This window comes from Bacillus cereus group sp. N11 (genome assembly GCF_016483605.1).
GTDB classification, from domain to species: domain Bacteria; phylum Bacillota; class Bacilli; order Bacillales; family Bacillaceae_G; genus Bacillus_A; species Bacillus_A toyonensis.
On the sequence record NZ_JAEHBN010000005.1, the window covers coordinates 172263 to 338796 of the forward strand.

The window sequence follows — 166534 nt, forward strand, 5'->3', positions numbered from 1 at the left end:
AGCAATTGCGTGCTCTAGCATTGTAGTTACGAAAGAAATTTATGATAAAATCTCTCACAATGAAATTGGGAAAGGTGACGTATTAGCAGTTGCCCAAATCGCAGGCATTATGGCTGCAAAACGCACTTCTGATATTATCCCAATGTGCCATCCTTTATTATTAAAAGGTGTTGACGTTTCTTTCGATTGGCAACAATCAAATGAACAATATCGATTACTTATTGAAGTAAAAGTTAAAACAGAAGGTAGCACTGGCGTTGAAATGGAAGCTTTAACAGCTGCTTCTGCTACGGCTCTTACCGTGTATGATATGTGTAAAGCTGTTGATAAAGGTATGATTATTGGTGAAACGTACTTACTTGAAAAAACAGGTGGAAAAAGTGGCGATTATACGAGAAATTCGTAATCCTCTCCGTTGAACCTAAAGGATTTCCTTTAGGTTCAACCTATATATCTTGCATATAAACTTTTCGCTACATTCATATCATTTGTCCCATGAATAAACGCCCTACCATCTGTAAATAGAACAAATCGATATTCTTCTATCGGGAATGATAATAAATAAGGTGTTGCCTTTACCTCTACACTTTTTTGTAAGCGCTTTTTAATTTCTTCTAAATTAAAATCTTTCCGCATCCCTGGACGAATTTGTACTGTATTCCGCCCACATAACACTTCCGTTTTCGTTTGTGCTTCAAATGTTAAACTCGGATATGTACGTAATCTTCCACAAGATAAACACGTATCTTTTTTCTGCCTATTCACTTTAAATGCCATCTGCTGATTATTCCAAAGGTCAAACGATAGCATCGTTTCACGAAGCGCACCAAAGTCTTCTACTAATATTTTCAACGCTTCTGTTATTTGATGCGCAACTACTAACTGCACCGCTGGCTGTATAATACCAACTGTATCACATGTTGCTCCACTCGCCGGATGCTCCATTAAACAGCGGAAACACGGTGTTTTCCCTGGTAAAATTGTATAAGTCACTCCGTAACTTCCGACACAACCACCATATATCCACGGAATATTATACTTTTGTGAAATATCATTAATGAGAAGACGCGTTTCAAAATTATCTGTCGCATCTAATATTAAGTCTACACCATTCACTAGTTCTTCCATTTCTTGCACCGTTACATCAGTTACAACTGGATTAATTTCCACCTCAGAATTAATCTCTTTTAAATGTTCTGCTGCCGCTACCGCCTTCGGTTTATACTGCTTTGCATCTTCTTCTGTATATAATTGTTGTCTTTGTAAATTGCTCCATTCTACATAATCACGATCTGCAATCGTTACTTTTCCAACACCTGCTCTAACAATCGCTTCTGCATTTGCCGCACCTAGGGCACCAGCGCCGATAATAAGCACATGCTTCTCTCTTATTTTTCGCTGCCCTTCTTCTCCAACACCAGGAAATAATATTTGTCTTGAATATCGCTCCTGCATACGATAGCCCCCTTCCTTATCCTCCTATATAAGACATTTCAATTTTCGGACGATTTTTTGCACTTTCTTCTGTCCGTTCATCTGAATATCTATCTTTTCTATTCATCCATACATCTTGTATAACATGTAATAGCTCTTCATCCGAAAGATTATCTCTAAGAAGTTCCCTTATATCCAATCCTTCCGTCGCAAACAAACAAGTATAGAACTTTCCATCCGCCGAAATTCTCGCTCTCGTACAAGAAGAACAAAACGACTCAGAAACAGAAGTAATAAAACCAACCTCTACATTTGTTCCAACATACCGATATCGTTTCGCAACTTCACCAAAATAATGTGCTTCAGCTTGCTCAAGCGGATACACTCCATGAATTGTCTCAATTAATTCCCGCTTCGTAACTACTTGATCAAAATTCCATCCATTCGTACTACCAACGTCCATAAACTCAATAAATCTAAGCGTGATTCCTTGTTCTTTAAAATATGCAGCCATCGGTAGTACTTGATGATCGTTCATCCCTTTTTTCACAACCATATTTACTTTTACTTCAAGCCCTGCCTCTTTTGCTGCTATAATGCCCTTAATCACAGGTTTCGTATTAATATTTCGACCATTAATATTTCTAAATGTATCATCATCTATCGCATCTAAACTAACATTCACTCTATGTAATCCAGCTTCTTTTAATGCCTTCGCTTGCTTCGTTAAATGAATTGCATTTGTCGTTAACCCTATATCTACTAGCCCGTCAATTTTCACGAGACGTGCAATAAGTTTTGTTAAATCTTTACGAAGCAGTGGTTCGCCACCAGTAAGTCTAATTTTTCGTACACCGATGCTAACAAACACTTTTGCCAAACGTTCAATTTCATCAAACGTCAGTAAAAACTCATCTTTCAAAAAAGCATAATCAGGCCCAAATACTTCTGCTGGCATACAATATGTACATCTAAAATTGCAACGATCAATGACAGATATGCGTAAATCTTGAAGTGGGCGTCCAAAAAAGTCTTTAACCATCTCCTGCATCGCCACCCTCCCTTTCTGCCAAATTTCTTTCTTTTCATTCTATTATAATATATTTTCGAACTGCGATGTTTTTGCTAAGGTGAATAAAGTGAAACTTTAAACAATAGGAAGTTATCCATTCCCCTCTGATTAGCGAGAATTACTCTCAAATACTGGGATAAAAAAACCTTGAAACATAAAAGTTCCAAGGTTTTCTACTTATTAACTTAATCTAATAATCGTTAGAGTAGCTCCTGGCGTTGCCGTAGATAATGTAGCCAGTGCAACTACTCCAAATAATTGCAAACTAACGGCAGCTCCAGCAGGCAAATTAGCAATTATTGTTGCACTAAATGAACCAGTAGCCACTGCTGGGGAGTTTATCGTTCCCGCAAGCGGACTTCCATTTACAGTTATACGCGAACTTACAAGTAATCCTGCTGTTAAATTAATTGTATAGGCTATATAATAATTCCCTGCATTGGCAACTGTAAATACAGTATTTCCACCACTAACGGTTATTCCTGGTCCAATATTTTGATTGTTTGGTAATGGGATATTTGTACCGCCTAATAAAACAGAAATAACACTTCCTGATGTATTATTCGCAAATGCATACGTTGCAGTTGTACTAACTCCAGTCGCCCCGGTCGCTCCAGTGGCTCCAGCTCCGGTGGGACCTGTATCTCCAGTTGGACCTTGTGAACCGGTTGCTCCTGTAGCCCCCGTTGGACCTTGGATTCCTTGCGGGCCTTGAATTCCTTGTGGACCTGTCGCTCCGGTTGCTCCTGTAACTCCCGTTGGACCTTGAATTCCTTGCGGGCCTTGAATTCCTTGGGGGCCTTGAATTCCTTGGGGACCTGTCGCTCCAGTTGCTCCTGTAGCTCCCGTTGGACCTTGAATTCCTTGCGGGCCTTGAATTCCTTGTGGGCCTTGTGGGCCGGTCGGACCTATGTCACCTTGCGGACCTTGGATTCCCTGTGGGCCTTGTGCTCCGGTTGCTCCCGTCGCTCCTTGGATTCCTTGAGGACCTTGCGGACCTTGAATTCCTTGGGGGCCGGTTGGACCTATGTCGCCTTGGGGGCCTTGAATTCCTTGGGGACCTTGTGCTCCGGTTGCCCCCGTTACTCCTTGGATTCCTTGGGGACCTTGAATACCCTGTGGACCGGTTGGACCTATCTCTCCTTGAACACCTTGGATTCCTTGCGGACCCTGTAAACCCGTCACTCCGGTTGCTCCCGTTGCTCCTGTCGCTCCTGTCACTCCAGTTGAGCCTGTCGCCCCGGTATCTCCTGTTACTCCTGTCGCACCTGTTGCTCCTGTCGGGCCAGGTGGTCCACCTGATGGACCTGTCACTCCCGCCGGACCTGATGGCCCCGTTGGTCCGGTCGGTCCTGCTGGTCCTCCTGACGGGCCAGTCACCCCTGTTGGACCAGTTACTCCTGTTGGACCGGTAGTTCCTTCTCCCGTCGCTCCGGTTGCCCCCGTATCTCCTGTTGCTCCCGTCGGACCTTGTATCCCTTGAATTCCTTGTGGTCCTTGCACTCCTTGCGCACCTGTTGCTCCTTGAATCCCTTGAATTCCTTGCACTCCCTGTGTCCCCATCGGACCGGTTGGACCAATCGCCCCTTGTACACCTTGCACTCCTTGGGGCCCCTCTGGACCGGTTGCTCCTATTTCCCCTTGTATCCCTTGAATTCCAGTTGCTCCTTGTGCTCCAGTTGCTCCCGTTATCCCTTGCACACCTTGGATTCCCTGTATTCCTTGTGGACCTTGTGGGCCTGTTGCTCCTACCAGTCCTTGAATGCCTTGTATCCCCTGAGGACCCTCTGGACCCGTTGCTCCAACTGGCCCTTGAACACCTTGTATTCCTTGCGGGCCCTGAAGTCCCTCTGGGCCTTCTGGACCTGTTGGTCCTATCTCTCCTTGTATCCCTTGGATTCCAGTTGGACCTTGTGGCCCAGTCGGACCTATGTCACCTTGCGGACCTTGGATTCCCTGTGGGCCTTGTGCTCCTGTTCCCCCTGTCGCTCCTTGGATTCCTTGAGAACCTTGTGGACCTTGAATTCCTTGGGGGCCGGTTGGACCTATGTCGCCTTGTGGGCCTTGAATCCCTTGCGGACCTTGATCTCCAGTGGCCCCCGTTACTCCTTGAATTCCTTGGGGACCTTGAACACCTTGGGGACCCGTCGGACCTATCTCTCCCTGTACTCCTTGGATTCCTTGCGGACCTTGTAAACCCGTCACTCCGGTTGCTCCCGTTTCTCCTGTCGCTCCTGTCACTCCAGTTGAGCCTGTCGCCCCGGTATCTCCTGTTGCTCCAGTTACACCTGTTGCTCCTGTCGGGCCAGGCGGTCCACCAGATGGACCTGTCACTCCCGCCGGACCTGATGGTCCTGTTGGACCGGTCGGTCCTGCTGGTCCTCCAGATGGGCCTGTTACCCCTGTCGGACCAGTTACTCCTGTTGGGCCTGTAGTGCCTTCCCCTGTCGCCCCAGTTGCTCCCGTATCTCCTGTCGCTCCCGTCGGACCTTGTATCCCTTGAATTCCTTGTGGTCCTTGCACTCCTTGTGCACCTGTTGGGCCTTGAATCCCTTGTATTCCTTGCACTCCTTGTGCGCCCATCGGACCGGTTGGACCAATCCCCCCTTGAGCACCTTGTACTCCTTGGGGACCCTCTGGACCCGTTGCTCCTATTTCCCCTTGTATCCCTTGAATTCCAGTTTCTCCTTGTACTCCTGTTACTCCCGTTATCCCTTGCACACCTTGTATTCCCTGTATTCCTTGTGGGCCTTGTGGGCCCGTTGCTCCTACCGGTCCTTGTATGCCTTGTATCCCCTGTGACCCCTCTGGACCCGTTGCTCCAACTGGACCTGGCACTCCTTGTATTCCTTGCGGGCCTTGAAGTCCCTCTGGGCCTTCTGGACCTGTTGGGCCTATCTCACCCATCGGACCTTGTATCCCTTGAACTCCTTGTGGTCCCGTTGCTCCTGATGGACCTGGTACTCCTTGTATTCCTTGTGGACCTTGATCTCCTGTTGCTCCTGTTACACCTTGAGGTCCTATAGCTCCCTGTATACCTTGTGGGCCTTGATCTCCGGTTGCTCCCATTATTCCTTGAATCCCCTGAACACCTTGGATCCCTTGCTCACCGGTTACTCCCGTCGGACCAGGGATACCTTGAATTCCCTGTGGCCCTTCTGGACCTGTTGGGCCAATTGGCCCTTGAATTCCTTGTATTCCTTGTAGCCCCTGCGCACCTGTTTCTCCTGTACTTCCTGTCGGACCGGTTAGCCCCTGACCTGTTGCTCCAGTATTTCCAGTTGCTCCTGTTGGTCCTGTCACCCCTGTACTTCCACTCGGTCCACCCCCAGGACCTGTTGCTCCTGTCGGGCCAGTTGGACCTGGAGGGCCTCCTGAAGGTCCAGTTATCCCTGTTGGACCTGTTATTCCTGTCGGGCCTGTAATCCCTTGACCTGTTGCTCCTGTTGTTCCCGTACTTCCACTCGGTCCCTCTGTCCCTTGGATTCCTTGCACTCCTTGAATCCCTTGTGGACCTGTTGCTCCCGGTATCCCTTGCACTCCTTGGATTCCTTGAGAACCCTCAGGTCCGGTAGCTCCAATCGGACCCTGTAATCCCTGTACACCCTGTATCCCTTGTACTCCAGTCGTACCTGTTGGACCAATGGGCCCTTGTAATCCTTGCACCCCCTGTAAACCTGTCGCTCCAGTTTCTCCTTGTGGTCCTCTCAATCCTTGTGGCCCCTGCTGTCCTTCTGGTCCAGTCGCACCTATTGGTCCGACTGGACCTTGAATTCCTTGCACACCTTGAGGTCCTGTTGGGCCCATCTCCCCCATTGTGCCTTGAAATCCTCTTGGTCCTTGTGGGCCAGTCGGACCTTGTGGACCTGTTGGGCCAGTAATCCCAATGCCAGTAAATCCCGTTGGAACGGGAGGAAAAGTAGGGCCAATAAGGTTTGGTGAAATTCTGAAATTAGAGTTTAATGAATTTTGTTTATCGCGCTCTTTCACACTTTCACCACCTACATACCATCTTTTTTTGACATTAAACAAACCTTTTCTTCTTAATATGTATTTACAAAAACAATCTCAAAGACTATTTTTATTTCAAATAAATAAAAACCCCCTTAATTCCTTAAGGGAGTCCAGCAATTGAATCCATATTATCTGTATTCGGGACAGCTTGCGCTATACTCGATGCATTTACACTTTGCCCCATATTTGTTCCTGTTACAGTACCAGCAGGAGTACCTCGTGTATATGTTGTCGTCACAGAATCACCCGGCTGTAAACAAAGCTTCGTCTCTGTTCCTATTACTGTAACAACATCAATCCAAGTACATCCCATGGAACCACTATACGATTTCGTAGCAGTAAATGAAGTATCACTCAAATTGTCACCTGTAAATATATTCCCAGTATTATTAACAATAACAAACTCTTTTATATGCGCAGGCATAATTACACTCTACCTTTCCTCTACGAACCTAATGTACGTGTACTCGTTGCTAATGGCGGAAGGAATACTGATGTTCTAATCACCGCTTCTGGCTGCCTTTTTCCATTTAAAAAAATAGCCGCACTCGATCCTCCAGCACCCGCGTATATTTTCGCTACAGCTAAAGGTGAGATATCATAACAGTCGCCGACATTAACAGCTCCTGTATTATTAATAATTTTTACTTTACGCAAATTAATCCCCATTTCCCCCTCCTCCTTTTGTATACTGTATGCAAAAGAAAAAAACTTGAAACAGACTCGTTTCAAGTTTTTAGTAATTAACTATTTCATTTCGCCTTCATATTGAAGCATACCGCCAACCATATTCACTGTTTTAAATCCTTGCTCATTTAAATAATGGCATACATTCTCACTGCGCATTCCCGAACGGCAAATAAAGATATATTCATTCTCTTTATTAAAGAAGTCTACTTTATTTGGGATATCACCCATTTTAATATGTACCGCTTCTGGAATTTTCCCTGCTGCTACTTCTTCATCTTCCCTTACATCTACTAAAAATAACGTTTCTCCATTTTCTAAACGTTCTTGTACTTCTTCTGTTGTAATTGTTTTTACTTCTGTCATATGTCGTTCCTCCTTATATACAATAAAACCTTTCGTTTCTTCTTTAAACAACCATTTCTAATCAATTTTAGCATGCAAAAGAAGGAACGCAAAGAATGGAGAATTTATTTCTCAATTTCTCCTTAAAACTTATTCTTTACAAACATCTCTATCGCATTGTATCCTCAATATACTTGTTTTATGAAAGGAGTCGATTAAAATGACACTTTTTCTTTTCATTATGAGCATTATTTTTTTAACCGCCGCAATTATTGTACTCAGCATGAAAAATAATAAAAAGTTAAAATCTCCCCAAGAAATGTCATTCTTATTTCTATTACTTAGTATAGCGTTCTTCGGTATAGCAATCGCTACATATATTTTCCGTCTACAAATCATGTAAAAAAAGGTGCCTACTACACATATTGCACCTTTTTCACATCATTTATTTTCTACACAAAACTAGACACTTTCCGATTTAAAAATTCATAAACTTTCTTTTCAAATAAATGAATATCTAACGCTCCCGCCATATGCCCATTTATACTTTCTATTTCATAGACCTCCGCATACTTCCCTTGTTTTTGCAAAATGTCTACCATTTTATAATTGTAACGAGACGGCTGAAGTAAATCTTGTTTACACGGAATCATAAGTACATTCGCTTCTATTTTAGAAAGAGCCTCTTCCAAAGAAGAAAATCCATGCGCAATATCATGCAATAAAACTGCTTTCGCAGTGTACATCCACGAATTTGCATCTACTAACTCTATACTTTTGTATGTCACTTTATTTATCTCTTTCTCAAATGATGTTAGTGTAGAAAACTTTTCATAAGGTTCTACCTCAATACTGTTACGAGGAAATTCCGTTTCATAAAAATGCTCATCAAAAGCGTTCATAAACATCATTCTGTTTGCTAAATGAAGCCCCTGCATTGGCTGTGTTTCTCCATATTTCCCGCCCTTCCAACTTGGATCTAGTTGAATTGCTTCAATCGCATTTTGCGCTACATTTACTGACGTTATAATTGGATTTTGCGGGTTCGTAATAACGCCAATCATTCGCTCTACCATATGAGAGTAGTGAACAGCCCATTGCTGCGCAATCATTCCACCCGCCGACGGCCCTATTACAGCATGTAACCTTGAGATTCCCATATTTTTTATTAACTCATATTGTATACGAGCTACATCAAGAAAGGTAAACACAGGGAAATCCATAACATATTCTTCCCCTGTTTCTGTATTAATCGACTTCGGTCCCGTTGTAATTACATACGGGTTCTTCACCTGTACATTACAAAGATTATCAGTACATATAACAAAATATTTATTTGTATCAATCGATTTTCCAGGTCCAATTAGCCCATCCCACCAACCAGACTCCTCATCATGCACAGTATATTTTCCTGCTGCATGACTTGTTGCACTAAAATAATGACAAACCAAAATGGCATTTGACCTTTCTCTATTTAAAATACCATACGTCTCATATCCCATTTGAACAGGGATTTCCCTACCATTTTCAAATGTAAACTCATTTAATGCAAACTTCTCTTTTTTTACAATTTGCACAGACTCTCCCTCTTCCCGTTATAGTATGAACTGCTTACTAAAGGTTTTTTTCTATGCAAATCAATCTCCTTCTTCTTTTCATAAATAAATGAATAATATACAAAATTAGCCACAAAATAGCACTATATTACAAAAATCAAAGAGGGCATACATATGATTTGGAATTGGCTACGTAAGAAAAAAAAATCAAATTCAACAGAGACAAACGAAGCAGATAACCCGAAGCAGCAGCCTAGTAATCAAGAGATTGTGAACAAAGATCAGACTAGAAGTATGAAACATAATAAAGGTGATAGTAGCGAGCAAAAAAAATCGAAACAAGATGATTACTCTCATAAGAAACAGCAAAATTCTAAACAAGATGATCCTTCTCATGAGAAACAACAAAACTCGAAACAAGACGATTCCTCTCATGAGAAACAACAAAATTCTAAGCAAGACGACTCTTCTCATGAGAAACAACAAAATTCTAAACAAGACGACTCTTCTCATGAGAAACAACAAAATTCTAAACAAGACGACTCTTCCCATGAGAAACAACAAAATTCTAAACAAGACGACTCTTCCTATGAGAAACAACAAAATTCTAAACAAGACGACTCTTCTCATGAGAAACAGCAAAACTCGAAACAAAATGATTCTTCTCAGAATAAACAACAAAGCTCTGGAAGTAATAGTATTTATGATTTTTCGAAGCCAGAAAAAGACCGTATTCATTCACTACAAGATTTAATAGAGAAGCTCAAGAAGTCTAGTGATTTTGTTAATTATCACACATCTGATGATGAAACGATGCCATATTGGATTTCTTACTATCGTCCTTCACTTGATGGGGAGAAATTGCAAAAGTATTTAATGCCTACTCTTTTGGAACGACCTAATGCTTCACTAGAAGAACTGAAGGAACATATTCCGATGAGTGGTATCACAATTACGAATGACTTACAAAAAATTGAGGACATGGTTTTAAAAGGACATGCAATTATTCAATTGAAGCAGCAAGATCAAAAATGTATGCTTGCAAACATTGCAATTGATAATTATCGTGCACCAACCCCTCCTTTAAACGAATCAACTGTTATTGGGCCACAAGAAGGTTTCGTAGAGGATATTGATACAAACATTAATTTAGTTCGAAAACGTCTTCCTGTTTTAGATTTACAAACAAAAGAAATGATTATCGGCGAGTTTTCCAAAACAAAAGTTGTCATGATGTATTTAGACAACCTCGCTGAAAAAGATAATGTTGATTTTCTCGAGGAATCATTACGCGCTCTTGAATATGATCAAATTAATGATAGTGCTTATATACAAGAATTGATGGGTGAAAAATCGATTTTCCCTCTCTATATCAATACAGAACGCACTGATAGAGTTACAAAAGCACTCATTGATGGAAAAATCGCTATTTTTGTTGATGGTTCTCCAAGCGTGCTACTTACTCCAGTATCCTATTTCGATTTTTTCATTTCACCAGAAGACTATAACGTCTCCTGGATGTACGCTACATTTTCAAGGATTTTAAGATTAATCGCCGTTCTATTTTCAATCTGCGCTACACCGTTATACGTTGCAGTCTTAAATTATCATTATGAACTCATTCCAAGTGACTTACTTGAAACTTTGATTTTATCAAGGGCACAAGTACCATTCCCACCTTTAATTGAAGCACTCTTTTTAGAACTAGCAATCGACTTACTGAGAGAAGCTGGCGCGAGGTTACCGATGAAAGTCGGTCAAACGCTCGGTATTGTAGGCGGTATCGTAATCGGGCAAGCATCTGTACAAGCTGGTTTAACGAGTAACATTTTATTAATTATCGTTGCCTTATCAGCACTCGCTTCCTTTATTACACCTATTTATAAAATGGGTAATGCGGTTCGATTACTACGCTTCCCGTTTCTCGCATTTGCAGAAATAGGAGGACTTTTCGGGATTTCTCTTGGATTTATCTTCTTATTTACTCATCTATTCAGGCTTACGTCCTTACGTAAGCCGTACGCTTTGTTTTATCCGACAAGACAACAATCCGTTAAAGATTCTTGGATTCGTTTCCCTTTAACAATGATTGATACAAGAGATGTGCAAGCAAGACCACAACATGTAAAAAAAGCAGCAAAAGGAATTTCAACAAAACATAGATCGGACTTTGATGATTAAGAAATGAGGTGCATTCGATGAGTAAAGTTCAAGAAAAATATCAAATATCTCCTATCTTCGTTTTCTTCTTAATTCACGGTGCACAGTTCGGTGCTGGCGTTCTCGGCTTCGCTCGAATCATCGCAAAGGCCGCTGGATACGACGGATGGATGGGCGTTCTAATCACAGGACTCTGTATTCACCTCCTTATATGGATGATGTATTTTTTAGTAAAAGAAACAAACGGAAATTTAATTGATTTACAAAGGCAAACGTTTGGAAAGTGGATAGGGAATGTCTTTAATATCATCTTTGCAGCTTATTTTTTAATCGTCAGTATTTCGGTTATTCGAACGTATGTCGAAATTATTCAAGTATGGATGTTTCCTACCGCTTCCACCTTTATGTTAACACTCTTTTTGTGCTTAGTTAGCTATTACATTATCTCTTCTGGATTTCGTGTAATTACCGGTATTTGCGTCATCTCTGTTGGTGGTACATTAGGATATTTATTTCTAAGCTTATTCGTTTTGAAATATTCACATTGGGAGAATTTACTACCTATATTCACCCATTCTTTTTCAGACATTTTAAAATCCGCTCAACTGTCAATCTACAGTATGACCGGTTTTGAGATTTACCTCATGGTGTATCCATTTGTGAAAAAGCCTATGCAATCTCATAAATACGCTCAGCTTGGAGCACTATTTTCAAATCTTCTATATCTATTTAGCACCCTTTTAGCCTTTGCATTTTTTAGTGAAAAACAATTGTTAAAAACGATATGGGCCCAACTTTCTATGACCCAAGTCATTCAATTACCATTTATAGAAAGACTCGAATATATCGCAATTTCCGCTTATGCACTCGTTATTATTACAAGTTTTATCCTCCCTTTATGGGCGTCAATGAGAGCAACTCACGAAATATTCCGTGTAAAACAAAGAGGTATTTTAATCGCTTTTATCATTATCACTCTCATTGTTTCGCAACTTTTAACAAACAGACAAGATATTAATAACTTTATTAGTAATGCATCAAAAGTTAGTTTTTGGCTCATTTATGTATACATCCCAATCCTATTTATTATTGTGTGGGTGAAAAGAAAATGGAAAAAATCAAAAGCACAAGTAAATTAATACTTATTTCTTGTATAACATTCTTCAGTTTAACCGGATGTTTACAAAAAAATATTATCGATGATGTACAACTTATTCAAGGAAGCGTTTTTGATGTAGCAAAAGATAATAAAGTAAAAGTGACATTCGTTTGTCCCATTCAGAAAAAAGGAAATAAAGTTCAAGTTTTTGAAGGTAGCGCCAATGCGGTAAAACAAGTAAAAGCAGACACATCTTTAGAATCTTCTCAACCGTTTGCTAGCGGACAAATGCGTGTCGCTCTATATACTATAAGACTTGCCAAAAAAGGAATGTCTACTTCATTCGATACATTACTTCGAGATGTGAATATAGGGAACGCTTTATATGCTGCTTTGTTAGAGGGGAATGGTACTGAACTTTTAAAAGGCAAATATACAACCTCATACAACGTTGCAATTTATATAAAAAAGTTGCTAGAACATAATATGGAGACCGGTCCTTTACCAAGAGATAATCTGCATGTAGGAGCATTCCGTTATTATCAAGAAGGACAAGACTACTATATTCCAATTTTAAAGAAACATGGTGATAAAATAAAAATCACCGGAATTGGTCTTTTTAAAAAGGATAAATATATCGGTAAAATTGCGCAAAAAGATATGTTCATATTTAAAGGACTGTTAGAGAAACATAAATTAGATTCACATGAATTTAAAACAGATTCTGCGTACGTAATGATTAATAATATTCGTTCTGTTCCAACTTACGATATAAAGATTAAAAGCGGAAAGCCTTCTTTTTTCATTCACGTTCATCTTGATGCACGTATTCAAGAACTATCGAAACAAATTAACTTAGAAAATAACAAGAACACAAAAAACATTGAAAAAAATGTCCAAAAACAATTGGATGTACAGGCTGCCAAATTAATTAAGCAGTTCAAATCTTTAGGCGTCGATCCCCTCGGGCTAGGAGCAAGATATAAACACCATTATCGCCCATTCAAATTAGAAGAGTGGAGACAAATGTACAAAGATGTTCCAATTCATATAAAATACACCGTAAATATTACAAATTCTGGTGTGATTGAATGAGAAATGATTGAACTCCTCTCTCCGGCATGATACAACGGATAGAGGAGTTTTTATTTTAGATAGAGAGAGAAGATATTTATGGGGGAGCTTATGTCTAAAAAATTAGTAAAGCCTATTTTAAACGGTATTTTATTTCTCGGCGTCTTTTTATTTGCTCATACATACTTAAAAAATGTTTCCTTCACACGTTATTTACTTGTCGTTATACCGATGTTACTCGTTGGTATGTTCGGCATCGACCTTATTTTATCCATTTTAATAAAAAAAGAAGAATAACGAGCGAGGATGTCTCATAAGTCGAGATTTTTGACTAGATGACATCCTTTTCATTTTCTATTTTGGAATCAGCGCTACAGTACATGAATTTATATCAACGATTTTTCAAATATATCTACCATAACTCAAAATATATCAACGATTCGACACAAAATATCGATTTACCAACAAAAATTGACAATAGTAACAACCTATAATAAGAAGAGAATTTTTCAATATATTTTTAGAACATCCTTTTTTTATTTAATAATCACCTTATGTTACAATGAAATTCGGCACAAAGTGAGAAAGGATGAAACAACATGACAAACGAAAAAGGTTTAGATAAAGGGTACGAGCTTGTTGCAAAAATGCATGAAGATTTCGGACATCCTGTAACAAATACTCCAACAAAACTAACAGAAGAGCGCGCAAAAATCCGTGCAAGTTTTATGCAAGAAGAGCTAGAAGAATTTCTAGAAGCAACTACTGTTGAAGATCAATACGATGCACTTATTGACCTTATTTACTTTGCATTCGGAACGTTTGCAGAAATGGGCGTACGTCCAGATAAAGGATTCGAGATTGTAAACAACGCAAACATGGCAAAACTATTCCCTGATGGGAAACCTCGATTCCGTGAAGGCGACGGCAAAATTTTAAAACCAGAAGGCTGGCAAGCACCAGAACCACAACTTCGAGCTGAAATCGAACGTCAGCGCCAAGAAGCTGAAAAAAACTGCTAGGATTTCCTAGCAGTTTTTTATTATGTCTTTTTTTCTGCAGCTCATTAATGACCCACGTGCCCCGCGTGTCCTGCTGCTCCACTAATACTAGCTGCTCCTGCTGCTGCCCCTGCTCCTCCTGTTCCCATTCCACCTGTCCAAGGAGAAGATTGTTGCTGTTGTTGATATTGCTGATATTGTTGGTGCTGTTGGTGCTGTTGGTGCTGTTGACCTTGGTGTCCATGATGTTGGCCTTGGTGCCCATGATGACCGTGTTGGCCTTGATGACCTTGGTGATGGTGGTGACCTTGGTGTCCATGATGTTGGCCTTGGTGGTGATGTCCATGGTGACCATGTTGGCCTTGATGACCGTGTTGGCCTTGGTGAGTTTGATAAAGAACAGCTTGCGGATGAATGTGGTGGTGACCGTGGTGATGTACTTGTTGTTGGTGATGACCATGATGGCTGTGTTGACCTTGATGGTGGTGATGACCATGATGGCCGTGTTGACCTTGATGGTGGTGATGACCGTGTTGGCCATGTTGACCTTGATGGTGGTGATGACCGTGTATGACTTGCGGATACCCACCTACTCCTCCTGCTACAACACCTACTCCTGGTACAGGGAATCCTGTCTGTCCCCCTCCAACGAAAGAAGGAAATGTAGTTGGTACTCCTACTGGAATTCCAGTTTGTGCGCCAGCTACTGATGTCGGAAATCCTCCCGTTAACGTTGGAATTCCAGTTTGCATGCCTGCTACTGATGTTGGAAATCCTCCATGTGCTCCACCCATCCAGCTCGGAATTCCACCGTATCCTTGTTGCCCTGCTCCTCCCATTAACATCATTTGTTCATAACTATCCGATCCACCTCCGAAGAAGCCATGCGGTGCATTATTGTCCATCCCTTTCATTCCTTTCACCCCTTGTTTTCAATTTAACCTACCTTTTGTATCATATTTCCTAGTTAAAAATAGGTGTTTGTCTGCATAATAATTCCTCACCTTTTTCCTCATTCATGATAGAATCAATTGACTAATTATTCTTTCTCCACTTTAAAAGGAGGCATTTCTATTGAGAAACGTTACAAAAGCTTCAAACGACAATTTAGATTCAATCTTACATATAGATATTGATGTAATTGGAGACGATAGTAGACGAAATTATATTAAACACGCTATTGATAAGGAGCAATGCATCATTGTAAAAGAAGACAATTCTATTTTAGGTTTTCTGACGTATGATACGAACTTCTTTGGCTACACGTTCCTCTCATTAATTATTGTTTCGCCAACAAAAAGAAGACAAGGTCATGCAAGCTCATTAATCTCCTATATGTTAAGTAATTCTCCTACTCAAAAAATATTTTCTTCAACGAACGAATCGAATACAAATATGCAAAAAGTTTTTAAAGCGAATGGATTTATGCGTAGTGGAATAATTGAAAACCTAGATGAAGACGATCCAGAAATTATTTTCTATATAAAAAAGCCCAGAGCATAAAGGCTCTGAGCTTTTCTTTCATTCATTAGTTTGCAACAACGTTAACAAGTTTTCCAGGAACGACAATTACTTTACGAACTGTTTTTCCTTCGATTTGTTCTTTAATTGCTTCAAGTGCAAGTTGTTCCATTTCTTCTTTTGATGCGTCTTTACTCATTGTTAATTTTGCGCGAACTTTGCCCATAATTTGAACAACGATTTCAACTTCATCTTCTACAAGTTTAGACTCATCAAATGTTGGCCAGCTTGCATATGTGATTGTTTCATTGTAACCAAGCTTGCTCCAAAGTTCTTCCCCGATATGAGGTGCAACTGGTGCAATCATTTTTACGAAACCTTCTACATATTCTTTCGGAAGTGTATTAGCTTTGTATGCATCGTTGATGAATACCATCATTTGAGAAATCGCTGTGTTGAAGCGAAGCTCTGCATAGTCTTCTGTTACTTTCTTCACTGTTTGATGGTAAGCTTTTTCAAGCTCTTTATTTGGTGCATCAGTAATTTTCTCACTTAATTCACCGTTATCTTGAACGAACAGGCGCCATACGCGGTCTAGGAAACGACGAGCTCCGTCAAGACCATTTTCAGACCAAGCAATTGAAGCATCTAATGGTCCCATAAACATTTCGTATAGACGAAGTGTATCTGCACCGTGGCTCGCTACGATATCATCAGGATTTACAACGTTACCTTTTGATTTACTCATTTTCTCGTTGTTTTCACCTAGAATCATACCTTGGTTGAATAATTGTTGGAACGGCTCTTTCGTTGGAACTACACCGATATCATATAATACTTTATGCCAGAAACGAGCATATAGTAAGTGAAGTACAGCATGCTCTGCACCGCCGATATAAATATCAACTGGAAGCCATTGTTTTACTTTTTCAGGATCTACAAGTGCTTCGTTATTGTTTGGATCCATGTAGCGTAGGTAGTACCAACAGCTACCAGCCCATTGTGGCATTGTGTTCGTTTCACGACGACCTTTTTTACCAGTTTCAGGATCAACAACATTTACCCACTCTTCGATGTTAGCTAGTGGTGATTCCCCTGTACCTGAAGGACGGATGTTTTCTGTTTTTGGAAGAACTAACGGTAATTCTTCTTCTTTCACAGCTGTCATTGTGCCATCTTCCCAATGGATTACTGGAATTGGTTCACCCCAGTAACGTTGGCGGCTAAATAACCAGTCACGTAGACGATACGTTACTTTTTGATTTCCTGCACTTGTTACTTCAAGCCATTCAATCATTTTTGCGATTGCTTCTTCTTTATTTAGTCCATCAAGGAATGCTGAGTTTACGTGTGCACCATCACCTGTGTACACTTCTTTCGTAATGTCTCCGCCTTTTACAACTTCCTTCATTGGAAGATTGAATACTGATGCGAATTCATAGTCACGCTCATCGTGAGCTGGAACTGCCATTACAGCACCTGTTCCGTAAGTTGCAAGAACGTAATCAGCGATCCAGATTGGTAATTTCTCACCGTTTACTGGGTTAACTGCGTAAGCACCAGTGAATACACCAGTTTTTTCTTTCGCAAGTTCTGTACGCTCTAGGTCACTCTTCATTTTTACAGAATTAATGTAAGCTTCTACAGCTTCTTTTTGTTCTGCTGTTGTAATTTCAGCAACAAGTGCATGCTCTGGAGCAAGTACACAGTATGTTGCACCAAATAATGTATCAGGGCGCGTTGTGAAAACTGTGAACTTCTCATCTGTACCATCAATGTTGAAGTGAACTTCTGCACCTTCAGAACGACCGATCCAGTTACGCTGCATATCTTTTAAGCTTTCCGGCCAATCAAGCTCATCTAAATCTTCTAATAGACGATCTCCGTAAGCTGTAATTTTTAACATCCACTGTCTCATCGGACGACGTTCAACTGGATGTCCACCGCGCTCACTCTTACCGTCAATGATTTCTTCGTTTGCAAGTACTGTACCAAGCGCTGGACACCAGTTTACAGGTACTTCATCAACGTAAGCTAAGCCTTTTTCAAATAGTTTTAAGAAGATCCATTGTGTCCACTTGTAGTAGTTTGGATCCGTTGTATTTACTTCACGATCCCAATCATAAGAGAAGCCTAATGCTTTAATTTGATTACGGAACGTATTAATATTAAGCTCTGTAAATTCTGCCGGGCTGTTTCCAGTATCAAGTGCATATTGCTCTGCTGGAAGACCGAATGCATCCCACCCCATTGGATGAAGAACGTTATATCCTTGCATACGCTTCATACGAGATAAAATATCTGTCGCTGTATAACCTTCTGGATGTCCTACGTGTAAGCCTGCACCTGATGGATATGGAAACATATCTAGTGCATAAAATTTTGGTTTTTCTGTCTCATCTGGCGTACGGAATGTTTTATTCTCTTCCCAATATCCTTGCCACTTCTTCTCAATTTCTTGATGATTAAAGCTCATGAGATACCCTCCTTGAAATTCTATTTATTTTCACCGCCCAAAATACAAAAAACCTCTCATCCCTAGAAAGGGACGAGAGGTTATAGATTCCCGCGGTACCACCCTAAATTAATGTAAAATATACATTCGCTTAGATCCGTAACGTGGATTAACGGCAATTGCTACTATTAGTTTCACAACTGCAACTCAAAGGCGAGTTCATAACGAAACGTGGATTGACTTGCACCGACCGTCAACTCTCTAAACCAGCTTCTATTACTACTACTCCTTTTCACTGTTATTACAAATATGAGTTAATTTAAATATATTCTAAAACATGTTACATGTTCCGTCAAACTAAACTGCAATTTTTTCTTCAACTGTTTCTTCTACTTTTACTCGTTTGTCATAAATGCTCGTTGCTATAAGCGCTACTACAAGCATTACCATGATCGCGATAAACAATACTTCCATATTGTATAAATCAACAATTGCTCCGCCAACGACTGGTCCGAACATTTTCCCTACAGTCGCCGCACTATTTACGACCCCTTGATAAAATCCTAATTTATCTTTCGGTGCAAGTATATTTGCAATGGTCGGAACCGCTGGCCATACGAATAACTCACCAATCGTTAATGTTACCATCGCAACGAGGAACATCGTAAATTGCTGCGCTTGACTTAACACAATGAATGAAGCCGCAAAAATGAAAATCCCAATCATAATTTGTTGTTTTAAAGAACGCTTCATCCAGCGAATTAGCATACTAACGAGCGGCTGCGCACAAACAATCATCGCTCCGTTTATCGTCCATAATAAACTATAGTGACGAAGGCTAATATTTAATTCTTGCATATGTGTTGCAATCGCCCCTTGCCACTGTACGTATGTAACCCAGCATAAGGCATATGCTACACACACAATAAGAAGTGCTTTGAATCCCGGTGTAAGTGACCACCCTTTTTTCGTTTCGACTTCTTTTTGTACCTCTGACCCTTTTTTGTCTTCCATACCACGGAATCCAATAAAAGCAATTAAGAAGAAAACAAAGTATAAAATAAAGTTCGCTAAGAAAATATAATCAAAACGATACGACGCAACTAAACCACCGCACGCTGTTCCAATCGCAATACCAACGTTTTGTCCAACATACATCGCATTAAATGCTCGTCTTCCGCCCTCTGGCCAAACTGTACCAACCATCGCATACATCGATGGAAAGACCATTCCAGAACCAAAGCCAATTAATGCTAGCCATACAACATATAACGGCCAACCGTGGAAGAACACAAGACCTAAAATCGATACGAGTGTAATGACAATTCCTACTAAAATTGATTTATAACCGCCCCATTTATCAAATAAAACACCGCCGAGCAAGTTTCCGATTACACCAGTAAGCGAGTTGATCATTAATACCATTCCAGCCACTGATAAAGATTTCCCTAGATGATCATGCAAATAAATTGTATTAAAAGGCCATAAAAAAGAAGCACCCGTGACATTAATAATCATCCCAGCTACTAATAGCCATACTTTCCTTGGCATATTCTCCCCTCCTATTCTATTTTTTTCGTTCATATATAACAGTAAAATTGTAGTCGTTTTTAAATAGGAAGGCAACTGATTAATAGTTGATGAAATTCAGATAATGGTTTATCGGTAAATGAAATTATATTGATTGCTTCTTGGATTATATCAGCGATTATTAGAATATATCGACTTACCGACAAAAAATAACAACAGTAACAATATATAAAAGGGTAGACTGCATGAAATTTTCATGCAGTCTACCCTTGTTTGTACTACCCAATTTCTTTTTCTCGCTTCGCACGTTCTTTAGCGCTCCATTTAAATATTTTATCCAACAGAGAGTATATCCTCCCAGACTCTTTCGTTAATAAAGGTCCTAACGATGCCAATATTAACACGTATAAAGCTGAAAATGGTTTAATCGTCGCCATTAAGCCGCCCGCAATTCCAATATTCGCGACAATAATGGAGAATTCTCCGCGTGATACAAGCGTTAATCCGATATTCGTAGATGCCTTATGTGATAACCCTGCTTTACGTCCCGCAGCCATTCCAGCGATAAAATTACCGATGAGAGTAATGAAAACTGCTCCTAAGGCCAACCACACGGCTCCTCCAAGAGAAAATGGATCTATACTTAAACCGAAACTGAAAAAGAATATAGCTCCAAAGAAATCACGAAACGGAACGACAAGATGCTCGATTCGATCACTATGCTCCGTTTCAGAAAAGACAAGCCCTAATAATAACGCTCCAATCGCCTCAGCAACATGAATCGTTTCTGAAAAACCAGCCACAAAGAATAAAATAGCGAATATTACGATAATAAAAATTTCATTAGACGAAATATCTAATACTTTATTTAGGAACGGCGTAGCTTTTCGAGCGATTATAAAGAATAATAACATATAGCCTACTGCGATTAAAACAGATGTAAGAGCACCTACAAATGACGTTGCCCCTCCGAGTACTAACCCTGAAACAACTGACAAATATACAGCTAAAAAGATATCATCAAACATAATGATTCCTAAAATTAGCTCCGTCTCTTTATTACCAGATCGCCTTAAATCAACAATTACTTTTGCGACAATTGCACTCGAGGAAATTGTTATGATTCCGGCAATAATTAATGTTTCTAATAAGGGGAAACCCATTATATATCCGTAAAGCAAACCTAATATAAAATTAAGCGATATATGAACAGTTCCCCCAAAAGCAATCGACTTTCCGGATTTAATTAATTTTTTTATTGAGAATTCTAAGCCTAAATAGAATAAGAGGAATATGACGCCAACACGGCCGAGGAAGGAAATTACTTCTCCGCTTTCAATAAACCTTAAATCGATAAGCCCTAAATCTGGGGCATGAGGCCCCACTAGCATACCAAGTATAATGAGAAACGGAATAATCGAAAACTTTAACTTTGCAGCGAGGATAGCTGCAAAAGCTACTAATACTAACGCAGTTCCAACTTCAAAGACTAAAGTATCCATCGATTATGAGTCACCTCCCGCTGAAAGCAACTCATTAATAATTCTCTTCACTTCATGTCTTTCACCCGATAATACGAGCATATCACCAGCCTCAATGATAGAATCTGGACCTGGATTGAAAAATTTCTTCATATTCTTTTTCAAAATAGCAATGATTGTTACGTTATATGTTTTTCGAACATGTAAACTACCAATTGTCTTTTGTACGACTGGTGCGTTATTTTCTATTTTAAACCACTCAATTGATAATCCTTCAAAAGCCATCTCAATCGTGTCTAACGCTTGTGGCCTATAGACCATTCCGCCTAATATAGCCGCAATTTGTCTCGCTTCAGAATCGCGAAGAGAAATGCTTGAAATACTCTCATCATGATCCACATCAAAATGATACATTTCTCTTCTTCCATCATCATGAATAACGATAACCATTTTTTCATTACCTTTCGTAATTACTTCAAACTTACAACCAATACCCGGAAGTTCACTTTCTCTAATATTCATATTTTCCGCCCCCTAAAATTTTTAGTTACGGCTTTTACAAATCTACATCGATCTCCGTTTTAAACTTTTCATCTTTTGAAATACCTAAATATTTGAGCGTTTCTGATGGCGTTGCGTGATGGAAATGTTTTTGCAGTAGCGCAATCGCTATTCCTCTTTTGTACGCGTGAAACCCAAATGTTTTTCTCATTGAATTCGTTCCAATCTTCCCAACAATTCCAACTGCTTCCGCAGCATTATGAATCACCCGATAAGCTTGTTGACGCGTAATTGAATTTGTCGTTTTATTAGATTGAAATACGTAGTTTTCTCTTTGAGCATCAAAAGATTGTACGTACGCTAAAAGCGCTTCTTTTACTTTTGTATTTAAATAAATATCTTGTTTAAATTTTTCATCTTTCACAGGAAGAGAATAAAACTCTTTAGCAGTTCCATCTTCATTTAATACATCTTCAAACTTCATACTAAGTAGCTCAGTAATTTTTAATCCCGTGTTAATTCCAATAACGAATAAAAGATAATCTCGCTGGGAATGCTCTTTCAAATATTTTTTCATAGCCTCAATTTGGCTTATATCTTTTAGTGCCTCTACAACTTCCATACATGTATTCTCCTCATCTTATGAACGGTAATTTTCTCATCATGTTGTCCATTTTACCTTATCATGCTATGGGAATTCCATGTATTATCCATTTCCTTTTAAATTTTTTACGCTATACAATTGAAGCGATATACTTTAATGCACCTAAAAATTCTGGATATTTATGATTTGGAAACTTACTATTGTAAAAATACGTTGCGGTTAGAAAAATAACGAGGGATAAAGATGAAAATAGTAAAACTTCTTTGGACCTTAGCGCTATACTTATAACTTCAAATAAAGATCCATCTTCTTTCTGCAAGTTGGATTCCTCCTTTCATTTCCTGCTACTTTATACATTCATTTTATGTTACTTAATTATATTCTATAACACAATTAAGTAACATATAAATGTTTTTTGATATTTCTTTCTGAAAATAAAGAAAAATACCGAGCACCCTATGCTCGGTATTTTTGTTATTAGTCCTCTTTCGGAAGAACAATTCCTTTATACAATTGAACTGTAATGAAGTAGTAGATCGCATAAATGACTACGAAAATTACAATCGGTACCCAAATACGGAAATACGGATCAACTAAAATGAAACCAAAAATATTCATACCAACTAATACATGGGCAATACCGACAATTGCCGGGAATAAGAATACTAAGAACAACTCTTTATAAATCGATTTCGTTAATAATTCACGGCGCACACCGATTTTACGAAGCATTTGATAACGCGTAATATCTTTTGATGCACCAGAAAGAATTTTAAACATTAAACAACTTGCCATCATCGCTAAGAAAGCAATTCCAAGGAAGAAGCCCATAAATACTGTTCCACTCGCAACGCCATAGAACATGTCGTAAGCTTGATATTTACTATTTAATCTTTCAGCTGCTACATTTTTATATTTATCTAGCTGCAACTCGTCAAGTTTTTTCCATTCTTTTGTGTATGCTACAAAATCATCTGTTTTCCCTGTAAATACGATTCCTTCTTTACCATTTACAGTATCGTACATTTTTTGATCTACAATTTTAATTACATGATTCTCATATACGTAAAATGGGTGAATTGTTCTGAAAGCCTCGTCCCATTCTTCTGGAAGTTCTTTAGCGTTCGCATCTTTTTCATTCATTTCTCTAGAAACTGCACCTACCGGTAGTTCCTCTGAAACTTTCTTCGTATTCACTAAATCTTTCATCGACTTCATATTTGACATATCTTTTATTAAAGGACGATTTTTTTCTAAATCTTCTTTTACATAATAAACGTATTTACCATCTACTTTGTAACGATATTCGTTTTTCTCTTTAAATGTAATACCGTCTAAAATTTTCTTTTCTTCAGCTGTTGGGTTATGAACTACTGAATCATATATTACTAAACCATCTACCATTTTTATAACATTATTTTTAAACGCCATACCACCTGAAATTGCACCGGCTCCAAGAGCAACTAACATTGCTACTGTCGCAAGCACTTTCGTTAAACTATTAATACGGAAGTTTAATTGTGCAAAAGTAAAAGCGTTAAGCCCTTTTTCGCTTCGTTTTTTATTACTTTTTAACTTTTTAATAATAACAGGAAGAAGCGATCCAAATAGCATGTAAGTACCAGCTGTTGTTGTAATTAATGCAATAAGGATTCCCATTTCTCTTAGCTTTTCCATATAAATCATTGATGCATAGCCAATACCTAATAAAATAACCGCAAGGAATGCAACTAAACCTGTCATTTTTCCTTTTACTGCAACACGTTCTGTTTGTGCGTCTGCATGTACAAGTTGCAATACAGAAATACGTGATAATTTAATACTGTTCATAATTGCTGATAATACAAATAGTGCAAAGAAGAAGATGCAAGTAACAGTCATGGATGGTAAATAAAATGCTTTATAACCTTCACCCGCAAATTCGAGTTGTTTCATTAACAACTGACCAATACCTTCAGCAAGTCCTACACCAACTGCAAGTCCAATCGCAAGAGACGCGGCACCTAATACAATTGTCTCAATAAACATAAGTAATGTAACTTTATGCTTTTTTGCTCCTAACATCATATACATACCAAACTCTTTTTGACGAAGTGATAGTAAGAAAGAGTTCGCATATAAAATATAGAAGAAGGTTATAATTGCTAATAAAAATGAACCTGCTTGGAATACGAATCCAATTGATTTAATAACTGAGTTAGATTCGATAAACGCTTCATTCAGCGCTAACGTTTGGAACATATAAAAAATTGAAATCGACATGACAAGACCAACAAGTAAGACGATATAATCTTTCAGCTTACTTTTTAGCCCTGACATGGAAAGTTTGAATAACATGCCAAAGCCTCCTTTCTTACGCTTTTTGTGTGCCTAAGTCTGCAAGCACATCTAAAATTTCTTTATAAAACTCTTCACGTGTACCACCACGGTGAATTTCTTTATATAGCTCACCATCTTGAATGAATAAAATACGCTGACAGTAACTTGCACTATACGGATCATGTGTAACCATCATAATAGATACGCCTTGATCTTCATTTAAGTTTGTCATCGCATCAAGTAAACTCGCTGCATTTTTAGAATCAAGAGCTCCTGTTGGCTCGTCCCCTAAAATAATTGCAGGCTCATGTACTAAAGCGCGCGCTGCTGCTGAACGCTGTTTCTGTCCACCAGATACTTCAGATGGGTACTTTTGAAGAATAGCTGAAATACCTAACATATCTGCTACTTTTTCTACTTTCGGTCCAATGTTACGTGATGAAACACCTTGAAGTGAAAGTGGCAATGCAATGTTTTCGTAAATAGATAAGTTTTCTAATAAATTAAAGTCTTGGAAGATGAATCCTAACTTTTGTGAACGGAAATCTGAAAGCTCACCTTGCTTCATTTTTGTAATATCCGTACCCGCAATTTCAACAACGCCGCCTGTTGCTTTATCTAACGTTGAAATTACATTTAATAATGTCGTTTTACCAGAACCAGATGGTCCCATAATTCCTACAAACTCACCCTCTTGAATTGAGAATGATACACCTTTTAACGCGTGTGATTGGTTCTCACCTTTTTTACCGTACACTTTTTGAACGTTTTTCACGTCTACAACTGGTTTCGTCATATATATCCTCCTATGCTTGTTTTTCCATTACCTATTTTGCGCTTTTTGGAGGGGAACTGCTATTTGTTAACATTACATTTACCTTACACTTTTGTAATATAAAAAGGCTGAGCATGTAAGGTTGGCTTTTTTCCTTTAAATACAAATTCGTTCACTTTTTGAAATGGTACATCCGCAAATGAAATTATATTGACTTACCGACAAAAGCTGAAAATAAAAGTAGGCTGTTCCACAAAAGGAACAGCCTACTTCTCTTTTTATTTCTTTAAAGGTGTTACCGTCCAGTACGTAATAACACGCCAAATCCATTCTAGTGGACCCATCTTAAAGATTTTCATCCAAATCACACTAAACACAATTTGAATTGCGTAAATTGCAATACATACATATAACGTCTGCATGTACGTTAAGTTTCCCGCAAAGTTAAATGCACTTCCTGCAATTAAAATCATTGCAGTTTGTCCGATATAATTTGTTAACGCCATACGACCATAGTATTTGAGTGGTGCTAACAATGTTTGAACTGTTTTTAATTGAAGTAATAAAATTAATGCGCCCACATAGAAAGCTGAAATGACTGGTCCAACTGTAACACCAATTTTTAAAAATTGGCCTGCAGCATCCATTGTTCCGTCCTCATTCATAAGTATCATATTTACAAATGGCTCAGCAGGTACGTGCCCGTATTGATACCATACAGCTACGACACTTAAAACAAACATAATACCTATAAAAATAGCGACTTTCTTTATGTTTTGCGTGAGATTTTCAAATACACGATATTGGCCTGCAGCAAGACCTAATAAAATTAAGCCGAGTGGTAATAGTTCTTTAATCCCCATTACACTAAAAGCAATTGTTAAAATAAGGCCAATAACTAAGTTCACTTGTTTTTTCGCTTTATAAAATGGTAAAACGATTAACCCGCAAATTGCATATAACGTTAGCGCTTCTCCAGGCTGAAACATGTAATGAATCAAACCGAAAATAAATAATGCAACTACGCGGCGTAGAAATAAAATGTATCCATTTTTCCCTTTTGCAATTGCTCTCGTAATGAAGATATAGAATCCCACTCCAAATAAGAATGAGAAAATCGAGAAGAAACGACCTTCTACAAATAAGTATAGAAACCTTTGATAACTTGCATCCACTGTATTAGGGTCTGGAATTTTAATATTAAGTAGTGCAAGAATATTTACTAAAATAATCCCCAGTAGTGCGAAACCACGAATGTAATCTAACTCATCAATTCGTTTGTTTGTAATATTGTTCCCCATAAAGCAACTCCTTGTATAAAATTTAATCCTTCCTTACTCTACTGGAAAAGGACAATCGTAACTATCGGTTAACCTTACAGGAATCTTACATTATTGTAATATAATAAAATAAAACCAGGTCATATTGCGACCTGGTCTACTCTGATTGCTTCGATCTTTGAGGTTGTCCTTTTTTACTGTTGCGCTGTTTCACTTGCACAACTGGATCAAGCTCATTCGAAAACTCAGCGTTATGTCCATTTTGTGTTTTTTGTTCTGGGTTATTTTGATCTGAACGTTTCGCCATTACATTCACTCCTTATTAGTGCGGTGTAATAATCATTTGATGTTGCAATTGGCGAATTGCCATACGTGCTCTATTTAACTGCTCACGTTGCTCATCATTCGCATGTTGTTGCATCGTTTGTAAATCGTTATATGCTTGTTCTAATTGTAACTGTGCATCTGAATACTCCATCGTATTGTAATGCTCTTGTCTCATACCAAGATCTAATTGCTCTTTCGCATATTCCACCGCTTGTTCCGCCTGTGTAATATACGATTCAAGTGATTGACGCTCTGCCATAATTGTCCCTCCTTGCTTCAATTCCCCTTTAGTGTGTCCCTTCCATCTGAACCTTATGAGTATGTTATAATGGATTTTGTTTCATTTTGACTCGGCTTAGGAGGGAAAATAATGAAGGTTCAAAACCCTTTTCCATATACAAACGACAATAAACGTTATCATACATGGAATTACCATTTACGAAATGAATTTGGTGAAAAAATCTTTAAAGTTTCATTAGATGCTGGCTTCGATTGTCCGAACCGTGACGGTACAGTTGCTTACGGTGGTTGTACATTTTGCAGCGCTGCCGGATCTGGCGACTTCGCTGGTGATCGCCGCGATGATGTTATAACGCAATATCATGAAATGAAAGAAAAAATGCGTTCAAAGTGGAAAGATGGAAAATGTATCGCTTATTTTCAGGCTTATACAAATACACATGCACCACTTGAAGTGTTAAAAGAAAAATTCGAACCGCTTCTAGCAGAAAAAGACGTTGTCGGTCTTTCTATCGCGACTCGTCCAGATTGCTTACCGGACGATGTCGTTGCATATTTAGCGGACTTAAATAAACGCACGTACCTTTGGGTTGAACTCGGATTACAAACTGTTCATGAACGAACTGCCAATCTGATTAACCGTGCTCACGATTATCCTTCCTACGTTGAAGGTGTGAATAAATTACGTAAGCACGGCATTAGAGTTTGCTCTCATATTATTAACGGTCTTCCTCTTGAAGATTACGATATGATGATGGAAACAGCTCGTGAAGTAGCGAAGCTTGATGTACAAGGAATTAAAATCCACTTACTTCACTTATTAAAAGGAACGCCAATGGTGAAGCAATATGAAAAAGGACAACTAGAATTCCTTTCTCTTGAGGATTACGTAAGTCTCGTTGTTGACCAACTTGAAATGATTCCAGAAGACGTAATTGTGCACCGTATCACAGGTGACGGTCCACCTGATTTAATGATTGGCCCAATGTGGAGCTTAAATAAATGGGAAGTATTAAATTCCATCGATGCAGAATTTGTACGCCGCGGAAGCTGGCAAGGAAAATATGCAAATGAGGAGAAACAAAAATGAAATTAGAACGTGTATTACCGTTTGCTCGCACTCTCTTGCAAACGGCAGTAAAAGAAGGCGATTACGCTGTAGATGCAACGCTCGGCAATGGGCATGACACTTGCTTCCTAGCTGAAATCGTTGGAGATAACGGAAAAGTATTTGGATTTGATATTCAAAAAGAAGCTATCGAAAGTTCTACCATCCGTCTAAAAGAAAAAGAACTTTTTGAACGTACAGTTTTAGTTCACGATAGTCACGATACACTTGTATCCGTATTACCAGAAGATGCAAAAGGAAAAGTGACAGGCGCAATCTTCAACTTAGGTTACCTTCCAGGCGGAGACAAACATATCGTTACAAAGCCGAACTCAACGATTTCGGCGATCGAACAGTTATTAGAAGTAATGGCACCTGAAGGTATCATCGTCCTTGTCATTTACCACGGACATCCAGAAGGACAAGTAGAACGCGACGCTGTACTTAAATTTGCAGAAGAACTCGACCAAAAACATGCTCACGTTTTGCGATACGGCTTCATTAACCAACAAAACAACCCACCATTTATTGTAGCGATTGAGAAGCGATAAAGTGAAACTTTAATCAGTGGGGGCATCCCCCGCCGATTATCAGCCCTCACCAGTCGGGCATTTACGGGGTAATTATATCAACGATTTTTCAATTATATCTATCATAACTCGGGATATATCAACGATTTTTTCGATATATCTATCATAACTTACAATATATCAACGATTTCTTGGATATATCGATTGTTCGACAAAACATAACAAAAAAAGACGTGCACTCACTGCACGTCTTTTTGTTATTCTCCTATATAATGGATATATACAATGTTAAAGGAGACGAAAAAATGATTGGAATACTAGCAGGAATGGGGCCAAAATCAACTGGGCCATTCGTCGATACAGTTGTAGCAGAGTACCAAACAATATACGGAGCAAAACATGATATAGACTTTCCTCATATGATGATTTATTCTTGCCCAACACCGTTTTACATGGATCGTCCTATCGATCACGAAGCGATGAAAAAAGCGATTATTGAAGGAGCACAAAAACTCGAAAGTGCTGGTGTAGACTTTATTGCTATGCCTTGCAATACAGCGCATCTTTATTTTGAAGAATTACAGCATTCTCTTTCTATTCCAATTTTGAATATAGTCGATGAGACGTTACGAGCAATTCCTGAAACTGTAAAAAGAGTCGCTCTTCTCGCAACAGAAGCGACTGTTCAAGCTGGAATTTACCAAGATGGGATTGCAAAACGTAATATAGAATACCTCCATAATGAAAAATGGCAGGAGATGATTAATCAAATTATTACTTGTATCAAAAGCGGAGAAGTTGAAGAAGCCCGCAAATTATGGAGCGCGCTCGTTTTACAATTAAAAGATGAAATAGATACTGCTATTATCGCATGTACTGATTTGAATGTTGTGGCGAGTGAGGATTTTGTGGATTCTGCTCAATGTCTTGCTGAGGCGGTTGTTAGGATGTATCTATCAAATACTAAGAGATCTTCATAAACATAGAAAACAGCCCTTTTAAAATGTGTTTTTTGTTTGCTAAAAATCCCCAAAACTTTTAACTTTCTTCACAATTCTTTCAAAGTATCCACACTTAATCTCGCTATATTAAATAAGTAGTTATTCATATAGGGAAGGTTAGGGGAACTGAAAGTATGAAAGTAAATCGTTCGCTTCATTACATTTTTTGGCGTTGGCATTTTTATGCTGGGCTTTTTATTACGCCACTTCTTATTACGTTGTCACTGAGCGGAATTGGGTATTTATTTCGAGAGGAAGTTGAAGATTTCATCTATAAAGATTTATATTTTGGGAAGAGCGCCCAAACAGAATCTATTTCGATGTCTGATTCTATTTCCTTAACAGAGAAAAAATATCCACATTATAGCGTGGCGAAAATTAGTGAGTTTAATGGGGATTATAATACGAGGCTTACTATTGCAAATGAATATACTGGGCAACAAAAATATGTGTATTTAGATAGCAATAATCAAATTGTTGGGGATCAAAACGCTAGTGAAACGTTTGCCAATATCATGCGGGAATTACATAGTTCTCTTTTAGTTGGTGGTACTGTCGTCAACTATATTGTAGAACTCGCGGCATGCTGGACAATCTTTTTAATTATGACTGGTTTATATATGAGTATACGCCAATTCAAAAACACACCATCATCCAATAAGCGAGAAAAAGCAAAACGGCGTCATTCTATTATCGGTATTATATTTACAATTCCTCTCGTTCTGCTAGTCGCATCTGGATTGCCGTGGTCAGGATTTATGGGCAACCAAATTTATAAAATCGCAGCGTCGAATGAATCGATCGGATATCCCAAATTATATATGGCACCGCCTGAATCGAAGGTAAAAGAATTGCCGTGGGCAACAAGAAAAGAAGCTCCGCCTGAATCGAATTCAAATGAACCGAAAGCAATTTCTGTCGATGAATTACAAAAAGGAATTGAAATAAAAAAGCCATATGTTATCTCACTACCAGCTGATCCGAAAGGTGTATTCACTGTTTCAAAATCGAGCGGTTCTGGTATTACGGGTATGCATGTTGCACCAAATGAAGAGATAACAGCTTACTTTGATCAATATAGCGGAGAACTCATTTCAAAAACGGACTATCGTGATTATGGCTTATTTGCACAATGGTTCACTTACGGTATCCCGCTTCACGAAGGACATTTATTCGGATGGCCAAATAAAATATTATGCTTACTAACGACATTTTCTTTATTACTTCTCATTTATTACGGAATAAAAATGTGGTTAGCAAGAAAACCGAAAGGAAAATTAGCAGCACCGCCAAAGCAAAGAGATAAGAAAAGCGTACTCGTTTTCTTTATCATGATGGTTATACTAGGCGCTGTCATGCCTTTATTCGGACTATCTGTTTTAGTTATTTTTGCGATTGAACTTCTTATATATGTATTTTCAAAAATACGATCATAATAAAAAGCATTTGTACCCCCGTGTACAAATGCTTTTCATTTACTATTTTCTTTTTTTCTACCACTTATTAAAAAGACAATGTCTACTATAATAATCAATGCAATGATAACTTGAGCCACATAATCCATCGTTGTAGGACCGCCGGCTTTATTCATCATCATATACGTTCCAGTTACAAATGAAATGGAAAGTAGCACGAGTAATGTTACTTCCATATGGTCATATACCCTTTGAAACACTCTCTTCATTTCCACCACCTCTTTCCCATATTATAACAAGAAAACCACTCTACAAGAGTGGTTTTCTTCATCACTGCGCCATTTTCTTTCGGTACAACTTCCCGTTCCAATAGAAGAATCGTGAAGTAAGCCCTCCGTATTTTACAATGCGCCGTGCCATTTTGTGCATATTCTTTTGTGCTGATACTTTTTGGTCTGATAAATAAATACCAAGTAACCCTCGGCTAATAAGACGATGAAACTTCGCATGAGGCAAATCACCAATGCTGTTCTCTGCTTCTTCTACAAAATGTTTCATGCGATCTAATATCGCTTGCTCATTTTCGTAATAACTACAGAAATTCAAATCTCCGCCTATACGGTCTTCTTCTTGATCAATGAAATAATCAAGCAAAATATGAAGTCCTTGTACGTAAGGGAAGTATCCTTGTCTAATTTTCGCAATATCTTCATCATGTAATTCATCATGAAATGCATATGCTACAAGACAGAAGATTCCAAGCGTAGAACCGGCACATGCTGAAAATTCAAACCAGCTCATCTCGGGTAAGTTTTCTTTATGTGCTTCAAACCATGTTTTTAAACGTGGTTCTCTTTCTTCTAACTTCACGTGTTTATGAATTTGTAAATCACAATAATAACAAGCTAGTTCATGAAGAACAGGAGCAATTTTGTCATAGTGCTTCGTTTTCTTTAAAACATCTTGGCACGTTTCAACAAGTTCATCTAAATAACCACCATCATCTTGATCATCACGATAACGATAATAATTACCGCCACCTTCTACTTCAGGTGATAATGCCATTAACATCGATTCATGCAGCGCGGCAAAATCGTTCGGATCAAGCGATGTACTGCGATCACATAAATTATCTAAATAGTCGCTAATCGTTTGATACGCTACGATAAAACGAATACATTCCTCTCGGTGTTCATTTGCTAATAGCGCTAAAATGCCACCGCCCTCGCAATGAAACGTTTTATGCTCAATACTTGCGATTGCCTGACTATGAAGCTCATCATTCGGAATATGGTAGGCACGCTCTTTCCACATCGCTAGCTCATGGTGTACAACCGGAAACACATCACGGTATACTTTCGCCATGAGCGTTATGGGATTACTCGGTACGTTCACTTCTTCCTTCATCTCCTCTATTCATTGTACAAATAATTTACTTATTTGTTTCTATTATGTTATTGATACGTATTTCAGTAAATGACTGAATATAATTCAAAATTTCATCACGCTCATACTCATTTAATAATTCATGATAACAATTAGGCCATTCTTTATATGCCTTATCACTTATTTTAACATTATCAAACCACATGCGGACACGTGTTTTATCTACAAGTTTATCCTCACATGCTTGCATTAGCAAGAGCGGAACATCTGGAAAATCGTTTATTTTCTTATGAGCCATTTCAATAGACTTAATTAATTCACTATACCAACGTACTGATACTTTGCGCAAGAACAATGAATCATTCTCCATCGCATCTCTCACTTCATGATTACGTGTCGACATTTCCACTGTAAGATTCGTTGCAAATTGCAATTTTGGTGCAACAACATTTAATATTTTTGAAGCCGCTCGAAGCGGAGCAGCAGGTGCAGCTAATACGCCTAAACATGGCGAACTTAAAATGATACCATCTATATCTTCTCTCTTCGTTTCTTGCATCATACGAATCACGATAAGACCGCCCATACTATGACCGAATAGAAAAATAGGTACCCGGTATTTTCTAGCTTCTTTCACCCATAATTTAACTTCTTCTATGTATTCATCAAATGAATCAATATGTCCTCTATTTCTCGAAGTCGTTCCATGTGACGGAAGGTCTCCCATCACGACGTGGTAGCCGATATGATTCCACATTTCCGCGACCGCTTCGTAGCGTCCGTGATATTCCATTGCGCCGTGTACAATAACGACTACAGCTTTCGCTTCCTCCGCTTCATAATTCCACATACAGACCTCCTCCATTTCACTCTTTTTCATAATTTGATACACTAAAACTAGTCTCTAGGAAAGGAAGGCTTTACATGATATATCCTTATAAAGAAAAAAACCCCAAAATTTCGAGTAGTGCTTTTATCGCTGACTATGTTACGATTACAGGCGATGTTTCCATTGGTGAAGAAGCAAGTATTTGGTTTAATACAGTCATCCGAGGTGACGTATCACCGACTATAATTGGAGACCGGGTAAATGTACAAGATCAATGTACACTCCACCAAAGCCCTCAGTATCCTCTTATTTTAGAAGATGACGTTACAGTTGGACATCAAGTCATTTTACATAGCTGTCACATTAAAAAAGATGCTTTAATTGGAATGGGATCTATTATATTAGATGGTGCTGAAATTGGTGAAGGAGCCTTTATCGGTGCTGGGAGTCTCGTTTCACAAGGGAAGAAAATTCCACCAAATACGTTAGCGTTCGGTCGCCCAGCGAAAGTCATTCGTGAATTAACAGAAGAAGACCGTAAAGACATGGAACGAATTCGCACACAATACGTTGAAAAAGGTCAATACTATAAATCATTACAAAAATAATTTTCCTGCTGCCATAAGATTGGCAGCTTTTTTCATCCCGATTGGTGAAGGCTAATAATCAGTGGTGGATGAACAGAATCCCCCACTGATTAAAGTTTCACTTTATAAAAACTAACTTTTTCTTTACAAAACATTATTATTCCCTCAACAAAATCTTATTAAAATAGAAGCAAATATCTCCATATATATGTAGATGAGGGAGGAGAATTTTCATGAAGGTCAGTGGATTATATAAACTAGAATGTTACATTTTCAAAGGAATTAATCGCTACTTTGATCAAAAAACATTAAATATCTTTTTCAGCAATATTACTCATATCGGTGGTGCCACTTTCTCCATTGCACTCACACTTTTCTTTTTAATTTTCGCAAAAGGGACTTTGCATCAAGCTGCAATTGCAACTGCTATTTCTTTAGCAATTAGCCATATTCCTGTGCAAATATTAAAAAGATGGTATCCACGAAAACGTCCTTATTTAACAATTCAGGATGCAAAATATCCAGTCCATCCATTAAAAGACCACTCTTTCCCGTCTGGTCATACAACGGCTGTTTTCTCTGTGTTCATTCCATTTATTTGCTATAATCCAAGCTTACTTGTTTTTCTATTACCGTTAGCATTATGCGTCGGGATTTCTCGCATTTATTTAGGGCTTCACTATCCGTCAGACGTATTCGTCGGTATGTTCCTCGGCACTTGCTCTGGCATCATCTCTTTTTATCAATGCATCCCACTCTTCACGTAAAGGAGCGATATGATGAGAGTCGCCATATTTACCGATACTTTTACACCACAAATCAATGGGGTTGCGAAAACATTAGAGCGATTAACACGTTACTTTCAAAAAGAAAATATCGCCTATTCTGTTTTCGCCCCTCAGCATACCGCTGAAGATAATTTCGTAGCAAATGTGAACAAAATGAGAAGTATCCCGTTAACAATATTATATCCAGAATGCCGCTTTTCTTTTCCTACTCCGCGCATTAAACGGGAACTTCTTACCTTTAAACCTGATATGATTCACATTGCTACACCTTTCAACATGGGACTTTGTGGATTGTATTATGCAAAAAAGTTAAACATTCCAGTTGTCGGTTCTTATCATACTGATTTCGATGCCTATTTACGCTATTACAAAATCGAATTCCTCTCTAATATGCTTTGGAACTATTTAAAATGGTTTCATAGTCATATGCAAAAGAATTTTGTTCCTTCCTCTGAAACATTACATCAACTAAAAAATAAAGGGTTTCAGTCCCTCTCTATTTGGGGACGTGGTGTAGATTGCACACTCTTTCATCCAGCTTATAATACAGAGCTATTCCGAAAAAAATATAATATTACAGCGAAGTATGTCCTTTCCTATGTTGGACGGATTGCTCCTGAAAAAGATATTGATACGTTGCAAGACCTTATCGTTAAATCCGCGCATACTCGAAACGACATTCATTGGCTCATCGCCGGAGATGGTCCTCTAGCAGCAAACTTATGTGAAGCTGTCTCGAAAACAAATGTCACTTTTACTGGCTATTTACAAGGTGAAGATTTAGCTGAAGCATATGCTTGTTCTAACATAATGATATTTCCATCAGCTACTGAAACGTTTGGAAATGTCGTACTCGAATCACTTGCATGTGGTACCCCTGTCATTGGTGCAAATAGTGGCGGAGTTAAAAATATTATTACAGATGGAAAAACGGGAGTTCTTTGTCCACCAAAAGATGCGGATGCATTTCTATCATCCATTTATTCTTTATTACAAAATAAAGAAAAACTTATACAGATGGGAATAGCAGCTTCGTCTTATGCGAAATCCAAAAGCTGGGATGAGATTTTTCGTGGCTTACTTAATCAATATGAAGAAGTCCTTCAGCACACCACATCAGAATTACTCGCTTAAACACAAAAACTCCCTTCAAAAAAATGAAGGGAGTTTATTACACGAACACAAATTTTAGTTTAATAAATGATACATAAGGTTAAATATCACTTTATTCCTATATTCATTATAGCAAAAATAAACATAACTAAACAGACTTGTAATAAAAACCCATAAAAATTAATATATGGTTATACAGTGTTTTTACTGTATAGTGATTTTAAGAATTCCCCTTAAAATCAGCTTACTCACATACCTTTATACAGCAATTGTTCCCCAATTCTGTATATCAAAAAACCTTTCAATCATTTGAAAGGTTTTTTTGAGCTTGCACATATTCTTCTTTCGTATTTACATTTATAAACCATTCTGCATTTGCTTGTATATCTTCTCCGGCAACATATTTCACATTACATTGTAATAAAAGCTGCCCCATACTTCTTTTTTCTTCTTGAAGTAAAGTATAAATCTTTTCTTTCACACGGTTATGATACGCTGCAAGTAACGGTTGTTTTCTTCCATTAATAATAGGTACAACCGCATCATATTCATTGTTCGTTTGCTCTAATAAAATAGTAAACCACTCATGCGAAACATTTGGCGCATCGCAAGGCATAATAGCGTACCAATCTGCTTCTATATATTCCATTCCTGATACAATTCCAGCAAGTGGACCGTTTCCTTTATAGTGTAGAATATCTTCTATAACAGGAACTTGTACGAATTGCTCTACTCGCTCTTTTATATCAGAATGACTAATGACTACAACCTCTTGGAGCGTCCTTGTCATCACTTTCAAAATATGCTCAATAAACGTACTCCCTTGCCAGCTCGCTAACGCTTTCGGCTCACCAAACCTACTCGACATACCGCCCGCTAATACAATTCCAGCCCATTTACTCATTGGCGATGCAGCTCGAATGTAATATGACCTAACTCCGGTAAAATCAACTTATTCATCGCAAGGCGAACTGCTCCGCTAGATCCTGGCATTGAAAAGACAACTTTTCGCCCAATTGTGCCACCAACCGCTCTACTTAACATTGCACTACTTCCGATATCTTCTAAATAACTAATCATGCGGAACAACTCACCAAATCCGACAATTTCTTTATCTAATAAAGCTGATACAGCTTCAATTGTGACATCACGTTTCGTAATACCTGTACCACCATTTGTTAATACAACATCAACATCTTCCTTATGATAACCAGCTAACACTGCTTGCTGAATACTTTCTTTATCATCTTTTACAATTGCATAAGAAGTCACTGTATGGCCTGCTTCTTTTAACAATTCATGTAATAGTTGTCCGCTCTTATCTGTCTCTTCCGTACGTGTATCGGAAATTGTTACAATCTTGCAACGCACTTCTTTTGGCGCTTGTTTTTTATGTTCATTGACACTCATTTTTCTTCTTCCTTTCTTAAAGACTTTTCTTCATTTTATCATACATACCTTTACACAATTATGTATGAAGACGATGATGCATCATGATACAATATAAGTATAGTAATCCACAAAAAGGAAAATGAAAAACATTCTTTCTTATCCCCCTAGACTTCACATCATTAGCTAACCTTTAACTTTTCTTATATTTTCTACATAGTAGAATTCAGTTTTTAAAATTGCACTACCAAATAAATCGGAGGTCTACCTATTATGGAACTATACAAAAAATTAACAACAACATTCATCCTCTTATTCGTTGCTTCCATCACTGTCGGTTTTTCTCTAAAAGGAGCAATTCCATACGCCACATTAGTAAGTATTATATTCGCAACGCTATTTTTACTAAGCAGTGCCTTTTGCGCGGGTAAAGCACGTCAAATGAAAGGTTGATTGCATATGTTACATAAGAAACGGACCATTTGTAAATCATGTGAAAAAGAAATACAAACATATGAAAAATCACGGATTCATATGCCATTTCCAGCAAGTGGTATGACTAATATGAAAAAATATATTGAGCTAGACGGAGAAGTGTATTGTAAATCATGCATTCAAATTGTAAGTAAAACGAAATAAAAAAAGCTTTGCGCTCACTGCGCAAAGCTTTTTTTCATATATTATAGACCAGCTTGCTCTTTTAAAGTAGCTGCTTTGTCTGTACGTTCCCATGAAAGATCTACATCAGTACGTCCAAAGTGACCGTAAGCTGCTGTTTGTTTGTAAATTGGGCGACGTAAGTCTAGCATTTTAATAATACCAGCTGGGCGAAGATCGAAGTTGTTACGAACTAGTTCTACTAGTACGTCTTCAGATACTTTACCAGTGCCAAATGTATCAACTGAAATTGATACTGGTTGTGCTACGCCAATTGCGTATGCAAGTTGTACTTCTGCTTTGTCAGCAAGTCCAGCTGCTACGATATTTTTCGCAACATAACGAGCTGCATATGCTGCAGAACGGTCAACTTTCGTTGCATCTTTACCAGAGAATGCACCGCCACCGTGGCGAGCGTATCCACCGTAAGTATCAACGATGATTTTACGTCCTGTTAAACCAGCATCACCTTGAGGTCCACCAATTACGAAGCGGCCAGTTGGGTTAATGAAGAATTTCGTTTCTCCATCCATTAATTCTGCTGGAACTACAGCTTTAATTACATGCTCTTTTAAATCGCGATCGATTTCTTCCCATGTAACATCTGGATGATGCTGTGTAGAAATTACAATTGTATCTACACGTACAGGTTTACCATTTTCATCATACTCAATTGTAACTTGCGTTTTTCCATCCGGACGTAAGTATGATAATGTGTCATCTTTACGTACTTCAGTTAAACGGCGAGCTAATTTGTGAGCAAGCGAGATTGGAAGTGGCATTAATTCTTGTGTTTCATTACATGCAAAACCAAACATTAAACCTTGGTCTCCTGCACCAATTGCCTCAATCTCAGCGTCAGTCATTTGACCTTCGCGTGCTTCTAGCGCTTGGTCAACACCCATAGCGATGTCAGCAGATTGCTCATCGATAGATGTTAAAACTGCACAAGTTTCTGCATCGAATCCGTATTTTGCGCGTGTGTAACCAATGCCTTGAATTGTTTCACGAACGATTTTTGGAATGTCTACGTAAGTAGAAGTCGTAATTTCCCCCGCTACCAATACTAAACCAGTTGTTACAGTTGTTTCACAAGCTACACGTGCATTTGCGTCTTTTGATAAGATCGCATCTAAAATTGAATCAGAAATTTGGTCACAAATTTTATCTGGATGTCCTTCAGTTACAGACTCAGATGTGAACAGATGACGTTTTTTTGTCATGTGGTAAACCTCCCTACAGTAATTGTATATATTGTACGGAACTCATCCTTAATTTGCCACAAACTGCGACATACATTTATTCTCCCACACAAGCATACAGAAAAACCTTTCCTACTTAACATAGAGGAAAGGTTTAATTTGCTACTTGCATACTGCTTTTTGCCCTTTGCTCTTATCGTTCGAGACCATTAGCCTCGCACAGGTTTTAGCACCTATTCACATGTATTTACCACTACAAGTGAGGTTGCTGGGCTTCATCGGGCCTGTCCCTCCGCCAGCTCGGGATAAGAGAGTATCCGTCCCAACCTATACTAAAGAAATGATATTCATTTGTCAATTAATATTCACATTTTCCTGAAAGTTTTTCTCAATACGCCTGGAATGAAATATTAATAAGGAAATAATACATTCACACAAACAAAAATAAATAAATAGTATACATTATTTATATAATTGTGTTATACTCTTGATGGGGATTACGAGAAATATTTCATTAAATGAAAAGGATGGTATATAAATATGAGTACTGTGAATGTCCAAATCGGTTTACATGAATTATTGAACGGAAGCAATGCACAGATTCAACTAAGTGTTCCGCAATTAGTGGAAAAAGTATTAATGCGAAATGAAGGGAAATTAACTTCTACTGGTGCAGTTTCTGCTTCAACAGGAAAATACACAGGACGTTCTCCTAAAGATAAATTTATTGTGAAAGAAGCATCGGTTGCTGACAAAATTGCTTGGGGAGCTGTGAACCAACCGATTTCTGAAGAACATTTTAATAAATTATATACTAAAGTTTTAGAATACTTAAAAGAAAAAGAAGAGTTATTCGTCTTCAAAGGATTTGCAGGCGCTGATCGCAACTATCGCCTACCAATTCAAGTTATTAACGAATATGCATGGCACAATCTATTTGTACATCAATTATTTATTCGTCCAACTGAAGAAGAATTAACAACTCATGAATCAGAGTTTACAATTGTTTCTGCACCGAACTTTAAAGCAGATCCAGTAATTGACGGTACAAACTCTGAAGCATTCATCATGGTTTCATTCGAAAAACGTATCGTACTAATTGGTGGTACAGAATACGCTGGAGAAATGAAAAAATCAATCTTCTCTATTATGAACTTCTTACTACCTGAACAAGATATTCTTTCTATGCATTGCTCTGCAAACGTAGGTGAAGAAGGTGACGTAGCACTATTCTTCGGTTTATCTGGAACAGGTAAAACAACTTTATCTGCTGATCCAAACCGTAAATTAATCGGTGATGATGAGCATGGTTGGTCTGATAACGGTGTATTCAATATTGAAGGCGGTTGCTATGCGAAATGTGTAAACCTTTCTCATGAGAAAGAACCACAAATCTTTGATGCAATCAAATTTGGATCTGTTTTAGAAAACGTTGTCATTAATGATCAAACACGCATCGCTGACTATAACGATACTACTTTAACAGAAAATACACGTGCTGCCTACCCTATGCATGCGATTGACAATATCGTGTTGCCAAGTGTTGCAGGACATCCAAATACAATCATTTTCTTAACTGCTGATGCATCTGGCGTATTGCCTCCAATCAGTAAGTTATCAAAAGAACAAGCTATGTACCATTTCTTAAGTGGTTACACTAGTAAACTAGCAGGAACAGAGCGCGGCGTTACATCTCCGCAAGCTACATTCTCAACTTGCTTCGGTTCACCATTCTTACCACTTGATGCATCTCGCTATGCTGAAATGCTTGGTGAAAAAATTGAGAAACACGATGCGAAAGTATTCTTAGTAAACACTGGCTGGACTGGTGGCGAATACGGTGTTGGTAAGCGTATGAACTTAGGTTACACTCGCGCAATGATTCAAGCAGCACTAAGCGGTGAACTTGCAAAAGCTGAAACTGCTAAACATGACATCTTCGGTCTTGAAGTACCTCTTCACGTACCAGGTGTACCTGACGAAGTATTAATGCCTGAACAAACTTGGGCTGATAAAGCTGCTTACAAAACAAAAGCAATTGAACTTGCAAACGAATTCAAAGCTAACTTCAAAAAGTTCGACAGCGTTTCTGAAGCTATTATTAACCTAGGCGGTCCAATCGCTTAAGTTAAAACTTTCTGTTGGAATAACCCTTTACTCATATGAATAAGTGTCGTGTAACCGAAAAGTTTCGCGTACTCACCGACAAAACCCAATGCGGCTTAACGGTTACACACACTTACATAAAAAAGAAGCTTACGTTTTTACGTAAGCTTCTTTCTATCTATTTTTTATACAAGTACGGAGCTAAAAAAGGCTCTAACCGCTTCCAACCATCGCCGGATTCTCTATTCCATCTAAAAAATTCCCAACCACAATCTAGAATTCATATACTTACATTTTCACACATACAAATCACGGATTCAAACACACAAACTATTTCCCTACTTACTACATCCTTCTGTTCTCACACTGTATGGAGCTAAAAAAGTCTCTAACCGCTTCTATCCACCGCTGGATCCTCTATCCCATCTAAAAAGCAGCTTTTATCTTTTTATCTCTTCGTTAATTCTTTCTCATCTTTCATGCTATAGTAGCCTAAATTAACAACAATTAAGAAATAACCGCCCATAATCCCTACTGCAAAAGCCCACATCACCATATGGTGCTCAATTTCGTACATAATAATAGCACCCAAAATAGCAGCGGCAAAACGGTTAAACATACCGAGCGTCGGTGCTTTCGTTTTCTTTACAATGCTATCTCCAAGCTTCTCAATTCGTCTCCCTAAAAGCCAAACACAATACATACTTACGATAAGTCCAATTCCTGCACCTAGAAAATGCGCTGAAAACGGCGTTAACCTCCAGCCTAATAGCAGAATACCTAGTAAATAATACGATTGAATTTTAAACGATCTTAATGACATACTAATCATGCTGTACCCCTCTTCAGTAGTTTTAATCTATCCAACAAAAGCTGTATAACTCATTTCTTTCGAGTTCATACTACTTAAAATTCTCTTCACTCAAATTAAAAACAACATAAACCCAATGTTTATGTTGTTTAAATGTTTTCAGAAAATAATATTATACAAGATTTCGAACATCATATTCTTATAATTTGTGACGTTTTTCCAAACATTTTTCGTCCATTTATGAAAAAAGTGATATCAATCTATGAACATACGGATATGATGTAATAAATACACAAATAAAGGGGGCGTCTAATGATTTATTTTTTAATGGCTCTCATTCATCTCATTGTCCCTGCACTTATTGGACTTTCGCTATATTGGTACACGAAAAATCATAGTATTTTCTACGCTGTCCTCGGTGTTCTCCTTCCAGGTATTATTCTTATCACACTCTTCCGTATTCCATTTTTAAACTTAATTCCACTTATTACTGCTATCTTATTTCTCGTCTTCTTACCAAAAATAAAAAAATAGGAAAGCAGATCATAAGTGATCTGTTTTTCTATTTTGATATAGGTTCCTGTACGGTAGTATGAACTTTTACTTTCTCCAATTTTACAAACCATAGACCAAAGAAAATGATTATCCCACCGATCATTTGTTGTAATGAAATAGATTCATTTGCCCATATAGCTGCAAATAAAACCGCTACAATCGGTGTAATATACATATATACCATCGTATGGGATGCCCCAATTTTTTGAACACCGATATACCACATTACTAAACCAAATACTGTTACAAAGAAAATAGAATATAGTAAAGCAAATAGTGTCATCCCTTTTGTAATGTGAAACGGCATGACAAATACATGTGGACCACTTAATAATAAAAGCGGAATTGCTCCAACTAATGCCGACCATGCAGTAACACGTAGTGCTGAATATTTTTTAATTAATGGCCCTGCTAAAACAGGATAAAGCCCCCAGCATATTGATGTAATCATTCCAATTCCATTCCCGTAAAAAGAACTAGCGAGTGAATGCCCCGCTACTAAAACTAATGCTGCACCCACAAAGGCAATCATAGAACCAATTAACTTCCGAGAAGAAAACTTTTCTTGTTTCAAAAAAACCGCAAATAAAGTTGTAAAAATAGGTGAAATAGAAATGAGTAAAGAGGCATTTGTAGCGGATGTATATTTAACAGTTTCCATAAATAACGTTTGATATAGTACAATACCTACAAAACTAACAACGATTAATCTTGGTATATCTTTTCGCTCCACATAAAGCGACTTTTCAATAAAGAATGTAAGCAATAACAGTAACGGTGCCGCCGCCATCATCCGAATAGCAGTAAACTCAATTGCTGTAAATTCTACAAGCCCATATTTTGCAATGGTATAGTTAATACCCCAAATCATAACGACACTTAAAATTAATAACTCAATTCCCCATCTTCTCATGCGTATCCCCTCCGCAAAGAAAATTATACAGAAAATTCAATCATGTGTACATTTCATTATGTGAAAAAATCTTTTTATTGTATCAAGAGCTTTACTTTGACACATGAAATTATATCGGCGATTTTTTAAGTATATCGACTTATCAACAAAAAACGGCAATAATAACACCTTATGCAATAAAAAAGACGATTCCAAAAACATATTGGAACCGTCTTTTCTTTATTATACTCGAACATGTAACTTCATATTTGGATTATAAAACTGGCTCGGGCTTTTCAACTGAAGAGTTCCTCCACCTTCATGCCAATCAACCGTTAACTTATCATCCATAAATACAAGCTTTGTACGATCGGCGATAAAGCTAAGTGTACTTGATTCAATATCTACATCACGCTCATCTTTTTCAGCTACAGCTACTAAATCAATGATTCCGCTCATAACACAACCGCAACCTTCATTATCGTAAAATAATTTTATATATTTCGCTTCATTTGGAATCGTATCCATAATTTTTTTATATGCTGCTTCTGTTACAGTAACGTACATCTGTTAATGTTCATCCTCTCTTCTCATATCATTCATATATTGTACCACTATTTTTCTAAAACTTTGTATACAGAAAATTAAGACTAATATACAATGTATGTGATAAAGGAGGTTCTATCACTGATGTCTCAACTAAAGCGATATCCTATTTTATTAGGCCTATTAGGTAGCTTTTTTATTTCTAGCGGAATGATATTACAACATATACTTCCCTATTCTCCTTCTATTGGTTGGATTCTAGGTTTTATTTGTTTCCTATCCGCTTCTTATTTTGCCATGAACAATAAAAATAACTAATAGAGTAAGAATTAGTTTAAGGAGGATAACACAACATGCCAGCTTTAAAAGAAATAGAACAATCACTCAATCATATATTCCAAATCGAAAAATACGGTAAAGACATTGCCTTTAGTCGCTTTATCCCTGCTGTATATGATTCTATCCAATTTCCATGGCAACAATTTTTTGAAGCAACTTTTGTAGAGCTATTTAACGGTCTTATGATACGAGGGGCTGAAAATGTAAACAAAGTATTTTTAGCTGTATTCCCTACAGATGACGTTCTTGAAGCCTTCATTTCACAATCGACACCCGGTGATTTACTCTTTATGCATCATCCACTTGTAATGGAGTGCGGTGACCCGCTTGGAAAATCAGGCCGTGGTTTTATTCCCATTCCAGAAAAATATTTGCAGGCGATAAAAGAAAAACAACTTTCTATATATACATGTCACGGACCAATGGATTTTCATCAAACGTATGGAACAAGCATTTCAATCGCAAAAGCACTCCAAGCCAGTGTAATTGACGGATTTGCTTACGGTGGTCCAGAAAGCGAGCCAGTCGGTCTCATTTGTGAAATAGATGAAACATCAACAGAAGCACTCCAAAAACATCTAAAAAAACTCTTCCACATTCCTTACACAGACTTCGAAGGTAAACAACACGATTCCATTAAAAAAATTGCAATTATCGCTGGATGTGGCGATGTCGTATCTTTAATGAACGAAGCAGAAGAAAAAGGTGCTGAAGCATATATTGCAGGAGAAATCCATTGCCATATCGACAATGATTACGGTAGACATAAATACTCGCTCATTATGGATTACGTAAAAACAACGAATATGTCACTCATCGGTGTGTCGCACTCTGCCTCTGAATATTTAGTGAAAGAGACATTGATATATGATTGGTTTAAAGAGAACTTTCGTTTGGATATTACTTTAATTCCGCAGGAGAAATGGTGGTTATAAAAGGACGCTTTAATTAGTGAAGATGGGTACACACACCAATTGATTTTTTACAGAATAAAAAAGGAGATCGCTCTCAAGTAAGTAATCTCCCTTTTTCGAATATTTTATCATTACATCGGCAACATTACCTTTACCGTCGTTCCAACTCCAACTTCACTTTCAAAGCTCATTTTACCGTTGTGGTCTTTAATAATTTTTTCTGTAACTACTAACCCTAAACCTGTGCCCGTTTCTTTCGTTGTGTAAAAAGCTTCATTTAACTTTGGAATTTTATCTTTTGGAATGCCGCACCCCTCATCTTTCACCTGAACGACGATTCCATCTTCTACGGTAACTTTAATCGTAATCGTTCCACCAACTGACATTGCTTCAATCCCATTTTTGATTAAATTAAAAAATACTTGTTTTAATCGTTTTTCGTCGCATGTAATTGACGGTATGTCTTTACTGTAAATACCTTGTATGTGCACCCCTTGTTCTAAAGCAGGCTTACCCATAACCCGAATAACATAAGCGATAATTTCTTGTATGTTATGAGTTTCTGATTCTAGCGATTTAGATTTCTCAAACCCACTAAGTTCTGTAGTAATTGTATGAATTCGTTCTACCTCTTGCTTCATAATATCGCTATAAATCTTATCCTCGGGATGCTTGTTCGCTTGTTTATTCACAAGTTTTTTTAAAGTTGCTAAAGGTCTTCTAATCTTATAGCCAATAACTGTTGCCATTTTTCCAACAGTTGCTAGCTTTTCTGTTTGTTTTATTTCTTTATCCATCATCTCAATCGTACGAATGTAAGACTGGAATCTCAAAAATATAATCCAACATATAATGGAGAATACGCTACATAATGTCATTGGGATTAAAACGAGAGAAGATTGAATAATGATTCCAATAAGAGCGTACCTTCCAACAATTATCCCTATAACTAACCAAAAATATTTTTTACTCACGAAGATTGGTGCAAATAAAATGAAAAATCCTTCTACTATATTTCCACCATCAAACTCAGCATCACTACCAGAATAAATCATAATATTATGGATAAAATCTAATATATTATAGCCAATTAAAATGATATACTTTACCGCAAATGGATTCTTCCATTTCATAAAATATATGCCGATGCAAAACAATATCACCATCCAAAAATAGAGCCATAAACCTAAACCATCTTCGAATTTTCCTACTCCTTCTTGTTCTCCCCCTATTAAAGGTACGATAAATTCATAGGCAAGATCATATACAAAAAATATAATAAAAAATAAGCTTAAAAATACTTTGAGTGCCTTTATTTCTTCATTTTTAAATATATAGCCTTTATTCATATGGTAACTCCTAGCTTTTCTTCCACTTGGATTTCATAATTTCCAAACTTCATTGGAAGAATGATGTCTATTCTTGTTCCAATATCTCTTTCACTTACAATGCATAATTCACCAAGATGCTCGGCAACAATTCGATCCGCTACCGTAAGTCCTAGACCAATTTTATCTTGTTTCGTTGTATAAAAAGCCTCTGTCACATGGGCTAAATTTTCCTTCTTAATACCGTAACCACTATCGATTATACTTATCATCACATAATCTTTCCCTTTATTTTCTAATCGCAAATCTAAAATGCCACCTTGCTCCATTGCCTCCAGAGCATTATTTATGACATATAAAAAAACTCCTCTTATTTTTCGTTCATCACATTCAACTTCCACTGTTTTTTCTTCCACATTAGAAATAAGTTGAACATTTGATTCATTCATTTTTTCGCGAAGAGTTTTTACTGCTTGTAATACAATTTTTCCTACATCATGTTTCTCATAAATAGAAGGTTTACATGTAGCAACTTCCATTAACTCACTTATCATATTATTCATATTTTCTATTTCAAAGATCATTCGTTTATAAATAGGATCATCTTCATGCTTCTCTCGCTGTAATTGTGTAAATCCTTTTAACGAAGCAAGTGGATTTTTAATTTCATGCCCGACTGTCGCTGCCATTTTTCCGATCACTGCTAATTTTTGTGATTCACTAGCAATCTTAATACTTTCCTTTACAGCTGAAAGATATTGTAAAAATCGATTTAAAATGATGTATGCAGCTATTAATAAAAGTGTATACATAATAAGAAACATAAACGCTTTTACTTCCTCTAATACAAATAAATAAATCACATATTTCCCTATAATCGTAGCAAGTAAAAACACAAAATACTTTTTATTTAAAAATATAGGTACAAAGAAAATGAAAATAATTTCTATTATATTTACCCCATCAAATACCGCCTTATTATAAAGAATATACGAAAGTATATTCGCCATTTCTATCCCTATGTATGCAAATAAACATGCATATTTAACAAGGTTTGCTTTCTCTTTTTTTATTAAATATATATTCACGCCGAGTATTGCTGTTCCACAAATAACTTGCCATAGTATGTTATGTCCCTTATCCGTTAGTGATTTATTTTCTAATACGATTGCATAGAAAATTTGATATGCAGTAACAGTAACAAATAGCACCCATAAGAAAATTTTTGCATTCCTTTCTTTTTCTTTATATGATAGAAAACTTTCTTTCACTTTAACACCCCTTCAAAATAATATCTCGAAGAATACCATTTATTATAATAAATGATTTTCATAGACAAACAAAGATAAATCGAACATTTGAGGAAAATCATACCAACAGTGTAATATCTTCAGACTATATGCAAGCATAAAAACTACAATCAATAATACGTATATTATGGGAGGTGTTTTATATGGACGGCAAAAAAATAAAAAGACAGCACAGCTCCAATCCTTTACACGCGAAAATGAAGGAAAGGAGATGACAACAAATACAGGTGTTAAAATTTCAAATGATGAAAACTCTTTAACTGCCAGTGATCGTGGCCCTACCCTTCTGGAAGATTTTCTTATGCGAGAAAAACTTTCTCATTTTGATCGTGAACGAATTCCTGAAAGAGTCGTTCATGCACGAGGATTCGGAGCACATGGCATTTTTGAGTTATATGAATTTTTAGAAGAGCTAACAATGGCACACTTTCTACAAAACCCTTCAAAAACAACACCACTTTTCGTTCGTTTTTCTGAAGTAGCAGGATCAAAAGGAGCCAATGAAACGAATCAAGATGTTAGAGGATTCGCTGTTAAATTTTATACAGAAGAAGGGAATTTCGACTTAGTAGGAAATAACATACCAATTTTCTTCATTCAAGATGGTATTAAATTTCCTGATCTTATTCACGCCCTTAAACCAGAGCCACATAATGAAATTCCACAGGGCCAAACAGCACATGATACTTTTTGGGACTTCATCGCCAATAATCAAGAATCAGCTGCAATGATGATGTGGATTATGTCCGACCGTACAATTCCAAGAAGTTTTCGAATGATGCAAGGATTTGGCGTTCATACATTTCGTTTCGTTAATAAAAATGGAAAGTCGCGATTCGTAAAATTCCACTGGAAGCCAAAGCTCGGCGTTCATTCGTTAATTTGGGATAGAGCATACTAACACATATAAGGGGGATACTTCATGTTTGTTACGGTCGAGAAAGATGTTCATATTTTTGTGCAAGACGTTAATCCCGGTCCCGGTAGTAAAACTGTTTTTTTCGTCCATGGCTGGCCTTTAAATCATCAAATGTATCAATATCAACTCAATGTTTTACCGGAGCACGGCTTTCGCTGCATCGCCATGGATATACGCGGAAATGGGCAATCTGATAAGCCATGGACTGGTTACACGTATGACCGATTAGCTGATGATATTGCAATTGTTCTGGAAGCACTCCAAGTAGAAAATGCTACGTTAGTCGGTTTTTCAGTCGGCGGTGCTCTTTCTATTCGCTATATGTCTCGCTACAATGGGCGTCGTATTTCTAAGCTCGCATTAATTGATGCCGTCTCTCCTTCTTTCGTGAAAAATCAAGAGTCCCCTTACGGTGTACCAAAAGAACAAGCAGATACCCTCATTCATCAAATGTATGTAAATTTACCAAAATTTTTAAGTGATGTATCTTTATCATTTTTCAATAGAAACTTAGGAGCTGCAACCCTTGAATGGTTTTCTTATCTCGGTATGCAGTCCGCTTCCTATGCTCTCATCAAAATTTTGCAAGCAGCTGCAAACGAAGACGTAACGAAAGACTTAAGTAAAATTAACGTTCCAACAAAAATATTCCACGGCGTTCACGACCAACTGATCCCATACAAAAGTGCTGAACTCACGCAAAAACGGATTAAAAATGCTCAACTACATGCTCTTACAAATAGTGGTCACGGCTCTCCAATCGACCAAGCAGATGAATTAAATGCAGAACTTATAAAATTTTTAAATTCATAGTTTCCTTACAGCAAATTCTTTTTTATTAACTATCTTTTTTGTTTATCCAATTAAACCGGCCCATTCGTAAGTAAGAATAACTACGATACGAATGATACATTTTGTTATCTTCTCATCTCCTTTTTTAATTTATCCCATCGAATATCATTACAACTTATTTTTCCGTTAATATAATTTATTTTTCAAAGAAAGTGAAAGTATATGCCCTATAGGTTATTTGTTGAAGTGAATGAAGTTTTTACAAATGAAATTCACACATTTCTCACAAATCAATCAATAAAACGATTACATTTTTGTTTATACTAAATGTACAAGTAATACTCCCTAAACCCAGCTTGTCTGGTTACCCCGTTAAATACTATGAAAAAAGGACTTGTATCCTATACAAGTCCTTTTTTGTTTCCCCTATTTAAAGAGTATATCTTTACTATACTGCTTTCCAGCAAGTAAATCATATTGAATCATTTTATATTGCTCTAACATTTCTTTTTGTTTCTTTGTTAAGTCTTTAATCTCTTCGCCATTTTTATCAACTTTTAATTCATCTCTAAGCACTGGGATTTCTTTATATAATCCCGATAAAAATTGATAAAATGGTGATTTATTTAATCCTGCGTAATCAAAAACAAGATTTGAGAAATACATTGGACTTACTAAACCTAAGTTGTCATTTGGTATATCAAAATTTGCATACATTAACAATGGTGTTTCTGCCATTGATAATCTTTCACTTACAGTTTCTTCATTCTCTATATATCCAGCCTCTTTATAAATAGCCTTATTTGTCCCTAGTACTGGTAAATGATCTCCAAAAAAGACTAATAAAGTAGGTCTTTCTAATTCATTAAGCTGGTCTATTAAATATTTTAAAGCTTCATCGGAGCGCCTTACACCTTCCGTATATATTTCTAATTCTGCCTTCGATGCATCTTCTGTTAATCCATTAACTTCTATTTGATTTTCTTCAAATCGTCCCGGATTATACGGAAAATGATTTTGCATCGTTACGGCATGAATAAATGTAGGCTGTTTTCTCTTATTCAATTCATCTATTATTTCTTTACTCATAGACAAATCACTAACATTGTCCCCAGCTAATTCTTTATGCTTCATCGTATCTTCTGCATTAAAGTTATCAAATCCAAATACATTATATACAGTATCTCGTTTGTAAAATGAGCGATCAAAAGCATGAATTGCACTTGCATAGTATCCTTGTTTTTTCAATTCACTTGCAATAGATGGGATTTCTTTCTGACCTGTAACAGCTTGTTGATACGGTATAGAACCGGGCATTAACAAACTCATTGAATAACTCGTTAGCGCTTCAAATTCGGTATTCGCTGTATTCCCCCCAAATGTAGGAGCTATTGTTTGTCCACCTGGAAAATTCTCAATATAATGATGTAGATTCGGGACTGGATCTTCGCTAAATGAAAGATTCGTTAGTTTTGTAGGGTCCCAAAAAGCCTCGCTCATCAGAAATATAATATTCGGTTTCTCAGCTTTTTTTTGTTCACTCACATTAACACCATATTGTTTCTTTATGTCATTCGCAATTTGAAGCATATTTTCCTTTGAATATTTTTCTGGTTCCTGAATAACTGTCGTATCTAAGTTACTTAAAAATCCTAAAACCAAGCCATTTTGACCATAGTTCATATTTTGATTCCATAAAGGGAAATATACCCCACCCTTTACAAATAACTTATTCACAAATGTATTAGGGTAATTACTAAACGCATATACCATAAACAGAGATGTACATATTAAAACAATTCGCATACCGATATGGATTTTTATAGATTTAATATGCTTTCGAATAGTAAAAACAACAAATGCAAATACAACTATACTAATGATTCCTATTAATATATTTTTCAAACTAAAATAATCCATAACCATTGGTATAACTGACTGCATATGCCCTATTTGTGTAAAGTCAGATGGATATAGCGGCTCTCCTCTGAACATACTCTTGAAGTAATTAACAATCCCTAAAATAATAAAAGAACAACTAGTTAACATTACACTTAGTAAAATTTTCCCAATTGAATTATAAACTAAAATATACACCATATAAATGAGTAAAACGCTGAATAGGCACTGTGTATACTGCAAATAAATCCAGTTATTCACAAGCAAAAAATTCATATATTCTTGTATGAATATATAAATAAAAACTATTAAATGAGCTATTGGCAGCAATAAAATATGAACTCTTATAGCTGGTCTAAGTTTATTGATTATCCCTTTATTCAAATAATCAATAAAAAATAGTATGCTCCATAAAATTATAGTAATTATACTTAACGTGATTCCTTCATTAAAAAATAACTTCGTCTTCTCTAATTCGAAATAGCCTAATGTAATAACAAACAACGTTTCTAAAAAAACAGTCCATATTCCGCTAATAATGAAAGAAAGTAATGGGCTCTTTCTTTCTTGCTGAACAGAAAAATTATAACGAAATTCATTTCTTCTTTGTTGCTGAACTACAAAATCCAAACTCAACTTATTTCCCTCTTTTCTCTTCTTGTTTTCTTCTCTCTATTTCACCCCGCATCAGTAAAAAACATTATACTTATGATCTTCATATCTATTTTTATTATATATATATAACCTTAAATACCCCTTAAAAAATAACATTTTTTCGTACTTTTTACAACAAAATAGATTCTAAAAAGCACAAAAATACTGCATATACAAACTATATTACAAAAGGATTCTATCCTCAAAAAAAGTTAAAATTTACCGTTATTTTAGGAGATATAATCTATTTATTATGCAAATTAAAATCCGAAGCAAAACCTGATCAAACTTGCAGGTTTTGCTTCGGATTTTGATTTCTATTTCTTTATTCCTTACAAACTAAGAGGACAAATCATGATGCCTTTAAGAACGTGTTGAAACATCTACTATAAAAGAGAAACTATCCACATTCTCCATATAATACATACGATTACTATAAATACAAAATCAAAAAAATCTAGTCCCGGACCCTTTTCCATATGCATATGTAGCCACATATGAACCCATTTCATTTTTTATACTTATGAATATTTTTCTGTGTAAATTGATAAATGAGCAGTTGCATGATGTAAAAACCGACTACAAAAATGAATACTAAAATGAGAAATCTAATCACGAAATTCCTTCCTATTTTTGTAGCGCTTTTTCGACGATATGGTTCTTCAAAACCCACTCCTCAAACTGAGCACTTCCAAATTCCCAGCTTAAATCACGAGCATGTACAGAAAAAACGTAATAACCAGCATATTCGTCCATAAACCTTCCTAACTCTACATCGTCTTTCTGAATACCGTATACTCCAAAATTAAAATACACATCCCATACGTCTTCATTCTTCCTCTTATAAGCAATCGATTCCATATCACATTCTGTTCCGAAATAATCAAGATGTAAATGTACGCTGTCATCATATTCGTACTTCATTTTATCACCCCTTATATTTGTACTTCTTTATCACTCAAAAAATTCCTGCTATCTATACTCACATATGGGCACTTACCTACATATCATGCTTGTAGAGTGACTTCTAGGAGGTGTTATATAGTGAAAAAATTAATAGCTGTTTTTTGCATCATGTTACTAACTGTTTTCACTTTTGCTGCTTGTAGTAGTAAAAAAGAAGGGCCAAAAGATCAAACTCAAAACATTCGCGTCGGCGAAGTTACCCATTCTCTTTTCTATGCACCGTTATATGTTGGGATTGAAAAAGGTTTTTTTAAAGATGAAGGACTAAATATTGACCTACAAACAACAGCTGGCGGAGATAAGACGATGACCGCCCTATTATCTGGTGGAATTGATATTGCTCTTGTCGGTTCTGAAACGTCTATTTACGTTCATCAACAAGGAGCAAAAGACCCTGTTATTAACTTCGCACAGCTTACACAAACAGATGGGACATTTTTAGTTTCACGTAAAAAACTAGATTCTTTTAATTGGAATGACGTAAAAGGTGTTACGTTTTTAGGTCAGCGTAAAGGCGGCATGCCGCAAATGGTTGGAGAATACGTTTTAAAGAAAAATGGCATTGATCCTCACAAAGATACGAACTTAATTCAAAACATCGAGTTTGCTAATATTGCAAATGCCTACGCATCTGGTACGGGAGAATTTGTACAGCTCTTTGAACCGACTGCAAGTATATTCGAAAAAGAAGGTAAAGGTTATATCGTCGCTTCGTTCGGAAATGAATCTGGTACTGTTCCTTATACATCGTTCATGGCAAGAGAAAGTTTCTTAAAGAAAGATAAAACTGCTGCTGAAAAGTTCACACGTGCGCTCTATAAAGCGCAGCAATGGGTTGATACACATAGTCCCGAAGAGATCGCTGATGCCGTTTCTCCGTTATTTAAAGACACTTCAAAAGACATTACAGTAAAAGTAATTGAACGGTATAAAAAGCAACATTCTTATGCGACAAATCCGCTATTAGATGCGGAAGAATGGAAACAGCTCCAAACTATCATGAAAGACGCTGGTGAATTACAAAAAGAAGTCCCACATGAAGCGCTCGTCAATACGAAAATTGCCGAAAGCGTTATTAAGAAATAGAGGCGAAGTGTATGAGTTTTTTACAAATACGTAACGTTTCTCACTGCTTTTTCGCAAAAGAGAATGCCAAACTGATTCTCGAAGATATGAGTTTACAAGTGGAAGAAGGAGAATTTATTTCTATACTCGGTCCAAGTGGTTGCGGGAAAACAACGCTTCTCTCGATTATCGCCGGTCTACTTGATCCAATTGAAGGCATCGTATTTTTAGATGGTGAACCAATTACAACAAAAAGTCCATCTATGGGTTATATGCTCCAGCAAGATTACTTGTTTCCGTGGAAAACAATTGAAGAAAATATTATGCTTGGACTTCATATTCGAAAGATTTATGATGAACGAACGAAAGAACATACTTTAAAGCTTTTAAAACAAGTCGGTTTGCATGATGTAGAACAGCAATATCCTCGTGAATTGTCCGGTGGTATGCGTCAACGCGCTGCACTCGTTCGAACATTAGCGACTGATCCAAAAATTTTATTGTTAGATGAACCATTCTCCGCTCTCGATTATCAAACAAAGTTAAAACTAGAGGATCTCGTTTTCACATTATTACGTAACTTTAAAAAAACATCTTTACTCGTGACACATGATATTGAAGAAGCAATTGCGATGAGTGATCGTATTTATTTACTACAAGCGAATCCTGGGAAAATTGCAAAAACGTTCGTCGTCCCAGAAAGTATTCGCTCCTTATCACCGTTAGAATCGCGCCATCACTACGACTTCCCAGCCCTTTTCCAAGACATATGGAAGGAGCTGGAGCGCCTTGGATAATATAAAACAGCTACATGAACAATTTCGAAAGAAAGAACGCAGGCGTGCATGGATTGCTCGCTCGCTACAACTTTTATTGCTCATTCTTTTCTTTGCATTATGGGAAATAGCTAGCAAAAACGAATGGATTGATCCTTTACTCTTTAGCTCTCCGTCGAGTATTTGGGATCTCTTTCTTAGCAAGTGGATTGATGGTTCGCTTTGGATTCACATATGGACGACACTACTTGAAACAGGAGTAGGCTTCATTCTTGGAACAGTACTCGGCGCTATTATTGCCACGTTCCTTTGGTGGATACCACTTTTAGCTCGCGTTCTTGATCCATATCTCGTCGTCCTAAATGCAATGCCCAAAGTCGCACTCGGGCCTATTATCATTGTAATCTTCGGTCCTAATATTTCATCGTCTATTGCAATGGGCGTAATCATTTCCATCATCATTACCATTCTCGTTATTTACAGCGCATTTCAAGAAGTCGATTCTAACTATATAAAAGTAATGGACACATTTGGCGCAAATAAATGGCAATGCTATAAGCAAGTTATACTCCCCTCATCGTTCCCTGCAATTATTTCAACGCTAAAAGTGAACGTTGGATTATCATGGGTCGGTGTTATTTTCGGTGAGCTTCTCGTTTCTAAACAAGGGCTTGGCTACTTAATTAGCTATGGATTCCAAGTCTTTAACTTCACACTCGTCTTACTGAGTGTGCTACTCACATGTGTTCTCGCAACACTGATGTATGTATTTGTAGAAGCATTTGAAAAACTTCTAATCGGAAAACGAAAAAGAAGCTGACTCAAAACGATATGCTAGAGTCAGCTTCTTTCTTTTACCTTTTATCACACATTTTTGTTTCATTTGTAACATTTCCATCGGCAACCGTAACTGTATGGAAACAGTCTTTCACACGTACTGTAACGACATTATCTTTTCGATCTATTACATGATAATCGTTGAACTTTTTATTTAGTGCACTACGAATTTGCTCCCCTTCAAAAATCGGAAAACCGTGAGACATTACCCAAATGAGACCAGCAACAGCAAGAATCGTTTTCATACGTTTCATTACCTCCTCGAGAGTAAACTTATAGTCCCTACAACACGCGCATTATAATTGTGTCTAAATTGTGACATTTTTATACTAATTCTCTTTTATAGCACTAGTTCCTTCTTCTTTTTTAAAAAAGACAGAATTTTCAACTTTCTCAACATAAAAAACGTAAAGAACTAAAATTCTTCACGTTTTCTCTTGGCTAAAATATATCGGATACATAGCTCCCATTCATGTCCAATTGGTTACTCTATCGTTTTCGAAACATCATATAATCCAGCTAACACTTCCGCTCTCATTTTTACAAGCTCAGGGAACTGATAGAAAAACGCAATTTTTTTATATTTTAACTCCGTTCCTTCTTTCACCTTTTTTGAATCTTGTAAAATAAACGCTGTAAATGTATCTGCAATGTCTTCTGCTACATTTGTCGTCCCGTAAAGAGAAACAAACTCATTTTGTTTCTCTTTAAAAAATTCAATTTGAGCTTCTTCGCTTTCTTCCACTTTCTTTTCTGTCCACTCCTGCTCAATTGGTTTCCAGAACAAATTGTGGAATTGATTTATATAAGAGCTCTCCTTCGCACATCCTTCTTGCAAGAAAAGAGATTTACATTTATTTTGGTATGATGAAATATCTTTTTCTTCTTCAAAAGCCTTTAAGTATTTTTCATTTACTGATATTTGTTTATGCCCGAGTGTTAATACGTGTGCTGTCTCATGTATTAATGTTTTCATCACTTGATCAATATTTACTGCAGAATCAAGCGTATCTAAACTAAGGGTCCACTCTTTCGGATACTCTACATTCGGCATAACGTGGGCGACAATTCCATCGTAACCATCTGTTACCATGTCAAACTCTTTTATGTCAGTGCGATACTTAGCTGGAATAAGAGTGCTATACATCTCCCATAATGATTGATGATACGCTTTATCTTGACGTTGTTTTAGTATCTCTTCTTTCGCTTCTTTATCTTCTGCGAACGCCTTATTCAATCGTTTCCGATCTAGTTTATCGAAATACGGATCTACAATTTCATCACCATCAATATAATAAGAAGCTAAAAAGAAATAATTTTCATCATCCTCTTTTTTCATTTCCGCTTCTTTCATATCATTACTTGAATTTCCTTCTAAAACATAATCCTCTAGTACTTCAAGTTCTGAAAGTCCATCTATTTTTTTATATACTTTTTGAAGCGTCTTATCACCTATTTGTGCACATTCTTCTGTCGTTTTGCACACATCTTTTTTCTCTCTTTTTGAAGTTTGCTCCGACATATCACATCCAGCTACTAAGCCCGTTGAAATCATAAAACACACTAACTTGCCATACAGTTTTTTCATACGCCCCTCCATTATTCCATTCTACAAAAATATCATAATCATTTTTTAACGAATATGCGATAATTAATTATAAAAACTGTATGGAGGTTTCCCATGATTCGAGCAGTCTTATTTGACTTAGATGGAACACTATTAGATCGTCGCCAATCTCTAGAGCAATTTATTCGTGATCAATATAATCGTTTCGCCTTTCATTTGATAAACATAGAAAAATTCGAGTATTGCTCTCGTTTTCTCGAGCTCGATAATAATGGTTACACGTGGAAAGATAAGGTATATTCCACTCTCCTTTGCGAATACAACATTACCACTTTAACGCCAGAGCAACTGTTGCACGACTACATTACAAACTTCCGACATCATTGTATTCCTTTCCCAAACATGCATGAACTACTTCAACAATTAAAACAGCGAAACATTAAAATTGGTATAATTACAAACGGCTTTACTGAATTTCAAATGAGCAACCTTCGAGCATTAAACATACATACGTATACAAATACAATTCTCGTTTCAGAAGCGGAAGGAATCAAAAAACCTCATCCTGAAATTTTCGAACGTGCTTTACAAAAGCTGAATGTAAAAGCCGAAGAATGTCTTTACGTTGGAGATCATCCAGAAAACGACGCGCTCGGTTCTGAACAAGTAGGAATTCTTGGCGTTTGGAAGAGAGATTTATTTTGGGGTGACTTCGAGCATTCACGTGTGATAGATGATTTATTAGATGTTCTTTCATTTTTAGAGGTAGAGATAAAAACAAGATAATAGTAAATAAATTATATAAGCGATTTACCGTCAAAAAGAGGAGGCCGTTATTTAAAAACACCTCCTCTTCCTTAAATTATGTAAAGATATATTTACATTCTCGAACAAAAAAAGAAACCGGCCATTTTACTTCGTAAAACAGCCGATTTCTTCTATATGTTTCATCGTACGCGCTAATACATCGTCGCGCATAATAAAGCTAAATTTTCTATCAGTTTTAATGTTATCAGGAATGTCTTTTAATAAAACAGACCCTTTCGTTTCTTCGTAATGCGTATGTTCTTCTACCGCACTAATTGTTGCAAAATAAATGTTTTTAATGATTATTTTGTCTTTTCCAGATACTTTATATTGTCCTAAGTAAGTTAAATCCGAAACTATGCCGCCGGTTTCTTCATGAACTTCTCGAACCGCCGCTTCTTCCGGTGTTTCCCCTAGTTCTACTTTACCACCTGGAAATTCAAGACCGCGACGTAAATGATGCGTTAATAACCATTGATCCCCGTACCGGCATACAACCCAAACATGCTTTGGCTCAGGAGAAAATGGATAACGTTCAAACGATAATTGTACAGTGTTGTGGTAATAATCTTTAAATTTGTACATGCCATTACTCCCCTATTGATGGTTACAAGTTTTTCCTACCACAAATTGTAGCATATTCTCGCTTTTCTGCATAATATTATCCAATTACAATCCATTGATTATTCCCATTTGTGCGACTAATTCTTTCGTCTCATGATTTCCTAATTCGTAAATCATTTTATATGCTTTTTGTAGTTGTTCATCATATCGATCATTATTTGAATCGTGATGATATTCAACAAATGGAACGTGAGACCGTACAAATGAACCTAAATCCTCTACATATGCTTGATCAAAGTACGCTCTTAACTCCGTAATTTCCTCATCATTTGCGTAAACTTCAAAATTGTACGTATCTGCCGTCTTCACTTGTGAAATTTGACCATTACCTATTGATATATAATATGTTTTTTTCTTCTCCATTTAACACCCTTCTTTCATCCTTTTAGTTTCTATTGTTTTCATCAATTACAAAATTATGTAAAATAAAGAAAAGGAGGGATTTCATGTTCAAAATATTAATTATCGGTATCATAATCGTCCTAGTCATACTAGTACTCTCCGTCATGACGATTAATAAAGGCTATGCATACAAACATTCCGTTGATAAACCAGAAGATAATCCTTATACAAAAAATAATAAGGAGGATTCATAATCTGCTTCGTGTACTTCGCATTGCAATCGCACTCACTGTGATCATAATGTCGATAATCGGGCTCTATACAGGTCAAAATAACTTTCTACCACTTTCACAATTTTTATTAGGAGCTCTCCTGTTCCTCATTGCAATGGAACAAATAAAAAAGAAGGATTCAGGAACAGGATTCATTTGTATTGTTGCCGGTACTTTCATTTGGATTGTTCTTATCATTAGCTATATAAAATAAAGGGGATACATGTATGCTAAAAGGATTGCGAATTACTTTTTCACTTATTGCTTTATGTATAGCAATCTATAGTTTCTTTACTAGTAATAGAGAAATTATGCCTTATATGTTCATCTTTTTAGGGATGATGGCTTTCGTTATTAGTATAGAGGAAATCTTAAAACAGCAAAAAGGTGGTAGTATACTTGCTCTGTTAGCAGGAGCTGGTGCTTTATTTCTTGGCTTCTCAGAAATATTTCGATAAATAGTCTCTTTAAAGGAGGTATACAATGCTAACTGGATTACGCTATTTTTTCATGCTTCTCACACTCTCTCTTTGCACTTATTCTCTTGCTACCGACAACTTCACACTTCTCCCATACATGCAATTTGCTCTCAGTTGTTTCTTTATTCTTCTAGGAATTAATGAACTGAAATCCGGAAGAAAATCAATGGGTATCTCGCATTTTTTCGTTTCTAGTCTTATGCTCTTCATTGTAATATCGAACTACTTTCACTAAAGATAACATGTAATTTCCAATCACCTACTGCCTTTCATTTCTTAAAAATGCTCATAAGTGAAACTCGTTGTTTTTCTATACAACCTTTACTTTTCTCTTTTACAAATAAAAAAACTGCCTTTTCACAGGCAGTTTTTCTTTATCCAAATACTTTTTCAAGTTCGTCTTTATCTTGGCTTAACCAGAAGTTCATTAAGCGTTGTGCTCCTTCTAAATCGTGAAGCTTCGCTTGGCCACATTGTGTTTCGTTTGCAGCTGGAATTTCTGTAATTTGAACCGCATCTTTTAATGTTAGTTCTAATAAATCAATGATTTCACGAACTGTTGGTGTTCCGCTTACAACAAGATAATATCCTGTTTGACAACCCATTGGTGAAATATCGATAATATCAAAATGCGGATAACGATCAATATATTTACGTAAATTAAATGCTAATAAATGCTCTAACGTATGAATAACATCTGGTTTCATTGCTTGTTTATTCGGTTGGCAAAAACGAATATCGAATTTATTTACAATACCGTCACTACCTACGTTATGAACTCCGCAATGTCTTACATAAGGTGCCTTTACAATCGTATGATCTAATTCAAAGCTTTCTACTGATGGCATACAACATCTCTCCCGCTTTTAATTTAATTCCGTTATATCCAATATGATATAACGGAAATTCACATTAGTAAAGTATTATGTACAGTCGTGCTATAATACTTTAAGAATATGCTGAAAAGGAGACCATTATGAAACAGATTTTCATTGGAATTATACGCTTTTATCAAAAATTCATTTCTCCGGTGACGCCGCCAACGTGCCGCTTTTATCCGACTTGTTCTCATTACGGATTAGAGGCGTTTCAAAAACATGGCGCACTCAAAGGCTTTTGGCTTACTTGTACGCGTATATTAAAATGTCACCCTTTCCACCCGGGAGGATTTGATCCTGTCCCAGATAAAAAGGATGACAAAGTAAATTCTTAATTGTCGTAACCATTCACAACTAAATCTAATTTTCCTGTATCAGGATCTATAACAAGACCGTGAACAGGTACTTCTTCCGGAAGTAACGGATGATTGCGAAGTATTGATACACTATGTTCTACACTTTCTTCAACACTAGAGAACCCTTGTAGGAATCTTTCTAAATCGATTCCAGAATAACGGAGTGTATCTAATTTCTCATCTGTTACACCGCGCTCTTTCATCTTCTCAATTGTACTGCTTGCTTGAATTTTTGCCATACCACAATCATGGTGACCAACTACACAAACTTCATCGGCACCAAGTTCGTATACAGCAACTAAAATACTACGCATAATACTTCCGAATGGATGGGAGATAACAGCGCCTGCTACTTTAATAATTTTCACATCACCGTTACGCATATTCATCGCTTTCGGTAATAATTCAACAAGACGAGTATCCATACAAGAGATAATTACCATTTTTTTATTTGGAAATTTTCCTGTTTCATACTCTTCGTATTTTTTCTCTTCAACAAATTTTTCATTGTATTGTAAAATCTCTTCTAATGACTTCATAGTACAGAACCCTCTTTTCTCTCATTTACATTACATATGTAGTGTACCAAAATTTGAAAAACTCAAAAAGGATATTGCATTATAGTAAAAATAAGATATTTTCAGATAACCGACATAATTCTTTCAAAATATACACACACCTTTGTAACAAGTCACACATACTTTAAACGTATTTTCACTATAAACTGATTGTAGATAATGTAAAAAAGGAGTGAATATTTATTATGTCCGACGTTCTGTTACTAAGTCGTTTTCAATTTGCAATTACTATTTTTTATCACTTTTTATTTGTACCTTTAACAATCGGACTTGTTATTTTAGTAGCATGTATGGAAACTCAATACGCCCGCACATTGAATCCAACATACCGCAAAATGGCAAATTTCTGGGGTAAATTATTTACAATTAACTTCGTAATGGGGATTATAACCGGGATTACGATGGAATTCCAGTTTGGAACAAACTGGTCTGAGTACTCCAAATATATGGGAGATATTTTCGGATCCCCTCTCGCAATCGAAGCACTCGTTGCCTTCTTCTTAGAATCTACGTTCATGGGAATATGGTTATTCGGTAAAGACAAAATTTCACCAAAGTTCCGTGCCTTCTGTATGTGGATGGTTGCACTTGGAACAAATATTTCCGCACTTTGGATTATTACAGCAAACGGCTTTATGCAAAATCCTGTTGGCTATGTAGTACGTAACGGCCGCGCTGAATTAAATGATTTCTGGGCACTTGTTACAAATCCATATGCTTGGAACATGTTCTTCCATACTGTAATTAGTTGTTATGTCGTTGGTGCTTTCTTCGTTATGGCCATTAGTGCCTATCACTTGCTACGTAAAAATGAAGTGGAATTCTTCAAAAAATCATTTAAGTTTGGTTTAATGTTAGGCTTATTCGCCGCAACTATTACACCGTTTATGGGACATCAATCTGGTGTATCGGCAGCTAAATATCAACCTGCTAAAGGAGCTGCGATGGAAGCAGTTTGGGAAACTGGAAAAGGACAAGGTTTCTCAATCATTCAAATTCCTGATGTGAAAAATGAAAAGAACTTTGAACTACTTACAATTCCAAAACTCGGAAGTTTCTTCTATACAAACTCATTTGATGGAGAAATTGTTGGTTTAAAAGATATTCCGAAAGAAGATCGTCCAAACGTTAACCTCGTGTACTATAGCTTCCGCTTAATGGTCGCACTTGGCATGTTCTTTATGGCATTAACTTGGTTCGGCTTCTATTTAAACCGAAAAGGAAAACTAGAAAACTCAAAACGTTATTTAAAAATTACAATGTGGTCTGTCTTACTTCCGTACATTGCGATTAACGCTGGCTGGATTGTCGCTGAAGTAGGTCGTCAACCATGGACAGTTTATAAACTCATGCGTACAGCAGAATCTGTATCACCTATATCAGTTCCACAAATTTGGTTCTCATTAATTAGTTTAATATTGTTCTACACTTTACTTTTAATTGCAGACGTATACTTAATGCTGAAGTTCGCAAAAAAAGGACCATCTGCATTAGAAGAGCCTGCTACTGAAGGAGGTACAGCTCATGTCTCATGATATGCTTGCAATCATCTGGTTCGGTTTATGGGGCGTAATTTGGACAGTTTACTTCATTCTTGATGGCTACGCACTCGGTAACGGAATGATTTTCCCATTCGTTGCGAAAGACCGACAAGAACGAAATCAATTACAAGAAGCAATTGGACCATTTTGGGGTGGTAATGAAGTATGGTTAATTACAGCTGGTGGCGCAACATTTGCTGCCTTTCCAATCACATATGCAAATATGTTTAGTTACCTATACACACCACTATTTTTAGTATTACTTGCACTATTTGCTCGTGCTGCTGGACTTGAATTTATGCATAAAGATGATTCACCAATTTGGCAAAAAACTTGTAAATGGGCATTTACAATTGGTAGTTTCCTAATCGCTTTTTTATTCGGTGTTACATTCGCTAACCTATATTACGGACTACAAATCGGAAAAAATGGCTATGAAGGAAATCTACTTAGCTTACTAAACCATTACGGTATTTTAGGTGGTCTGTTCTTCACTGCTATATTCGTCGTATCTGGTGCTCTTTGGGTTATGATTAAAACGACTGGTGAAGTATCCGATCGTGCTTATAAAATCGCAAGACCATTTTCAATGGCAGCTGCTATCATTTTAGCTATCTTCTATGTAGCAACTGCAAATCGCACAAACTTATTCCAAAACTTTACGGAATATCCGGTACTATTTATTCTTCCAGTACTTGTAATGTTAATGAGTGTACTCGCACTTATTATGGTGTACAAACATAAAATCGGCCTTGCCTTTACATTTGTTTGCTTAACAATCGCAATGTTTATGACAACTGGCTTTGCAGGTATGTTCCCAAGAATGTTACCTTCTCGCATTAACGACGCCTATAGTACAACGTTATACAACGCAGCTGGTAGCCAATTAAACTTAAAAATTATGTTCTTCGTTGCAATAGTTATGGTACCAATTGTTATTGGCTATCAACTTTGGAGCTACAGTATTTTTAAAAATAAAATCCATAAAGACTCTGCTAAAGGATATCACTAAGATAAAAAAGACACTTCGTTTGAAGTGTCTTTTTTACGTATGATTTTCGATAAAGTGAAACTATAATCAGTGGGGATTTTGTTCATCCCCACTGATTATTAGCCCACACCAATCGGACATTTCCGGGCAGTTGATTCCCTACCTAAATACTCAGCACAAGCCGATCTGTGAGGTGGGAGTCTTACTGCCCGTAAATAGCAGGATAAGATGTTATACTTTCAATCTAACAACTATGATACAGAAGAATCACAAACAGCTCACAACTAAATTGTATCATAGGGCAAATTCATCATTTTATGCAATTTTACATATTGCACTATAAGGTAAATTGTATCTCTTGGTCATTTACATCATTATCCCTTACATCTGCTGTACTAATCCCGCTAAATGTTCTCACATTTAATCCAGTGTTCGATGATCCCGATCCATTATAAGCTTTCGTCTTTTCAATCGGTTGCACGTTATATTTATCCCCTAAATTAATCGTCCCATTGCAGTTTTCAATAATAACACCTTCAACAACTGCCGGCATATTGTCACCTACTTTCATTTCCTTACTTTCATTTTATGAAAATCGCCTATAAAAATAGCATGTTTCAATAAGAAAAAGCACTCAAAATGAGTGCTTTTTCTCTAAGCATGAATGGCAAGTTTGGAGACAGTTGACTTCTTCAAAATTTTATTAGGGGTAATATTTTGAAAAAGAAAGCCTTTCATATTTAACTTAACACCACTGGAATATATAGTAAATTGATAATATTTATACGGAAGATTGCTAATGTTTAGTATAGATAGTTTCCACTATGTTAACAGTAAAAACTCATCTCCACTAAACAACAAAAAGCGCCCTCAAAGAAGACACTTTTCATAAACAGACACTATAAAACAGAATTATTTATCCCGCATTAACGGGCAGTAAGACCCCCACCTCAAAATTCAGCGAAAGAAAAAAAGTTAGGTGGGGGATCAACTGCCTGTAAATGCCCGATTGGTTCAACTAATAATCAGCTGAGGATGAATCCCCCACTGATTAAAGTTTCACTTTATTGTTATACGATTGTTAGATACAAAAAGTAGAGGGAAATGCTTGTACAAAATTCTGCTTTATAAAGTCTGTCTACAACTTATATTTTAATCCTCTTCATTTGAAAATAAATATAATATGCACAATTACATACAAAAAAGAAAAGACACTCTACCGAGTGCCCCTTCAACCATTTTACTTTTAACATATCGCCTTACATACATTTTAACATATGTATCTATATAATTTATTGAGAAAATTCAAAATCCTTTTTCTTTCATTTTCACTTATGAAATCATGTAATATAAAAGATATGTCAAATTCTTATACAAGTTGAGGTGTACTATATTTATGCTGTATTTTGGAATTATTCCTCTTATATTGTTTATTATTTTTCTTATCTCTTATTTAAAAGATCCGCGAAAAATCATAAACGGCTTTTTATTTAATGCCTTTATCTGTTTTTTCCTTCTTTTTTGCGTAATCGCATCTTTGAACTCAGATAGTGCTGTCTTGCGTTACATTATATTTTTACCTTTTTTAGCCCTCCTCATTATGCTTCCTTTCGGTATTATCGCTTTAATGTTTGGATTATTTCTTAATGCAAGAATTTTAATGAAGCGAGAAGGAAGACGGTTCACTAACTGTTTAACGCTCCTTGCTGCATTAGGGATGTTATTCTTTATGTTACTCCCTATTATAAATCCAGCAAGTTTGGTCTCATCACATTTAGAGCCTATTTTTGCAGGTATTTCTCTTATAAGCGTATATTTCTTTATACACTTATCTAACTTTTTAAGTGCTTATTTTCTATACCAATTCAACAGACCAAGACGTAATCAAGATTTCATCATCGTTCTCGGTAGTGGCTTAATTAATGATAAAGTACCACCTTTACTTGCAAGCCGCATTAATAAAGCTATCGAATTTTATTGGAAACAAGCAGCTGTGAATACACCACCAACAATTATTTTCTCTGGTGGACAAGGTCCAGATGAAGGGCTTCCTGAAGCAGAAGCGATGCAAAATTATGCGGTTGAAAAAGGAATTCCTCTTGAACATACAGTGCAAGAAAATCGTTCTGTAAACACATATCAAAATATGTCGTTCTCTAAAGAAATTATGGATTCTTTAAAACCTGAAGGTAAGTATAGAAGTATTTTTACAACGAATAATTTCCACCTTTTCCGCGCTGGTATATATGCAAGACAAGCTGGCCTGAATAGCCAAGGAATTGGATCAAAAACCGCATTTTATTACTGGCCTAATGCAATGATTCGTGAATACGTTGCGATTGTCGTAATGGGACGTAAACGTCATATGAAGTTTTGCGGAGCTATTTTAGGATTCGCTTTATTCGTGTCAGTACTTAGCTTTATATTTTCTTAATAGCATCCCATCCTTTGAAAGGATGGGATTTCTTATACTCATTTCAAAAATATTTTAAAGATAATATGGCGATAATATTCCCTCCATACATCCATTAAAGGAGAATTTTTTCAAATTAAATGTTAAAATGAAATTTAGGTGTGAATGATGTAACAAACAAGAAACTAGTTTGAAACGAGGAAATTATATGGAGAAAACTATCAAAAACAAGCCCAATAAGCTAAAAATCGCTTCAAAAGCTTTGATGATTATTATTGGGGCATTTATTACAGCGTACGGATTAGAAGCTGTCTTAATTCCAAATAACGTATCCGACGGTGGTGTAACTGGTTTAAGTATCGTTAGTTCAAGATTATTTGGATTGCCATTAGGGGCTCTAATCGCAGTTATTAACATTCCTTTCGTTTGGTTAGGATATAAGCAAATCGGTAAAAGCTTTGCAATTTATTCCATTATCGGGATTGCTTCATTAGCAATAGGTACCGTTGTCATGCACGGAATACCAACTATTATTGAAGGCGATACATTATTAGTTACAGTTGTTGGTGGTATTATTATCGGTTTTGGTATGGGACTAGCATTACGTAACGGCGGAGCATTAGATGGAATCGATATGCTAGCTGTATTACTTTCTCGCAAGTTACCTTTTGGAACGAGTGACCTTATTTTATTCTTAAACATGTTCGTGTTTATTTTCGTATCAACAGTATTCGGTCTTCAAGGAGCTATTCTTTCGGCAATTGCTTACTTTATTGCTTCGAAAGTGATTCATATCGTTGAAGTTGGTTTAAGTGGTTCGAAAACATTTAAAATTATCACAAAAGAGCCTGAATTAATGGTAGAAACAATTCGCGATCGTTTAGGCCGAAGCGCAACGTATAACGAAGTATACGGTGGTTATTCAAGAGAGAAATTCAAAGAAATTTCTTGTGTAATTAACCGTTTAGAAGAAAGTAAAATGAAAGATCTTATTAATGAAATCGATCCAAATGCCTTTATTACAGTTTATGACGTAGCAGAAGTAAAAGGCGGTAATTTCAAGAAACGTGATATTCATTAATCGTTATGAAAAACGAGGCTGTGCCAACATTTTGGCACAGCCTCGTTTTATTATTAAGTTGCTATCGTTGTCAATTTTTGTCGGTAAGTCGATATATTCCAATAAGCGCTGATATATTTGGAGTTGTGGTCGATATATTCCAATAAGCGCTGATATATTTGGAGTTGCGGTCGATATATTCCAATAAGCGCTGATATATTTTTACTTTCCCCCCTTATGCCTAAATCGTACCACCTGAAAGGAATTAATTTCCACGACATAAAAAAGACCAAAAAGCAATTTACACTTTTCGGTCTCTATACTATCTTCTCTTCGTAATTTTCCCAGAACCACCGACCCTCGTTTTCGGAGGAGATGTATTCCTTGGCGGGGTTTTAATAGATGATTTCGGCTTCACATCTGATCCGCTTGAACCACCTGGTGTTTTTGTAATTTTCCCTTTGCTTCCGGTAGAAGGTGGAGGCGTCGTATTATTTCCTTTTTCAGTAATACTTCCCTTATCACCTACTGATGACTTCGAATCTACATTATCGCCTCGCTTAATGATAGATCCTTTCCCCTCCTTCGTAATTGGAGGCGGGGTTTTCTTTTCTTCTTTCGTAGGTGGCCTTTCCGGAATAACTGGTTTATGATTTTGTCTGTCATTATATCCTCGATAATCACCAGATGATGATTTTTTTGAACCGAATATATCGTTTAATATACTCCCCATAATATACCCTTGCAAGAAGGATGGTTGGTAATTTTGACGGACAAACTCTTTATTACTTATTTCAATTAACGTATCAGACGGTTTCTCTTTATCCTTTTGCAGATTATAAATCTTATCAGAATAAACGAGGAACATTTGATTTTCGTCTTCTTTAGATGCTTGCTTCGGTTCTCTTTCATTAATGAGTTCCTTTGCTACTTCAGGAACAGACCGATTGGCGGCCCTATACACGTAAGATTCTTGTTTACCTTCCTTTGCAACAGACTCGAGTGGATAACGGTCTTGAATCGACTTCGTCTGCCCGCCTTGACAGCCTGATAAGGCATAACCGGCAACAACAAGTAAAATAACGATAGCAAGTATAGGGATCACGAACGATTTAATCATGGTAAACAATCGGTTTGACATGATTACGCCCCCTTACGTTGCTCTTATAATTTGTACATCAGCAGGAATGATAGCTTCTCCCTCATACATCATTGTGCGACCATTTTGCCATTCAATACGTAATAATTTTCGGTTATCAGATTGAAATTCCCATACGTACTGTTCTTCTGAAGCAGCGAATGGTGTTTTCCCCATTACAACAACACGTCCGTTATATTGCTCTTCCATATGATACTCAGTATCATCCATTTCAATTGTCGTCGGGACTTCATCAATTGAATCTAAGCGACCATCAATTGGTGTATATAATTTGTAATACGTATTTTCACGATCTTCAATTTTCAAATAACGAATATCTTTTCCATCTTGCAGTGTTAAAACAATTTCCTTACGAGAATGCATGCTCGTTTTTCCAGTTAATTCGTACATAACTAATGAAACTTCAATCATATCGCCAGGAGCTAACGTTAAAAGACTCTTTTCCGGCTTCAGCGGCTCTGGACTTTTCATTATATTTTTAATTCGTTTAAATAAGCTCACAATCTACCCCTCCTTTTCTCTTTATAAACAAGCCCCTAAAATAAGTGCACCAACAATATGTAATGATCCAGCTAACATCGCATGCGCAACGCTGCCTTCTTTCGTACCTTCTTCTAAATCTAAACCAGACATTTTCTTTAGCACAAATTCAATAAACATTTCTACCACTAATAAAATAACGAAAGAAACTGCTGAAGCAAGTAGTGCTTGCCATAAGTCATTTGCTTTCGTTATTGATTGAGATAAAATGTAACCTTGTGCGAATAATTTCATGACAAAACGAGTTGTTACAGCTGTATTCCCATTTTTTATTTCTTTTAAATCATTGTATTTTGTAAAAATTGAATCAACCCACATAATTGCAAATAAAAGTACTGCACTCGCTCCAGTCCATACGAGCATGGCTACTACATTCATCCATGTCATTGCAAAACCTCCTCTAAATATAAAATGAAACTTTAATCAGTCGGGCGTTTTCCATCCCCTACTGATTATTAGCTCCCACCAACCTTCTTGCTTTCACGAAATGTTGAGGCGGGAGTCTCACTGCCGACAAATAGCGGGGAATAGAAAACCGACATGAATTTGTTTAGACATGTCGGTTCATTTGTCTCTATTCTATATTATTTCTCATACTGCTTCATAATACGAGCTAATTCATCGTCAACAGCAGAATTTTTGTTTAAGCTTGCGAATTCATCATCTAATGACTTTTCTTTTTTGTAAACTTCACCGCTTGCTTCTGCTTCAGCTTCTAATTGAAGAGCTTTCTCTTCCATACGGCTTAAACCAGCTTTTGCTGAATTTGAATCAAACCCAGACATCGCCTGATTAATATTCTTTTGTGCTTTCGCTGCATTTACACGTGCTACAAGTGTTTCACGTTTATTTTTCAGCTCTGTTAATTGCTTACGCATTTCTTCTAACTTTGCACGAAGATTATCAGCAGCTGCTTTATTTTGCTCATAGCTTGCTTTATACTCATTCATTTTTTGCTCTGCATTTTGTTTTTCTTCTAGTGCACGGCGCGCAAGATCTAAGTTACTAGCTTGAACAGCCATATGAGCTTGCTCTTCACGTTTTTTCACAAGTGCTTCTTGCTCTTCAAATAATATTTTGAACTTTTTCTCAAGTGCAATTTGAGCTGCTACACTCTTCTCAGCTTCTTGTACATCCGCTTGCATATCGCGTAAATATTGATCCGTCATCTTAACTGGATCTTCCGCTTTTTCAATCATTGAATACACATTCGACATTGTTAAATCTCTTAATCGTTTAAATACAGACATCCAAATTCCTCCTATGATATACCTCATATTTCAAATTCACTACTTGGAAAACTGAAAAATCTTCCTTTACAGTAAAGAATATTCATTTTACAGCCTATGTGTTTATTATAACAAAACTAATATGTCCTTACATGTTATTTCCAAAATATAGCCAATATAATATGACATTCCAGATATAATATTGTTTTCCTAATATATTCTCATTAAAACCCTCTAAAATTGACTTATTTTTATTTACTTTCACTAAATTACATTATTGTAATGTTACTGTAAGCTAACTCGATAGTTACGTTCCGATATTTCTTATACACTAATACCAGAAGCAACAAACAAGCTTCTCAAACTGTAAGAACTAATACAAAAACTGTATTTACTATAAAACATATGACAAGGAGAAATCATCATGAAAAAATTAGTAGGAATCGGATTAGCAGCAGCAATTTCATTCGGAGCATTATCAGGTTGTTCTTTATTAGGAGAAAAGGCAAACGGCTTTGTATTGTACGGATCAGAAGAGCAAGTAACACAAATTGCAGATAAAAACAAAAAAGAAGTGAAAGAAAAAGACTTCTATAAAATGAAACTTACAACGTTAGAAGATAAAAAAGTTCTTGTAATGGATAAAAAAACTGGTGAAGAATTAGTGAAGAAAGAGTTACTTAGCAAAGTGGATGCAAAAGACGACACGAAACCACTTGATAAATTACCAGCTGTAACAACAGAACAAGGTGTATTATTCTCAAAAAACAAAATTGAAAATGCTACAATTGATGGCGCGAAATTAAAATATGAAGGCAACACAATTATCGGAAGTGGCCGTGCATACGCAGATATGTTCGCGATTGTTGATGATGCAACTTACAACAATGTAAAAGGTGAAGAAAAATCGGTGGGTGTATTAAAATTTGATAAGGACCCGAGTAAAGAATTCCCTGGCAAAAATGGTGTAGAAACATCACAACTTGTAAAAATTAAAAAGTAAGAAAAAAGCTTTGCGAGATTCGCAAAGCTTTTTTTCTACTTGTGAGCAATTTGCTCCATATCCGGACTACAGGTTTGCGACTGGCATGACTTATTTAAAGAACATGCTGCGCATTTTCCTTTTTTACTTCGCTTTGCGAAATTAACTAACGTATATGCTGCATAGCCAAAAATGATAGCTCCAATTATAATATTGACCATCATCATACATCTCCTTTTAGAATCCGAGTAAAGATCCAACTTGGTATATAATAAGCGTTAATACATAAGCAACTACGAGCGGATAAACGACTGAGAAAATCGTCCATTTCGCTGATCCCGTTTCACGTTTAATAACAGCTACTGTCGCTAAGCATGGAACGTATAATAAAATAAAGAACATAAATGCATACGCTGATAATGCTGTATAATGTGCTCCCATTACGTTTCCAAGCACATCTTCTTTAACCGCATAAATAATCGCCATTGTAGAAACGACAACTTCTTTCGCTAAAAATCCTGTTAAAAGGGATGCTGCAGCTTGCCACGTTCCAAAGCCTAGCGGTGCAAATAGCGGTGCGATAAATCCACCAATCATCGCTAAGTAACTGTCTCCCATATCAACACCAAATCCTGATGGACCTGCATAATTTAATAGCCAAATGACAACCGAACCACCAAAGATGAATGTACCAGCTTTACGAACAAACCCTTTCCCTTTTTCCCATGTGCTAAGCCATAACGTTTTCGCTTGTGGCACGCGGTAAGGCGGTAGTTCAATGACGAAAATAGATTTTTCCGCTTTTAAAATAGTAAGAGACATTATTTTTGTAACTAATAACGCAAGGACAATCCCTGCAACGTATAAAGAGAACACAACAGTTGCCTGACTATGAGGGAAGAACACTCCCGCAAATAATGCATATACAGGTAAACGTGCTGAACAAGACATAAATGGTGTTACTAAAATTGTAAGTAAACGCTCTTTCTCCTGTTCAATCGTTCTCGCTGCCATAATACCTGGAACGTTACAGCCAAAACCGATAATCATCGGAATAAAAGCTTTACCGTTTAAGCCGAAGAACTCCATAATTCTATCCATTACAACTGCAATTCGCGCCATATATCCTGAGTCTTCTAATAATGAAATGAAAAAGAATAGTGCAAAGATTTGTGGAACGAATACTAACACAGCACCAACACCGGCAATAATACCTTCTGTAACGAGTGCTTGAATAAAATCAGAAGCTCCAATACTTGTAAGTCCAGCCGTCACCCAATCCGTAAGCTGCCCACCAAAAAACTCATCTAACATATCCGATAAAGGTGTACCAATCCAAGTAAACGTAACCTGAAAAATAAAAAACATAACTGCTAAAAAGATTGGAAGTCCTAAAATTTTATGTGTAATTAATCTATCAATTTTTTCTGAAAAAGGAATTTTCCCTTCTTTCTCATGCTTCATAACATTTGTTTTTAACTTTTCAATATACGCTTCACGAGTTTTGTAAATGTGCTCTTCTAACGTACAATCAAGTTTTCCTTCTAAGCGAGATCGAATGGCTATGAGTTCCTTATAAATTGGTAATGCTTTCATTTCTTTTTCTACTACTTCGTTATTGCTTAAAAATTGAAGTGCTAACCATCTCGGATGCTCATAATTTGCTGTCTCTAAAAGAGCTATTACTTCTCCGATTCCTTTATCCATTTGTACACCATATGAAATAAGGAATGGCTTTTTCTCGTTTTTGTCATTTTCTTTAAGAGTCGCAAGTAGTTCTTCACAGCCTTTTCCACTTCTTGCAACGACAGGAACGACTGTTACACCTAATAGTTCTGATAATCGTTTTACATCGATCACAATTCCTCTTTGCTTCGCCACATCAACCATATTTAAACCGATTGAAACTGGCTTGCCAAATTCGAGCAACTGCAACGTTAAATGCATATTTCGTTCAAACTGCGAGGAATCTACGATATTTAACATATGATTAAATTCTTCTGTTAATAGAAAGTTTGTTACAACACCTTCATCACGTGAAACTGGATTTAAATCATAAACGCCTGGTAAATCAATCAATGTGCCTTGCTTATCTTTTAATTTACCAACCTTCTTTTCTACTGTTACACCGCTCCAGTTTCCTACATATTCATAAGAACCAGTAAGTGCATTAAATAATGATGTCTTCCCTGTATTCGGATTCCCTAGCAAAGCTACCTTATTCACGCTAATTCCACCTTTATCATTTTCGCGTCACAATGACGAATACTAATTAACTGTCCACGACACTCCAATGTACAAGGACCTTTAAACATCGCTTTCTGTTTCAGGCGAAGTTCGCTTCCTTCCGCTAGACCGAAAGCAGCTAGTCTACGCTTTAATAGCTGATCTAAAGACTGAATGCTTTTTACTAACACTTTCTCTCCAATTTTAATATCTACTAAGCTCATAACCTTCCCCCTCAGAAGAGAATGATAATTATTTTCAAAAAAATTATACCACACCCAATTTCTCTTGTACTATACCCTTTTGCTTCATATTTATTAACATTTCGCTACAATTGTATTTCAATTATTGTCATGCTGTATTCATTTGCCATTCTCATCCATTTCGCTTACAATAAACAATAGCAAATAAAGAATCTCGTTATCACTGGGGGAGCCATGCCGCTGAGAGGGAACACTTCGTTCCGACCCTTCGAACCTGTTAGTTAATGCTAACGCAGGGATTGTGCAAACGTCCGAAATACATACCTCATTTTTATTTACGTATTTCGTATCCTCCTATGATATCTATTCTTTTTTGTACAACTTGGATTTAGGGGGAGACAACATGCGTAACACTAATTTACAAGCGATGATCGAATCTGCTATTCTTGCAGCCTTCGCCATGGTCATCGACATTTTACCATTATCAATTAAACTTCCAACAGGCGGTTCTATCTCATTCGCTATGATTCCTATTTTTATTATTGCTTACCGCTGGGGCTTTAAATCAGCTTTCTTAGGTGGTTTAGTTTGGGGACTATTACAAATTGTCGTAGGTGATGCCTACATTTTAACACCAGTTCAAGCATTCATTGAGTACTTCATTGCCTTTGCTTTTATCGGATTTGCCGGGTTATTCTATCGTCCAATTCAAAATGCACTTTTAGCATCTAATGCGAATGGCAACGAACAATCAAACTTAAGTAGCCATAAAAATAAACCTTCATCAAAACAAAACCAAGGAAAGAAAGTAATTGGATTCATTATCGTTGCTACATTTATCGGTAGTCTAGCTCGTTACTTCTGTCACTTTATTGCCGGTATTATTTTCTGGGGACAATATGCACCGAAAGGTCAATCAGCTGTGCTATATTCATTAATCGTAAATGGCAGCACAATGCTTGGTTCTTTTATTCTATGTACAGTTTTACTTATATTTTTATTTATCACTTCACCACGCTTATTCAAAAGCATCAATGCTTATCAAATAAATGCAAACAAAAAGGGCGCTTAACTAGCGCCCTTTTTTATATCAAAATTCTCAATGAGTAATATCAATAATAAATACAATAAATGCACAAAGAAAAATAAATACCATCACACCTAGTAAATTGCTATTCATGGCTAATCTACTCCTTACATAACCTCTTTTTCTAACAAGATTATATCTCTTAAAAATAAAGATTAGGTAAAGATAATATGAAAATAACTTAAAAAAAAGCGTAGCATGTATGATCTACGCTTTTTTCGGTAAGTAGAAGTAAAATAACACACCGTCTTCTGTATTCTTTACTCCATATTCAGCTTCGTGTAGTTCTAAAATATTCTTTGAAATGGCAAGCCCAAGCCCCGTTCCACCTTGTGAACGATGACGCGCTGCATCCACGCGATAAAAACGATCCCAAATTTTATCTAATTGCTCTTCTTCAATATGAGTACCTTTATTTTCAATACACACTTTTATACGATTTTTCTCATCTATTGTAGAAATAATAATATCCTCTTTATTCGGTGTATAACGTATGGCATTCGTAATGAAGTTCACGATGACTTGTTCAATCCGGCCTTGATTTGCGACTACTTCAAATGGACCTATGTTTTTATGAACACGAAGTTCTTTTTTCTCTATTTCTACAGAAAGGTGTTCACATATATCTTCAATTACTGTATCGATATAAAATGAATCCATTTTCATTTTATATGTACCTGACTCAAATTTAGCTAACTCAAGCATATCTAAAATTAACGTATCCATTTTATCTACTTCTCGTTCCATCGCTTGAAAATAGTACTCTTTTTTATGTTCAGCTACCCCATCCTTTAAAATAGAAATACAGCTTTTCATAATACTTAGCGGTGTTTTTAATTCATGCGAAACACCAGAAATGAATTCCTTCCGCGTCTTTTCTAGCTTTCTTTCCTTTTCAATATCTTGTTCTAGCTGTCCAATATGCGAATGGAGTTTATTCGATAGCGTATTAATATTTTTCGATAAATCACCAATTTCATCTTTTGAAGTAATTGGTATTTTTTCTGTGAAATCTAAATGCGCTATTTTTTTGGTCGTATCATTTATTTTTAATAACGGTTTTGCGATTTGTTTTGAGTAATAGAACGAAGCTAGAAATATAAGAACGACTACAAACGCAACAATGTAAATGTAATAATCTTGCACCATTTGCACAGCTTCATCTACAGGCTGTAAAGAAGCCATTGCATAAATATATGTTACCGATCCGTCTTTTTCTTTTATTGGTTTGATTAATAATTTATATTTTATATCATTTTTTTCATAGTCCATTGTTTGTGTTGCATATTGTATGTGTTTGTTTTCCTTTAGTAATAAATCAGCTTGAAATTCTTTTATGTTATCCAAGAATATACTATTTTTATAAATTGGATTCACAGGACCTTTTACATCTGGGAGCTGTACTTTTGTAACACGTCCTTCTATGTAAAAGCCTAATTCCTGAGCAGCTTCTTCCTGAACAGCTGGTTTCTTTTCCTTAACAAGTTGCTCCCCAGCTGCTCTCCTTTTCTCCTCATCTAATTTAATTTTCTCCTGAAACGCTTTTTCTAATGGCTTATTAGATCCATTTAAATTTTGCTTACTTAACGTGAAAGAGAATGGAATAAAACTATCTTCTTGTTTCATCCCAGAAACAGACATTATTTGTCCTAAAAACTGATCTGATGATTTATTATCAATCTCCTCTATATTGACGAGATTGTATAAGGGAATCTTGAATATTTGTTGTCCAAACTCCTTTTGTTTCCTACGGTCTATCGTTACCTCAAAATAAAAATCATCCACATGTTTTAAATTCCCATTCTGATCTAATGTCGTAATCCACGTATTATTTTCTCTAAAAAAGTCTTGCTCCAGTTTCTGAATTCCTTCTGCATTTCCTGCGTAATTTAAATAATTCTTTTCAAAGGAATTTAAATTCACTTTAATATCTTCTACTTTTCGATTCGCATAATATTGTTTGAAAAATATCGTTTGTCCAATAAATATCGTCGCTAAAATTAACATACATAATGCTGTTGTGAGAGTAAATAATTTTAGTACAATCCCTTTTCTCATACATTCCCCTCAAATTTATATCCAGTTCGTACTACAGTTGTAATGTACTTTGCTTTCTCTCCTAATTTATTTCGCAAATTACGAATATGGCTATTAACTGTTCGATCATCGCCAGCAAATTCGTATCCCCAAATTCTTGAAATTAATTGTTCCCTTGTTAGTACAATCCCTTGGTTTTTCATGAAATACACCAATATTTCAAACTCCGTATGCGTTAAACTAACATCTACCTCATCAACAGTAACAGTACGTGATGGAAAATGAACGTGGATACCATGAATTGATAACGTATCATCTTCATTCTCTAAAGGTTTCTTCGATGCTTTTCTACTTTCTAATAATCGTTTCGCTCTTGCTAATAAAATTGGTGGACTGTACGGCTTCGTCACATAGTCATCTGCTCCAAGTTCAAAACCAAGTAACGTATCATCTTCATCTACGCGCGCCGTCAACATAATAATAGGCACCTCGGACGTCTTCCGAATTCTTCGGCAAACAGACCATCCATCGAGTTCCGGCAACATAATATCTAAAATAACTAAATCAACCTCTTCTTCTTCAAATACAACTAAAGCTTCTTTCCCGTCCCTTGCTTCAAACACTACATATTGTTCACTTAAAAAATAGTCCTTTAATATTTCACGTAATATATCTTCATCTTCAACAATTAAAATGTTTTTTGACATAACGTATGTATCCCCCTCTCGCCTTCAGAAACTATAATTTTATTTTGAATAACTAGCAGTTAACTTCGCCTCGATAATATATCTATCCGGTGCATCTCCTATATAATCAAATGGGTAACAAGTTGTTAGTGTTAATAGTGATTCTTCTTTTTTTATAATAACAGTACGATCATCCGCATGGGTAATCCACGTCTTTTGAATTTCATATGTGTAAGTTTTATTATCATACTCTAAAATAAGAGTATCCTTTTCTTTCAACTCTCCTAAATCTGTAAATACAGTATCCCGATGCCCACTTAATACAGTATGTCCCCCTCCAGATGGCGTTGTCGTTAAATCGCTAACAAACATACCAACTCCTTTTTTGAGCGTTGCATCATTCGCTCCCCAATATATAGAAAACTTCTTCTTTATTTTCGGTATATTTAACATTGCTACTTTTTCTCCTTCTTTATGTTCTATTTGAGAAGAAGGCACTTGAGAAGTTACAGGTGTTTCATGAGAAAGTTGAGTATCTTGTATATTTTTAAGTTTCTTTATTTCTTCTGCCGTTAATTCTTGCGCAGAGCTTTTTCCTTTATACCATTCCACAGCGTAATATGATCCCATGAATAGCCCTATGGCCATCAATATGATACCGATATAATTGAGTAACTTCATGTTTCATCCCTCCATGCAAAAAATGGTAGGAATAACCTACCATTTTTAATATATGAAATTATCCCATTCTTTATAGGACAATATTTTATTTACGCCTTAACTTTATTACGACGATTCAAACCAAATAATGTACCTACCGCTACGAGACATGCGCTTAATCCCATCATTGCTACATTATTAGATGCTGTATTTGGTAATTTTTCACCTTTTACAATTGGCTTCGCTACTTCTTTTTTTGCCGCATCATTTTTTTGTTTTACTTGTGCCTCTTCTTTTTTCCTTACTTCATTCTTTTGTTGCTCTTTTATCGCAGCTTCTTTTTTAGCCATATCACTTTTCTCTTGTACTTGTGCCGCTTGCTTTTTCTCTTCTTCATTTTTTTGCTGCGCCTTAATTGCTTCTTCTTTTTTAGCTTTATCTTGTTGCACTTGCGCTGCTTCTTCCTTTGTTACTGTTCCAGTATCCGCACTTGCTACTGAAGAATATCCTACTGTTAAAAGTGCCATTGCACAGATTGGTAATAGTTTCTTTTTCATTTTATCTCTCTCCTCTTATACGTTTTACATCACTTCGCATCGGATGTATCACTAGAATAAACAAGAGATATAAATATAAGATGCAGATGAAATATATTTCATTTAAAGATTTCATTGTAAAAAATAAAAAAACATCGCAATATATACGATGTTTTTTTGGGTGCGTGTCTCAATATTTACATGTTACTTTCGCGTGTTTCAGAAGTAGAGCGGGCCGGAGCGATAACTAATTGTCTCGGCTCAGTTTTCTTGAAGTGATTTTTGACGTTACACTTACGACGTTGAACAACCCACGCTTTAATAGGATTTGTTAAAATAATCTTTTGCTCTTCGTTAGGGGCCTCTTCTTCCAATCTACAACTTTCGCTCCATTTACGCCATTTCATTGTAAATTGCGAAGAAGAATGATCGTCTTTACGATCAAACAAGTGCAAAAAATCCATTTCTCCAGCTAGCATTACGGTGTTACTAGTCGCTAAAAAAGAAAAGGTTGTCCAACGTTTCTCCATGCCCTCCTACTCCTTCTTCACATATAGAGTACCTAAAACTTAATTTACCTAAAATATGCTTGCCTTTTACCTTACACCCTTAGTTTATCCAAAATACTATTATGCAACTATCGATTTGTCTTACAACTACCTTACAGTTTTGTAAGAAACGAAAAAACCTTCACTATATATACGTGAAGGTTTCTTAATTCTTATCTATATGATTTTTCATATTATCAAGTCCAGCTTCTTTGAGCTGTGATATCATACCGTGGGAAATTGCGCCTAATACTAAAGTCATTCCAATTAGTGAAATGCGAATTGCAGGTACATCAATTATGTAAGCCAACATACCAAGAACAATTGTTAAAAGCAATGCTTTTATAAATGTTACACTTGTATACTGTTTCTTTTTCATCATAATCACCCTTTGTGGAAGCGTTTTCTTAATGTAATCAGTATATCATATCATCTGACTATTTTGTGGGGATTTTTGTAAAAACCTTATGTCTTCTTTGACTTTTTTCTTTCTATCCTTTACAGTCGAAATGTTCACAAGTTTTACACTGTAGGAGGATTCAAATGAAAATTGAAATAAAAGACACTTTAATTTCTGAAGAACAATTACAAGCAAAAGTAAAAGAACTAGCACTTCAAATCGAGCGTGACTTTGAAGGAGAAGAAATCGTAGTTATCGCCGTATTAAAAGGTTCATTCGTATTTGCTGCTGATTTAATTCGTCACATTAAAAACGAAGTAACAATCGACTTTATCTCTGCATCTAGCTACGGAAATCAAACAGAAACAACTGGAAAAGTAAAACTATTAAAAGATATCGATGTAAACATTACTGGAAAAAACGTAATTGTCGTAGAAGACATTATCGATTCTGGTTTAACACTTCACTTCTTAAAAGATCACTTCTTCATGCACAAACCAAAAGCATTGAAATTCTGTACGTTACTTGATAAACCTGAACGCCGTAAAGTGGACTTAAAAGCTGAATATGTTGGCTTCCAAATTCCAGACGAATTTATCGTTGGCTACGGCATCGACTGCGCAGAAAAATATCGTAACTTACCATTTATCGCTTCAGTTGTAACGGAGTAATATAATAAAATAAAGTGAAACTTTAATCAGTGGTTTTTTTCTCCCACTGATTATTAGCCTTCACCAATCGGGCTTTTACGGGCAGTTAATCTCCCACCTGACTTCCTCGTATTCGGCGAAATTTGAGGTGGGAGTCTTACTGCCCGTTAAGCGGGGTAAACTTCCATCAATTACTGATGGAAGTTTATTTTCTATCACAATTCGTAAAAGACAAAGGGAGAGAATAAAAATGACAAAGACAAAATTTGAAAAGGTACTCCTCATCGTAAATCCAAAAGCTGGACAAGGCGACTTACATACAAATTTGGCGAAAATCGTACCACCTCTTGCGGCAAATTTTCCTGACTTACGTATCCTTCATACGAAAAAACAAGGCGATGCAACAAAATATTGTCAGGAGTTTGCTAGTAAAGTAGATTTAATTATCGTCTTTGGCGGTGACGGAACTGTATTTGAATGCACAAACGGCTTAGCCCCTCTTGAAACTAGACCTACACTTGCAATTATTCCAGGCGGAACTTGCAACGACTTCTCGCGCACACTTGGTGTTCCACAAAACATTGCAGAAGCGGCAAAACTTATCACAAAGGAACACGTAAAACCAGTTGACGTTGCAAAAGCAAATGGACAACATTTCTTAAACTTCTGGGGCATTGGTCTCGTATCTGAAGTATCAAATAATATCGATGCAGAAGAAAAAGCAAAGCTTGGAAAAATCGGCTACTACTTAAGCACAATTCGAACTGTAAAAAATGCTGAAACATTCCCAGTAAAAATCACTTATGACGGACAAGTATATGAAGACGAAGCTGTCCTTGTTATGGTTGGAAACGGTGAATATCTTGGTGGTATTCCTTCCTTTATTCCGAACGTAAAATGTGATGACGGTACACTTGATATTTTCGTAGTCAAGTCAACAGGCATTCAAGCGTTTAAAGATTATATCGGAAAGAAACTATTTGAAGACTCAAATGAAAATGATATTTTCCATGTAAAGGCGAAATCCATTCATATTGAAACAAAAGAAGAAAAAGAAGTAGATACAGATGGCGAAAGTTCGCTTCATACACCGTGTCATATTGAATTGTTACAAGGACACTTTACGATGATTTATAATCCTGCGGTTGTATAAGAAAAAACGAGTGCTATCACTCGTTTTTTCTCTTCTAATCTAGTTATGTTGTTGAATCATTTCTTGTATTTCTTTAACTCTCTCCAAAGTAATTCCATTTCTTTGTTCGATCGCTAAAGGATGCTCGGTTGGCTCTAATTCAACATACGGCGCCATTCCTACTTCTCTTATATGTACATTTGTTTTTAAATTTAGTGTTTCTGGATAAACTGGTATTTCTACAGATAACCAACCAAAGTAAGGATCACTATTTTCTCGGCCTCTTTCATCCCACTTCTCTAATACTTCATCATAACTTTCTTTACTAAGTGATGCCCACACAGTCCAAATGAAATTTTCGTGATAATCAATTATAGGAATCTCTAAACATCCTCTAATAAAATAATGTTCATCATCCATTACACAAAGATCTGATGTTAAATGGAACCGTCCCTCTCTTTCATGAGGCGCCACCTCGTAATAATATGGCGCTTCACTTCCGTAGCATAAAGGAAGTTTAAAACGATTCATCTGTACTTTTTCTCCGGATTTTCTTCTTCTTTTCATTTGTTATTCTTTCTCCTATCCTTTTCAGTCACAATCAAATTCTACCCAATTTTTCCAATGCGTATTAGCATTTTTATTCACAATAACACTTGAATCTTTCTTCTCTATTGCAGCGGCTACTGATTGGAAGAATTCATTTTCACTTACTTTTTCTTCTTCAACATGTTTCCATTCTTCCGTTTCATAGGCTACTTGCCAGTCGCCTTCTAAACCAAACTCTTCTAAAATTTCTTCTTTATCCCACCATAATAATTCTTTAGCTTCATCATTAGTAGCAAGCATACGCATGAAGTATGTTGGATACTGCTCTGTCGTTTGTACTTCTATTCCATTATTCGCATAATCTTCTTCTGTAAATTGATATTCAAAATGATGCTCACGAATCTTTAAACTGCCGTTATAAATATCCAGTATAAATTCACCTTCATCATCAAACAACTCATAATCGCCATCATTTAATTGCAAAATGCCATCATCACCCATTGAATGAGTAATACTATCTCCATATACTTGAATATCATTAAATACACCTAATGAACCTGTACCAACAAATTGAAACACCATTAACCAATCCTGATTCTCTTTAAAGAAAAGAGAGAATTTCACTTGTGAAATATCCATATTTTCATTATCTAAGATAGGAAATTCATACTTACTTTGCTTTCTATCTAATAACCTTAAAATATCTTTTTGCACATTTATCACCTTTTCATTAATATTATCTAACATTTACCGTGCTCTCATGCAGCTGAAAAAATTCCTCTTTCATTGAGTAATAAAAACTCTCAATCTGTTACTTGAAAAACTTCAGAATCTATATTTAATATTTTTTATAAATCTTGATGATTAAAGTTATCTCTTAGACCATGCATATGATAATTAGCATGTATACCATCAATATCTTCTGCTAATATGCTATGCATGTACCATCCATGCTCTTGTAGCATATTTTCTTCCCATGCATCTAAATCCTCTTCTAAATCTTCATCAAGCAAATTCGGATCATACCACACGTCCTCGTAATCTCCAGCAATTAAAAATCTCCAACCAGATGGTAACCCTAAATACTTCTTTATTTCAGGTGCCCATTCATCAATATGTTGAACGTGTAAAGGAAGAAAGAAATCTTCTTCTGTCCCCATTTCTTCACCAGCCCAAATGTACCAACCTGTCGTTCCGTTTTCTACAGGCATTCGTAACCCATTAATTGGAACGGTACCACTTTTCACATTTTGCGCTATTCCTAACTTAAAGTTATCTGGTATTCTACATACTCCGCCCCATATTTTTCACATATGCGTAGTTGCTCTTTTATGCATTTCTTCATCCTCTTAGCATACTCCTCATTTTTTGAAATATAGATTTCTTTGCTGAAGCACGCTCTAACTTCCATAACCCGCACGGATTATAAAATGAATCCTCTTGTTCATAACGATTATCTATATAATGAGATAGATGATACACAGGAGCATTTTCTGTGAAGTTAATTGTATCTCCATCTTTCAAATTAGGTTTTTCCAATATATTATGTAGGTTAAAATCATTTAATAAATCTACAGCTACTTCCGGCTCTATTCCTCCGTCTAAAACAACGTCTGGTAGATTAAATGCTTGCATTCCACATGAATAATAACCGTCCTCTTCATCTCCAACTAAAGTTACAAGATGTGAATACATAGGGAAGATTTCCTTATCCTCTGCAAGCTCTTGCCATTCTTCTTTTGAATAAGCTACACCTGCTGTTTCAACTTTTAAAGCAAGTCCACCTGCATTTAAAAGTTCCATTCCTACATCAATTACTTCTTGTAACCTCTCTGTATCGTCAACTTTTGCAATAACATACACTGTATAAGTATGCTTCTCCAAATCCCGAAGCAATTCTTCATCAAAACGCTCACCACTTGCATAGAAGAAAGCCTCTCTCAAAGAAGGATCTTGTTCATATATATCGATTTCAAAGCCAATCTCCTTCTCCTTATGGTGCATACTATTCCCTGCTAACATATAGTTACTTTTACTCACAACTTCTTGTATTAATTCTGTTCTATCTTTCCATAAACCAGGTACTCCAATAACGATTTGTGTCTCCATTAACATGCTCCCTTTCCAATTAAAATCACTACAATATTTTGGATGATAAAAAAGCATAGCTGAATTACTAAGCACATTCTACTAATCTTCTTTAAAACCCTTAAGAAATACGTAGTAAGCATTTCTTATATATATTGCTCTATATAAAATCCTAGTTATTTCTATATTGTATTTTATACTATCTATTAATTAGCGCTACTTACTTTCATTAAAAATCTAATGAATTCTAGAAAGAAACTCAACTAAAGAACATAAGGTTTTAAAGAAAAAATATCTATTCCGACTCTTTATCGACACTTTTCGATTTTCTATTTCATAATCACTCAAAATGAATTACAATATATTCATACAAAAAGATATCGTAAACTAAGTGTAATATCTACCTTGTTTATTAGTATTAAATAAACAAAAAATCCCGTGTCCAAACTCAACACGGGATTTTTTCATTTACTAACAATCCGAAAATAAGCACGAACCGTCAACAAATAATAACCAATATAAATAACGCTATACACGCCAATGCTAATTAACAACGGGACTGCAATTTCATATGGAATAACTGTCGCTAATCCTTTCAGCGCAAATAAAGTGTGTAATATACCAAGTACTAAAGGAGTGAAGAAGATAAATCTCATTTGTTTTGCGATTGCCTTTTTCATTTCTTTTTTCGTAACACCGAGTTTTCCAAGAACGATGTACCGTTCACGGTCTGCATGTGCTTCTGTTAATTGTTTGAAGTAAATGATAGATCCTGTTGCAAGTAAAAATACAAGTCCTAAGAACATACCACTAAACATCATTAAACCTGATATTTCAATACCATCACGGAAAATAGTATAGAAATCACTGAATTGTTCTCTTCCTTCTGCATCTTCTTCCGGTATTACTTTCTTTAATTTCTCTGTTAACACTTTACTATTTCTTTCATCTTTCACATCAATATTTTTCACAGTATGAGCTCCAATTGCCTTCTTCGCTTGCTCATACACTTCATCCGGAACGACAACTAGAAGTTCATATAAGTTTGTAATATTTTTTGCTTGTACATCTTTCACTTGTACTGGTGCTACTTCTCCAATTGGGAAGATAGCTTCTCGATTTTTATATACGCCACTATCCCTCTTCCCTTCACTGTACATGCCATCAAATGCATACGCTTCTGTCTTCTTTAAAGACACAGTTTCTTCATTTAAATACTTTGCAATTTTATTAAATGCTGACTGTGCGATAATTTCAGTTGTTCTTGCATGTAAACTATCTTTATTTGAAATATTATCACCGTATTCACCTATCACTTTTACTGTCTCTAACTCATATTGATGAATGACTTCATTCTTTTCTTCTTTTAAAATCTCATTCACTTTACGATCCACATGATTATCTTTCACTTCATATGAATAACTAACTGGCTTATATTTTTTTGCTTGCATGTATGTGTTGTAATACATCGTAACAGAAGTTCCAACCGCCGTTAACGTTACTGCGCTTAATACTGCAATCGTCGCTAACGATTTCGCATTTCCTTTAATGCGGTATAGTAACTGAGATGTCGTCACAATTTGCATTCCGTTATAGAATGAAGATTTTTTGTTTCGCACTCTTTTTAATACAAAGACTGTAAAGAACATAAATAATAAATATGTTCCAAGTACTGTTGCTAATAAAATGTAAAGAGCAAGTGGCATAAAGTTATCACTGTTTGCATTTTTAATAGCCGTTACTGATAAGAAATACCCTGATCCAATTAATAATATAGAAATGATAGCCATTATTTTAGAACCTTTTGGCATGACTTCGCCTTCGTTATCTGCACGGAATAGCTCAATTAACTTAAATTGATAAATAACGCGGTACCCTTTAAACGATGTGTATAAAATAATGAAACAAAAAATAACTGCTGTATCTATAACCGCTCCAATCGGTACTTCAAAGTGAACTTTTACACCTAACTCCATCATATTTACAAGTAAATTCAGGAACCCTTTTGAAAGTAAACTACCTATTATAATTCCGATTACTAACGATAATAACCCCATTAACATGTTTTCATAAAAAAGCATTTTACCTATTTCTTTCTTTCGAATACCAAGTAAAGAATAAAGACCTATTTCTTTCTTACGCTTTCGTGTAAAGAAACCATTCGAATATATAATAAATATAGCAACGAAAATAATAAGCATTACACTCGCAAGCTGGAATCCTCGTCCTATGTTATCTCCAGCTTCACTTATTTGTGAATTGTATTGCAACGCCTTAAACGTAAAATAAATGACAATACTAAAAATCATAGACGCAAAGTATATAAAATAATCTTTAAAATTTCGTTTTATATTCCGAAGTGCAATGCTAGATAAGTTCATTTGTAGCACCTCCAGATATGGAAGACATCACATCAATAATTTGTTGGAAGAATTGTTTGCGTGTCATACCCCCGCGGTGTAATTCTTTATATAACTTGCCATCTTTAATAAATACAACACGTTTACAATAACTTGCCGCAAATGCATCATGCGTTACCATTAAAATTGTTACACGATCTTTCTCGTTTAATGTTTTCATGCTTTCTAATAAATCTGTCGCTGACTTTGAATCAAGTGCACCCGTTGGCTCATCCCCAAAAATCATGCTTGGATTTGTTACAATCGCTCTTGATGCTGCACAGCGCTGTTTTTGTCCACCTGATGCTTCATGCGGATATTGATTTAAAATATGATCTATTCCAAACTTCTTCGCAATCGTCTCGACTCGTAATTCTACTTCTTTCGCCTTCACTTTTGATAAAGCGAGTGGCAGTGCAATATTCTCTCGTACTGTTAACGTATCTAACAAGTTATAATCTTGAAAAATGAATCCTAAATGATTACGACGAAATAGCGCCAATTCATCATCATTCATCTTCACAATATCTTTTCCATCAATTAAAATCTCACCTTTTGAAGCTGTATCAATGGTAGAAAGGACATTTAAAAGTGTCGTCTTACCAGAACCAGACGGTCCCATAATACCGACAAACTCTCCTTCTTTTACCTGTAAATGAATATCTTTCAACGCTTCAAACGTATTCCCGCCTGTATCATATATTTTCGAAATCCCTTTCGCCTCTAACATTGTTTTCATCTATCTGTACCTCCTGTTATGATTCTTGATGTTCTCTTTAAGCAACAGAATTCAGTATAGATACATTTTCTTAACAAATAGTGACGGGGTTTCTTAATATTTTCTTAAAAAAGAAATTTAATAATCATAAAAAAGCCTGCAGTTGTTACACTGCAGACTTTCAAATGTTTAATAAATTGATTAACCTAAATATGCTTGTTGTAATGCCTCTAAACCATCTTTATAAATTCCATGGAATAGATTAATTGCCTCTTCATCAGTAACCGCTACAGGAGTGAAGCTACCAGACCATTCAACTAATGATGTGTTAGCATCTTTACCTTCTTTCACACGAATTGTAGATAAATAGTTTGTCACAGGGAACGGTGCTTGCATAATTGAATATGTGTAGTAGCGCTCTTTCTCATTAAATGCTTCTAAACGCTCTACAATCGCATCGCCATCAGGATTAGCTAAATGGCGTACACGCCCGCCTTCCGTTACTTTACTGCTAGGAATATACGGTAACCAATCTGGAAGTGCATCAAAACCTCCAATTAATTTCCATACTTGTTCAGGTGAAGCTGGAATTTTAATAGATGTAATAGTGTTTGCCATTTTCATTACGCTCCTTTTTATTTAACGTTAATTGGTAGTGGTGCATGAGCTGCAACTAGTTTTTGTTCACGCATTTCTTCCCAGAACGCTGCCGGAATCACTGTTTTCAATGCAGCTTGGTCTTCTGCAATTCGTTCCGGTTTACTTGCACCAGGAATAACAGCTGTAACCGCTGGGTTAGCCAGTGAAAACTGTAAAGCAGCAGCTTTAATGCTAATTCCATGACGATCTGCAAGGTTTTTCATTTTATTAACTTTTGCAATGATTTCTGGTGACGCTTTTTGGTATTCGAAGTGAGCACCTCCAGCAAGTACACCTGAGCTATATGGTCCACCAACAACAATGTCCATATTGTTTTTTACAGCTGCAGGCATTACGCGTTGTAACGCACGCTCATGGTCTAATAATGAATAGCGACCCGCTAGTAAAGAAACATTTGGTTTTGCTTCTTCTAAGTCCAGCATAAGTTCAATTGATTCTACTTTGTTTACTCCAAGGCCCCAGCCTTTAATTACACCTTCATCACGCAATTGAGTAAGTGCACGGAATGCTCCTGTTCGAGCAATTTCAAATTGTGAAATCCACTCATCTCCATAAAAATCTTGTGCTACATCATGAATATAAACAAAATCTAGACGATCTGTTTTTAAACGTTTTAAACTATCCTCAATAGAACGAAGAGTTGCATCCGCACTATAGTTATTGATGATTTTATTTTTACGACCAAATTCGAATAGTCCGCCCTTTTCACCTAAATCACGTGTAGATGGATCTTCCAATTCATCTGAAATAATTCGACCTACTTTTGTACTTAAGAAGTAATCATCACGATTTCGTTTCGATAGTGCTTCACCAAGACGAATCTCTGCTAAACCAGATCCATAAAGTGGCGCTGTATCGAAGTAACGAACACCATTATCCCAAGCAGCATCCACTGTTGCGATTGCTTCTTCTTCTGGAATATTACGGTACATATTACCTAGTGGTGCCGTACCAAAACCAAGTGTGCCTTTTAATAAATCTTTCATTTAAAATCTCCTCCTAAAATCTATTTAAAAATAATGAATGGATATCAATTAATGTGAAAAGGAATGACTGATCAAAAGCGATATAAAGGGTTCGAACAGTCAGAGAAGTATGCACTCCAAAGCACGATAGTTATTAAAAAAACATAGATACTTTGTAGTTTCATATTACTCATGTCCCTCTTACGTATGTAATTATGTCTCATCTAAGACCCAATAAAAAGTACGCACTTTAAAGTGTTATAGATACTAATAAGTAACAATTTTATGTTTCAACGTCTGTAGCTCCAAAATAAAATGATTAAAATTGATTTTATTAAAAAAATCCACTATTCCTGTGGAGGTCACTATAGAAGTTATCAGTGGAAAATGGAAAGTTAGTATTATTCCTTATAAAAAAAAGGCAAAACGAACCGAAGTATGTTCGTTTTGCCTTTTTATCTTCTTTAAAATATTACATTACATTTCGAACAAAAAGGAGCAGAATTTCCTTTTCTAATTTTCGAATCACATTTTGGACAATATACATATCGCTCTTCTATCTTTTGCCGCTCTATCATATGTAAGGATACTATTCTCATACTACACATAACCCCAATTAATATAAGACTAACAATGAGTAGCATAACTCTCACTCCCCTTCTACATGTTACCATAAAATAACAAACCCGATTCTCTCATCAAGAATCGGGTTTATACTTACAGTCCTAACTTTGCCTTTGCACCGTCAGGAATTTTATCTATCGTTACTTGCACTTTATCATGTAAAAACTGTCCTCTTGTAAGCACATGCCAGTACGAACCTTTTTGTAATTCACCTACTCCATCAATCGTTACTTCTTTTTCTTTCCCATCCTTATCGTAAGCTTTCACCGTATATTCACGGCCTTTATTTCCACCTAACTCTTTTCCATCCGTATCAATAATTGCATAATGATTCTCTATATCAAGAAATGGGTTCATCTGATCTAGCAACTTACTTCCATTTAATAAATATGCCGCCCCTGCGACAATAACAAGTAATGCTCCAAAAATAAATCTTTTCATCTATATTCCGCCTTTCATTATGTTTTCTTTAAGATGTTTCTAAGTATAGAGCTTATTTCTTAATAAAAACTCGTACGGTTTCTTAACATTTTCTTAAACTAGAAGTGAAATATTAATTAGAAAGATCAAAACAATAAAAAGTAATTTTTTACACCGTCATTGACGAAATTACACTTATAGTGTAATTTTACACTGTGTTAAAAAAGGAGCTGCATGATGAATAAACAAGAATTTATTGAACTCGTTAATTCAAAATTAAAACTCATCCGTGTTGAAAATGATTTATCACAAGATAAAATGTCAGAAATTATTGGTTTATCGAAGAAAACATTAGTGGACATTGAAAAAGGAAGACGCACACTAACATGGTCAGGTGCTGTTTGTGTCGTAACACTCTTTGAGCAGAGCGATACAGTCCAGATGACATTTGGGGATGATGTGAATGAGATTATAAAAACAATCGCTTTTACACATTACAATACAAACTTCCCGAAAACTTTAGGAGGAAAAGTGTGGTGGCGACAAATAAAAGAATTAAACGGTTATCAAATACAACAAAATATTTTATCTCAACATTATAGAATTTTAGATAAAGAAGACCGTAGAATATGCCATTCATTCGAACTAGATGAAATTGAACAACGATTTATGGAAATGGCAAAAACATCTCAATAAAAATATTTTATTTATACGAAATAATGAAAGGAATAAAAGGATATGAAAAAAATAATGATTACAACGTTATCCCTTGGCCTACTACTTGGATTATCAACTGTTGTTCTTGCAAATACAGGCTCAAAAACTGAAAGTTACGCGGCGGAGCTTGCGCATTTCAAATTAACTAACCCTAATATCACTCGCTCAGAAGTACATTCAATCATGAAGCAAAGAGAAGAGTTGGATGAACTATATAAACAGGTAGATGTATTAGAACTAAATTATGGCATTCGTGTTGATAATACAAAAGATCCTCATACAGAACCAAAACACCGTGATGATTTACCAAAGTATCAGCGTGAGAAATGTATTCAGCTAAGTATCAAAATTTTGGAAAAAGAGCTTCAATTTTTAGATACTCAATATAAAGCTGGCCTCATAAAAGGAGATGTTTATACAATAGACAAAAACAATTTTAATCACTTTAAAGACAAAGAGTTGCAAGAACTAAGTCAATAAAATAAATTCCGGAGTATAATTCAAATGAAGAAACAGATACATATCACTATTTTAAATACGTTAATCATTAGCACGTTAGTATTCAATTTATTTATTTTCACATCAAGAATGAGCTTTTTGCCTTGGTATATTGAAGATGGCTGGGGATACTTAGGTTTAATATTTACATCCTTTATTTTCTTAATTGCCTTCTTTATGTCCTGGCAACTTCACAAAGGTGGAGAAATCACGGCCTTACAAAAGTTCATTCCACTAGCTTCTGCCATACTTTCAATCTTCGTTCTAATCACTCCATCAAGTGATTTTATGACGATATTAGCTAATCTGATCAATACAATCCTATTAACACTTTATATAACCGTATTTCAGACAAAGCCTAATGTAAGTGATAAGGAGCTATTACACTAAAAGGGAGAGTTATTCTACAAAATAACTCTCCCTTCTATACTACTCTCAATAAGTCTAAACCTTCATTCTACTTACTCATCACTGTACTTCTTCTTTGCCTATACACATAAACACCACTCGCAATAACAAAAACAAGCCCGCCAAAATACACGCCATACTCTATCGCGATCGCTACAATCTTGTTAATGTGTTGTCCAAATAATGAGCCGAGCACAAAGTAAACGAGTGTCCAAACAAATCCTGTCGTATAAGAATACAAAGCATACATCTTAAATGACATGTTATTCATTCCAACTAAATACGGCACGATATGTCTTACAACCGGTATGAAATAACTCGTAATTAGTGCGTAATGTCCGTATGCCTCGACCATTTCTTGTGATTTTATAAAATACTTCGCCTTCTTCTTTTTCATTAATTTATGGAGTACTTTTGTCCCAAATATTTTCCCTAGTATATAACCTAAAGAAAGCCCGGATACAACACCTAAATATGTTAATAAAAACGCAGGAATAACACTTAATATACCTAATGAAGATACGAAACCACCGCTCATCACAATCATTTCATCAGGAATTGGCATACCGATAATTCCTAACCATAAACAGAAAAATAATGCCCAATACCCGTACTGTTCAATGTATGATAATAATTCATGTAATTCCATTATGCATATGCTCTCCTTAGCTCTTTTTTACAGCTAAAGACGTAAGCTGGCGGGAAATTGAGCCACACTTTTTCTAATGTAATTTCAGGGAAGAAATGCTGTATAAAGCCTTTTTTCACAAGTGAATATTGAAATGTTATGAATTCCCCATTCTCATGTATCGCTTCCATTGCATTGTTTAAAATACGTTTTGAAACTTCTTCTGGTAAAGAAGTAAAAGGCAATCCTGATAAGACGTAATCAATGCATTCCATATTGAACTCTTCCATATACTTCTTTATATTTTCAGCTGAACCGTGTACAACAATGACGTTCTGCTCATCTTTAAATTTTCTCTTTAGCTCTTTGCAAAACACTTCATTAATTTCAATAAGAAGAAATATTGTTTCCTTCTTCTTTCTCTTCATAATTTCTTTCGTAAAAACTCCTGTACCAGGACCTAACTCTACAATGCATTTCGCTTTATTAAAATCAATTACATCTACCATTTTCTTTGCTAATATTTTTGAACTTGGCGCAATGGCACCAGTATGTTTCGGATGTTTAATAAATTCATGTAAGAATGTTATGAGTTGCATGTAAACCTCTCCCCATTCGTTCAATAGTTTTTAACTTGTGTCTAAGTATAACTATTGTTTCTTAATAAAAATTGAGGAGATTTCTTAAGATTTTATGAAGAATAAAAAAACAGCTATCGCCTATAGCGATAGCTGCCCCTTATTACTTCGCACTCACGATCTTATAATAAGAACGAACTGTTAAGAAGTAATATCCAATATAAATAGCGCCGTATACTCCGATACTAATTAGAAGCGGAATCATAATTTCAAATGGTAGTATGTTCCCTAAACCTTTTAATGCAAACAAGCTGTGCAGGATTCCGATTACTAACGGAATCGCAAAAATAAAGCTTACTTGTTTTGCAATCGCTTTTTTCATTTCTTGTTTTGTGACCCCTATTTTGTGAAGTACAACATAACGCTCACGATCAGCATTTGCTTCTGTTAATTGTTTAAAGTAAATGATAGAACCTGTTGCTAGTAAGAATACAAGTCCTAAGAACATTCCGATGAACATCATTAGTCCAGTTCCTTCAAGCCCCATATGGAAACCAGTGTAGAAGTCTCTAAATGGTGGCACCATTTCTGATTCACCAGCTGGCATCACTTTTGCTAATTTTTCCGTTAACACTTTACTGTTTCTTTCATCTTTTACATCGATATTTTTTACAACACGTGTTCCAAATGCTTGCTTCGCTTGCTCATACATTTCATCTGAAACGACAACAACTAGTTCACCTAAGTTTGTAATTGCATTATCATTTGCGTCTTGAATCGCCAATTTCTTCGTTTCATTTCCAATTTGGAATACCACTTTATTCCCTTTATATTGAGGGCTAAACTCATGCCCTTCAATATAAGAACTATCATATATAAATGCTTCTCCTGCAGCTACATTCACTGTTTCTGCATCAATTTTTTTAGCAAGTTTATTAAATTCAGATTGAGACATAAATTGATATTTCTCTGAGATACTGTAGTTCATATTAAGGATGAAATCAACTTTATCCCCTTCAAACTTTCCTTTTACAGGAACCATTTCAACTTCAAATTGATCTTTTACAGGATGATTTTCTTTCTCTTCAGCAAAAATCGCATTTACTTTCTTATCTAATTCTGCATCTTTCTTCTCATAAGAGTAGCTGTATGGTGCAACTGCTTTTGATTGTGTAAATGTGTTGTAATACATCGTAACTGACGTACCAACTGCTGTTAATGTTACCGCACTTAAAATAGAAATTGTCGCAAGTGACTTTGCATTTCCTTTAATACGATATAGTAACTGTGACGTCGTTACCATATTCATACCGTTATAAAACGATGACTTATTATTTCTTGAACGTTTCAATACGAATACTGTAAAGAACATAAATAGTAAGTACGTACCTAATACTGTCGCAAGTAAAATATAAAGTGCAATTGCCATAAAGTCTGCATACTTAACTGCCTTCATAAACATTAATGCTAAGAAATAACCTGAACCGATTAAGAAAACTGAAATTAATGCCATAATGACTGATCCTTTTGGCATTGCTTCTCCTTCACGTTCCGCACGGAAAAGTTCAATTAATTTAAAGCGATAAATTAAACGATATCCTTGGAGCGATGTATATAAAATAATCACAAGGAAAATAATTGCTGTATCAATAATGGCAGCCATCGGTACTTCAAAATGAACATTTAAGTTTAAGCCCATCATACTTACTAATAACTCAAGGAATAGTTTTGAAAGGACACTACCGATTGCAATCCCAATTACTAATGACATTAGTCCCATTAACATATTTTCATAAAAGAGCATTTTACCAATTTGTCTTTTACGAATACCTAATAACGAATATAAGCCAACTTCTTTTTTACGTTTACGTGTAAAGAATCCGTTCGAATATATAATGAACACTGCTACGAAAATGATAAGCATCACACTTGAAACTTGAAACGCACCGCTAATTTTTTTAGAGGCTTCCGCTGCTTTTTCCATTTGTGAATTATATTGCAGTGCTTTAAATGTAAAGTAAATGACGATACTAAAAATCATAGATGCAAAATATACAAAGTAGTCTTTAAAGTTCCGCTGTATGTTGCGGAGGGCAATGCTAGATAAGGTCATCAGCCATACCTCCAGAAATAGAAGACATTACGTCAACGATTTTTTGGAAGAACTGTTTACGCGTCGATTCACCGCGATGCAATTCTTTATATAGTTCACCATCTTTAATAAAAATAACTCGTTTACAATAACTCGCCGCAAATGCATCGTGTGTTACCATTAAAATGGTAGAGTTATCATATTCATTTAACGACTTCATACTTTCTAATAAATCTGTAGCTGATTTTGAATCAAGCGCTCCAGTTGGCTCGTCCCCGAAAATCATACTTGGATTTGTAACGATTGCACGTGATGCGGCGCAGCGCTGCTTCTGTCCACCAGATACTTGATATGGAAACTGACTTAAAATATGATCGATACCAAACTTTTTCGCAATTTCAAGAACACGTCGATCAATTTCATTTGCCTTTACTTTCGATAAAGCAAGAGGTAACGCAATATTCTCTTTCACTGTTAACGTATCTAATAAGTTATAATCTTGGAAAATGAAACCTAAATGATCGCGGCGGAATAACGCAAGCTTATCATCATTCATCTTCACAATATCTTTTCCATCAATTAAAATTTCACCGTCCGTCGCATTATCAATTGTAGAAAGAACATTTAGTAACGTCGTCTTACCAGAACCCGACGGTCCCATAATTCCAACGAACTCACCTTCTTTTACTTGTAAGTTAATGCCCTTTAACGCCTCAAATTTATTTCCACCTGTGTCATATACTTTTTTAATATTTTTTGCTTCTAACACTGTTTTCATCTCGACATCCCTCATTTCTTCTATTCTCTATTTTCACTATATACATTCTCTACTCTTGCCACTATCGATGTTTCTTACACAAACATGACAGTTATGTAAGGCACATAAGTAAAGACATCAAAAATTTAACGTAATGAATCAAAGTACTTTGTTACTATAACATTGGGATATCATACCATCCATTCATTCTCCTTACAGGAACATTACAATTTTGTAAGGTGAAAAAGCTACCTACAAAGTTGTGCACGAAATGTCGGATGGAGCTATTTCGTTCCTGCTATTCTATGTACAGAGGAGGTCATAATATGGATTCACTTAAAAATATGAATGCAGCAATGCACTATATTGAAGATAACCTTACGAATGAAATTGATTTTAAAGAAGTTGCGAGGCTAGCACTCTGCTCCGAGTATCACTTTAAAAGGATGTTTTCATTTCTAGCTGGCATATCGCTGTCAGATTACATTCGCTGTAGACGTCTTACTCTCGCTGCCTTTGAACTAAAAAACAGCAATATAAAAGTCATTGATGTTGCTATAAAATATGGCTACAATTCACCAGATTCATTTGCACGTGCATTTCAAAATTTGCATGGCATAACGCCTTCAGAAGCTCGAAGTACTAGTCATTCTTTGAAAGCTTATTCACCAATGACCTTCCAATTATCCATTCAAGGAGGAACTGAAATGAACTATCGAATTGAAGAAAAAGACTCATTTCGAATTATAGGTATTACAAAACGAGTGCCAATCGTTTTTAACGGTGTAAATGAAGAAATTGCTTCTATGTGGAAAAGTTTAAACCCACAGTCCATTCAAACATTAAAGATACTTTCAAATGTGGAACCAAATGGAATCATTAGTGCTTCTACAAATTTTTCTGAAGGAAGAATGGAGGAAAAAGGCGAACTCGATCATTATATTGGAGTAGCCACAACGAAAGATTGTCCAGAGCAATTCGCGCAACTTGAAGTCGCAGCTTCAACATGGGCTATATTTGAAGCTGTCGGTCCATTTCCTGATGCATTACAAAATGTGTGGGGACGTATTTATTCTGAATGGTTCCCTTCTTCAAACTATGAACTAGCAGGAGGTCCGGAAATATTGTGGAATGAAAGTAAAGAGATATCCTCGCCGAATTTCAGAAGCGAGATATGGATACCTGTTTTAAAAAAGTAATATAAGAGTCTAAACCTTTTCAAAATAAAAAAGCTGCTCTTCCTTTTTAAAGGAAAAGCAGCTTCTTTATTTTATCCCGCTATTTGCGGGCAGTAAAACTCCCACCTCAAAATTCAGGTGAAGCAAAGAAGTTAGGTGGGAGATAAACTGCCCGTAAACGCCCGATTGGTAAGGGCTAATAATCAGCGGGGGGATGAACCCCCCCACTGATTAAAGTTTCACTTTATACTTCTTCTCGACTCGTTCTTATACAAGAAAATAGTAATAATCGTAAGTACTATAACAACGACAAAAGTAAATACTCTGTCGTTCGAGATAGTACCGGTACCGATTAACAAGGCAGGTATAACTGCCATAATTAAGCCACCAAACATACCGATAAACGATCCTATACTTTGTTTTATTACTTGAGTTTCTGATACCCAATCATAATAACCAAATCGATTATTAGTAAAAATTCCCCATACTGCCGAAAAGAGTGAGTATGTTATCGGTGTTATTACGATGAAAAGAGAACTCCAAATATCTAGTTTTAACCCAATTATTAGCAATACGGCACTAATAAGTGATGCAGGTATACTCAATGAAAGATTCATAAGAATTTTACTGTCATAAACCATCTTTGGCGCTATAGGCAATGACTTAATAATCCATACATTTTTTCCTTCTAAAGACAATGACACACATGTTGTACACGTCATTGAAATCGCTGCTGCAATAGCAAATGGAGCAATCTTTTGCAACAAGGGCTCAATTCCAGGGTACGCTATTAATTGACTTGGCCCTACTACAACTACAGCTAACGAGAAAGCTATCGCCATCACGACTCCCATTCCACTATTTATGACATACACTGTAGAAGAGAAGAAACGTTTCAGCTCTTTTTTATACAATGCGACCAATACACTTTCTTTTCTTATACTATTAATCTCATAATTTGAAAGCATATGATAAGTGGAAATCCCTGTGTTTATTTGCTTATATTTTAACGAAAGTATTTTTACAAAAAGATAATACCAACTAACTGATATCCCGACGAATAAGATGAAAGCTATAATATCAGCATGAACAATTGCTTTTTGAAACATGTTAGCTAGTGGATACACTTTAGTTAATTGCTCCGAAACAATTGCACCAATTTCGTTCATATCATTAAGGCTATATTGAGCATTTCCGTTTTTTAGCATAAAGAAACCGAATGTAATAATTACTATAAAACTTAAAATCGTAGTTATTTTATTCGCATTTTTAAATTTAGAAGCGATTGCCGTAATCGCAGCTCCAAAGATTGCTGCAATTGTTGTTGGAATTAAAGATGCTATAAACATACTGATGAACCACATAAAGTAAAAAGAAACTGATTGATTTTCATGTATGCCATAAACAACTCCCATCGGTAGCATGATTATGATTGAAAAGATTGTATTCAGCAAGTATAAATACAAAAATCTACTTGCAATAACAGTACTTACACGAATCGGCAATGACATTAAAAAGTCGTAATCCTTAAAAGCAAAAATTTCTCCATTTGCCTTAAATATAGTGAAAAACAACGTTAATACACTGCTAATAACTAGTGCATAAACGGGAATAATTTCACTCATTCCTAGTTTCACCAATCCATATGCCGAGGCTCCGCAATATAACATTAGCATGACACCAACTAGAGCAATAGATGCTGTCAGCAAAATCTTATTCTGCTTCTTTTTCTTATCTTTTTCATATTTAAAAGTGTTTAGACCGAGCTGCGTTATTAACCGGATTTTTAAAAGTCCTAAACTATTAGTATTCATTAGCAAGCTCCTTCATAAAGAGTTCTTCCAATGAACTTTCCTTTATTAAAGAATGCACTTCTCCTGAAAGTGCTAATTTCCCTCTATTTATCATCGCTATTTTATTACATAACTTCTCCGCTACATCTAAAACGTGCGTAGAAAAGAAAATCGCACTTCCTTTTTCACAAAGCTCTTTCATAATACCTTTCAAAACTACGGCTGCTTTTGGATCAAGACCAACGAAAGGTTCATCTAAAACTAATAATTTCGGTTTATGTAAAACCGCCGATATAATCGCTACTTTTTGTTTCATGCCATGCGAATAAGAAGATATTAAGTCTCCCAAGTAAGGTGTAATCTCAAAGGCATCCCCATACTTCTGGATCTGTTCTTCCCGATCCTTCGCCGGCACTTTAAATACATCCGCAACAAATTTCAAATATTGAATTCCTGTTAATTGCTCATATAAATCTGGATTATCAGGAATATACGCCATTACTCTCTTACATGCAATCGGATCCTTTTTTACTGAATGTCCATCAATAAAAATTTCGCCCTCTTCAAAATCTATAACTCCTACTAACGACTTAATTGTTGTACTTTTCCCCGCACCGTTATGTCCAATAAATCCAAAGATATCTCCTGCTTTAACAGTAATATTTAAATGATTTACTGCTTTCTTTCCACCTTTGTATGTCTTACTAAAATTTATAATTTCTAACATGTAAAATCCCCCCAAGTCATCTTTTAAACTGAATTTTCAGACCTTGAAACAAAAAATTTACTCAGTGAGCTTTTCATTATCCCCACTGAGTATTAAAATCTCTTAACACATAGAAACTATAACTATAAAATTTGATTAATATAGCTCACAATTGTATTTCTTTTTTATATAAAACGTAAGAATATAAATTCGTTATAATAACAGCAACTACTATAATCCCCAGCATCATATAAGATCTCCAATCAGCCGGAGCGAAAACACTTATAATCATAATAATTCCTAAAGCCACAAATACTTTTCCACTAAATCGATGTGTTTTCCGCCACACTTCTTCATTACTTAACGTCCATGGATTACGCATCCCGACAAAAAAGTTTGGCTTACACTGTGGTAAATAATTACCCATTACTAAAAATAAAACACCCACTAATAATTCTGGAACCCGATTAATAAATAAGTTATATCCTAATCCACTTGTAATAATATCTATATTCCCTACAAATAGTAGCAGGAGTACCCCATTATTCATCATCATAAAAGCTTTAGAAAATTTCTCGTAATTTGCTTTTCTTGGATCAATCTTAGGTATCACATTTAGAAATATATATAATGCAATCATAATTCCGACCATAGAAATCATTCCGTAAAATTTAGACGAATAGCCATCTACCTTACCGCCGCTCCAATGTGTCGCAATTGTATCCGGCAAATGTGGCCAAGCAAACGCCCAAGCTAAACAAGTTGTAACAATTAATATAATTGCGAAAAGATGTTTTTTCATTTCCCCTCTTCCCCCTTATTTGTAAACGTAAACACCCAAGTCAACAAATCTTGAAAGACAGTTGTGTTTAAAGAGTACACAACGAATTGCCCTCTTTTTTCATCTTGAATAAGTTCAGCATTTTTAAGTGCACTTAAGTGGTGTGAAATACTTGGTTTCGTCATATTGAAATGTTCGGCAATTTCACCAGCGGTTAGATCACCTTCTTTTAATAAGTCTAAAATTTTTCGCCTTGTTGGATCTGCTAATGCTTTGAATGCTTGATTCAATGTCTTTCTTCCTTTCGATAATTAGACATTTAGATATTTATCTAAATGTTAAAATGATTTCAGTTAATTGTCAATAATATGTAAGGCCCTTTTTACTTTTTCCACTTTTAACCTACATTAATTACTTTATAGAGTAAAACTGTAAAGATGGAAGAAATACGAGGGATACAAAATAAAAAAAGCTCTTCTAACTAAAGGAAGAGCTTCTTTTATTTAAATTTTATCATTTTATTAACAAACGAAGAAATCCAAAAGATTATTAAACTTATAATAAAGGACATACCTACTATCGTTCCGAATGCATTTAACCAATAACTAATCATGCTTTCACACACCTAGTTTGGATTCTATTAAATATAATACGAAATTATTCATTCTTTGTAGAGTCCTTTTGGACAGTTTTATGCGTCATGTCCACTGGAATTTTCGTTGTCCAAGTTCCTTCCGTTCCTCCAATTCTGTTAATATTAATATGTACAGATAAGAAGTCTGGGAATTTTTCACCTTCTAACGGTTCAAAAACAACTACTCCCTCTGGTTTGTCGTGCGCAGCTAACACCGTTTCAAAACTCTTTCCTGTTTGATCAGTTAAGTAAAAAATACTTGCCTCTGGTGCATCAGGATTACCCATACGATCTTTTTGATAATTATCGATATGAGTGTTACTAAGAAAATGCAAATATTGCACAGCATTAAATTTCTTATTTTCATAATGTGGACTCTCTACTTGTTTCCCGTCTTCTTTACCATCAGATTTAATATCAAGCCCAGTTGTATTAAATTCATATGGAACGAGCGAACCATCTTGTTGTTCAAAACGATAATAAACAAGTATTTTGGCATCTTGAATTAATATTTCTTTTATATGAAGAGTAATACCATTATCGACTATTTTTTCATTTAGCTGTATAGACTTTCCATCCGCAGCATCCTTTTTAACTTGATCATTAATCATGTCATTTAATTTTACTTCCGGTTTTACAAAATAAGAATTGTTTAATGCCATTGTACTCGTCGGTATAACGACAGCCGCTATTAAACCCACTATTAATAATTTCTTTTTCGTTTTCTTTTTGCTATCTTTTTTATACATTTGACTAAAGGATTGATAAGCATGTTCTTTAACTTCTTTAGGGACCTCTTGTTTCATTGCTTTTTTAAATTCATTTGAAAACGACATTTGAATTAGATTCCTCCTCATCTATTTCTATACTAGATTGATTCCGAATTTTTTCTAACGCTCTGTGAATTCTAGACCTTACTGTACCTATAGGGATTTGTAATAGTTCTGCAATTTCTTCATACGTATAATCGTGGTAAAAGCGATACACGATTACTATTCTAAATTTAAATGGAAGTTCTTGTATCACCGTTAATAACTGCTCTTCTGTTTCTTTTCTTAATAATACTTTTTCGGGAACGTCTACAACTGGATCATCACGTAATTGTTGTTTTTCAAATAAGCGCATCCTCTTCCATATATTTTTTCTCCACTGACTAATCTGTTTGTAAACAATTCCATTCAACCAAAATAGAAACGGTCTAGATTGATCATATGTTGAAATAGATTTCCAAAGTTGAAAGTAAACTTCATTTACGATTTCATTTGTATCATGCCGATTTTTAACTATAGCGAAGACAGTTTCATATATTCTCTGACTCGTTAAATCAAATATAAATTCAAAAGCCTCCTCATCACCTTTTAATAAACGTTCTATCCAGATATGTATATCTTCATTACTTGCCAAGTAGTGCCCCCTCCTTAACGATGTTCTCACTATATATTGGACAGTAAGCAAAATAAAGTTCCAAATTTCATAAAAAATATATTATTTTTTATGAAATTTCATCTATTTAAAAGGACAATACATTCAGTTATCCCTATAATACTTTTTACTTTTCTCACTTTTAACCTATACTGTTAACTAGCTTATATTTCAACATAATGAAAAGACGTGAAACACATGGTACACTATAGCTACAATTGTTTTTTTGAGGAGGAATATACATATGTATAAAATTTTAATCGTTGAAGACGATCCAAATATTTCATCATTACTGCAATCTCACATTCAAAAATACGGGTACGACGCTGTTGTTACTGAAAACTTTGATGATATTATGGAATCGTTTAACGCCGTGAAACCACACCTTGTTTTACTTGATGTGAACTTACCGAAATTCGATGGATTCTACTGGTGCCGTCAAATTCGTCATGAATCTACTTGTCCAATTATTTTCATTTCAGCGCGTGCTGGTGAGATGGAACAAATTATGGCGATTGAAAGCGGTGCGGATGATTATATTACGAAACCGTTCCACTACGACGTTGTAATGGCAAAAATTAAAGGTCAATTGCGCCGTATTTACGGTGACTATGCACCAAATATTTCTGAGCGTATCGTTGAAGTAGAAGGTTTAAAACTATTCCCTGAACGTCCAGAAATTCACTTCGGATCTGAACAAGTTCTTTTAACGAAGAAAGAAGCAATTTTAGCCGAAATGTTATTATCTAAATTCCCTCGTACAGCGAGCCGTGAAGATTTATTAGCTGCTCTTTGGGATGATGAGAGCTTCGTTGAGGAAAATACATTAAACGTAAACATCACGCGTCTTCGTAAAAAGTTCAATGAGCTTGGTATTGAAAATGCTATTGAAACAGTACGTGGACTTGGGTATCGTTTTAACGCAACTTGGAGTGAATAAGCATGAAGCTATTTTTACGTGATCATTTTACATTTTTTCTACTGTACGTATTAAACTTCGGTATCATTTTCGTTCTCTATGATGCAGTAGATGGATTTCAAAATAATAAGTTTTACTTCATCGTTTTAAGCTTATACTTATTTATTTGTTTCCTTGCTTATCGTTACGTTCGTAACCGTAGAATGTATCATAGATTAAGTGAGCAGCCAGAAAAAATGGAAGATGCGTTTATTGAAAGAGCAACCGCTCCGATGCCTCACGGTGTAAATGAACTCGTGCGTACGCAATACCGTCTCTTCCAAAAAGAACTACAATCGTATGAAGTAAAACAACAGGAACATCAATTGTTCATTAACCATTGGGTGCACCAAATGAAGACACCTGTTTCTGTTATGCAGCTTATGGTACTGGAGATGGAAGACGAACATTTAATTCCGAAATTCAAAAAAGAGTTAGAGCGTCTAAACCAAGGACTTGATATGGCTTTATACATGGCTAGGTTAAATAACTTCCATGAAGATTTCCATGTTGAGACGATTTCATTAAAAGATACGGTAACAAAAAATATTAATGGATTAAAAGAACTATTCATTCGTAATGGTGTCTTCCCTGTTTTAGAAGTACATTCTGATCTAAAGGTTGCTTCTGATGCGAAATGGCTAAAATTTATTATCTATCAGTTAATGACAAATGCAGTCCGTTACTCTGGTGAGCGTGGAAAGAAAGTGTTCTTATCCGCTTATCGAAATGGAAAAGATATTATTCTAGAAGTTCGCGATGAAGGCGTTGGTATTCCGCAAGAAGATATTCGAAGGGTATTTGAACCATTTTACACTGGGAAAAACGGTCGTACATTCGGAGAATCTACCGGTATGGGGCTTTATATTGTAAGTAAAATTTGTGATTATTTAGGTCACTCCGTCAAACTAGATTCTGAAGTTGGTAAAGGAACGACGATTAAAATCATCTTCCACAATGCTGCGAATAATCAAGCAGAGAATGTAGAGAAGGTGACTGAATCATGATCAGAACATATGCTAGCAAAATGTATGAGAACTCACTCTCATACATTTTTTGCAATAAAACTACATATTTCCCTGCTAACGGGAGGCACGTATTATGACATTTTGGCAATTTGCATTTAAAAATGTAACGCGCAACTCTAGAGCTTATTTTGCTTACTTTATAAGCAGTGCCTTTTCCATTGCTGTTTTCTTTTCGTTCGCTGTTTATTTGTTTCATCCGAAATTACAAAATCCCACTATGATCTCTGAAATTTCAGGATTAATGATTTTTTCAGAAGTTGTGATTGTTTTGTTCTCGTTCTTTTTTCTACTCTATTCAATCGGATCGTTTTTAAAAGTTCGTAAAAAGCAATTTGGTATTTTAACTATTTTAGGTATATCAAAAAAACAATTACATCGACTCGTTTTCACTGAAAATATGTTAATTGGTATTTTATCTATCTTTTTCGGTATGCAGTTTGGACTTGTCTTTTCGCAGTTTTTCTTATTAGTAACAGCGAAAATTACACATCTACCGGGGATATATTTATATCCCCCTACGAATGCTTTCATTTTAACAACGATTGTGTTTCTTAGTCTCTTTATCGCTGTATCTTCATTTACACCCATGCTAATTCGTACGAAAAAGACGGTAAACCTATTAAAAACGAATGGTAGGAAACAAAAGGAAAGAAAACCATCCATATTTATCTCTCTATTTGGTGCTATCTGTTTATTAGGTGGTTATATTTTAGCTGCAAACCCTAAATATTTCTTCTCAATAAACACGCAAGTAGGCGTTATCTATATGGTTTCAAGTGTTTTTGTGATTCCAGCACTTGTTACAATTGGGACATATTTTTTCTTTTCTCAAATTAGTTTCTTACTTATTTATATTTTAAAGAAAAGAAGAAAGTTTTATATGAAACGAATTAATATGCTTTGGATTTCGGATTTAGCAAGTCGTATTCGAACGAATATCAATATGCTTTTTATTGTAGCGATGCTTTCTACAATTGCTTTCACAATGATTACGTTCCTATATGGCTTCGGAAAGTTTACAAAGCTAGATGTTGCGAGAACTTCACCTTTTCCATTTTCTTATTTTTCATATGACGCCAATCCTTTTGTTAACAAGCATTTAACTTGGCTTGAACAGCAGTTACAAAAAGAAAATTTCTCTTATAAAAAGATAAAAGCTGATTTATATGAAACACCATTGAAAGAAGATGAAGGTATAACGACTTACAATGACATCTATGCAATGAAACAAAGTGACTATAATAAACTTGCAGCTTCCCTGCGAATGAAACAACTATTCATGAGTGATAACGAAGCATATGTCTTAACAGGTAGCGCTTATTTCACCTTATTCAGCCAATTTGAGCCAAGCTACAATAGAAAATCCATTACACTTTCTAGCACAAATACGATATTACAAGTAAAGGGCTATGAACAAGCAGGGGCCATTCCCTCTGACTTTTCATATCAAACTTTAATTTTACCTGACGCTGTTGTAAACAACTTACCAAGTACAACAAAGCATGTAGCAGCGTACAATTATAACGTACAAAACTGGGAAAAGACGTATGAAATTGCTGATGATTTTATGAAAAGAATACAAAGAGATCGACAAGAATTCCAATACGAAGGACCCCTTGTACGCTCCTATGAATCAGCAGGCTCATTATATAGAATCACATCAGGAAGTGCCGCATACTTCCTAATCGGGACATTCTTAGGTGTCATTTTCTTTATTGGAGCTGGTAGCGTTCTTTACTTCAGAATGTATACAGATTTAACGAACGAACAAGAAAAATATGTAGCAATTTCAAAAATTGGTGTAACAGATGCAGAGATGAAAAGATCTGCAACCATTCAACTTAGCATTTTATTTTTTGTTCCGTACGTTATGGCGTCCATTCATACAATGTTCGCGACAAAAATGCTTCAAGACGTAATTGCTTTATCACTATTCAAAGAAATTTCAGCCGTTCTTATTATTTTTGGAGTAGTTGAATTCATCTTTTTCTTATTTATTCGTTCCTTTTACATGCAAAAGTTATCAGAGTATACGAATGGTTAAGTTTTATAAATATATTAGTACAGGAAAAGGATACCTCTTATATTCTTTTCCTCTTCACTCTATTAGGAGGTTTAGGTGAATGACTTTTTGGCAGTTTGCCTTTAAAAATGTAACAAGAAACGCCAGAGCTTATTTCGCCTATTTTGTAAGCAGTGCGTTTTCCATTGCTATTTTTTTCTCATTTGCAGTTTATTTATTTCATCCTAAATTGCATATGACAGACGTGAATTATGCTCTGAACATATTAATGACAATTTCAGAAGTTGTCATTGTGTTCTTTTCATTTTTCTTTTTACTCTATTCAATTGGTACATTTTTAAAGGTTCGTAAAAAACAATTTGGGATTTTAACAGTACTTGGTATATCTCAAAAACAATTAAAGCGACTCATATTTATAGAAAATATGCTGATTGGTGTTCTTTCTATATTTTTTGGCATTCAACTTGGGCTTGTTTTTTCACAGTTCTTTTTACTAGTTACCGCCAAAATTACACATGTACCTGGCCTATATTTATATTGGCCGACAGGTGCTATCGTTTTAACTATAATCATCTTTCTTGGACTCTTCATTCTCGTATCATCTTTTACACCGATGCTAATCCGTACGAGAAAAGCTGTACGACTTTTAAAAGAAGGAACAAAACAAAAAGAAAGAAAAGCATCCGTACTCATTTCTCTATTTGGTGCGATATGTTTAATATCTGGATATGTATTAGCAGCAAATCCTCTATATTTTATGTCGCTAGGCGACATCATTGGGCTTTTATATGCCGTCTCTAGTATATTTGTCATTCCATCGCTTATTGCAGCCGGAACATATTTTTTCTTTTCACAGATTAGTTTTTTACTTATTCGTATATTAAAAACACGAAGAAAGTTTTATATGAAACGAATTAATATGCTTTGGATTTCGGATTTAGCAACGCGCATTCGAACAAATATTAATATGCTATTTATAGTAGCAATGCTATCAACGCTCGCTTTTACAATGATTACATTCTTATATGGATTCGGGAAATTTACAAAGTTTGATGCGATTAGGCAAAACCCTTTCCCGTTTACATATTTATCACATACTGAAAATACGTTAGCTGATGAACATTTAAACTGGTTAGAACAAAAATTTAATGAAGAGCACTTTACTTATACAAAATTTAAAACAGACATATATGAAGTATCTTCAGCTGAAGATAACGCGCAGCTCTATTATGCCATTAAACAAAGTGACTATAATGTACTTGCTAAGGCGTTAAATTGGGAAACTCTCTCGGTGAATAAGAATGAATCTTATATTCTTATGAAAGACTTAGACGATCAAGTTGTTGGAACAATTCATACTAAAGAAAAGAAAAATACTCTTACACTTGCTCAAAACAATTTACAACTACAAGTGAAAGAATATAAAAGTTATAACCCATTCCCAAACAGCTTAATATACCAATTGCTCATACTATCTGATGAAAATGTAGAAACATTATCCACCGTTTCAAAACAGATGAGTGTATATAACTTTAAAGTTAACGATTGGGAAGAAGCACATACTATCGGTTCAGCATTTATAACAAAAATTGATAACGACAATGCAGCTATTCAGGCAGAACATCCACCGTTTCATGCAAGTGAAGCAAGTGACTCTTTATACAACACGAAACTAAACGTTGCTTCATTTTTCTTAATCGGAACTTTTCTTGGTGTTATTTTCTTCATCGGTGCGGGCAGTGTTCTGTATTTCCGAATGTATACAGATTTAACAAATGAGCAAGAAAAGTATATAACGATTACAAAGATTGGATTAACAGCAGACGAAATGAAACAATCTGCTACAATCCAACTTGCGATTCTTTTCTTTGTCCCTTACATTATGGCATCCATCCATACGATGTTCGCGACAAAGATGCTACAAGAGATATTACATCTCTCGTTCTTCGCTGAAATTACAGTCGTACTTATGATTTTTGGAACGGTTGAAATTCTCTTTTTCCTTTTAATTCGTTCCTTTTATATGCAAAAATTATCACAACATATTAAGTTTTAAAAATAGAAAGGTGATTATTATGGAAGAAGTATTACACATAAAAAACGTCTCAAAAGTGTATGAAGGGAAAGTCCCTCATACCGCTTTAAAAAATATAAATTTACACGTGGATAAAGGTGAATTCGTCGCAATTATGGGGCCTTCTGGAAGTGGTAAATCTACGTTTTTAAACGTTATTTCTACAATTGATTCTCCTACTTCTGGAGAAGTCGTAATTAACGGCAAACAACCTCATACATTTCGTAGAGAAAAATTAGCAATTTTCCGCCGTCAAGAATTAGGATTTGTTTTCCAAAACTTTAACCTATTAGATACGTTAACGATTGGAGAAAATATCGTATTACCTTTAACGTTAGATAATGTTCCTTTAAAAGAAATGGACGAAAAGCTCGATAACATCTCAAAGAAACTTGGAATTGATCATATTTTGGACAAACGTATTTTTGAAGTTTCAGGAGGGCAAGCACAGCGTACTGCGGTAGCACGTGCTGTCATTCATCATCCGTCTCTTTTACTTGCGGATGAACCAACAGGAAACTTAGATTCAAAAGCAGCGATTGATGTAATGGAATTATTTACGAAATTAAACAAAGAAGAAGATGCAACGATTTTAATGGTTACGCATGATCCGTTTGCAGCAAGTTATTGTAACCGTGTTATTTTCATTAAAGATGGAGAGCTTTACAATGAACTGCATCGCGGATTGTATCGTGAGAAGTTTTATCAAGAAATATTAGATGTCCTAGCATTATTAGGAGGAAGACGTGGATGACATTTTGGCAATTCGCATTTAAAAATGTCTCGCGTAATTCTAAAGCATATTTCGCTTATTTTGTAAGTAGTGCTTTTTCTATTATGGTTTTCTTTTCATTTACTGTATATGCGTATCATCCGCGCTTACAAAGTGTACAAGGCTTTCAAGATCGGGATCCTCTAATGAACTTAGCTAGTACAGCACAGCTTGTGATTGTTATGTTCTCGTTTTTCTTTCTCTTATATTCAATTGGAACATTTTTAAATGTTCGGAAGCAGCAATTCGGGATACTCACTATTCTTGGTATCTCACAGAGACAATTAAAAAGATTATTATTTACCGAAAACATGATAATTGGGATATTATCTATCTTTATCGGCATACAGGGTGGTCTTGTATTTTCTAACTTTTTCTTATTAGTCACTTCGAAATTAACAAGTTCGAAAGGTCTTTATTTATATTGGCCAACAGAAGCGGTTATCGTTACAACCGTAACGTTTATCATTTTATTTTTAATCGTTTCTACGTTTACACCAATGTTTATTCGTACTCGAAAAACAACGCAGCTTATTAAGGGAGTTAACAAAAAGAAGAGCGAAAAAAAACCATCTATACTCATTTCACTATTTGCTTTAACTTGTTTAGGACTATGCTATTATATTGCCGGTTATCCGCAAGGCTACATAACGGAAAAAAATGCACAAAATGGGTCTGTATTCTTAATTATGCTATCTATTTTACCGCTCGTAGTAGTTGGGACGTATTTGTTTTTTTCACAAACATTTCTTCTCTTTATCTATATTTTAAAGAAACGAAGAAAGTTTTATTTGAAACAAATAAATATGTTATGGATTTCAGATTTAGTTTCTCGTACCCGCAGTAATATTAATGTACTCTTTATCGTTTCTATGCTATCTGCACTTGCATTTACAATTATTATCGGGTTATTTGCTGCAAACAATCATACGAAAGCATCCATACTAGAACGATATCCAATACCATTCACCTATACATCAGAAGGTGTTAATGCATTTGAACAAAAGCATATTACTACGATTGAAACTGAACTTACAAATGCTAATTTTCAATATGACAAATATAAGTTTACCGTTTTAAAAGATACAGCTTCAAAAGAATCAATTTCCATTATGAAAATGAGTGATTATAACGCAATAGCAAAGCAATTAAACAGACCAGAAATCACTCTTGATTCTACACAAGTTTATAATATTTCTCGCTATTCACCAGCGTTATTAAATCTCGTGTCTAACCCATTTGCGAAGCAGGACACGATTACACTTGGCTCTAATAAAAAAGAATTTCAAATTAAAGGTTTTATTAATAGAGGAATTGAGCCTCCCTTTGCATTACCTCACTTAATTGTGATGCAAGATGAAGTAATTGAAAATATGATTCCTCATATTGAAACAATTACAGTTTATAACTACTTCGTGGAAAATTGGGAAAACGCAATTGTCCCAACAAAAAATATATTAAAAAGCTTAGATCATGATGCAGAAACCTTGTATGAAGCACATAAGGATGAAGAAGATTTCATTAAACCATTCCATATTTATACAGCTACGGATGAACTCGTTCATAGTAAAGGAAATGCGGTTGCTCAGTTCTTTATTTGGGCATTTCTCGGCTTTATTTTCTTTATCGGTGCGGCTAGTGTTTTATACTTCCGTATGTATAACGACTTAACGAATGAAAAACAAAAATACATTACGATTACAAAGCTTGGCTTAACTGAATCAGAAATGTTTCGCTCTGCAACAATTCAATTAGGAATTTTATTTTTCGTTCCTTACATCGTTGCTGGTGTTCACACGTTATTTGCGGTTAAGTTTTTACAAAGTATGTTTTCTTTTTCATTACTAAAAGAGACATGTATCGTACTCACCTTTTTCGGGATTATCGAGATTATTTTCTTCTTCTTAATCCGTTCTCTGTACATTAATAAATTATCACAACATATTAAAACGTGAATAAAATGGCCTTGTGCAATACGCACAAGGCCATTTTCAATAGTTTTTAATTAGCAGCAATATCCACCATAGCCGCCTGCATAACCGCCGTAACCACCATAACCACAACCGCCGCCTCCGCCGAAGCAGCTAGCACCGATGATAATTAATAAAATAAACAATACGATTAGAAGCGCAAAACCGCCTCCGCACCCATGTCTGCGGTTACAATCATCATGTCTGTGTTCACACTTTTCGCTCATTACTCTATTCCTCCTTTAGTATCATTCATAACAAGTTCACCTTGCTCTAAATGAGGGGATTCCATTTATAGTATGTTTTCAGGGCGAATAGGAAGCTTGGCTTACTTAAAAACGGGCTTGTTTTGGCAATTGGGCTTCATCAAAAAAAGATACCTATTCAGGTATCTTTTAAAGAAACATATTCAACACAAGGGCAAAACCGAATGCAATAAATGATAACAATGTTTCCAGCACCGTCCACGTTTTAAACGTTTCCTTCACCGTCAAACCTAAATACTCTTTTACAAGCCAGAAGCCTGCATCATTTACGTGAGAAAACATTAGTGAACCTGCACCGGTTGCTATAACGAGCAATTCTAAATTTACACCAGACATGTGCTGAATAACTGGTGAAACAATTCCTGCTGCTGTCGTTAATGCTACTGTAGCTGATCCGGTCGCTATTCGAATTAATCCAGCTACCATGAAAGCTAAGACGATTGGGGATAACGATATATGTTCTGCCATTTGCGCAATCGCCGTTCCAACTCCACTTTCAATTAATATTTGTTTAAACCCACCACCTGCACCAATTATTAAAATAATTGAGCCTACAGGTAGTAAACTTTCATCTGTTAATTTTTTTATCATCTTTTTATTAATTCCTTGTTTGATGCCAAGTAAATAAAATGCTGCAAAACATGAAATAAGTAAAGCGATTACTGGACTTCCTATAAAGACTAAAAATTCAGTTATTTTTATTGATAAAGAAATATACGGTGCAACTACTGATAAAATCATTAACACGACTGGCAGTAAAATAATAAAAAACGAAACTTTACGACTTGGTAAATCGGTTGATACAGTCGTAACTCGAACAAGCTCCGGTTCATTTTCAGGTATAACCCTCTTATGTACCCACTTCGCAAATATCGGCCCTGCGATGATGGCTGTTGGTAACGCGATAATTAATGAATATAAAAGCACTTTTCCTAAGTTCGCATTATAAATCCCGATTGCAGTCATCGCACCTGGATGCGGAGGCACTAGCCCATGCACAATCGATAATCCAGCAATAACAGGTAACGCAATTAACAATATATTTTGCTTCGTCGTTTTTCGAATGGAAATAACAAGTGGTAATAAAATGACGATCCCCACTTCAAAAAAGACTGGAATCCCTATAACAAACCCTGCAAATAACATTGCCCAAGGTAATTTTTTTACGCCGAAAAATCGAATAAAGAAATCTGCAACTTGCATGCCTGCCCCTGAATCAGACATCATTTTCCCTAAGATAGTTCCAAGTGCCAAAATGCCAACTAAATGCCCTAGTACACTACCAACACCAGTTTCATAGGCAGCCACTATTTTCGTTAAGTTCAGTCCAGACATGATAGCTAAAAACAAACTCGCAACTGTTAAACTAATAAATGCATGCCATTTCCACCATGATACCCCTAAAATGACAATTGCGATCGCAAGTAACGTGACGATTAATAAGTATATATCCATCTCTCATTCCCCTTACTTTATAAAAAAAGAGGGAAAATCCCCTCTTTTTTATACGTCATAATTAACTACATAATGCTGCATTTCTGTATTGTAGTAGCCTTCGCTATATTCAATTACTTCGCCAACTTCATCGTAAGAATAGCGCATACGTTTTAATAACGCTGTCCCCTCTTTTTCACCTAACGATTCTGCAACGAAACTGGGCGCAAGTCCAACTGCGAATTCATCTCTGAAGTTTTCTAAATGTATACCTCGGTCTTCGACTAAATCATAAAGTGATTGTAAATCAAAGTCCGATAAGTCTGTACTTGCCATTTTCGCTGAGAAATAGTGCGTATAATGAATATATGGTGCATCATTTAACGTATATAAACGTTCAATACGAAAACTCTCTTTACCGAATAAGCGAAATGGCACTGTTCCTTCTTCATTATGAACGACTTCTGCCTTTAGCAATTTCTTTTGTACTTTATATCCTTCTTCCACTAACACTTCAGTAAATTTCTTACCCTTTGACAGTTTTGTCGCAGAAGTATTACGGATGACTTTCGTTCCTTTACCGCTCTTCTTTTCCAAATATCCTTCTTGAGCGAGTTCTTTAATCGCATTACGTACTGTAATTTTACTCACTTTGAACTCTTCCTCTAATTGTGGTTCTGAAGGAATATTCGTATGAATCGCATATACACCATGCAATATTCGATCACGAATAATATTTTTTATTTGTAAATATAATGGTCCTTTTTTTCTCGTTACGTTCACCGTTACACCCACTACCTTTCTACATCACCTACTGATGCCGTCATTGCCCGAAGTATATCCTTCTCTGATGACATTGGCGTATCACCGACGATTGTATGTGCAAGCATGCCAGCTGCTGACGCAAATGAAACAGCTTTCTCTGGTGCAAACTCTTCTATCTCGCCATGAATAATCCCGCTCGTATAAGCATCTCCAGCACCTATTCTATCATATACAGAAAACGTAAGTGTTTTTGCAAAAGTGAACGTTCTATCTTTACATATAAACCCGCGCAGTGAATGTGTATTGTCACTGCTAATAGAGCGATGAGTACCAGCAATTGTAGCAATATGATACGTTTCAGCTACCTTTGGAATAAGATCAACAAGTTGCGCCTCTCGCTCCGTTTCTTCTGTTTTCATTCCTAAAACAAACATCGCATCTTTTTCGTTCATCATAACGATATCAGCAAGTCCTAGCATTTCTTCATAATGCGGCTTTGCCTGTTCATATCCGTCTTCTCCCCAAAGTGATGGACGATAATTGCAATCAAAAACGACGGCTCCTCCGTTTTCTTTAACTGCTCTCGCTAAAGACTTCATATGATGGCGCACCGTATCATTCATCGCAAGTGTAATACCGCAAAAATGAACGATATCAATTTCCTTAGCAATTTCTTCACATTGGTACATCTCTTCAGACGCCGTATTGAAGCTACTTTCTAGTCGATTCGAATACGTAACGCGGCTTGCACGTGCACCGAATCCATTTTCTAAAAAATACATACCTACATATTTACCGCCTCTTGAAACAAGAGAAGTTTGAATCCCTAACTTTTGAATGTAAGATACAGCTGCATCTCCAACCGAATTTTCCGGTAAAGTTGAAATAAGAAGCCCTTCATGCCCTAAGTGAGAAAGTGCCGCTGCAACGTTCACACCTGTACCTGAAAATGAGTAATTTAGCGTGTTAGCTTGCGACAACAATTCATATCCAGGTACTTGCAGGCGCATCATTACTTCGCCGAACGCTGCAATTTTCTTACGCATATTGATCAACTAGCTTCTTCACGACTGCTAATAATTCACGCACATCTTCTACTTTCGTGTTACCAGTTTCTTTATCAATAATAGAAGAGTACACGTGCGGGATAACCTGCTCTACATTTGCCTCAAGCGCAATACGTACAATTGTTTCGAAGTTTTCTTTATCAATTCCGCCTGTTGGCTCTAATGCAAATCCTTCTTCCGCACAAGCTTTCGCAACTACGCGATATTCTTCTTCATGAGCTAGCCCTTTCATCGGGAAGTACTTCAATGAATTTCCGCCCATATCACGTACAAGTGCGATCGCTGTTTTAATTGGAACGATTGCTTTTTCTTCTCCAGCCGCACTAATTGGGCCAGTAGAAATATTTACGTAACCTACTTTTCCTGTTGGCGATACTAAACTATTAATCCAGCTATCTTTTTTGCCAAGATTTGCACGTGTCGCTCCGACTGAAGGGAACACTTGGTTAATATGGCTACCAGGATAATGCTTCGCAATTTCAGCCACAACTGCCGCTTGGCGATTATCTCCTGCTCCTAGTCCGATTGATACAGCGTCCTCAATTTCTTTTCCGTATGCTTTCATCGCTGTAACAGCTTCTTCTACAGTTGGATAATCTTTTGATAATACACCAACTACTACATAACCTTCTGCTGCTTCAAAAATATCTTTTGCATTTTCGATATTGTTCGCTAATACATTTAATGCTACGCGGCCTTTATAAAAACGTTTTTGAATGTTTGTCATTTTAGTTTCCCCCTACAATTTCTCTCAATTTTTCTTCAATTACATGTATGTCATCACCTTGAAGTGGACGTGGATCAATATCAAAGAACCCTTGTCTTACTCCGTAATCACGTGTATAAATTGCGATTTCCCCTTCGCGTAATGCTGTCACAACGTCTTTTGCTGATTTATTTAATTGTGTCTCGTTAATATGAATACGAGCTCTAAAGATTGCTCTTCCAGCTTCATCTTGAACGATCGTTACATTTACACCATTTAATTCTTTTAGCGGCATAAGTACTTGTAACAATTCTTTTTCTTGCTCGCTCTTATCTTCTTTTACTCCGTACTCATCAAGCGCTTGAAGTAAGCCAAATGTTGTTTCTTTCCCAACCTTCATACTTCTTCCGATGCAATGTAATTGCACTTTCAGCCACTCAATATACTTTCTTTTACCGCCCACAATACCAGAAGTAGGCCCTTCAATCGCCTTTGAACCACTATAAATGGCAAGGTCTGAATACTTCACATATTTTTGAATGTCTTCTTCAGCTGCCGCATCGACGATAAGCGGGATGTTATTTCGCTGCGCAACTTCCCATGCTTCTTCAACAGAAATCATATTTTTTTGTACTGCATGATGGGATTTCACATAAAGAATCGCCGCTGTATTTTCACCAATCGCATCTTCAATATGCTCTGCTTTCCCTTCATTTGCATAGCCAACTTCTACAAGTTTACCGCCGCCTAAGTAAATCATCGTTTCAACAGGGGCACCGTATTGAACGTTATGACCCTTTAACATAATCACTTCGTTTTTCGCGATTACTTCTTGATGAAGTCTTTCACTTTTACGGCGATTTCCTTCTGTAACGATACCAGCGATAGAAAGCGCAATTCCACTCGATGCTGAATTCACAACAACTGCTGCCTCTGACTCTAGAATTCTCGCAATATGGTCTCCTGCTTTATCTACTAAATCAGCAATTTCCACATAATTTTGTCCACCATGTTTCATTGCATCCATAACTGTATTTGCCGGAGCGGATACACCTAAAATACTCATTCTACCGCTCGCATTAATCACTCTTTTTAATCCATACTTAGCATTCAATGAATGACCCATTGATTACAACCCCTTTCGTATCAATCCTTCTTTCAGCAATGCGCTGATCCCCTTCTGAATCAATTAACGTAACCTTCTCATCTTTCACCGTAAATAAAGTTAAATTTGCAATATCGCCTTCTTGAATGCGACCAAGCTCAGGTTTCTTAAGCCACTCTGCTGCATGTTTCGTAACCGCATCAATCACTTCTTCTAGCGGATAACCTAAGTACAGGAATTTCGAAAGAACGTGAGCCATACTATACACTGGACCGTGCACGCGATTCTTCCGGTAAATATCTGTACTAATTGTATTAAGCGCAATACCGTAACGCTTCGCCGCTTCTGCTACTTTAAAAGAAAAACTAGCATTACCATGACCAACATCTAAATGTACGCCGCGATTCACTGCATCTAGTAACACAGGTAGCGGTTTGCCTTCTTCATCAAATAAATTATTTTCTTTCCCGTTTAAATAATGTGTAATGACATCATCTTTTTCTAAAAGAGGTACAACTTCCTCAATGCGAGGAGGCGCTGAACCGATATGTACCATAATTGACAATGATGTTTCACGGGATAAATCACGCGCTATATGAAGTGGTTCAATTCCACTATCACAAACGACACTTTTACTCATTCTCGCCTTTAACCCAACGATTACATCTTTATACTTTTCTACTGCTTCTATTACTTTCTCTTTATCTATCCATTCCATATTGGATAATTCATCAATTCGTTTTAAACCGATGCGAGAAATATTTAAAAAGGCAAATAAATTCGTTTTTGCCTGCTCTCTACTTTTTACTAAATCTGCAATGCGATCAGCTCCGCAGCTACCTGCATCAACAATTGTCGTTACCCCTTGCTTAACGCCAATTTCATCCACCTCATCGCCATACGGATCAAACTCTGGAAAAGCGTGAACGTGCAAATCAATCCAGCCACTTGATACGTAAGTACCAGAGTAATCAAGAACCTTTCCACCTTCGCCAGCACCAGCTTTCGTCACCTGTGCGATTTTATTATCTTCAATTACAATGTCAATCTCTTCCCCGTTCACACGTTTCACATTACGTAGTACGAATCGTTCTGTCATTGTACTTCCACCCTTTTCTATAAGAAGCCATAAGAATACGCTTACATTAAAATTTCATTTTTCTTTATCTCTTTCACACGTTTAGCGTAACACAAAAAAAAGGAGAAGTAAATATAACGTTATAATGTTTAAAAATAAAATAAAAGATACTCCTCAAAATGCGATAGTACAGGAAATTATATCAACGATTTTTCGAATATATCTATCATAACTCAAAATATATCAACGATTCGACAAGGAATATCGATTTACCGACAAAAAACGCCAATCCCTTTCTTATATACGAAAAGGCTGCTCCAAAACGGAACAACCTCTTTATCTATTCCTGAACCGTCACAATAACCCCATCCATATTGTTCCCCGAAATTTCATACTGCTTATTTACTGGGACATTTACGTTCATATTCTCTGAAACTTTATAATAAGAAACCGTATATTTCTTGCCTTCCACCTCAGTTGAAATTTCTTTTTCCTCTTTTAAGAACTCTAAATATTCCTCTAGCGTAAAATTCTTTTTTTGCATAATTGCGCTATGAGGTAAACCGACGTAACGTATATGCCATGGCTCATATTGAATGCCTGTAATGTTACTTTTATTTTTCGGGTAGCGTAATACAAAGCCATGCTTCCATACGTTCTCTTCCACCCACTTACCTTCAGGAGCCCTCTCCATTTTTTTTTGAGTAGACCCAACATCGAGTGATAATCCTAAATTATGCTCACTGTATCCTGCTGGGAGTGCATAATCTGATCCCATTTCTTTATATAATTTACTTTGTTCTTGAAAATCTCGGTACCCGCTACTCATTAGGAAATGCTGTACTCCATCTTTTCCAGCCGCATCGACAACGTTCAAAAACTTTTTTACAACACCCTTTGATAAGCGAAGGTTTCTATCAAATATTACATAACCTCTTACTAATTCACTATTATGATTTACATTTATAATATCAGACCTAATACTATCTTTTTTTACTGGGTAATCTTTATTAACTAATAGTAGATCCCCTTTATAAATTTGTTCTTTTGTAACCTCTACCTTTTCCATACTTGCAGTCTTTACTGCACTATTTTCCCCGCCGATTTTCACATCAATTTCCTTTTGAAATAACGGTGATATGTAAACGCCTACACAGATTGTGCATGCTAAAAAAAAAGAAATAAATACCCACTTTTTCATTTCTAGTTCCTCCTTAACGTAACTTACGTATAGAATAGAAAAAACTATTAAAATAAAAAGTGGGGTAAAGTTTAAATTTTTATTAAATTGTTACGTTCTCGTCTTTTGGCAATCTCACTTCAAATACCGTTTTAACTATATTGCTTTCAGCAGAAATCGTACCGTTATGCTGCTCGACAATATTTTTTGCAATAAATAGTCCAAGGCCTGTCCCGCCACGGTTCTCGGTTCTCGCTTTATCACCTGTATAAAACATATCAAATAGATACGGTAAATCTTCTTCTGGAATGCTATCTCCGTAATTCATAACTTGCACGACAACTTCTCCATTATCGACATACCCATTCATATCAACAAATTGTCCATCATATCCGTATCGAACAGCATTTGTTAACAAGTTTTCAAATACTCTAGCTAACAATTTTCCATCACCGTGCATCGGTAAATGAGCATCAACATGCAATCTAGCTTCTAAATGATGTTTCTCTAATAACGGATATAATTCCTCTTCTAACTGTATAAGCAACTCACTTATATCAATAGGCTTTTTATCCAGCTTTAGCATGCCATAATTCATACGTGTAATTTCAAATAGCTCATCAATTAAACTTTCCAGCCTTTGTGATTTCGTATATGCAATCGTGGAAAAATGTTTAATTTGTTCCTTCGTCAAATTCTCATCTTTAAGAATTAAATCTAAATATCCTAACACGGATGTTAATGGCGTTCTTAAATCATGAGCTAAATTCACAACGAGCTGATCTTTACTACTTTCAGCAAAGTCGCCTCTTTCCACAGCTTCTTTTAACTTTTCACTCGCAACATTTATTTCGCGCGCGATATTTCCAAACTCATCATTTGATGAAACTTGAACTTTATTTGTAAAGTTACCGTTCGCAAGATGATGAATCCCATTAGAAATTTCATCAAAGTATTTTAAATACGGTTTTGTCAAAAAGAAGAAAAAGATAATAGATAACGGAATAAAGAAAATTAAAAAGAAGTTAATGTCCCCAAATTCCCTTACCATTGATCGAAATTGCGCTAAAGGCTCTTCGTAGCGAACCATCTTTTTATAATACAGCTGCAATCCTTTATAAATTATATAAGTTACAGTTGCTGCAAGCACCATACTTAACGCAAATAAGGCAATCATTTTAAAACGAAAGCTTTTCATCATGTTAGCCATTGAAAGTATAACCTACCCCCCACACTGTTTTTATTAACTTATCCTTTCTTTTATCTTCCCCAAGCTTTTTCCGTAACGTACGAATATGTACCATAACTGTATTTCCACCTTCATAATAATCATCTGCCCATACTTGCTGAAAAATATTTTCCACATTGTACACTTTCTTCGGATGACTCGCTAATAAATATAAAATGTCAAATTCTTTCGGTGTTAACTCAATTTGCTCTCCATATACATTTACCGTTCGGCGCTCAGGATCAATAATGACTCCGCCAATCTCTAAAGCAGACTTACTTTCCGCTACTTTCGGTTGATTTAACGTAAAAAACCTACGCAGTTGTGCATTTACACGTGCAACTAGTTCTATTGGTGTGAAAGGCTTCGTCATATAATCATCCGCACCTAGTACAAGACCAGTCACCTTATCGAAGTCAGATGTTTTCGCGCTTAAGAAAATAATCGGCATATGATATTTGGCGCGAATCTGTCTCGTCACTTCATATCCATCCATTTTCGGCATCATAATATCTAAAACCACTAAGTCAATTGGCTGCGTTTTAATAATATGCACCGCTTCTTCTCCATCGGCTGCTTTCACAACATGATACCCTTCTTTTTTTAAATGTATCTCAATTAAATCAGCAATTTCTGCCTCATCATCAGCTATCAAAATTGAAATGCGCTTCATCTTACTCCCCCTTTATACGCTCGATTTTAAACTAGTCTATCCAATTTGTACAATACAAAAAAGGCTACCAGTTTGAGTAGCCTTAGTAAATGAAATTATATCGACCATAACTTGAATTATATCGGCGATTTTCCAATTATATCGACCGTAACTCGAATTATATCAGCGATTATTGAAATATATCGACTTACCGACAATTAACGACAAAACCCTCTCGCTATTTGCGGACAGCCTAACGAAACTTCCATTTACCGCTCAAACACAATCCGCTGCTTCGTGATTTCATCCAGTCTCTTGCGGTCTACTTCATACTCAGCTTCAACACTTTGCGGTACAATCACTTTCCCGCCCTTAAGCATCACTTCCGGCGAAATAATATCCTGCTCCCAATGTCTACTAGAAGCGGATATATCACCAGGAATCGTAAAGTTCGGCAATGAAGCAAGCGCGACGTTTTGTGCTCGTGATATGCCCATCTCTACCATACCGCCGCACCAAACTGGTATGTTATGCTCCATACAATAATTATGGATTTGAATAGATTCTGTTAATCCGCCCACTCGTCCTGGTTTAATGTTAACAATTTGGCAACTGCCAAGTGTAATCGCAACGCGCGCATCTTCTAAACTATGGATGCTTTCATCTAAACAAATCGGCGTTTCAATTTTCTTTTGCAGCTGTGCATGATCAAGAAAATCGTAATCCGCTAGCGGTTGTTCAATCATCAGCAATTGAAATTCATCTAGTCGTTTCAGCCTCTCCGTATCCGCTAATGTATAGGCTGAATTTGCATCAGCCATTAACGGGATATTCGGAAACTCTTTACGAATTTCTTTCAATAATTCGTAATCATGCTCTGGCTTTATTTTCACTTTAAAACGCTCGTATCCTTCTTCCGCGTACTTCTCGATTTGTTTTAGCATAACCGGAATCGTATTGATCCCGATTACAACGCCGACCTCAATTTCAGACTTCTTTCCGCCAAGCAATGTCGCTAGCGGTTTCTTTTGACGCGTCGCATATAAATCCCAAACAGCCCCTTCTATTCCGGCCTTTGCCATTCGGTTTCTCTTTATATGCTGGAACAAACTCGGCACTTCATTCGGATGAGAAATTTCAGTTTCCAATAAATCCAGTATTAAAAAATCCTGAAGTACATGCAGTGCTGTCTTCACCGTTTCTTCCGTATACCACGGTTCAGAAAAAGCAACGACTTCACCAAAACCAACGTATCCATCTTTATCTTCTAATTCAACGACGATACTCTCACGCCTTTCGTAAGTTCCGTAGCTTGCAGCAAACGGGATTACGAGTGGCATTTCCGTTATATAAAGTGTCGCTTTTTTTATCTCCACCTACATCTCCTCCACTAATTGTCTTAACTCTCGTCTTAACAATTTTTTCGAAGCGTTTCGTGGTAATTCCTCTAAGAAACACACTTTCTTCGGCACTTTATATTTCGCTAATTTCTCCTCGCAAAAATGAAGAATTTCTTCTTCTGTTACCTCTCCGCTTTTTACAACAAAAGCAGCTGGCACTTGTCCCCAACTTTCGTCAGCCATACCGACAACACCGGCTTCTGCTACTGCTGGATGAGATAGTAACACTTCTTCAATTTGAGCTGGATATATATTTTCTCCCCCAGAAATAATTAAATCACTGCGGCGGTCTAATACGTATAAAAATCCTTCTTCATCTAAATAACCGAGGTCACCAGTATAAAGCCAGCCATTTTGAATTGTTTCACGCGTCGCATCTTCACGGTTAAAATAGCCACCTGTTACGTTCGGTCCTTTTACAACAATTTCTCCTTCAGCATGTGGAGGCACTACTACGCCATCTTTTTCAATACGAAGCTGACATTGGAATAGTGGTTTTCCAGCTGATCCTACTTTCGTTAACATGTAATCTGCTGATAACGTACAAATTTGCGAAGACGTTTCTGTCATACCGTACGTTTGATACACAGGAATTCCTTTTTCTACACACGTTTCTAATAACGGTTTCGGCGCTGGCCCTCCACCTAGTAACATGCATCGTAAAGAAGAGGGATATGTCTCTTCTCCAAGTCGCTCTAAAAGATCTGTTAACATTTTAGAAACGACAGAAATAATCGTAACGCCTCTCGTTTGAAGTGCTTCATGAATAAAATTAGCATCATATTTCGGAACGAGTAAAATGCGCATACCGTACATAATATTTTTCATTAACAGGGATAGCCCGCCAACGTGGAACATCGGCATACAAGCTAACCAGCAATCATCATCACGAAGCCCTAAATTAAGCGAAGAACCGACTGCGCTTGCCCAATGATTACCGTACGTTAAAATAACGCCTTTCGGCTTCCCTGTCGTCCCAGACGTATAAATAATTGTCATCGCTTCTTCTAAAGAGAATTCTTCCTGTATAGATGCTTCCGCCTTCGATCCATTCATCACTTCAGCGAATGAATATACAGGAACATCTGTAGTCTCAAAATCTTGATCCGTCACTAAACAAACAACTTCAGCATCATCCATTTGCCAAAGTAGCTCTTCTCTTGAAAGACGCGTATTTAAAAGCACAGCTACTGCACCTACGTAAGATAGGGCGTGAATAACTGTAATCATCTCCATACCATTTTTCATCAGAACAGCCACCTTTTGTCCACGCTTCACTCCAACATGCGTGAGACGTTCACAAACAGATACTACTTTTTCATGCAGCTGCATAAAAGTAACCTTTTCATCCTCTATTTCAATTGCAGTGCGATCTGGTGTTAAAAATGCACGTTGCTTTAACCAATTTGGCATAGTTTCCATCATACATTCTCCTTTCCTGAAAGAAAGAGACTTGATATGACATCAAGTCTCTTAGTTGTTTTGTTTCCGGTTGATTCCATCTAGCTACAGCGGCTAGAACAGTCGGTCGTTTCACGCCTTCCTACGAGGCAAAAAGCGCCTCTACGTCAGGAGCTCCATCCCCCTCACATTCTAAGCGAGCCGCTTTCGCTTTTGATCACATCTAGCTGCGCCTCCTAGCCCCTTCCGTCTAAGAACCTTCCGCACGAGAAAGTAAAAAACACTTTCTGTGCGAAAGAACCTTAGCCTACGAGGCTAAACAGTCGGCTCCGCTTTTGGTTTGATCACGGGAAACGAGGGAATTGACCGAAGTCCGGACTGCGTTTTTCTTTGAATGCGTCGCGACCTTCTTTTGCTTCGTCAGTTGTGTAGTACAATAACGTTGCATCTCCAGCTAGTTGTTGAATACCAGCTAGACCGTCTGTGTCTGCGTTGAATGCAGCTTTTAGGAAACGAAGTGCCATTGGGCTGTTTGCTAAAATTTCTTGTGCCCATTGTACTGTTTCTGCTTCAAGCTCTTCTAATGGTACTACTGTGTTTACTAAGCCCATATCAAGTGCTTCCTCAGCACTATATTGACGGCATAAGTACCAAATTTCGCGAGCTTTCTTGTGGCCTACCATACGAGCTAAATAACCAGCTCCGTATCCACCGTCAAAGCTTCCTACTTTAGGACCTGTTTGTCCGAATACAGCGTTGTCTGCAGCGATTGTTAAGTCACATACGATATGAAGTACGTGTCCACCACCGATTGCATAACCTGCTACCATTGCGATAACTGGTTTAGGAATTGCGCGAATTAGACGTTGTAAGTCTAATACGTTTAGACGTGGGATTTGGTCGTCACCTACATATCCACCATGACCGCGAACTTTTTGGTCGCCGCCAGAACAGAATGCACGTCCACCTTCACCTGTTAAAATGATAACGCCAACATTTGCATCATCACGAGCGTGTGCAAAAGCGTTGATTAACTCCATTACCGTTTTAGGACGGAATGCGTTATGTACTTCAGGGCGGTTAATCGAAATCTTTGCGATACCATTGTATGTTGAATAAATAATATCTTCGTAATTGCCTTCTTTTACCCATTCAATAGCCATTACAACTACCTCCTTGTATATTTCTGATCTCCTCTATAAGTGTAACTTCATTCTTAACTGAAAAAAGCATCACTGCATAGTTTTTAGAAATCCCTTTACTATTGTATCAAACTTTTCCGGTTGTTCCACATGAATTGCATGGCCAGCACCATCAATTTTGACAAATTTCGCGTCAGAGACGCATTTTTCGATATTTTTTAATATGCGAAAGAACTTTTCATCATGCTCACCGTTCATTAAAAGAACAGGCATTTTTAAGTTATGTAGCTCATTCCACCATGAAGGCTGAGCCCCTGTTCCCATACCTCGCAAGCAATTTGCGAGCCCTTTTGGATTGTTAGCAAGCCTTTCTTTTCGCACTGCTTCTTGTACCTTTTCTGCTAAACGTTTTTGCGTTTCGAACAGCGGAATATTTTCCCACATCGATATAAAGCTTCGGATGCCTTCTCGCTCAATTTTATGAGCAAGTCGCTCATCTTTTTCACGACGTTCTTTTCTAGCCTCTTCACTTTCAAGCCCAGCTGTACAATTTTCTAATAAAAGAGAACGTACATATTCTGGATATAGGCATGCCATCGTAATCGCCAGCCTACCGCCCATTGAATAGCCGAGTATGTGCGCTTTTTCAATATGAAGGTAATCTAGCAGCTCTTTCATTTGTAATGCCGCATTTCGAATATCATAATGCGTCACAGCTTCAGGACTTTCCGTTTTTCCGTGCCCAACAATGTCTACTAAAATGACTTGAAATTTCTCGCTCCAAGAAGGAACGAAAAAACGCCACGTTTCCATGCTTCCCGTAAAACCATGAAGAAGTAGAAGTGGTTCACCGCTTCCGACTACTTCATATTCATACGATACACCTTGCAGCGTTACTTTCATCGTGATTCACCTTGTAAAGATGTAGTAATCACGTCCATCGTTTTTGCCCATAATGTACGGTGCAATGTTAAGTTCTCATCACGATTCGTACAAATTTCCACAACGTGTAAACCTTCCGCCCTCGTTCCCTTTTGTACCTCTTCTCGGAATTGCTCCCAACCATTTACACGGCTAAATGAACCACCGTACATTTTAACAACGTGTTCATAATCAAGCCCAATCGGTGTTCCAAATAATGATTCAAAATGTTCCTTTTTCTCATACTGTGGTAAGAATGAGAAAATACCCCCGCCATCATTATTTACAACGACAATCGTTATATTTAATTCATGTAATTTTGCGGCTAATAAACCGTTTAAATCGTGATAAAATGATAAATCACCAATCACTAATACGAGCGGATCACAAATAACGCTCGCGCCTAAAGCTGTTGAAATGATTCCATCGATACCATTTACACCGCGATTTGCCATCACCTGAATGTTTTTATCTGATGTGAAGAAGAATGAATCTGTATCACGAATTGGCATACTATTACTCGCAAATAACGTTGCCCCATCTGGTAATACGCGTACGATATCTGTAATGACTTTTCCTTCAAATGCAGTTTCATATGTTTCCATTTCACGAAGCGTTTCCTTCGTTTTTTCGTTTATATGTTGCCACATTCGGGACCAATCATTCTTTTTCATAACTGGCATTTTTTCTATTAATGCACTGCAAAATGCAATATCATTTGCCTGTACAACTTCTGTCGCAACAAGAGCTGGATCTCTCCATTGTCCAGATTCGTCAACAACGATATGAACAGCTTTCGTCTGTTTTTTAATGAACTGCGTTAATGCTTTCGAAACAGGCATACCACCAAAGCGAATCATCACTTCTGGCTTCCACGTTTCTTTTAACAATTCATTTCGTAAAAATGTATCGTAACAGTCAATTACCATCGTTTTATCGTGATGTCCGCTACGAATGTTAGAAAGTGGATCCGCTAATATTGGATATCCTGTTTTTTCAGCTAATTGTGCTGCAAACGCTGCGATTTCTGAATGACTATCATCTCCACAAATAATAAGCCCCTTTTCCATATGTGAAAGGCGCCCTACAAGAGAATCTACATATTCACTCGGCATCACCGCGTTCCCTTGCTGAACTACTCCTGTATATTCCCCGCGTCCTTTATCCCATAAACTTTCTAATGAAAAGTCCGGGATAAGCGGTTCACGCACTGGAAAATTAAGATGAACAGGTCCTTGCGGCGTTAAAAGTGCGCTTGCTATCATGCGCTGCGTCGTCATGCGAGCATAATGATACATCGCTTCACTCGCTTCTGGAATTGCCATCTCTGTAAATTGCTTCACAAACGTACCGTATAAATTAATTTGATTCATCGCTTGTGGCGCACCGACATCTCTTAATTCATGCGGTCTATCTGCCGTTAAGACGATAAGCGGCACTCGTGAATGAAAAGCTTCACATACAGCTGGGTAATAGTTCGCTGCTGCCGTTCCTGACGTACATAATAATGCAACAGGACGTTTTTTTGCTTTTGCGATACCAAGCGCAAAAAATCCTGCTGATCTTTCATCTACGTGTAAATATGTGTTCATTCCTTCATGTTGTTCCATTAGTAAAGCAATCGGCGTTGACCGTGAGCCTGGACTAATGACAACATCACATACATTTAGACGCGTCAGTTCATCCACGAACGCGCCTAAATAATATGATAATGCTTCTATATGATTGTTCATTTCATTAATTCCTCCAAAGCACCAAGCATCGGTCTAAACTTCAAACTTGTTTCTTCATATTCAAGTTGCGGTACAGAATCAATTACAATCCCACAACCGGCAAATAAGGATGCTTTCTCGCCATTTAATAATCCGCAGCGAAGCGCAACCGCAAATTCACCATTTCCTTCATCATCTATCCACCCAATCGGTGCACCGTACAGTCCTCTGTCTAACAATTCCACATCACGAATGAGCTTCATCGCTTCCAAACGAGGTGTCCCGCCAAGAGCTGGTGTTGGATGTAATTCTTCTACCATTGTTAAAAGACTCACATCACCTTTTGCTTCTACAGGCGTATATAAATGAATTAAGTTTTTCGTTGTTAATAAACCCGGACTTTCCGGAATATTAACGACGTTGCAATGCTCATTTAATACACCGCGAATCATGTTCACTACATAACCATGTTCAGCTAAATTCTTTTCATCATGAAGAAGCGCATTACCATTTTGTTTACTTTCTTCTATAGAATGACCATGACCGATTGAACCAGCAAGACACATCGACGTAAACTTCTCATCTTCTTTGCGAATTAATCTCTCTGGCGTCGCTCCTAGGAAACATGCTCCTTTATAATCAAAAGAAAATACGTAACAATCCGGTTGCCCAATGCGAAGCGCTTCTAAAACAAGAGCAGAATCAATAGAATGATTCACCTCTACTTTTAACTCCCTCGCTAATACAACCTTCTGCACGTTACCCTGCTTCATCTCATCTTGCACTTTCTCAATTGCTTTCATCCAGCCTTTCGGATCAACTTCTACTTTAGAAGTAACAATTAATTTCGATCCTTCTAGCGCACATTTACTCTCCCCAAAAATTTTCTCTTCTAAAGAAATCATTTCGTTATAAAGAGTTTCTGCACAATCTGTTTCTGAAACAAATGTATTCATCGTTAACCACGCTTTTTCATTTTTTACAGTTAATAAAAATGCGGGTAGTGAAAATGTTGTATCTTTAAATTCTTTCCATAGGTCTGTTTTCTCTTTTTCTGGATCAAATGAAAACCCACCAAATAAAAGAGGACCTGTTCCAAATTCATATTCATCTCTTTGCACAAATGCATTCTCTTTTACTTTCTCCCACTCATCACGAGCAGTTTGAAAGCGCTTATGAGAAGAATTTGCTATAGTGAAAACAGAGCCAATTCCTGCAAATATTACATGCTGAGCTGGGTCTGCAAAATAACATCTATTTTCGAATGAAGTCCTTTTTCCTGCTGCATAAAACAGAAGTGGATCCACCCAGTCTATTTGTTTGACAAAACTAACTAATGTTTTTTCATTCTTTACACGCTTAATGGCCGCACTAAGAACTTCTTGCAAGCCTTTTTGTTTCGTTTGAATCACAATTGTCTCCCCCCTATGGGCGAAAAATAGTCATAATTACGCTTGATTTTAAGATACACCTCAAACGAAAGGCCTGTCAACGTTTAGCATTTCTGAGAAATTCACCTTCTCTTCCTAGAAAATAAACGTTGACACTAAATGATGCTTTTTCTACACTTAATTGTGTACAATATGTGACCTAAGGAGGATTCAACATGGAAATGAACGTCGAAACGAATTCCTCTCCTACGGCGCCAAAGCCAAGTAAACAAACAGGCTGGCGCATTTGGTGGAGTTTACTACGCCCCCATACATTAACAGCAGCTTTCGTTCCTGTTTTCATCGGAACAGCATATGCGATGCAGGTCGGAGGTATAAATCAAATACATCTCCCTCTTTTCCTTATGATGCTTCTTGCTTGTCTTCTCATTCAAGCAGCAACAAACATGTTTAATGAATACTTTGATTATAAAAGAGGACTCGATCACGAAGGTTCAGTCGGTATCGGCGGCGCTATCGTTCGCGATGGCATTCAGCCAAAAACAGTGCTTAACTTAGCATTTGGATTTTTTGGCATCGCAATGCTATTAGGCGTTTATATTTGTATGAATTCTAGCTGGTGGCTTGCTGCAATCGGTCTTGTTTGTATGGCCGTTGCTTACCTTTATACAGGCGGCCCACTTCCAATTGCCTACACACCATTTGGAGAGTTAACAGCAGGATTATTTATGGGTGTCATTATTATCGGGATTTCATTCTTTATTCAAACTGGAACTGTAACATCAGAAGTCATTTTACTATCTATTCCAAGCTCCATTTTAATTGGTGCCATTTTACTAGCTAATAACATCCGTGACTTAGATGGCGATAAAGAAAACGGTCGTAAAACGTTAGCAATTCTCGTTGGACGTGAAAGAGCCGTTGGTGTACTTGCTTCTATGTTCATCGTTTCCTACATTTGGACAATTGCTTTAATTATCGTGGGCATCGTATCACCATGGATGCTGATCGTATTTTTAAGTGCACCGAAAGCATTTAAAGCGACGAAAGGTTTTATCGGCAAAAGCATTCCAATGGAAATGGTACCTGCGATGATTTCAACAGCAAAAACAAATACAATCTTCGGTCTCCTCATGGGAATCGGATTATTACTTGGATATTTCCTTTAAAAGGAGCTGCTTATGCTGCTCTTTTTTATATACCGATTTCAGAGCTGAAATTCATCTCATAATTCCTACTCTCAACGCTCATACTATGTAAAGAAACTGAATTGTAGGAAGGTGGATGACAATGTTAACTCCACAACAAGTAAATCAATTTAAATCCGTTTTAGAAAAACAAAAACAAGAACTAGAGCAAACAATACAAACTCATGAAAATGAAAATCGTGCCTCTGAACGCGATTCCGTCGGAGAATTGTCTAGCTATGATAACCATCCAGGTGATATGGCTACAGAGCTATATGAACGTGAAAAAGATTTCGGGCTTATTGAGCTTTGGCATAAACAGCTAGAGGATACGAAACATGCCTTGCAAAAAATAGAAGCAGGTACGTACGGTATTTGTGAAGTGTCTGGCGTGGAAATTCCATTTGAAAGATTAGAAGCAATGCCGACTGCTACAACATGCATACAGCACGCGACAAATAAATTAAATATGGAGACCCGTCCAGTTGAAGAAGAAGTATTGGCTCCTTCTTTCCATAAGCACGATGAAGATCATTCTGTTGAGTACGATGCAGAAGATGCGTGGCAAGATGTCGCAAATTATGGAACGTCTGAAACACCGTCTGATTTAGAAAGACAAGATTCAAAAAATTATAATGGTATGTATGTAAATAGTGAAGAGAATGTTGGATATGTAGAGGATTTCGAAAACTTTATCGGTACAGATATCTATGGAAAAAACCCACAAGTTTTCGCCACAGAAGAACATGAAGAGTATGAACAAATGCTTGATGACTTTGAAGAGCGTACCTTCAAAGGCGAATTATCTTCAAATGAATCTAGTTCCAAAGAGTAAAGTGAAACTTTAATTAGTGTGGGGACCATCCCCCACTAATTATTAGCCCACACCCTTCGGACGTTTATGGGATAAAAAAAAGCATTCCGAAATTCGGAATGCTTTTTATCGCTAGCTAATTAGTTTTTTGTAACGTTAGCTGCTTGTGGTCCGCGGTTTCCTTCAACGATTTCGAAAGAAACTTCTTGACCTTCTTCTAAAGTTTTGAAGCCTTCGCCTTGGATAGCTGAGAAATGTACGAATACGTCTTCTCCGCCTTCAACTTCGATGAAGCCAAAACCTTTTTCGCCGTTAAACCATTTAACTTTACCTGTTTGCATGTCATGTACCTCCTAAATAAAAATGAAACTATGAATCCACATGAAAAGGTGGATATAAAGGACATGAATGTATAACAAGCTTACAGCCTTTAATACAACGTGCTTTATTTCCGTACCACATTATGTAGCTCAATAGTGCTTTCACTATATCACGCTATATGAAAAACGTCAAATGAGAACACTTTCATTCCATCATTTTTTTATAATTTTAATATAATGTTGAATTTCCATCTCCTTACTTTATTTGAAAATTAACAAAACTAGAGTATTCTAATACTATTAAATTCTGTACAATATAAATATATATTACATATGAGGTGAAAAAAATGAAGGCACATGAAATCGAATATAAGTTATACGGTGACGATATGCAGTTCGTTGAAATTGAATTAGATCCAGAAGAGAGTGTTATCGCAGAAGCTGGGGCAATGATGATGATGGAAGACTACATCGAAATGGAGACAATTTTCGGTGATGGTTCTGGACCATCTAACGGTCTATTCGGAAAATTAATGGGGGCTGGTAAGCGTCTTGTTACAGGTGAAAGCATGTTTATGACTGTATTTACAAATACAGGTCACGGCAAACGCCACGTCTCATTTGCTGCTCCTTATCCTGGTAAAATTGTTCCTGTTGATTTAACAGAATATCAAGGGAAAATAGTTTGCCAAAAAGATGCGTTTCTTTGTGCTGCAAAAGGTGTTTCTATCGGAATTGAGTTTACTAAAAAAATAGGAACTGGTTTCTTTGGTGGTGAAGGTTTCATCATGCAGAAACTTGAAGGTGATGGTCTAGCTTTCATGCATGCAGGCGGAACTGTATATAAGCGCGAATTAAAACCCGGTGAGAAACTTCGCATTGATACAGGTTGTCTCGTTGCCATGACAAAAGACGTTAACTATGATATTGAATTTGTAGGAAAAGTAAAAACAGCTCTATTTGGCGGTGAAGGTTTATTCTTCGCAACGCTAGAAGGTCCTGGAACGGTTTGGATTCAGTCCTTAACACTTAGCCGCTTAGCAGCACGCCTTACGAGTCCAGCAGCTCAAAGCACCGGTGAAGGCAGTGTTTTAGGTGGACTTGGTCGTTTATTAGATGGAAAAGAGTAAAAGTGCCCTTATGGGGCGCTTTTTATTTAGGTGGACTACGCTTCCCCTCCCCCCTCATATAACTAAATGTTCCATCCTCATTTTCAAAACCCTCAAAAAGAATGAATCAAGTCCCTCACTGCATATATTTAACCATACCTTTTCTTAAGGAGGGCTTCCTTAATGCGTACTCCTTTATCCTTTGATAAAGACACTGCCATATTGTTAGCTTCTTGTTGTGAGTTAACGTATGAACAATATAAACAAAATGGGATTTTTGAAATACCAGATGGTTTTCAATATGTACAAGGTTTTCAAGGAAAAACCATTCAAATGACAGAATGGTTTGGATTCATATTAGAATCTGAGGATACAATTATTGTAGCTTTTCGGGGCACACAAACAGATACAGACTGGATTATCGATTCACTCGTCAACCAAAAGCCATACCCATATGCTTTAAACAGCGGAAATGTCCATAACGGCTTTCTTTCTATTTATGAATCTTGCCGAGATTCTATTATGGATATGCTCGTATCATTGCCAGCCCATAAAAAACTACTAGCTACCGGACATAGTTTAGGTGGTGCGCTTGCTACATTACACATATTAGATGCACGTATCAATACTGCCTTCGCACAGTATGGCCTTTATACATTCGCTTCTCCAAAAGTAGGAGATATCGCTTTTCGAAATTATTATAAACTACAAGTAGCTAGTAGCTTTCGTTTTGTAAATTTATTCGATGTCGTTCCACTTCTCCCTCCGCGAAACATAAATTTTAATGATCGTGATTGGGAATATGCCCACGTTCATCACAATATGACATTTACAAAAAATACAAAATCTATTACGAATAATCATTCCATGACAACATACAAAACATGTCTGACTTCTCATTTTTAACCAGTAAACAATTGGAAATTATACATTCGTATACTATAATAATATATGAATTTACTTTTGGATGAGGGGACCTTACATGTTAAAGTTTATCTTTGCACTTTTTCTCATTGTAATTTTTTCGGTTACAGGTTTCTTTACATTTTCATACTTTGCGACAGGAGAATATGGTGGAACAGGCATAATCTATACCGCTATCCCATTTCTTTCTTAAGCAAAATAAGTAAACCGAGCTTAGTCTCATTTAGCTCGGTTTACTTTGCGAAGCAATCGTATTCCTGTTTTAAAAGCGAATACACTTTAGAATCACTGTACGTATTATTCATTTTTACATTTTGCCTCAATGTACCTTCATATACCATTTTTAATTTTTGCATCACACGTTCAGAAGCTACATTTTTCACACTACATCTCCCTTCAATACGATTCAAATTTAATTCTTGAAAACCAACTTTTATAACTTGTTCTAACGCTTCAACAATAACTCCTTTCCCCCAATATGTTGGGCTAATTACAGCTCCAATCGATGCACTATTATGTGGCATAAGCCATATTCCACATGTTCCAATTACCTTTTGGTTATCATTCAGCATAATAGACCATATAAGAGCCTTACCATCTCGTATCGTTGTAAACATATTTTCTAATAAACGATGAGTTTCCTCTTTCGTTTTATGTACTTCCCTCGGTACATATGTAGCTGTTTCCGCATTAGAATATACTTCAAATAAATCAGCTGCATGTGCACCATGTATCTTCGTTAAAATTAATCTATTTGTTTTTAAATCTCCTTGTTCATACATACCCTTCATATGCCATTCACCACACTTCTGTATAATGAGTAAAAGTCCCTTCAAAAGGGACTTTTACTTAATGTTGTTTAACCGTATTACCAATACCCCAAATTTCATTACTGTACTGCAAAATCGTTCGATCGCTCGCAAAATGACCTGATTGTGCAATATTTAAAATCGACATTTCTAGCCATTTCGTTCGATTTTCATAAGTACGCCCTACAGCTTCTTGCCTTTCCGCATATGGACCAAAATCTCGCAAAACGAAATATTCATCATTTTGAATAACAAGAGAATCGTAAATTGCTTCAAATTCAGCTCCCGACTGTGCAAAGAAACCATTCGTTAACTGATCTACTACTTTTTTAATATGCATATTGTGGTGATAATAATCACTTGCACGATATCCACCATTTTGATAGTAATGAAGAACCTCTTCCGCCGTTAAACCGAAAATGAAACAGTTATCATCACCGACCCTGTCTTTTATTTCAATATTAGCTCCGTCTAATGTGCCGAGTGTAATCGCACCATTCATCATAAATTTCATATTTCCTGTTCCTGATGCTTCTTTACTCGCAGTTGAAATTTGTTCACTTACATCCGCCGCTGGGAATATATCTTCCGCTACAGAAACTCGATAGTTTTCTAGAAAGATAACTTTCATATATTGGCTTACGTACGGATCGTTATTTACTTTCCTTGCGAGTTCATTAATTAATTTAATAATTTTTTTCGCATAATAATAGCCAGGTGATGCTTTCGCTCCAAAAATAAAAGTACGCGGATAAAATGTAAAACTAGTATCCTCTTTCAAACGGTTATACAAATATAAAATATGAAGAACGTTTAATAATTGTCGCTTGTAAGCATGCAGTCTTTTTACTTGCACGTCAAAAATAGAATTTGGATCAATTGTAATCCCCATTTTATTATGAATACGCTCCGCTAAAATCTCTTTACGCTCTTGTTTTACCTCTGCAAATTTCTCTTGGAAACTCGCATCATATTGAACTGTTTGCAACGCCTGCAGCTTAATCGGTTCTTTCTTCCACTCTGTTCCAATCGCCTCTGAAATAAGGTTCGTCAGCTGCGGATTTGCCTTCATTAACCAACGTCTATGAGCGATTCCATTCGTCTTATTATTAAACTTATCTGGATAAAACTCATAAAACAATCGCATTTCACGTTGCTTCAAAATTTCCGTATGAATTTTTGCTACACCGTTTACGCTATGGCTACCGACAATTGCTAAATGAGCCATTTTCACAAGATCATGTGCAATAATCGCCATATCTTCAATGCGATGCCATTCGTACGGATAACGTTCCCAAAGTTCATGACAGAAACGTTCATTAATCTCTTCAATAATCATATAAATTCTCGGTAATAACGGTTTAAAAATGTGAATTGGCCACTTCTCAAGCGCTTCTGATAACGTCGTATGATTCGTATAAGAAATCGTTTGCGTCGTTATGTGCCAAGCCTCTTCCCATGCTAGTTTTTCTTCATCTAATAAAATACGCATCAGTTCTGGAATCGCTAAAACCGGATGTGTATCATTAATATGAATCGCAATTTTTTCATGTAATTGACGAAGGTCACCATATCTTTCTCTATGCGTACGAACGATATTTTGTAAACTTGCTGATACGAGGAAATACTGTTGTTTTAAGCGAAGTATTTTCCCCTCATCATGCGTATCATCTGGATATAAAAACTCCGATACCGCCTCTGTTTCACGCTTATATTTCAAAATATCTTTGCAGTTTTGCGGGAAAGGAACTGGTTCAGCATTCCAAAGCCTAAGCGTATTTACAGTACTCGTCTCATAGCCAACTACTGGAACATCATATGGTACCGCCATAATGACTTCTGCATTCGTATGCCTGAACTCTAAACGTCCATCCATTTCTAACGGCTCCACACTGCCAAAATAGCTTACTTCTACAGCTTGATCATGCCTTCTTACTTCCCATACATTTTCATGAAGAAGCCATTGTTCTGGAAACTCAACTTGATAACCATCAACAATTTTTTGATCAAACAAGCCATGTTTGTAACGAATCCCACAGCCGTGTCCTGGTAAGTTTAAAGATGCGAGTGAATCAAGAAAACAGGCTGCTAGACGTCCAAGCCCACCATTTCCAAGACCTGCATCTGCTTCCACTTCTTCTAACTCTTGCAATGAAATCCCTAGTTCAGATAACCCCTGCTCGCATACATCTCTAATACCTAAATTCAAGATGTTACTTCCAAGCAAACGTCCAAGTAAAAACTCAATGGATAAGTAATACATTTGCTTTTGCTCTCCAGACCGATAGCTTTCGTTCGTTGCAATCCATTGACTATTCATATACTCACGTACCATGTACCCAAGCGTATTATATTGATCACGAGTTGTAGAGTCTTTGAAACTTTTCCCATACATCGTCTCTAACTTTTCTAGAAAGGCTGATTTGAAACTTTCAACATGAGTAAACATTTTTTCACCACCTACATGTTATTCCATGAGACTTTTATACAATTTCTTATAAGCAAGAGCTGATTTCTCCCAACTATAATCTTCAGTCATCGCTTGTGTTACAAGCTGTTCCCATACCGGCTTATCGTGATAAAATTCAATTGCACGGCGAACCGTATACAACATGTCATGTGCATTGAAGTTCGTAAAACTGAAACCATTTCCTTCTCCTGTTTCTTCATCATAAGATTGTACAGTATCGTTTAATCCACCTGTTTCTCTTACAATCGGAATCGTACCGTACGCTAATGCGATAAGTTGTCCAAGTCCACACGGTTCAAACAGTGACGGCATTAAAAATAGATCGCTTCCCGCATACACTTGATGCGCAAGCTCCTCATTAAATCCGATATATACCTTCACCTTCTCTGGATACTCATATGCCATCCATTCAAAGAACTGCTCGTATTCTGAATCACCGGATCCTAAAATGATACATTGTACATCTTCTTCCATTATTTCACGGAATACAGTACGTACTAAATCAAGACCTTTTTGTTTCGTTAATCTCGTGACCATTGCAATAATTGGTGTATCCTCTTTTTCTGGCAAACCAAAATAACGCTGCAATGCACGTTTATTTTCATTTTTTTCATATAATGACTCTGCATCATACTGAGCTGTAATATACGAGTCCGTTTCTGGGTTATATACGCTCGTGTCAATTCCATTTACAATGCCACTCAGCTTATCATTATATTTTCGTAGCAATCCATCTAATTTCTCACCGAAAAACTCATATTGTATTTCTTCTTTATATGTCGGGCTAACCGCTGTAATTTGATCAGAAGCGATAATACCGCCTTTCATAAAGTTCACATTTCCATAAAACTCTAGCTGTTCACTATGAAAATATTCATCACCAAGCTCTAACAGGTCGTACATCACTTCAGGAGAAAATACACCTTGGAACTGCAAGTTATGAATTGTATATACCGTTTTAATACGCTCATATAATGGGTTGTCTTGATACTTTTCGCGAAGTAAGAAATTAACCATAGCGGTATGCCAATCATGGCTATGAAGAACATCCACTTCAAAATCAAGATGCGGAATACACTCTAAAACTGCCTTCGAAAAATAAGAAAAACGCTCTCCGTCATCATAATGACCGTACAAAGAATCCCTCTTAAAATAATATTCATTGTCTATTAAATAATACGTAATCCCGTCTTGCTCACCTTTTAAAATTCCGCAATATTGATTTCTCCAGCCAAGAGGAACGTTAATTACTTTATGAAGCGTACATCCATCTCTTAATTTTTGCGGAATAAGACTATAATTCGGAAGTATAATACGTACATCCACACCTAATTTTTTAAGCTCTTTTGGGAGCGCACCTGCTACATCAGCTAATCCTCCCGATTTAACAAACGGTACACATTCTGATACTGCAAATAAAATATTCACTTGTTGTCCCACTGCTCGAAAAGCATATATTACTCTTCTTGCAGCTTCCTCCCTTCGAGTTTTCATTTAAATTAAAACTTTAATCAGTGGAGGAAAGACCCCCACTGATTCTTCAAGAATAACTATTAATCGTACTGTTTTGAATGCTTCCTTTTTCTACAACGTACGGCTCATCGGTGTTTCCTTTTAAAACGACACCGTCACCAATTTTCACGTCTTTATCAATAATAACACCGTCTATTATACAGTTATCTCCAATTTGGCTCTTTTGCATAATAATACTATTACGAACAATTGAACCTTTTCCAATTTTAACAGAACGGGAAACAACACTGTTTTCTACTTCCCCTTCAATAATACTGCCATTTGCAATCATTGTATTTTTCACGACTGCACCCTTTAGGTAACGAGTTGGTGGCTCATCTTTTACTTTCGTAAAAATCGGTGCTTCTTTCTTAAATAATTGCTTCCAAATAGCAGGTTGCAAAATTTCTAAGCTATGTTTATAGTAACTTTCAATCGAGTCAATAATAGCTACATATCCTGTATGCTCATACGTAGCAATATGCAGTGATTTTCCGCGCTTTTCTCTCACTACATCAAATAAACTGTATTGCTCCACATCTTTATATGTCTCAAATAAATCTAACAATAATTGTTTCTTTAACACGTATGTTTGAAGCGAAACCCCTTCATGGCAAACTTCAGTAATATCAGCTGCCGTATGTATATGCCGCTCTAACACCGCCTGGAAATTTAATGCTGTTACGAGATGGCTATTCGTAATAACAACGTATTCTTCTCTGCTTCTTAGAAAATAATCAATATGTCTTCTAAAATGTGCAAAAGATCCAAACTCATCTTGGTCACATTGGCAATTTGGTGGGAATAAAAACAATCCGTCACGTTTTCTATCTAAATCCCACTGTTTCCCTGAACCAACATGGTCCATTAACGAACGGTTTTTATGGCTTGTAAAAACCGCCACACTATGAATATTAGAATTCACCATATTGGAAAGCATGAAATCAATGAGTCGATAACGGCCCCCAAACGGTAGCGCCGCTAGTGAACGATGCCCTGTTACTTTCTGTAAGGAAGTAAAACTTCCCGTTGCATTAATAATTCCTAACATTTTTTCTCCCATTCATTTCATCCCCCTTTTCTATTTCCCTTCAGCAATTAATACTACATCGTCAACATTTTTTTCTGGACGAATGATTGTTCCATCTTCAATAACCATTTCCGATCCAACAATTGCTCTTTCAATCACAACATTTTTCCCAATCTTCGCTCCTGGCATAACGACGGAATCAATAACCATACTACCTTCTTCCACCGTCACCCCTTGGAATAAGACAGAATGCTTCACGTCCCCTTCAATGACGCACCCTTCGTTAATCAATGATTCTTCCACTTTTGCCTTTTCCGCAATATATTGAGGCGGTTCGTTTGGATTGACAGAATAAATACGCCAGTTACGATCATTTAAATTCAATGATGTTTCATCGCGAAGTAAATCCATATTCGCTTCCCATAAGCTTTTCACTGTTCCAACATCTTTCCAATATCCTTCAAACGGATACGCCATTAGCTTCTTCCCTTCATCTAATAAAAGCGGAAGTACATCTTTTCCGAAATCATTACTAGATTCAGGATTTCTTGCATCCATTTCTAAATACTCTTTCAAAATTGCCCAGTTAAAAATATAGATTCCCATTGATGCAAGATTACTTCTTGGAAATTGCGGTTTCTCTTCAAACTCAACAATTTCCATCTCTTCATTCGTATTCATAATGCCAAAGCGACTCGCTTCATCCCAAGGCACTTCAATAACAGAAATCGAAACGTCCGCTTCTTTCTCAACATGGTAATCTAGCATTTTACTGTAATCCATTTTATAAATATGATCGCCTGATAAAATAAGGACATACTCTGGTTCGTACTGACTTAAATAGTTTAAGTTTTGATAAATGGCACTTGCCGTACCTGTGTACCACTTCACACCTGAAGACTCCGCATAAGGAGGTAATACTGTGACTCCACCGTTTACTCGGTCTAAATCCCAAGCATTGCCGATTCCGATATAATTATGAAGTTCGAGCGGTTGATACTGCGTCAAAATCCCAACCGTTTCAATACCAGAATTCGCACAATTACTTAACGTAAAATCAATAATGCGATATTTACCACCAAATGGAACAGCTGGCTTGGCTAAATTTTTTGTTAATGCACTTAAACGACTACCTTTTCCCCCTGCTAGTAACATTGCTACGCACTTTTGTTTTTGAGCCATCTTGTTTTTTGCTCCCCTTTCTAGTCTTCACTGGTCGTAATATGGATACGCCAAATGGTGGAATTGTAATTTCTACATGTGCCTCTTGATTATGGTACGGTTCTAGAGTCGCCTTAAGACGTTTTTTATTCACTTGCCCCGAGCCGCCATATTGCTCCGCATCACTGTTTAAAATCTCGTTATAATACTCGAAATCTGGTACACCTACTTTATAGTTTTCATATGTAGCTTTCGTAAAATTACATACGACAACTAACGCATCTTCTTGTTTATCTCCTTGGCGAATAAACGAGAAAATACTTTGCTCATTATTATTAGCATCAATCCACTGAAATCCTTCAGGTGAATGATCAAGCTGCCAAAGTGGTTTTGAGCGCTTATACAATGCTATGAGCTCTTTAAAGTAATCATGCATATAACGATGCATTTCAAAATCATGTAAATTCCAATCTAAATCTTCAAGGTCTTTCCACTCATCAAACTGCCCAAATTCTCCTCCCATGAAAAGTAATTTCTTTCCTGGGTGAGTAAATAAATATCCATATAATAAACGAAGCTGAGCAAACTTATCCCAGTAATCTCCTGGCATTTTATTTAATAACGACTTTTTCCCGTGAACGACTTCATCATGAGAAAGCGGTAATATGAAGTTTTCAGAGTAAGCATATAGTAAAGAGAATGTTATTTTCTCATGAATATACTTCCTGTATTCAGGTGCACACTCCATATATTTCAGCACGTCATTCATCCAGCCCATATTCCATTTGTAATTGAATCCAAGTCCACCTTCATAAGTTGGAGCTGTTACAAGTGGCCAAGCTGTTGAATCTTCTGCTGTCATAAGAAAGTCTTCATCCTCTGCAAATACCGCTTCATTTAACTCTCGTAAAAATGAAACAGCGTGCTCATTACTTTGCTCCTGTCCTTCTTTATTCCAGTACAACATATTCGCAACTGCATCCACCCTGAAACCGTCAATATGGAAATATCTCATCCAAAATAACGCATTTGAAATTAAGAAATTACGTACTTCCCTTTTTCCTAAATCAAAATTGACAGTTCCCCATACTTGGTTTTCTTGTACATCCTTATCTTTATATTCATAAGTCGGTGTCCCATCAAACAAATATAGACCGTGAGCATCTTTACAAAAATGCCCCGGCACCCAATCTAAAATGACACCGATTCCATATTTATGACATTCATCGACAAAATACATCAAATCATGTGGTGTGCCGAATCTACTCGTTGCTGCATAATATCCCGTCCCTTGATATCCCCAAGAACGATCATATGGATGCTCAACAAGCGGCATGATTTCAATATGTGTAAATTGATGTTCCACCACATACGGAATGAGTTCTTCTACCATTTCCCTATAAGAATACAGCGTTCCATCTTCTTTCTTCTTCCAGGAACCGAAATGTAATTCATAAACTGTCATCGCTTCTTTATAAACCGGCTTTTTCTTTTTCTTACGACTCCAGTTTTTATCATTCCATTCGTATCCCTTCATATCAAAAACTACAGATGCCGTATTCGGTCTTACTTCTGCATATACAGCGTACGGATCTGCCTTAAAAATGACGTCACCAGCCATCGTTTCAATCGCATATTTATATATTTCTCTTTCTTCAATATGCGGTATAAACAAGGACCAAATTCCCTCTTCTGTCTCTTGTAGCATCTTATGTTGCTCATAATCCCATTCATTAAAATCGCCAACAACACTCATTGCTTTCGCATGAGGAGCCCATACTGTAAATCGTACCCCTCGCATCTCATCTTCCGTCACAATATGTGCGCCAAAGATGCTATAACTCTCATAGTACTTTTCTGTATGAAACTCATCTCGTTTCACTTTTTCACAATTTATTACATTCAATATGCTCACCTCACTAAGATGACAGAATTTTTTATACTTTAACTATTTCTGCAAAAAAACTGTGATATCCTTGTTAATTTATAAAAAATATTCGTTTTTTTCTTAAAAACGTTGGTTTTTCTTCACATTTCCGTGTAAAATATCGAATTTTGACGAATATTCATTGCAAACGCTTCATTTTCCCCTATCTTTTTTACTATCATTTTTTTCTCAACCTCTATTTTATTAGGTTTAGCCTATTTTTCATGCTATTTTCTACTTAAAACCGTAGCAAAACAATCTGTCATAAAAAAATATTTCTCAATATTTTTTGTCATAATTTTATTGAAATGCAAAATTCCTAAGTAGATTATTCTCAATAAAGAATATTAAATTTTCATAAATATAACTCATACTAAAATACTGTGTTTACTCTATCTATATCCAAAAAGAAAATTCGATAAAAAATTAAATTAAGGTGGGTTCTTATGCCAGTAAAACAAAATTAGAACTGGGAGTTGGCACGGCAACGCTCAGCTTATCACTTACATTCGGTGGTTTATTCGCTTATTTCAGTGATTCTGAAACATCGAGTAACTCATTTCAAACTGTCTAACAACAAAATTAGGTACTGAAAGCTACTTGGTCAATATTATTATGCAAGACCTGAGGAAAGCCTTGCAGGTGATAAAGATATTTGCTTCGTCGAAAAGAACTTCTTGAAAAAAGGACCAGATGCATCTAAATCACAAACAGCTGTAGAAAAATCAAAAAGCGGTACACTCGCAGATATTTTAAAGAAATTGGGCTTAACGCCTAAAAAATAATAAAGTGAAACTTTAATCAGTGGGGGGTTTTGTTCATCCCCACTGATTATTAGCCCGCACCAATCGGGGTCTTACTGCCCGGCAAATAGCGGGATAATAAAGAGCACTCTACTTTACGTAGAGTGCTCTTTTTCTATAAACGACCCTTATCCAGCAAAAGGGGTATATTGGGGATATACAAGGGAAACCGGAAAAGGAATTTATATTAAATTATATAAGTTCAGAGGTAAGAAGCAGTTTCCCACCTCTGAATTATTTAGCAATTATTATAGTACTGGTGCCATTGTTTCTTTTAATACTTTTACAGAATGAGCGAATTTCACTTTTTCTTCTTCATTTAGCTCAAGCTCTACAATTTCACGTACACCTTCGCGGTTAATAACAGCTGGAACACCTACGTAAGCATCTTTCTCACCGTATTGACCTTCAAGGTATGCAGATACAGTTAATACGCTGTTCTCGTTGTTTAAGATCGCTTTAGTTACACGAAGTAGTGACATACCGATTCCGTAGTAAGTTGCACCTTTACGCTCGATGATATGATAAGCTGCATCACGTACGTTTTCGAAAATTTTATCTAAGTCTTCTTGATTGTACTGTTCGTTGTTAGCTAAGATTGTTTCTAGTTTTTGTACACCGATAGTAGCGTGGCTCCATACTGGAAGTTCAGTATCACCGTGCTCACCAACGATGTAAGCATGAACGTTACGTGGATCTACATCTAAGTAGTCACCTAACATGTAACGGAAACGAGCAGAGTCTAAAGTTGTACCAGAACCGATTACGCGCTCTTTTGGTAGACCAGATTCTTTCCAAGTTACGTAAGTTAAAATGTCAACTGGGTTAGTTGCGATTAAGAAGATTCCATCGAATCCGCTATCCATAATACCGCGAACGATTTGTTTAAAGATCTTTGTATTTTTCTCAACTAAGTCTAAACGAGTTTCACCTGGTTTTTGTGGTAATCCCGCAGTGATAACTACTAAATCTGCATCTTTACAATCTGCATAGCTACCGCTCCAAACTTTTGTTGGTGATGGAGAGAATGGTACCGCATGGCTTAAGTCCATTGCTTCCCCTTCTGCTTTTGCTTCATTAACATCTACAAGTACGAATTCTTCAGCTACACCTTGGTTGATCATTGAGTAAGCGTAACTACAACCTACAGCTCCTGTTCCTACTAATACTACACGATTGATACCTTTTTTCATGTTAATTTCCCCTCTCTATTGTTCACATATATTTTTTTATGATTGTTTAAGTAATTAATTAAAATACTAATTTAATGTTGTTTAACTTCTTTACATTCATATTGTAGCACGTATCATTGTGAATTACTTCACAAATTATGACCTATTTGTGAACTTTTTCACATAGAGTGTAAAGTTATTGGAATAGGTGTGGAATCCATTTCAATGGAGGCGTTTTCTTTAGATTGTGAAAGGGTTTTTCTTATGGTTTTTGTCGATAAGTGAAATTATATCGGCGATTATTAGAATATATCGACCGTAACTCCAAATATATCAGCGATTATTGAAATTTATCGATCGTAACTCAAATTATATCAGCGATTTTTGCAATATATCGACTTACCGACAAAACTCGACAATAATGACAACATAAAAAGCTGTCTCCAGTAGATTACTTATTGGGAGACAGCTTCTTCTATATATTATTTATTTTCCGCAGTAGCTCCCGGATGTATTTTCTTCGATTTATACAAGTGCAGGGGGCTACAGCCATACAGATGGGATAAAAGTTCAATTTGAGTATGATTTGTTAAGTAGATGATTCCTTCATATTCATACAGGCCCAAATAAACAACATGATTGTATTTACGGCTCTCTATGTACCCCACTGCAATAGCGAATACTTCATATTTCTTCTATTGCATAAAAAAGCAGACTATCCAAAGCCCACTTTTACACAATAAAAAAGAGATAGCAGATTATGCTATCTCTTTTAGTATGACCCGTACGGGATTCGAACCCGTGTTACCGCCGTGAAAGGGCGGTGTCTTAACCACTTGACCAACGGGCCAATTCTGGCAGAGAAGAAGGGATTCGAACCCTCGCACCGCGTTCGCGATCTACTCCCTTAGCAGGGGAGCCCCTTGAGCCACTTGGGTACTTCTCTATAATATGGCTCCGCAGGTAGGACTCGAACCTACGACCGATCGGTTAACAGCCGATAGCTCTACCACTGAGCTACTGCGGAACAATTATGGTGGGCCTAAATGGACTCGAACCATCGACCTCACGCTTATCAGGCGTGCGCTCTAACCAGCTGAGCTATAGGCCCATAATTGAAAAGCGGGTGAAGAGAATCGAACTCTCGACCAGAGCTTGGAAGGCTCTTGTTTTACCACTAAACTACACCCGCATTAAATTGTAAATGGTGAGCCATGAAGGATTCGAACCTTCGACCCTCTGATTAAAAGTCAGATGCTCTACCAACTGAGCTAATGGCTCGTAAATGGCTGGGCTAGCTGGATTCGAACCAGCGCATGACGGAGTCAAAGTCCGTTGCCTTACCGCTTGGCTATAGCCCAATGAAATAGTTATCTTCTTTTTAAAGACAAATGTTATTTTACCATAATGTCCAATAAAAAACAACTGCTATGTAGCAGAAGTTAAAATGGCGGTCCCGACCGGGGTCGAACCGGCGATCTCCTGCGTGACAGGCAGGCATGTTAACCACTACACCACGGGACCATTTGGTTGCGGGGACAGGATTTGAACCTGCGACCTTCGGGTTATGAGCCCGACGAGCTACCGTGCTGCTCCACCCCGCGATAATACTATTCATATAAATTTATATGGTGGAGGATGACGGGATCGAACCGCCGACCCCCTGCTTGTAAGGCAGGTGCTCTCCCAGCTGAGCTAATCCTCCAAAGTGGTGACCCGTACGGGATTCGAACCCGTGTTACCGCCGTGAAAGGGCGGTGTCTTAACCACTTGACCAACGGGCCAATATGTATGGCAGAGAAGAAGGGATTCGAACCCTCGCACCGCGTTAGCGATCTACTCCCTTAGCAGGGGAGCCCCTTGAGCCACTTGGGTACTTCTCTGTATGGCTCCGCAGGTAGGACTCGAACCTACGACCGATCGGTTAACAGCCGATAGCTCTACCACTGAGCTACTGCGGAATAATGAAGACAATTTGTATCTTATAAAACTTCTCATCGTAAGTCAAGATGTTTTTTAACAATATCTTGCACAAACGTGACATGTTTATAATATACTGGATTGCGTTTTCACTGTCAAGATGTTTTCGCTACCGGTTTTAGTTTTCCCTTACAATTTCCACAGACATATCTTTTTGTATTTATTTGACGTCTTCTTACATATTGAAGCGAACACTCCATACATTCATACATATAAACCTTCTTTTCCTTCTCTTCATTAATTATTCGCTTACAAAAACGTGGTGCACCTACCTTTTTTAATAGTTCACGAAAATCCCTATCCCGATGCTTATATCCTCTCCCTGTAATATGCAAGTGATAATGACAAAGTTCATGTTTAATAATCCCGACTAATTCTTCTTTACCATACATTTCATAATATCGATAATTCAGTTCGATATTGTGACTCTTCAATAGATAACGTCCACCAGTTGTACGTAATCTATTATTAAACATCGCTTTATGTAAGAATGGCATCCCGAAGTATCGTAGGGATACTTCTTCCACTAGCTGCTGAATTTCTTTCTCATCCATTCTCATTCCTCCTAAACAAAAAAATATTTTTACACTTTTCTCCCTTCCTATACATATATTAAATAGTACATATACCCATCCTCATTCAAGAAGCGTGGTTTCTAAAAATACGACATTAATAGAAATCCACTCACCAACCTCTCGTCAATAGTACCTTAACTACAAAGGTAAATTTTTGAGAGTAGGATTATACAAGGAGGGATTCCTATGCCTACATGGCTAAAAAAACAAATGCAACGTGCATATTTTGAAAAAAACCGGTATCAAATTAAATTGCTAAATGAATGCTGGTTTTATTATAGCAAAATACATCAAAGCTCATAATCCATTACACTTTCTACTCCATAAAAAAAAGAGCAGTTTTATCTGCTCTCTTTTCTTACTATTCAATCGGTAACATAGATAATGCAACACGACCTTTTTTTGTATCAATATCATCTACCCATACTTTTACGATTTGCCCTACAGATACAACATCTAATGGATGCTTTACAAACTGTTTGCTTAATTTAGAAATATGCACTAAACCATCTTGTTTTACACCAATGTCAACAAAAGCACCAAAATCAACAACGTTACGAACTGTCCCTTCCAGTTCCATACCACGCTGTAAATCTTCTAATTTCAAAATCCCTTTTTTCAGAAGTGGTTTTGGCAATTCATCCCTCATGTCTCGCTCTGGACTAATTAAGGCATCAATAATATCAACCAATGTCGGCTCACCGATCTCCGTCTCTTGAGATAATTTTGAAACATCCACTCCCTCTAAACTCTCCTGCAAGTTCGGTTTCCCTACATCATTCTTCGATAACCCTAGACTCTTTAGTAGCAATTCGACATTTTTATATTGTTCTGGATGGATCCCTGTACGATCTAACGGATTCGCGCCTTCTAATATACGTAAAAACCCAATACACTGTTCATATGTTTTCGCACCTAAACGAGGGATTTTCTTTAATTCAGTACGCTTCGTAAATTTCCCATCTTCCTCACGCTTAGCTACAATATTTTTCGCAACTGTTTTTGATAACCCCGAAACATATTGTAACAATGCAACTGAAGCTGTATTTACATTCACACCAACTTGGTTAACCGCTGTCTCTACCACAAATGTTAACGATTCATTTAATCTCTTTTGAGTTACATCATGTTGATATTGCCCCACCCCTACCGATTTAGGGTCAATTTTCACGAGCTCAGCAAGTGGATCTTGCAGGCGTCTTCCAATTGAAACCGCGCTTCTTTCTTCAACTTGGAAATCAGGGAATTCCTCACGAGCTAAATCGGAAGCCGAATACACACTTGCCCCTGCTTCATTTACAATAATATAAAAAACATCCTGTTTCACACTTTGTAATACATCTACTATAAACTCTTCCGTTTCTCTAGAAGCTGTGCCGTTCCCAATTGCAATCATTTCAACTTGATATTTATCTATAATAGAAAGAACTTTCTTTTTTGCATCATCATATTTACGAACAGGTGGATGCGGATAAATAACATCGATATATAGAACTTTCCCCGTATCATCTACTACAGCTAATTTACAACCAGTTCTATATGCAGGGTCTACGGCTAGCACAACCTTCCCTTTCATTGGAGGTTGTAATAATAAATTACGTAAGTTCTCAGAGAAAATATGTATCGCTTGTTCTTCAGCTGTTTCTGTTAATTCTTTTCGAATTTCTCTTTCAATCGAAGATTGAATTAATCGTTTATAACCATCCTCAATCGCTAATTGTACATAATGCGCACTTTTTGAATCGTTATCACGGATTACTTTCTTATATAAGAAAGTTATTATCTCATCTACTGGCGGAACAACAGAAACTCTCAATATATCTTCTTTCTCACCGCGATTCATCGCTAATACACGATGCGGTACTACTTTCTGCAACGGTTCTTCATAACTGTAATACATTTCATATATATTCTTTTCATCTTTTTCTTCGTCTTTTACAACCGAAGACATAACACCTTTTCTAAAAGTAACATTCCGAATCCAACTACGATACGCAGCTTCATCTGAAACGATTTCTGCAATAATGTCTTGCGCACCTTGCAACGCCTCTTCTGCAGATTCCACTTCTTTTTCTGCATTAACAAATTCCATAGCCTTTTTAGCCGGATCTTCTTTTTTATATAACAATAACCATTCAGCTAGCGGTTCTAATCCTTTTTCTTTTGCAATCGTCGCTTTCGTTCTTCTTTTCTCTTTATAAGGACGATATAAATCTTCTACTTCCTGTAGTTTCGTTGCGGCAACAATATGACGGCGCAACTCTTCGGTTAGCTTACCCTTTTCACCAATAAGACGAAGAACCTCTTCTTTCCTATCTTCAAGCTGCATCATATATTGCCATCTCTCTAAGATTGCACGAATTTGCACCTCATCTAAAGAGCCTGTCCATTCTTTTCGGTAACGAGCAATAAATGGAACTGTGTTACCTTCTTCTGTTAATTGAATAACATGACGAACTTGCTTTTCGGTAAAGCCTAATTCTTTCACTAACATTTTCATTAACGCTTGTCGATTATCTACCATTTCCATATACAACCGTAACCTCCTCTATAATAAAAAAAGTTGCCCTTCAAAGAGAGCAACTTAAACTGCCGATTTAAAAATCTATTAGTCCTAAACTAATTTGTAACGCTTCATCTACACGAATCATCATCACTTCATCCAAATGAGTGATTTTGTCCGTTAAGCGTTGCTTATCGATTGTTCGAATCTGCTCAAGTAAAATAACAGAATCTCTCTCAAATCCATACTTTTTCGCATCAATTTCCACATGAGTGGGTAATTTCGCTTTTTGAATCTGTGCAGTAATAGCCGCTACAATCACCGTTGGACTAAAACGATTTCCGATGTCATTTTGAATGACAAGAACCGGACGAACGCCTCCTTGCTCAGAACCAACAACTGGGGAAAGGTCTGCAAAATACACGTCGCCGCGTTTTACAATCAAAATATTACCCCCCGCTAACTAAGCGTTCTACCGTATGAGCTGCTTCATACTCTGCTAAGAAAGCTTCAGATGCAATACCAAGATTAATTTTTCCCATTTCAATGTACCCACGTCGCATTGATTCATGTTGGTAGCGTTTCTTCGTCTTATGTTGACGCAATAACAGTTGTGTTGCCTGGCAAATTAGTTCATGGCGATTCTTATTCTCTTGTTTTCCAATTCCGTCCAATTCCGTTACCATTTGCTTTGGCAACCGAACCACGATTTCAGTAGTTACACTTGATTCGGACACAAAAATACACCTCCACCGTCAACTACACACCCAAATATATATATGACACCTATTGTAATAATACCATTGTATGGAGCCTGTTGCAAAGACTTCCTTATTCCTTGCTTATGTTTTCCAATTCACAGGAAAAACATTCATCTTCTATTATTTTTCATCTTATTTTAAACAAGGAACAAAAGAATTCCTCTGCAAAACTTATATTAAAAGTGATTATAAGTAAAAGCTTCTCATCAAAAAAGAGCATATTCTCCATCAATAAAAAGCTCACTTAAATGACAAGAAGCAAATTAGATGATCTTCTATATATTATTCAAATAATTGATGATTTCTACAACTTTACCATGTCGTATAAATATTCTCGGCACACGGAAACTAATCGTTGCAATAATTTCATAATTAATAGTCCCGGAATATTCAGCAACCTCTGTAGCGCTAATATATTCATCACCTTGTCGTCCAATGAGTGTAACTTTCGTACCAAGCGGGACTTCACAAGGAAGATGAATCATGAATTGATCCATTGTTACTCTCCCTACAATCGGTACTCTTTTACCATCCACAAGCACTTCAAATCCTTGTAATCTTCTAAGCCAGCCATCTGCATATCCAATCGCAACAGTTGCAATCCATTCTTCAGTTTTTGTTCGGTAAGTGACGTTATAACTAATTCCATCCCCTTTAATCACCTGTTTAATATGAGCAACTTTCGTATGCAATGATAACGCCGGTTCTAATTTAAATGGTAAAAAAGGACGTATTTCTACAGATGGGGATAATCCATACATCGCAATACCAATTCGTACTGCATTAAATGTAATTCCTTGAAAACGTAAAGTTGCAGCACTATTAGCTGTATGGACAAATTTAGGATCCACTCCGAATTCCTTCAACCAACTTAACTGCTGCAAGAACGTGTTATATTGCTTATCAAAATACGAAGTCTCAACCTCATCTGCTGTTGCAAAATGCGTATATACCCCTTCTAGCTCTAAAAATGGTGCACCTTCTAAACTCTTTAAGAATTCTTTTAATTCTTTGCGTTCGCGTATTCCAATTCTCCCCATACCACTATCAAAATTAATATGGAATTTCATTATAGATGAACCATCCCATAGTTTGATGGCTTCTTCCACCCATTCTTTTTGAAAAACAGTTAATGCTACATCATTTTCAGCAGCTACATTTATATCTCGAGGCGGGGAAGGACCTAGCACTAAAATTGGTACGGTAATACCAGCCCTTCTAAGAACTAAGGCTTCATCTAAAAAAGCAACTGCTAATCTTGTTGCACCTGCTTCTAATGCCGTTTTAGCCACCGGTACATAATCGTGCCCATATGCATTCGCTTTAACTACAGCAAAAATCTCAACATTACTCGGAATGAACTCTTTAATATGCGTAATATTGTTATAAATCGCATCTAAATCCACTTCCACCCAAGTATCACGGTAAAATGACGCTTCTTCCATAAATACACTTCCTTATACACGATATGCGAAGCTTATTCTTTTATATGCTTCTTTTATGAAATCCACCTTCAAACTAAGAAAAGACGTGGTGCACATATATCACCACGTCTAAGAAGTTTACTTCACCTGCTTCGCTGTAACTGAACGAGCTACCATTAACAACTCATTCGGCTCTAAACCTTTAGACACGAGCATATATTCTACTCCGTTATGTGACCACGTTACAGATTCTTTCGTCAATGCACCAATCGTAAACCCAAGATCAACCGGCTCTCCACTTACACTTACCGCTGACGAAGCCTCTGCAACTTTTGCCTTTTCTTGTATTAAGGTAAAGGATTTCTTATTTCCAGTGTATGTGAGTATCGCACGCTTGCCACTGTCTGTCTTCAACTCTTTTTCGTCTTTCAGAGTCATGCCTTGCGGCGTATCACGCGGATACAAAATAGCAAATGGTTTGTCTTCTTTCGCTGTTGTTTGAACATCTACTTGCGCTCTAGACATATTTTGTTTCGTATCAAATGCACCTTTATCAAATTTCGCATCGAATTTCACTTTAGAGAAATCTACTTTCACAAGAACATTTTGATCATTATCCATTAATTTCACCGAAACTGGTGTTAAATCGCTTTTCTTCAATGTAATCTCTTGTTTCGGTAACATATTTTGATGTTGATAGTTTGTTTTTGTTTTGAAAATATAATATTTATCTGTTTTCTCGAAAGTAAGGTTTTTCTTATCCTGCAAAATATCTCTTACAAGTGATTCATATAAATAGGCCTGGCTACTATTTTGCGGCCAATCACTTTGAAAACGGAAACTCTTATTAAGCGCTGGCGTTAATACAAATACCCCTTCTTCATTTCTTAAAATAATTTGGCTCTGATCTTTTTTTGCATTCTGTAAATTCACTCGATAAAAAGAAGGTTCTTTATGCCAAATTTCCACGTTATACTCCTGAGGCTCATTCCCTGTTTTAATAGTTAATTTCGCTTCAGCTTGATAACTTTTCATCCCTTTCACTTTCGCTTCTAAATCTCTCACGACATCATCTTGTTTCTTTTCCATACAGCCCGCCAACACAAAAACGGTCAATAAACCGACAAGAACTAAAAACAGACGCCTTTTCATAACTTCAGCCCCTTTGCCCCTATAAATGAATGGAAGGTGTACCTTCCTTATCGCTACCTCAAATATATGAGACAAGGATATGAAATATGCAGACTAGCGTGACGAGCTTTCTAAAACAACTTGTGCAACAGCAAATTCCTTACTATGACTAATTGATAAATGAACAATATGCTCTGTATTTGCAATAAGAAGCGGCTTACCTCTATCATCATTTTTCACTTCAATATCTAAAAAACTCACTTCTTTCCCGATACCAGTGCCTACCGCTTTTGAATACGCCTCTTTCGCTGCAAATCTTCCCGCTACAAACTCTATAAGGCGACTCCCTTTCAGTTCCATAGCAACATTACGTTCACTTTCAGTTAAAATACGTTCCATAAATTTAAGCTTTCCATCTAGCATTTTTTCAATTCGATTTAATTCAATAATATCTATTCCAATCCCTATAATCATTTCGAAATCCCCTTCTTCTATTTAACTTTCTTCTTTCATATTGTAAGAATAACAGAGAATCATTCTGATGCAAAAGGAGTGATACTACCAACATGCTAATACGACCCACTCGCATTTCCTTAAATCCAATCATCCTCTCTTTACTTCTTATTCAACTAGTCATGATGATGTTAGACGACTTCTTTCTCTTTCCAATGGCAGCTAACAATGAATATATCACTAAAGGAGAATGGTGGCGTGTCATAACTTCTCTGCTCGTACACGTGGACTTACAACATTTTCTTTCTAATAGTATTTGCTTATTTATTCTTGGCTCTTCTATCGAAAAACAACTCGGACACATTTCTTTTATCATTCTATTTTTCCTTCCCGGTATTTCCGGAAATATCGCTTCTTATATCATTATGCCTCCTGAATACATTCATGCAGGAGCATCTGGTGGTATTTTCGGGTTACTAGGCGCCCAACTATTTTTATTGTACAATCGATACCGCCCTTCACACTCAAAAGAAATTGCTATTTTCTCAATCATGATACTTATATTACTATTATTTACTTTCTTTAATCCTTTCGCCAATCCTATAAGCCATTTAGCAGGATTAATAACCGGTGGTATTTTAACTCCTTTTTTAACAAAAAAATTCGATGGTGCTGAGCTTATTTAATGTAAAAGCTCGCACCATCGATAATTTCCACATCTATTTGTTTACTTAAGTCTCTCATGAGTTGAAATAAAGACTCATCCTTCTTCTTCGCCTCAATCATACAATCAATTTGCCCAACACTTCCCTTAATCCTTCTTAAAAAAGATAAGAATGCATCAACATCAATAAAATCAGCGTGTGCCCTCGGGTCTTTCTCATCTCTAGGACTGGAGATATGCATTTTAACTGGTAACAAAGATGTTTCCCACGTATGAACAACACGCGCCCAATCTTCATGCCAATCTTCTCGTTCATTGTTCATCGTCTGATGATGCAAATCAAACACGACCGGAATGTCTAATTTTTCTCCTAAATACAATGTTTCCGCTAGCGTGAAGGTTGTATCATCATTTTCTAACATGATCATTTCTTGAATACCCCTTGGAACGTTAGACCAATTTTCTATAAAGCGTTCTAATGCGAGCTCTTTATCTTTATAACCTCCTCCAACATGTAATACACATCGTTGCTTATGTTCAATCCCCATACCTTTTAATATTTTTTTGTGCATCTGCAAAGTTTTTACTGACTGTTTAAAAATACTTTCCTCCGGTGAATTTAGTACAACAAAGTGATCCGGATGGAAATCAATACGCATATTCATACGAATTGCGTATTCACCTAGCACTTTTAAACTTTCTTTTAATGGACGAATATAGTTCCACTCTAACAACTCCTCATGATTCGCTAAAGGAATAAGCTTAGAACTAAGTCGAAAGAAAGATATATCATGCCCCTTATTATGCTTTAATAACCGCAAGCAATTTTCCAAATTCGAATTAGCGATTCTTTCAAGTTTACGAATCGCAGCCTCTCGATCATCAATCCGTTGAAATTGTGCATATGTCATCGTTTGAGATGGAGATGCGTTCTTCAAATGCACACTCATCGCAACATACCCAAGCCTTACAAGCATATCGTACCTCTTTTCTACATGAGTTATTATGTAGTATGTACAATTTTAGAAATAAAAAAAGAGAATGCCAACAAAGGGCATTCTCTTTTTTTATTAAGCTTGTGGACGGCTATGATGTTTTCTTTCGCCGCGTCCATTTGAAGAAGATCCAGGGCGACCTTGACCTTCACCTCTACGACCACGGTTACCATCACGGCCACCATCACGATTGCGATCACGGTTACGACCATCGCCACTGCGTCCATCACGGTTACGGTCACGGTTACGACCATCGCCACTGCGTCCATCACGACTACGATTACGGTTACCATCACGGTATCCGCCTCCGTTACCACCGCGTTTTTTAGAACCGCCACCTCTTGAAACAACTGGTGGTTCTGATGTTAAAGCGATTGGTGTTGTATCTGGCTCTTTTGTCATCATTTTTAAAGCAGCAGCTACTACTGTTACAGAGTCGTTCTCTTCTAACATTTCTTCTGCAATACGCTTGTAGTATGATAAGTTATCATTTTCAATTGTGCTTTGAAGTTTTTCAGCGATTAAACGTTGTTGACCTTCTAGTGCCTCGTCAAGTGTCGGTGCTTCCATACGGTCAACCTTACGTTTTGTTGTACGCTCGATATTTTTTAATTGTCCTGATTCACGTGGTGTTACAAATAACATTGCAATACCTTTTTTACCTGCACGGCCAGTACGACCGATACGGTGAACGTATGATTCAGGATCTTGTGGGATATCGAAGTTGTATACGTGTGTTACGCCTGAAATATCAAGACCACGCGCAGCAACATCTGTTGCAACAAGAACTTCAATAGCACCTTCTTTAAATTTACGTAATACAGACATACGTTTCGCTTGTGTTAAGTCACCATGAATACCTTCTGCTGCATAACCACGTAAGTTTAATGCTTCTGATAATTCATCAACACGACGCTTTGTACGACCGAATACGATCGCAAGCTCTGGAGATTGAATATCTAGTAAGCGCGTTAATACGTCAAACTTTTTCTTTTCTTGCACTTCTAAATAGAACTGCTGAATGTTTGGCATTGTTACTTCTTTTGCTTTTACTTTAATGTGTTGAGGCTCAGTCATGAAACGCTCAGCAATACGACGGATTGGATCTGGCATTGTCGCTGAGAATAATAATGTTTGATGTGTTTCTGGCACATCTGTTAAAATTGCTTCAATATCTTCAATGAAGCCCATGTTTAACATTTCATCCGCTTCATCAAGAACAACAGTCTCAACGTTTTGTAGGCGAAGTGTTTTACGGTTAATATGATCTAAAATACGACCCGGCGTACCAACAATAATGTGTGGGTGTTTTTTTAGAGCACGAATTTGGCGGTTAATATCTTGACCACCATAAATTGGTAAAATACGAACGCGTTTATGTTTACCAATTTTGTATAGCTCTTCTCCAACTTGAATTGCTAATTCACGCGTTGGCGCGATAACAATACCTTGAACTGCTTCTTTACGAGTATCTACTTTATCTAATAGCGGTAATCCAAATGCTGCTGTTTTCCCTGTACCTGTCTGCGCTTGCCCAATAATATCTTTACCTTGCAATGCATGTGGGATTGTTTCAGCTTGAATCGGCGTAGCCTCTTCAAAGCCCATACTTTCAACAGATTGCAATAAAGATTCACTTAATCCTAATTCTCGAAATGTTGTCAATGTTACTTCTCCTTTTCTATCCTATACTTATCATTTAAAAAAAGGCATTTTCCGAATTGGCGGAAAAGCCCTTTTCCTGAATGCTCACGTATATAAACGGGCGTATTTCTACACGAAAATACTTTTAAACGTTATTACACTTTATCAATTATAAGTTTTGTATGTGCAAAAAGCAAACCCAACTGTTACCTTATTTTCATATTCAGGACTTTTTTTCTTCACTTTTATTTTTTAACATCCTCTGTAAGCGCTTATTATAAGTTTCTTCTATTTTCGTGACTATCATCCCTATTTATATTCACCAATTATTTCAACATCGTAATAACTTCTTCTAATTTCATGCCACGAGATGCTTTAACTAATACAACATCGTTATTACCAACTACCGCCTGTAAATCTTTTACAAGCTCTTCTTTATTATGATAGGCCTTTACACGTTCACCAGGGAAATTAATTTCCGCTCCCTCAGCAATTTGAGCCCCTAATCTACCATATGTGAATACATATGAGATTTTTGCTGGGTCAATTAATTTACCTACTTCATAATGAAATTGAACCTCTTGGTCTCCAAGCTCTAACATATCACCAAGCACGACGATTTTTTGAGAAAAACCATCTAAACCATTCATTAAATGGAATGCTGCTTCCATAGCTGTCGGACTTGCATTGTAAGCATCATTGATAATTGTTAACCCACTATCCTTTTTTACAATTTCCATGCGCATACCTGTCATTTGAAGTGTTACTAAACCTTGTTTCATTTCTTCCCATGTCACACCAAAATGTTTCGCAATCGCCATGGAAGCAAGTGTATTATACACATTATGTTTCCCTAACACTGGTATATAGAATGAAATGTTTTCTTCTCTATTCATTTTAAAATGTGTGCCAGTTGCCTGTAATGTTACAGTCGTTGGATAGTAATCGTTTGCTCTCGCATCACCAAATGTTACTGTTTCCGTCGCTAAATTCATTTCAGGAACACGATTTGTTAACAATGGCTCATCTCCGTTATATACGAACACTCCGCCTTCTTGTAATCCTGCCACAATTTCTAATTTCGCTTCTGCAATTGCCTCACGAGAGCCTAAATCCATTAAATGCGCCTCACCAATGTTCGTAATGATAGCTGCATTAGGACGAGCTAACTTAGATAAGAATTCAATTTCTCCTCGGCTTGACATACCCATTTCTAATACAGCAACTTCCGTATTTTCTTCTAGGTTTAAAATAGTAAGAGGTAAACCGATATGGTTATTGAAATTACCTTCTGTTTTTTGAACTTTGAATTTAGTCGCAAGAAGGCTTGTTACAATATCTTTCGTAGATGTTTTACCGTTACTACCTGTCACACCAATAACTTTAACATCCAATTGATCGCGATAGTTTTTCGCTAACATTTGTAATGCCAATAGTGTGTCTTCTACAAAAATAACTGGAAGATTCTCAGGCGGATTTGCTACATCTTTCATCCATAATGTAGCAACAGCTCCATTTTCAACAGCTTTATCTACAAAAGCATGTCCATCGAAACGTTCACCTTGAATCGGAACATATAAATTTCCTTTTTCGATTTTTCTCGTATCAATAGACACTCCCTGTATAGTAATTCCCTCATACTGCTCTGCTAATCCCGTACCATTTATCATCTGTTCTACTTGTTTTAACGTTCGATTAATCATGAAAACACTCCTTACATAGAGGAAGCACTATTCCTTCGAATAGTGCCTCCTCCTTTTTTGTTATATTGTATATTTAATTTTTTGTTTTTCTTCGTGACGTTCAATCGCTAAACGAATTAGCTCTTCGATTAATTCTGGATATGGTAATCCAGTATGTTGCCATAATAGAGGGAACATACTAAACGGCGTAAATCCTGGCATTGTGTTTACTTCGTTAATATATACTTCTCCGTCTTTCGTTAAGAAGAAATCAGCTCGTGTTAAGCCTGCACCATCTAAAGATTGGAATGCAACAATTGCATCTCGCTTAATTACATTAGACTCTTCTTCTGTCATTTCAGCTGGAATAATTAACGCTGTATCACCATCGATGTACTTCGACTTATAATCATAAAAGTCCTTTTTCGGTACGATTTCACCTACAACTGAACATTTCGGTTCGTCGTTACCTAGTACACCAACTTCTACTTCACGACCTACGATATTTTCTTCTACAATAATTTTGCGGTCGAATTGGAATGCCTCTTCAAATGCACTCTCAAGTTCTTCACGATTTTTACATTTATTAATACCAACACTTGAACCAAGGTTTGCTGGTTTTACGAAGCAAGGATACCCTAACTTCTCTTCTACTTTGTCATAAGCTTCTTCGCGATTTTTTTCCCATGCACTACGAATGAAAGATGCATATTTCGCTTGTTTCAAACCAGCTTCTGCAAAGATATTTTTCATAACAACTTTATCCATACCGGCAGATGATGCTAGAACACCATTTCCTACATAAGGAATGTTCATTAATTCTAATAACCCTTGAACCGTTCCATCTTCACCATTTGGTCCATGTAGTAATGGAAAAATAACATCGATAGCATCTTCCTCAGAAGTTGCAGATGGAATAATTTCCGTGCTTAATGATAACGGAGAAATCGAATTTTCTGCACCGCTCATTTTTAAAGCTTCAACATCCGTTACTTCACCTTCAATACGCTCACCGCGTACCCATTGACCTTGCTCTGTAATATAAATCGGATGAATCTCGAATTTATCTTGATTTAACGCTTTAATAGCAGCAAGAGCCGTCTGTAACGAAACTTGATGCTCAGCTGATTTTCCACCATATAATAAACCTAATTTAATTTTCGTCAATTAAATCACCCTAACCAATTGTTTTCATTTTTCTATTTTAGCACTTTTTATAAAAATAGGTAGTTCCTATTTGAAATAAAATGTAACTTCCACAAATAATTAAATGACACCACTTATTGGATTTCTACACTTTTCTATTTCATTTTCTTCACAACTACACAAAATGAAATGGCAACCTAATCTAGTTATGTACCTAAAATATGTAGAAATCCCCTTTTTGTGTATGTCACCTATTTTATTAAGAAGATTGTTTGGTTAGTGTGTCCTTTTGCCTTTGTTCCACGAGGCGATCTAAAGAAACGTATACAATACCTGCAACTAAACATCCTACACCTAAAATTGTAAATAAGAAATGTCCGAGTAATCTATCTAATAGAAAACCTCCAAGAAGTGGACCAAATGCACTTCCCGTAATCCACTGCAAACTCGCTGCTCCCATATAAGTTCCTCTCAAATGCTCAGGGGCCAAATTCGCTACAAACGTCATCTGTACAGGCGACATAATCATCTCGCCTAACGTATATATGGCATACACGAACATTAACGTCACTAAAATAATTGTAGCATTTGTATTAAATTCTCCAAACCACTTCGGTAACCACCCTATAAAAAACAAACCAATTCCAAACAAACACGCCCCGTATAACATCGTCTTTCCGACAGGTTTATCTGTCGCCCATTTTGAAATTTGAAACTGGAATAACACAACTAATAGTCCATTTAGCGCCATTAAATACGGGTATGGATTGTTAACTCCAAAAATATCCTTCATTTCATTATCAAAGTGAAGTGGTAACATGCCTTCTGTTTGAGAAAATCCCATAGAAATAATGATACCTGCTAACAAATAAATCATTAACGCCTTATCTCTCATTAAAACTTTCCAAACTGCACCTGATTCCTTCTCTGCATTCTCTTCTTTTTTATCTGCTGCTTTTGGCATTGTCTCCTGGATAAGAATTAGTACAAGTAATGCATAAAATAGCATCGTAGAAGAGGCAATAATAAACACAAGATTCTTTGACAACACCACTACTGATGCACCCATTATTGGACCGATTGCAGCACCTATATTGTGTCCCATTCGCAATAAACCATATGCTTCGGTTCTTTTTTCTGGCGCGGTCACATCTGCAACCATCGCTGATGCAGCTGGATGAAATAAAGAATTACTTAATCCTAAAAAAACAGATAAAATTGCATATGAAATAAACCCTTCTATAAATAAAAAACCGAGCATTAATAATGCATTACTTGCCATTGAAAATATCATAATCGGCTTTCTTCCATATATATCAGCAATTCTTCCACCTATAAGCGATCCAAAGCTTGCAGCAATTGGAGAAAGCGCCATAATAACTCCAACCTGTAATAAAGAATCTACCTTATCTTTTAAATATAATGCGAAAAAAGGCATTAACATCATCATCGCAATTCCATTCAATGTCTCACCGATAAATCGAATCCATACGTTACGATCCATTTCCCTTAGCTCACGCCATGTATTTTTCATATTTTCACCCCTTTAGTTGACCAACAATTATCTTATAATAGATTCAGAAAAATGTAAATTTTCAAATAAAAAAATCCATTCTAACAGAATTAGAATGGATTTTTCCACTTATAAATTCGCTACATCATCTTCTTTTTTACTATTATTTAAAACACTATGTTTTCGACTATATAAGAAGTAAACCGCTATACCGATAACCATCCATACTCCAAAACTAATCCACGCTGTCCCTGATAATTGAAGCATTAAGTATAAACAGAAAATTACTGTTAACGCTGGTAAAAATGGTACGAGTGGCGCCTTAAATGCTCTTGGTAAATCCGGATGAGTCTTTCTCATCACAATAACCGCAACAGCTACGAGTGCAAAGGCTGACAATGTCCCCATGTTTACAAGGTGTGCCAATACATTTAAATCTATTAATCCTGAAATCAATGCTGCAATAATACCCGTTGTCCATGTATTTAAAAACGGTGTTTTAAATTTCGGGTGAACCTTAGCCAGACGCTTCGGCAATAACCCATCACGGCTCATCGCATATGAAACACGAACTTGCCCATACATCATCACTAGCATTACAGTTGTAATCCCTGTGATTGCCCCTACTGAAATTACCCCCGCTAAACCATCTTGTCCAATAAATTGAAGTGCAAAAGCAACTGGATCTGATATATTCAGCTGTCCGTATGGAACAATTCCTGTCAGAATAAGTGAAACAACGATATAAAGAACTGTACATATTAATAACGATGCAATAATGCCGATTGGTAAATCACGTTGTGGACGTTTCACTTCTTCCGCAGCTGTTGAAACTGCATCGAATCCTATAAATGCGAAGAATACTGTAGCAGCCCCAGCCATTACACCATCTAAACCAAATGGCATAAAAGGCGTCCAGTTTTCAGGCTTCACATAATTAAAACCAGCAAAGATAAAAATAAGAACAACTGCTATTTTAATAAATACCATAATATTATTTACACGTGCACTCTCTCGAACACCCCTAGATAAAAGAGCTGTCATCACTAAAATAATTAAGACTGCAGGCAAATCAATTATTCCACCTTTTCCTGTGCCTGGGGCCGAAGAAAGAATGGTCGGAATATGAATCCCAAATCCCTTTAGTAAAGACTGAAAATAAGCGGACCATCCATTTGCTACAGCAGATGTAGCAAGTAAATATTCAAGCATTAAATCCCAACCAATTAAAAACGCGAATACTTCTCCCATCGTCGCGTACGTATATGTATATACGCTACCCGAGACAGGAACTGAAGAAGCAAATTCAGCATAACAAAATGCAGCAAAGGCACAGGCTAATGCGGCTATCGCGAATGATAATATAATAGCTGGTCCAGAATGTTTTGCTGCCACTACGCCTGTAAGAACGAAAATACCAGTTCCAACAATCGCTCCGATTCCAAGCATAGTTAAATCCAGTGCGCCCAATGTTCTCGCTAACGTTTTTTGCTTACTTTCTTGCATTAACTTTGCAATAGGCTTCTTTTGAAAAATTTGCTTCATCGTCCACTCCTCCAAGTTTTAAATTTTCTGAAAATTTTTAATTCGCTTTTTTCATTTTACTCATAACACTTTTTCTCGTCAATACTTTTGTCGAAATAAGTAGAAATCTTTCGGAATATACAATATCCTTATTATTCTTTCTGAGAATCTTTCTATCACCTTATTTTGGTGTCATTATACATATTAAAGAGGCGTGCTCCTTTATTGAGCACGCCTCTTTTTGCTTATTTCACAGTATATGAACCATCTTCAATCCAGCTATACATATACTTTTCATCTTCCGTTTCATGTGCTTGTTTTACAATACGAAGCGGACGGAATGTATCTATCATAACGGCTAATTCAAGCGTCTCTTTCTTTCCGATACTTGCCTCTGTTTTCCCAGGATGCGGCCCATGAGGAATTCCGCTCGGATGAAGTGTAATAGACCCTTCTTCCACACCTTTTCGGCTCATAAAGTTTCCTTCTACATAGTACAGTACTTCATCACTATTCACGTTACTATGATAATACGGTGCCGGGATAGATTCTGGATGATAATCGTATAAACGCGGTACGAAAGAGCAAATGACGAAATTATGCCCTTCGAATGTTTGATGTACTGGTGGTGGCTGATGAATACGGCCTGTAATTGGTTCAAAATCCTCCACATTAAAGACCCACGGATATAAATAACCATCCCACCCAACAACATCTAGCGGATGATGCCCTAAAACATACTTATGCATATATCCTCTCGACTTTGTCATTACGACAAACTCACCTTTCTCATCATATGTCTCTAATTTTTCCGGGCCACGAATATCTCTCTCACAAAACGGGCTATGTTCTAACAATTGCCCATATTCATTGCGATAGCGACGTGGTGTTGTAATTTGGCTATTCGCCTCTACAACAAGAAACTTAGTCTCTCCTTCATCTGGAATAACACGATAAATCGTTCCAATTGGGATCGTTACATAATCACCTTTTCTATAGTGAATCGTTCCGAACATTGTTTCGATTTTTCCTGTTCCATAATGAACAAATAACATTTCATCGCCATCGCCATTACGATAGAAATAGTCCATTTTTTCTGTCGGAGTCACTACTCCAATTAATAAATCCTCATTCCCAAGCATAAAATTTCTTCCGCTTACTGCATCGCCCGTTTTTTTATTTTCTTTCGTGCGAAAATGACGATGTGCAAGAGCTACATCTTCTTCATACTGCAACTGACAAGAATGAGATACTGCCGCATGACCTACTTCCGTTGGCATATAATGATGGTACAAAATAGACTGCGTACCAGAAAAACCTTTCGTTCCCATTACCTGTTCACGATAAAGCGCTCCATCTTTTTTACGAAATTGTACATGTCGTTTATGAGGTAGTTCCCCCATGTGACGATAAAACATGCCCATCACCTGCTTTCATGTCTTTTTTGACCGTATTACGTAACGTACCTAAACCAGTAATCGACAGCTCTACAACATCTCCATCTTGTAGCCACTCTTCTGTACCAAGTTCTAAAATACATCCTGTTCCTACTGTTCCAGAACCGATCACATCTCCCGGATATAAGGTCACGTCTTGTGAAGCACGTTCAATCATTTCAGCAAACGTATAGTAAATATCTTGGAAATTTCCCTTTGATAATAGTTTCCCATTCACGTGAGCAGTCATCTCTAAATCATATCGATTACCATTACGATAAATGTCTAATTCCTCTTTCGTAACGAGATACGCTCCTAATGAAGTTGCAAAGTCTTTTCCTTTTGCTGGTCCAAGCCCTACCTTCATTTCTGTTGCTTGTAAGTCTCTTGCACTCCAGTCGTTCATAATACAATAACCAAAAATATATTCCTCTGCTTGCTCACGAGAAATATTCCTTCCTTCTTTTCCGATTACACAAGCAATCTCTAATTCATAATCAAGCTTTTTAGACTTCTTCGGACCAATTACAAAATCATCTGGACCAATAACAGCACGATGGTTAGTAAAATAAAAAACCGGGACATCATACCATTCAGGTACAACATCTAGTCCTCTTCGTCCGCGAGCTGTTTTTACATGCTGTTCAAATGCATAAAAATCTCGAATGCTACCCGGATTAGGAATAACAGCTGTCAATTGTACTTCTTCTAAGGAATATATACCCTTGTTTGGATTCTTACTATTACGCAGCAACTCTACATACTCATCCGCTTTCTCTAAAAAGGCGAGCATAGAGGAAGGGACTTTTCCGTCACTAGCAAGATTCATATCGATTACTTTGTCACCTTCAAGCCACCCAGCTCGCATTTCTTTCGAAGGGAGACGAAATGTAACAAATTTCATCATAATTCCTCCCTATGAAAATGAAATTTCCACCAGCAAAAGAATTCTTGCTGGTGGATACAAATCTTATAAATTTCCGCGACGCTCTTGTTCTCTTTCAATTGATTCGAATAATGCTTTAAAGTTCCCTTCACCAAATCCACGAGAACCTTTACGTTGAATGATTTCAATAAATAAAGTTGGACGGTCTACAATTGGTTTCGTAAAGATTTGCAGTAAATAGCCCTCATCATCACGGTCTACTAAAATCTTTAATTCTTTTAACTTATCAATTTCCTCATCGATTTTTCCAACTCGCGCAGTTAACTCATCGTAATACGTATCTGGTGTATCTAAAAACTCCACACCATTTGCACGAAGCGCTTCAACTGTTTTAACAATATCACTCGTTAATAAGGCAAGATGTTGTACACCTGCTCCATTATAGAATTCAAGATATTCTTGAATTTGCGATTTTCTCTTTCCATCTGCTGGTTCGTTAATAGGGAACTTAATACGACTTCCATTCGTCATAACTTTTGACATTAATGCCGAATACTCTGTACTAATATCATCATCGTCGAAATGGATCATTTGTTTAAAGCCCATAACATTCTCGTAATAACTAACCCACTCTTCCATTTTCTCAACGTTACCAACTACATGATCTACAGCAATTAAACCTGATTCTTCAAATGGAATATTAAACTCAACCTTTTGGAATCCTGGCATAAATGTTCCTTTATAATTTTTACGCTCTACAAGCGTGTGAATTGTATCACCATACGTACCAATAACTGCTTTTTTCAATGTACCATCCTCATCTGTTAACTCCTCAGGTGGAGCAATTGCGACGGCACCACGTTTCACCGCTTCCGAGTAAGCCTTATCAACGTCATCGACAAGTAATGCAACGTCTTTTACACCATCACCATGAGTTTTTACAAACTCTGCGATACGATTATCGCTACCTAGGGCCCCGGACACAACAAAACGCATATTTTTTTGCACAAGAACATAAGATACCTTTTCACGGTTTCCTGTTTCTAATCCAGAGTAAGCCACAATTTTGAATCCGAACGCTCTCGCAAGGTAATAACTCGATTGTTTTGCATTCCCTACGTAAAACTCCAAATGATCTACATCACGTACCGGAAAAAAGTCCTCCATTTGTGCAGCTAGCGTATCCATAGATTTTTGTTTCATAATATCTTCATCCCCCTGTAAATAGATTAAATGGTCCATACTTAAAACCAACCGAAAACGCTTCCAATATCAATTTTTAGAAATTAGTTAGCAGGCTAACAATTTCTGACCTTTAAAATTTTCTATCTTTTCTGTCAAATTCCTCTTTTTTTCTTACATATAAAATTCGACTTTTTTCTCTTTAAAGTAAGGGGAAAACAAAAAAGACTCCAACATATTAACTACTTACTAATACGTTAGAGTCTTTATTTTTTTTGAATGATTGTATTTATATTTCTCATACTAATATATTTGCAAGGAATAGAATAAACGATGTTAATATCACTGCTCCGCCTAATGATCCTAATAAATCTGTTTTTGTTACTTGTAACACTTGTTCACTGTTCATATTCCTCATTCTCCTTTCATTTTGTACAATTTAAAACTTTTATTATACTAATACGCTTGATAGAAATACGATTAATGCCGTTAACACTACTGCTCCACTTGCTGATCCTACGAAGTCACCTTTTGTTACTTGTAATACTTGCTCTTTCATATCTTTCATTCTCCCTTCATTTATCTTTTGTTACAAAACTTCTATTATACTAATACGCTTGATAGAAATACGATTAATGCTGTTAACACTACTGCTCCACTTGCTGATCCTACGAAGTCACCTTTTGTTACTTGTAATACTTGCTCTTTCATATCTTTCATTCTCCCTTCATTTATCTTTTGTTACAAAACTTCTATTATACTAATACGCTTGATAGAAATACGATTAATGCTGTTAA

General features: G+C 36.6%; 168 protein-coding genes, 13 tRNA genes, 6 pseudogenes, 2 riboswitches and 1 other annotated feature (1 of these 190 running past the window's edge). Of the genes and pseudogenes, 58 read left to right on the plus strand and 129 right to left on the minus strand.

Going from position 1 to position 166534, the window contains the following annotated elements:
- Positions 1-406 carry the 3' portion of a cyclic pyranopterin monophosphate synthase MoaC gene (gene moaC, locus JDS98_RS10435; RefSeq protein WP_000094154.1) on the plus strand. 80 nt of this gene lie to the left of the window's left edge, so only the last 406 of its 486 coding nucleotides appear in the window; the start codon falls outside the window, past its left edge; the stop codon is at positions 404-406.
- A 35-nt stretch (positions 407-441) separates the two neighbouring features.
- Here the strand turns inward: moaC and JDS98_RS10440 are convergent, their stop codons facing one another.
- From JDS98_RS10440 to JDS98_RS10465, 6 genes are all read right to left on the minus strand, one after another.
- On the minus strand, positions 442-1455 hold the full coding sequence (locus tag JDS98_RS10440) for a molybdopterin-synthase adenylyltransferase MoeB (RefSeq protein ID WP_097959486.1): 1014 nt from the start codon (positions 1453-1455) through the stop codon (positions 442-444).
- 16 nt (positions 1456-1471) lie between these two features.
- Positions 1472-2485, minus strand: coding sequence for a GTP 3',8-cyclase MoaA (gene moaA / locus JDS98_RS10445; protein WP_001157125.1), 1014 nt, complete (start codon positions 2483-2485; stop codon positions 1472-1474).
- Between the two features lie 201 nt (positions 2486-2686).
- Positions 2687-6496: a BclA-related collagen-like exosporium protein gene (locus JDS98_RS10450; RefSeq protein WP_199633871.1), complete on the minus strand. Its 3810-nt coding sequence runs from the start codon at positions 6494-6496 to the stop codon at positions 2687-2689.
- A gap of 124 nt (positions 6497-6620) precedes the next feature.
- A complete protein-coding gene (locus tag JDS98_RS10455; RefSeq protein ID WP_001110863.1) occupies positions 6621-6944 on the minus strand; it encodes a hypothetical protein in 324 nt (107 codons plus the stop codon).
- A gap of 20 nt (positions 6945-6964) precedes the next feature.
- The gene (locus tag JDS98_RS10460; RefSeq protein WP_000512461.1) at positions 6965-7189 is read right to left on the minus strand and encodes a spore germination protein; all 225 of its coding nucleotides are present in this window, start codon (positions 7187-7189) and stop codon (positions 6965-6967) included.
- A gap of 78 nt (positions 7190-7267) precedes the next feature.
- A complete protein-coding gene (locus JDS98_RS10465) occupies positions 7268-7573 on the minus strand; it encodes a rhodanese-like domain-containing protein (protein WP_000141215.1) in 306 nt (101 codons plus the stop codon).
- Positions 7574-7772: 199 nt separating this feature from the next.
- On the opposite strand from JDS98_RS10465, the gene JDS98_RS10470 reads away from it, so the two are divergent.
- A complete protein-coding gene (locus tag JDS98_RS10470; RefSeq protein ID WP_000171892.1) occupies positions 7773-7955 on the plus strand; it encodes a hypothetical protein in 183 nt (60 codons plus the stop codon).
- Positions 7956-8004: 49 nt separating this feature from the next.
- On the opposite strand, the gene JDS98_RS10475 is transcribed toward JDS98_RS10470, so the two are convergent.
- A complete protein-coding gene (locus JDS98_RS10475) occupies positions 8005-9129 on the minus strand; it encodes a homoserine O-acetyltransferase family protein (RefSeq protein WP_199633872.1) in 1125 nt (374 codons plus the stop codon).
- 153 nt (positions 9130-9282) lie between these two features.
- Between JDS98_RS10475 and JDS98_RS10480 the strand changes: the two genes are divergently transcribed.
- The 5 genes from JDS98_RS10480 (at position 9283) to JDS98_RS10500 (ending at position 14463) form a co-directional block, all read left to right on the plus strand.
- Positions 9283-11289, plus strand: coding sequence for a spore germination protein (locus JDS98_RS10480; protein WP_199633873.1), 2007 nt, complete (start codon positions 9283-9285; stop codon positions 11287-11289).
- Positions 11290-11306: 17 nt separating this feature from the next.
- Entirely contained in the window at positions 11307-12407 is a 1101-nt protein-coding gene (locus tag JDS98_RS10485; RefSeq protein ID WP_098911418.1) for a spore germination protein, read from the plus strand.
- Complete coding sequence (locus JDS98_RS10490) at positions 12377-13462, plus strand: Ger(x)C family spore germination protein (protein ID WP_098911419.1); 1086 nt, start codon at positions 12377-12379, stop codon at positions 13460-13462. The genes JDS98_RS10485 and JDS98_RS10490 overlap by 31 nt, the downstream gene beginning before the upstream one ends.
- Before the next feature lie 90 nt (positions 13463-13552).
- Entirely contained in the window at positions 13553-13738 is a 186-nt protein-coding gene (locus JDS98_RS10495; protein WP_000038783.1) for a hypothetical protein, read from the plus strand.
- 302 nt (positions 13739-14040) lie between these two features.
- The gene (locus JDS98_RS10500) at positions 14041-14463 is read left to right on the plus strand and encodes a pyrophosphohydrolase domain-containing protein (protein ID WP_000180546.1); all 423 of its coding nucleotides are present in this window, start codon (positions 14041-14043) and stop codon (positions 14461-14463) included.
- 44 nt (positions 14464-14507) lie between these two features.
- On the opposite strand, the gene JDS98_RS10505 is transcribed toward JDS98_RS10500, so the two are convergent.
- Complete coding sequence (locus JDS98_RS10505) at positions 14508-15356, minus strand: hypothetical protein (RefSeq protein ID WP_199633874.1); 849 nt, start codon at positions 15354-15356, stop codon at positions 14508-14510.
- A 160-nt stretch (positions 15357-15516) separates the two neighbouring features.
- Between JDS98_RS10505 and JDS98_RS10510 the strand changes: the two genes are divergently transcribed.
- On the plus strand, positions 15517-15945 hold the full coding sequence (locus tag JDS98_RS10510) for a GNAT family N-acetyltransferase (RefSeq protein ID WP_001246768.1): 429 nt from the start codon (positions 15517-15519) through the stop codon (positions 15943-15945).
- 25 nt (positions 15946-15970) lie between these two features.
- Here JDS98_RS10510 and leuS read toward each other — a convergent pair whose 3' ends face one another.
- From leuS to JDS98_RS10565, 11 genes are all read right to left on the minus strand, one after another.
- Positions 15971-18379: a leucine--tRNA ligase gene (leuS, locus tag JDS98_RS10515; RefSeq protein ID WP_000009472.1), complete on the minus strand. Its 2409-nt coding sequence runs from the start codon at positions 18377-18379 to the stop codon at positions 15971-15973.
- A gap of 65 nt (positions 18380-18444) precedes the next feature.
- Positions 18445-18663, minus strand: a binding site (T-box leader).
- Positions 18664-18715: 52 nt separating this feature from the next.
- A complete protein-coding gene (locus JDS98_RS10520) occupies positions 18716-19909 on the minus strand; it encodes an MDR family MFS transporter (RefSeq protein ID WP_001137542.1) in 1194 nt (397 codons plus the stop codon).
- A 257-nt stretch (positions 19910-20166) separates the two neighbouring features.
- The gene (locus JDS98_RS10525; RefSeq protein ID WP_199633875.1) at positions 20167-21390 is read right to left on the minus strand and encodes a cation:proton antiporter; all 1224 of its coding nucleotides are present in this window, start codon (positions 21388-21390) and stop codon (positions 20167-20169) included.
- Positions 21391-21393: 3 nt separating this feature from the next.
- The gene (locus tag JDS98_RS10530; protein WP_001026058.1) at positions 21394-21891 is read right to left on the minus strand and encodes a cation:proton antiporter regulatory subunit; all 498 of its coding nucleotides are present in this window, start codon (positions 21889-21891) and stop codon (positions 21394-21396) included.
- Between the two features lie 34 nt (positions 21892-21925).
- Positions 21926-22492 (minus strand): tyrosine-type recombinase/integrase, encoded by a 567-nt coding sequence (locus JDS98_RS10535; protein WP_000454203.1) that lies wholly within the window; start codon positions 22490-22492, stop codon positions 21926-21928.
- Positions 22493-22604: 112 nt separating this feature from the next.
- Entirely contained in the window at positions 22605-22793 is a 189-nt protein-coding gene (locus JDS98_RS10540; RefSeq protein ID WP_001168331.1) for a hypothetical protein, read from the minus strand.
- Between the two features lie 158 nt (positions 22794-22951).
- Positions 22952-24811, minus strand: a complete 1860-nt coding sequence (locus JDS98_RS10545; RefSeq protein WP_098911421.1) for an FtsX-like permease family protein — start codon at positions 24809-24811, stop codon at positions 22952-22954.
- A gap of 16 nt (positions 24812-24827) precedes the next feature.
- Entirely contained in the window at positions 24828-25589 is a 762-nt protein-coding gene (locus JDS98_RS10550; RefSeq protein WP_000165845.1) for an ABC transporter ATP-binding protein, read from the minus strand.
- 257 nt (positions 25590-25846) lie between these two features.
- On the minus strand, positions 25847-26869 hold the full coding sequence (locus JDS98_RS10555) for a DUF418 domain-containing protein (RefSeq protein ID WP_199633876.1): 1023 nt from the start codon (positions 26867-26869) through the stop codon (positions 25847-25849).
- A 136-nt stretch (positions 26870-27005) separates the two neighbouring features.
- Entirely contained in the window at positions 27006-27155 is a 150-nt protein-coding gene (locus JDS98_RS10560; RefSeq protein WP_001129345.1) for a hypothetical protein, read from the minus strand.
- 15 nt (positions 27156-27170) lie between these two features.
- Positions 27171-27434, minus strand: coding sequence for a YtzC family protein (locus JDS98_RS10565; protein WP_000840865.1), 264 nt, complete (start codon positions 27432-27434; stop codon positions 27171-27173).
- Positions 27435-27545: 111 nt separating this feature from the next.
- On the opposite strand from JDS98_RS10565, the gene mnmL reads away from it, so the two are divergent.
- The 4 genes from mnmL to JDS98_RS10585 all read left to right on the plus strand — a co-directional run bounded on the left by mnmL (position 27546) and on the right by JDS98_RS10585 (position 31490).
- Positions 27546-28505 (plus strand): tRNA modification radical SAM protein MnmL/YtqA, encoded by a 960-nt coding sequence (gene mnmL / locus JDS98_RS10570; protein WP_000868020.1) that lies wholly within the window; start codon positions 27546-27548, stop codon positions 28503-28505.
- The gene (gene mnmM / locus JDS98_RS10575; protein WP_097957406.1) at positions 28502-29074 is read left to right on the plus strand and encodes a tRNA 5-(aminomethyl)-2-thiouridylate-methyltransferase MnmM; all 573 of its coding nucleotides are present in this window, start codon (positions 28502-28504) and stop codon (positions 29072-29074) included. The genes mnmL and mnmM overlap by 4 nt, the downstream gene beginning before the upstream one ends.
- Before the next feature lie 284 nt (positions 29075-29358).
- Positions 29359-30033 carry an aspartate/glutamate racemase family protein gene (locus JDS98_RS10580; protein ID WP_097957405.1) on the plus strand — a complete coding sequence of 225 codons (675 nt, stop codon included), beginning with the start codon at positions 29359-29361 and terminating at the stop codon, positions 30031-30033.
- Between the two features lie 155 nt (positions 30034-30188).
- Positions 30189-31490: a PepSY-associated TM helix domain-containing protein gene (locus JDS98_RS10585; RefSeq protein WP_098911425.1), complete on the plus strand. Its 1302-nt coding sequence runs from the start codon at positions 30189-30191 to the stop codon at positions 31488-31490.
- A gap of 35 nt (positions 31491-31525) precedes the next feature.
- Here JDS98_RS10585 and JDS98_RS10590 read toward each other — a convergent pair whose 3' ends face one another.
- From JDS98_RS10590 to JDS98_RS10600, 3 genes are all read right to left on the minus strand, one after another.
- Positions 31526-31738, minus strand: a complete 213-nt coding sequence (locus JDS98_RS10590; protein WP_000832127.1) for a hypothetical protein — start codon at positions 31736-31738, stop codon at positions 31526-31528.
- Between the two features lie 61 nt (positions 31739-31799).
- A complete protein-coding gene (locus JDS98_RS10595; protein WP_001102465.1) occupies positions 31800-32864 on the minus strand; it encodes a tetraprenyl-beta-curcumene synthase family protein in 1065 nt (354 codons plus the stop codon).
- Positions 32865-32901: 37 nt separating this feature from the next.
- Complete coding sequence (locus JDS98_RS10600; RefSeq protein WP_000267439.1) at positions 32902-33705, minus strand: alpha/beta hydrolase; 804 nt, start codon at positions 33703-33705, stop codon at positions 32902-32904.
- Positions 33706-33779: 74 nt separating this feature from the next.
- Here JDS98_RS10600 and JDS98_RS10605 point away from each other — a divergent pair, with 74 nt between their 5' ends.
- From JDS98_RS10605 to JDS98_RS10615, 3 genes are all read left to right on the plus strand, one after another.
- Positions 33780-34292 (plus strand): gamma carbonic anhydrase, encoded by a 513-nt coding sequence (locus JDS98_RS10605; protein WP_000640217.1) that lies wholly within the window; start codon positions 33780-33782, stop codon positions 34290-34292.
- Positions 34293-34504: 212 nt separating this feature from the next.
- Entirely contained in the window at positions 34505-35038 is a 534-nt protein-coding gene (locus JDS98_RS10610; protein ID WP_098911427.1) for a phosphatase PAP2 family protein, read from the plus strand.
- 12 nt (positions 35039-35050) lie between these two features.
- Positions 35051-36193 (plus strand): glycosyltransferase family 4 protein, encoded by a 1143-nt coding sequence (locus tag JDS98_RS10615; RefSeq protein WP_199633877.1) that lies wholly within the window; start codon positions 35051-35053, stop codon positions 36191-36193.
- Positions 36194-36473: 280 nt separating this feature from the next.
- Here the strand turns inward: JDS98_RS10615 and JDS98_RS10620 are convergent, their stop codons facing one another.
- Both JDS98_RS10620 and JDS98_RS10625 read right to left on the minus strand, forming a co-directional pair.
- A complete protein-coding gene (locus JDS98_RS10620) occupies positions 36474-37076 on the minus strand; it encodes a molybdenum cofactor guanylyltransferase (RefSeq protein ID WP_098911429.1) in 603 nt (200 codons plus the stop codon).
- Positions 37073-37582 carry a MogA/MoaB family molybdenum cofactor biosynthesis protein gene (locus JDS98_RS10625; RefSeq protein ID WP_098911430.1) on the minus strand — a complete coding sequence of 170 codons (510 nt, stop codon included), beginning with the start codon at positions 37580-37582 and terminating at the stop codon, positions 37073-37075. Before JDS98_RS10625 ends, JDS98_RS10620 begins: the two co-directional genes overlap by 4 nt.
- A gap of 252 nt (positions 37583-37834) precedes the next feature.
- Between JDS98_RS10625 and JDS98_RS10630 the strand changes: the two genes are divergently transcribed.
- Together JDS98_RS10630 and JDS98_RS10635 are read left to right on the plus strand one after the other, a co-directional pair.
- Entirely contained in the window at positions 37835-38014 is a 180-nt protein-coding gene (locus tag JDS98_RS10630; RefSeq protein ID WP_000424805.1) for a hypothetical protein, read from the plus strand.
- Positions 38015-38020: 6 nt separating this feature from the next.
- A complete protein-coding gene (locus JDS98_RS10635) occupies positions 38021-38200 on the plus strand; it encodes a hypothetical protein (RefSeq protein ID WP_000902511.1) in 180 nt (59 codons plus the stop codon).
- Between the two features lie 41 nt (positions 38201-38241).
- On the opposite strand, the gene metK is transcribed toward JDS98_RS10635, so the two are convergent.
- Positions 38242-39441: a methionine adenosyltransferase gene (gene metK, locus JDS98_RS10640; protein ID WP_000163114.1), complete on the minus strand. Its 1200-nt coding sequence runs from the start codon at positions 39439-39441 to the stop codon at positions 38242-38244.
- 169 nt (positions 39442-39610) lie between these two features.
- Positions 39611-39732, minus strand: a riboswitch (SAM riboswitch).
- A gap of 228 nt (positions 39733-39960) precedes the next feature.
- On the opposite strand from metK, the gene pckA reads away from it, so the two are divergent.
- Positions 39961-41547, plus strand: coding sequence for a phosphoenolpyruvate carboxykinase (ATP) (gene pckA / locus JDS98_RS10645; protein ID WP_000108809.1), 1587 nt, complete (start codon positions 39961-39963; stop codon positions 41545-41547).
- Positions 41548-41974: 427 nt separating this feature from the next.
- Here pckA and JDS98_RS10650 read toward each other — a convergent pair whose 3' ends face one another.
- On the minus strand, positions 41975-42358 hold the full coding sequence (locus tag JDS98_RS10650) for an ATP synthase subunit I (RefSeq protein WP_098911431.1): 384 nt from the start codon (positions 42356-42358) through the stop codon (positions 41975-41977).
- A gap of 291 nt (positions 42359-42649) precedes the next feature.
- On the opposite strand from JDS98_RS10650, the gene JDS98_RS10655 reads away from it, so the two are divergent.
- Positions 42650-42871, plus strand: coding sequence for a hypothetical protein (locus JDS98_RS10655; RefSeq protein ID WP_000639048.1), 222 nt, complete (start codon positions 42650-42652; stop codon positions 42869-42871).
- Between the two features lie 28 nt (positions 42872-42899).
- Here the strand turns inward: JDS98_RS10655 and JDS98_RS10660 are convergent, their stop codons facing one another.
- Both JDS98_RS10660 and JDS98_RS10665 read right to left on the minus strand, forming a co-directional pair.
- A complete protein-coding gene (locus tag JDS98_RS10660; protein ID WP_001255426.1) occupies positions 42900-43805 on the minus strand; it encodes a DMT family transporter in 906 nt (301 codons plus the stop codon).
- 222 nt (positions 43806-44027) lie between these two features.
- Positions 44028-44351, minus strand: a complete 324-nt coding sequence (locus tag JDS98_RS10665; RefSeq protein ID WP_000289564.1) for an iron-sulfur cluster biosynthesis family protein — start codon at positions 44349-44351, stop codon at positions 44028-44030.
- 332 nt (positions 44352-44683) lie between these two features.
- On the opposite strand from JDS98_RS10665, the gene JDS98_RS10670 reads away from it, so the two are divergent.
- On the plus strand, positions 44684-45604 hold the full coding sequence (locus JDS98_RS10670; RefSeq protein ID WP_199633878.1) for a Nif3-like dinuclear metal center hexameric protein: 921 nt from the start codon (positions 44684-44686) through the stop codon (positions 45602-45604).
- A gap of 110 nt (positions 45605-45714) precedes the next feature.
- On the opposite strand, the gene JDS98_RS10675 is transcribed toward JDS98_RS10670, so the two are convergent.
- Together JDS98_RS10675 and JDS98_RS10680 are read right to left on the minus strand one after the other, a co-directional pair.
- On the minus strand, positions 45715-46932 hold the full coding sequence (locus tag JDS98_RS10675) for an ATP-binding protein (RefSeq protein WP_098911433.1): 1218 nt from the start codon (positions 46930-46932) through the stop codon (positions 45715-45717).
- Complete coding sequence (locus JDS98_RS10680; protein WP_199633879.1) at positions 46929-48182, minus strand: ATP-binding protein; 1254 nt, start codon at positions 48180-48182, stop codon at positions 46929-46931. Before JDS98_RS10680 ends, JDS98_RS10675 begins: the two co-directional genes overlap by 4 nt.
- Positions 48183-48348: 166 nt before the next feature.
- On the opposite strand from JDS98_RS10680, the pseudogene JDS98_RS10685 reads away from it, so the two are divergent.
- Together JDS98_RS10685 and JDS98_RS10690 are read left to right on the plus strand one after the other, a co-directional pair.
- A pseudogene (locus JDS98_RS10685) lies at positions 48349-49116 on the plus strand (catalase); the annotation flags it as partial.
- Between the two features lie 27 nt (positions 49117-49143).
- Positions 49144-49953, plus strand: a complete 810-nt coding sequence (locus JDS98_RS10690; protein ID WP_000498281.1) for an alpha/beta fold hydrolase — start codon at positions 49144-49146, stop codon at positions 49951-49953.
- A gap of 405 nt (positions 49954-50358) precedes the next feature.
- Here JDS98_RS10690 and JDS98_RS10695 read toward each other — a convergent pair whose 3' ends face one another.
- The 3 genes and pseudogenes from JDS98_RS10695 to JDS98_RS10705 all read right to left on the minus strand — a co-directional run bounded on the left by JDS98_RS10695 (position 50359) and on the right by JDS98_RS10705 (position 53409).
- Positions 50359-52467, minus strand: coding sequence for an LTA synthase family protein (locus JDS98_RS10695; protein ID WP_000050731.1), 2109 nt, complete (start codon positions 52465-52467; stop codon positions 50359-50361).
- 404 nt (positions 52468-52871) lie between these two features.
- A pseudogene (locus JDS98_RS30585) lies at positions 52872-53101 on the minus strand (hypothetical protein).
- Between the two features lie 11 nt (positions 53102-53112).
- Positions 53113-53409 (minus strand): DUF3986 family protein, encoded by a 297-nt coding sequence (locus JDS98_RS10705; RefSeq protein WP_000873108.1) that lies wholly within the window; start codon positions 53407-53409, stop codon positions 53113-53115.
- A 120-nt stretch (positions 53410-53529) separates the two neighbouring features.
- Here JDS98_RS10705 and JDS98_RS10710 point away from each other — a divergent pair, with 120 nt between their 5' ends.
- Genes JDS98_RS10710 through JDS98_RS10720 form a run of 3 tightly spaced genes read left to right on the plus strand, consistent with a single transcriptional unit; the run spans position 53530 to position 56112 of the window.
- Positions 53530-54537, plus strand: a complete 1008-nt coding sequence (locus JDS98_RS10710) for an ABC transporter substrate-binding protein (protein WP_000733218.1) — start codon at positions 53530-53532, stop codon at positions 54535-54537.
- Positions 54538-54548: 11 nt separating this feature from the next.
- Positions 54549-55313: an ABC transporter ATP-binding protein gene (locus tag JDS98_RS10715; protein ID WP_000009038.1), complete on the plus strand. Its 765-nt coding sequence runs from the start codon at positions 54549-54551 to the stop codon at positions 55311-55313.
- Complete coding sequence (locus JDS98_RS10720) at positions 55306-56112, plus strand: ABC transporter permease (protein WP_000368773.1); 807 nt, start codon at positions 55306-55308, stop codon at positions 56110-56112. The genes JDS98_RS10715 and JDS98_RS10720 overlap by 8 nt, the downstream gene beginning before the upstream one ends.
- Positions 56113-56146: 34 nt before the next feature.
- Here the strand turns inward: JDS98_RS10720 and JDS98_RS10725 are convergent, their stop codons facing one another.
- Complete coding sequence (locus JDS98_RS10725) at positions 56147-56374, minus strand: hypothetical protein (protein WP_000849116.1); 228 nt, start codon at positions 56372-56374, stop codon at positions 56147-56149.
- A gap of 239 nt (positions 56375-56613) precedes the next feature.
- Complete coding sequence (locus tag JDS98_RS10730) at positions 56614-57717, minus strand: hypothetical protein (protein WP_087970516.1); 1104 nt, start codon at positions 57715-57717, stop codon at positions 56614-56616.
- Positions 57718-57810: 93 nt separating this feature from the next.
- Between JDS98_RS10730 and JDS98_RS10735 the strand changes: the two genes are divergently transcribed.
- Positions 57811-58482 (plus strand): HAD family hydrolase, encoded by a 672-nt coding sequence (locus JDS98_RS10735; RefSeq protein ID WP_000617323.1) that lies wholly within the window; start codon positions 57811-57813, stop codon positions 58480-58482.
- A 126-nt stretch (positions 58483-58608) separates the two neighbouring features.
- Here the strand turns inward: JDS98_RS10735 and mutTA are convergent, their stop codons facing one another.
- Entirely contained in the window at positions 58609-59088 is a 480-nt protein-coding gene (mutTA, locus tag JDS98_RS10740) for an antimutator 8-oxo-(dGTP/GTP)ase (protein WP_000276384.1), read from the minus strand.
- A gap of 84 nt (positions 59089-59172) precedes the next feature.
- Positions 59173-59490, minus strand: a complete 318-nt coding sequence (locus JDS98_RS10745; protein WP_000412304.1) for a hypothetical protein — start codon at positions 59488-59490, stop codon at positions 59173-59175.
- 83 nt (positions 59491-59573) lie between these two features.
- Between JDS98_RS10745 and ytzI the strand changes: the two genes are divergently transcribed.
- Genes ytzI through JDS98_RS10760 form a run of 3 tightly spaced genes read left to right on the plus strand, consistent with a single transcriptional unit; the run spans position 59574 to position 60199 of the window.
- Positions 59574-59723, plus strand: a complete 150-nt coding sequence (gene ytzI, locus JDS98_RS10750) for a YtzI protein (protein WP_000472801.1) — start codon at positions 59574-59576, stop codon at positions 59721-59723.
- A 1-nt stretch (position 59724) separates the two neighbouring features.
- A complete protein-coding gene (locus tag JDS98_RS10755) occupies positions 59725-59955 on the plus strand; it encodes a DUF3953 domain-containing protein (protein WP_098911460.1) in 231 nt (76 codons plus the stop codon).
- 13 nt (positions 59956-59968) lie between these two features.
- Positions 59969-60199 (plus strand): DUF3953 domain-containing protein, encoded by a 231-nt coding sequence (locus tag JDS98_RS10760; protein ID WP_000911975.1) that lies wholly within the window; start codon positions 59969-59971, stop codon positions 60197-60199.
- Positions 60200-60594: 395 nt separating this feature from the next.
- Here JDS98_RS10760 and luxS read toward each other — a convergent pair whose 3' ends face one another.
- A complete protein-coding gene (gene luxS, locus JDS98_RS10765) occupies positions 60595-61068 on the minus strand; it encodes an S-ribosylhomocysteine lyase LuxS (protein WP_001141371.1) in 474 nt (157 codons plus the stop codon).
- A gap of 128 nt (positions 61069-61196) precedes the next feature.
- On the opposite strand from luxS, the gene yidD reads away from it, so the two are divergent.
- On the plus strand, positions 61197-61433 hold the full coding sequence (gene yidD / locus JDS98_RS10770) for a membrane protein insertion efficiency factor YidD (RefSeq protein ID WP_000809336.1): 237 nt from the start codon (positions 61197-61199) through the stop codon (positions 61431-61433).
- On the opposite strand, the gene JDS98_RS10775 is transcribed toward yidD, so the two are convergent.
- Positions 61430-61993 (minus strand): beta-class carbonic anhydrase, encoded by a 564-nt coding sequence (locus JDS98_RS10775; protein ID WP_000838170.1) that lies wholly within the window; start codon positions 61991-61993, stop codon positions 61430-61432. The two genes, yidD and JDS98_RS10775, sit on opposite strands and share 4 nt — an antisense overlap.
- A 224-nt stretch (positions 61994-62217) precedes the next feature.
- Between JDS98_RS10775 and cydA the strand changes: the two genes are divergently transcribed.
- Together cydA and cydB are read left to right on the plus strand one after the other, a co-directional pair.
- A complete protein-coding gene (gene cydA, locus JDS98_RS10780) occupies positions 62218-63567 on the plus strand; it encodes a cytochrome ubiquinol oxidase subunit I (RefSeq protein WP_199633880.1) in 1350 nt (449 codons plus the stop codon).
- Complete coding sequence (cydB, locus tag JDS98_RS10785; protein WP_199633881.1) at positions 63557-64585, plus strand: cytochrome d ubiquinol oxidase subunit II; 1029 nt, start codon at positions 63557-63559, stop codon at positions 64583-64585. Before cydA ends, cydB begins: the two co-directional genes overlap by 11 nt.
- Before the next feature lie 316 nt (positions 64586-64901).
- Here the strand turns inward: cydB and JDS98_RS10790 are convergent, their stop codons facing one another.
- Complete coding sequence (locus tag JDS98_RS10790; RefSeq protein WP_002039815.1) at positions 64902-65135, minus strand: spore germination protein; 234 nt, start codon at positions 65133-65135, stop codon at positions 64902-64904.
- An 825-nt stretch (positions 65136-65960) separates the two neighbouring features.
- On the opposite strand from JDS98_RS10790, the gene JDS98_RS10795 reads away from it, so the two are divergent.
- Positions 65961-66998 carry a YdcF family protein gene (locus JDS98_RS10795; RefSeq protein ID WP_087970512.1) on the plus strand — a complete coding sequence of 346 codons (1038 nt, stop codon included), beginning with the start codon at positions 65961-65963 and terminating at the stop codon, positions 66996-66998.
- A 187-nt stretch (positions 66999-67185) separates the two neighbouring features.
- Positions 67186-68058, plus strand: coding sequence for a YitT family protein (locus tag JDS98_RS10800; RefSeq protein ID WP_000415908.1), 873 nt, complete (start codon positions 67186-67188; stop codon positions 68056-68058).
- Between the two features lie 301 nt (positions 68059-68359).
- Here the strand turns inward: JDS98_RS10800 and JDS98_RS10805 are convergent, their stop codons facing one another.
- From JDS98_RS10805 to JDS98_RS10820, 4 genes are all read right to left on the minus strand, one after another.
- Positions 68360-69178, minus strand: coding sequence for a DUF4247 domain-containing protein (locus JDS98_RS10805; RefSeq protein WP_000071184.1), 819 nt, complete (start codon positions 69176-69178; stop codon positions 68360-68362).
- Between the two features lie 12 nt (positions 69179-69190).
- Positions 69191-69697, minus strand: a complete 507-nt coding sequence (locus tag JDS98_RS10810; protein WP_000051741.1) for a DUF4178 domain-containing protein — start codon at positions 69695-69697, stop codon at positions 69191-69193.
- A 21-nt stretch (positions 69698-69718) separates the two neighbouring features.
- A complete protein-coding gene (locus JDS98_RS10815) occupies positions 69719-70123 on the minus strand; it encodes a DUF350 domain-containing protein (RefSeq protein ID WP_000220091.1) in 405 nt (134 codons plus the stop codon).
- A gap of 197 nt (positions 70124-70320) precedes the next feature.
- Positions 70321-70986 (minus strand): PspA/IM30 family protein, encoded by a 666-nt coding sequence (locus JDS98_RS10820; RefSeq protein WP_000110297.1) that lies wholly within the window; start codon positions 70984-70986, stop codon positions 70321-70323.
- A gap of 403 nt (positions 70987-71389) precedes the next feature.
- On the opposite strand from JDS98_RS10820, the gene JDS98_RS10825 reads away from it, so the two are divergent.
- Positions 71390-71968 carry a lipoprotein BA_5634 family protein gene (locus JDS98_RS10825; RefSeq protein WP_087970511.1) on the plus strand — a complete coding sequence of 193 codons (579 nt, stop codon included), beginning with the start codon at positions 71390-71392 and terminating at the stop codon, positions 71966-71968.
- A gap of 35 nt (positions 71969-72003) precedes the next feature.
- Here the strand turns inward: JDS98_RS10825 and JDS98_RS10830 are convergent, their stop codons facing one another.
- From JDS98_RS10830 to JDS98_RS10840, 3 genes are read right to left on the minus strand one after another with little or no spacing between them, the layout of a single operon-like run.
- Complete coding sequence (locus JDS98_RS10830; protein ID WP_000989587.1) at positions 72004-72171, minus strand: FeoB-associated Cys-rich membrane protein; 168 nt, start codon at positions 72169-72171, stop codon at positions 72004-72006.
- Between the two features lie 13 nt (positions 72172-72184).
- On the minus strand, positions 72185-74173 hold the full coding sequence (gene feoB, locus JDS98_RS10835; protein WP_199633882.1) for a ferrous iron transport protein B: 1989 nt from the start codon (positions 74171-74173) through the stop codon (positions 72185-72187).
- On the minus strand, positions 74170-74397 hold the full coding sequence (locus JDS98_RS10840; protein WP_000060512.1) for a FeoA family protein: 228 nt from the start codon (positions 74395-74397) through the stop codon (positions 74170-74172). Before JDS98_RS10840 ends, feoB begins: the two co-directional genes overlap by 4 nt.
- 194 nt (positions 74398-74591) lie before the next feature.
- Positions 74592-74693: riboswitch (TPP riboswitch) on the plus strand.
- Between the two features lie 86 nt (positions 74694-74779).
- Here JDS98_RS10840 and thiT point away from each other — a divergent pair.
- Positions 74780-75448 carry an energy-coupled thiamine transporter ThiT gene (gene thiT, locus JDS98_RS10845; RefSeq protein WP_097957392.1) on the plus strand — a complete coding sequence of 223 codons (669 nt, stop codon included), beginning with the start codon at positions 74780-74782 and terminating at the stop codon, positions 75446-75448.
- A 222-nt stretch (positions 75449-75670) separates the two neighbouring features.
- Here the strand turns inward: thiT and JDS98_RS10850 are convergent, their stop codons facing one another.
- From JDS98_RS10850 to JDS98_RS10875, 6 genes are all read right to left on the minus strand, one after another.
- Positions 75671-77521 carry a sensor histidine kinase gene (locus JDS98_RS10850; RefSeq protein ID WP_098911440.1) on the minus strand — a complete coding sequence of 617 codons (1851 nt, stop codon included), beginning with the start codon at positions 77519-77521 and terminating at the stop codon, positions 75671-75673.
- Entirely contained in the window at positions 77518-78207 is a 690-nt protein-coding gene (locus JDS98_RS10855; RefSeq protein ID WP_000041849.1) for a response regulator transcription factor, read from the minus strand. The genes JDS98_RS10850 and JDS98_RS10855 overlap by 4 nt, the downstream gene beginning before the upstream one ends.
- Before the next feature lie 39 nt (positions 78208-78246).
- Complete coding sequence (locus tag JDS98_RS10860; protein WP_199633883.1) at positions 78247-78867, minus strand: class D sortase; 621 nt, start codon at positions 78865-78867, stop codon at positions 78247-78249.
- Between the two features lie 89 nt (positions 78868-78956).
- Positions 78957-79403: an LPXTG cell wall anchor domain-containing protein gene (locus tag JDS98_RS10865; RefSeq protein WP_098911441.1), complete on the minus strand. Its 447-nt coding sequence runs from the start codon at positions 79401-79403 to the stop codon at positions 78957-78959.
- Between the two features lie 176 nt (positions 79404-79579).
- Positions 79580-79912 carry a hypothetical protein gene (locus tag JDS98_RS10870; protein WP_000415608.1) on the minus strand — a complete coding sequence of 111 codons (333 nt, stop codon included), beginning with the start codon at positions 79910-79912 and terminating at the stop codon, positions 79580-79582.
- A gap of 184 nt (positions 79913-80096) precedes the next feature.
- Positions 80097-80312 (minus strand): hypothetical protein, encoded by a 216-nt coding sequence (locus JDS98_RS10875; protein WP_002039823.1) that lies wholly within the window; start codon positions 80310-80312, stop codon positions 80097-80099.
- Positions 80313-80473: 161 nt separating this feature from the next.
- Here JDS98_RS10875 and hpt point away from each other — a divergent pair, with 161 nt between their 5' ends.
- Together hpt and JDS98_RS10885 are read left to right on the plus strand one after the other, a co-directional pair.
- Positions 80474-81001, plus strand: a complete 528-nt coding sequence (gene hpt, locus JDS98_RS10880; RefSeq protein ID WP_000687583.1) for a hypoxanthine phosphoribosyltransferase — start codon at positions 80474-80476, stop codon at positions 80999-81001.
- A 229-nt stretch (positions 81002-81230) separates the two neighbouring features.
- Positions 81231-82133: a diacylglycerol/lipid kinase family protein gene (locus tag JDS98_RS10885; protein ID WP_087970505.1), complete on the plus strand. Its 903-nt coding sequence runs from the start codon at positions 81231-81233 to the stop codon at positions 82131-82133.
- Positions 82134-82172: 39 nt separating this feature from the next.
- On the opposite strand, the gene JDS98_RS10890 is transcribed toward JDS98_RS10885, so the two are convergent.
- The 10 genes and pseudogenes from JDS98_RS10890 to JDS98_RS10935 form a co-directional block, all read right to left on the minus strand.
- Positions 82173-82679 carry a DUF2199 domain-containing protein gene (locus JDS98_RS10890; protein ID WP_199633884.1) on the minus strand — a complete coding sequence of 169 codons (507 nt, stop codon included), beginning with the start codon at positions 82677-82679 and terminating at the stop codon, positions 82173-82175.
- A gap of 24 nt (positions 82680-82703) precedes the next feature.
- Positions 82704-83408, minus strand: coding sequence for a DUF7003 family protein (locus JDS98_RS10895; protein WP_142345855.1), 705 nt, complete (start codon positions 83406-83408; stop codon positions 82704-82706).
- Positions 83409-83512: 104 nt separating this feature from the next.
- Positions 83513-84006, minus strand: a pseudogene (locus JDS98_RS10900) (immunity protein Imm33 domain-containing protein); the annotation flags it as partial.
- A complete protein-coding gene (locus tag JDS98_RS10905; RefSeq protein ID WP_142345856.1) occupies positions 84003-84770 on the minus strand; it encodes a DUF4261 domain-containing protein in 768 nt (255 codons plus the stop codon). The gene JDS98_RS10905 and the pseudogene JDS98_RS10900, both read right to left, overlap by 4 nt.
- Before the next feature lie 443 nt (positions 84771-85213).
- Entirely contained in the window at positions 85214-87130 is a 1917-nt protein-coding gene (locus JDS98_RS10910; RefSeq protein WP_199632126.1) for an FtsX-like permease family protein, read from the minus strand.
- Positions 87117-87887, minus strand: a complete 771-nt coding sequence (locus JDS98_RS10915; protein ID WP_098911443.1) for an ABC transporter ATP-binding protein — start codon at positions 87885-87887, stop codon at positions 87117-87119. Before JDS98_RS10915 ends, JDS98_RS10910 begins: the two co-directional genes overlap by 14 nt.
- Before the next feature lie 180 nt (positions 87888-88067).
- Complete coding sequence (locus JDS98_RS10920; protein WP_087970499.1) at positions 88068-88484, minus strand: SRPBCC family protein; 417 nt, start codon at positions 88482-88484, stop codon at positions 88068-88070.
- Between the two features lie 17 nt (positions 88485-88501).
- Positions 88502-89512, minus strand: a complete 1011-nt coding sequence (locus JDS98_RS10925) for an aldo/keto reductase (protein ID WP_199633885.1) — start codon at positions 89510-89512, stop codon at positions 88502-88504.
- A gap of 443 nt (positions 89513-89955) precedes the next feature.
- Entirely contained in the window at positions 89956-90135 is a 180-nt protein-coding gene (locus JDS98_RS10930; protein ID WP_087970497.1) for a hypothetical protein, read from the minus strand.
- A 73-nt stretch (positions 90136-90208) separates the two neighbouring features.
- The gene (locus tag JDS98_RS10935) at positions 90209-90556 is read right to left on the minus strand and encodes a YxeA family protein (RefSeq protein ID WP_087970496.1); all 348 of its coding nucleotides are present in this window, start codon (positions 90554-90556) and stop codon (positions 90209-90211) included.
- A 216-nt stretch (positions 90557-90772) separates the two neighbouring features.
- On the opposite strand from JDS98_RS10935, the gene JDS98_RS10940 reads away from it, so the two are divergent.
- From JDS98_RS10940 to JDS98_RS10950, 3 genes are read left to right on the plus strand one after another with little or no spacing between them, the layout of a single operon-like run.
- Positions 90773-91231, plus strand: a complete 459-nt coding sequence (locus tag JDS98_RS10940; protein WP_098911445.1) for a helix-turn-helix transcriptional regulator — start codon at positions 90773-90775, stop codon at positions 91229-91231.
- 42 nt (positions 91232-91273) lie between these two features.
- Entirely contained in the window at positions 91274-91732 is a 459-nt protein-coding gene (locus JDS98_RS10945; protein ID WP_098911446.1) for a hypothetical protein, read from the plus strand.
- A gap of 24 nt (positions 91733-91756) precedes the next feature.
- Positions 91757-92140: a hypothetical protein gene (locus tag JDS98_RS10950; RefSeq protein WP_098911447.1), complete on the plus strand. Its 384-nt coding sequence runs from the start codon at positions 91757-91759 to the stop codon at positions 92138-92140.
- A gap of 67 nt (positions 92141-92207) precedes the next feature.
- Here the strand turns inward: JDS98_RS10950 and JDS98_RS10955 are convergent, their stop codons facing one another.
- The 4 genes from JDS98_RS10955 to JDS98_RS10970 all read right to left on the minus strand — a co-directional run bounded on the left by JDS98_RS10955 (position 92208) and on the right by JDS98_RS10970 (position 96234).
- Positions 92208-92807, minus strand: coding sequence for a DedA family protein (locus JDS98_RS10955; protein ID WP_098911448.1), 600 nt, complete (start codon positions 92805-92807; stop codon positions 92208-92210).
- Positions 92807-93385, minus strand: coding sequence for a class I SAM-dependent methyltransferase (locus JDS98_RS10960; protein ID WP_098911449.1), 579 nt, complete (start codon positions 93383-93385; stop codon positions 92807-92809). The genes JDS98_RS10955 and JDS98_RS10960 overlap by 1 nt, the downstream gene beginning before the upstream one ends.
- Positions 93386-93527: 142 nt before the next feature.
- Positions 93528-95477 (minus strand): ABC transporter permease, encoded by a 1950-nt coding sequence (locus JDS98_RS10965; protein WP_087970495.1) that lies wholly within the window; start codon positions 95475-95477, stop codon positions 93528-93530.
- Complete coding sequence (locus JDS98_RS10970; protein ID WP_000859662.1) at positions 95464-96234, minus strand: ABC transporter ATP-binding protein; 771 nt, start codon at positions 96232-96234, stop codon at positions 95464-95466. The genes JDS98_RS10965 and JDS98_RS10970 overlap by 14 nt, the downstream gene beginning before the upstream one ends.
- Before the next feature lie 305 nt (positions 96235-96539).
- On the opposite strand from JDS98_RS10970, the gene JDS98_RS10975 reads away from it, so the two are divergent.
- Positions 96540-97412, plus strand: a complete 873-nt coding sequence (locus JDS98_RS10975) for an AraC family transcriptional regulator (RefSeq protein WP_000377676.1) — start codon at positions 96540-96542, stop codon at positions 97410-97412.
- Positions 97413-97630: 218 nt separating this feature from the next.
- On the opposite strand, the gene JDS98_RS10980 is transcribed toward JDS98_RS10975, so the two are convergent.
- From JDS98_RS10980 to JDS98_RS11005, 6 genes are all read right to left on the minus strand, one after another.
- Positions 97631-99205: a putative ABC transporter permease subunit gene (locus tag JDS98_RS10980; RefSeq protein WP_199633886.1), complete on the minus strand. Its 1575-nt coding sequence runs from the start codon at positions 99203-99205 to the stop codon at positions 97631-97633.
- A complete protein-coding gene (locus JDS98_RS10985; RefSeq protein ID WP_199632123.1) occupies positions 99195-99911 on the minus strand; it encodes an ABC transporter ATP-binding protein in 717 nt (238 codons plus the stop codon). The genes JDS98_RS10980 and JDS98_RS10985 overlap by 11 nt, the downstream gene beginning before the upstream one ends.
- Positions 99912-100056: 145 nt before the next feature.
- A complete protein-coding gene (locus JDS98_RS10990) occupies positions 100057-100692 on the minus strand; it encodes an SdpI family protein (protein WP_000716342.1) in 636 nt (211 codons plus the stop codon).
- Positions 100689-100961, minus strand: coding sequence for an autorepressor SdpR family transcription factor (locus JDS98_RS10995; protein WP_001070532.1), 273 nt, complete (start codon positions 100959-100961; stop codon positions 100689-100691). The genes JDS98_RS10990 and JDS98_RS10995 overlap by 4 nt, the downstream gene beginning before the upstream one ends.
- A 367-nt stretch (positions 100962-101328) precedes the next feature.
- A complete protein-coding gene (locus JDS98_RS11000; RefSeq protein WP_098710978.1) occupies positions 101329-102141 on the minus strand; it encodes a DUF4179 domain-containing protein in 813 nt (270 codons plus the stop codon).
- Positions 102125-102709 carry a sigma-70 family RNA polymerase sigma factor gene (locus tag JDS98_RS11005; protein WP_000157855.1) on the minus strand — a complete coding sequence of 195 codons (585 nt, stop codon included), beginning with the start codon at positions 102707-102709 and terminating at the stop codon, positions 102125-102127. Before JDS98_RS11005 ends, JDS98_RS11000 begins: the two co-directional genes overlap by 17 nt.
- 262 nt (positions 102710-102971) lie before the next feature.
- On the opposite strand from JDS98_RS11005, the gene JDS98_RS11010 reads away from it, so the two are divergent.
- The 6 genes from JDS98_RS11010 to JDS98_RS11035 all read left to right on the plus strand — a co-directional run bounded on the left by JDS98_RS11010 (position 102972) and on the right by JDS98_RS11035 (position 111537).
- A complete protein-coding gene (locus JDS98_RS11010) occupies positions 102972-103667 on the plus strand; it encodes a response regulator transcription factor (protein ID WP_000276732.1) in 696 nt (231 codons plus the stop codon).
- 2 nt (positions 103668-103669) lie between these two features.
- Positions 103670-104692 (plus strand): sensor histidine kinase, encoded by a 1023-nt coding sequence (locus JDS98_RS11015; RefSeq protein ID WP_000765359.1) that lies wholly within the window; start codon positions 103670-103672, stop codon positions 104690-104692.
- A 94-nt stretch (positions 104693-104786) separates the two neighbouring features.
- On the plus strand, positions 104787-106757 hold the full coding sequence (locus JDS98_RS11020) for an FtsX-like permease family protein (RefSeq protein ID WP_199633887.1): 1971 nt from the start codon (positions 104787-104789) through the stop codon (positions 106755-106757).
- 79 nt (positions 106758-106836) lie between these two features.
- Positions 106837-108792 carry an FtsX-like permease family protein gene (locus tag JDS98_RS11025; RefSeq protein WP_000144986.1) on the plus strand — a complete coding sequence of 652 codons (1956 nt, stop codon included), beginning with the start codon at positions 106837-106839 and terminating at the stop codon, positions 108790-108792.
- Between the two features lie 19 nt (positions 108793-108811).
- Entirely contained in the window at positions 108812-109564 is a 753-nt protein-coding gene (locus tag JDS98_RS11030; protein WP_000393256.1) for an ABC transporter ATP-binding protein, read from the plus strand.
- Positions 109561-111537 (plus strand): FtsX-like permease family protein, encoded by a 1977-nt coding sequence (locus tag JDS98_RS11035; RefSeq protein WP_000144930.1) that lies wholly within the window; start codon positions 109561-109563, stop codon positions 111535-111537. The genes JDS98_RS11030 and JDS98_RS11035 overlap by 4 nt, the downstream gene beginning before the upstream one ends.
- Before the next feature lie 50 nt (positions 111538-111587).
- Here the strand turns inward: JDS98_RS11035 and JDS98_RS11040 are convergent, their stop codons facing one another.
- From JDS98_RS11040 to JDS98_RS11115, 16 genes are all read right to left on the minus strand, one after another.
- On the minus strand, positions 111588-111779 hold the full coding sequence (locus JDS98_RS11040; protein WP_001290392.1) for a YjcZ family sporulation protein: 192 nt from the start codon (positions 111777-111779) through the stop codon (positions 111588-111590).
- Positions 111780-111947: 168 nt separating this feature from the next.
- Positions 111948-113273 (minus strand): gluconate permease GntP, encoded by a 1326-nt coding sequence (gene gntP, locus JDS98_RS11045; RefSeq protein WP_000356144.1) that lies wholly within the window; start codon positions 113271-113273, stop codon positions 111948-111950.
- A 48-nt stretch (positions 113274-113321) separates the two neighbouring features.
- Entirely contained in the window at positions 113322-114047 is a 726-nt protein-coding gene (locus JDS98_RS11050) for a GntR family transcriptional regulator (RefSeq protein WP_000539290.1), read from the minus strand.
- A complete protein-coding gene (locus JDS98_RS11055) occupies positions 114047-115063 on the minus strand; it encodes a sugar kinase (protein ID WP_097957374.1) in 1017 nt (338 codons plus the stop codon). Before JDS98_RS11055 ends, JDS98_RS11050 begins: the two co-directional genes overlap by 1 nt.
- Positions 115056-115811 (minus strand): 2-dehydro-3-deoxy-phosphogluconate aldolase, encoded by a 756-nt coding sequence (gene dagF / locus JDS98_RS11060; protein ID WP_000181928.1) that lies wholly within the window; start codon positions 115809-115811, stop codon positions 115056-115058. The genes JDS98_RS11055 and dagF overlap by 8 nt, the downstream gene beginning before the upstream one ends.
- A 1-nt stretch (position 115812) precedes the next feature.
- Positions 115813-116916, minus strand: a complete 1104-nt coding sequence (locus JDS98_RS11065; protein ID WP_000510082.1) for a DgaE family pyridoxal phosphate-dependent ammonia lyase — start codon at positions 116914-116916, stop codon at positions 115813-115815.
- Positions 116894-117994 (minus strand): amidohydrolase/deacetylase family metallohydrolase, encoded by a 1101-nt coding sequence (locus JDS98_RS11070; RefSeq protein ID WP_098911452.1) that lies wholly within the window; start codon positions 117992-117994, stop codon positions 116894-116896. Before JDS98_RS11070 ends, JDS98_RS11065 begins: the two co-directional genes overlap by 23 nt.
- Before the next feature lie 319 nt (positions 117995-118313).
- Complete coding sequence (locus JDS98_RS11075; protein ID WP_199633888.1) at positions 118314-119174, minus strand: M15 family metallopeptidase; 861 nt, start codon at positions 119172-119174, stop codon at positions 118314-118316.
- Between the two features lie 82 nt (positions 119175-119256).
- On the minus strand, positions 119257-120363 hold the full coding sequence (locus tag JDS98_RS11080) for a sensor histidine kinase (protein ID WP_199633889.1): 1107 nt from the start codon (positions 120361-120363) through the stop codon (positions 119257-119259).
- Positions 120356-121054 carry a response regulator transcription factor gene (locus JDS98_RS11085; RefSeq protein ID WP_000822514.1) on the minus strand — a complete coding sequence of 233 codons (699 nt, stop codon included), beginning with the start codon at positions 121052-121054 and terminating at the stop codon, positions 120356-120358. The genes JDS98_RS11080 and JDS98_RS11085 overlap by 8 nt, the downstream gene beginning before the upstream one ends.
- 248 nt (positions 121055-121302) lie before the next feature.
- A complete protein-coding gene (menC, locus tag JDS98_RS11090; RefSeq protein ID WP_199633890.1) occupies positions 121303-122409 on the minus strand; it encodes an o-succinylbenzoate synthase in 1107 nt (368 codons plus the stop codon).
- A complete protein-coding gene (locus JDS98_RS11095; protein ID WP_142345857.1) occupies positions 122410-123855 on the minus strand; it encodes an o-succinylbenzoate--CoA ligase in 1446 nt (481 codons plus the stop codon).
- Between the two features lie 323 nt (positions 123856-124178).
- Positions 124179-124997, minus strand: a complete 819-nt coding sequence (gene menB, locus JDS98_RS11100) for a 1,4-dihydroxy-2-naphthoyl-CoA synthase (RefSeq protein WP_098911454.1) — start codon at positions 124995-124997, stop codon at positions 124179-124181.
- Between the two features lie 69 nt (positions 124998-125066).
- Complete coding sequence (gene menH / locus JDS98_RS11105) at positions 125067-125879, minus strand: 2-succinyl-6-hydroxy-2,4-cyclohexadiene-1-carboxylate synthase (protein WP_199633891.1); 813 nt, start codon at positions 125877-125879, stop codon at positions 125067-125069.
- Entirely contained in the window at positions 125876-127630 is a 1755-nt protein-coding gene (gene menD, locus JDS98_RS11110) for a 2-succinyl-5-enolpyruvyl-6-hydroxy-3-cyclohexene-1-carboxylic-acid synthase (RefSeq protein WP_199633892.1), read from the minus strand. Before menD ends, menH begins: the two co-directional genes overlap by 4 nt.
- The gene (locus tag JDS98_RS11115) at positions 127627-129021 is read right to left on the minus strand and encodes an isochorismate synthase (RefSeq protein ID WP_000616758.1); all 1395 of its coding nucleotides are present in this window, start codon (positions 129019-129021) and stop codon (positions 127627-127629) included. The genes menD and JDS98_RS11115 overlap by 4 nt, the downstream gene beginning before the upstream one ends.
- Before the next feature lie 194 nt (positions 129022-129215).
- Between JDS98_RS11115 and JDS98_RS11120 the strand changes: the two genes are divergently transcribed.
- Positions 129216-130169: a 1,4-dihydroxy-2-naphthoate polyprenyltransferase gene (locus tag JDS98_RS11120; RefSeq protein WP_000425759.1), complete on the plus strand. Its 954-nt coding sequence runs from the start codon at positions 129216-129218 to the stop codon at positions 130167-130169.
- Positions 130170-130290: 121 nt separating this feature from the next.
- Positions 130291-131022 carry a yteA family sporulation protein gene (locus tag JDS98_RS11125; protein WP_000957399.1) on the plus strand — a complete coding sequence of 244 codons (732 nt, stop codon included), beginning with the start codon at positions 130291-130293 and terminating at the stop codon, positions 131020-131022.
- A gap of 119 nt (positions 131023-131141) precedes the next feature.
- Here JDS98_RS11125 and cspD read toward each other — a convergent pair whose 3' ends face one another.
- Complete coding sequence (cspD, locus tag JDS98_RS11130; protein ID WP_001193053.1) at positions 131142-131342, minus strand: cold-shock protein CspD; 201 nt, start codon at positions 131340-131342, stop codon at positions 131142-131144.
- 326 nt (positions 131343-131668) lie between these two features.
- Here cspD and JDS98_RS11135 point away from each other — a divergent pair, with 326 nt between their 5' ends.
- The 3 genes from JDS98_RS11135 (at position 131669) to JDS98_RS30465 (ending at position 133547) form a co-directional block, all read left to right on the plus strand.
- Positions 131669-132451: a TIGR00266 family protein gene (locus JDS98_RS11135; RefSeq protein ID WP_000643604.1), complete on the plus strand. Its 783-nt coding sequence runs from the start codon at positions 131669-131671 to the stop codon at positions 132449-132451.
- A gap of 162 nt (positions 132452-132613) precedes the next feature.
- Positions 132614-133336 carry a lipase family protein gene (locus JDS98_RS11140; protein WP_001260116.1) on the plus strand — a complete coding sequence of 241 codons (723 nt, stop codon included), beginning with the start codon at positions 132614-132616 and terminating at the stop codon, positions 133334-133336.
- A 76-nt stretch (positions 133337-133412) separates the two neighbouring features.
- Positions 133413-133547 carry a hypothetical protein gene (locus JDS98_RS30465; protein WP_000911069.1) on the plus strand — a complete coding sequence of 45 codons (135 nt, stop codon included), beginning with the start codon at positions 133413-133415 and terminating at the stop codon, positions 133545-133547.
- A 40-nt stretch (positions 133548-133587) separates the two neighbouring features.
- On the opposite strand, the gene JDS98_RS11145 is transcribed toward JDS98_RS30465, so the two are convergent.
- From JDS98_RS11145 to glgB, 6 genes are all read right to left on the minus strand, one after another.
- Positions 133588-134145 (minus strand): GNAT family N-acetyltransferase, encoded by a 558-nt coding sequence (locus JDS98_RS11145; protein WP_097837519.1) that lies wholly within the window; start codon positions 134143-134145, stop codon positions 133588-133590.
- 58 nt (positions 134146-134203) lie between these two features.
- Complete coding sequence (gene glgP, locus JDS98_RS11150; protein WP_000494069.1) at positions 134204-136612, minus strand: glycogen phosphorylase; 2409 nt, start codon at positions 136610-136612, stop codon at positions 134204-134206.
- A gap of 18 nt (positions 136613-136630) precedes the next feature.
- A complete protein-coding gene (gene glgA / locus JDS98_RS11155) occupies positions 136631-138061 on the minus strand; it encodes a glycogen synthase GlgA (RefSeq protein WP_002106619.1) in 1431 nt (476 codons plus the stop codon).
- A gap of 112 nt (positions 138062-138173) precedes the next feature.
- Positions 138174-139208, minus strand: a complete 1035-nt coding sequence (gene glgD / locus JDS98_RS11160) for a glucose-1-phosphate adenylyltransferase subunit GlgD (protein WP_000504178.1) — start codon at positions 139206-139208, stop codon at positions 138174-138176.
- A gap of 18 nt (positions 139209-139226) precedes the next feature.
- Entirely contained in the window at positions 139227-140357 is a 1131-nt protein-coding gene (glgC, locus tag JDS98_RS11165; protein WP_000057608.1) for a glucose-1-phosphate adenylyltransferase, read from the minus strand.
- Complete coding sequence (gene glgB, locus JDS98_RS11170) at positions 140305-142242, minus strand: 1,4-alpha-glucan branching protein GlgB (protein ID WP_098911457.1); 1938 nt, start codon at positions 142240-142242, stop codon at positions 140305-140307. The genes glgC and glgB overlap by 53 nt, the downstream gene beginning before the upstream one ends.
- Positions 142243-142699: 457 nt before the next feature.
- Here glgB and JDS98_RS11175 point away from each other — a divergent pair.
- Positions 142700-142828 (plus strand): annotated as a pseudogene (locus tag JDS98_RS11175) (TasA family protein); the annotation flags it as partial.
- A 28-nt stretch (positions 142829-142856) separates the two neighbouring features.
- Positions 142857-143048: pseudogene (locus tag JDS98_RS30730) on the plus strand (dockerin type I domain-containing protein); the annotation flags it as partial.
- Positions 143049-143314: 266 nt separating this feature from the next.
- Here the strand turns inward: JDS98_RS30730 and JDS98_RS11185 are convergent.
- Complete coding sequence (locus tag JDS98_RS11185; RefSeq protein WP_000715347.1) at positions 143315-144259, minus strand: L-lactate dehydrogenase; 945 nt, start codon at positions 144257-144259, stop codon at positions 143315-143317.
- A 481-nt stretch (positions 144260-144740) separates the two neighbouring features.
- Here JDS98_RS11185 and JDS98_RS11190 point away from each other — a divergent pair.
- A pseudogene (locus JDS98_RS11190) lies at positions 144741-144905 on the plus strand (IS4 family transposase); the annotation flags it as partial.
- Positions 144906-145016: 111 nt separating this feature from the next.
- Here JDS98_RS11190 and JDS98_RS11195 read toward each other — a convergent pair.
- The 14 genes from JDS98_RS11195 to JDS98_RS11260 form a co-directional block, all read right to left on the minus strand.
- A tRNA-Glu gene (locus tag JDS98_RS11195) sits at positions 145017-145088 on the minus strand.
- A 5-nt stretch (positions 145089-145093) separates the two neighbouring features.
- Positions 145094-145184: transfer RNA gene (locus JDS98_RS11200), tRNA-Ser, on the minus strand.
- 6 nt (positions 145185-145190) lie between these two features.
- Positions 145191-145265: transfer RNA gene (locus JDS98_RS11205), tRNA-Asn, on the minus strand.
- A gap of 7 nt (positions 145266-145272) precedes the next feature.
- Positions 145273-145349 (minus strand) — tRNA-Ile (locus JDS98_RS11210).
- Between the two features lie 10 nt (positions 145350-145359).
- Positions 145360-145430, minus strand: a tRNA-Gly gene (locus JDS98_RS11215).
- Positions 145431-145443: 13 nt separating this feature from the next.
- Positions 145444-145519, minus strand: a tRNA-Lys gene (locus JDS98_RS11220).
- A 5-nt stretch (positions 145520-145524) separates the two neighbouring features.
- Positions 145525-145599: transfer RNA gene (locus JDS98_RS11225), tRNA-Gln, on the minus strand.
- An 87-nt stretch (positions 145600-145686) separates the two neighbouring features.
- Positions 145687-145762, minus strand: a tRNA-Asp gene (locus JDS98_RS11230).
- A gap of 3 nt (positions 145763-145765) precedes the next feature.
- Positions 145766-145842 (minus strand) — tRNA-Met (locus tag JDS98_RS11235).
- A 25-nt stretch (positions 145843-145867) separates the two neighbouring features.
- Positions 145868-145943, minus strand: a tRNA-Val gene (locus JDS98_RS11240).
- A 4-nt stretch (positions 145944-145947) separates the two neighbouring features.
- Positions 145948-146022: transfer RNA gene (locus JDS98_RS11245), tRNA-Glu, on the minus strand.
- Between the two features lie 8 nt (positions 146023-146030).
- Positions 146031-146121: transfer RNA gene (locus JDS98_RS11250), tRNA-Ser, on the minus strand.
- Between the two features lie 3 nt (positions 146122-146124).
- Positions 146125-146199: transfer RNA gene (locus JDS98_RS11255), tRNA-Asn, on the minus strand.
- A 114-nt stretch (positions 146200-146313) separates the two neighbouring features.
- A complete protein-coding gene (locus JDS98_RS11260) occupies positions 146314-146772 on the minus strand; it encodes a SprT family protein (protein WP_000343549.1) in 459 nt (152 codons plus the stop codon).
- 207 nt (positions 146773-146979) lie between these two features.
- Here JDS98_RS11260 and cmpA point away from each other — a divergent pair, with 207 nt between their 5' ends.
- Complete coding sequence (gene cmpA, locus JDS98_RS11265; protein ID WP_001143642.1) at positions 146980-147096, plus strand: cortex morphogenetic protein CmpA; 117 nt, start codon at positions 146980-146982, stop codon at positions 147094-147096.
- Between the two features lie 58 nt (positions 147097-147154).
- Here cmpA and JDS98_RS11270 read toward each other — a convergent pair whose 3' ends face one another.
- The 6 genes from JDS98_RS11270 to acpS all read right to left on the minus strand — a co-directional run bounded on the left by JDS98_RS11270 (position 147155) and on the right by acpS (position 153086).
- Positions 147155-149323 (minus strand): Tex family protein, encoded by a 2169-nt coding sequence (locus JDS98_RS11270; protein WP_000426215.1) that lies wholly within the window; start codon positions 149321-149323, stop codon positions 147155-147157.
- A 67-nt stretch (positions 149324-149390) separates the two neighbouring features.
- Entirely contained in the window at positions 149391-149741 is a 351-nt protein-coding gene (gene ndoA / locus JDS98_RS11275) for a type II toxin-antitoxin system endoribonuclease NdoA (protein WP_000635963.1), read from the minus strand.
- A 4-nt stretch (positions 149742-149745) separates the two neighbouring features.
- A complete protein-coding gene (locus JDS98_RS11280; RefSeq protein WP_000004570.1) occupies positions 149746-150033 on the minus strand; it encodes an antitoxin EndoAI in 288 nt (95 codons plus the stop codon).
- A gap of 299 nt (positions 150034-150332) precedes the next feature.
- On the minus strand, positions 150333-151502 hold the full coding sequence (gene alr, locus JDS98_RS11285; RefSeq protein ID WP_000390621.1) for an alanine racemase: 1170 nt from the start codon (positions 151500-151502) through the stop codon (positions 150333-150335).
- 117 nt (positions 151503-151619) lie between these two features.
- Complete coding sequence (locus JDS98_RS11290; RefSeq protein ID WP_142307039.1) at positions 151620-152570, minus strand: LolA family protein; 951 nt, start codon at positions 152568-152570, stop codon at positions 151620-151622.
- A 156-nt stretch (positions 152571-152726) separates the two neighbouring features.
- Positions 152727-153086, minus strand: coding sequence for a holo-ACP synthase (gene acpS / locus JDS98_RS11295; RefSeq protein WP_000583421.1), 360 nt, complete (start codon positions 153084-153086; stop codon positions 152727-152729).
- Between the two features lie 92 nt (positions 153087-153178).
- Between acpS and JDS98_RS11300 the strand changes: the two genes are divergently transcribed.
- Positions 153179-153751, plus strand: a complete 573-nt coding sequence (locus JDS98_RS11300; RefSeq protein ID WP_000908504.1) for a rhomboid family intramembrane serine protease — start codon at positions 153179-153181, stop codon at positions 153749-153751.
- Here JDS98_RS11300 and uvsE read toward each other — a convergent pair.
- From uvsE to JDS98_RS11360, 12 genes are all read right to left on the minus strand, one after another.
- On the minus strand, positions 153744-154706 hold the full coding sequence (uvsE, locus tag JDS98_RS11305) for a UV DNA damage repair endonuclease UvsE (protein ID WP_097958309.1): 963 nt from the start codon (positions 154704-154706) through the stop codon (positions 153744-153746). The genes JDS98_RS11300 and uvsE overlap by 8 nt on opposite strands.
- Positions 154707-154799: 93 nt before the next feature.
- Positions 154800-156389, minus strand: coding sequence for a degradosome RNA helicase CshA (cshA, locus tag JDS98_RS11310; protein ID WP_000206605.1), 1590 nt, complete (start codon positions 156387-156389; stop codon positions 154800-154802).
- Positions 156390-156694: 305 nt separating this feature from the next.
- Entirely contained in the window at positions 156695-158071 is a 1377-nt protein-coding gene (gene murF / locus JDS98_RS11315; protein WP_000610668.1) for a UDP-N-acetylmuramoyl-tripeptide--D-alanyl-D-alanine ligase, read from the minus strand.
- Positions 158072-158131: 60 nt separating this feature from the next.
- Entirely contained in the window at positions 158132-159217 is a 1086-nt protein-coding gene (locus JDS98_RS11320) for a D-alanine--D-alanine ligase (RefSeq protein WP_000161430.1), read from the minus strand.
- Positions 159218-159455: 238 nt separating this feature from the next.
- The gene (locus JDS98_RS11325; protein WP_000799751.1) at positions 159456-160730 is read right to left on the minus strand and encodes an MDR family MFS transporter; all 1275 of its coding nucleotides are present in this window, start codon (positions 160728-160730) and stop codon (positions 159456-159458) included.
- A gap of 108 nt (positions 160731-160838) precedes the next feature.
- The gene (locus JDS98_RS11330; protein ID WP_000809353.1) at positions 160839-162254 is read right to left on the minus strand and encodes a branched-chain amino acid transporter BcaP; all 1416 of its coding nucleotides are present in this window, start codon (positions 162252-162254) and stop codon (positions 160839-160841) included.
- 224 nt (positions 162255-162478) lie between these two features.
- Positions 162479-163651: a homogentisate 1,2-dioxygenase gene (locus tag JDS98_RS11335; protein WP_000499906.1), complete on the minus strand. Its 1173-nt coding sequence runs from the start codon at positions 163649-163651 to the stop codon at positions 162479-162481.
- Positions 163617-164573: a fumarylacetoacetate hydrolase family protein gene (locus JDS98_RS11340; RefSeq protein WP_199633893.1), complete on the minus strand. Its 957-nt coding sequence runs from the start codon at positions 164571-164573 to the stop codon at positions 163617-163619. The genes JDS98_RS11335 and JDS98_RS11340 overlap by 35 nt, the downstream gene beginning before the upstream one ends.
- A 66-nt stretch (positions 164574-164639) precedes the next feature.
- Positions 164640-165758, minus strand: coding sequence for a 4-hydroxyphenylpyruvate dioxygenase (gene hppD, locus JDS98_RS11345; protein WP_000810910.1), 1119 nt, complete (start codon positions 165756-165758; stop codon positions 164640-164642).
- 277 nt (positions 165759-166035) lie between these two features.
- Positions 166036-166146, minus strand: a complete 111-nt coding sequence (locus tag JDS98_RS11350) for a DUF3948 family protein (protein ID WP_001083697.1) — start codon at positions 166144-166146, stop codon at positions 166036-166038.
- 42 nt (positions 166147-166188) lie between these two features.
- A complete protein-coding gene (locus JDS98_RS11355; protein ID WP_000654250.1) occupies positions 166189-166305 on the minus strand; it encodes a DUF3948 family protein in 117 nt (38 codons plus the stop codon).
- Between the two features lie 35 nt (positions 166306-166340).
- A complete protein-coding gene (locus tag JDS98_RS11360; protein ID WP_000654250.1) occupies positions 166341-166457 on the minus strand; it encodes a DUF3948 family protein in 117 nt (38 codons plus the stop codon).
- Positions 166458-166534: the final 77 nt, after the last annotated feature.

Coding starts and splice junctions, on each gene's coding strand:
- JDS98_RS10440 (WP_097959486.1), bottom strand. CDS start 1,455: ATGCAGGAGCGATATTCAAGACAAATATTATTTCCTGGTGTTGGAGAA.
- moaA (WP_001157125.1), bottom strand. CDS start 2,485: ATGCAGGAGATGGTTAAAGACTTTTTTGGACGCCCACTTCAAGATTTA.
- JDS98_RS10455 (WP_001110863.1), bottom strand. CDS start 6,944: ATGCCTGCGCATATAAAAGAGTTTGTTATTGTTAATAATACTGGGAAT.
- JDS98_RS10460 (WP_000512461.1), bottom strand. CDS start 7,189: ATGGGGATTAATTTGCGTAAAGTAAAAATTATTAATAATACAGGAGCT.
- JDS98_RS10465 (WP_000141215.1), bottom strand. CDS start 7,573: ATGACAGAAGTAAAAACAATTACAACAGAAGAAGTACAAGAACGTTTA.
- JDS98_RS10470 (WP_000171892.1), top strand. CDS start 7,773: ATGACACTTTTTCTTTTCATTATGAGCATTATTTTTTTAACCGCCGCA.
- JDS98_RS10480 (WP_199633873.1), top strand. CDS start 9,283: ATGATTTGGAATTGGCTACGTAAGAAAAAAAAATCAAATTCAACAGAG.
- JDS98_RS10485 (WP_098911418.1), top strand. CDS start 11,307: ATGAGTAAAGTTCAAGAAAAATATCAAATATCTCCTATCTTCGTTTTC.
- JDS98_RS10490 (WP_098911419.1), top strand. CDS start 12,377: ATGGAAAAAATCAAAAGCACAAGTAAATTAATACTTATTTCTTGTATA.
- JDS98_RS10495 (WP_000038783.1), top strand. CDS start 13,553: ATGTCTAAAAAATTAGTAAAGCCTATTTTAAACGGTATTTTATTTCTC.
- JDS98_RS10500 (WP_000180546.1), top strand. CDS start 14,041: ATGACAAACGAAAAAGGTTTAGATAAAGGGTACGAGCTTGTTGCAAAA.
- JDS98_RS10505 (WP_199633874.1), bottom strand. CDS start 15,356: ATGAAAGGGATGGACAATAATGCACCGCATGGCTTCTTCGGAGGTGGA.
- leuS (WP_000009472.1), bottom strand. CDS start 18,379: ATGAGCTTTAATCATCAAGAAATTGAGAAGAAGTGGCAAGGATATTGG.
- JDS98_RS10520 (WP_001137542.1), bottom strand. CDS start 19,909: ATGCCAAGGAAAGTATGGCTATTAGTAGCTGGGATGATTATTAATGTC.
- JDS98_RS10525 (WP_199633875.1), bottom strand. CDS start 21,390: ATGGATACTTTAGTCTTTGAAGTTGGAACTGCGTTAGTATTAGTAGCT.
- JDS98_RS10530 (WP_001026058.1), bottom strand. CDS start 21,891: ATGAATATTAGAGAAAGTGAACTTCCGGGTATTGGTTGTAAGTTTGAA.
- JDS98_RS10535 (WP_000454203.1), bottom strand. CDS start 22,492: ATGGAAGTTGTAGAGGCACTAAAAGATATAAGCCAAATTGAGGCTATG.
- JDS98_RS10545 (WP_098911421.1), bottom strand. CDS start 24,811: ATGTTATTCAAACTTTCCATGTCAGGGCTAAAAAGTAAGCTGAAAGAT.
- JDS98_RS10550 (WP_000165845.1), bottom strand. CDS start 25,589: ATGACGAAACCAGTTGTAGACGTGAAAAACGTTCAAAAAGTGTACGGT.
- JDS98_RS10555 (WP_199633876.1), bottom strand. CDS start 26,869: ATGGGGAACAATATTACAAACAAACGAATTGATGAGTTAGATTACATT.
- JDS98_RS10560 (WP_001129345.1), bottom strand. CDS start 27,155: ATGGCGAAACGTTCAGATCAAAATAACCCAGAACAAAAAACACAAAAT.
- JDS98_RS10565 (WP_000840865.1), bottom strand. CDS start 27,434: ATGGCAGAGCGTCAATCACTTGAATCGTATATTACACAGGCGGAACAA.
- mnmL (WP_000868020.1), top strand. CDS start 27,546: ATGAAGGTTCAAAACCCTTTTCCATATACAAACGACAATAAACGTTAT.
- mnmM (WP_097957406.1), top strand. CDS start 28,502: ATGAAATTAGAACGTGTATTACCGTTTGCTCGCACTCTCTTGCAAACG.
- JDS98_RS10580 (WP_097957405.1), top strand. CDS start 29,359: ATGATTGGAATACTAGCAGGAATGGGGCCAAAATCAACTGGGCCATTC.
- JDS98_RS10585 (WP_098911425.1), top strand. CDS start 30,189: ATGAAAGTAAATCGTTCGCTTCATTACATTTTTTGGCGTTGGCATTTT.
- JDS98_RS10590 (WP_000832127.1), bottom strand. CDS start 31,738: ATGAAGAGAGTGTTTCAAAGGGTATATGACCATATGGAAGTAACATTA.
- JDS98_RS10600 (WP_000267439.1), bottom strand. CDS start 33,705: ATGTGGAATTATGAAGCGGAGGAAGCGAAAGCTGTAGTCGTTATTGTA.
- JDS98_RS10605 (WP_000640217.1), top strand. CDS start 33,780: ATGATATATCCTTATAAAGAAAAAAACCCCAAAATTTCGAGTAGTGCT.
- JDS98_RS10610 (WP_098911427.1), top strand. CDS start 34,505: ATGAAGGTCAGTGGATTATATAAACTAGAATGTTACATTTTCAAAGGA.
- JDS98_RS10615 (WP_199633877.1), top strand. CDS start 35,051: ATGAGAGTCGCCATATTTACCGATACTTTTACACCACAAATCAATGGG.
- JDS98_RS10620 (WP_098911429.1), bottom strand. CDS start 37,076: ATGAGTAAATGGGCTGGAATTGTATTAGCGGGCGGTATGTCGAGTAGG.
- JDS98_RS10625 (WP_098911430.1), bottom strand. CDS start 37,582: ATGAGTGTCAATGAACATAAAAAACAAGCGCCAAAAGAAGTGCGTTGC.
- JDS98_RS10630 (WP_000424805.1), top strand. CDS start 37,835: ATGGAACTATACAAAAAATTAACAACAACATTCATCCTCTTATTCGTT.
- JDS98_RS10635 (WP_000902511.1), top strand. CDS start 38,021: ATGTTACATAAGAAACGGACCATTTGTAAATCATGTGAAAAAGAAATA.
- metK (WP_000163114.1), bottom strand. CDS start 39,441: ATGACAAAAAAACGTCATCTGTTCACATCTGAGTCTGTAACTGAAGGA.
- pckA (WP_000108809.1), top strand. CDS start 39,961: ATGAGTACTGTGAATGTCCAAATCGGTTTACATGAATTATTGAACGGA.
- JDS98_RS10650 (WP_098911431.1), bottom strand. CDS start 42,358: ATGATTAGTATGTCATTAAGATCGTTTAAAATTCAATCGTATTATTTA.
- JDS98_RS10655 (WP_000639048.1), top strand. CDS start 42,650: ATGATTTATTTTTTAATGGCTCTCATTCATCTCATTGTCCCTGCACTT.
- JDS98_RS10660 (WP_001255426.1), bottom strand. CDS start 43,805: ATGAGAAGATGGGGAATTGAGTTATTAATTTTAAGTGTCGTTATGATT.
- JDS98_RS10665 (WP_000289564.1), bottom strand. CDS start 44,351: ATGTACGTTACTGTAACAGAAGCAGCATATAAAAAAATTATGGATACG.
- JDS98_RS10670 (WP_199633878.1), top strand. CDS start 44,684: ATGCCAGCTTTAAAAGAAATAGAACAATCACTCAATCATATATTCCAA.
- JDS98_RS10675 (WP_098911433.1), bottom strand. CDS start 46,932: ATGAATAAAGGCTATATATTTAAAAATGAAGAAATAAAGGCACTCAAA.
- JDS98_RS10690 (WP_000498281.1), top strand. CDS start 49,144: ATGTTTGTTACGGTCGAGAAAGATGTTCATATTTTTGTGCAAGACGTT.
- JDS98_RS10705 (WP_000873108.1), bottom strand. CDS start 53,409: ATGAAGTACGAATATGATGACAGCGTACATTTACATCTTGATTATTTC.
- JDS98_RS10715 (WP_000009038.1), top strand. CDS start 54,549: ATGAGTTTTTTACAAATACGTAACGTTTCTCACTGCTTTTTCGCAAAA.
- JDS98_RS10725 (WP_000849116.1), bottom strand. CDS start 56,374: ATGAAAACGATTCTTGCTGTTGCTGGTCTCATTTGGGTAATGTCTCAC.
- JDS98_RS10730 (WP_087970516.1), bottom strand. CDS start 57,717: ATGAAAAAACTGTATGGCAAGTTAGTGTGTTTTATGATTTCAACGGGC.
- JDS98_RS10735 (WP_000617323.1), top strand. CDS start 57,811: ATGATTCGAGCAGTCTTATTTGACTTAGATGGAACACTATTAGATCGT.
- mutTA (WP_000276384.1), bottom strand. CDS start 59,088: ATGTACAAATTTAAAGATTATTACCACAACACTGTACAATTATCGTTT.
- JDS98_RS10745 (WP_000412304.1), bottom strand. CDS start 59,490: ATGGAGAAGAAAAAAACATATTATATATCAATAGGTAATGGTCAAATT.
- ytzI (WP_000472801.1), top strand. CDS start 59,574: ATGTTCAAAATATTAATTATCGGTATCATAATCGTCCTAGTCATACTA.
- JDS98_RS10760 (WP_000911975.1), top strand. CDS start 59,969: ATGCTAAAAGGATTGCGAATTACTTTTTCACTTATTGCTTTATGTATA.
- luxS (WP_001141371.1), bottom strand. CDS start 61,068: ATGCCATCAGTAGAAAGCTTTGAATTAGATCATACGATTGTAAAGGCA.
- yidD (WP_000809336.1), top strand. CDS start 61,197: ATGAAACAGATTTTCATTGGAATTATACGCTTTTATCAAAAATTCATT.
- JDS98_RS10775 (WP_000838170.1), bottom strand. CDS start 61,993: ATGAAGTCATTAGAAGAGATTTTACAATACAATGAAAAATTTGTTGAA.
- cydA (WP_199633880.1), top strand. CDS start 62,218: ATGTCCGACGTTCTGTTACTAAGTCGTTTTCAATTTGCAATTACTATT.
- cydB (WP_199633881.1), top strand. CDS start 63,557: ATGTCTCATGATATGCTTGCAATCATCTGGTTCGGTTTATGGGGCGTA.
- JDS98_RS10790 (WP_002039815.1), bottom strand. CDS start 65,135: ATGAAAGTAGGTGACAATATGCCGGCAGTTGTTGAAGGTGTTATTATT.
- JDS98_RS10795 (WP_087970512.1), top strand. CDS start 65,961: ATGCTGTATTTTGGAATTATTCCTCTTATATTGTTTATTATTTTTCTT.
- JDS98_RS10800 (WP_000415908.1), top strand. CDS start 67,186: ATGGAGAAAACTATCAAAAACAAGCCCAATAAGCTAAAAATCGCTTCA.
- JDS98_RS10805 (WP_000071184.1), bottom strand. CDS start 69,178: ATGTCAAACCGATTGTTTACCATGATTAAATCGTTCGTGATCCCTATA.
- JDS98_RS10815 (WP_000220091.1), bottom strand. CDS start 70,123: ATGACATGGATGAATGTAGTAGCCATGCTCGTATGGACTGGAGCGAGT.
- JDS98_RS10820 (WP_000110297.1), bottom strand. CDS start 70,986: ATGTCTGTATTTAAACGATTAAGAGATTTAACAATGTCGAATGTGTAT.
- JDS98_RS10825 (WP_087970511.1), top strand. CDS start 71,390: ATGAAAAAATTAGTAGGAATCGGATTAGCAGCAGCAATTTCATTCGGA.
- JDS98_RS10830 (WP_000989587.1), bottom strand. CDS start 72,171: ATGATGGTCAATATTATAATTGGAGCTATCATTTTTGGCTATGCAGCA.
- JDS98_RS10840 (WP_000060512.1), bottom strand. CDS start 74,397: ATGAGCTTAGTAGATATTAAAATTGGAGAGAAAGTGTTAGTAAAAAGC.
- thiT (WP_097957392.1), top strand. CDS start 74,780: ATGCGTAACACTAATTTACAAGCGATGATCGAATCTGCTATTCTTGCA.
- JDS98_RS10850 (WP_098911440.1), bottom strand. CDS start 77,521: ATGAGAAAAGGGATTGTACTAAAATTATTTACTCTCACAACAGCATTA.
- JDS98_RS10855 (WP_000041849.1), bottom strand. CDS start 78,207: ATGTCAAAAAACATTTTAATTGTTGAAGATGAAGATATATTACGTGAA.
- JDS98_RS10860 (WP_199633883.1), bottom strand. CDS start 78,867: ATGAAGTTACTCAATTATATCGGTATCATATTGATGGCCATAGGGCTA.
- JDS98_RS10865 (WP_098911441.1), bottom strand. CDS start 79,403: ATGAAAAAGAAACTATTACCAATCTGTGCAATGGCACTTTTAACAGTA.
- JDS98_RS10870 (WP_000415608.1), bottom strand. CDS start 79,912: ATGGAGAAACGTTGGACAACCTTTTCTTTTTTAGCGACTAGTAACACC.
- JDS98_RS10875 (WP_002039823.1), bottom strand. CDS start 80,312: ATGATGAAAAAGAAACAGTATACAAGTGTAACATTTATAAAAGCATTG.
- hpt (WP_000687583.1), top strand. CDS start 80,474: ATGAAAATTGAAATAAAAGACACTTTAATTTCTGAAGAACAATTACAA.
- JDS98_RS10885 (WP_087970505.1), top strand. CDS start 81,231: ATGACAAAGACAAAATTTGAAAAGGTACTCCTCATCGTAAATCCAAAA.
- JDS98_RS10890 (WP_199633884.1), bottom strand. CDS start 82,679: ATGAAAAGAAGAAGAAAATCCGGAGAAAAAGTACAGATGAATCGTTTT.
- JDS98_RS10895 (WP_142345855.1), bottom strand. CDS start 83,408: ATGTTAGATAATATTAATGAAAAGGTGATAAATGTGCAAAAAGATATT.
- JDS98_RS10905 (WP_142345856.1), bottom strand. CDS start 84,770: ATGGAGACACAAATCGTTATTGGAGTACCTGGTTTATGGAAAGATAGA.
- JDS98_RS10910 (WP_199632126.1), bottom strand. CDS start 87,130: ATGAACTTATCTAGCATTGCACTTCGGAATATAAAACGAAATTTTAAA.
- JDS98_RS10915 (WP_098911443.1), bottom strand. CDS start 87,887: ATGAAAACAATGTTAGAGGCGAAAGGGATTTCGAAAATATATGATACA.
- JDS98_RS10920 (WP_087970499.1), bottom strand. CDS start 88,484: ATGGCAAACACTATTACATCTATTAAAATTCCAGCTTCACCTGAACAA.
- JDS98_RS10925 (WP_199633885.1), bottom strand. CDS start 89,512: ATGAAAGATTTATTAAAAGGCACACTTGGTTTTGGTACGGCACCACTA.
- JDS98_RS10930 (WP_087970497.1), bottom strand. CDS start 90,135: ATGCTACTCATTGTTAGTCTTATATTAATTGGGGTTATGTGTAGTATG.
- JDS98_RS10935 (WP_087970496.1), bottom strand. CDS start 90,556: ATGAAAAGATTTATTTTTGGAGCATTACTTGTTATTGTCGCAGGGGCG.
- JDS98_RS10940 (WP_098911445.1), top strand. CDS start 90,773: ATGAATAAACAAGAATTTATTGAACTCGTTAATTCAAAATTAAAACTC.
- JDS98_RS10945 (WP_098911446.1), top strand. CDS start 91,274: ATGAAAAAAATAATGATTACAACGTTATCCCTTGGCCTACTACTTGGA.
- JDS98_RS10950 (WP_098911447.1), top strand. CDS start 91,757: ATGAAGAAACAGATACATATCACTATTTTAAATACGTTAATCATTAGC.
- JDS98_RS10955 (WP_098911448.1), bottom strand. CDS start 92,807: ATGGAATTACATGAATTATTATCATACATTGAACAGTACGGGTATTGG.
- JDS98_RS10960 (WP_098911449.1), bottom strand. CDS start 93,385: ATGCAACTCATAACATTCTTACATGAATTTATTAAACATCCGAAACAT.
- JDS98_RS10965 (WP_087970495.1), bottom strand. CDS start 95,477: ATGACCTTATCTAGCATTGCCCTCCGCAACATACAGCGGAACTTTAAA.
- JDS98_RS10970 (WP_000859662.1), bottom strand. CDS start 96,234: ATGAAAACAGTGTTAGAAGCAAAAAATATTAAAAAAGTATATGACACA.
- JDS98_RS10975 (WP_000377676.1), top strand. CDS start 96,540: ATGGATTCACTTAAAAATATGAATGCAGCAATGCACTATATTGAAGAT.
- JDS98_RS10980 (WP_199633886.1), bottom strand. CDS start 99,205: ATGAATACTAATAGTTTAGGACTTTTAAAAATCCGGTTAATAACGCAG.
- JDS98_RS10985 (WP_199632123.1), bottom strand. CDS start 99,911: ATGTTAGAAATTATAAATTTTAGTAAGACATACAAAGGTGGAAAGAAA.
- JDS98_RS10990 (WP_000716342.1), bottom strand. CDS start 100,692: ATGAAAAAACATCTTTTCGCAATTATATTAATTGTTACAACTTGTTTA.
- JDS98_RS11000 (WP_098710978.1), bottom strand. CDS start 102,141: ATGTCGTTTTCAAATGAATTTAAAAAAGCAATGAAACAAGAGGTCCCT.
- JDS98_RS11010 (WP_000276732.1), top strand. CDS start 102,972: ATGTATAAAATTTTAATCGTTGAAGACGATCCAAATATTTCATCATTA.
- JDS98_RS11015 (WP_000765359.1), top strand. CDS start 103,670: ATGAAGCTATTTTTACGTGATCATTTTACATTTTTTCTACTGTACGTA.
- JDS98_RS11020 (WP_199633887.1), top strand. CDS start 104,787: ATGACATTTTGGCAATTTGCATTTAAAAATGTAACGCGCAACTCTAGA.
- JDS98_RS11025 (WP_000144986.1), top strand. CDS start 106,837: ATGACTTTTTGGCAGTTTGCCTTTAAAAATGTAACAAGAAACGCCAGA.
- JDS98_RS11030 (WP_000393256.1), top strand. CDS start 108,812: ATGGAAGAAGTATTACACATAAAAAACGTCTCAAAAGTGTATGAAGGG.
- JDS98_RS11035 (WP_000144930.1), top strand. CDS start 109,561: ATGACATTTTGGCAATTCGCATTTAAAAATGTCTCGCGTAATTCTAAA.
- JDS98_RS11040 (WP_001290392.1), bottom strand. CDS start 111,779: ATGAGCGAAAAGTGTGAACACAGACATGATGATTGTAACCGCAGACAT.
- gntP (WP_000356144.1), bottom strand. CDS start 113,273: ATGGATATATACTTATTAATCGTCACGTTACTTGCGATCGCAATTGTC.
- JDS98_RS11055 (WP_097957374.1), bottom strand. CDS start 115,063: ATGCGTAAGAAAATTGCAGCGTTCGGCGAAGTAATGATGCGCCTGCAA.
- dagF (WP_000181928.1), bottom strand. CDS start 115,811: ATGACAAACATTCAAAAACGTTTTTATAAAGGCCGCGTAGCATTAAAT.
- JDS98_RS11065 (WP_000510082.1), bottom strand. CDS start 116,916: ATGGGTCATTCATTGAATGCTAAGTATGGATTAAAAAGAGTGATTAAT.
- JDS98_RS11070 (WP_098911452.1), bottom strand. CDS start 117,994: ATGACAGAACGATTCGTACTACGTAATGTGAAACGTGTGAACGGGGAA.
- JDS98_RS11075 (WP_199633888.1), bottom strand. CDS start 119,174: ATGAAAAAGTGGGTATTTATTTCTTTTTTTTTAGCATGCACAATCTGT.
- JDS98_RS11080 (WP_199633889.1), bottom strand. CDS start 120,363: ATGGCTAACATGATGAAAAGCTTTCGTTTTAAAATGATTGCCTTATTT.
- JDS98_RS11085 (WP_000822514.1), bottom strand. CDS start 121,054: ATGAAGCGCATTTCAATTTTGATAGCTGATGATGAGGCAGAAATTGCT.
- JDS98_RS11095 (WP_142345857.1), bottom strand. CDS start 123,855: ATGGAAACTATGCCAAATTGGTTAAAGCAACGTGCATTTTTAACACCA.
- menB (WP_098911454.1), bottom strand. CDS start 124,997: ATGGCTATTGAATGGGTAAAAGAAGGCAATTACGAAGATATTATTTAT.
- menH (WP_199633891.1), bottom strand. CDS start 125,879: ATGAAAGTAACGCTGCAAGGTGTATCGTATGAATATGAAGTAGTCGGA.
- menD (WP_199633892.1), bottom strand. CDS start 127,630: ATGAACAATCATATAGAAGCATTATCATATTATTTAGGCGCGTTCGTG.
- JDS98_RS11120 (WP_000425759.1), top strand. CDS start 129,216: ATGGAAATGAACGTCGAAACGAATTCCTCTCCTACGGCGCCAAAGCCA.
- JDS98_RS11125 (WP_000957399.1), top strand. CDS start 130,291: ATGTTAACTCCACAACAAGTAAATCAATTTAAATCCGTTTTAGAAAAA.
- cspD (WP_001193053.1), bottom strand. CDS start 131,342: ATGCAAACAGGTAAAGTTAAATGGTTTAACGGCGAAAAAGGTTTTGGC.
- JDS98_RS11135 (WP_000643604.1), top strand. CDS start 131,669: ATGAAGGCACATGAAATCGAATATAAGTTATACGGTGACGATATGCAG.
- JDS98_RS11140 (WP_001260116.1), top strand. CDS start 132,614: ATGCGTACTCCTTTATCCTTTGATAAAGACACTGCCATATTGTTAGCT.
- JDS98_RS30465 (WP_000911069.1), top strand. CDS start 133,413: ATGTTAAAGTTTATCTTTGCACTTTTTCTCATTGTAATTTTTTCGGTT.
- JDS98_RS11145 (WP_097837519.1), bottom strand. CDS start 134,145: ATGAAGGGTATGTATGAACAAGGAGATTTAAAAACAAATAGATTAATT.
- glgP (WP_000494069.1), bottom strand. CDS start 136,612: ATGTTTACTCATGTTGAAAGTTTCAAATCAGCCTTTCTAGAAAAGTTA.
- glgD (WP_000504178.1), bottom strand. CDS start 139,208: ATGGGAGAAAAAATGTTAGGAATTATTAATGCAACGGGAAGTTTTACT.
- glgC (WP_000057608.1), bottom strand. CDS start 140,357: ATGGCTCAAAAACAAAAGTGCGTAGCAATGTTACTAGCAGGGGGAAAA.
- JDS98_RS11185 (WP_000715347.1), bottom strand. CDS start 144,259: ATGAAAAAAGGTATCAATCGTGTAGTATTAGTAGGAACAGGAGCTGTA.
- JDS98_RS11260 (WP_000343549.1), bottom strand. CDS start 146,772: ATGGATGAGAAAGAAATTCAGCAGCTAGTGGAAGAAGTATCCCTACGA.
- cmpA (WP_001143642.1), top strand. CDS start 146,980: ATGCCTACATGGCTAAAAAAACAAATGCAACGTGCATATTTTGAAAAA.
- JDS98_RS11270 (WP_000426215.1), bottom strand. CDS start 149,323: ATGGAAATGGTAGATAATCGACAAGCGTTAATGAAAATGTTAGTGAAA.
- alr (WP_000390621.1), bottom strand. CDS start 151,502: ATGGAAGAAGCGTCATTTTACCGTGATACTTGGGTGGAAGTGGATTTA.
- JDS98_RS11290 (WP_142307039.1), bottom strand. CDS start 152,570: ATGGAAAAGAAACAAGATGATGTCGTGAGAGATTTAGAAGCGAAAGTG.
- acpS (WP_000583421.1), bottom strand. CDS start 153,086: ATGATTATAGGGATTGGAATAGATATTATTGAATTAAATCGAATTGAA.
- JDS98_RS11300 (WP_000908504.1), top strand. CDS start 153,179: ATGCTAATACGACCCACTCGCATTTCCTTAAATCCAATCATCCTCTCT.
- uvsE (WP_097958309.1), bottom strand. CDS start 154,706: ATGCTTGTAAGGCTTGGGTATGTTGCGATGAGTGTGCATTTGAAGAAC.
- murF (WP_000610668.1), bottom strand. CDS start 158,071: ATGATTAATCGAACGTTAAAACAAGTAGAACAGATGATAAATGGTACG.
- JDS98_RS11325 (WP_000799751.1), bottom strand. CDS start 160,730: ATGAAAAATACATGGCGTGAGCTAAGGGAAATGGATCGTAACGTATGG.
- JDS98_RS11330 (WP_000809353.1), bottom strand. CDS start 162,254: ATGAAGCAAATTTTTCAAAAGAAGCCTATTGCAAAGTTAATGCAAGAA.
- JDS98_RS11335 (WP_000499906.1), bottom strand. CDS start 163,651: ATGTTTTATCGTCACATGGGGGAACTACCTCATAAACGACATGTACAA.
- JDS98_RS11340 (WP_199633893.1), bottom strand. CDS start 164,573: ATGAAATTTGTTACATTTCGTCTCCCTTCGAAAGAAATGCGAGCTGGG.
- hppD (WP_000810910.1), bottom strand. CDS start 165,758: ATGAAACAAAAATCTATGGATACGCTAGCTGCACAAATGGAGGACTTT.
- JDS98_RS11350 (WP_001083697.1), bottom strand. CDS start 166,146: ATGAACAGTGAACAAGTGTTACAAGTAACAAAAACAGATTTATTAGGA.
- JDS98_RS11355 (WP_000654250.1), bottom strand. CDS start 166,305: ATGAAAGATATGAAAGAGCAAGTATTACAAGTAACAAAAGGTGACTTC.
- JDS98_RS11360 (WP_000654250.1), bottom strand. CDS start 166,457: ATGAAAGATATGAAAGAGCAAGTATTACAAGTAACAAAAGGTGACTTC.